Here is a 205,761-nt window from a genome sequence, read left to right on the forward strand (position 1 = left end):
GGATCTCCAAAGTTTAGTGGGGTTTCCCAAAGTTATTTAGGGTCAGACAGTGGGGTCTGACCCTTTTATCATGCCTTTTTATTGGGGTTTAACTTTGGGGTCTGACTGTGGGGTCTGAGATTGGGGGCTGCTATTGATCAGAACCAAGTCTCTCCATCACCTCGGCTTGCTTTTTCAACCTCACGTATCCATTTCCTTGAAGCCATAGGATCATGACCTCTGTAAAGTAGATTTTTATACAGCTCATAAGCCGATTCTCCGTCATAACGATCCCCCAGAGCGGAAAGGATATCTTCTTTTAGAAATTCGCCATGCTCGGGACTGAGATATTTACTTAACTCATAGCGAAGACCTATGCACTGAAGTTCGAGGTATTGCTGATTCTTTACCAGTTTATCAATCAGTAAGCATAAGCTATTTATTGTTCCACAATTTTCGAAACAATCGTAGTCATCGGGCTCGATAACACTATACTTTTCATTTTTATCCATGTCTGATTATCCTCCAAAGCTGTTTTAATCAATGTATTCATCATCATCTTCATAGTTGTGTATCTGTATGGATGAATCTGTTCCATTAAGTACAGGACGGTTCCTCGTTGCATAGAGAAATCTGTTCCTGAAATGCTCGAAGTTTTTGTATCCTCTGCCCGCGCGTTTTAAGTCCTTTACCTTTCTGTTAAGGGATTCTATAGGTCCATTGGATAATCTTGAATCATAAAGACCGCAAGGGCCATTTTTCTGAGCCATGACAAAGGAATTAAGTATAGGATCCCGAAAGTTTTTAAGAGTATGAGAGAAATCCCGAAAGATCTTTTCTTCGCAGGATCCGTACAGCTTAATGAGCTTATCAAGCTCGGTTCCGGCATTAAGGACATCTCCTGCATAATGGGTGTTAAACTGAATGTAGAGTTCTTTTAAATCACGAAGCGATCGCAGATGTGGATCGATCTTAAAAAGAGCATCTTCATAGTCATAAGTATTCATAAGGCGATGAAAGTGCTTATCGTACCTGGTATCGGAATGGTAGGTTATGTTTGCCTGGTTGGATAAAACGAGAAAACGGTATTTGGAAAGCAGATATACTTCATCGGATAAAGGCGGATAAATTCTGTCAGGGATAACGGTATCCGACTGAAGAGAGCTTAAGAAGCGCTCCCTATCCCGATCTCGATACTTCTTCAGGAGTTGTCTAAAGTATTTATCAATGCCATTGTTCATCCATTGGATTACATGAAAAGAATCCACAACGGAGACAGCATTAGGAAAATACTTATCAACAAATCTAATGTAGGGGTTGTACATGTCTGATATCAGGTACTTTACTCTCTTACGTTCTTCGATAGGGATGTTGGAAAAGTAAGGCTCGGTAATAGATGATTTGCGGCTTTTTAAGATATCTATGGGATCCCCGGTATGGAAGTCCTGAATTACAAGAGCGTATTTACAATCACTTTCTATTTCTGTGTGAACTTCATCTATAGAAATGATGTCAGTCAATTCAAGTCGATCCAGCTTTACGTAACGATCAAATATTTCGTTAACGTGAGTATCTGAAGTGTTGAAACGCTTTGCGATGGATGCAGATGTTTCGTTCAGATCACGAAAAGCGTGAACAATGAGCATGTCAGTAGCGTTGCTTTGACGGCGGTTTTTATCAACAAATTTAAAATTTTCATTTGTTTCAAACCGACAGTCATTATTGATGCATCTCCAGCGGCGCTGCTTTAATAGTAAGATAAGGGAATAACCGTCCTGGAGAATAGGGTGAAGTACCTTACGAGTCCTGATACCTCGCGAGTGCATACGGAAACCGCACAAAGGACAGAAAGACTGCTTTGCAGAAGTTTCCAAGGTGATTAATTTAGTGGCTCCTTCGACAGTGATATCAGTAATGGTGACATCATTATCTTCAAGATCCAGTAAGTCTGTTATACTGTTCATGTAACCTCCTGTTTATTGAATTTTTGAGCAAATCCAATGATAGATCCGGGAGGTAGTGGGCGCAAGACGCCAAAAAGAAGAGGAGGTCTCTAAAAACAGAGATCTTCTCTTCTTATAAATTTAATTAAAAAACGTATTTCAGACCCCAATCTCAGACCCCAAAGTTAGACCCTAAACATTGACCCCAATGTTAGCCCCCATTGAAGTCAGACCCCAAACAACTTTGGAGACCCAAGATTTGCTGCTTCCCACTTATTTTTTTTGAATTAAAGAAATCAACGCACTAATATTAAGCCGAATTCTATCCCAAACTCCGGTGATTTTGCAGACTATATAGTATTTACAGAAGGATGTTTCGCAATACATGAATTAAGACTTGTGCTGCATGTAAACATTGAGAGAAATCTCTCTGTTTACATGCTCTTTTTATGACACGACACAACGCCGACGGATTAGTCATATATCCTATGATAAACTGCGATACAAACACAAACAAGGAGGAACCAGCTATGGTGTATCGTATAACAGTTGACGGGAAGAAAAAATACGCTGAGGCTTCTATCAGAGAGTACAGCATTGAAGCAGATAATCTGGCACGGGAATATATTATAAGACATTTCATTGAGGATGAAAAAGCAACAGAGATATTTTTTGATAACTCTAAAAAAGAAAACCAGGAACTTCATGAAAAAGCAAAGGAGTTCTACAACGAACTTCGTAGTTTTAGAATACTATTGAATAACCTTCCAAAGGATAAGCCGTGGGGTGTAAATGAAATGTTTATACTGATTCCACAGCTTCTGAAGATTTATGCCCTTTCAATGAGTTTGCCGGATCCGGAATGTATGGAAAAATCTGAATCTGAAAAAGCAAACTTTTTTCAGTGCAAAGATGTCCGACTTGAGGATTCTATTTTATGGTACGGGATGATAACACCTTATGGTGATGATGATGATGTAGGAAATGAAACTTTTGGAGAAGATTTTACTGCATTTATGTCGGTTCTTGAAGAAGGTATAGGAGCGTATGAAGCCGGTCTTATCTGTAAGGCCGTATTCATTTGGAGATATTATCTTTTGACTGATTATGGTAGCCGTATCAGAAATGCTATGAATGCAATGTGTGAGACATGGAAAGAAACCTCAAAAACAAAGAAAAGAATTTACTGGGACGAGAGTAAAGACTGCTGTAAAAAGATGGAATACCATTAAATGTATAACGACCTCATTGTAGATTTGAGTCGGACCAGATCCTGTGATTTAAATAATGATGGCTAGAAAACAATCATGAATACGCATAAACTATTTCTGAATGGTGCTTCATGTTAGCTGATGATAGAGATCCTTTGGAGTGATTCTATGGCAAAAAACGTGCAATAGAAAAAGCGAAAACCGTCTCGATTGTTATTATAGATTACAACAATCTCTTTTTTATATCCATGTAGCTTAACTGACACTGATTTTTCTGATAAAATCGGAATTGACCAACAGTTATCGGAGGGTTTTCCATGAAAAAAATCGGGATAGGTTATGAGTTTTACAAAAGAATGATTGATGACAACTGTTATTACGTTGATAAGACTCTTCTTATAAGAGATGTTTATGAGAAAGGGGGAACTGTTACCCTTTTTACACGTCCCAGAAGATTTGGAAAAACACTTGCGCTTTCAACCCTTCAGACTTTCCTTGAAGATGAGAGGAATAGACAGGGAAACAGGATTGATAACAGCAGATATTTTGAGAATAAGAAAATAATGCTGGAAGGTTCCGATGATATCAAGTCCAGAATGGGACAGTACCCGGTCATAAATCTGTCACTGAAATCCGGAAAACAAAGTGACTTTTACAATTCCTTTATGATATTGCGGAAGACTATTATAGATGAATATAGCAGACATTCATACATAATTAATTCAGATAAACTTGATGACAGAGATAAAAATGAGTTTTCAAGCCTTTTGAATGGTGAGGAAGATTGGCGCATATTAGAGAAGACATTCAAAAATGAGGCCGACAGAAAGAGGGCATTTCAGATTGAAGTGGGTAAATATGCGGTAGCACTTAAAACTCTTTCTGAACTTCTGGCAAAATACCACGGACATAAGACCGTTATTCTCATTGATGAGTATGATGTACCGCTGGAAAATTCGTATCAGCTTGGCTTTTACGATGAGATGGTCAGTTTTATAAGATCTTTGTTTGAGTCTGCACTCAAGACCAATACATCACTGGAACTGGCAGTTATAACCGGATGTCTCAGGATAAGCAAGGAAAGTATATTTACCGGTCTTAATAACCTTGAGGTTAATTCAATAAATGGTGAAGATTTTGGAGAGTATTTCGGTTTCACACAGAAAGAGACAGAAGAAATGCTTATAGAATATGGTCTTCCGGATCATATTGAGACAGTAAAGGACTGGTATGATGGATATTTATTTGGTCAGACTGAGGTTTATAATCCCTGGAGTGTCATCAAATATGTAAAGGTTCATGTAGCCAATCCCAATAGTTTTCCAGAACCATACTGGTCCAATACATCTTCCAATTCAATCATAAAGGAAATGATCGAAGGCGCGGATGATTCCGTAAAGAATGAACTTGATACACTTATTTCCGGGGGAGCAATAGAAAAGCAGATACATGAAGACATTACTTATGGTGATATTCATGAGAGTGATGATAGCCTATGGAACTTCCTGTATTTCACAGGTTATCTGAAAAAGGTATCTGAAAGATTTGCGGATTCAACGACTTTTCTTACGATGAAAATTCCCAACAGGGAGATTGCCTATATCTATAAAAACCAGCTTCGTCAGTGGTTTGATAAAAAAATAAAAGGACTTGACTATTCGCCGCTGTATGATGCTATAAGCTCCGGAAAACCAGAAGGTATTGAGGATTTTGTAAACAGTCTTCTTGCTAAAAGTATCAGTTATTTTGATAATGACGAAAGCTTCTACCATGGCTTTTTCTTATCACTTCTCTATGGAATGCCTGATTATTCAGTCAGGTCTAACCGGGAAGAAGGAAATGGAAGAACAGATATCGTACTCTATCCTGACAATCCAAAGGATCCGGCTTATATCTTTGAACTTAAACAGAGAAAAAAGTTCTCAGAAATGGAAGAAGGATTAAAGGAAGCGCTTGATCAGATAGTCCTGCAGAAATATGAAGACGGAATAATAGATGACGGGTATGTTGGTTCCGTGTCCTATGGAATTTGCTTTTGCAAGAAGAGATGCATTGTTGGATTACTTGATTCCTACCAGTAAACAATTTTCCTATCTGTTTTTAATTTTCGCCATCAACCTTCGGGCATTTCGCCCGAAGGATTTTTATTTTGTTTTTATATAATTTATACATATTTTCCTAAATTCTTGTATTAATCCCTCTTTTTTAGTAAAATACTTACATATCACATACTTCGTATGCATACAGCGGATCCGGTTATCGTGAAAATCCGGATCCCAGCGCATGATCACTTGCCTATGGCGAATATAAAAGCGACATGCGTTTGAGAAGACAGGAGGTAAGACTTATGAAGGTATTTGACACCGGCAACATACGTAATGTTGTTCTCTTGGGACATGGCGGCGCAGGAAAGACAACTGTAGCCGAGGCGCTTGCTTACGTAACCGGCACAACAAGCCGTATGGGCAGCATCCCTGAGGGCAACACAGTTTCAGATTTTGACAAAGAAGAAATCAAAAGAAAGTTTTCTATCTCCACATCAACCATCCCGGTTGAGTACAAGGGTGAGAGCGGAGATTTAAAGATCAATATACTCGACACTCCGGGTTACTTCGATTTCGTGGGCGAAGTAGAGGAGGCTATCTCAGTTGCCGACGCAGCCATCATCGTTGTAAACTGTAAGGCAGGCGTAGAGCCGGGAACAGTTAAGGCATGGGATATCTGTGAGAAGTTCCATATTCCACGTATGTTCTTCGTAACCAACATGGACGATGATCATGCATCATTCCGTCAGCTGGTTCTCGATCTCGAAAAGCGTTTCGGCAGATCTGTCGCACCTTTCCAGATTCCAATCCGTGAAAATGAAAAATTCGTAGGTTTCGTAAACGTAGTTAAGATGGAAGGACGTAAGTTCACAAATCTCAACCAGTATGAAGCTGCAGAGATTCCCGACTATGTAGAGAAGAACCTTAATATCGCAAGAAATGCCCTTCTTGAGGCAGTTGCCGAGACTTCCGACGAGTTCATGGAAAAGTATTTCGGCGGAGAAGAGTTCACTGTTGAAGAAATCCAGACAGCCTTGAGAAAGAGCGTAAGAACCTGTGACATGGTTCCTGTACTTATGGGTTCAGGAATAAACATCCAGGGCTTCAATGTTCTTCTTCAGGTCATCGACAAGTACTTCCCTGCACCAAATGAATTCGAGACAGTAGGTGTGGACGCATCAAACGGTGAGCGTTTCACAGCAAAGTACAATTCCGATGCCACCCTTACCGCAAAGGTTTGGAAGACCATAGCAGATCCTTTCATGGGCAAATATTCCCTCCTTAAGGTCTGCACAGGAACTCTCAAGCCAAACACCGAGGTTTACAATGTAAATAAAGAAACAGTTGAAAAGATAGGCAAGATCTATGTTCTCCGCGGAAAGGAAAATATAGAGGTTCCGGAGCTCAAGGCCGGAGATATCGGTGCCGTTGCAAAGCTCACCGTTACAGCAACAGGTGACACCATGGCTGACAGAAATGCGCCTATCATCTACCATGGTCCTCAGATTTCCAAGCCTTACACATACAAGGCATACCGTGCTGAGAACAAGGCCGATGAAGACAAGCTTTCAACAGCTCTTGCACGTATGATGGATGAGGATAAGACTCTTAAGGCAGTTGCAGATCCGGGAAACCGTCAGTCACTGCTTTACGGCATCGGAGATCAGCAGCTTGAAGTTGTTGCTTCCATGATCAAGGAGCGTTTCAATGTAAACATCATCCTTGAAAAGCCAAGATTCGCTTATAAGGAGACCATTAAGAAGGTTGCCAAGGTTCAGGGCAGATATAAGAAGCAGTCCGGCGGCCACGGTCAGTTCGGTGACGTTATCATGCAGTTCGAGCCATCAGGTGATCTCGATACACCTTACATCTTTGAAGAAAAGGTATTCGGCGGTGCAGTTCCTAAGAATTATTTCCCTGCTGTTGAAAAGGGCGTTCAGGAAGGAACGGAGAAGGGACCTCTTGCAGGTTATCCTGTAGTCGGCATCAAGGCAACACTCCTTGACGGATCCTACCATCCTGTAGATTCTTCCGATATGGCATTCAAGACAGCTTCCAACATGGCATTTAAGGATGCCTTCATGAAGTGCCAGCCTGTTATCCTTGAACCTATCGCAGCAGTTAAGATCACTGTTCCTGATGCAAACACAGGTGATATAATGGGCGATATGACAAAGCGTCGCGGACGTGTTCTCGGTATGGAGTCCATCGGAAACGGCAAGCAGGTCATCCAGGCTGAGACTCCTATGTCAAGTCTCTACGGCTACTCAACAGATCTTCGTTCCATGACAGGCGGTGCCGGCGATTACGAATACGAGTTCGTAAGATACGAACAGGCTCCGGGAGATGTTCAGAAGCAGATAGTTGAAGAGAATGCCCAGGAAGCTGAGAAATAAGATTTCTCTTTAAACATTACACAGTATTCATATCCCCCTGAAGGTGGCTTCCGCCACTGCAGGGGGATTTTATTGAAAAATAATGTTATGCCCCGTAGTTTTAGGCAGCATTTAATTGCTGCCGATACATCTCCTGTCATACCCATAAAAACTTGACTCGAAACTTTTGCCATATTAGAATATCGAAGTATGTATAAGGCAGGACTATGTCCTCACGCCAAAAGTCTGTTAATTACAGCTTTAAAAAGAGATATAATTCTGCACTGCATATAAACCTGATTTAAAGATGACATACATATAACAGATATTCAGATCTGTTTTTTACATGTCACTCGGATAGGAGCACAATGGTTAGAATAGCTATAGATTGCATGGGCGGAGACAATGCGCCATCCGCAATAGTTAAGGGTGCATTGGAGTCACTCAAAACTACAGCCGATACAAAGCTTTTTTTATTTGGTCCTGAGGAAAAGATTAAGCCTGAACTTTCTTATATAAAAGAGTTGGGAATAACCGATTCCGAACTCAAAGAACGTGTAGAGATAGTAGACGCACAGGAAGTCATCTCACTTCATGAGGCTCCTGTTCTGGCTATCCGCCGTAAGAAGGATTCCAGCATCGTAAAGGCTCTCCACTTTATCAAGGATGGCAATGCTGACGCATTTATCTCTGCAGGCTCTAGCGGCGCAGTACTGGCAGGCGGACAGCTCATAGTCGGACGTGCCAAGGGCGTTCCACGTCCTCCTTTCGGAGCTCTGGTTCCAACACGTTCAGGTGTCACACTGCTTCTTGACAGCGGTGCCAATGTAGACTCAAAGCCGGACTGGCTGGTTCAATACGCCAAGATGGGCACCATTTACATGCGGGAAGTTGTCGGCATCAAAAATCCTAAAGTCGGTCTCGTAAATGTCGGAGCAGAGGAAGAAAAGGGCAATCAGCTTGTAAAGGAGACCATGCCTCTTCTCAAAGCCGTGAAGGATATAAATTTCATGGGCTCCTGTGAGGCAAGAGATATCGCTCTTGGAGGATGTGATGTTGCTGTCTGCGACGCCTTCGTAGGAAACTGCGTACTCAAGATGTATGAAGGCGTCGGCAAGATGTTCATGGGCGAGCTTAAGACTGCCATAAAGTCGGGGCCTTTGGCCCTTCTCGGAGGTGCTCTATTAAAGGGCGCTCTTAAAAAGACTCTCGGGCGATTTGATGCAAAGCAGTATGGCGGAGCACCGGTTCTCGGTCTCAAGGGTCTCGTGGTAAAGGTTCACGGCAACACAGACGGACGTGAAATCAAGCATGCTGTTCAGCAGTGCTATGATTTCGTAAAGGCTGATGCTGTAAACAAGATCGCAGAGAGCATCGAAGCCGATCAGGCAAAAGACGCAGCCGATTAATCATCAGTCGCAAATTAAATATAGAGAATATTAAAAAGAGAATATTAAAAGAGGAAAAAATATGGAATTTGAAAAGTTAAAGCAGATTATCACAAATGAGGTTTCTCATGTGGATGCAGACAAGATCACTCCGGAGGCAAAGTTCGTTGACGATCTTGAGATGGATTCCCTTGACGTTGTTCAGGTAGTTATGGCTATCGAGAGCGAGTTCGGAATCGAAGTACCTGATGATGCCGCAGAGCACCTCATCACAGTTCAGGATGCTGTGGACGCCATCAAGAAGGCAGTTGCAGCAAATTGAATCCAAAACAGCTGATTGTTCCTGCTTCGAAGCGGAATACCACATCTTCCAACAAACATTTCTGTATGTTATGAAACTTCGTGGTCCCGGAGAATTGAATGCAGGTATACTTATGCATATTTTTTAAAACAGTTGGGTCAGGAAGTCTGAAATAATCGAATGCACACGATACCCGTCAGGTGAGTCAATGATACAATCCAATCATAAATCAATGGCCGTTGATCAAAGCTCACAGCATACATTAATTCAGACCTTTTGACCCTTGTACTATCTTTTACAGGAGGACAAATGGAAGAAAATTTAGACAAGCTGCAGGATGCTTTAGGATATCACTTCAACAATGTGGGACTTTTGAAACACGCCCTCACTCATCCATCCTTCAGCAACGAAAACGGTGAACCAAAGGAAGCCTCTAACCAGAGACTGGAGTTTTTGGGAGACGCGGTTCTTGAGCTCATCTCAAGCGTATTCCTTTTCAATCGCACACCTGTACTTCAGGAGGGTGTCATGACCAAGGTTCGCGCCGCGCTGGTATGTGAGCCGACACTGGCAGAAGCAGCCCGCAAGGTAAATCTTGGTGATTACATCATTTTAGGTAAGGGTGAAGCAAGAGAAGGCATAAACAATCGTGATTCTGTAATTTCAGATGCATTTGAGTCGGTAATAGGCGCTATGTATCTGGACGGCGGCTTAGAGCCGGCAGAAAAGTTCGTAAAGACCTTTGTTTTATCGGATATCGAGAACACAGGTCTTTACAGAGACGCAAAAACCGTTCTTCAGGAATATGTTTCACAGAATAAGATGGAGCTTGAGTACAGAGTCATCGAGGAAACCGGTCCCTGTCATGACAGATTCTACCGTGTGCAGGCCATACTCAATGACAAAGCCTATGGTATCGGTGAAGGCTCCAGCAAGAAAAAGAGTGAGCAGGGCGCTGCTTACCAGACATTAAAGCAGATTAAGGCGGAAACCGGATATGTATTTAAAATCTATTGAAATTCAGGGCTTTAAGTCCTTTGCCAATAAGACTGTCCTCGATTTCAGTAAGGGAGTCACAGGTATAGTAGGTCCTAACGGCTCCGGAAAATCCAATATCTCCGATGCGGTTCGCTGGGTTCTCGGTGAGCAGAAGGTCAAGCAGCTTCGTGGATCATCCATGCAGGATGTTATCTTTGCGGGAACACAGTTAAGACGTCCCCAGAGTTCTGCCTTCGTTGCCATAACTCTCGACAACTCGGACAGACTCCTGAACATCGATTACGATATAGTTACCGTTTCCAGACGCCTGTACCGTTCCGGAGAATCTGAGTATATGCTGAACGGCACAGAATGCCGACTCAAAGACATTAACGAACTATTCTACGATACCGGTATCGGAAAAGACGGATACAGTATCATCGGTCAGGGTCAGGTTGAAAAGATCCTTTCCGGTAAACCCGAGGAACGCCGTGACCTTTTTGACGAAGCGGTTGGTATCGTAAAATTCAAGCGCCGCAAGGCCCTTGCGGAGAAGAAGCTTTCGGATGAGCAGGCAAACCTTACCCGTGTTACAGATATCCTTAATGAGCTTGAGCGTCAGGTGGGGCCTCTCAAGAAGCAGTCCGATGAGGCAAGACAGTATCTCTCCATACGTGATGAGCTTGTGAATGCCGACTCAAATCTCTTCATCCGGGACATGGATGATACCTTAAAGGGTCTCGATTCTGTCAATGAAAACGCCAGCACCGTAAATGACGAGCTGGATGCCGTAAAAAGAGAATCGGAAGAGCTGAACGGCAAGTATACCGAGATCGAAGAAAAGATCAGAGCGCTGGATGCCGAGCTCAACAAATCCAAGGATGATATTAATAAATCCGACCTTCTGAAGACTAATCTTCAGGGTCAGATCGGCGTTTTAAACGAGCAGATCAACACAGAGAAAAACAACGCTCTGCATTATACCCAGCGTATCAATGCTTTGCAGAAGGACATGTTTGACCGTATCTCACAGATTGAGGACAACCTGAGTCTTTTGAAGTGGATCAAGGAGCAGATAAGCTTCATAAAGAACAACAAGGCCGGCACTGATGAGATGATGGAGAACATCGAGCTGGATCTTGAGATGATCAACTCAACCATGGATGAAACAGAGCTTACTGTTTCTTCCTGCATGGGACCTGATTTCCAGCTTGAAGACCGTCCGGTAAAGGAATCGGAAAAGGCTTCAAACATCAAGAGTGATGATTTCCTCGGAAACATTGAGACACAGAGAAAAGAACTGGAGAGGATCAATTCCCGGCTTGAAGAAGTAAAGCAGCTTATCGCTTCCGATTCAGAGCTTGTAACGAAGCTTTCCGATGTTAATCAGCAGCTTCGTGATCAGATCACCCACAAAACCCGTGAGCACGATAACCAGAAGAACCGTCTTGAGACCCTGCGTAACCTTGCAGAACGTTATGAAGGCTATGGCAATGCCATAAAGATGGTCATGGACAGACGAGATCAGGAACATGGAATCCTTGGTGTCGTAGCCGACCTCATCGAAGTGCCCAAGGATTATGAAACTGCCATTGAGACAGCACTCGGCGGTTCCATACAGAACGTGGTAACCGAGGATGAAAATACTGCCAAGAACATGGTCCAGTACCTAAAGCAGCATCGTTACGGCCGTGCCACCTTCCTTCCCCTAACAAACATTCGGGGAAAGCGTGATGAAAACTGTGAACGTGCGGTTTCAGAAAAGGGCGCCATCGGTCTCGGCTGTGACCTCATAAAGTTTGATCCGAAATACAAGACTCTTTCAGAGTTCCTTCTCGGACGTGTGCTTGTGGTAAACAACATTGAGACCGCTTTACAGATACAGAGAAAATACCGTCAGAGCCTGCGTATAGTAACTCTTGAGGGTGACCTTTTAAATCCGGGCGGATCCATCTCCGGCGGTTCCTTCAGGAACAATTCAAACCTCATGGGCCGCAAGCGTGAGCTGGAGGAGATCGAAGCACATATCCTTTCTTCTCAGAAGGCCATCGAAGAGCTGAAGAAAAAGCTCTCGGATTCAGAAAGCAGAAGAGCCATCGCCAAGGCTTCCGTAGAGTCACATCGTCAGGAGATTGAGAAACTGACTCTTGAGCAGAACACTCAGACTATGGCCATTGCGTCACAGATCAATGTGGAGTATTCATCTCTTTCGACCCGTACGGATTTCGTTACCGAGAACCTTCACAGACTGAATTCCGAACTTGAAACCATTACCACGGAAAAGGGCGAGATGGAGGATTCCCAGCAGAATTCCGACAGCGTTCTTCAGGGTAAAGCCGACAAAATCAGAGAATTGGAAGCTCTCATTCAGAATGCTGAGGAAGCTTCTCAAAAGCTTAACGAGAAGATGGCAAGAGACGAGGAGAGCAAGACAAAACTTCTTGAGGAACGCAAGTCTTTCTTCCAGAAAAAGGATGAAATATCAGTACGACTTCTTGATATGGAAAAGGAGTCCATGCGTGTACAGAACAAGAGAGAAAAGCTGGATGAGAAGATCGACAAGCTCACTACCTATATGTACGACGAGTACGGTCTCACCTATGATGAGGCAAAAAAACGTTATTCTGATGAATATAAGAATACAAATGAAGTACGTACCCTTGTAAATCAGCTGAAGGGTCAGTTGAAAGCTCTGGGTCCTGTCAATCTGGATGCTATCGAGCAGTACAAGGAAGTATCGGAACGATACGAGTTCCTCAACAACCAGTATCTGGACCTCACCGAATCAGAGAAATCTCTTAATGAGATCATTGAAGAGCTGGATCAGGGAATGCGCAAGCAGTTCAACGAGAACTTCAAGCTTATACAGGAACAGTTCAACAAGACCTTCAAGATCCTTTTCGGAGGTGGTCAGGGTAGACTCGAGCTGGATACAGAAGACCCGGATGTACTTACAACATCCATTTCCATTATCGCAGAACCGCCCGGAAAGAAGCTCCAGAACATGATGCAGCTTTCCGGTGGCGAAAAGGCTCTTACAGCCATAGCCCTGCTTTTTGCCATCCAGAATCTGAAGCCTTCACCATTCTGTCTTCTGGATGAGATCGAGGCGGCCCTTGATGACTCGAACGTTACCCGTTTTGCAGAGTATCTTCACACGCTCACCCAGACCCAGTTCATAGTCATCACTCACCGTAGAGGTACCATGGAGAATGCAGACAGACTGTTCGGTATCACCATGCAGGAGAAGGGTGTATCAACTCTCGTTTCTGTAGATCTCGTACAGGATCAGCTGGATGCCTGATATGGCAGGCCCCTTTTGAAATTCATATCACAATATAAGGAGATATAAGTTCATGGCTAATTTCTTTTCGAAACTTATAAATAACATTTTCCAGTCTAACGAAGTGGCAGATGATGCCTTTTATGAGGATCTGGAAGATGCCATGATCATGTCAGATGTAGGTGTCACCACCACACTTAAAGTCATCGATGCAGTAAAAACAGAGGCTGACCGTCAGGGCGTCAACACTACACGGGAAATCAAGAAAATCATGAAGGATTACCTTTACGAGCTTATGAGGGTTGACGATTCCTACTATGATTTTGAAAAGCAGAAAAGCATCATTTCCGTCATCGGTGTAAACGGTGTTGGAAAGACCACTTCCATCGGAAAGATGGCAAAGAACTTCGAAGATAAGGGTAAGCGGGTTATACTTGCCGCTGCTGACACCTTCAGAGCCGGAGCCATCGAGCAGCTTAAAGAATGGGGAAAGCGCATAGACGTGGATGTCATCGCACAGAAGGAGGGGTCCGACCCTGCAGCTGTTGTATTTGATGCTCTTCAGTCTTTTAAGTCAAAGAACGCCGATCTTCTCATAATTGATACTGCAGGAAGACTTCATAATAAGAAGAATCTCATGAACGAGCTCGGTAAAATAAACCGTATAATCGACAAGGAATTTGCCGAAGGATACAGAGAGACTCTGGTTGTCCTTGATGCAACCACAGGTCAGAATGCCATGTCTCAGGCACAGATTTTTAAGGAGGCCTGCGAGGTCACCGGAATCATCCTTACCAAGATGGACGGTACTGCAAAGGGAGGTATAGCCCTTGCCGTGCAGTCAGAGCTTGGTCTCCCCGTTAAGTACATCGGTGTGGGAGAGAAAGCTTCTGATTTAAGACGCTTTGATGCTAAGGAATACGTTGATTCCATATTTGCTGATTGATCGTACTATCACAATGCTGCATCATTATTACTGTAAAATAGCAACACGACCTGTCAACAAAAATTGTTGACAGGCTCTTTTTTTATGATATACTAGCAAAGGTTTAAGGGAGAACTCTATGGATGATTTTGTAGTACGGGGCAATCTTTATGAGCTTTACGGCGGATTGCTGAATGAAAACCAAAGAAAAGTTTATGAGTACCACGTAGTAGACGACATGAGTTTCACTGAAATCGGTGAAGAAATGGGCACCTCCAGACAGGCTGCTCAGGAGCTTTTCCGCAGAGCTGATAAAAAGCTCAAGGATACTGAAGACACTCTTGGACTTCAATCGAAGCTTATCAATATACGCGAGAGAGCTGTAAAGATTCTCGAGCACACAAAAGACAATGTAATCCAGAAACTGGCAGGAGAAATCATAGATGGCGTTTGAAAATCTGACAGACAGATTAACCAATATATTTTCCAATCTCGGACACAAAGGAAAGCTTACAGAGGATGATGTAACTCAGGCCCTCCGTGAAGTACGTATGGCACTTCTTGAAGCCGACGTAAACTTCAAGCTTGTTAAAGACTTCATTGCCAGAGTCAAGGAAAAGGCAATCGGAGAAGAGATTCTCTCAAGTCTTACTCCGGCTCAGACCGTTGTAAAGATAGTAAATGAAGAGCTCACCTCTATGATGGGTTCGGAGACTACCGAGATCGTACTTAAGCCGGCAGGCGAAATAAGTGTCATCATGATGGTTGGTCTTCAGGGTGCCGGTAAAACAACCACCGCAGCAAAACTTGCAGGCAAGTTCAAATCAAAGGGACGTACTCCGGTGCTTGTTGCCTGTGACATTTACAGACCCGCAGCCATCGACCAGTTAAGAGTCAATGCTGAGAAAGTCGGAGTTCCTTTCTTCTCACTGGGAGACAGGATAAATCCTGTGGAGATAGCACGAAAAGCTATTGCAGAGGCAAAAGAGAAACATTACAATGTTGTGATTCTGGATACCGCAGGACGTTTGCAGATAGATGAAAAGCTCATGGATGAGCTCGAGAACATCAAGAAAGCAGTGGATGTTCAGTGGACAGTTCTTACTGTAGACGCCATGACAGGTCAGGAAGCTGTCAACGTTGCAGAAACATTTGCAGACAAGGTCGGTATCGACGGAGTTATCCTCACCAAGTGTGACGGTGATACCAGAGGCGGTGCCGCACTTTCCATAAAAGCCATGACAGGAAAGCCTATCCTTTACTTAGGTATGGGCGAAAAGCTGGATGATCTTGAGCAGTTCTATCCGGACCGTATGGCAGGTCGTATCCTCGGAATGGGTGATGTCCTTTCACTTATTGAGAAGGTGGAAAAGAACATGGACCAGGAAAAGAGCCGCGAGTCCATGGGCAAGCTCACAAGAGGAAAGTTCGATTACAATGACTTCATGGATCAGATGGATCAGATGTCAAAGCTTGGCGGCTTAGGCGGAATCCTCAAGATGCTCCCGGGTCTTTCGGGGCTCGGTGACATCGACATGGATGATACTGAGAAGCAGCTCAAAAAGGTTCGCTCCATAATACAGTCCATGACCGCAAAGGAGCGCGCCAACCCGGATCTTATCAATCCATCCAGAAAGCGCCGTATAGCCAACGGTGCCGGAGTGGATATAGCCGAGGTAAATCGTCTTGTCAAGCAGTTCGAACAGATGCGCAAGATGATGAAGCAGTTCGGCGGTGCTATGCGAAGCAAGCATGGCCGCGGTGCTTTCGGAGGCTTAGGCGGCTTCGGAGGACTGGGAAACCTCGGCGGCTTGGGCCGCGGCGGAAAATTCCCGTTTTGATGCAGTTGTGTCGGCACAGACATTATCCGACAGATACAAGTACTTTTTCAGTACTAAAAAAGAAACCGGATTAATCAGTAATCAAGCTGTTAATCATATATAATTATTAATTTTAGAAAATAGGAGAAAACACCATGTTAAAGATCAGATTAAGAAGAATGGGTCAGATTCACGCACCATACTACAGAGTAATCGTAGCTGATTCAAGAGCACCAAGAAACGGAAAGTTCATCGAGGAGATCGGTACATACAACCCATGTGTTGAGCCATCAGAGATCAAGATCGATGCTGAGAAGGCAAAGCAGTGGATTTCAAACGGTGCACAGCCAACTGAGTCTGTAGCAAAGCTTCTTAAGAGAGCCGGAATCAACTAATCCGCCGAGAGGAGACCTCATGAAGGAATTACTCGAAACTATTGCCAGGGCCCTTGTTCAGAATCCCGATGACGTAACTGTCACCGAGGAGAACAGGGATGGCGAGATCGTCCTGACCCTTTCTGTGAATGAGCAGGATATGGGTAAGGTCATCGGACGTTCAGGTCGTATCGCAAAGGCAATCCGTTCTGTTATGTCTGCTGCCGCAAGTAAGGCGTCGGTTAAGGTATCCGTAGATATTAAGTAAGAGTAATTACTCAGTATAGTTTTTGCTATGCTGAGTATTTATTTATAATTAAAGGAAAAATATGCAGGAAAAACTTAGAGTCGGTACAGTAGTTACCACCCATGGTCTTAAAGGCGAAGTAAAGGTTTATCCTACAACTGATGATCCGGACAGATTTTACGATTTGAAGACAGTCTTTTTGGATCGTTCCGGTTCCATGGAAAACATGCTTCAGCTTGAGGTTCAGAATGTAAGATTTTTCAAGAATCTTGCCATAGTAAAATTCAAGGATTATGACAACATCGACGATGTGATCCCATTCCGCAAGGGCGAGCTGTATGTTGACAGAAAAGACGCCATTCCTCTCGCTGAGGGCGAGTATTTCGTCGGTGATATCATCGGCTGCAGAGTCCTCGATGAAGAAGACAAAGAACTCGGAACCGTAAAAGAGTTCCTTGAGACCGGCGCCAACGATGTCATGCTCGTTAAGACTTCGGGTAAGGATCTTATGATTCCTTACTGTGATCCTTTTATTCTTGAGAAAGCACCGGAAGAGGGTTATATCAGGGTTCACCTCATCCCGGGTCTTTTAGATTTATGAAAAACTATTACGTAATGACGCTTTTCCCGGAGCTTATCGAAAATGTAACAAAAGAAAGCATTTCCGGAAGGGCCATAAAATCAGGTCTCATGAATGTTGAAGCCTTCAACATCCGTGATTACACAAAGGATGCGCACAACCACGTGGACGATTATCCATACGGTGGCGGTGCAGGTATGCTCATGCAGGTACAGCCTATAGTAGACTGCTACAGACACATAGTTGATAAAATCGGACACAGACCCGCCAGGGTCCTCTTTATGTCACCCCAGGGCCGGAGATTCGACCAGAAGATGGCTGAAGAACTTGCGGAGGAGGAAGATATCCTTTTCCTCTGCGGTCACTATGAGGGTGTCGATGAGCGTGCTCTGGAAATCCTTCAGGTTGAAAATGTCTCCATCGGAGATTATGTTCTCACAGGTGGCGAGCTTCCTGCTCTCAGCATGATAGATTCAATTTCAAGACTTGTACATGGTGTCCTCAATAAAGATGAATCCCATGAGATAGAGAGTTTTTCAGACGGACTATTGGAGTATCCTCAGTATACCCGTCCCGAGAACTACGAAGACCGCACAGTTCCGAAGATCCTTTTGTCAGGAGACCACAAAAAAGTGGATGAATGGCGCCATCAGATGAGTTTAGAGCGTACAAAAGAACGCCGTCCGGATCTCTACGAAAAGTATGTGGCTGAGCACCCGGAGGAATTCATGCCCAAAAAGCCAAAGAGGCGCAGAAAGAAGCCTTCATCCGAAGTCATCACTGAGATTTCAGAAACGGCTTCCGAACAAGACTGTACAGAGCCTATGTAAGCGTCAGCTGACAACAAGGAAACGCTTCACACTTTTATAGTATGTTTATATTTCAAGCCCTAAATCCGCTTGCAATATATATAGATATATGTTAAATTACATGAGTTGTGACTAAAAGAGATATTCCTCTGACGGTTCCATCTGCTTGGAATAGAGGATTCCGGATAGATAAGGCCGGACGATAAATCCGTGAATGAATGTCAAATAGTATTAGGAGGTAGCACAATGGCAAACAGCGATATCATTAAGAGCATTGAGCAGGGCCAGCTTAAGGCTGAGGTTCCTCAGTTCAACACTGGTGACACAGTTAAGGTTTACAACAAGATCAAAGAGGGTAACCGTGAGAGATTACAGATCTTCGAGGGTACAGTTCTTAAGATCCAGGGTGGTTCAAACAGAATCACATTCACAGTTAGAAAGACTTCTAACGGTGTAGGTGTTGAGAAGACATGGCCACTTCACAGCCCAATGGTTGAGAAGGTAGAAGTTGTTAGAGCTGGTAAGGTTAGAAGAGCTAAGCTTACATATCTCAGACAGCGTACAGGTAAGGCTGCCAAGGTTAAGGCACTTTAATCTGTTGTTGATTAAGATCTTTGGGGGTGTTCCGTTTACGGGATGCCCCTTTCTTATTATCCTGAGTCCTATAAATATTACATTATAAACCGACATTAAATTTCCGATTAACCCGACAGGAGAACCATTATGCGTGAAAAGAGCTTTATACAGATTGCCGTACATACACTCACCAACATCTTTGTTCTGATAGCATTGGCATGGTTCATAGTCCACAGTTTTCTCACCACAGTAGAGATTTCCGGTCACAGCATGGAGCCCGGTTTATCTTCGGGGGAGCTGGTTATGGTGGACACCCTGAAATACAAATTTTTCACTCCCGACCGTTTGGATGTGGTGATATTCCAGAAAAACGACTCCACGGAAAACATCAAAAGAGTTGTGGGACTTCCCGGCGAAACAGTTGTCATCCAGAACGGACGTATATATATAAACGGTACGCTTCTTGAAAGCGACTCTATTTCCAATATTTCCCTCGCAGGCATTGCAGAAAAACCAGTCCAGCTCATGGATGACGAATACTTTCTTATAGGTGATAATGCCGACTCCTCAGAGGACAGCCGTTTCATCAACGTTGGAAATGTTCATAAGTCACAGATAATCGGCAAGGTATGGTTCAAACTGCTGCCGATCAATAAAGTGAGTTTAGTTAATTAAAGGAGAATCCTATGAATATACAATGGTATCCCGGCCATATGGCGAAGGCCAAAAGAAACATCCGCGAGGATCTTAAACTTGTAGACCTCGTTATCGAAGTAGTTGATGCCCGCTGTCCGGAATCCTCCAGAAATCCGGATGTTGACAGTTTTGCAAAGGATAAATCACGCATACTGCTTCTGAACAAGGCAGATCTTGCAGATAAACGAATCACTCAGAAATTCGCTGATTACTACGCAAAAAAAGGTTTCTATACCATGGAAATCGACGCAAGAAACAAGGGTTCCTTAAAGAAACTTCCGAATCTTATCGAAGAGGCCTGTCAGCCTGTGATAGAAAAGAATCTCAAGAAGGGCATCAAAACCCCCAGCATCAGAGCCATGGTACTGGGAATTCCCAATGTAGGAAAATCAACATTTATCAATTCCTATGTAGGAAGATCCATGGCTAAAACCGGAAACAAGCCCGGTGTCACCAGAGGCAACCAGTGGATCAATGTAGGAAAGAGACTGCAGCTTCTTGATACCCCGGGTATCACCTGGCCAAAGTTTGAGCGAGAGATCGTTGGGCTTAACCTGGCTCTCATCGGATCCATCAACGACCAGATCATAAACATTGACGAGCTGGTATTTTATCTTCTTAAGTATCTGGTAAGATACTATCCTTCCGCACTTATAGAAAGATACGGAGACACTCTTTCAGGTATAGATGAAGCAATAAGGGTATTTGATGAAATCGGAAAGAAGCGTGGCTGCATCAAGAAGGGCGGAGATATAGACTACTCAAAGACCGCAAAGATCATTCTCGATGATTTCAGAAACGGCCGACTCGGAAAGATCACACTGGAACACACACCGGGTTCTACAGACGATGTGGTTGCCTCTGTGGCTGATGCTCTCAAATGATATAGGCAGTATTTAAATATTGCCGGAATGTTTCAATTATTTCTCCGGCATGAAGTCTGCCTCCCGTTTTGCAGCAAAAAGGAAAATCCGCGAGACTCCTTCGCTCCTGAATCAAAGGCAGTTTTATCAGAAAAATCATTATCTTTCAGAAAGGACATCCGGCTTATCCGGAATGATATATGCGTGAATTAAAAGGCGAAAGACTGGAAAAAGAACTTGAACGGCTCAGGCTTATGCACGAATACGAAAATGCCCATCCGGAAGCCGCATTCATCGCAGGTATAGACGAGGCGGGCAGAGGTCCCCTTGCAGGTCCTGTGGTTGCTGCCTGCTGCATACTTCCCAGGGATGTGGAAATCCTTTATCTAAACGACTCAAAGAAACTGAGCGAGAAGAGACGTGAAGCTCTTTTTCCCGAGGTACAGGAAAAAGCACTGGCATACGGCGTCGGAATCATAGATGAAGAAACAATTGATGAAATAAATATTCTTCAGGCAGATTACGAGGCCATGCGCGTAGCCATAAACCTTGCTTCAAAAATGCTGGAAGAAAAAGGGCTGGGCAAAGCTCCCGAACTCCTCTTAAATGATGCAGTTACAATCCCCGGAGTGGATATCCCTCAGATTTCTATCATAAAGGGAGATGCAAAATCGGTTTCCATAGCCGCTGCCAGCGTTCTTGCCAAGGTGACAAGGGATCATCTCATGGAAAAATACGATGAGATGTACCCGGGTTACGGATTTGCAAAGCACAAGGGCTACGGCACAGCCGCTCATATTCAGGCCTTAAAGGAGCTTGGCCCCTGTCCGATACACAGACGGTCCTTTATAAAGAAGTTCGTTTGACGGCGGTAAAACATGAATAACTCTTCATCCAAAGAATCAAAGACCATACCTTCCGTTTTTACCACCGGGTCCGTAAAATCCTCCGTCTCTGAAAAGCAGTCCGCACTTCGAGGCCGGCAAAGGCAGGAGAATCATGAAAAGGGACAGGCTTCGGAAGACAAAGCTGCTGCCTATCTGAAAAAAAACGGATACAGAATACTTGAGCGCAACTGGCGCTTCCATAAGAACGAGATTGACATCATTGCAAGAGATGGTGACTATCTCGTTTTTGTTGAGGTCAAGGCCAGAAAAAATGCTCTTCACGGATTCGGCTGCGAAGCGGTAGATTCAAAAAAACAGGGAATCATTAAAAAAGTAGCCGAAGCATACCTCATATATAATCATCTGAGCTTAACCGGTACACCATGCCGTTTTGACGTCATTTCCATAGACGGAGGCTCTATATGTCTGTTTAAAAATGCATTTTGATATGGTATAATCTTTTGTCAGTGTCATAAGTTCATCAGTCCGCAAACAATTTATAACCCGGGTTATGATCATCATGACGCACCTACCTTTATTACAAGTTATATCGGAGGCACACATGTTAGCTAAAGACAGTGAAAAGAAAATCATTCTTACCGGTGACAGACCAACCGGAAAACTCCATCTCGGTCACTATATAGGATCTCTCAAGAGAAGAGTCGAGCTCCAGAACTCCGGCAAGTTCGATGAAATCAATATTCTTGTTGCCGATGATCAGGCATTAACCGACAACTGGGCAAACCCCAAGAAGGTCCGTGACAATATAATCGAAGTTACACTGGATTACTTATCCGTCGGTATCGACCCGGATAAGGCATTCATTTCCATTCAGTCTGCGATTCCCGCACTTCACGCACTTACTTTCTACTATATGAATCTCGTTACAACCCAGAGACTTTCCAGAAACCCCACTGTAAAGTCCGAGATGCAGATGCGTGGATTCAGCGGCAACGACAGTGACGACAACGAAGCAGGTCTTCCTGCCGGCTTCTTCACATACCCTGTTTCCCAGGCAGCTGATATCACAGCATTTAAGGCAACAACCGTACCTGCAGGAGAGGATCAGATGCCTATGGTAGAGCAGTGCCGCGAGATCGCGCACCGTTTTAACACTCTTTATAAGTGCGACGTACTTGTTGAGCCTGATATCCTCATCCCTGATGTGGCTGCACAGCGCAGACTTCCTGGTATAGACGGAAAAGCAAAGATGTCAAAGTCTCTTGGAAACTGTATTTATCTTTCTGATGACTCCAAGTCCGTAAAACAGAAGATCATGAGCATGTATACAGATCCTACCCACATCAACATCGCAGATCCCGGACATATCGAAGGCAATATGGTATTCACATATCTCGACGCCTTCCTTCGTGACGACAGCCAGTTTGCAGATTACTTCCCTGACTACAGGAATCTTCAGGAGATGAAGGAGCACTATCAGAGAGGTGGCCTCGGGGATATGAAGTGCAAGAAGTTCCTCCTTAAGGTGGTTGAGGAAATGCTTGATCCTATCCGCACAGAGCGTGCAAAATGGGAGCAGAATATCGGTGATGTTTACGACATCTTAAAGGCCGGCACAGACCATGCCGTAAAGGTAACAAACCAGACTCTTTCAGAGTGCCGTGAAGCCATGCGCATCAATTATTTCGATGATAAAGCTGTCATGGTATCAGACTGGGAGAACTGGCTTAAAGAAAGTAAGGTCTAATGGGAACCTGGAAGTCAAGAGGGCTTCGCGGCTCACAGCTTGAGGATCTGATAAACCGCACCAACGATGCTTATCTTGATAAGCATCTTGCTGTGGTTCAAAAAATCCCGACTCCCATTACGCCCATCAACATGAACGAATCCCACACCCAGATAACTCTGGCCTACTTTGAACAGAAGTCCACTGTAGACTACATAGGCCTGGTGCAGGGCGTACCCATCTGTTTTGATGCCAAGGAATGTGCAAAGGACTTATGGCCTCTGCAAAACCTTCATCCTCATCAGGTAAAGTTCATGGAGGAGTTCGAGGAACAGGGCGGAATCAGTTTTATCATACTTTCATTCACCGGAAGAAATGAGACCTACTATATCCCCTTCAGAGACATCCGTTACTTTTGGGAACGGATGGAAAACGGAGGAAAGAAATCCTTCAACTATGACGAACTGGATCATAACTATGCCATTCGTTCATTGAAGGATATGTTTGTTCATTATCTGGAACCTTTGCAGAGGGACCTGGATGAACGGGACAGGGCCGGTTCGGGAGCGGAAGACAGAACTGAGATGTAGGCATTAAATCATGCCACAGTATTCTGCCGCCTGCTGAATTCTTTATTTCAGGGCAGAAGGCTTCATTAAAACTGTTTTCGAAATCATTTTTCCTTTTTCGGAAACAAAAGGAGTAATTATAGACTATGAATATTGTAGTTGTAGGTTGTGGCAAGGTCGGTCTGACTCTTGCCGCGCAGCTCAATAATGAAAATCACAACATTACCATCATCGACAGTGACGAAAAAGCACTTCGTCACGCTGTTGATTCCATCGATGTAATGGGCATCAACGGAAACGGCGCCATGCTCCGGTCACAGCAGGAAGCCGGTGTAAAGAATGCAGATGTACTTATTGCCGCAACGGATTCCGATGAGATAAATATGCTTTGCTGCCTTATCGCAAAAAAAGAAGGCAACTGCAGCACCATCGCGAGAATCAGAAATCCGGAGTACACGGATGAGATCTCATATCTCAGAGACGAGCTTAACCTCGCCATGGTCATCAATCCGGAAATGGCTGCCGCAAGAGAAGTAGAAAGACTTCTCCGTTTCCCATCAGCCATCAAGGTGGACAACTTTTCCAGAGGGAACATCGATCTTATAAGAGTAAAGGTTCCGGAAAACAGTGAGCTTTGCGGCATTAAGCTTCAGGATCTTCACAGAACTCTTAACATAAACGTTCTTATCTGTTCCATTGAGCGTGGTGAAGAAGTGATCATCCCATCCGGTATGAATGAGCTCCGGGCCGGAGACGTAATAAGCTTTATTGCCAATGCCCAGAACTCCAACATCTTTGTGAAAAAGCTGGGAATCGTTTTCTCACCTATAAAAAATGTCATGATCGTAGGCGGCGGACGAATCACCTACTATATTGCAAAGCTTATGAACCTCACAAAGTTCCGCTGCAATCTGAAGATCATAGAAACCAATAAAGAACGATGTGATTTCCTTGCTGAGGAATTCCCTGATGCCACCATCATTAACGGAGACGGAACCGATCAGGATCTGCTCCTCCGGGAAGGCCTGGAAACTACAGACGCTTTCTGCTCATTAACAGGCTTTGACGAAGAGAATATCATGCTTTCTCTCTATGCCAGAAAGCTCTCCAACGCCAGACTCGTAACAAAGGTAAACAGAATTTCTTTTGAAAATGTTATCACCGAGTTGAATCTCGGCTCCATCATTTATCCAAAGCAGATCGTCGCAGATCATATAGTACAGTATGTTCGTGCTCTTCAGAACTCACAGGGTTCCAACGTAGAAACCCTCTACAAGATCGCGGATGGAAGAGCAGAGGCTCTGGAATTCAAGGTAGGCAATGATCCTTCCCTCATTAAGCATACATTTGCAGAGCTTAAGGTAAAGGACAATGTCTTGATCGCTGCCATAGTACGCGGAAAGAAGCTCATAACTCCGGGAGGTTCGGATTTCATGCTTCCTGGTGACAATGTCATAGTCATAACCACGAACGCAGGCTTCAACGATCTGAAGGATATACTTGCATAAGGGAGCTTATATTACATGAACATTAACATGATAATCTATGTGCTGGGATGGGTTCTGCAGCTTGAAGCGGCGCTGATGCTGCTGCCCATGGGATGCGCATTGATTTATAAAGAAATCTGGGCGTTTACAGCCCTGGGTATAGGCGCCATCATAGCTTTCCTCATCGGTACTCTGGGAACACTCATAAAGCCTAGGCGCACTGCATACTATGTACGTGAAGGTTTCGTTATCTGTGCCCTGAGCTGGGTGGTTATGTCCCTTATAGGAGCATTACCCTTCTATATCAGCGGCACCATACCTCACTATATTGATGCTGTGTTTGAGATCGTTTCGGGTTTCACCACCACAGGAGCCTCCATACTCGGAGAAGTTGAGCATCTGGGAAAGGGTCTTCTTTTCTGGCGTTCCTTCAGCCACTGGGTGGGAGGAATGGGCGTTCTGGTTCTGGTGCTCACCATACTTCCTCTGGGCGGCGGCTACAATATGATGATAATGAAAGCCGAATCTCCGGGACCTGATGTCAGCAAGATGGTACCGAGAGTTGCAGATACCGCAAAGGCACTGTATAAGATCTACTTCTGGCTTACAGTTGCCTGGGTAGTGATTTTCTTTTTTAGCGGAATGTCTTTATTCGATTCGCTGTGTATCGCCTTTGGTTCTGCAGGAACAGGAGGCTTTGCAGTCCGTAATTCCGGAATGGCGGATTACAGTATGTTCAGCCAGGTTCTGATCACTGTTGCCATGCTGATGTATGGTGTGAATTTCAATGTTTACTACCTGGTTCAGAAGCGTAAATTCAAGGATGCTCTAAACTGTGAGGAGGCAAGAGTCTATCTTGGTATAGTTTTTGCTTCAGCTGTATTTATCGCCCTCAACATCATGAAGATGTACGGAGGAGATATACTTTACACACTGCATCACAGTTTCTTTACCGTGGCATCCCTCATTACCACAACAGGTTTTTCAACTCTGGATTTTGACACCTGGCCCGAGGCCAGCAAAATGATACTTCTGTTCCTTATGTACTGCGGTGCCTGCGCAGGCTCCACAGGCGGCGGTATCAAAGTTTCCAGAGTCATCATTCTTTTCAAGGAAATAGGAAAGGAGCTCCTGGTTCTTATCCATCCGGAGGCTGTAAGACATATACGTCTGGAAGGCAAAAGAATAGAGCAGTCCGTTGTCACATCCGTAAACTGTTACCTCATCATGTATATTCTGATCTTCATCGTTTCGGTTTTCGGTATTTCCTTCGATAAGTTCGATTTTGTCACAAACTTTTCTGCAGTTGCGGCAACCTTCAACAACATCGGACCGGGCCTCGGAGCCGTGGGACCTGTTTGCAACTATGCGGAGTATTCCGACATCAGCAAGATCATTCTTACCATAGATATGCTTGCAGGACGTCTTGAAATACTTCCTGTAATGCTCATTTTCATGCCGAAGACATGGCATAAGAATAATTAAGTAAAATCTTATTTAGCCTATCAGCGATATTTAAATATTGCCGATAGGCTTTCTTGTTTATTCTAATTCTGAAGAATCTGTCTGTTTATTTTCCAATGGCAGATTTCTTGTTTTACGATTTAAAAATAAGTGAATCTTTATGTTACATACGGGTAAAATTGACTGGGTAATGCAATCAAGCAAAAATATAGAAGGAGAGAATCATGAAACCAAGGGATTATCTGGAGATCTTACATGTAGCAGAAAGACTGAAGGACACACCCCGTCACTGTACAACTACAAATAGACGGACTGAGAGTGTTGCTGAACACAGCTGGAGAATATCCCTTATGGCTTTTCTTCTTAAGCATGAGTTTCCGGATGTGGACATCAACAGAGTCGTAGATATGTGTCTGATTCATGACCTGGGGGAATGCTTTACAGGTGATATCCCCACTTTTATCAAGACAGACAAGGACAGAAACGTTGAAGATTCCCTGCTTTCGCAGTGGGTAAAGACTTTGCCTGAAGAAATTTCAAAGGAAATGTCAGAACTCTACAGGGAGATGGACGCATTGGAAACCAAAGAGGCAAAGATTTATAAGTCTCTTGATAAGCTCGAAGCCCTTATACAGCACAATGAATCCCCCATCGATACGTGGTCGGATAACGAATATGCTCTTAATAAAACCTATGCTTTCGATACAGTGGCTTTTTCGGACTGGCTCACAGAGCTCAGAAACGAGATACTGAAGGATACACTTGATAAGATAGAGGCAGAAGCCTGAATTCCACTTGAGGATTCATATATTTTAATTGCTCTATCCGATGCAAAAGGCATGCCAGTGAAGATACAAAAAAGTGGCCGGTTCCGGTCACTTTTTTTTCGTACAAATGTTTTATATGATTCTTGCAATGAACGGATGTTTGTGATAATATTTTTATATCAAACAAAAAGGAGTTTTATCATGGGTAGACACAAAAAGCAGCCGGATCCAAATCATATGACCCCTAAACAGCAGGCAGTATTCGATTATATCAAGCAGTGTGTTATCGAGCGAAATTATCCGCCTTCTGTACGGGATATTTGCGCTGCGGTAGGTCTTAAATCAACGTCAAGTGTCTTTACATATATAAATGATCTTGAAGTTATGGGTCTCATCAAAAAGGATCCCGCACATCCCAGAGCCCTTATGATAACCACATCCGAATTCCATGCGGAGGAACCCGAACGTGAAGTGGCACAGATACCTTTAGTGGGTACAGTTGCAGCTGGAATTCCTTTACTTGCAGAAGAGAACGTAACAGAGTATTTCCCTATACCTGTAGACATTCTGCCGAATCAAAAGGTTTTCATGCTTACAGTCAAGGGCGATTCTATGATCAACTGTGGCATTTTAAACGGAGACAAGGTCATTGTAGAACAGCAGAGTACCTGTCGCGACGGTGAGATAGTTGTGGCACTTGTAGAAGACAGTGCAACCGTAAAACGGTTTTACAAGGAAAACGGTCACATCCGACTCCAGCCTGAGAACGACAGCATGGATCCGATTATAGTTCCGGATTGCCAGATACTTGGCAAGGTCATCGGTCTTATCCGCATGGGAGTTAAGTGACCTTTGATGTGATATCACTATCAATTATGTAAGTATTTCCCGCTTCCAAAAGGAGGCGGGCTCTTTTTTTATATTTTGAACATAATGCACCTGGTTTTGGATTTGTCATACAATGTTAAAGTTATATTCAACACATTCATACATGTTTGTGCAAACTATTTTGTACATATTGTTGTATGTCTTTCTTTGGCGCGTTATAATTTTAATAGTTTTTAATAATCTTGTGTCATGAACACATAAAGGAGGGGAATTCATGAAAAAGAAAGTATTAGCTATGTTCCTTGCAGCCGGAATGGCAGCAAGCCTTGTTGCCTGCGGCGGTTCTTCATCTACCGGTAATGAGACAAAGGCAGAGGCAAAGACTGAGGAAAAAACCGAGTCAAAGGCAGAAGAGAAATCAGGAGACAGCGGTGATAAATCAAAGATCCGTGTATGCGTTGCCTATTCGGGAAATCTCGGAGACAAGTCCTACAATGATTCCTGCAATGAAGGTTCACAGAAGGCAGTTGCTGATTTTGGTATAGAGTTAAAGAACCTTGAAGGAACCACTCCTGATGAGTGGAAGGCAAATCTTCTTTCAGCATGTGAAGATGGATATGATCTTGTCATTTGTTCTTCTTCCAATTTCCAGGAGTATCTTCAGGAGTACGCTCCGGAGTATCCGGATGTAAAGTTCGCTATCATCGATACAACCGTTGATGCGGCCAATGTTCAGTCCATAAGCTTTGCTCAGAACCAGGGCTCCTTCCTCGCCGGAGCAGCTGCTGCCATGTTCACCGAGAAGACCGATATAGACGGAGTAAACGGTGATGCCATAATTGGATGGGTAGGCGGAATGGATATTCCGGTACTTCACGATTTCTATGTTGGATACGAGCAGGGCGCAAAGTATATAAATCCTGATATCCAGATCCTTCAGGCTTTTGCAGGAACCTGGAATGACCCGTTAAAGGGCAAGGAGCTTACACTTGCACAGTACGAGCAGGGCGCTGATATCGTTATGAACGTTGCATCAGGTACAGGTTCAGGTATCCTGGAAGCTGCTACAGATGCAGGAAAGTATGCAATCGGCGTTGACCTTAACCAGGATAATGATCAGCCGGGCCATGTTCTCACTTCTATGGTAAAGAGAGTAGATACAGCCTGCTATCTTACCATCAAGTCTGTTGTAGAGGGCACTTTCCAGGGCGGAAGCACATCATATCTTACAGTTGCTGACGGCGGTGTAAGCCTTACGGATTTTGCTGTTATCAAGGAAGCTCTCGGAGACAAGTTCCCTCAGGATATAGTGGACAAGGTTGCAGAGCTTGAAAAGAAGATAGTTTCCGGTGAGATCGTAGTTGAAAACTATGAAGGATTCGGACCTTCCGCAAAATAAATACTGACAGATACATTCCGGGAATGTTCCGGTTTAAAAGAGCTCTTCGACTGGAGTGTTGTGCAATTGCAAAACGCTGCGGAAAGAAGAGCTTTTTTATAGCAGGAAACACTATAAAGCACACTAAAGAAAGCGGGTGAAAAATTGGACAGCGAATACATCGTAAGCATGGAAGGCATAAAAAAGACTTTTGGAAGCGTTCAGGCTGTCAAGAATGGTGAATTTAATCTGAAAAAGGGAGAGATACATTCACTGATAGGAGAGAATGGTGCAGGCAAGTCCACCATGATGAAGCTTTTATATGGCATGTACCCCTTTGATGGAGGCACTGTAACCATAGAAGGAAAAAAATACGATCATATCTCTCCAAAGACAGCCATTGAAGCAGGAATCGGAATGGTACATCAGGAATTCATGCTGGTAAAAGAGCTGACTGTTCTTGAGAATATCATCCTGGGATTTGAACCTAAGAAAGGTCTTACAATAGATTTTGCCGCAGCAAGGAAAACCGTACAGAAGTACATAGACCAGTACAATATGGATATTCAGCTAGATAAAAAAATCGCCCAGATTTCAGTCGGTGAGGCCCAGAGAGTTGAGATCATCAAGATACTGACCAGAGGCGCCAACATTATCATTCTGGATGAGCCTACTGCGGTACTGACACCTCAGGAATCAAGACGTCTCTTTGAGATACTGAACAACCTGAGAGAAGACGGTAAGTCCATAGTCTTTATTTCCCATAAGCTGAATGAAATCATGGAAATAAGCGACAGGGTATCGGTTATGAGACAGGGAACCTATATGGGTACCGTGAACAAGGCGGATACCAATGAAAACGAACTTGCCCGCATGATGATAGGCCGTGATGTTTTCCTGAATATCGAGAAGAAGAAGTCTGACATAGGAGAAACTGTTCTTCAGGTGGAGGATCTATGGACTTCGGGAGAAAAGGAAATCAGTAAGATAAGAGGGCTGTCCTTTGATGTAAAGGCCGGAGAGATCGTTGGAGTTGCAGGTATAGACGGAAATGGCCAGAGTGAGCTGATAGAAGCCATAACAGGACTCCGAAAGGTGGAAAAGGGAAAGGTCATACTGGACGGGAAAGACATTACCAATCTGTCGGTTAAGAAGATAAGGGAAGCTGGACTCACCCATATTCCCGAGGACAGAAATACAAGGGGACTTAACCGTCAGTTCTCCATAGGAGATAATCTTATCGAGGTTACTCTTGATAAGGAACCTTTCTCCAAAAACGGATTTTTGAAAAAGGATGCGGTAAAAAAATTCGCTGAAGAGCTTATAGAGAAGTTTGATATAAGACCTGCAAGGGCAGAGCTTCCTACATCATATCTGTCAGGAGGAAATGCCCAGAAGGTGGTAGTTGCGAGGGAAGTTACTCTCGGAGGAAAGCTTCTTGTGGCATCACAGCCTACAAGAGGTGTTGATATCGGTGCCATCGAGTCCATCCGGAGCATTTTGCAGGATGTTAAGGAAAAGGGACTGGGAGTTTTGCTGGTATCTGCCGAACTTGAAGAGATCATGTCTCTTTCAGACAGAATTATCGTTATGCACAACGGAAAAATCACCGGACGTCTGAATGCAGAGGATGCTGATGAAGAGCAGCTTGGTATGCTGATGATGAGCGGTAAGGAAGAAGGAGGAGAGGCATGAATGAGAAGCAAAAGGCTGCATTAAATATCCTCTTATCCATGGCGCTGGCACTGGGAGCCGGTGCGGTAGTAGTTGCACTGCAGGGAGAAAGCCCTGTGGAAGCCTATACCGCTCTTGTAAGGGGAGCTTTTAACGGAAAGCTTAAATTAGGAACAACACTGGCAGGAGTAACACCTCTTTTGCTGACCTCCCTTGCCTTTATCGTTGCAGCAAAGGCAGGGGCCTTTCACTGCGGAATTGAGGGATGCGTGTTCCTGGGAGGCATAGTAGCCGCTTATATAGGAATCAACTGGACATTTCTTCCGGGGCCCCTTCAGATTGTTGCCTGCTTTTTGGGAGCTATGCTTGTAGCCTCCCTATGGTCCATGATTCCCGGAGTTCTGCGCATTTATTTCAACGTATCCGAGGTTTGCTGTACGATACTTATGAACTCTGTGGCACTCTACATCACCAACTACCTTGTTTCCGGAGTCATGAGTGCAGGTACATCCCTTCCTCAGTCTGCGGATGTAGCGGTAAGGCTCACACAGTTCATGAAGCCAAGCTCTGCGAATACAGGACTTTTCATAGCCATCATAGTTACTGTGTTTATCATGATTCTTGTATACAGGACTTCCTTCGGATTTAAGCTCAGACAGATAGGAACCAATCCTGCAAATGCCGAATATGCGGGAACAGATCCAAAGAAAATGTTCATATCCGCAATGATGCTGGCAGGCTCCATCGGTGGAATCGCAGGAGCAATCGAGGTGCTGGGTGTTCACGGATTCTTCCTGAACAACTTCGCAAGCGGTCTCGGAACAAACGGCATGCTGGCAGCGCTGATCTGCAAGAACAACATGTTCGTTGCTCCTCTTATTTCATTTTTCATCGCTGTTCTTAAATCAGGTGCCATGGGAATGCAGCAGGCAACCAGTGTTCCGAAATCCCTGGTTGATACCATCACAGCAGTATTTATCATTTTCGCCTGCATGAATCTCATCGGAGATATAAAGAAGAAACGCGATATTACAGAAGGGAGGAACTGAGTATGACGTTTTCAAAGATATTTAATGCATCGCTTATATATTCCACCTTCCGGACAGCGACACCGATTATTTATGCTGCTTTGTGTGCGGCCATCACCCAGCAGGCGGATATCCTTAACATAGGTACAGAAGGAATAATGCTTTTCGGTGCATTTATGGCTGTAGCGGTGAGCTATCTCACCGGAAGCTGGGCCCTGGGAGTTCTTGTGGCTATGCTTGGGGGACTTTGCATCGCCATGGTCATGGCTGTCAGTCATCTGAAATTCAGATCCGACATATGTGCCATAGGAATGGGCGTCAATATGTTCGCTGTAGCCATCACAAAATTCCTCCTTAACGCATGGCTTAAGCAGAGCGGTACCTTTGCGGATCCAAAGATCATAGCCATTCCCAAGGTGCATATAAAAGCATTTGAGAAGATGGGCTTCCTGAATGATACCTTTAACGACTGGACCATCACAGAGTGGTTCGTTATCCTTCTGGTCATCATTCTCTGGTTTGTATTCTATAAAACGGTATGGGGACTTCGTATAAGAGCCGTGGGACGCATGGCTCAGGCTGCCCAGACTGCAGGTATCAATGTTAATTCCATGAAATATCAGGCCATAGCCATTTCAGGGCTGGTAGGAGGACTTGCAGGAGCTCATCTGTCTCTCGGATATTCCGCAATGTTCGTTGAGAACATGACTAACGCAAGAGGTTTCATGGGGGTTGCTGCCATGTATTTCGGCGGTGCCCATCCTATATTTACAGCCCTTGGATGTCTGTTCTTCGGTTTCACTGATTCCATAGGAGCGAGACTTCAGGCTTACGGTGTTCCGAGTCAGCTGGTGCTTCTCATGCCTTATGTTGCGACTATTTTAGTCCTTGCCATCTCCATGGCTACAAAGAAGGCTATGGAAAACAAGAGAAAGAGCTCGCTGATCACCGCGGCATAAATGGAGGCTTAAGATGGAAAAACAGAAAGTATTTTTGGATTGTGATCCGGGACATGATGATGCCATAAATATCATGCTGGCCCATGCCTATCCGGAGCTTGAACTGATGGGAATATCGGTAGTGGCGGGGAATCAGACCATTGAGAAGACCACTGTAAATGCACTGAATGTGTGTCAGTATCTGGGAATCATGGATGTTCCTGTGGCAGCAGGCTGTGGAAATGCCATGGTAAAGCCAAGGGAGATATGTCCTGAGATTCACGGGAAAACCGGTCTTGACGGTCCCACCTTTGAGCCCCTCCGAAAGAAAGCAGACCCTCGCCACGGAGTTCAGCTTATGATAGATACTCTTATGGCGGCAGAGGATCATGAAATCATGGTGGTTCCCACAGGTCCCCTTACTAACGTGGCCATGGCCATAAGGATGGAGCCGAGGATCATTCCCAAGATAAAGCGTATAGTTCTTATGGGAGGTTCCTACCAGAACGGCAATGTCACTCCCGCGGCGGAATTCAACATCCACTGCGATCCCGAGGCCGCATATGTGGTATTTACTTCCGGGGTTCCCATTACCATGGTGGGACTGGATGTAACGAGAAAGGTACTTTGTTATCCTGAAATCGTTGACAGGATGGCAAAGATAGATAATAAGGCATCCCATCTTTTTGTGGATCTCATGAGATTCTTTAATAAAACCCAGAAGGAGGTTTTCGGCTGGGAGGGCGGTCCGACCCATGATCCCGTTACCTGCGCATCCATCATAGATCCTGAGCTTCTCAAGACAAAGCACTGTCATGTAAGCATTGACATCAAATCCGAGGAAAGCTACGGCAGAACCAATGCTGATATTTTCGAGTTTTTCCAGAGAGGAGAACCGAACTGTGATGTTGCGGTTGATATTAATGTAGAACGTTTCTGGGACATCATTGAACAGGGGATCAGGTACTATGGAGATAAGTGAAAAACTCAGGAAGATACTGGAAGAGAACAGAGAGGAATATCTTAAGCCTCTTATGGAGCTTATAGCCATCGATACCCAGGATCTGGGACACGGAATCGCCGGCGGCAGAGAGAAGGAGGGACAGGAGTATTTTTCCCGCCTCCTTCAGGATATCGGTGCTGATGAGATTCAGAGGGACCCTATGACAGAGGAAGCCATACAAAGGTGCCTAAAAGAGTATTCGGAGGGAAATCCCGGTCACAATTATGATGGCAGGTACAATGTCTATGGCACATTTAAGGGTGCGAATCCGGATAGGTCTCTGATGTTCAACGGACATATGGACACCATGCCTCCGGGAGAGCTGTCAAAGTGGAACACTCCGCCCCATGAACCTACAGTCATTGACGGAAAGCTTTACGGACTGGGCTCCACAGATATGAAGTCCGGGCTTCTCGGGGGGCTTATGGCAGTGAAGCTCCTTAAACAGGCCGGAATCGGGCTACCATGCGATGTGAAGATCACTTCTGTATGTGATGAAGAGGGCGGCGGAAACGGCTCCATGCAGGCCATCATGAGCGGCCAGAAGGCGGATGCTGTTGTTGTCTGCGAGTGCTCAAATCGTGAACTGATTGCAGCACATATGGGCTTTGTGTTCTTTAAGGTGGAGGTTGAGGGAAAGTCCAACCATTCAGGAGAAAAGTGGGCAGGAGTTTCAGCAATCGAAAAGACCCTGAAGATAATCAGGGCACTCGAAGAGCTGGAGCATGAATGGCTTTTACGGTATAAGCATCCTTTGCTTCCGGCACCTAATCTAAACATTGGCACCATACACGGAGGTACAGCAGGGTCTACTGTTGCGGGAGAATGTTATTTTGAGACCTGTATTCATTATCTTCCTGTGGTTATGAGCTATCAGAAGATTTATGACGCCTTTACCGGGACTGTGGAGGCGGTGGCAAAATCCGATCCGTGGCTTAGGGACCATATGCCGAAGATAACTATGTATCAGTGTGGGGGCGCCTTTGAGCAGGATACTTCGGACCCCTTTGTTTCGGCTTTTCAGGAGGCTTACTCAAAGGTCGAGGGACATAAGGCAAAGATCGTGGGTTCTCCGGGGGGATGCGATTCGAGACTCTGGAAGAACATAGCAGGAGCGAAGGTCCTTCAGTACGGGCCCGGTAAGCTTTCAGAGTGCCATTCCGTAAATGAATATGTGCCGGTGGAGGATTATTTCCAGGCGATACTGGTGTATGCGAATCTGATACTGACATACGGTAATTCTAATCGTGATTGAATGTAATATACACTTAGCTTTCCGGTACTATCGGTAAAAAAAGTATAGAAAATGGTAATTAAATAAATAGGTTGGATTCATCATGGCGGAGGATATCCGCCTTAAATTAAGGAGTCGGTTAAATCTGTATCTGTATGTCAGAAATAAACGACGAAAAACTTCGTTTATAGAGGAGCGTGAAAACTATGGCTAAAAAAGTAATGCTGGCAGGTGAATCATGGATGAGTTTCACTACACATGTGAAGGGATTCGATACATTTCATACATCAGTTTATGAAACAGGAAAAGAGTGGCTTGAAAAGGCCGTAAAGGCTGCGGGATATGAGTTCGTGTTTATTCCGAATCATGAGGCCATGGATGGATTCCCATTCACTTTGGAGGAGCTTAAAGAGTATTCCTGCATCATTTTATCTGATATAGGCGCAAATACCCTTCTTTTACCTACAGAGACCTTTAACAGAAGTGTCAAGAAGCCTAACCGATGCAATTTATTGCGTGACTATGTTCTTTCAGGAGGTTCCCTTCTGATGGTGGGAGGATACATGACCTTTTCCGGAATAGACGGAAAGGGAAAGTGGCATGATACAGCGGTTCAGGAGGTACTTCCTGTGGAAGTAAGCACACTGGACGACAGAATGGAGCACTGTGAGGGAGTAACGCCGGAGATTCTGAAAAAGGATCATCCTGTATTTAAGGGAGTCTCAGAAGCATGGCCTCAGGTTCTCGGCTACAATAAGACAGTGGCAAAGCCGGAAGCTGAAGTCCTTGCAACAGTCTGCGGAGATCCGTTTATTGCATTCGGCAAATACGGAAAGGGAAAATCCGGAGTCTTCACAACAGACTGCGCACCACACTGGGCACCGCCGGAGTTTTGTAACTGGGAGTCATACAATCAGTTGTTTGCAAACATCATAGCTTATCTTGAAGTATAAAGGTGAAGGCTTTGAAATATGAATGGGATGAAGCGGATAAGCTTCTTACAGATCTTTTAAATATAAAAAGTGTAAACGGAAGAGATGATGAGGGGCAGGTAGCACTGTTCCTCAAATCTTATTTTGAAGAATTCGGTATAGCTTCCGAGATTCAGAAGATAGATGAAAAGCACAGTAATTTCGTGGCACATATCCCGGGGAAGGATCATTCGAGACATATCCTTTTGAACGGACATATGGACACAGTGCCTTACGGAGACCTTGAAAAGTGGAAAACGGATCCCGGAGTCGCAGTTTTGGATTCCGAAGGGAGGGTTTTTGCAAGGGGCGCCAGTGATATGAAGAGCGGACTTGCCATGCTGGCATACGCCATAACCCATGTTGCGGAAAAGGGAACTCCTTCCTTTGACATCACCTTTGCCGCCACCTGTGATGAGGAAAAAGGGGGACTTGGTGCCAATGTTTTTTCGGGAAGTAAGTTCCTCCCGAAGGTGACTGAGATTCTCATAGGAGAGCCTACCTACCTTAATCTTGGAATCGCCCAAAAGGGATGCTTATGGCTTGAGCTATCCTTTGAAGGAATCACAGGACATGGAGCATATCCTGAAAAGGGATTAAATGCCATTGAGGAAGGAATGAAAGTTGCGGGACTTTTGAAGGAGGCCGTTCAAGCTGCATCGAACCCGGTTCTTGGTCACTCCACTGCCCAGGTTACGGAAATAGAGGGGGGAGTGGCTCCCAATATGACTCCTGACAGATGTCGGATACTCATGGATATAAGGATGGTTCCCGGGCAGACAAAGGAAATGGTTTTGAAGTGCCTTTCAGAAATACTTGAGGACAGGGATAAAACAGATCCGAGGCTGAAGTGTCATGCTGCGGTAAAAAATGAGAGAGTCTCAGTAGAAATCGGCAGAGAAGCAAGACTTACCGGGGATCTGAAGCATATACTGGAAAGTCATGGAGAAGCACCTGAGTATATGGGAATCAATTATTTCACGGACGGGTCCGCCATTCTGAAGGCACTGCCCGAAGCGGGAGTCCTTCTTTTTGGCCCGGGTGACCCTGAGCTTTGCCATCAGGCCAATGAATGCGTGGAGCTTGAGAAGTATCATAAATCCATAGCTGTGATGATGGATTTTTTAAAGGGGAAATATGGAAACTAAAGTATTGAATTTCGGGTCTTTGAACCTGGATTATGTCTATTCTGTTGATCATTTTGTACAGGAAGGAGAGACTCTTTCATCTCTGGAAAGAAATACATTTTGCGGCGGCAAGGGGCTTAACCAATCAGTGGCGCTTGCAAAGGCCGGATGCAGTGTATTTCATGCGGGAGCTGTGGGAAAGGATGACAGCAGCATCCTTCTTCAGATGCTGGACAGTGCCGGTGTAAACAGGGAGTTTCTTAAATTCAAGGATGGACCCACAGGACATGCCATCATACAGAAGAATCCAGCAGGCAACAACTGTATACTTTTGTTTGGAGGCGCAAATCAGGAAATACTGAGAACAGATATAGACGAAACCTTCAGTCATTTTGATAAGGGTGATTTTCTTGTTCTTCAGAATGAGATAAATGAACTGTCATACATCATAGAAAAGGGGCACGAAAAAGGGATGAAGATCGTGTTAAATCCTTCTCCCATGAATGAAAAGATAGAGGCATTACCCCTTAGTCTTATAGACTGTTTCATGCTGAATGAGGTGGAGGCAGCAGCTATCACCGGAGTGGATGCAAAGGATTCCGAGGGGCTTATCTCAGCATTAAGAGAGAAATTCCCAAAGGCTCATGTGGTTCTGACTCTTGGTGAAAGAGGCTCTGTATATGCATTTCAGGATAATGTTATAAAACAGGGAATTTTCAAGGTTCCGGTGGTTGATACAACTGCGGCAGGAGATACCTTCACTGGTTTCTTTATCGGATCACTGATTCGCGGAGAATCTCCCGAAAAAGCCCTTGAAATAGCAGCAAAAGCATCGGCCATAGCCGTTTCCAGACCCGGAGCAGCCCCGTCCATTCCTGAGCTTTCGGAAGTTTGCGTATAAAACCGCCGGTTCATCTGAAACCAAGCTTGCAGCAGGCCTCATCCAGCAGAACCGTATATCTGGATTTTGAGTTATATAATTCAGCAAGGAAGAATCCCTCAGGAGTATAAATCTCCCGGGGGATTTTTGTCTGTTTTGAAAACAGTAATAGTGTCTTGAAATTATATATACAGGCGGAAGAAGATCCTTAATTTAGTGTAGTGGTGTAAAAAATAAATCCAAATAATTAATGATTATAAATTAAATTTTTATAAATGCATTCATACATGAGAGGATGAGAGTATAATGATAGATGTTATATCATTAATTCCTGTTATGGTATCAGGAGTAGTGTGTAAAATACTTTTCATCACTATTTATGCCGCCGGACAAAAGGCGACGGAATGGAGAGTTCTATGAAAACCTGATACTATATGCGGGCGGTTGCCCTTTGATTTAATGTGTAATAGCTATATTTCAATGGGAAGTTGTTTTTCAAAAGAGTGAGGTAGTAATTATGGGTTTAAGGAAAAAAATTTTAGCAATGACGACAGTTATGGTTGTGTTACTCTCTGCAACGGTTTATGCGGATTGGGGGGATTATGATATGACATATATCCCGTATTATTCTACATATGATTATACTGTGACAGAGGGCGAATCGATGTATGTGGTTTTATGTGATGTAAGTGTATCTCTTAGATATTATCCTTCTATGGATGCGGATGTGATCACTCAGGTTCCGCTGGGAGAGCGGGTTACTTTTTTATCTGATGTAGGAAACGGTTATCTTTATGTTAATTATAACGGGATTGATGGATATATACTCAGCTATTATCTCGATTATTATGAGCCACAGACTTATGCCGGAAATTATGGCTGGATTGTAAATGTAGACTATTCTGCCAGTCTGAGAAGTCTTCCGAGTACTGATTCCTATGCATATCTGCAGATACCTGCCGGTGCGATCGTTACAAACATTGCGGATGTAAATGATGAGTTTTATCAGGTTACCTACAATGGTATAACTGGCTATGTTTTGAAATATCTGGTATATATCGGATGAGTCCGGACAGGGCGAAGGTAAGAAAAGCAATAGTTCGTAAAGGAAGAGATAGTCATTATTTTTAACAATTAGCTCATTTGAGGGTCACCTAAGAACCTTCAAATGAGCTTTTTTATACATATTAAATAATCGGAATAGTTTTAAGACCGATTAAACATGAAAAAAGACCGAATAAACAGGAATTATTGTAGCCTCAATGAAGCCATGGTAAAGTCGAACCATAAAGAAACGGAACAATGAATCGAAGAAAGATTCTAAAGCACAGAAAAATCAAAAAAACTTATGGAGGAAACCAAAATGGCTGATAATAAGAACATGGAACTTAATGATGAGATGATGGCGAAGATATCTGGAGGTAAAAGTGACATCGCTGGCCCTAAGTATGAGATAGGCGATTCAGTAAAACTCAAATTCGCGAATGAAGAAGGTGTTGTGACAACAGTAACCGGATTCGTTGACGACAGAAGGGTAACTGCCGCAGGATGGGAATATCTTATCGTATACGAAGTAAACGGAACCACATACGAGCATTGGTATCCTGAAATTGCTATTTGATATTGGTGAAGGAAAATTTAAATAAGCGAGGAGAATAACCATGAATGAGCATAGAATGATGTCGATGGAGGATGTTGAAAAAAAGTCAAGACAGCTGAACACAGCATTGTCGGATGATGAAATGGCCCTAGCAAGTGGTGGTGTGCGAGGAAATTACCCTCCACCAAAGTTTCATGTGGGTGATCATGTAAAAATGGTGGACTGGGAGACAGCTGATGATATCGTTATCCTCGAAGTAAAGGATGAGACATGGTATGATCCGATGGAAGGATGGTTCTATATTATTAAGGCACATGAGCCTGGAATCGGCTGGTTGGAAGGGGGAGCCTCCGAAATATACATGCTACCGGCGTAGTTGTAATAATACTCAAGAAGTTTGATTGAATATTTCTCTATAAGACATTTATATAGGGGTGATAAAGGATGTGGTGTTAGTAGCCACATCCTTTGTTTAGGTTTAGTTTTGCAATGGTAAACGCTCATTTGAGCATTAACTGTTGCAATTAAGCATTTAACATTTCAATTAACGCCGTCACTTTGCTTAAATGAAAAACTTAACGAGACCTTTTTGGGGGTATATTACGAAAATCCCTTAAAAAGGTCTTTTTTCATGGGTTTAAATAATCAAGATTTTACGTGTTTTCGCGAGTTTTTGCATACAGGTTTCCTAAAGATGCGCGAACTTAATAGACGGATCACGACTTTTTTGAAGAAGTTAACGAGACCCATCTGCATCACGATTCTATGGATTTGGGGAGTGAAATTTAGATCTTTCCAAAATTATCCAATATGATTGTATTTTCTAAAAATAATATACTCGATATTATAATCTATACAAAATATAGGCTGTTCTTAATTATTACCTCTCAATTATATTGCTATCCGGTAAAAGGAACTATATAATACATAGACAAGGGAATGAAGTTCTCCCGTAGTATGATTACTAAAACCGCTATTTAAAAGCTGATGACTTCTGCGAATTATCAACGCAGAAAGTGTCAGCTTTTTCTGCGTCTTTAGGAGGATAAATTATGTTATTTAGTGTTGCTATGATGATGCTTTTGGGTCTTGTTCTGAGCTTTATATGTAAACGGGTAAAGCTCCCTGGGTTAATCGGAATGCTGATCACAGGAATTGTGTTAGGTCCATATGTTTTAAACATTATCGACCATTCTGTTCTTTCAATATCTTCAGATATCAGAAAGATCGCACTCATTATAATTCTGACAAGAGCCGGTTTAAGTCTGGATATTTCCAGGTTAAAGAAGATAGGACGTCCGGCACTTATGATGTGCTTTATACCAGCCAGCTTTGAGTTGATTGGTATGCTGTGTTTTGCTCCGGGACTTATGGGTATTTCAATGTTGGAAGCAGCCATCATGGGAGCAGTTCTCGCGGCTGTTTCTCCGGCAGTAGTTGTTCCTAGAATGGTGAAACTCATTGAGGAAGGCTATGGAGTAAAAAAGCAGATCCCTCAGCTCATACTTGCCGGTGCCTCAGTGGATGATGTATATGTCATTGTGTTGTTTACAACATTTTTGGGAATAATCCAAGGGGAAGGTATATCGTTTGTTCGTTTTGTAAATATCCCGGTCTCTATCGTACTTGGAATCCTCATAGGTCTGTTCACCGGACGGATGCTGGCTCTTCTTTTTAAATATTTCCACATGAGAGATACCGTAAAAATCATGATAATACTATCGGTTTCCTTCATTCTGGTTCACCTGGAAGATATGCTTCATACACCTATTACTTATTCTGCGCTGATTGCTATAATGTTTATAGGGGTAGGCCTTACGAAATACAGAGCAGTAGTGTCTGAAAGATTACAATCCAAATATAATAAATTATGGGTTATCGCAGAAGTTTTCCTCTTTGTCTTAGTTGGTGCAACTGTTAATATAAGCTATCTTGAAAGCGTTGGCGTAAAAGCTGTTTTACTGGTCGCCGGAGCTTTACTTTTCAGAATGCTAGGAGTGTTTGTCTGCCTCATCGGTACTGATCTGAATACCAAGGAGAGATTGTTTACTATGATGGCATATACTCCTAAAGCAACGGTTCAAGCAGCAATCGGAGGTATCCCTTTAAGTGCAGGATTATCCTGCGGAGACCTGGTTCTTACTGTTGCAGTACTGGCAATTGTGATCACCGCGCCTTTGGGAGCTTTTGCGATTGATAATACTTATAAAGTGTTTCTCAGAAAGAGTCAGAACGCTCACATGGAATAAGCATAAAACCACAACGACATATAGCAACAAAGAGCCAATTAGATTGGCATCTGTAAGTCTGATATTAAGGCAGAAAAAGGCATTAATAGAAGTCCTAAATGCAACTGACGAAATTTCCGAAACTACTTGAATATCTCATCATGACCATACTTTGTATTTTGTTGTTAATCGAGAATTTCTAACTCTACTAATCAATATGTGTGCAAAAACTCACACAAAAAAAGAACCCTGAATCCATGAAGCACTCGCCATGTCATCTAAGGTTCTTTTAATCACGAATCGTTTTGGATCTGTGAAGCACTCGCCACATCTCTTTAACTTGCACTGAGGCTTCAATAAGTGAAACTGAAGCTGTGAGTAGCGAAACAACTGATGAGAAAACAAATATTAATGCTGGTTTGGAGCAGACAGAATCAACTGCAAAAGATACAGAAATCAAAAAGGTTGGCATTCTGACAATGCTTAACATGACAGAAGAAGAAATGACTAAATTCAGAGAGACCGGAAGATATATAGGAAGAATAATGAATGAGGAAGGTTATTTTGAACGTAATTCTCAGCAATTAAAGGGCGCAAAAGATGCCACGTACTATGATACCTTAGATTCAATGCTTATGGCATTAAATTCCGGAGATATCATATCCAAAGCGTATCCATACAGGGATTGAGGTGATTTAACATCCATATTTGCTTTGAAATATCTTGAAGCAAATGAAGGAAGGTTATCCTGGACAATCTTTTTTATTTTGTTTTTTGTTTCTAATTCGTTTTTTTATCTATCCATATATCCATTATATGGGTAGACCTACATCACGGCAATTGAAGAGGTTAACGAGACCTTTTGTGGTATAATAATCCATGAAAGTCTCGTTAACTTCTTCATTTTAGGAACGCGTCACTTTAAATATCATCTATTCATTTCGTTAAACTGGTGTTTCGCGAAATGTCATTTGCAAGACTTAATGCTTAATGCTTATACTCAGTTATCCAAACTTTTCGCTCCCAACACCTGAGCATTATATATTACTAAAGGCACCTGCAAAACCAGGTGCCTGAATGATATTCCATATATTTTTTATAAATAATGGCCATCGTAACCGGATCAGCCACAAAAAATTTATGATTTTTCTTTAATATGCTGCGATACAGCCAGAATATATCCCGTCTCAGAAACCATTATATTTATCTTGGATGATCCTGTGTCCACAGTATTATTAGCCGCTGCATGTCTTGCTTTATGAAAACCGTGATTTTCAAGAAATTCAACTGTTTCATCCAAATCGTCCACATTCATGCGGATCATCGTCCATTCATTTTCGCCCTCAGTGATATCTACATGAAAACCGTTGGGATCCCGCATCCTGACATTAGTATTATTGTTAATGCTTATGCCCTCCTTTGTGTGGCGTACAGCAAATCCTAATTCCTCAAACAGCTTAATGGCAGACTCAGGGTCCTTGGTTACGATAAGCGGATTAAAACTGGTGATTTTCATATTCCGAAACCTCCTAAACATGTTATCTGATGGTATCTTCCAGGAACATCGACAGACATCTCGATAACTATAAGGAACTAATTCTTCCCTCATATAATAAAAAACAAAAATTTTCAGATTGACTAAAGATTATATTGTTTTGAGTCGACATTTAACATATATATGTCGGTCTCATTATGTTTTTATTCAATTAAATTTTCTAAAGGAGGTAGGTTTATGAACAGAAAGAAATTCAAAACTCTAAGAATACTGGTTGTCACAGCTTTGATTACAGCTCTCTTCTCGTTGACCGCATTTGCGGGATGGGAATATGAATACGGTGACTGGTATTACTATGATGACTATTCCGGATATTACCTGGCAAATCAGTGGGTTGGCAACTATTATCTCGGAAGTGACGGCGCCATGTTGATAAATTCATGGACTCCCGACGGTTATTATGTAGGAAGCGACGGAGAATGGACCGGACAATCAATTTATAACACAGGTAATTATTATTCCTACGGCAATTCATTCGAAACAAGTTCCGGCAGATACTTCGGTATCACTTACGCCGATACTTACACCAATTCCTATGTAGCTTCGGTTTCCATAGACGGTGATATACTTACGGTAGTTGGTTCTCTTGAGTATACATACGATCCTGACGGCTGGGGCTCATCAACAACTATGGCCTATGATACTTATCAGTTCCAGCTGTACAGCGGAACACAGTATATGATAATTGATGAGGAAGTACATTATGTAACGAAGTCCCAGTTCATGAATATGTATGGTCCTGTACTTTCAATCGTGGTTTCAAATGGCGTTGTAACTGAAGTATATTACTCTGCATGAGTGGCGAACGTAAGCAAAACCATATTAAATTCATCTTATAATTGATATAATTTAGCCAATACAGCTGCATTAAAAATTCATTTATGTGAACAAAAAGCCGGAGGCATGAGAGATGAAAAATTATACCTGGAATTTCGACCTTGATACCCGTCCGATTCACACTCTCATGTCTCTTTCCGGCCTTCGATCACAGTGCAAAACACGTCAATTCATGGATGACGGGTCATATATTGATATCAATACAGGGGCGGACTCTATGAAAGCCGAGTCTGCCTGGATAACCCGGCTTAAGGACTACTCTGGAAACCATCCGGAGTCTTTATTTTTTTTATCTGAATTATCCTGCAAAGATAAAACCCGAAGTGAAATACTGGACCGGAGTCTTCTTGAGCCGGAAAGCTTTAAAGCATTAAGAGAACAGATTTATTCCATATTCAAAAAATGTGATCTTTCACTCATTCCACTTTTTTTTATTGAAAAAACAGAATCAAACGGTAATGTCTCCGTCTATATTCTTCTGTCTCTTCCGCTTCCTGACGGATACGTTGAGGAAGTCATCTACAACAGCATTTACCCCCTATGTGAGGCCGGAGGATTTTTCAGACATGAATATGGTCTCTATCCCCGCAGTATAAAAACAGCCCTCTCAGATACATCCATTAACATACATGACGGTATACTGATTCACGAAACGGAATACCCATGGTTCCAAAAGAAATTTGAATACATTGGAAATATTCAAAGTGCAGCGTCTCTATTCATTATGATAATCACTGTTCTATTTGTTAATGAGCTCGTGAAATTGCCCCTTGGATGGCTTCTCTTTGGCATCCTCATAGCATCCGGAATCTTTCTTTTCATACGCTCCAGACGTAACTCCCAAAACGCTGACTCTTCAAATTGAAATATTCACTATGGGAACCCCTATATCTTTTCAGGATATATATTCAAAGAAAAAAAACCGGCACTCAGGACTCCCCCCACAGGTGAACCCAAACCACGGATAAATGCCAAAAACCCCGCAGCTGACTAAGCAGCTGCGGGGTTAAATAAATCTTTTTTATCTATTATCTCTTAACATTGAATGCGTTGAACTGTGGGTAGTCAGCACCATCGCCAAGAGCCTCCTCGATACGAAGGAGCTGGTTGTACTTGGCAACACGCTCAGATCTTGAAGGAGCACCTGTCTTAATCTGGCATGTATTAAGAGCTACAGCAAGATCAGCGATTGTTGTATCCTCTGTCTCACCTGATCTGTGAGATACGATTGCTGTGTAGTGATGCTTGTGAGCAAGCTTGATAGCATCCATAGTCTCTGAAAGAGATCCGATCTGGTTAAGCTTGATAAGGATAGAGTTTGCAACACCAAGGTCGATACCCTTCTGAAGTCTCTCAACGTTTGTGACGAAAAGATCATCACCAACGAGCTGAACCTTGTCACCAAGAATCTTGGTCATCTTCTGCCAGCCTTCCCAATCTTCCTCATCAAGACCATCCTCGATAGAGATGATAGGATACTTCTCTGTAAGCTTCTTCCAGTGCTCGATGAGCTCATCTGTTGTGAAGTCCTTGCCTGCCTTTGGAAGGTGATATACACCCGGCTTGTCGCTCTTCCACTCAGAAGATGCAGCATCCATAGCAAGAACAAAATCCTTACCAGGCTCATAGCCTGCCTTCTTGATAGCAGCTACGATGTAGTCAAGAGCTTCCTCATCTGAAGCAAGGTTAGGAGCGAAACCACCCTCGTCACCTACAGCTGTTGCAAGACCGTTAGCCTTGAGCTCAGACTGAAGTGCGTGGAATACCTCTGAACACCAACGAAGGCCTTCCTTGAAGCTTGGAGCACCTGCAGGCATGATCATGAACTCCTGAGCGTCGATGTTGTTTGCAGCGTGTGCACCACCGTTTACGATGTTCATCATAGGAACAGGAAGCTCGCAGCCTGCTGCACCGCCAAGGAACTGATGAAGAGAAACACCAAGAGACTCTGCAGCAGCATGTGCTGATGCAAGTGATACAGCAAGGATAGCGTTTGCGCCGAGCTTTGACTTATCCTTTGTACCGTCAAGCTTTAACATAGCAGCATCTACAGCATAAACGTCAGATGCATCTACACCCTGTAAAGCGTCATTGATAAGAGTATTAACATTCTCAACAGCCTTAAGAACGCCCTTGCCTACATAGCGAGCCTTGTCGCCATCACGAAGCTCAAGAGCCTCGAACTGACCTGTAGAAGCGCCGCTTGGTACAGCTGCTCTTCCAACAGTTCCGTCTGCAAGAGTTACCTCTGCCTCAACTGTTGGGTTAGATCTTGAATCAAGAATCTCACGTGCGTGAACATTTACAATTTCCAAATAATCATTCATGTCGTTTACCTCTTTCGTTTGAAGCGCCAGTCCGTTTGAATTTCGCCCTGCGAAGGACTGCCGCTACATGCCATTCTTTTATAGAAAAGTGACATTATCTCCTCGGTCTCTCTTTGTACTTGACCAAGTGCAATTATATCACCGAGTATAGTCCCCCGCAACCGCAACATAGAATATTGATATGAAAATAACAGGGGCTTTATATGTCATTTTGCCTAATTCAGGATTGTTTTATTCGTTAAATCCGTCATTATTTCGCAAAACCTTTTCCCTTTCACCAATAAATCTTTGTTATAATAGACAAAGATTGCATTATAGCATTCAAACTTTGTGAATTATTTATCATCTATGTGCAACTAATATCAATCCCTAAACTCTTTTGTTATACCGCAACAATAAAGTATTATATATTGACACATACTTTGTGTGATCGGAGGAACATCCATGGCTTTAAAATATCACGAGCAAGTTGACAGAGATAATACAATTAAACTCAGAGAGCAGCTTTCTGAACTTCCGTCCTGCTGCACCACTTTTTTCAGAGGCATTGAACCAAGAACGTCTTCAAGAACACGTATCGCCTATGCCTACGATCTCAAGGTATTCTTTCAGTTCCTGATAGATCAGAATCCTCTTTTCAGAGACAGGAGCACAAGGGACTTCTCTCTTGATGACATTGACCGGCTTTCCGTACTGGATCTTGAGGATTATATGGAGTACCTGAAATACAGAAAACGAACCACTAAAGATTCAAAGGGCAATGAGAGAATCACGGATGTCATTAACAGCCGTACTGCCATCAAGCGTAAGATTGCCTCACTCCGCACCTTTTACAATTACTTCTACAGAAATCAGCTCATAAAGAACAACCCGGCGGCCATGCTGCAGATGCCGAAGCTTAAGGAAAAGGAAATAATCCGTATGGACACCAATGAGGTTGCGGATTTCCTTGATGAAGTGGAGAACGGCGAAGGGCTTACCAAAAGACAGCAGGTCTTCCATGACAAGACTGAATTAAGGGACAGTGCCATGATGACACTGATGCTGGGAACCGGCATACGAGTTTCAGAATGTGTTGGACTCAATATAAGCGATGTTGATTTCAACAATGACGGCATCCATATACACAGAAAAGGCGGAAAGGAAGTCACTATTTACTTCGGCGACGAAGTTGAAAGCATCCTTATGGCCTATATGGAATACAGAAAGCGACAGATTCCGGAGAACGGCTCAGAGGATGCCCTCTTCCTTTCTCTCAGAAATCAGCGTATCTCAGTACGTTCTGTCGAGTACATGGTGAAAAAATATGCAAAGACAGTAACTCCTCTTAAGCACATCACTCCACATAAATTAAGAAGTACCTACGGCACCAATCTCTATAGAGAGACAGGTGATATATATCTCGTAGCAGATGTACTGGGACACAATGATGTAAACACCACCAAAAAGCACTATGCTGCACTTGAGGACGAGCGCAGGAGAAGCGCAAGAAATAAAGTCCGTTTAAGGGAAGATTGATTTTTACAGTAAAAAAACCGGAATGCTCTATATCCACGTTTCATAGAAATACGGATATAAAGTATTCCGGTTTTTCGGCACAATTTAAATACTGCCTATTTCTTCATGCATAACCTTCTTCCGCTTATACATCCTCTGGTCAGCAATCTTTCTCAGCTCGTTTGGATTGTCACTGTCATAGGGGGCCATGGCGTAACCGGCGCTGGCACTTATTCTGATACTGTATTCATCTGTTTCCAGTATAGGCTTTGAAAAAGCTTCATCAATGTTTAAAAGTATCTGCTCATACTCTGACTCAGGAATCTCTTTATCTACAAGAATAGCGAACTCATCGCCTCCAAGTCTGTATACCTCAAAATCAGAAGCTTCAGAAAGTCTTAATGCGGTTTCCTTAAGAACATCATTTCCCACCTGATGACCGTAGTTATCATTGGCATGCTTAAACAAATTGAGATCCACATAAAAAAGTCCGTAATACTCTTTTATATGTGAAAGTATCTTCAGCTTCTCTCCAAACACACGGCGGTTCTTAAGACCCGTAAGTTCATCGTGATTGCCTCTGTAATCCAGAAATTCCACCAGTGTCTGGTTCCTGATTCTGAAGCCGATGAAATATGAAATACTCTGTATGAGTCTCATGGTATCTATCGCTTCACTAAGCTCATAGTTGTCGGCGCAAAGGAAACCAAGAAGTCTGTGCTTATTATCAAAGAAAGGTGCCCAGATAAATCTCTCAATCTCAAGTTCCTTTAAAAGACGATATCCTTCAGGCTCGTTTTCTTTCAGAATCTCTACATCGTCAATACGAATGACCTGATCCTCGTTCAGATATTTCCTCCAGTTCGACAGATACTGCTCATAACTGAGTCCCGATAAAATATCCTTGCGTCTGTCGTTTTCATCTGCGCACCATCTGAACTTTGAATCAAAGGTGATTCTGTCGGTGATAAGAATATCCATTCTGCTTGGATGAATGACATGCCCGATTTCTTCAAGCACACTATTCATGATATTTTCGTACTCACCTTCACTGCTGAGAAGCCTCGTTATACGGACTATGGCATCATCGGTGGTGGAATTCCGCCTGAGAAGCTCTTTTTCCAGATGACTGTCATCGATGAAGGTGCAAACTACGATAAAGCAGCCCTCGATATTGGTGGCGGCTATAGTAAATTCCATCCAATGTCCCAGAAACTTACTGTATGTTGTATGATGACTTTCTTCACCCAGGAAAGCCGCCCTGTATCCGAATTCCAAAAGCTCCGAAATATCTTCCTGAAATGTTTCCGTTACCAGTCCTCCGACTATTTCATCCTTAGACCTGCCCAGTCCACTGCAGAAACGCCCGTTGGCATACAGATATTTTGCATTGGAAGCTCCGTTGCCTTCCTCGTTAGGTATGGCCTGAAATACCGCATAAGCCACCGGAAGATTCTTATGAAGTTCAGACATCTTATCAAAAAGCAAAAACGCATTTTTAATCAAGGATTCATCTGATTCTATATTTTGATTACCCATATTGGTCAGCCTCTCTTAGTAAAATCAACTCTTCATTATTCTACATCGTTCATAAAATTATAATAAATAATACCCATTTCATAATGCATGAAAAATTTATGCTGTCAAAACTGATTCATATTATCCTCATTCCACTTATCTGCTTTTTTTAATGCTGTCTTCCTGGTGTACAGTGTCCTTACCGAAACTCCCGCGAACTCCGCAGTCTCACGGGTATTATGTCCGGAAGAATACTTAAATACCTCACTGACAGTCACCTTTGTTTCTTTCTTTTTGAACCATCCGGCGCCTCTGGTCCTGTGATGCTCATGTATACCGACTTCAACATTGATAAAATTATCCTTATGCTTTCCTGTCCTTTTTTGAGCACCGCTCTCCAGAAAATGGACATATATGCCGCAAGCCTTAAGTTTACCGGCAATAAGTTCAAAGTCTCTCTTTAAATCCTCTATGGTTTCACCGTCTTTTGGTGCCATTTTAAATCCATGATACAGAATATCATAACCAAATGAATCCTTTGCCTTCTCAATCATAAGATTCGCGCCCTCTTTTCGGTAATTTTTAAATATTGCCGAATTTATTATAATGTTTTTCTCCGGTCATGTCCATGAAAAAAATGCCCCCCTGATTCTGCCATCAGGGAGACACTCATAATATCATTTTACAGTTCGTTTATATCAACAACCTTCTTACCGTCTGACCAGATACGCTCAAGATCATAGAAAAGACGCTGCTCCTTATCAAACACATGAACTATTATGTCATTGTAATCAAGAAGTATCCAACCGCTGTTGGGAACACCTTCCTTGCGGCGGAGATCTATCTTGAGTTCTGCCATCTTATCCTCAACTGCATCGCTGAGTGCATCCACCTGTCTGATGTTATCAGCAGTGGCAATCACAAAATAATCTGCAATAACCGATACCTCTGATATGTCGATAACTGTGATATCATATCCCTTTTTATCAGAAATAGCGCTGTATGCTGCTTTAACCATTTCTTTTGATGTTTCGCTGGCCATTAAAAGTTACTCCTTTACTGCAATTCTTTGTTTATGTCTCTATCTTACTTTATCGGTAAACCCTGCTTTTTCATAAGCTCTTTATAGTAATGATATGTATCGTAGGAATCCTTACATATAAATCCGCCGGATTCTTCCAGATAACTTATGGTGTCATGATTGATCTCATAGACCGCTCTGTCCAGGTCACAAAAAGCAAGCTTTCTTATCTCAGGAAGCCTGTCTGCCTTATACCTTCTGGCTTCGATGTAATCAGCCACAAATACTATGGCCTCCAGAACGCTCATTTCCGGCCTTCCCAGAGTATGATAGTATATAGCCGAAAGAATCTCCCTGTCATCGATTTTAAAGGCTTTACGGGCATATTCTGCGCCGTAGACGGAATGTATGACCTGAGGAGCCTTAAGCATATCCTCTGTAAACTCCACCCCTTCCTTTTCGCAAAGTGTGATAAGCTCATGATTTGAAAACTGCTTTGCGCAGTCATGCAAAAGGCCTGCCACCTCGGCTCTGTAAAGGTCCACTCCATATCTCATGGCCAGACATATACAGGTAAAGCTTACGCTCAGAGAATGTTCATACCTTTCCGGCTTCAGTATTTTCTTCAGCTTTTTTCTGTACTCAAAAATCTCCGAAAGACCGGAATTCTCCTCATCCGTTTTTTTCTTTACATTCTTATCCGATGCCATATAAGCCTCCGAATTGTTGCTACATCCTTATCTATACGTCATTTATACAGTCCGTGTTCACCTATGTAAAGAGAAACCGCATCCGGAAGCAGTTCCGAAAGATCCTCTCCTTTTGCCGCCATTTCTCTTATCATGGTGCTGGAAATATCCGATTCTTCAAAATCAAGAACCCTGATATCGGCTCCGAACTTTTTCCTCAGATACTCCACCTGATCCATGAAAGAACGTACTCTTTCAGGATATTCCCGCTCTGCCACAACCAGAGTCGCATGCTTCATGATGATCTCAGGGTGCCACCAGGTCTCTAGCTGATACATGGAATCAGACCCTATGATGAAATAGAAATGAATATCCGGATAGAGCTCATTAAGCTTTTGCAGAGTCTCCGCCGTATATGTTTCTCCCTCTCTCAAAAGTTCAAAATCAGACATTTTAAAGCCCTCATGGCCTTTAACCGCGAGAGCAGTCATTTCCGCCCTGAACTTTGCAGGAGTAACATTCTTCTTTTTCTTAAAGTACGGATCCTTTGCAGGCATAAACCATACTTCATCAAGGGCCATCTGCACCCTGGCACATTCCCCCAAAGCAAGATGGGCATTATGAATGGGATCAAAGGTCCCACCCATTATACCCACTTTTTTTTCACCGGAATACTTCTCCGGAGAACCCAGAATCTCATCCATCTCAGCACCACACATCAAAATCCCTTAGAACGTCTGTAGATCTGCTCTAAAAAGCATATCACTCCACGTCGTTGTCAAAATCCTCATCTGCCTCTTCAACGAAACGAAGACTCATGCCGCCTCTTGCTGCCTTCTTCTTGGCACCGGCAATCTCTGAATTGAACTTCTTGTTCTTGCCGCCTCTTCCGGAAGACTTGTTGCCTTCCTTCAGCTCTGCCTTTGAAATCTCGTACTTACGCTTCTTGAAATCAGGATTAGGCTTGTAAAGAACGATCTTACGTCCGATTACCTGAACAACCTCTGACTGGCTGCGGCCTGCAAGTGTGTGGGCAATGGCCTTTGGATCGTCATCGCAATTCTTTAAAACATTGATCTTGATAAGCTCATTCTTTGTGATGTTCTCTCTTACAGCCTCGATGAATTCGGGAGTCAGGCTGTTCTTTCCGATGGAAAATACCGGCTCTATATTCATTGCTGCGCCCTTAAGCTGGGAGCGCATCTTACTGTCTCTTATATACTTCTTCATTCTTCCTCTTCTCCGTTCTTCTTTGACTGATGACGCTTAGGGAATGCCTGCTCGATGGCGCTTTCCATGTCTCCCTCTTCATAAGCATCCGTATCATAGTACTCAAAAGTATGTCCGTAGATCCTGATGGTGTCTCCCTCCTGGATGCCCATTTTCTTAAGCTGCTTGATAACTCCCTGTTCATCCATGAAACGCTGGAAGAACTCGAAGCCCTTTTCAACCTGAAGATTGGTGTATCCAAGCATTTTCTCGATCTTTGGACCTTCAACAGAGAAGGTGTTCTGATCAAGGCGCTTGTACTCGATGTCGAGCTGCTCCTTGTGTCCGAGTGTCTCTAAATCAACTTCGCTCTCGTATACTTCAACTTCCTTGGCGCCGGCTTCCTCAACATAAGTCCATGCTGCCTCAAGAAGGTCGCGAAGTCCTGTATTGGTTGCTGCAGAAATTGCAAAAACCTTCACTCCCTGTGGCTCGTAAATCTCTTTGATCCTTGTAACGGCACTGTCCGAATCCTGCTCGTCAATTATGAGATCTGTCTTATTGCATGCGATGATCATGGGCTTCTTAAGAATCTCCGGATCATATTTAGCGATCTCTTCATTGATGGTTTTAATGTCTTCAACCGGATCTCTTCCCTCACAGCCTGAAGCATCAACTACATGGATAAGCACCTTGCAGCGCTCGATGTGACGAAGGAACTCATGTCCGAGACCGACACCTTCTGAAGCGCCCTCGATAAGTCCCGGGATATCCGCCATTACGAAAGATCTGTCACCCTTAAGCCCTACAACTCCGAGATGCGGAGTGAGTGTTGTAAAGTGATAGTTGGCGATCTCAGGTCTTGCATTTGAGCACATTGAAAGAATAGTCGACTTACCTACATTTGGAAGTCCGACAAGTCCAACGTCGGCAATAACACGAAGCTCAAGCTGAACCCAGATTTCTCTTGCATCCTGACCCGGCTGTGCAAATTTTGGAGCCTGCATGGAAGGTGTGGCAAAATGCATATTGCCGAGACCACCTTTACCGCCCTTCAGAAGAACCATTCTCTGGTTCTCACCTGACATGTCCGCTATGACCTTCTTGGTCTCAAAATCACGGATAATGGTTCCCTCAGGTACCTTAAGGACCAGGTCCTTACCGTTTTTACCATGCATGCGCTTTCCGCCGCCTTCTTCGCCCGGGGTAGCTATGTATTTCTGACGATTACGGAAATCCTCAAGGGTATTCATACCCTTATCAACTTCGACGATGATGTCACCGCCCTTACCGCCGTCACCACCGTCAGGTCCGCCGCACGGTACGAACAGCTCACGTCTGAAGGAAACATGTCCGTTTCCGCCTTTTCCACTCTTAATGAAAATTTTTGCAATATCTGCAAACATAGAACTATTTCTCCTTTCCCAAGGGTATCCCTGCGCCGAGAAGAATCGTCGCTAACCCTCAGAGAGCCAATGAAATCAGATACAGAATATGTATACATCCGTATCTGTGCTATAACAAATGAAAATAAAATAAATTTCATCCGAATTTCCTGAGAAAAAACGGATGAAATTTAAAGCCCAGTACCGATCACTCGGCACTGGGCATAAATCTACAGATTCAGTGAGTAAAATTACTCAGCGTCTCTAGGCAGTACGGATACCTGCTTTCTGTCTCTTCCAAGGTGGCTGTACTTAACTACACCGTCAACCTTTGCAAAAAGTGTGAAATCATTGCCAAGACCTACATTAAGACCTGGGTGAATTCTTGTTCCGTTCTGCTTGTAAAGTACATTACCAGCCTTTACGAACTGACCATCTGCTCTCTTCTGTCCAAGTCTCTTGGACTCCGAATCTCTACCATTCTTGGTAGATCCCATTCCCTTATGATGAGCCATGATTATCCTCCATTAAATACTTTGAAAAAATTAGCCGATAGAATCGATCTTTACTTCTGTAAAGAGCTGTCTGTGACCGTTCTTCTTGTGGTAACCAGACTTTCTCTTGTACTTGTAAACGATGACTTTCTTAGCCTTGCCATTCTTAGTAACAGTGGCTGATACCTTAGCACCATCAACGACCGGTGTACCGATCTTCATAGCGCCATCATTAAGAACAAGCACCTGATCGAAAGTAACCTTGTCGCCTTCCTTTACATCAAGTTTCTCAACTCTAATGATATCGCCTTCGCTTACCTTGTACTGCTTTCCACCTGTAAGGATTACTGCATACATTACGAGGGTCCTCCTTTTTATCATTACTCGCTGGCTTCGGTGGTGAGAAAACTCACACTTTAACCTCGTCACGCGGCATACTCAGATACTTTAATTGGGATGCCGCAAAAAGTCAATGGGTTTCGCAAAATTAATTTATTAACTTTCTATAATATGGATAGCTTGCGGTAACCTCATTGACAGAGACATTGTTGGCAGAACCGTTCTCATGTATCGCTATCATATTTCCGTTTCCTGCCCATGCAAGGAACATAACAACATGGGAATCAGCACCTTCTCTTATGATAATGTCTCCGGGCCTGAGATCGGCACGTTTTATCTTCTCGCCTTCACCCACAAGAGATGAGGTGCTTGCGGAACCGTTTAAATCATCCCCTATGGCAGACCAGTATACCCACTGTATCCAGCCTGAGCAGTCAAGTCCCTTAAGAACTCTTCCTCTGTGATCAGGACTCACCACACTTCCGAAACTGTTCTTTTCATATCCCTTTGCACCGGCCTTTCCTCCATAATAGTAAGGAACCTTGCCTACGGATTCAAGGGCGAACTTTATGACTTTTTTCCTCTTCGAAGAAATATCCTTCGGAAGCTCGTCAAGATACTTTGATATCTCTTCCTCAGTCAGCGGATTCTTGGGATCAATGGTGGAAATGGAGAAACCGTAGGTCTTGTACCAGTCCCTGGATATAAGCCCGGTTACGGCCTCTATCTTATCTTCAGTCCATCCTTTCCATGCAACTTCGCTGTTCTCAAAAGGATCAGAAGTGAGCTTTATGGACTTTAACCCCTTTTCGTCCTGAAATCCGGCTATGGTGACTTTCACATAAAGATCCACATGCCCCGGGCAATAATTCTTGCTCTTTACATCTGTTTCGCCGTTTGCCGACTTCTTACTGTCATTATAATCATATACCTCTTCGATAATGCCCCTAAGGGTTGCATCATCCATTCTCATAAGATCATCCTTCGAGAAGCTGCCCAATATGGTATTTATCACATCAGCGTCCGCCAGAGACCTGTAGCCTTCTCCGGACTTTTTAAGAACCTGAGCGCTGCTCTGTTCGTGAGTGGTCTCTACCGTCTCATTACTTACTATGGTGCTGTCACTGGCTATCATCCAGAGAGCCCCGTCCTGATACTCTGCGCTGTCCAGGCTCTGACCCTCGGCACTTGCCGCTGCAGTATCGGGAACAGTGGGTCCAACGGTTTCATAAACCTCTGTTTCCGGCAGAACGCCCTGATTGTGATACCCGGGGCCCGTAAGACTTTCCGTCTCAGAAGTGCCAGCCGCCATATCCGTATCAAAGGCCGAATCCACCATTTCGTAACCATCCGGAATTTCCGCCCCTCCGCTGTTATCCTGTACAGCTGTTTCTATAGAAGCATCTTCACTTTCCGGTGAATTATAACTATCCGCTAGAACCTGAGTGTCAATGCTTACATCTACAAACTCTCCATCTTCACTAAGCTTCTTTTTCAGAAGTTCCAAAGAACTTTCTATCCTTTTTATACCGTCCGCTTCTTCCTTTGCGGAACGATTTATACATCCGTCATCGTAATACACATTTCCAATGCTTATGGAATAGTTCCTGGATTTTCCGTAAAGTCCTTCACAATACTGCTTAAATGCTTCCGGATCCAGGGAGCCGTGGGAATAGCCGTAGACCGATGCCATGGACATGATATCCTTCACATTGGAACATTCATTTATTCTCTTACCGTCAGCATTGTAAAAAGAGACATTAACATTTTTGAAATCCGGTATGTACCATGTAGACGGATCATCAGGATTCTGTGTTCCATCGGCAGGATTGTACTTACCCATCACCCTGGATGTACTCACCCCGAGTTTTGAAGCAAGTGTTCTCGGAGACATGCCTGAGGTATCGAAAATCCTCGCCAGATACTCATTATCCTTTTTCATGAGTTCCTTATAAATCTCTCCGGCATAACTGTTGAGCCTGTCTTCGGTGTCCGCCCCCTTCGGATAATAATGTGCCAGATTAAGCTCATCTATAGAAGGAACATACTCCTCCTTCGCTGCCTCTGTAGCAGCTTCCGCTGTATATGTCTCCTGCTCACTGCTTTCAACCGCAGCAACCGAAGAAGGTGTTGCAGCAGCCTTTTCCGAAACCTCATCCTGCGGCATTCCTCTGAGAACGGCGGCCATAAGCCCTGCCCCGAAAACGAAGACCAAAGCCATATATATTTGTTTTTTACTGATATGTTTTTTTCTAAACAGGTCTGGTATGTTCATCATACTTTATAGTCTAGCATACTGTATGCACAAAAAAGTTTAATATTTGCGTACATTTCATTTATTTTGAATTTTCCTGGCTGCATACAGAAAAAGATGCCGCCTGAGCGACACCTTTCCACTATTTCCTGTTCCTGAGCTTTTCCAGAAGCTTTTTAAAATATTCGGGATAGTCAGAATCAAATTCCACGTACTCTCCGCCGGTGGGATGAATAAATCCCAGAGTCTTCGCATGTAAACATTGTCCTTCAAGGGTAAACGGACACTTCTTAGGTCCGTAAACATCATCTCCCAGTACAGGATGTCCTATGGACGCCATGTGAACACGTATCTGATGGGTACGGCCTGTTTCCAGTACACATTCCACCAGTGTATAGTCTCCGAATCTTTCAAGCACCCTGTAGTGGGTCACCGCATCACGACCGTTCACTTCATCTATGGCCTGCTTTTTACGGTCCTTTTTGGAACGTCCGAGAGGAGCGTCAACCACACCTTCATCCTGCTTTATGTTGCCGCAAAGTATAGCCACATATTTTCTTGTAATGGAATGAACCTTCAGCTGCTCCGCCAGAGATTTATGGGACTTGTCGTTCTTGCAGACCACAAGAAGTCCTGTGGTGTTTTTGTCGATACGATGAACAATTCCGGGACGCATGACACCGTTTATGGTGCTGAGCTCCGAACCGCAGTGATTCATCACTGCATTCACAAGGGTTCCCTGATAGTGTCCGGCAGCAGGATGTACCACCATACCCTTTGGCTTATTGACAATAAGAAAATCACTATCCTCATAGACTATATCCAGTGGTATATCTTCTGCTTCAACATCAAGGCTTACAGGCTCCGGCATATCAATAAGAAGAAGGTCGCCTTCCTGCACCCTGGCACTGGCCTTGCATTTTTTTCCGTTTATCTGTATGCGGTCCTCTTTGATAAGCTTCGCCGCATAACTTCTTGATATCTCAGGTTCTGGAAGAGTAGCCAGAAACTGGTCTACTCTGACATTATCAACTGATTCCGGGACCTTTATTTCTATCATTTCTCCTCCACCGGTATTTCTTTTTTATCCTCTTCTGTCCTTTTTGTCTTTCTCAAACTAAGATAGGCAAAATCCTCATCCTTATAGTGAAACAGGAACAAAAGCACCATGATTATACAGCCTGAGGTAACATAAATGTCGGCTACATTGAACACAGGAAAATCAATAGGACTGAAATAAATAAAGTCAACTACATACATCTGGTTCACTCTGTCTATAAAATTGCCGATGGCTCCAGCAAAAACAAGCTCCGCAACAAAAAGCACCGGATAAAAATATCTGTCTTTTACAGGGGTCTTATAAACCACATAAAGGATTCCTGCAAGGACAACAACAGTTATGACATAAAACATATACTGGGCTCCCTGGAATACACCAAAGGCAGCCCCCTTATTTTCCACATAAAGAAGATACAGAACATTCTTAATTATGGGAATACTCTCCGCCCCCTTCAGATGTTCCACAGCCAGCTGTTTTGTAATCTGATCCGGTACTATCAGTATGGCTGCCATCACTAAAAAAAGCAGCATTCGTTTTGCAGTTGATTTCATATATTGTATTTCTCCGAAAAATTAAGTATTCGCAATTTCTTTATATCGCTTAAATCAATAGAGATATGAGACAAATGCGACCTGAAGTATACAGGAAAAATTACCCGTAATAAATATTCCCTTTAACTGTTCAGGATTTAGAAATGAACTCCAATGCTTCAAGCATCATTTCATCCGATACATTGTGGTCAATGTATGCGTCACCGAGACTGTGAAGGAGTATAAATCTGACTCTGCCCTTATCCATCTTCTTGTCCTTCCTTGTGGCGTTAAGAATCGCCTGATGATCCATCTTCTTAAGAACGGTCTCCAGTCCAACCGCTTTCATAAGCTCACGTACGGAATTCTCCTCTTCCTTAGATGTAACCCCGGATATGTACATGGCAGCCAGGCATCCGAATGCCACACACTGGCCGTGACTGTAGCCGAATTCAGAACACTTCTCAATGGCATGACCAAGAGTATGTCCGAAATTAAGAAGCTGTCTCTCTCCCTTTTCCTTCGGATCCTCCTCCACAACAGCCTTCTTTATAAGATTGCTTTCGTAAACGGTTTTGAGAAGCACCTGAAGATCACGGTCTTTAAGTTCCTCCACATGCTGTGAAAGGTAATCAAAATAGTCCTTATTCTTGATCATGGAATGTTTGATGACCTCACCCATTCCCGAGGCATACTGCACTGCATCCAGTGTTTTCAATGTGCTGACATTGCTGTACACAAGGGACGGCATATGGAAAGCTCCCACCATGTTCTTGTAGGCCCTGAAGTCAACTCCGGTCTTACCGCCTATGGAGCTGTCCACCTGAGCAAGTAGTGTAGTGGGGATCTGAATGAATCTGATTCCTCTCATGTATGTTGCAGCGGCAAAACCTGTCATATCACCGATCACTCCTCCGCCGAGAGCAACCATATAGTCGTTTCTGTCGAAATTCTCCTGTATGGCTTTCTCATACACCAGAGCGATGGAATCTGTATTTTTATACTTTTCGCCGGGAGTAAGTATTATTTCTGACACTGAGCTGAAGCACTCCTTCAGAATTCCCTTCACCACATCAAGGTAAAGGGGTGCAACATTTGTATCGGTTACTAGCAAAGCACGTCTCTCGGAAACTCCCAGCTCTGAAACAGCATGCTTCAGATTATCAAAGGATTTTTCAAGATAAATATGATATGAAAATGCATTTTCGTAATATACGTCCAATATTTCAGCCATAACACCCTCCCGTTTAACATTAGTTTAACCCTCGTATCATGATATCACATTACAGTTGAAGTACATAGCGAAAATACCTGCAGGAATCCATAAGCATAAACCTGCCTTTACCGGTGCCTTATCTCAAAAAAAGACCGCCGCAGTATACTGCGGCAGTCTTTAATGTCTTCATATCATACTCTCAAGTTGAGTCCGTTAATGTTTACATCCGCATTCCCTGCGAGAATGTTCTGAAAATCACCGGAAAGCTCAACCATGGATGGGGTAACGATAAAAATATAATTGGAAATCTTCTGAAGATTACCTTCCATAGAGTAAGCAGCTCCGGAAGTAAAATCAATGATCCTCTGTGCTATCTCCATATGAAGTCCTTCCATATTGAGAACTACAGTCTTACCATCCAGAAGATAATTACAGATATCTCTGGAATCATCCATGGATGTAGGCTTGATCATAGTCACTTCCATGCTTCTTCTCTGAGGCGCCGCCTGAGGCTGCTTCTTGGTGAAGAGCATAGGTCTCGCATGTCTCTCTTCTTCTATATCCTCATCATCCGACTTCTTAAAGAAAGAACCTCTCTGAGGCTCATAATCATCCTCTCCGTCGAACTCATAGTCATCATCATAATCGTAATCATCATCCTGATTGACTCTCATGTTTTTCATTATATTGCCGATAAAACTCATCTTTTACTTTTCTCCCGTTATTCACGATAGGCATAGCTCGTCTAATTAACGTCTATTTTATACCATTTTGAGACCTTGTCAATATAATGTAGGATACGTAATACATTAGACATTACTACCGCAGTCAATGTAATAAAATCGTAAGTTTTACTGATATACCAGTTGTCCATCACTTACAATCGAAGCGTCCATAACTATATGATCATATACAGATATTCCATAATCGGTATTTTTTTCAACTATTATGTATTCGTTGTTCTGCTCCACAGGAACTATCTGCCTGAACATACAATAACCACGATTTATATTGTAAACACCCTGCAGTGATTTCACAGGACCCACATGATAAGTATTGGCCGAATCACCGCCGGAGGTTTCAGGTTTAATTATAAAATCGTTAAGTCTGACTCCGGAATCCCCGTCCCCCTCCGGAACCGTCACATAACAATACTGATCATCAATCCGGTAAATCTCGCTTGGTACAAATTCTGTCGCAGTTGTTCCGTCCTGAAGAACCGTCTGCCGGTTAAAGCCTGTTGTTCCGTCACTGCTTGTTACCATAAAATCCTTGGGAATGATGAAAAAGTCCTTTTCGGTAATCGATGTCAAAGGGATCTTCAATCCTCTCTTGTTGTTTATAACCAGATCAAATTGAATAAATCTTTCACCGCTGAACTGCTCCACCAGTTCATTCAACGTAAGCTTTCCGTAATTATTTCCGTCAGAAGCGGTATAAATATCAAGTGACGCATTGGAAGTGATGTCCTTTTCAACGAAGTGAACCTGAACTCTGTGAATATCCTGGTATTTCTCCTTAATCTCATCATTGACCGGAAACACTATGGACCAGTTTGTGCTTGTAATGAGTTTATATACAGGAGTTCCGCCTTCTATAAGATTTCCCGGCTTTGTAATGTTCATCTTATAGCCGTTCATGGAAAAAATATCTGAAGTCACCGAATCCGGAGTAAGGCTTTCATATCCATCCACAGAATATGAAACAACGCCTGATTTTTGTGCGGAAATCTGAGAATAATTAATGCCAAGCTGTGAAAGAACGGAATTCAGGTCCTGTGCATCTGAAATTGATGAATACTCCAGCGCCGTTGCGTCCAGTGAGAATTTCGTATCATAAAGATATGAGAAAGCGCTGTTTTTAAAACTCTGGGAAAACTGGGACAGTCTGTATCTGATATCCGCTATCTGCTCAGAGGACATCTCTTTATTAAGTTCAGGGTGATCTTTCAGATATGTTTCCAGAGCTCCTGTTTCATCCACCATATAAATGTCGGATCCTACAGCCACCCTTTTTCCATCCTGAATATAATAATGAATATATCCGGAAGAAGCGGCATCAACCGTCTCCTCTTCGCGGATCGCCACACCCGTATACTGTTCCTGTCTCACTATATTGCCGTCAGAGACTTCGTAAAATCTCACCTGTTCTCTGGTGATATATGAGTATACACTAAAAACAATGTAGAGAAAGATAATCATGAAGATTATCATCCCTACATTGAATCTAGGCAGAATATTCGGTTTTATTATGTTAGATGTATCTTGCTTATTTACTGCCATGCTAAAAAATCAAAGTGAAATAGCTACATCTCTCTTTACGCTGTCCGGAAGCTCTTCTGCATCCATGGATACGCTAAGTACAAAAGTGATCTTATACTTTTCGCCAAGGTCCTCAAGACGCTTGATGCAATTTGAAATGTCTGCGCCCTCGAGAGATGAAAGCTTAAGAAAACTGTCAAGGAACATATACTCTAAATCATGATCCTGAGAAATAATACCACTTATGAAGCCGATAAATGCATCCTCGGAATCGATAGGATACTCGTTTACGTTAATAAGACGGATCTTATTGTTAAGCTCATACATGTGTTGTGCGGATTTATCAAGGAAATCAACATTTCCGTTTGCTTCCTTAACAACTGCGTTTGCCTTATCAAGAAGCTGCTTAGTCTTTCCTTTGCCTCTCTTGCCTACAATCAACTGTACCATAGTCAAGTACCTCCTAAACTTTGTAGTTTCAGTATAGTACATTAAACGGTCTAATTCAAGCAACAATTCCCAAATAAAGCAATCAAAAAAGCCTGTCTTTTGTACAATCTATCTCAAACAAAGGGATATAACCCAAAGGAATTGTATGACAAAAAGCATGTCCCTATTCCGTGGAAAAAGCATCCCCGGAATAAGGTCCTGGAAATCATGTATGTGTTTTTATCAGAATCAATAAGTCTTTGAAATCATACTCGTCATATTACGGTAAAGTTCATCCTTGGATTCCGCTTTCATAACTGTGGAAATATATTCCTCTCCTGTAGATGTCTTGCGCACTCCCATTGTAAGGCAATATCCCGCAGCATTTGTGGTACCTGTCTTTCCTCCCAGAACCTCAAGTCCCTGAGGAACAGGTGTCTCTCCGATCATGAATCTGTTGGTAACGCTCCAGCTCTGGGTCTTGGGCATACCATTGGAATCCTTATAATGAGGACTGTAATTAACCGTAGATACTATCTTCCGGAATTCCTCATATTTCATAGCCTCATTCATAGTGAGGTAAATGTCATAAGGAGTCGTATAATGCCTATCGTCCGGCAATCCGTGGGGATTAACAAAATGGGTCCCTGTGGCACCTATTTCAAGAGCCGTACGGTTCATCTCCTCCACAAAAGCCTCGACAGAACCGCATGTAGCCTCGGCAACCGCAACAGCCGCATCATTACCGGAAGGAAGCAGCATACCGTAAAGGAGATCCTCTATCGTCAGGGTCTCTCCGGGTCTCAGCCATGCCATGGAAGAACCCGAAACCGAAATTTTTGAATTCTCCGTAACGGTAAATTCCTGCTGAAAATCCTGAATATGTCTCATACATACCAGAGCCGACATAACCTTGGTGATACTTGCGGGATAAGTCCTTACATAGGGGTTCTTATAGGCCACCGCCTGGGGATCCTCTTTTCCGAACTCAACCATAAGAGCAGCTTCCGCCGATATGTCATCAGCATTGAAGGTGGTTTCTCCCGGAAGAGCCAGGCCTACGGAAAACCCCTTTGCATGGTCCGTCTCAGTAAGACTTGTATTTACCGAGTTCATACGCATGAGACCCACGTTTACATCATACTTATTTTCTATTTTCTGACCGCAGCCCGTAAGCACCGCAAGACATAAAAGAACCGGAAGCGCCATCAAACGACGGCTCCCTCCGGATCTGAATTTCTTTTTATCAAGAAATGTTTTCTTCATCAATCTCATCCTCAGATGTTTCTCCACTCAAGATCACCTCTCTCAAGTGCCTTAATAAGAAGCTCTGCTGTTGCAAGATTTGTTGCGATAGGAATATTGTAGGTATCGCAAAGCTGTACCACCGAATTTACCTCAGGTTCCTGAGCCTTTACATGAAGAGGATCTCTCAGGAATATAACCATATCAAGATTTCCCTGCTCGATCTGAGATGCAAGCTGTCTGGAGCCTCCTGTCTCACCCGGAAGGAACTTGTGTATGCGGAGGTTGGTAACCTCTTCAACAAGCAAACCTGTAGTTCCTGTTGCATATAACTCGTGTTTACTAAGGATACCACGATATGCTATGCAGAAATTCTGCATCAATTTCTTTTTTGAATCATGTGCGATCAAACCAACGTTCATTTCTTTCAAACCTTTCCGGAGAGGATCAGATCACGCTGTCCCTGCGCTGCAGAGCAACATTTAATACTAATCCCATCCCAATATAGACTGATACAAGTGAGCTTACGCCTCTCGAAAAGAAAGGAAGTGTAACACCGGTATTCGGTAAAATACCGGTCGCAACTGCGATGTTGGTATAGGTCTGGAAGCCTATCCATGCCATCATACCAACCGCTATAAGACGTCCGCTCATCTTTTTAGCCTTTGAAGCTATTATAAGACATTCAATTATTATCAACAAGAAAAATATAATAATAATTAATGAACCTCTGAAACCCAGCTCTTCACCGATAACGGCAAAAATGAAGTCATTATCCTCTTCCGCAAGGAAATTTCCGTTCTTTACAGAGAAGATGGAGTTATTATTCAGACCTTTTCCCGCAAACTGGCCGGAGCCTATAGCCATAATGGAATACATCTGCTGGTAGAAGGTCTGGGTGTTTTCCGAAGGGTTCAGGAATGTGAGGATTCTCGCAGCCTGATAGCCCTGCAGAAAAGGAATATGATCGTAAAGACCGGATTTGAACAAATATACAAAAACCAGTGCAAAGGGCACTACCGCAAAAACCACGCCCAATATCCACTTAATCCCTATATTGGATGCAAATACTATAGCCGCAACTATGACAGTCATGATAATGGCTGTACTCAGGTTAGGCTGTATAAGAACCAGACCTATAGGTATAAGATACAATACAAATGCCAAAAGCACCGTATGCGGCGAATTCACCCGGTCCTTGGCCTTGTGAAAATACGCTGCGTAAAAAATGATAAGACCGATTTTTACAAACTCAGCAGGCTGAACCTGGCCCAGCACAGGCACCTGTATCCATCTCACCGCACCGTGGCCCGATGCGGTACCGTAGACCTTAACGCCCAAAAGCATAAGAACCGACACAATATATATAAGATTGTACTGCCTTACTATTCGTCTGTAATCTATGAAGGAAAGTGCTATACAGATCAAAAGTCCTGCGAAAGAACCTAAGATCTGTCGAAACACCTGAGGATTTCGAAAATCCTCGGCCCCCACGGCGGAACGCATGATAACCACGCCCAGAATATTGAGGGCAACCATATAGATAATCAGTCTATAGTCATAATTCTTTAAATTATAATTGAATTTCATAATCTCCTCTTACATCATCAGTCGGATACGTTCAATGCAGAGATATAAGAAGCATCTCTTGAAAGGATGGCATCCAGGCTGTCCTTACCATAACAGTAATTGTAAACATTGTTGGCAAGGTTCGCCGCATTACCGGAAGAATATCCGTAAGGGATATTAACTGTCACTGATATTTCCGGAGCCGCATAGGGAGCGTAAGAAACAAATACCGCATGGTTACCGCGATCCTCTCGCTCCTGAGCCGTACCTGTCTTTCCGGCAATAGGGATATCCTGTCCCTGGAATACTCTCTTTGCCACACCCTCTGTGATCATCTCTCTAAGACCCCTGTGAACGGCACTCCATGTGAGATCGCTGAAATCAAGCTGTCTGACCACCTTAGGTTCTATGGTCTTCACGAGAGAGCCGTCAGGAGCAGTGATCTTATCCAGTATGGAGAGATCAAAGACTGTTCCGCTGTTGGCAACTGCGGTGATATATCTTGCCAGCTGAACATCATTGTAGGCATGGTTGCCCTGTCCCATGGCGGAACGTTCAGGATCGTAATCCGAAATACGCGGCATGGTTTCATCTATCTCAACTCCGGAAAGAGAATCAAGACCAAACAATGAAGCATATTTCTGTATTCTTTCGATACCATAGGCCTGATTATAGTTTCCGTTCTCATCTATGGAAAGAAGATGTCCCACTGCGGCAAAGAAGAAGTTGCAGGAATTCTTTATTCCGTCTATAACATTCTCTCTTCCGTGATTCTGCGGATATATCCAGCACTTGATATGAGGAGTTACCTCTTCATAAACTCCGGTACAGTCGATAACCGTATAGAGATTAAGAGCCCCCTCCTGCAGCGCCGCAATCGAAGTCAAAGGTTTGAAGGTAGAACCGGGCGCAAGCTGAGTCTGTGTGGCACCGTTAAGCAGCGGCAGCGAAAGATCCGCATTGCACTTACGAAGATAATCCGCATCGGTGATACGATTGTTGTCAAAGCCCGGGTAGGTTACCAGAGCCCGTACTTTACCGGTTTTTACATCTGTAACCACCACGGAACCGTTGCACGGATCCAGCGCAAGCTGTGCGGGACTTATCTCTATCTTTCTTATCTTGGAGATAAGGAAGGTGTAGGCAAAATGCTCATCCCCTGTGGAAAGCTGGCTGTAGGACTGTTCATCCGGCTCCAGAACTCCCTGCTCAAACAGTGCCATAAGCAGCAGATATCCGGGAATGGTCTTATCTGAAATGGCATACTTATACAGTATTTTGTCGAACTCAGGGTCATTGTTGAGACGGTCTATAATGTACTGAACCAGAAGCTTATAGATGTTCTCGGTATCATAATAGTCATCGGAAAGCTCCAGCTTTGAGGTATCAAGCCATGCTTCGTCGATACCCTTCATAATGAAGTTCCTGAGATTTATGGTATCGTTCTTCCATGAAGTGTATGCTTCCGATTCACGGAAACTCTGATCGGAAGAATCGATGATGCCGCTCTCCTTACCTGTCATATAGTCATAGATGTAAACGATATAAGCCTGCATATCCTGAGGAAGCTCATTGAGTCCCTCAGTGGTGGGATTTAAAAGCTCCGACTGTATATCCACAAGCTTTCTTTTTTTGTTAGAAGTGAAAATATCAGCTATACGGCGCTCAGAAGCCCCTGCTTCGGACAGACCGAAATGAGCCGAATCCAAAACATTGTTATTGATAAGCTGGAAGTAGGCATCCTTTACCGGAATGGTGATCTCAGACTGCTCTACCAGGGCATTTCTGTCACTGAGATCCTGCTCGGTGATCTTTGAAGCAAGTACACCCGCAAGCTCCTGCTCAAGCAGATGGTAGATGGCGATCTGATCGTTGGCGGAAATGGTAGTATAAATGTCATTGCCCGCTGTGGCATCTGTTTCCGAAACCACATCAAGAACCGAACCCACGGAATTAAGGTACATCTCTCTGGATCCCTTCTTTCCCTTAAGTTCAGACTCCATGCTCTTCTCAAGTCCCCATACACCGACTATGTCGTTCAGCTCATAGCTCTCGTCCTTTTTCCGGAGCTCTTCAAGCTGATCAGCTCTTACCTGTCCCGTATAACCGACTATATGACTGAGATACGGCGCATAATTGTATCTGCGGACGGAGACATTCTCGATATCCACTCCCTTAAGCTCTCCCTTGGCCTCAAGAATCTCCGCAACACACTCCTCTGAGACATTTTTAACTATAGTAGTGCTCTGATATCTCTGGTAAGCCGTAAGACGAAGGGTGAAGAAAATGTTTATCATATCAAGTGCCTTTTCGTCGGACAGCACTATGGGATTTCCTTCCGGATCTCTTATATCATCAAATCTGTATCTTTTCTTCGAGAACTCCATGGCTTCTCTTGCTGTGATATCAAAATCCTTATCACTGAGATCAGAAACATTTCTGCCGCGAATGTTGGCGATAAATCTCCTTCTGTCATCCTCGGAGCCGGTAACAAAATAGGGTTCACGATTTGCATCCAGCTTTATCTTATACTGGCCTTCAACCGAATAACCATACTTCTCGATTATCTCGGCTACCCGCATAAGCATATAGTTTCTGCTGTTAATGCCTTCGTTTGTAGTATCGTATGAACCGTTGTCGGAAATCGTTATATTGTACTGAAGTTCATTATATGCCAGCAGTTTTCCGTCTCTGTCATATATATTTCCTCTGGTTCCGTCTGTTGTAACCCTGGCCAGAGTACGTTCCTGATAATCATTGAGATATTGCTGCCCGTTGACTATCTGGAGATCAAAAAGCCTGATTCCGATAACTATATAGAATATCGAAAAAACAAGTCCAAGGAAGAATAACCTTGAACCTACAAATCGAACAGTAAATTCCTTTATGGCCTCGAATATTTCTTTAATCAAAGTTTATGCTCCTATTTATCTATTTTTTCAGTCGCAGAAAATACGAACCTGTAAAGGATCAGGGTAACCATCAGTGAAAACACCACTGCCGGCAGCACTACATGCTGCAGGTAATATGGTATGTCGAATTTTTCGCGGAAGAAAAAACGAAAGAAATAAATATATACATGATAAATAAATTCGTTTACCACGCACATGATCATAGGAAGGGTTATGTACTCTTCATAATATACATTGCAGAAAAAGCCGTTCACATACCCTATAACAACAAAAATAAGACTATAGAAACCGAAAGGTCCCGAATAGAACAGGTCAAGCAGCAATCCTGCCGAAAGACCATAAATCATGCCCGGCAGGCTGCCGTGTATAAAACCTATGGAAAAGGTAAGAATAAGCAGCAGATTCGGAGATGCCGAAAGAAACGGCAGCAGCGGAATGACACTTGTCTGGATAAGAAATGCTGTCACCAGAGAAAGTATGTACACCAGAATTCCGAGTCTGCGCTTTGTGCTCTTTTTAATTGATTTTTTCTTGAATATAGATTTCATTCCGATTAATTGTTAGGATTTTCCTCAATCAGCTCCTCCTCAGAATCATTGTTCTGATAAGAGGTCTCCTCTTGATTTGCAATTGTCTGACTTTCTGTTTCAGCCTGGGAGCTTTCCCTCGCAGCAGTCTCACGGGTCTCAGTCTCTGGGGCTTCGGTCTCCCTTGCGGAATTCTCCACAGTCTCCTCTTCCCGGGCCTCAGTCTCCCGGGTTCTGTTTGAAGATTCTCTTCCGCTGCTGCTTCTTCCGGAATCATCCTCTTCCCCGCCGTTGTTTCCGGAAGCCGTTGTTTCCTTCTCATCTGCCTTTTTAACTGTGTAGACATTGTCACCGGTATCCACTATATCCTTCGCGGTAATCAGGCCGCTGTTTGGATCGGCAGTACCATCGATTTCTCCGAGAGGAGTGAGTCCCTCCATTCCGGCCCAGGTACCTGTGATATTGGTATTCTGCTCGGAAACATTCTTAAGAATTTCATCTGCGCTGCCGGCACCTGCCATCACTCTGCCGTCTCCGCTGTTCTCGTCAAGGAAGCTGTCACTCTTAACCTGCTTCAGAACAAGAACCTCCGAAAGATCGTTGAAATCCGCGGCAGGTATGAGATAACCGTCCTTCATAAGACGTTTTTCATCTTCTTTTACATCTACCGCATATCCGATAAGTATACCGGGCAAAAATTTTGCGGAAATATTGGATGTAACGATACGGTCACCTTCCTGAATGGAAGTATCCTTTTTAATGTCGGTGATCCTGAGTCTTCCCTGCTCATAAAGAGTGAGATCTCCCGCAACTATACATGTGTCGCTGGACTGGAGTCCCATAGCCGAAACTCTGGATTCATCATCTATAATAGAACGTACTGTGGCATAATTCAGTCCAACATCCGTAACTATACCGATGAGACCGCCGTTCGCCATTACATTCTGATCTACACGTATTCCATCCTGAGAGCCCTTATCGATACGAAAGACCTGGAACCAGTTCTCTGAGTCTTTGGCAATGACTCTCGCAGCCACCTTTTCGTACTGCATATACTCCTGATCAAGTCCGTAAAGCTCTCTGAGTCTGGACAGCTCACCACTGTCCAGAGTCAGTCTGTTGTTCTGCTCCGTAAGAAGATCTATCTTCTCATTCAGCTTTTTGTTTTCTTCCTCAACCTCGGCAAGAGTACGATGCTCCTTCAGGTTTTCATAGATACCGAATCCGACTCTGTTTACCCCCGTCTGGAATGGCACCAATACATAACCTATAGTATTTCGTATGGGATTCATGATACCGTCTTTTACCGAAGAAATGACTATCATCATCACACACAATACCGAAAGAACTATAAATATATACTTACTTTTCTTATTTTCCACCGATTATTCCCTGTTCTCTGAAACTGAAATAGACATTGTCCCCGATCACTACATGATCAATGAGTCCAATGCCGATGATCTGCCCGGCCCTGTCCAGCTCCATGGTAAAACGGATATCATCCTCTGAGGGTTCCGGATCACCGGTCGGGTGATTATGTACCATGATAAAGCAAGACGCGCTGAGCTTCAGCGCCTCAATAAAAATCTCACGTGACGATACTGCCGAACGGCTTCCGGTACCTACGGACAACAGCTTTTCATCAATAAGCTGCATATGATGATCAAGATAAAGAACACGAACAACTTCATGGCAAAGGTACCGTAGATCTTCCATATAGTAATCCGCCACCTGCCTGGACTCTGTAAAGCGCATATTTTTTATACGTTTCCGACGATTCCATATTCTCCGCGCTATTTCACCCACCGCGCTGAGCTGTACGGACTTCACCTTGCCGATTCCCCTTATCCGGCTGTACTCTTTCGTTCCGAAATGCATGATTCCCACCAGTCCGTCATACTGGGGATTGAGCTCCAGAACCTGCCGGGACACCTCCATAACCGAAGATTCTCTGGTTCCGGTGCGTAATAAAACAGCCAGAAGCTCTGCATCACTCAGAACCTCCGGACCGTACTTCATGCACTTCTCATAAGGCATTTCATCATCATGAGTCATATTATCTGGTTTTAAATTCATTAAATCCTCCTGTCTCTATGAGAATCAGGAGCCCACGGAGGTTTATTTTAACATAAAGATTCCCGTGCGTAAATGCCGCACTGAAGATCGGACATCCGAAAACCGTTCCATACCACACTTTGCATAGACGAAACTCATTCAGTTCGTTTCAAAAAATGCAGGCGACACATACCGGATTTGTGTAACGCCTGCCTGAAAGCTTTGTTTTCTCAGATCTTCACAAGACCTTTCTGGTACATCTTCTGAACAGCCATCATGATGCCAAGCTTTGCATGATACCATGTGAGACCGCCCTGGAAATAAATATTGTAAGGCGCTTTTATAGGGCCGTCGGCTGAAAGCTCGATGGAGCTTCCCTGAACGAAGGCGCCTGCTGCCATTATGACCTTGCTGTCATAGCCCGGCATATCGTCAGGATAAGGTGTAACAAAGCTGTCAACCGGAGCCGCAGCCTGGATTCCCTGTGCAAATGCCACAACCGCCTCTTCCGATCCGAGGGTAATAGCCTGGATGATATCGTATCTCTCCTTGTCTGATGCAGGATGGCAGCTGAAGCCAAGCTTCTCGAAAACCCTGGCTGCAAAGATCGCACCCTTTTCTGCAGCGGCTGTTATGGTAGGTGCCATGAAAAATCCCTGATAGAAAAGTTTGTTTGTATCAAGAGAAGGTCCTACTTCCTTTCCGAGTCCAGGAGTCGTAAGTCTCACGGCACATCTCTCGACACACTCCCTGGTTCCCGCAATGTAACCGCCTATAGGAGCAAGTCCTCCACCCGGATTCTTTATAAGTGAACCAACCACCATATCAGCGCCGTAAGCGGTAGGCTCTTCCCTTCTTACAAACTCTCCGTAGCAGTTGTCAACCATACAGATAACATCCGGCTTTATATTCTTTATGAACTTTATAAGCTCACCTATCTTTTCAGGTGAGAATGTATCTCTTGTGGCATATCCCTTTGATCTCTGGATCTCCACAAGCTTTGTCTTTTCGTTTATGGCAGCCCTTATGCCCTCATAGTCAAATCCCGAGTCCGGAAGGAGCGACACCTCACGGTAAGAAACTCCATACTCAGCAAGGCTTCCTACAGAAGGTCTGATACCGATGATCTCTTCCAGAGTGTCATATGGCTTACCGGCAGGGCAAAGGATTTCATCCCCGGGTCTTGTATTTGCAAAAAGAGCTGTTGCCAGTGCATGGGTTCCGCAAACTATCTGTGAACGAACCAGCGCATCCTCTGTTCCGAAGTAATTGGCATAAACCTTCTCAAGAGTGTCTCTGCCGATATCGTCATAGCCGTAGCCTGTGGTTCCATAGAGGTGAGCCTCAGAAACCTGGGCATCCTGCATGGCTTTTACTACCTTAAGCTGATTGTACTCAGCTATAGCATCTATCTCTTCAAATCTGTCCTTGAGACTTCTCAGCTGCTCCTCGCAAAAATCATAAACCGAAGGCGCTATGCCAAGAGACTCAAACATTTCTCTGTTATCCATTCTGTAATCCTATCTTTCTTATAATCAAATTCCTGAATGTTGACCCAATTTACATCCTGTTCTCTTTTGAACCATGTAATCTGCCGTTTAGCATAATTTCTGGAATCCTGCTTTATCTTCTCGACAGCCCGCTCGATTATAGCACGATTTTCCGATGCTGCAAGGCCGGTTCCTTCCATCAGTTCAAAGGCTTCAAGAAGTTCCCTGTATCCTATACCCTTCACTGAGGTCCTGTCCTTAGGAAGTTTCAGCTGATAAAGCCACCTGGCCTCCTCTATAAGTCCCTGTGTGACCATGAGATCAACTCTTTTGTTGATTCTTTCATAAAGCGCCTGACGTTCATCATTAAGTACAAAAAAGGCCGGATTGTATACAGCCTTTTTCTCCCTTTCCTCGGCATTATGCTTCGAAATAGGGTATCCATGTATCTCATAAAATTCAAGAGCTCTTATGACTCTTCTTATATTGTGCTCATGTATCTTCTCTGTAGACTCAGGGTCAATCTCTCTGAGTCTCTGGTACAGGGCTTCCGCCCCGCCTTCTTCTGCAGCCTCTTTCATGAGCCTCTCACGGATATCACAGTGAAGGGTATCATCCTCCTCTGTAAAATCTATACCGTAAAGAAGCCCCTGAATATAAAATCCTGTGCCCCCCGCAAGGATAGGCACATGGCCCCGTTCATAGATTCCCTCTATGGCTTCTCTGGCCATGGTCTGGAACATACTGACATCATAATCCGTATCCACATCGATGATATCTATGAGATGATGGGGAACTCCCTGCATCTCCTCCTTTGTCACCTTGGCGCTCCCTATATCGAGGCCCCTGTATACCTGAACGGAATCGGCCGAGACTATCTCTCCTCCGAGGGCCTTTGCAAGAGAAACAGAGGCGGCGGTCTTACCCACCGCCGTCGGTCCTGCGATTATTATCAATGGTTTTTTTCTTAGATCGATATTGTTCATATATTTACTATAACGTTGATATGGTTTTTCGCGGGCACAAGTGGGAAATAGAATTATGGCACTTATGTCACACTATTCTTTTAAATTTCTTTTCCAGCTCATATTTCGACATGGAAATGATGGTAGGACGACCATGGGGGCAGGCGTAAGGATTCTCAAGGGACAAAAGCTCTCCGATGAGAGCATCCGCTTCCATGAGACTAAGCTTGTTGTTTCCCTTTACAGCCGCCTTACAGGACATGGAGGCTATCTTATAATAGATAGAATCCGGGGTTGTCATTCCTGTCTCGTCACTGAGTCCGTCAAGCATCTCAAGAAGGAGCTCCTTCTTTCCGATTTCGGGAAGATCCGTGGGAACGGCGGTGATGCTGAAATCTCTTCCTCCGAGATCGCTTATTTCAAAGCCGAAGCTCTGGAAATATTCTTCATATTTCTCCATCAGAAGAGCTTCTTCAGAGGTAAGGGTGACGAGAATCGGAGGATTAAGATACTGACTTGCAGGCTTTCTCTCCTTAAGTCTCTTCATCATCCTCTCAAAATTCACCTTTTCGTGGGCTGCATGCTGGTCGATGATATAGAGCTTGTCACCGTATTCTATGAGCCAGTAGGTCTCAAAGACCTGCCCGATGATCCTGTGCTGGTTTCTGGCCTTCTCGCTCAGAAATCTCTCCGAGAACAGGGTCTCCTGAACGGGATTTTCCTTCTTTACTTCGTTTTTCGAAATATCTGTATCATCAGAAGCATCGTTCTTTATTTCGTTTTTGGAAATATCTGTATCATCAGAAATATCCTTCTTTACTTCGTTTTCCGAAGCATCTGTACCATCAGGATCTTCATCATTTTCTCCGGCAGTCTGTTTCTCAGAAATATGATCCGAAGTTACTCTCTCTGCTGCCGAGGCATACTCATCTGCTCCGGCGCTGACATTTCCTGCATGAATTTCATTTTCGGAAGAAAGCTTCTCTTCACCTTCGTAATCAGTCTGTCCCTCAGTATCTAAGCTATGGTCCTGATCCGGATCGGATTTTCCATAGCTTCTCTCGAAGGTCTTCTCAACCTCGTCCTGAGCCTCCTTGAAATCCGAAAGTCCGAAACCTGAGTTCTTTTCAAAGCCGCTTTGAAATCCCTGGCTTCCTGCTGAGTGTTCCCTTCTGTACTGACTGTAATTTCCGGAGAACACGGCACCTGATCTGCCGGCTCCGCCGAAACTTTCATTTGTCTCAACAGCTGAAACAGTATGTGTATCCGCCGCATCTGCCCCGGCAGTTTTCTCATTAACGTATGACGATGTTCCGGCAGATTCACCGGAAGCTTTCTCATGAAGCTCAGCGCCGGAGACATTGCTGCCGTCCAGATATATGTCAGATTCAGGACGGGCCTCCGGATGAAGCTCCGGTCTCAGGGCCTCCTCATACTCCCGGTTGGTGATACTTTCACGTGTCTTTTCAAAGGGCTCCACATGCGGCAGTTTCTTTTCTTTCTCCTCGATCTCCACATGCGGATCGGCATCCGCCTTACGGCTTGTATTCTCATCCCTTCCGAAGGTCTCAAGATCGGTATTGACTATAAGCTCCGTCTCCCTGAGCCCGTTCTGTACCGCATCCACAATGGAATTGTAAACCACCATTCCGTCAGAGAAACGAACCTCCAGTTTCTGGGGATGAACATTGACATCCACAATCTCCGGATTTACATCTATCATAAGCACCGCAAAGGGGAACTTGTGCTGCATAAGAAAGGCATGGTAAGCATCCTCTATTGCCTTTGTGATCATGGGATTCTTTACAAATCTTGAATTCACAAAATATATCTCGAAATTCCTGTTGGCTCTTGTGATGACCGGCTTTCCGATGAAGCCGCGGACAGTAACAGCCGGAAGTCCCGTAAGCTGTGACCTCTGGTACTGACGGTTTATGGTAATGAGCTGGTTCGTCACATCTCTTCCGTAGATGGAATAGATAACGTCCATAAGAGAACCGTTACCGAGAGTCGCCAGTCTCTGACGGCCGTCCTGTATATATCTGAAGGCCACCTCTGGATGTGCCAGGGCTTCCTTCTCCAGGATATCCTGTATCCTTGCAGCTTCTGTCTGGGGGCTCTTCAGGAATTTCCTTCTGGCAGGAACATTTTTAAAAATGTCCCTTACTATAAAAGTGGTTCCGTCGGGAGCGCCTATCTCAGAAAAATCCTTCTCCACTCCGCCGTCTATTTCATAATGGGAAGCCATCATGGCTCCCGGAGTCTTGCTGATGAGCTCCACCCTTGAAATACTCGCGATACTGGCAAGAGCTTCTCCTCTGAACCCGAGAGTCTGTATATTCTCCAGATCTCTTGCATCCTTTATCTTCGAAGTCGCATGGCGCAGGAAGGCTGTACGGATATCGTCCTTATCGATGCCCTGACCGTTATCTGTGATACGAATCATGGATATGCCGCCGTCTCTGACCTCTACTGTCACAGATGAGGATCCTGCGTCGATGGCATTTTCCAAAAGCTCCTTTACAACACTGAGAGGTCTTTCTATAACCTCACCGGCTGCTATCTGGTTGATGGTTTCATTACTGAGAACTTTGATCTTCATTTCTTTCACCTGTCACTAAGCCCCTGACCAAGCTCATTTCATAATTATAAAATTCAGGGAATCCCCCTGCCCGGTTACATGCCGGCTGTCCCATGTGAATTCCTGCAGGCACGTTACCCGGGCGAAACGGTCTTCCTATTTCATGGTGCCGGTTAAAACGGCTTTTTATCTTTACTTACACCCCGAATTTTGACTTAAGCTCATACAAAGTGTTCATGGCATCAAGAGGTGTCATGTGGTCCACATCAAGAGCCTTAAGATACTCCATCGCTTCTTCAAGCTCAGGACTCACTGCAGCGCCTTTTTGAACCTTCTTTTCAGCTGAATCTCCCGAAGCGTTTTCATTCCTTTCGCGGTCTTTAAGGAAGCCTTCCTCGTCAAATGCCTCCTGAGTGAATCCCTCACCGGCCTCGATGGTCTTGGCCTTTGCTATGATGTCCGCATCGCTGAGCTCTCCGGCGATGACCTTTGCCCTGTCGATGACAGGCTTCGGAACTCCCGCAAGGCTCGCTACATCGATACCGTAGGACTGATCGGCCCCTCCGGGAATTATCTTACGCAAAAATACGATATCCTGATCATGATTTGTAACAGCTATACAGTAGTTGTTGACACCCTCAAGCTTTCCCTCAAGCTCAGTGAGCTCATGGTAATGTGTGGCGAACAGGGTCTTTGCCTTGACCACCTTTGCGATGTACTCCACCACTGCCCATGCAATGCTCAGGCCGTCAAAGGTACTGGTTCCTCTTCCTATCTCATCAAGGATAAGAAGGGATTTTGTGGTGGCATTTCTCAGGATGTTGGCAACCTCGTTCATCTCCACCATAAAGGTTGACTGTCCGGAAGCCAGATCGTCACTGGCACCGACTCTCGTAAATATCCTGTCGCAGATAGATATCTCCGCACTTCCCGCAGGTACAAATGAGCCTATGGAAGCCATAAGCACTATGAGTGCGGTCTGACGCATGTATGTGGACTTACCCGCCATGTTGGGTCCGGTAATGATGGCTATACGGTCTGACGCATCATTGAGGAAAGTGTTGTTGGATACGAACATTCCGTCTCTTATGAGCTTCTCAATGACCGGATGTCTTCCATCCTTTATGTCTATAATGCCTTCTTCATTTATCTTCGGCCTGCAGTAATTGTTGTCTGTTGCCACCTTGGAAAGAGAGATGATACAGTCAATGAGAGCCACATAATGGGAGGTCTTCTGTATCCTCTGAATGTTTTCCCCTATGGTATCTCTCACATCGCAGAAAAGCTCGTACTCCAGCTGATTGAGCTTCTCCTCCGCACCGAGTATGGTATTCTGAAGCTCCTCAAGTCTGTCGGTTGTATAACGCTCGCTGCCTGCCAGGGTCTGCTTTCTGATGAAATAATCAGGCACCAGATCCTTGAAGGTATTTGTCACCTCAAAGCAGTAGCCGAATATACGGTTGTACTTTATCTTCAGAGACTTGATTCCGGTCTTTTCTCTTTCCTCAGCCTCAAGATCGGCGAGCCACTGCTTGCCGCTTATCTTGGAATCCTTGTAGCGGTCAACTTCTTCATGGAAGCCTGCCTTAATAACCCCTCCGTCCTTTGATGAAACAGGAGGATCCTCCTCTATGGCATCGTCTATCAGCTTGTAGAGGTCAGCCATGGGGTCGATTCCGTCATGTATCTCCTTAACGAGCTTTGAATCGAACTGGGAAAGCTCCTGAATGATATCCGGAAGCATTTTCAGTGACTGCTTGAAGGCGATGAGGTCTCTCGGATTTGCGGACTTGTAGCAGATTCGACCCAGAAGTCTCTCATAATCATAGATTGTGTTGAGATACTCGGAGATCTCTTCTCTGTCGATGAAATGGTCACAGAAATCTTCTACCGCATCCTGACGGGCAAGGATCTCCTCCCTGTCGATAAGGGGCTGCTCAATGAATCTTCTGAGCATTCTCGCACCCATGGCAGTCCTTGTCTTATCCAGTACCCAGAGAAGGGAGCCGCGCTTTTTCTTTTCTCTCATGGTCTCTGTAAGCTCCAGATTGCGCTGGGTAGCCGTATCAATGATCATGTACTGGCTGCTGGAATAATATCTGATGTTGGCGATATGGGCCACGGTGCTCATCTGTGTGTCATAGACATATCTGAGGGCTGCTGCCGCACTGAGTCTCGCCAGATCCTTGTCCTGAAGTCCTATGCCTGACAGGCTTGCATGAAAATGCTCCTGCAATAGTGCACTTGCCTTCTCATCGTCGTAAACTTCATCGTTTAATTCAGTGATGATGAGGTTGAATCTGTTCTTCACATCATCCGTGTCGATACCGGAGATCATAAAGGCCTGATTGCAGACTATTTCCGCAGGAGAAAACCTGCTCAGCTCATCCATTACTTCCTTTTCGTTGAAGCAGGTGGTGGCAAGGAACTCTCCTGTTGTGATATCAACGCTTGAAATGCCGAAGCCTGTTGAGTCATAGAAAATGCTCATGAGGAAGTTGTTCTTTGATTCATCCAGAGCCTGCTCTGATGTGAGGGTTCCCGGTGTTATGATGCGGATAACGCCTCTTTTCACCAGTCCCTTGGCAAGCTTGGGATCCTCAAGCTGCTCGGCGATAGCGACCTTATAACCGTTGGAAGCAAGTCTTGCCACATATCCTTCTGCCGCATGAAAAGGGATGCCGCACATGGGAGCTCTCTCCTCCATGCCGCAGTCCTTGCCGGTGAGTACGAGGTCCAGAACAGAGGATGCAGTCTTCGCATCCTCAAAGAACATCTCGTAAAAATCACCTATACGGTAAAAAAGAATACAGTCCGGATACTGCTTTTTCGTCTCCAGATACTCTGCCATCATTGGTGACAATTTCTTTTCAGCCATTAATCAGTTTCTCTCCTCTGTCTAGATTTCTCCTAAAACTTTCGACTCAACAAAAGGGTTATGAGGGGGCCAGCCTTGTCGCTGACGCGACTAGGCTATTTCACCAAAATAGTAAAAGCCTTTGCTCTCAGTGAGTTTTACCATCTGCATGGTTCCGATGAGGCTCTTATCCCCCGGGAAATGAACCAGGACGCTGTTTGACAGTCTTCCTGTGACATAGCCCTCCTGGTTCCTGTTCACATCTTCAACGAGGACCTCCATCACCTTTCCGAGATCCCTGTTCTCATTCTCCGCGGAGCTTTCCTGTACCACCTTAAGAAGTCTGTCAAAACGTTCCTTTACTATATCCTCAGGTACCTGCTCGAACTTTGCGGCAGGTGTTCCGGTACGCTTGCTGTAGATAAAGGTATATGCAGCGTCGTATCTGCACTCCTTAACAACATCGATGGTATCCTGGAAATCCTCCTCTGTCTCTCCCGGGAAGCCTACGATGATATCCGTTGTGAGCGTTGCATCAGGAATAGCTTTTCTTATCTTACGAACAAGCTCAAGATAGCTTTCCTTTGTGTAATGACGGTTCATGCGCTTTAAAATGGCACTTGAACCTGACTGCAGAGGCAGGTGCACATGTCTCTCGATATTCGGATGGGTTCTCATAACTTCAATAAGCTCATCAGAGAAATCCTTTGGATTTGATGTCATGTAACGAAGTCTCTTAAGTCCCGGAAGCTCGGCTACAGCCTTTAAAAGCTCAGGGAAGGTGGTGGAACCCGGAATATCGTTTCCGTAGGAGTTAACATTCTGACCGAGAAGCATGATCTCTAAACAGCCGTCTTCGATAAGCTTCTCACATTCTCTGAGTATATCTGTCGCATTACGGGATTTCTCTCTTCCGCGGACATACGGCACGATGCAGTAGGTGCAGAAGTTATTGCAGCCGTAGCTGATATTAACAGATCCCTTGAATTTGAACTTTCTATCCGAAGGAAGATCCTCAACGATGAGCTTTGTATCATCGATGACCTCAACTGTACGCTTGCCGGTAACGAGAGACTTGTACAGAAGCTCAGCCAGCTTATAGACATTGTGAGTTCCGAAAACCAGCTTTACATAAGGATAATGCTTACATATTCCTTCAACCTCATCCTTCTCCTGCATCATGCAGCCGGTGATGCCGATGATCATGCCATCTCTCTTCTCATACTGGTGCTTGAGTCTTCCCAATCTGCCGTAAAGCTTCTGGTTGGCATTCTCTCTGACAGTACAGGTAGTGAAAAGAACGATGTCCGCATCCCAGTCATCCTCTGTGACAGTGTAGCCGCATTTCTCGAGGATACCCAGAAGCTTTTCGCCATCCTTGGCTGACATCTGGCATCCCATGACCTCTACCATGCAATGAGCCTTGTAGCCTTCAAGCTTTCGTATCTCCACAAGCTCACGCACTCTGTCCATAAAATAATACTGTCTTGCCGGCTCATCAAGTGGTGCCTGCTCAATTATTTCCTTGTAATCGATGATGTAATCCATAAAACCTCATTGTTAATCCCAGGGGACAGAAAAATCCCCTGGGATGATGTAATGTATACTAACTAAATTGTTTCAATTTTCGTCCGGAATCCACAATCATGATATGAACCTCCTGACATCTTTAAAGCCTGAAACAGGCTGTATCCGAACCTTATCTCACCTGTCCGTTTCCGTAGATACGATACTTGTAGGTGGTAAGTTCCCTGAGACCCATGGGTCCTCTTGCGTGGAGCTTTGATGTGGATATGCCTATCTCCGCTCCGAATCCGAAGCAGCCTCCGTCGGTAAAACGGGTGGATGCGTTCCAGTAAACACAGGCGCTGTCTATCTCATTCAGGAACTTCCCGGCAGCAGCCGGATCCTCGGAAATGATAGCCTCACTGTGATGTGTACTGTTGTTGTTTATATGGTATATCGCTTCACTGACTCCTGAAACCGTCTTCACGGAAATCTTGTAATCAAGATACTCTGTGGAGAAATCCTCTTCTGAAGCCTTCTCCACAAGCTCCATACGTATCTTTCCGTCTTTTGAGGCTTCTTCCAATGTCTCGTAAGCTTCTTCATCGGCATAGACCGTGACGCTCTTCTCCTGAAGCTTTTCAACAACAGGAACAAGCTTCGGAAGTGCTTCCCTGTCCACTACCAGAGATTCACAGGCATTACATACGCCGATTCTCTGGGTCTTGGCATTATACACTATAGGAACGGCTTTTTCTACCTCTCCGCTCTTTTCTATATAAATATGACAATTGCCGGCACCGGTCTCTATGACAGGTACGGAAGCATTGTCCACAACAGCCTTTATGAGCCTTTTTGAGCCCCGGGGAATGATGACATCCACATAATCATTCAACTGCATGAAGCGGTTGGTGGTCTCATGATCCGTCGCCTCTATAAGAATGAGGCTGTCAGGGTCAACGCCTGAGGCCTCAAGAGCCCTTCGGATAACTGCGACTATGGCCTTGTTTGAATTGATGGCATCCGAGCCTCCCTTAAGGATCACCGCATTGGAGGTCTTGAAGCAGAGGGACCAGGCATCGCTTGTGACATTGGGCCTTGCCTCGTAAATGATGCCCACGACTCCGATGGGAACCGCGGTCTTCACGAGCCTGAGGCCGTTAGGTCTCTCGATGGTCTCAAGGGTCGCTCCCACAGGATCCGGGAGCCCGGTAATGTCTCTCACCGCCGAAGCCATGTCATGAAGTCTCGCTTCCGTAAGCCGGAGACGGTCCTTCAGGCCTTCGCTCATGCCGTTTTTCTCAGCATTTTCAAGGTCTTTTTGGTTTGCACTCAGAATTTCCGAAACATTTACTGCATCTTCCAAAGCATCCGCAGCTTTAAGGAGCACCCGGTTCTTATCTTCGGAGCTGAGCCCTATGAGCTTTGCGGAAGCCAGCTTTGCATTCTTTCCTATAGTAATGAGATCCGTCATACAAACCTCCCTGATTCTTCTTATTTTTCAGCAATCTCTATAACGTGGTTCTCCTCGGAAGCTATCTCCTTGTCTGTTGCTTCCATGGCTTTCTTTACCTTCTTCTTTGCATCAGCCTGGTCACCGTCGGAAGCCCCGTCTTCTTTTGAGGCGTTCTTTATATCCTTAAGATATACTCCCAGGTTTGCCTTTACCGAATCGATATAGGCTCTTCTTAACTTTGCCTGCTCGTTCTTTTCTTCAGCGGTAAGTCCGCCGCCTTCCTTGGATTTATGATAAAGCTCGTTGATTCTTGCTATTTCTTTCTCTGTGATCATGTTATTTCCTTACTGTTAATTCTTTTTTATTATGATGTGGATTTCGACCTGATGACATGCGCTACTGTCATCATTCGTTCTGTCCGATGTATTCCATCAGATCAAAATTCTTATTTTTATGTGCAGCGAACAATGTTCCTACATTTTTTCCATCAATAATGTCAGTTATGATATCAGCTCCGGTGAACTTGGCGATGACCATGTCTGCTCCGGAATCTGTAGCGATACGGGCTGCCGCAAGCTTCGCGGACATGCCTCCGGTTCCCACATTGGAACCGCTCTTTGACTTGCCCATCTCCAGGATCTTTTCGTTTATCTCCGGAATGAAGGGAATGAACTCCGCATCCGGATTCTGATGAGGATCATCGGTGAAAAGACCGTCAATATCCGAAAGAAGTATAACGAGATCGGCATTGACAACAGCACCGACTATGGCTGCCAGCTGATCGTTGTCTCCGAAGGTCTCCACCTGATTGATCTCGGAAGTGGAAATGGTGTCATTTTCATTGACTACAGGCACTGTTCCCAAATTCAGGAGCTCTTCTATAGTGTTCTTTGTGTTCCTGCAGGATTCCGGAATCAGCATGACATTTCTTGTGAGAAGGACCTGCGCAGAGATGACACCGTATTCGGAAAAGAGCTTCTGATAAGTCATCATGAGCCTTGCCTGCCCTATAGCGGCAAATGCCTGCTTCTCCTCCATGCTGCGGGGTCTTCTGTGTATACCAAGAGTCTGCCTTCCTGTTGCTATAGCTCCGGATGTAACAAGGATGACATCCTTGCCCTCTCCGTTAAGATCTGCAATGACTCTTACAAGCTTCTCTATCTTTGAAAGATAAAGTCCGCCGGTCTTAGTGTGGGTAATGCTGGCAGAACCCACCTTTATGACGATACGTTTCTTATCTTTAAGAGCTGAGCGCATTTCTTCGTTAGTCATATAGGCCTCCATTCGCGTGGCATATTGTCGTGTCTGTCATATATCTGTTCGTTTTTTCGTGCAAGCACGCAAAACGAACAGCTGCATGACACAGACTTATTAGTCTTACGCATTGCTCCGCTACCGCTCCCGCAATGCTACAGGAATCTCGAATCCGCGCCGCAGCGCTGCTTCTCGATTCCTGTTGTCGTGTCATATATCTGTTCGTTTTTTCGTGCAAGCACGCAAAACGAACAGCTGCATGACACAGACTTATGCAGAATTCTACAATGAATTATAGTGTTTTACAAGCGCCTCTGCGGTTTTCATACCGTCCATAGCGGCACTCATGATTCCTCCCGCATAGCCTGCGCCCTCGCCGCAAGGGTAGATTCCGGAGATATTGGACTCAAATTCCTCATTTCTCGGGATCCTTACAGGGCTTGAGGTTCTGGCCTCTATTCCCGAAAGGACGGTGTCCTCCCTTGAGAAACCGCGGAGCTTATATTCAAAGCTCTCCATTCCTTCTACAAATGTCTCGTTAAAGTCGTTAAGGGAAGCGTATTTTGAGCCTTCCTCAAAACGGAAGATGTCGTTGAGCTTTGCAAAACCGTACTGTCCCTTTATCTCAGGCTTCACTTCACCGAGACTCTCCTCTGTGCTTTCCCTGTTCTTCTTGAAATCCCCGTAGGTCTGAACCGGAACCTTGCCGTCTTTAAGCTCGAAGGCTCTCTTTTCAAGCTCTCTCTGAAGTCTGATTCCTCCGAGAGGATCGTGTTCCCCGTCATAGTCACTCTTGCGGACCGACACTATGATGGCAGCATTGGCATTCTTACCGTCTCTTGCGTGATAGCTCATACCGTTAACGCAGAGCTTCCCCTCCTCTGAAGAACTGTTCACAACATATCCTCCGGGGCACATGCAGAAGCTGTAAACCCCTCTGCCGTTTCCTGCCGTGTGTGTCACCTTATAGGCTCCCTGTCCGAGGGCTTTCAATGTCTCTTCATCGACTTCTCCGTAGAGATCCTCGTTTATCATGGCCTGGCTGTGCTGAACGCGGAAGCCCATGGCGAAATCCTTGGCCTGCATCTCAAGTCCCGCATTATAAAGCTCCTCATAGGTATCTCTCGCAGAATGGCCTATGGCAAGGATGATATTTCTGTCCTTATCTCTTTCCTTATCATAAGTGAACTTTGTGTTGAATCTTATCTCGCCGCCCAGGGCCTCGATCTCCCGGCGGATGTTCTTTACGATGTCCACCAGGCAGTCAGTTCCAACATGGGGCTTTGCATCTATAATTATGGAAGAATCTGCTCCGTAACCCACAAAAAGATTCAGAACGAAGCTGCTCCTGCCTTCCTTATCCTTAACGAGGGTGTTGATCTTTCCGTCGGAAAATGTACCTGCACCTCCCTCACCGAACTGAGGGTTGGACTCTGTGTGAAGCTTCCCCTGCTCCCAGAGGTCCTCAACGTCTCTGATTCTCTGATCCACATCGGCACCACGCTCAAATACTATAGGATGCATTCCGGCTCTCGCCAGAAGCAGAGCTGCGAACATACCCGCAGGGCCAAATCCGACCACCACCGGTCTGTTTTTTTCCTCTTTAAAGAATTCGCGCCTTTCAACACCCACTATAACATCATTGAGCTTCGGCTCCCTGTACTCCGGGATACTGTCGAGGCTTACATCTCTGTTCTTAAGCTTCTGAACCAGCTTTTCCTCCTGCTTTTCAGAAAATTTTGTCTCGATCATGACGGTATAGCTGAAATATATTTCCGGCTTTTTTCTGGCGTCGATGGAGCGCCTTACCACCGTAAGAGTCGCGATATCCTTCGCCTCTATCCTAAGAACCTTTGCCGCGGCAAGCTTCAGCTTCACCACTGAGTCCGTAACTTTTAGCTTTAACTGATTTATCCTGATCATTTTTTCACCTGTATTATTTTTCTTTTTCCAAGCAGTTCTTTCAAATCAGATTCAAAAACATACTTTTTATCATTGCCTATACTAGCATAAATACCATACTCGCACAAATAATCTGTGCCGCATCAAGACATTCACACAACAAAAAAGCCATCGCTCTAACGGACTTAAAATCCTTAAAGCGATGGCTTTTCTTTAGCTTTCAGAAACCTTTTTCGGTCATACATTCTCGCATCTGCTCTTTCAAATACCTTGCGGAAGCTGTTATCTTCTCCGGGCCGGAATGCAGAAAGACCGCTGGCAACAACCGGAGATCCATTACACTGGTTTTCCTCTGCCTGCCTTTCAAATTCTGCCAGAAGCGACTTTCTGTTCTGATAATCTTCACCCTCCACCAAGACAACAAATTCATCCCCGCCAATCCTGAAAACCGGACTGTGCTTAAACATTTCGCAGATCAGGTGACATGCCTCCTTTAGAAGACGGTCTCCTGCCTCATGTCCATGGGTATCATTCATACGTTTCAGACCATTTACATCAAACACAACCACACCGAACTCCTGCAAATCTCCACTTGCAATACCCTCATTTATCTGCTGCTCTGCCTCAACATATGCATTATAGCTTTTTACACCGGTGAGCGAATCCCTGAATGCAAGCTGCCTTGCTGACCCGAGTTCCTTCTTTTGTTTTTCTTCCCTCCGAAGTATTTCTTCCAGTTCAAGCAAACGGTCCTCTTTCATATCCTCAAGAACAAAGGTATGAAGGATGCAGGTTCCCAGCAGCCATCCGGTGGTATATAGCGGAAGCAGCGGGTTAGTCACCTGAATACCCAACAGTATCGCAATTGCAAAACCAAATAATCCTATAGCCCGATGATGGCGTTTTTCACTTTTATCCATGCCTTTGGATATAAATAACACATAACCGGCAGAAAGCACAAACATGATGACTTGTGTTATCAGAATATAGTATCTCAGTTTACCTGAATGAAATACTCCGTCTTCATCAAACCAAAACATAACAGGCCAAAAGAAGTTCAGCGCCAGAACAACAGCTATAAACGCAAGAAAAAACCAGCCAATATAGTGTAATGCTTTGTTCAGGCCGGACCATTCCTCAAGATAGTTGACCACATATCGAGTCCACAAAAACACAGTGCCGGCCATTAAAGCAAAGTAAACCACGCTATCCGCAAATACCGCAGCGATCATATGTGCCTCATAGAGAATTCCCCAAAAAATGTCTGAAACATAAAATGCTGCCACGCTCAATACGAGCAGGCGATAGGTTTTTCCTGCAGGCGATGTATTTCTGTAATGCTGATTTCTTATTACGTCATTGTTTATGATGCAATGGACCAACAACGCCACTATTGCTGTGCTTGAATAAGTCATATTGGCTTTTCATCTCCCTATACTGATCTCCTTAGCAGATGTCCGACTATAAAAGATGTCGACATTTTCAGAAATATTTATAAATCTAAAATCGGCAGTCCTTAGTAAACAGGTCCTGCCGATCATCTTTATCAATGCTTTTTGAGTCAGTCTATATAGTTTTCTCTCCTGCAGCTCTTCCGGCCATGTACCCCGAGCTCCAGGCCCACTGGAGATTGTAGCCTCCGCAGATTCCGTCTATGTCCAGTATTTCTCCTGCGAAGTAAAGTCCCGGAACAAGCTTTGATTCCATGGTTTCGGCATTGACTTCCGAGGTGTTTATGCCGCCTGCTGAGCACTGGGCATTCTGAAACGGGTTCACTTCCTCGCACTCTGCCTTGAATCTGCAGCTAAGGGAACCAAGTGCCTTAAGCTGCTTTTCGGAAACAGCCGAAACAGGCTGCTTTCTCTCTATGCCAGAAAGCTCCAGAAGCACATTGCCAAGCTTATCATTGAGAAGTCCGGTAAAAAAGCTTCCCATCTCTTTATTACGGAGCCTCTCTGCCCGTTTCTTAAAAAATTCGAATATCTCCTCATTATCATCAGAAATACCCGGAAGAAAATTGATATAAACTGAAGCTTTCTTTCCATCCTTGAGGGCGTAGGCTACGAATCTTGAAATCTGAAATACAGGGATTCCGGAGATGCCGAAGTCTGTAAGCTGAAGCTCCCCTTCCTCCTTTGCGACCACATCTCCGTCTATCTTCACTGTAAGCTTTGCATCCGTCCTTACTCCCGCCATGTTCTTATAACGGTTCCCTGTACATTTCACCCCAGTAAGTGCCGGAACCTGAGGAACCAAAGTGTGTCCCAAAGCCTTTGCCCATACATAACCGTCTCCTGTGGAGCCGGTCTTCGGTACTGCTCTTGAACCTGTGGCGATGATCAGCTTTTTAGCCCTTATAACCGTATCGCTTCCTTCGATATCCAACAGGAAATCACAGTATCTACCTGTCTGTTCTGTGTTTGCCGGGTGATCTCCTGATTTATCTTCCGTAACCACCGAAAGATCTGCCTCTTTTCCGGCAAAAGCTTTGAAACCACCCTCATCCTTCCTTATCTTTCTGATAAGGGTATCAAAAATCACTTCTGCCCCGGAATTCCTTACTTCGTCCCAAAGGGCTGTGACGACGGATGACGCCTGATCGGAATTCGGGTACACATAGGTCCCTCTGTATTTTGGTTCAATGCCTATTTCTCTGAACCACTCTATAGTTTTTTCCGGCGGGAAGCACCTGATACCAGCCTCGGCAAACTCCGGATTCTCCCCCCTGTATTTTCCGCCTGCCAGGTCTTCCATATCAAGGTTCGTAAAATTGCATCTGCCGTTTCCTGTGGTCGCAAGCTTTTTCCCCGGGGCAGGATTCCTCTCTATCAGGAGAACTCTAACACCTTTGCGTGCTGCTTCTATGGCAGCCATCATACCGGCCGCACCGGCACCTATCACCGCAACATCAAAAACACCTTTTACGGATGACGGGATGCTGCATCTGCTATTCCCATCCTCATTCCTGTCGTTTTTTCTGTTGCTATTCCTATTATTCCTATCGTTTTTTCTATTGCTATTCCTGTCGTTATTTCTATCGTTTTTTTTATTGTTGGTTTTATTGTTGGTTTTCTCGTTATTTTTCATATTTCCAGCTGTTTTAAAAATGCCCGCCCCATAAGGGACAGGCAATCGACATTAAACCCTCAGATGAATCTCTTCAGTCTTCCACCGAGAGGCATATTATCAAGGTCTTCCTCCGTGAAAGCACGCATCTTTATGAGCAGACCGAAATAAACCACCACTGCCACACATACCGACGGAAGGACTGCTATGGCAGATCCGATCCTTGTGTATCTCTCTGCCTCAGGAAGCATCATGGTGATGACAGTTGAATTTGCAAAAGCCACAATTCCCATGAAAGCTGCCGCAATTATAGGAAGCAGATATATCTCCCTGATTTCCTGACGGAATCTCACATGCCGTTTTATGGCGATGTTATTCATAAAGCACATCAAAAATGCAAAAAGAATGTTGGACAGCACTACCGCATATATTCCCATGCCTGTAAAAAGAAGGGCTATCAGGCAGATGATGTGCAGTATGAGTGAAACCAGTGCGTGTTTCAACGGACTGCTGAGATGTCCCAGTCCCTGAAGTATGGCATTGGTTATGGTGGACTGTGAATAAAATACCACCGCAATGGCGCCTATCCTTGTGAGCATGATGAGAAGCTCCACATTTTTCCCCGGGAAGAGCATACGGCATATCGGATCTGCAAGTGCACAGAGTCCGACTGCAGAAGGTATCGCCACCAGCATGGTAAATCTTATGCTGTATCTCACTCTAAGAACAGTGTTCTTCCTGTCATGGGCAGCTACCGCTCTCGTGAGACTCGGGATGAGTGAGGATGACAGAGCATTGGCAAGGGCCACAGGAATGTTGAAAAGAATGTGATACTCTCCGAAAACGCCCCACTGGGAAACGATCTTTTCCGCATGTCCCAGGTAGGTCATAATGTTTCCGAATATGGCATCATCTATGACCGATGAGATATTGTAAACCGTCGAAGAAATGAGGATAGGCAGCATGGTTCCGGCCAAAAGGAGTCCCAGTCTTCTGTAGCTGTCCACCTCCCCGTTATCCGCTCTCATTCTCTTCTTCATCTCACGGCTCTTTGATGAATAAAGAACCAGGAAGAACAGAAGGGCTGTCAATGCACCGGCTCCCGTACCGATGGCTCCTCCTGCGGCGCCAAAGGCTGTGGTATAGCTTTCGCTCTGATAGATAAGATTTGCAGTTTCTCCCCGCTTAAACAGTATAGTGGCAGCCAGAATCGAAATAATGGCATTGAGGATCTGCTCCAGTATCTGTGAAATCGCCGTAGGAACCATGTTTCCGGTTCCCTGGAAATAACCTCTCAGGATTCCGAGATAGGCCATGATCCAGACTGTTGGTGCCAGAGCTCTCAGAGCATATCTGCAGAAAGGCTTCTTCAAAAACACCTCGGATATGAAATCAGACCCGAACCACAATGCCGAAAACATGAGGAAACCCACAACAGTTGCATAAAAGCATGCTGCCTTTATAACTCTGTGGGTGTTTTTATACTGCCCGTTCACCAGATTCGCGGAAACAATCCTCGAAACCGCTGTAGGCATCGAAAAGCTGGATAATATAAGCAATAATGTATAAATACTATAGGCACTGGTGTAGTAACCGTTTCCTTCATCTCCTATGATGGCAGTGAGGGGCACTCTGTACACCATGCCTATGATCCTGACTACAATGCTTGCGACCGCAAGGAGAGAACCCTGAACTATAAAGTTGTTTTTTCTGTCTCTCTCCGCATCTTCGCTGAAGGTTCTGCGAACCTTTATGCTTTGTGATCTTGAAGACCGTTCTGATGAAGTCTCCCTGGCAGGTCTTACTCTTCTCTGATCACTCATCTAAAATATCCCTTTCCCTCCAAAATTTCCTTTTGGCGCCGCTCCATTTCTATACGTTCGTCATCTTCCATATGGTCGTAACCCAAAAGATGAAGCATGCTGTGGGCAACCAGAAATGCCAGCTCTCTTCTTTCCGGATGACCGTACTCCTTTGCCTGAGACTCAATACGGTCCTGATTCAGGACTATATCTCCGAGAAGAAGCTCTCCTGAGTCGGGATTGAAGATATCCGAATTGCTCTCGTCTATCTCATCATAATTCGCAGGAACTTCCCAGTCCACCATAGGGAATGAAAGCACATCAGTAGGTGAATCTATTCCTCTTGCCTCTCTGTTCAGCTCATGAATGCCCTCATTATCGGTGATAAGGACACTTATTTCACACTCGTATGGACACTTCTCATAATCAACGGAAGCTTCTATGATCTCTCTAATGATATCTTCAAACTGAAGATCAAGACGTTTTTCTACTTCAAAATCTATATTTACAGTCATTTTTTCCTCCATGGATCAGAAGTAAGACCAATCAGTAATCCTTATGTCTGTTCTCATTTCTGTGCTCACCGAAATTACGTGAAGACATTTCACGCTGCTTAGCTCTTTTTGCGCGCTTTTCCTCATCCCTCTCGTATGCGTTTACTATACGCTGAACCAGAGGATGTCTCACAACATCCGCGCTGGTGAGCTGAACGAACTCAATTCCTTCAACTCCCTTAAGTACCCTCATGGCATCCTCAAGACCTGACTTCTTACCCTCCTCAAGATCCTTCTGGGTGAGATCACCGGTGATGATAACCTTGGAACCGAAACCTATACGGGTAAGGAACATCTTCATCTGTGCCGGGGTTGTATTCTGGGCCTCATCAAGGATAATGTAGGAATTATCAAGGGTTCTTCCTCTCATATAGGCAAGGGGAGCCACCTCTATAAGTCCCTTTTCGGAATTTGACTGATACTGCTCAGCACCCATGATGGAATAAAGGGCATCATATACAGGTCTCATATAAGGATCCACCTTGGACTGGAGATCTCCGGGCAAAAAACCAAGCTTTTCTCCGGCTTCTATGGCAGGTCTCGTAAGGATGATACGCTGAACCTCCTGCTGGCGGAAAGCAGTTATGGCCATGGCCATACCGAGATACGTCTTTCCGGTACCTGCAGGTCCGATTCCGAAGGTGATCATGTTGTTCCTTATGGCATCAACATATTCCTTCTGCCCCAGGGTCTTCGGCTTTACAGGCTTACCGAGAGAGGTTCTTGCAAGTATATCCTTATCTATCTCGATAATGTCATTGCCTCTTATTTTTTCCGTAAAGCTGAGAGAAATCGCATAATCCACGTTCTGCTCAGTGATGGTATTGCCTCGCTGGCTTAGCTGAAGGAGCTTCTTTATAACTTCCTTTGCTTTCTCGGCATCAGACTCTTCGCCTATTATTTTAAGTACGCCGTTTCGATCGATGATCGTAACATTGAACGATCTCTCTATCTTTTTTATGTTGCTGTCTAACTGACCGAGCACATTCTGCTCATGCTCCATGGGAATGTCCATGATTGCTTCTACTGTTGCCAAGAAATATCTCCTCCACAATGTTAAGTATAACTTGAACGTCAAAATCGACACAGACCATTTCCCGCCGAAGACTTCTCGCTTATTTCGAGAAAGGCCTCCCGGAACGGTATTGGCGGCTGTGTCTCGTATACGAAGAAAGCCCTGAGTCATTTCTGAATCAGGGCTACATTAATCATCTATTTACGATTAGTTGAACTTACGCTTTCTAGCTGCTTCAGACTTCTTCTTGCGTCTTACAGATGGCTTCTCGTAATGTTCTCTCTTGCGAATCTCCTGCTGAATGCCGGCCTTAGCGCAGTTTCTCTTGAATCTACGTAATGCACTGTCCAGAGACTCGTTCTCTTTTACGATAACATTTGACATGCTGAAACCCAAACCTCCCTTCGGGTACAAACTCTGATTTATTATAACACACAATTCGTGTGCGTCAAGCATTTTTTTACTTGATCTGCTCCCTGATAACTTCACCGGCCTTTGCAATAGCCTCATCGATCCTGGAAGCATCCTTACCGCCGGCCTGAGCCATGTTAGGACGTCCGCCGCCGCCACCGCCAAGGATAGGTGCCACAAGCTTGATGAGATTTCCTGCATGAGCTCCTGCCTTAACAGCAGCATCCGTTGCCATAGCCACCATGGAAACCTTGCCGTCCTTATCGGAAATAAGGAGAACAACGCCTTCCTGAAGCTTCACCTTGAGATCATCACCAAGATTACGAAGCTCGTTCATATCTACGCCTGCTACATGTGCTGCAAGGAACTTAACACCGTTGATCTCTGTAACATTATCCATTACATTGCCCAGGGCGTTCTTTGCCTCCTTGCTCTTAAGAGCCTCGTTCTCGCTCTTAAGCTCCTTTAATTCCTTCTGGAGAGACCTGATATGCTCTGCAAGTGTTGCAGGTGTTGCCTTAACAAGCTCACAAGCCCCATTGATTTCCTTTTCAAGGTTCTCATAGTACTTGCGGACATTCTCGCCTGTAAGAGCTTCTATACGTCTTACGCCTGCTGCAACACCGGACTCACTTATGATCTTAAACTGACCGATTTGAAGTGTATTCTCAACGTGAGTACCGCCGCAAAGCTCTACGGAGAAATCACCCATACGTACAACTCTGACCTCAGCGCCGTACTTCTCGCCGAAAAGTGCCATAGCGCCTGACTTCTTGGCCTCTTCAAGAGTCATGACATCTGTTCTTACAGAAAGTCCCTCACGGATCTTCTCATTAACGATATCCTCAACCTTCTTGAGTTCTTCCTTTGTCATAGCCTGGAAGTGTGAGAAGTCAAATCTTGTTCTGCCTGCATCCTGGTATGAACCTGCCTGCTCTACGTGAGTTCCCAGAACTTCACGGAGTGCCTTCTGAAGAAGGTGTGTAGCTGAGTGGTTTCTGCAGGTAGACATACGGTTCTCTGCATCCACCTTAAGAGTTACCACATCGTTAAGCTTGATCATACCGCTCTTCATAGCACCGATGTGAGCGATCTTGTTTCCGCCAACGTGCTCAGTCTTCTTTACTTCGAAAACTGCTGCTCCCTTACCAAGGGCTGAAGCATCCTTGTCCTCTGCTCCGAGAACGATAAGACCGGTATCTCCGACCTGACCGCCCATGGTTCCGTAGAAAGGTGTCTCCTCTGTGATGATAGCGCCTTCCTCACCATCGGAAAGTGCCTCTACCAGAGCCTCTTCATCTCCGAGAGAAATCATGGAAACAACCTTGCTCTCCATGGAAAGCTTATCATAACCGTCGAATGAACAGCTTATCTCAGGATCAAGTTCGTCATAAACTGTTGCAGCGTGTCCGCTGTACTCTGACATCTTACCTGACTCAAGTCTGTCCTTACGTCCCTGCTTCTTCTGCTGCTCCATGGCTGCCTTGAAGCCCTCTTCGTCAACAGTGAAGCCCTTCTCCTCAAGGATTTCCTTTGTATTGTCTACAGGGAAGCCGTATGTATCATAAAGCTTGAATGCATCCTCACCGGAAAGCACCTTCTTGCCTGATGCAGACAGAGATGCCTCCATCTCCTCGAGGATCTCCATACCCTGCTCATAAGTCTTTTCAAACTTCTCCTCCTCAGCCTTAACTACGCTGAGAATAAAATCTCTCTTTTCATCAAGTTCAGGATAACCGTCCTTTGATGTCTCGATAACCCTCTCAACAAGTGTAGGAAGGAATGAACCCTTGATACCAAGCTTTCTTCCGTGACGTACAGCACGACGGATGATACGGCGAAGTACATAGCCTCGTCCGTTGTTTGAAGGCATGATACCGTCAGAGATCATGAATGTCATGGAACGTGAGTGATCTGTGATGATACGAACCGAAATATCAGACTCATGTGTCTCAGGCTTGTCATACTCGATACCGCCGGAGATCTCACAGATAAGATCTCTAAGGCTCTTAAGTGTGTCTACATCAAAAATAGATGCCACATCCTGAACAGCTACCGCAAGTCTCTCAAGACCCATACCTGTATCGATGTTCTTCTGTGCAAGATCAGTGTAATGATTCTCGCCATCGTTGTTGAACTGGCTGAATACGATGTTCCATACTTCCATGAAACGATCGCCTTCTCCACCCATTACGTCTTCAGGGCCGTTTCCGTACTTTTCTCCACGATCGTAGTAGATCTCTGAACATGGACCGCAAGGACCTGAACCATGCTCCCAGAAGTTATCTTCCTTACCGAACTTATAGATTCGCTCAGCAGGAATATGCATATCATTAAGCCAGATGTTGTATGCTTCTTCATCATCAACATAAACTGACGGATAAAGTCTCTCAGGATCGAGTCCGACTCTCTCTGTGAGGAACTCCCATGCCCATGGAATAGCTTCTTTCTTAAAATAATCTCCGAATGAGAAGTTTCCGAGCATCTCAAAATATGTGCCGTGACGAGCTGTCTTACCTACGTTCTCAAGATCTCCTGTACGGATACACTTCTGACATGTTGTGACTCTGCGTCTTGGAGGAATCTCCTGACCGGTGAACCATGGCTTCATCGGTGCCATACCTGAATTGATAATGAGCAATGAATTGTCATTATGCGGAACCAGTGAGAAACTGTTTAAGCGTAAGCATCCCTTCTCCTCAAAGAAGCTAAGGAACAGTTCACGTAATTCATTTACGCCTCTGTACTGCATTTTAATATCTCCTCGTGTCTATGAAATAAATTAAGCCATTTACGGCATAATGGACATTAACTTGTAAAATATACCACAGCGATTTTTAACTTGCAAGATAGGATGCATAATCTTTAACAAGGTCCGTACAATGCTCTCTTGTGAGCTTTATGTACCTGTCCAGGTAGTCTATTTCCTCCATAACACTGACCTTGTTATGTCCCACCACCTTCATACATTCATGATTTCTGGAAACAAGAAAGGTATTTTCAGAGTCAAAGAACTCTTTCTTTTCCCACTCCGTCATCCCGGCAGATATATCATCGGTAAGGGCTCTCAGCTCCCGGTCCCAAAGCTCAGAGACTCTATTGTAATCATCCTTCAGTCCCATGTCCTGGCCTCTGCCTGTCATGCGCTCATACAGCTCATCTATTTCCTTAAAGCGGGTCTCATATTTTCCGGCAGGATCCTTTTCACTTTCTTCCGCTTTTTCTTCCACCGTTGCAACTATAAACTGCTCTGCCGTTTCCGCCTGCACTACGGTATTCTGCCTGCCTGCCTCATAGTCGGCAAGTTTGTTTTTCAGCACTATCTTAATTCCCAATGTGATGATGGTACACACAAGGCACAGCACCATAATCCCCCAAAGGGTTCTCTTTGAAATTCTGTTCAGCATAAATCAAGCCTTTCGATAAATAGTGATGCGGGCACCAACAGTCGACATCGAATCCTTCCGCGCAAAGCGCTCTCACGATTCTCCCGCATTTCGCACTCCCGGGCCGCAAAAAGCGTCCTTACGTGCTCTCTATGGCACTTATGTCATAGTATTACATTTCCCTGAATTTTAAAAGCCCCTGCGCATAGCGCAGGAGCCGAAACACACTAAATGACACAAAAGTCATCTTATCCACTTGTCGTAGAGATTCAGAATCTGATCCGTAAACTTTCCGAGGTCCTTGTTGGCTCCTCCATAGTTCGCTTTGATGGCCACAAGAAGCTTGTTGTAAGCAGACATAAGTCTGTCGAAGGCCGCATCCGAAGACTTCCTCCTTCCCGGTATGCCGCTGGAAGAATACTCCACTGCCTTTATCACTTCCACAGGCTCTCCGACGATCTCCCATTGATTTGATGCAAGATTAAACACAGAACCCGAATACGGGCAGTCTACCGTATATCCGAGCTTTTCATGTATAAGCTCTGACAGCACCTTCATGGAGCCGTCATCGCCATGCACCAGGAACACTCTGTCAGGTCTGTTGAGATCGTAGGCCGAGATCCACTTAAGGAGGCTTTCCTGATCCGCATGGGAGGACATGGCAGGCATTCTGGCTATCTCCGCCCTTACAGCTATCTCATCCCCGAACATCTTGACGCTTTCTGCGCCATCCAGAAGTATTCTTCCGAGAGTACCCTCCGCCTGATATCCGGCAAAAACTATGGTTGAGGCAGGCTTCCACAGATTGTACTTTATATGATGACGTATACGTCCGGCATCACACATACCCGATGCGGAAATGATTACCTTGGGAGTCTCATCAAAATTTATGATCTTTGATTCTTCCGAGGTTATGGAAAGATTAAGTCCCTTAAAGGCTATAGGATTGATTCCGCTGAGTACCAGCTCTTTGGTCTCATCATCGTAACAATCCGCAAGATTCCTTGTAAAAACGTGGGTCGCTTCAACAGCAAGAGGGCTGTCTACGTATACCGGAAAATCCCCGTGACCCTTTATGAGCTTGTTGGACTTTATCTGTCTGTATAGATAAAGAAGCTCCTGGGTTCTTCCAACCGCAAATGCCGGGATGACCACATTGCCGCCTCTGTCCAGTGTCCTCTGAGTGATATTCACAAGATCAGCCACATGATCCACGGTCCTGTCATGCAGTCTGTCGCCGTAGGTGGATTCCATAACAACATAATCCGCATCCCTTATATACTGGGGATCTCTTATGAGAGGTTTATCTGAATTCCCGAGATCTCCCGAAAATACAATTTTCTTTGAAACTCCGTTCTCTCTGATCATAACCTCGATGGAGGCAGATCCCAAAAGATGTCCCGCATCAGTAAAACGTATTTTCACACCGTCATTGAGCTCTACAACCTTGTTATAGTCCACTCCCTGAAAATGATCCAGAACACCGTTGACATCATTGAGATCATACATGGGAACCACATCTTCAATTCCGGCCCTCCGGCCCTTTCTGTTCCTGTACTCCACTTCCTGCATCTGAATATGAGCGGAATCTCTCAGCATGATATTGGCCAGATCCTCTGTGGCTCTGGTGGTGATCACCGTTCCATGAAATCCGTTTTTGTATGCATAGGGAATCATGCCGGAATGATCGATATGGGCATGAGTCAAAAGGATATAATCCACATCAGAATACTTTATAGGCAGGGGTGCATTTTCATAATGCTTCGTTCCCTGCTGCATACCGCAGTCTATAAGTATCTTAAGTCCTGCCGCATGAAGATAATGCAGTGAACCGGTTACTTCATGATCTGCTCCGATAAAATATAGCTTCATGTTCACCTCCGATGTAAAGCGATGATCTTCTTTGTTTCTCCCTCCCATAAGAACTCTTCTTCGCTTTGTTTTCTAATTAACCACGAACTACGCAGAGCTTCATGTCCTCATAATAAAAAAACTCTGCTGATACTTTTATTATATCAACAGAGTTTTTTGAATTCTACTTTTCCGGATTTAATTTAGAATGTTTTTTCTTTTCTGTATTATTTTTGAAAATATTTTGCATTACTCCGACAGATATGCCGCCTTGACCTTCGGATCATTTGCAAGATCCTGAGCGGCACCCTCAATGGTTATCTTTCCGGTTTCAAGAACATAGGCACGATCTGCGATGGACAGCGCCTTATTGGCATTCTGCTCAACCAGAAGAACCGTAACTCCCGACTCATGTATCTTCTCAATGATATTGAAGATTTCATTAACATAAATCGGAGAAAGTCCCATAGACGGCTCATCAAGAACCACCATTTCAGGATTGCTCATAAGGGCTCTTCCCATGGCAAGCATCTGCTGCTCGCCTCCCGATAATGTTCCGGCCATCTGGTTCTTGCGTTCCAGAAGTCTCGGGAAGTGTTCATAAACAGTTTTAAGTGTAGCCTCGATGCCCTCCTTGTCCTTACGGGTGTAGGCCCCCAGCATCAGATTCTGATATACAGACAATGTGGCGAAAACTCTTCTTCCCTCAGGAACATGGGCAAGTCCGTCAGACACAAGCTGATGTCCCGGTGTATGGGTGATATCCTTTCCGTTATACATTACGCTTCCGGATCTTGACTGGATAAGTCCCGTGATAGTCTGAAGCGTTGTGGTTTTTCCGGCGCCGTTGGCACCGATAAGAGTAACGATCTCTCCCTTGTCAACGTGGAAGGAAACGCCCTTAAGTGCATGAATCATGCCATAATATACATTAAGATCTTTTACATCCAGCATTACGCTCATTTCGTTTCCTCCTTAGTCACCGAGATATGCCTTAACAACCTCAGGGTCATGCAGCACATCCTGGGTATTGCCCTGCTTCAGTACCTGTCCGAAATTGAGTACCGTCAGTCTGTCGCAGATACCTGATACAAGCTTCATATCATGCTCAATAAGAAGGATAGTCATGTCAAACTTATCTCTTACAAGTCTTATGGTGTTCATAAGTTCTTCTGTCTCGTTGGGGTTCATGCCGGCAGCAGGCTCATCAAGGAGAAGAAGCTTTGGCCCGGTGGCAAGCGCTCTTGCTATCTCCAGTTTTCTCTGCTGACCGTAAGGAAGGTTCGATGCCTTGTAGGTGCAGTAATCTTCCAGTTCAAATACACCGAGAAGTTCCATGGCTCTCTCATCCATTTCCTTCTCTACTTTACGGAACTTTGGTGTTCTGAAAATGCCATCCAGAGTCGAGTATCCATGATTGTTATGAAGTCCGACTTTAACATTATCAAGAACAGAAAGCTGCGAGAAAAGACGGATATTCTGGAAGGTTCTGGCGATACCCTTTTTACTTATAGCCTCGCAGTCCAGTCCTGTGATAATGTCTCCGTCAAGAGATATCTGACCGCTTGTAGGCTTGTAAACTCCGGTAAGAAGGTTGAATACCGTAGTCTTTCCTGCACCGTTAGGACCGATAAGTCCGTAAAGCTCGTTCTTTTCTATCTCAACATTAAAATTGTCAACCGCCTTTAGTCCGCCAAAGGAGATTCCCAGACTGTCTACTTTAAGCATTGCAGCCATATCAATCCTTCTCCTTTCTTTCTGTCTTATTCTTCTTGAAGCTCATGAGAATTCTTTCACGATACTGTATCCATGACGGAGCCGATGTGAAGAGCATCATGAGGATAAGAACTATCGCATAAATAAGCATACGATAATCGCTGAGGCCTCTGAGAAGCTCAGGAAGTACTGTAAGTACAACCGCCGCAACCACTGAGCCCCGGATATTTCCGATACCTCCCATAACCACAAATACGAGAATCATGATGGACTGGTTGTAACCGAAGTTCTTGGGAAGAGCCTGAAGTGAGCTTAAGTTGTGAGCATAAAGCACACCGCCTACTCCCGCAATTGCTGCGGAAATTGTGAAAGCCAGAAGCTTAAACTTTGTCACATTAAGACCGACAGACTCTGCTGCGATTCTGTTGTCTCTGATGGCCATAATTGCACGTCCGGTTCTTGAATTTATAAGATTGAGAACTATAAAAAGTGCCACGATAAGAAGAACCACACCTATTGTAAAGTTTGAGTTCTTGGGGGTTCCTGTGATACCCTGAGCACCCTTTATGATGATGTCTCCGCCCTCCATGTTGAGGTGCATGCTGTCCTCAAGTGAAAAATGTGCTCCCCTGGCATCTACTCCAAAGTACAAAGCATTAACAAGATTCTTGATGATCTCACCGAAAGCAAGTGTGACTATGGCAAGATAATCGCCTTTGAGTCTCAGTACAGGGATTCCGATGATGAATCCGAAAAATGCAGCGCTGACTGCTCCTATCACTATAGCAATAAAGAATCTCAGTCCCGCAGGCATGGCCGATCCTGACATAAGCATCGACCAGGTGGCACTTGTGAAGGCACCGACACACATGAATCCGGCATGACCCAGCGACAGTTCACCGGAGATACCTACAACGAGATTGAGGCTCACCGCAAGGATGGAATATATACAAAGCGGAACCAGAAGTCCCTTAAAAAGAGAGCTAATGTTTCCCGTCTTAAGCATTATCTCTACAATCACATAAGCGATGATGACCATCCCGAAGGTGATGAGATTGCTTCTTGTGATCTTCTGTTTTTCAGCATTAACTTTATTCATCTGATATCACACTTTCTCCATGATCTTCTTACCGAGAATTCCTGTAGGCTTAACCAAAAGCACGATGATAAGCACAGAAAATACGATGGCGTCCGAAAGTTTTGAAGATATATAAGCCTTGGCAAGGTTTTCCAGAACTCCCAGAATGATTCCGCCGATAAAGGCTCCCGGAATGGAACCTATTCCGCCAAGTACGGCTGCAACGAATGCCTTGATACCGGGCATGGCACCTGTTGTCGGTGTGAGTGTCGGGTATGCAGAGCAAAGAAGTATGCCGCCGATGGCTGCAAGTGCAGAACCGATGGCGAATGTCAGTGATATGGTTCCGTTTACGTCAACTCCCATAAGAGTGGCTGCGCCCTTGTCCTCGGAAACTGCCAGCATGGCCTGTCCGGCCTTTGTCTTGTTGATGAAAGTAACAAGTCCCACTACGATAACAACGCAGGTCACTATAGTAACTATGGTTTCTCCTGAGATGGTGAGCTGTCCATCCGCAAGTTTAACCGGCTTCATACCTACAAAAGAACTGAAGCTCTTGGGGTTTGCGGTAAAGATGATCTGTGCAAGATTCTGAAGCAGATAGGAAACACCTATAGCCGTGATAAGTACAGAAAGTGAATTTGCCTTACGAAGAGGTTTGTACGCTATTTTTTCGATAGTGATGCCCAGCAATGTACACACCACCATGCTCACCGGTATGGCGACGACCACAGGAAGTCCCATACTGTTAAACGCGATAAAAGCCGCATAGCCGCCAACCATGAGGATGTCGCCATGGGCAAAGTTAAGCATTTTCGCGATGCCGTATACCATCGTATAGCCAAGAGCTATGATCGCATACACCGATCCAAGGCTAAGGCCATTGAGCAGATACGAAATAAAACTCATCATCTTGTTACCTCTTCATTAATGAAAAAATAGGGGGCTTTTTTTAGCAGCCCCCCTTAAGCTTAAAACTTATACTGATGTTGTATCAGAATGTATCTTAGAAAGCCATTCTTACTCTGCTGATACGTAAACGCCATCCTTGATAACTACAGCCTTGGGCTCCTTATCAACATCACCATTGTCATCCCAGGTCATCTCTGCACCTGTGATACCATCGTACTTGAGGCTCTTCATCTGCTCCTCAAGCGCTGTACCGATTTCGTCAACCGACTTGTCAGGTGTAAGATTTGCAGCCTCTGCTGCAGCCTTCACGATATATACTGCATCGTAAGCATCTGCTGCGAACTGGATAGGTGTGCTGCCGTAAGCTTCCTCATACTTTGCAACGAAGTTCTTTGTTGCGTCATCATCAGCATCTGCTGAGAAAGGTGTAAGAAGCATGAGACCTTCAGCAAGTGAAGTATCGAAGTTATCAAGATCAAGGATACCATCCATACCGTCCACTCCGAAGAATACAGGCTTGAAGCCCATTGAATCTGCCTGCTTAAGAACAAGAGCAGCCTCTGTGTAGTAGAATGGAAGGAATGCGAGCTCAGCGCCTGATGCCTGCATCTTCTGAAGCTGTGTTGAGAAGTCTGTCTTTGAATCAGCTGTGAACTGCTCTGTATCAACTACCTCGATGCCCTGATTTGCAGCCTCTGCAACGAATGACTCGTAGATTCCGCTTGAATAAACGTCTGAAGAATCATAGAGAACAGCAACCTTTGTTGCCAGCTTGTGCTCACCGATGTACTGAGCTGACTTGGCGCCCTGTGCCGGATCAGAGAAGCATACTCTGTAAGCATTGGCAGGCTTTGTACAGTCAACTGCCGAACCTGAAGGAGTGATCATAAACAGATTATCGTTTACTGCTTCTGAGCCAACTGCAATTGTAGGTGCTGATGTTGTAGGTCCGATAAGTACCTGCATACCCCAGTCCTTAAGTGAGTTGTAGGCATTGATAGCCTTCTCCTGATCATGCTCGTCATCAGCTGACTGGAACTCTATCTGATAACCGTTGATACCACCGGCTGCATTGATCTCATCAACAGCAACCTTTGTGCCATTGACAACTGCTGTACCGTATACTGCCGCACCGCCTGTAAGAGGTCCTTGTGAACCGAACTTCCATGTGGCATCTGATGAACCTGAAGCAGCTGCTGTCTCTGTCTTATCACCTGAAGCTGCCGCTGTTGTAGAAGCAGTTGAGCCTGAACCCGATGAACCGCATGCCGCAAGTGAAACAGCCATAGCACCTGTTAAAACCAAGCTTAATAATCTTTTCATTTTATTTCCCCTCCCACTTTAATAGGTAGTCATCAGTCTCTGAAATGTTTCTCAATCAGAGGTTGAAAACATGTGGCGGATGATCATCTCTCATCCACGTATTTCTGTTGCTTATGAGCTGGCTTTTAAAGAGTCATGTTTCAAAATATGAGTCGACATACTTTGTGTTTTATATAACCGTAAAGCCTGAATAAAATTTTTGATATAACTTAGCTCAGGCTATAAAAGTCCTTCTCATCCACAACCGATTTGATGGTTTGATTATATTAAAAGGGAGTATGCTTAGTCAATCGCTTTTATAACATCTAATCAACATATTTTAATGTTTGATAACCGTGAGTTATATGCAATATAAACGCAGCTCAATTCATCTGTCAAACTTAAGTCCTGAATTCTCTATCCTTCTGTCTCTCAGCATAAGGTCTTTAACAGCCTCCTCCGCTGATTTGTTGCCGAACAGCACCTCATTTATTTCTGAAACGATAGGCATGGTCACATTATACTTATCTGCAAGCTGTCTGGCCGCCTTCGCAGCATATACTCCCTCAACAACCTGGCCAACCTCTGTCATAGCCTCCTGATAAGACTTTCCCTTTCCTATGAGTATACCGGCTCTTCTGTTTCTCGAATGCATGGAAGCACAGGTGACTATGAGATCTCCTATGCCGCTGAGCCCCTGAAAGGTTTCGATATCACAGCCCATTTTCACTCCGAGTCTTGTGATCTCAGCAATGCCTCTTGTGATCAGTGCTGCTTTGCTGTTGTCACCATACCCGAGGCCATCAGCAATTCCGGCCGCAAGAGCAACAACATTTTTCAGAGCTCCGCCTATTTCTATGCCTTTGATATCGGGATTAATATAAACTCTGAAACAATCACTCATAAAAGTGTCCTGAATAAATCTGGCTGTTTTTTCAGATCTCGCCCCGGTAACTATAGTAGTAGGAATAAATCTCGATACCTCCTCAGCATGACTCGGTCCTGACAGAACCGCAACATCAGCCTGAGGAATCTCATCTTCTATAATATCCGACATGGTCTTCAAAGAATCGCCTTCGATGCCTTTGGATACAGAGACTATAACCTGCCCGTGACGAACAAAAGGCGCCATACGTTTAGCTGTCTCTCTTACATAAATGGACGGAACAGCAAGAACAATCATATCTTTATCCGTAAGAGCTTCATGAATATCCGATGTAATGATCATTTCATTCTGTAAAACCGCTTCCGGAAGGTTTTTCTGCCTTCTGGTCCTTGACATCTCCTCTGCACTGTCTGAAGATCTGGTCCAAAGTGTAACCTCATGTCCATTGTGAATAAGAAGTATAGCCAGCGCCGTACCCCAGGTTCCTGCTCCAACAACTGCTGTTTTCATAAACTCTCCTTTAAAAACATTGTCATGATTCACAAACAGCACGCTCATTAATACGGCGTGCTGTTTGTCGGGATCCCTATGGATTCTGTCAGAATAAAATCTTATGTCTAAGATTCCTGTATACCGAGCAGTCCAAAGACCCCACTGTATAAAATTTACTTTTTAAAATGGAACTTGCTTTCTGTTCCCTTTCTCAACCTGTCTATATTGCTGCGATGCTGCCATATAGCAAGGGCAGAGGCAAAAAACACTATGGCTAAAACCATAGGATAAATCCCCATGGACATGGGAAGCATACCGAAATAACCAAATACCGCAGTGAGTACGAAAAACATGACTGCTGCCGTTATGGAACCGACGCTGACATAGCCTGTAGTTTTGACAACAACCAGAAATATAAGCACCAGTATCAGGGCAAGCTTCCACTCAAAGGCGATGATAAGCGCCCCTGAACAGGCAATACCCTTTCCGCCCTTAAGCTTGGGAAAAACAGGGAAATCATGACCAAGAACCGCTCCCAGTCCTCCCCATAAAATGATAAGGGTAGTTTCATCCACCGTAACCGGCTTCCATATCATGCAAAGCACAAGAATAGGTACTATGGTCTTTGCCATGTCAAGAAGAAGTACTGTGGCACCGGCTTTTTTCCCGAGGGTACGCGATATGTTCGTGCTTCCGGGATTACCGGACCCCACCTTATAAATATCAACTCCCTGTGACTTTCCGTAAAGATATCCGTTGGGAATCATCCCAAACACATATCCTACCAGAAGAGCTATAACAATATGCTGAATATCCATTACTCCTCTTCACCACCTTTTCTTTCACGAATAAGGAATTTAAGCGGTGTTCCCATAAATCCAAAGGCATCTCTTATCTGATTCTCGATATATCTTGTATATGAGAAATGCATCAGCTGAACATCATTTACGAAAATAACAAATGTAGGCGGTTCTACTGCAGTCTGAGTCATGTAGAACAGCTTCAGTCTCTTACCCTTATCACTTGGGGGCTGCTTCATTGCAGTTGCTCTCGTCATGATGTCATTGAGCACACCTGTACGGATACGAAGGGTCTGGCTCTCTCTAACCTTATCTACAAGATCAAATATCTTGTTAAGTCTCTGACCGGTCTCAGCGGAAATGAAAAGATACTCCGCATAAGGCATGTATGCGAACTTCTCTTTAAGCTTTGCCATAAACTCATTCATGGTCTTGTCCGTCTTATCCGGTATGGCATCCCACTTGTTCACGCAGATGATGACACCCTTTCCCGACTCGTGGGCTATACCGGCGATATTGGCGTCACCATCAGTCACGCCCTGGGTAGCATCGATAAGAACGAGACAAATGTCTGCTCTGTCAACCGCAGCAACAGTACGGATAACTGAATATCTTTCGATATCGTCCGTAACCTTGCCCTTACGTCTGAGTCCGGCAGTATCAATGAAGGTATATTCCTTACCGTTATGAACGATCTTTGTATCGATGGCGTCTCTTGTGGTTCCTGCCACATCGGAAACTATAACACGGTTCTGTCCCAAAAGTTTGTTGACAACAGAACTCTTTCCCACATTCGGCTTTCCGATAAGAGCAACCTTGATGGAATCATCATCAGTATCCTCAAGAGAGTCCGTAGGGAAATGCTTAACAACTTCATCAAGAAGATCACCTACGCCCATCTGGTTAGTGGAGGATACTCCGATAGGATCTCCAAGTCCAAGATTATAGAACTCGTAAATATCATCACCGAACTTCTTGAAGCTGTCCACCTTGTTTACGCAAAGCACGATAGGCTTTCCGGATCTTCTGAGCATATCCGCAACTTCATAATCCGCATCCACAAGTCCTGTTCTTACATCTGTAACAAAAAGGATCACATCTGCGGTATCAATGGCAAGCTGTGCCTGTGAGCGCATCTGCGAAAGAATGATATCTTTTGTTTCAGGTTCGATTCCACCGGTATCAACTAAAGTAAACTTATAGTTAAGCCACTCCGCATCAGCATAGATTCTGTCTCTGGTAACGCCCGGAGTATCCTTTACGATAGAAATCTGCTTACCTGCAATCAAATTGAACAATGTAGACTTTCCTACATTCGGACGGCCAACCACCGCCACAATAACTTTTCTCATATAATCACCTATCCTGGTAAATAGACACACTTTAACTTATATATCTTAACACGAGCACTTCTAAACAGCAAGATTGATGATGTTTTTTCACGAAGACGAAAGGGCATGACAGCCTTATCACGAAAAAAGAAGCCGGCTTTCGCCGGCTTCCATTAAACTCGCTTTATTGAGTTTTAGTTATTGTAAAGATCGTTCAGCTTCTTAAGATGCTCATATCTAGCCTCTGACTCAGCCTGATTCTTCTCATCGAGTGCCTTAGCTCTCTCAGGGTTCTTGAGACCAAGTGAAAGGTAACGAACCTCGCCCTTAAGGAAGTCCTGATATCCTTCGAAGTTAGGCTCCTTAGAGTCAAGAGTGAACTTCTTGTCTCCACCGTTAGGGTTGAATCTGAAGTTGTTCCAGTAACCTGTTGTAAGAGCAAGCTTCTCCTCATCCATAGCCTTAGCCATGCCCTTCTTGATACCATGGTTGATACATGGAGCATAAGCGATGATGAGTGATGGACCTGGGTATGCCTCAGCCTCTGTAATAGCCTTAACTGTCTGAGCCATATCGCCGCCCATGTTGATATGTGCAACGTATACATAGCCGTAAGACATTGCGATACCAGGAAGATCCTTCTTACCAGTCTCCTTACCGCCTGCAGCGAACTGAGCTACAGCACCGGTAGGTGTTGACTTAGATGACTGTCCACCTGTATTTGAGTAAACCTCAGTATCGAATACCATTACGTTGATATCCTTGCCTGAAGCGAGTACGTGATCAAGTCCGCCGAATCCGATATCGTAAGCCCAACCGTCACCACCGAAGATCCACTGGCTCTTCTTTGACAGGAAGTCCTTATTCTTTACGAGATCCTTTGAAAGATCATCAGTCTTGTCTGCAAGAGCTGCAACAAGCTTATCTGTAGCTGCACCGTTTGTAGCACCTACTGAGAATGTATCAAGCCACTCCTGGCATACATCCTTAACAGATGCATCCTTCTCAGCAAGCTGCTCAACTTCCTTCTTAAGTCTTGTACGGATAGCGTTCTGAGCAAGTAACATACCGTAACCGAACTCAGCATTATCCTCGAAGAGTGAGTTATCCCATGCAGGACCCTGGCCCTTGGCATTTACTGTGTAAGGTGTTGAAGGTGATGAGTTACCCCAGATTGATGAACATCCTGTTGCGTTAGCGATGTACATTCTGTCACCAAAGAGCTGTGTGATGAGCTTAGCATAAGGTGTCTCACCACATCCAGGACATGCACCTGAGTACTCAAGAAGAGGCTTCTTGAACTGTGATCCCTTAACAGTTGTCTCCTTGAACTTGGCAACAACTTCTTCCTTCTCAGGAAGCTTCTCAGCATAATCGAAGAACTTCTGTCTGTCGAGCTCCTCTGCAATAGGCTTCATCTCGAGAGCCTTGTTGCCCTTCATGCCAGGACATACGTTTGCGCAGGATCCACAACCTGTACAGTCAAGAACAGATACCTTGATACCGAACTTGTAGCCAGGCATACCTGTCATATCCTTGCATACATCTCCTGCAGGAGCTGCTGCTGCCTCGTCTGCTGTGTAAGCAAATGGACGGATAGCTGCGTGAGGACATACATATGAACAGAAGTTACACTGGATACAGTTGTCAGGATTCCAGTTAGGAACATTAACTGCGATACCTCTCTTCTCGTATGCAGCTGTACCTGAAGGTGTTGTACCATCTACATAATCCTTGAATGCTGATACAGGGAGACCGTTACCTTCCTGAGCTGATACAGCGTTCTGGATGTTGTTAACGAAGTCAAGAACTTCCTTCTTGCCTTCTGTCTTATCCTTAAACTCAAGTCCCTCATCCTGTGCGTTAGCCCAGTCAGCAGGAATCTCGATCTTCTCGAATGCGTTAGCACCGGCATCAATAGCTGCCCAGTTCTTCTTAACGACATCCTCACCCTTACGGCCGTATGTCTTCTGAGCTGCATCCTTCATAAGCTTGTTTGCCATATCCTTAGGAATGATATCTGCAAGTGTGAAGAATGCTGACTGAAGGATAGTATTGATACGAGTAGGACCCATGCCTGTCTCGATACCGATCTTTACACCGTTGATGATGTAGAAGTTGATCTTGTGATCATACATGTACTTCTTAACCTGGCCAGGGATGTGCTCTGCGATCTCATCCTTGCTCCATACGCAGTTAAGGAGGAATGTACCGCCATCAACAAGCTCCTGAACCATGTTGAACTTTGTCATGTATGCAGGGTTGTGGCAGGCAACGAAGTTTGCTCTCTTGATAAGGTAAGTTGACTTGATAGGCTTCTTACCGAATCTTAAGTGAGACATGGTAACACCGCCGGACTTCTTTGAATCATAATCGAAGTAAGCCTGAGCGTACATGTCTGTGTTGTCACCGATGATCTTGATAGAGTTCTTGTTTGCACCTACAGTACCGTCAGCGCCAAGACCCCAGAACTTACAGTTGATTGTTCCCTCAGGAGTTGTTGTAAGAGCCGGTCCGATAGGAAGTGAAAGATATGTTACATCATCGTTGATACCGATTGTAAATCTCTTCTTGTCTGCGTTCTTGTATACTGCAACGATCTGTGCAGGAGTTGTATCCTTTGAACCAAGACCGTAACGTCCTGAGAATACCTTAACACCCTGGAACTTGCTGCCCTGAAGAGCTGCAACAACATCAAGGTAAAGAGGCTCACCGATTGAACCAGGCTCCTTTGTTCTGTCAAGAACAGTGATCTGCTTAACAGTTTCAGGAATAGCTGCAAGAAGTGCATCTGCTGCGAAAGGTCTGTAAAGTCTAACCTTTACTACACCGACCTTCTCACCCTGAGCTGCAAGGTAGTCGATTGTCTCTTCGATTGTATCGTTTACTGAACCCATAGCAACAATTACGTGCTCAGCATCAGCTGCACCGTAATAGTTGAAGAGCTTATAGTCTGTACCGATCTTGGCATTAACCTTGTCCATGTACTCCTGAACGATTGCAGGAAGTGCATCGTAGTAAGGGTTGGATGCCTCACGTGCCTGGAAGAAGATGTCAGGGTTCTGAGCTGAACCTCTCTCAACAGGGTGGTTAGGATTTAATGCACGAGCTCTGAACTCGTCAACATACTCCCAGTCAACCATGTCTCTGATATCCTCGTAATCCCACTCTTCGATCTTCTGAATCTCGTGAGATGTTCTGAATCCGTCAAAGAAATTGATGAATGGAATGCGACCCTTAAGTGCAGCAAGATGTGCTACAGGTGTAAGGTCCATAACTTCCTGAACTGAAGACTCGCAGAGCATAGCAGCACCTGTCTGACGGCATGCCATAACGTCTGAATGATCACCAAAGATGGAAAGAGCGTGAGATGCAAGTGCACGTGCAGATACATCAAATACTCCCGGAAGCTGCTCACCGGCAACCTTGTAAATATCAGGGATCATAAGAAGAAGACCCTGAGATGCTGTGAAGGTAGTTGTAAGAGCACCTGCAGCAAGTGAACCGTGAACTGCACCTGCAGCACCGGCCTCAGACTGCATCTCGGTTACCTGTACTGTCTCGCCGAGAAGGTTCTTTCTGCCTTCTGTTGCCCACTCATCAACATGCTCCGGCATAACTGATGAAGGGGTAATAGGGAAGATGGCGGCTACTTCTGTAAATGCATAAGATGCATGTGCAGCAGCCTGATTACCATCCATGGTTTTCATTTTTCTTGCCATAAGAATTCCTCCTAAAAAATGAATATAATACATGAATGCGATTATATTATATGAACCTTATAAAAAGGATATCATACTCTATGAAATTATAGCATTTCCGCCATAAAATGCAAAGAAATCGACTTTCGTACCCAAAAAAATACAACGAAAATGCACAAAGCAAAAAATATAAAAAGATTTTATACAGTGTATAATGTACAAACCAAAATCTATTACCAAAAAGCCGCCCCGCATCTTTATATATCGACATAATTTTCTTTGCTCATAAGAAAAAAAATGCCATATCCGACAAAAAAAGTCAGATATGGCATTTATGTTTAAATATACGTTTTTAAGTTATAGCCCGGCATATTCTTTTATAGAAAAGACTTGCACAAAGCCCCATCAGTTTCCGGCTACCGGACCCTCACCTATTATCAGTCCATCGCTTATTTCACTGTCTCCCGGCTTAATTCCCGGAAGTTCAGGAGCATCATGATTGGTTTCTGCATTGGCTTCAGTCTGAACCTGTTCCTGAGTCGGTACCGGTTCAGGCTCATTATCTGGATCGGAATCCCGCTCAGATTCCTGTCCCCCTGTCTCGGCTTCGGAGGAAGTATCTCCCTCCTCTGTTCCCGTAATGGTCTCCCCATTCTCGTCCGTAGCAGCTGCGGCTGCGGATTCGGCAGCAAGGGATGCCGCAATTTCAGGAGTATACTGCTTTGGAGCATGACCACTGTAGTGAGTATAGTGATCCTTTACCTTTTCTGTTGTTCCGTCAGCATTGTGAATTATCTTGTATGCCTGCCACTCGGAACCGGCCGTTCCTTCAGACTGCTCTCCTTCTGTAATGAGTTGAGGCTCAGGTACCGGAAGATCAGCCGCCTTCTCGGATACAAGTTCCCAGGATACGCCCTCAGGCAGTATTCTGATTCCGTAAATCTGGGCATTCATGGTCTGGTCGGAATACCAGGCTCTGATACCGATTGCGTGATCGGAATTATTGACAAACTTGTAATCCGGTCCGGGCCATGAAACAGTAGCATCGGTTCCCGGTGTCACATAAGTAGGCGCAAATGTGTGAGAACGTCTGTAGGTTGTTGTAAGTCCCGCTCTGAATACCGCATTGTACAGAGTTGATGACACCTGACAAACTCCGCCGCCGACCTCGGTTACGACTTCACCCTCATTATAGGCAGGTGCTCCGCCATAACCCTTCTCCGCTGTACGCTGACCGACTACCTCATTAAATGAAAATTCCTCACCGGGCTGAAGCACTGTTCCGTTTATGGCAGCCGCAGCAAGCTTGATATTTCCATTACGAATGGAATTGGCCGTGGTCTTTGTGGTGAAAGAACCTATAATCTCATACTTATCTTTAATAGAGTTCAAAGATGCTGAAATCGTCTTTCCTTCAGCCTCTACGCTTGCGCTGTAGTTATGATCCTTCAAAGCCTTCATAACCTTTTCGGCAGTCAAAGTTGCATCTATCTCGAATCCGTCAACAGATCCTCCGAAAACAAACTCTCCCGTAGATGAATCATAGGAAGTGATGTCACCGTTTTTAGGATTCATCTTCCATACAGTCGCAAGCTGAGTCATGTAATCTGTAACCTGAGCCGTAAAATCCGGAAGCGCTAATGCATAATCCGCTACAGGCGCTGCAGATTCCTGTGACTCATTACTTTCTTCTTTACCCTTTGCCGAAGACTCGGTTTCCTGGGCCTTCTTTGACTCATAATCCGCAAAAATCTGATCTATCATCTCTTCCAGTTTTTCGGAAATGAGATCAGGAATCTCAAATGTCCTGGAATCAGGCCTGATGGTAATTCCGGAATATGGACTTTCCACCTCAGCAGTCTGCTCGGATCCATCGTTATCACTTACCTCAGAGGTTTTTGCCCCCGTAGTTTCCTCCGCAGTCTCCCCTGCATTAAGATCAGGCATGGTAAAATCATCTATCAGCGGATTCGGATTTGTAACCACGAGCTTCCAGTCGTATGTATCCATGATAGCATTCTTGACCTGCTCACGATTCATTCCATTCAGATTCAGAAGTTCTGCTCCGGAAGCAAAGGAGCTCACATCAAGATACACATCATCATGTATGCTGTTTGGATCATAGGTTTCAGCAGCCGCAGAAGTCTCCTGCCCTGAAGAGCCGCCTGCCGTACCCATAAGACCGCCCTTAAACGCAACTGCAAGAGCGCCGACCACAACCACCAGAGCCACCGCAGCGGCAATGATCAAACCGGCACCCGAATCTCCGCTGCCGGGTCTTCTTCCATAGTAGCCGTCATTTCTTTTTACCCCGTTGCCGGATGCAGTTCTGCTACCGGAGGAAGCCCTGCCGCCGGAATATCTTGTACCATTCTGAGCGGAATGCTGGTTTCCTCTTGCACGTGACTGTCCACGGGATCTTGAAGCCGAGCGTGTCCGCTCCATATCATATCTATCTGCCATAGGATCATCTCCCCAAACCAATATATCTAATTAAATTACCTGATTATCACAAAAAATGATACCTGGAATGTCAGTACTCCGCTTTCCCACGTATCACAATGTTTATAATCTTATCAGTATTAATAATGTTTGTACATTGTGATTTTTATTAAATACGCGACAGAATTACGTAAGAAGGATTATCATTTTTTTATTTTATCCGGTCAAATCCCTGTATGTCCCTTTCTTTTCACCCCCCGGAATTCACTTCATTTCCTGTTTCAGCGTTCCCACAGCAGTCTTCGGATTATTATGGAAGAAATCATAAACCTGTCTTGCGGAATAATCATCCATTGACGGGCAGTTCACAAGATCGTCAAGACTTGCAACACGTATGTGGTCAATGTCTCCGAACCGCTTCATCAGTGCTTTCTTCCTCACTTCTCCCACTCCCTTTATTTCGTCAAGCAGAGACTTGATCTGATTCTTGTCTCTCAGTGAACGATGATATGTAATGGCAAATCTGTGAACCTCATCCTGAATGCGGGTAAGCAGTTTAAAAGCTTCGCTGTTCTCACTGACAGGAAGTTCCTCATTCTCATAAAGCAGCGCTCTGGTTCTGTGATGATCATCCTTCACCATACCGCAGACCTTTACAGAACTTACGCCCAGCTCCTCCAGTACCTGTTTGCAGACATTGACCTGCCCCCGGCCTCCATCCATACAGATAAGATCCGGAAAATTAGAGAAGGATCCAAGTTCGTTGTCCTTTCCGGCCGCGGCATTTTCCTTCATCTCATTAAGACCATGTTCAAAACGGCGGGTAAGCATCTCATACATGGAGGCATAATCGTCCGGACCCTGAACCGATTTGATGCGGAACTTTCTGTAGTCATTGTTCTTGGGTTTACCGTTTTGATATACCACCATGGAACCGACATTCAGCGCTCCCATGGTGTTTGAAATGTCATAGGATTCGATACGAAGAGGCGGATTCGGAAGCCCCATAATCTCCTGCAGCTCCCTAATGGCCCTTGCACACTTCGCATCCTGCTCACGATACTGCTGTCTGTAACGGTTCATCAGGATTCCGGCATTTGTCATGGCAAGCTCCACCAGTTTCTCCTTCTTGCCTATCTGAGGTGTGACAATGCTTACCTTTTTGCCTTTCTCCCTACTCAGCCACTGTTCGAGGATATCCCTGTCCGGAAGCTCTGTCTGAATCCAGAGTTCATGAGGAATAAACGGAGTTCCATTGTAGTACTGCTCAATAAAATCATTCAGGATCTCCTCATCAGTCTCTTCCTGGTCAATGTCTACAAACTGATGATCCCTTCCTATGATCTTTCCGTCCCGGACAAAGAATATCTGCACAACGCAGTCGGAAAACTCTCTCCGCATTCCAATGATGTCTCTGTCTCCGGAATCGTAGGCCACTATCTTCTGTCTGTTCTGAATGGCTTCGATGGATTTGATCAGGTCTCTCATCTCTATCGCTGTTTCAAAGTCAAGATTGTCGGAAGCTCTCATCATCTTCCTGTTCAGCTCTTTTACGATGTCATCATATTTTCCGTTCAGAAAATCTATGGCTTTATCCACCTGAATCCTGTAATCCGCCCTGCTCTGTCTTCCGAGACATGGCGCATCGCACTGATGTATGTCATAATACATACATTTTTGAGGAAGCGGTGAATCCTCGGTAAATACTTTATTGCAGTTTCTTATATGAAACGTCCTTCTTATAAGATCGATAACCTCATTCACCTGATCATTGGAGGCATAGGGGCCGAAATACTTCGCCTTGTCCGTAGCCCTCTTCCTAACCTTCAGTACCCTCGGATACTGTTCCATGGTCACCTTGATATAAGGATATGTTTTATCGTCTTTCAAAAGAGTGTTGTATCTCGGCTTATGCTCCTTTATGAGATTGTTCTCAAGCATCAGAGCTTCCAGTTCCGAATCCACAACTATATATTCAAAGCGTTCCACCAGACTTACCATCTGCTGGATCTTCACTGATTTTTTATAGGACTTCTGAAAATACTGCTTTACCCGGTTTTTAAGTACCTTTGCTTTTCCCACGTAGATAATCTCGTCTTTGGGGCCATGCATCAGGTACACCCCCGGAAGCGCCGGCAGTTTTTTCAGTTCTTCGTCAAAATTGAATTTACTGTTATCTCGCATTAATATCTTTTCCATTCTGCATCATCCCACATTTCTTCGAAATATGGGATAAAAATTGGGATATACAACAATATCCGCCGCAAAGCCGGAATTCCGGTTTTGCGACGGATACAATCATATCACGCATGACCCCGGCTTTGTGCCGGTCACTCATGAAAATTTTATGAACTATTTTTTTACTTAACTACAAAGTTAAGGATCTTGCCCTTAACGAAGATCACCTTAACGATGTTCTTTCCTTCGAAGAATTTGCTGATCTGAGGATTTGCCTTTGCAGCCTCAACAGCATCATCCTGAGTTGCTTCGGCAGGAAGATCAACATTACCTCTTACCTTACCGTTAATCTGAACACCCATGTTGATGACCGCATCCTTTGTCTTCTCTTCGTCATACTCCGGCCACTCAGCAAGTGTAAGAAGTCCCTGACCGCCGATTTCCTCATAGATTTCCTCTGTAAGGTGAGGAGCGAATGGGTGAAGAAGCTTGATGAACACAACAAGATCTTCCTTTGTGATAGCTCCGGCCTTTGTGAAATCGTTAATGAGAGTCATAAGAGCCGCAATGGCTGTATTGAACTTCATTCGCTCGATATCATCGGTAACCTTCTTGATGGTCTTGTGAAGCTTTGACTCAAGGCTCGGATCTTCCTTTTCAAGAGTTGCGATATCAGTAAGTCCCGCAACACGGTCAAGGAAACGCTTAACTCCGCGAACTCCCTCGTCGCTCCATGGAGCGGCTGCTGTATAGTCGCTCATGAAAAGAACATAAGCACGAAGTGTGTCTGCACCGTAAAGATCTACGATGTTCAAAGGATCGATAACATTGCCCTTTGACTTTGACATCTTCTCACCGTCAGGTCCAAGGATAAGTCCCTGATATGAACGCTTTGCATATGGCTCCGGTGTTGGCACAAGATTGTTGTCATACAGGAACTGGTGCCAGAATCTTGAATAAAGAAGGTGTCTTGTCACATGCTCCATACCGCCGTTGTAGTGGTCTACAGGCATCCAGTACTTAAGCTTCTCCTGATCCGCAAATGCCTTGTCATTGTTGGCATCACAGAATCTCAGGAAATACCATGAGGATCCTGCCCACTGAGGCATGGTGTCTGTCTCTCTCTTGGCTGCGCCGCCGCATTTAGGACATGTGCAGTTCACGAAGCTGTCAATCTTGGCAAGAGGTGACTGTCCGTCTGTACCGGGCTCAAAGTTCTCAACATCAGGAAGTGTCAGAGGAAGCTCCTCAACAGGAACGCCTACAGTGCCGCACTCAGGACAGTGAATAAGAGGAATAGGCTCTCCCCAGTAACGCTGACGGTTAAATGCCCAGTCCTTCATCTTGTACTGAACTCCCTTGTGTCCGATGCCCTTCTCTTCAAGAACAGTAAGCATCTTTGCTATAGAATCCTTCTTATTTGTAAGACCGTTAAGGATATCGGAGTTCACCATCTCTCCGTCGCCTGTGTAGGCCTCCTTTTCAATGTCTCCACCCTTTATAACTTCAACTATATCTACACCGAAGGCCTTCGCAAAATCGTAGTCTCTCTGATCATGAGCAGGAACCGCCATGATAGCACCTGTTCCGTATCCCATCATTACATAATCTGCAATGAATACAGGTATCTGCTTTCCTGTGATAGGATTTACAGCCTTGAGACCCTCGATCTTTACGCCGGTCTTATCCTTGACAAGCTGTGTACGCTGGAACTCTGTCTTCTTGGCAGCATCCTCACGATACTTTAAAACTTCATCCCAGTTTGTAATCTTATCCTTGTACTTATCAAGAGCAGGATGCTCAGGAGCAACTACCATGAATGTAACACCGTAAAGTGTGTCGCATCTTGTTGTATAGATTTCAAGCTTGTCGAGAGCCTCAAAGCTCTTCTCATCCGTGAGCTGGAAGTTCACAAACGCACCTGTAGAACGTCCGATCCAGCTAACCTGCTGCTGCTTGATGCTCTCAGGATAATCAACGCCTTCAAGACCATTAAGGAGCTTATCGGCATACTGGGTGATTCTCAGATACCATACATCCTTCGGAAGCTGAACAACATCGCTGTGACAGATATCACACTTTCCTCCCTGAGAATCCTCGTTGGAAAGAACAACCTTACAGTGCGGGCAGTAATTTACCAGAGTCTTGGCTCTGAACACAAGTCCCTTATCAAAAAGCTGAAGAAAAATCCACTGTGTCCACTTATAGTAATCCGCATGGGATGTGGCGATCTCTCTTGACCAGTCAAATGAGAAACCAACCTGTCTCATCTGATCCTTGAAGTGTTCGATGTTCTTCTCTGTGATAAGATGAGGATGTGTATTTGTCTTTATGGCATAGTTCTCTGCGGGAAGTCCGAAGGAATCAAATCCCATCGGGAAAAGAACATTGTATCCCTGCATCCTGCGCTTACGAGCAAGAACCTCTATGCTTGAATATGCCTTGATATGGCCAACGTGCATACCTGCACCTGACGGATACGGGAACTCAACAAGTCCGTACCACTTTGGACGCTTGTCAAAGTCCACAGCCTTAAAAGCCTGTGCCTCGTTCCACTTTGTCTGCCACTTTGGCTCGATCTTTTTAAAATTATACTTCATGACTAATTTCCCCTTGTGAAATTAAACTTGCATTTCAACAAATCACTATTATAACAGAAAGAATCAATACGTCAAAGAATATAAAATATGACGCTTTTGTATAGGAGTCATGAACTCCGCTTAAACTACGATGCCTGAAGGAAAGCATCCCAGGGATAATCATTGGAAGCATTCCAGATAAGCCACTCATCATACCCGGCATCATATACCGCCTGTATCTCCTGCCTTACCTCTTCTGCACCATAATGAATATAAGCAGAAAGATAGGATGCCGTAAATCCCTGAAGCCATGGACGCACTTTCGCCTGATGAACCCCCTCCTGATACTCCAGAGCAAGATCCTTTTGGGAAGCATTGCAGGCTCCGAGGATCGCTTCATAAGGATGGATATCAGGTACGTCCAGACCGAAATTGCCGTTTCCGTAATGAGACGGATATATCATAGGGCACATATAATCAGCGGCTCCGGCCATAACCGGATAATCCTGACCTACAGAAACAGTATCTACATAAGAACCTATGATCGTTCCGAAAACATCCGCAGACATAAACACGCCCTTTGCAGCCAATCTGTCAGACGCAAAACGCACAAACTCGGTGATGATATCCGTCTTCCCCATCCCTCCGGTCTCTTCATCGGAATAGACAACATTGTTCATCCCCTTCTCAGTGCAGAAACGAACATAGTCAAACTGGATTTCATCAAACCCGGCATCCGCACACTGCTCAGCCACCTGTACCTTGTATTCCCATGCATCCTTATTGTAAGGATCTATCCAGGTCATACCGGAATTATCATGAAACACTGTGCCATCAGCATTGTGATTGAGCCACTCCGGCTTAACACTTTCCAGGAAAGGGTCTCTGAATGTGACTATACGGGCTATAGAATAAATATTATGCTCTTTCAGGCTCTTCATCAGTGATTGAATGTCCGGAATCGTCTGTTCCGCTGAACCGATCTCATTTATCAGATCTCCCGACATGGCATATTCTATACGCCCGTTATCATCAAGGATATCTATAACAACCGCATTAAGCTCAGTGGCATCTATCCTGTCGATTATCTTCTGCATGGTGGCAGATCCCGCAACTTTGGAGCTGATGTAAATGCCTTTGACCTTTACCGCTTCTTTTTCCGGTTTTTTCTTAGTCCATATCTCAGCCTGAGCCTGAGCCAGACTCTCCGATTCCGCAAGATTTTTCTGCTGTTCAAGCGACTCCTCGAATTGTGATTCCATTATGGATTCAGATTCATACTGTCTGAGTTCTTCAGACTTATTTACATTGTAGACCAATGGCGTCTGACTCTGGCATCCGAGAAGTACGAGGCTCAGCAAAACCATCATCGCTAATACTTTTTTCATCTTCCAACCTCGTATTTTTTTAGGATATACAGCTTCCTTTATAATTTATCTTTAATACAGGGCTGACTACTTGCGCGTAGTTTCCCAAAGAAATCCCAGCACTTTTTTGTTAAATTACCAGGATATTATACCACTTTCCTACTATTTAACAACTTTTTATGAGTTTTGCCCGCCACTCAGAGGGTTTTTTACCGGTTTACCTTGGGTTTTTTGTATATATCCCGCTTTCTTTCAGAAAGTGGGATATATACAAAAAACCCTGAAGCCGAAGCTTCAGGGTTCATATCTTAAATAAAAGTCAAAGATCAATCCTCAACCTTAACGATCTCACGCTTGTTGTAAGATCCACATGCCTTGCAGACTCTGTGAGGCATAACAAGCTCACCACACTTAGAACACTTTACAAGGTTCATCTTACCCATCTTCCAGTTAGCTCTTCTTGAATCTCTGCGAGCCTTAGATGAATGATTCTTAGGACAAATTGACATACTTACACCTCCTTCGTCATACCCGGGTAATTATATCCAAACGGTTAATTTATGTCAAGCGAAACCCCTATGGAATTTCGCGATTGCACACTCAATGTAAAATACCACGTTACTCAATTAATTGCAAGTGAATTTTTTGCTTTGCATGGATAATTTTTCGAGCAAACGGTCAAAAATTCCGGCGGGAAATATCTCGCCGGAATAATAATAATTATAAACTTAAACATCCGGAATCCTTACGGATACCTTTTAAGTGCGCAAAGCCCCGGGATTATAAATCCGGAGCAGCGGAGATACACCGAATCAAGCCTCTACAAGGCGAAGTGTATCACGAGCGATAGCAAGCTCCTCATTTGTAGGGATCATGAAGATCTTAACCTTGGAATCGTCTGAAGAAATAAGAGCAGCCTTGCCGCGAACGTTATTTCTCTCATCATCGATCTTGGCACCGATGAATCCAAGGTACTTCTCTACGATCGCCTTCCGTGTTGCCTTATCGTTCTCACCAACACCGGCTGTGAAAGTGATAGCATCAACACCGTTCATAGCAGCTGCATATGAACCGATGTACTTGGCAACTCTGTACTGGAATGCCTCAAGAGCAACCTGAGCCATGTGATTGCCTTCTTCAGCAGCCTTTTCAACATCACGGAAGTCTGAAGAAACACCTGAAAGACCAAGCACACCTGACTTCTTGTTAAGAATATTAAGAACCTCATCAACTGAAAGCTTCTCATGGTTAGCGATGAACTGTACTACTGCAGCATCGATATCACCTGAACGTGTTCCCATGATAAGACCCTCAAGCGGAGTAAGACCCATAGATGTATCAACACCCTTTCCACCGATTGAAGCAGAAATAGATGCGCCGTTTCCAAGGTGGCAAACGATAACCTTAGCTTTCTCAGGATCGAGGTTGCCGAACTTGATTGTCTCGTGAGAAACAAAGTTATGAGATGTTCCGTGGAAACCGTAACGACGGATGCCGTACTTCTCATAGTACTCTGTAGGAATTGCATAGTAGTATGCCTTCTCAGGAAGAGTCATACCGAATGTTGTATCGAATACAGCAACATTTGGCTTACCCGGTACAACCTTCTCACAAGCTTCAATACCAAGAAGGTTTGCAGGGTTGTGAAGAGGGCCGAGGTCGAAGCACTCACGGATGATATCCTTAACTTCCTGATTAACAACGATAGACTCTGTGATCTTCTTTCCTGCGTGGAGTACTCTGTGACCGATAGCACCGATCTCATCAACAGACTTAACAACACCGTGTGCAGCATCTGTAAGAGCATCAAATACAAGCTTAACAGCTACACCATGATCAGGCATAGCAGTCTCAAGCTCGAAATCCTCCTTACCCGGAGCCTTATGTGTAAGCTTTGATCCCTCGATACCGATTCTCTCGCAAAGTCCCTTTGCAAGAACTGACTCATCCTGCATATCGATGAGCTGATACTTGAGTGAAGAAGATCCACAGTTTAAAACAAGAATTTTCATTGGTTTTTCTCCTAAATAAAATAAATAGCTTTCGTAAAGAAACAAACAGGGCCAAGTCCTTAGGGCTCGACCCTGCTATAAATAAAATCAGATCAATTATGCATTCTGAGCCTGAACAGCTGTCATAGCAACAACGGCTACGATATCATCTGCATAGCATCCTCTTGAAAGATCGTTTACAGGCATGGAAAGACCCTGAAGAACAGGACCGTAAGCGCCTGCATGAGCAAGTCTCTGAACAAGCTTGTAACCGATGTTACCAGCCTCAAGTGAAGGGAATACAAGTGTGTTTGCGTGGCCTGCAACTGAGCTGCCCGGAGCCTTGAGAGCTGCAACTGTAGGATCAAGAGCTGCATCAAGCTGAAGCTCACCATCAAGCTTGATCTCAGGGAACTTCTCGTTTGCGATCTTAACAGCCTCTGCTACCTTTGTAACATCATCGTGCTTTGCACTGCCCTTTGTTGAGTATGAAAGCATAGCTACCTTTGGCTCTGCGCCTACAAAGCTCTTGAATGACTCAGCTGAAAGAGCTGCGATCTCAGCAAGCTTCTCTGAATCGAAATCAACGTTTACTGCACAGTCAGCGAATACGAATGTACCGTTCTCGCCATACTCCTTAGCGTCTGTCTCCATAAGGAAGAAACCTGAAACAGACTTGATGCCCGGCTTTGTCTTAAGGAGCTGAAGAGCCGGTCTGATAGTGTTACCTGTTGAGTGGCATGCGCCTGAAACAACACCGTCAGCATCACCGCACTTGCACATAAGACATGCATAGTACATGTAGTCCTTCTCCATCTGCTCCTGAGCAGACTCAGCAGTAACGCCCTTGCTTCCTCTGAGCTCTACGAACTTATCAATGTACTTCTGCTTGTTAGGATCGTTGTAAGGATCTACAACTGTGATACCTGTAAGATCAAATCCTTCGCCGTTCTTGGCAATTTCGTCAGGAGTTCCGATCAGAACAACATTCGCGATGCCCTCCTTTGTAATCTTGACAGCAGCCTCGAAAGTTCTCTTATCCATTGACTCAGGAAGAACAATAGTCTTCTTGTCTGCTTTTGCCTTAGCCTTGATCTCATCAATAATAGCCATTGGTGTCATTCTCCTCTCAATATACACATTATTATTTAATCACCTGCCATGCCGTTTCGTAACATCCTATATCGAATACGGCCATGAAAAAGTGACGAGTTTACGTAATTCGGCATACGGTGTAAACCTGTATACAATACGACATACACAATTATTATACTCTATAAAATCCGCCGTTCAAGTCACAGGACAAGTGTTTTTCTGCACAAAATCAAGGACAAAAAACAGTTTTTTCAAGCTTCGATATGCTTGTTTGCCTTCCGCCTGTTCACACGGATTCTTTAACATCTAAAAATACCGCAGCCACAGCTCAATACTTCTCAAATCTTTCAAGGTCCACAACCATGACCGTAGCACCGCCTATCTCCACAGGCACCGGCATAGTTGAATAACTGTTCATGGAAGTTCCCGAAACATAGGGCATATTGATAGTTATCTTCTGGCGTTTTCCGCATTCGCTCTTTATGACCTCTATACAGGCGTTTACTCTCTCATCATCCGTTGCAATCATAAGGGTGGAATTGCCTTTGCGAAGGAAACCTCCCGTACTGGCAAGCTTTGTAACCTGAAAGTGAGCACTGTTAAGCGCATCCATCACGTCATCTTCATTGTCATTACGTACGATTGCATAAATCAGCTTCATATTATTCTGCCTCCAAATATAGACTTATGACACTTATATCATAATATCATATTTCAGCAGTCCCAAACTATAAATTTTTGAGTAAATTCGTTGAAAGAACCTGCATTATCGCCATCCAAAGATGACGTCCTGTATATCTGATTGTAAATATCCGCGGCATACATGTCCTGATGAAACATGATCTCAGCGTGGGAAGCATTGATACTGAGGATAAGCTCCTCGGTTGTCTCAATGGTCTCCCTTCTTCTGACCGATTCCAGCTGCTTCTTGTATTTTGCGGGAGAAGTGACAACTGTGGTCTTTATACTCCCAAGCATTTCCCTGGCTTTTTTTCTGACCCCCAGAACTCTCACATAGGGCATCAGATCTCCCTCACCAAAGAAACGGCCTCTTAAAACCAGGGAATCCTTCTTATGTATATCCAAAAGTATGTGAAGAAGGGCTCTCGAAATGCGTGTATAGGTATAATTCTTCGATTTTATGCTTTTTATCCTGTCCGAAAAGCTCAGTCTGTCGTGAACCTGCTTTTTCAAAGCATCCGCAATTTCCCTTGAAACATCAAGATATTCAAGAAAAGCTGTGGGCTGTTCGGGATCCATCTGATCCAGATAGTAAAGCTGCAGAAGTCTGTAGCTAAGCATGTCCGAAAGCATATCAACTTCCGCATATCCCGCCTCTGTTCTTTCAGTATCATCTCCTGATTTTATGGCGTCCCGGATGCTGTGGGCACTTTCATACTTCATGTTCCTGCGAATGCAGTCGATCCGAAAGCAGTCACCCTGCCGCTTTACAGCTTTTATATATTCGATTCCCAGGATATCGTTAGGCTTGAGCTTTCCGAAAGCAGCAGTCTCTTCTGATCTGTCTGTTCCCGGAAGGACTTCCTCTGTGCCGGAACATACATCATCAAGCATATGCAGAAAGGCCCTGTCATCATCTCCCGAAAGAACCAGCCTGATAGCCTCCGCTCTTGCCCTGGCATAGCTCATGCCTGCCTCCACATTGTCTCTGATGGCAGAATTAAGCTTAGCGTTCTCGCTTCCGGAATCAAGTTCAAGCTCAGCCACCTTCCGAAGAGCCTCCATATCTCCGGACTCAGAACCAAACAGTATAGTATCAACCATACCGAGAGATCTCAGTGTCGCCACACCTCCGGCAGCAAAGTCCTCCGCAGAAGATGTAGAAAAAAATTCCGGAATCTGAACCACCATATCCACACCATTCCGAAGAGCATCCCTGCACCTCCTGTACTTATCAAAGATAGCAGGTTCTCCCCTTTGAACGAAATCTCCGGACATGGCCGCAACAACATAACAGTCACCGTATCTCAGCCTTATGCTTTCCACCAGATATCGATGTCCCTCATGAAAAGGATTAAATTCCGTTACTATGCCTATTACGTTTTTACCGTTATACATACGTCCTCTAAAAAAATATCCTTTATTTTATGTGAAAAAAATTCTATTTTCTATTTTAAAATGCAAAAGAGGCTGCATCAAGACCGATGCAGCCTCTTTATTATAAAATAATTATAAAAACAATTAAAAACAAGGGATAAGCGCCGTGCCGCCGAAGCACCGCACAGAACTTATGCAATTATGAGATAACTTTAGTTTTTAAAGCTGTGGATAGGCGCCGGGATACGTCCGGTACGGTTCACAAATCCGGAACAGTCAAATGTATTCACCGACATAACAGGTGCGTGACCGAGAAGTCCTCCGAAATCAACATGATCTCCCACCTTCTTACCATAAGCCGGTATGACTCTAACCGCTGTTGTCTTCTGGTTCACCATACCAAGTGCAGCTTCGTCGGCAATCATTCCTGAAATAGTCGATGCCGGTGTGTCTCCCGGAATCGCGATCATATCAAGTCCCACGGAACATACACAGGTCATGGCCTCAAGCTTCTCTATGTTGAGAGCTCCTGCTTCAACAGCATTGATCATTCCCTGATCCTCAGAAACGGGAATGAAAGCTCCGCTGAGACCTCCGACTGAACTGGATGCCATGATTCCGCCCTTCTTTACCTGATCGTTAAGCATGGCAAGAGCTGCTGTAGTTCCGGGCGCTCCCACCTTTTCAAGACCCATGAGCTCGAGGATATCTGCAACCGAATCTCCTATGGCCGGTGTTGGTGCAAGAGAAAGGTCAATGATTCCAAAAGGAACATTCAGCATACGGGAGGCTTCCTTTGCAACAAGCTGTCCCACTCTTGTTATCTTAAATGCCGTCTTCTTGATAAGCTCAGAAAGTTCCTCAAAATTGAGACCCTGGGCATTCTTAAGCGCATCACGAACTACACCCGGACCGGAAACTCCCACATTGAGTATGCAATCCGCCTCGGAAACGCCATGGAAAGCTCCCGCCATAAACGGATTGTCGTCAGGCGCGTTGCAGAAAACCACAAGCTTTGAGCATGCGGAAGAGTCTGTATCCTTAGTAAGCTCTGCAGCTTCCTTTATCACCTCTCCCATGAGTCTCACTGCATCCATATTGATTCCGGTCTTTGTGGAACCCAGATTAACAGACGAGCAAACTATATCCGTTTCCGAAAGTGCTCTTGGAATGGCTCTGATGAGCATCTCATCTGCAGGAGACATACCCTTCTGGCAAACCGAAGAAAATCCGCCCAGGAAATTGACGCCTACAGCCTTCGCAGCCCTGTCAAGGGTGTGAGCCACCTTCACAAAATCATCAACCGACTTGCATGCCCCGGCTCCAGCAATTGCAATAGGCGTAACGGAGATTCGTTTATTAACGATAGGAACCCCGTATTCTCTTGAGATTTCCTCTCCTGTCTTAACCAGATCCCTGGCTTTTGTTGTTATCTTGTTATAGATATTGTCACAAAATGTATCAACATCCTGAGCGGAACAATCCAGAAGACCGATACCCATAGTGATGGTACGTACATCAAGATTGTTGTGTTCGATCATATTGTTGGTCTCGTTGACCTCAAATGCGTTTACACCATAGTTAAATCCAGCCATCTTCGTCTCCTTTTTAGATTCTGTGCATCATAGTGAAGATTTCTTCAAGCTGCATTTTTATATCAACGCCTATCTTATCTTTTCCGTACTTTGTAAGTTCTCCAGCAAGATTCTCAAAAGAATCTGTCGCCTCGGAAACATCTACGATCATCATCATGTTAAAAAATCCGCCTGTGATGGTCTGTGAAATATCAAGAATATTGATATTGGCTTCTGAAAGAAATGAACAAACTTTAGCAATGATTCCTACGCTATCCTTGCCTACAACAGTAATAATCGCCTTTCTCATAAATCCTCCTAGTTGTTTTCACTTTCACTATATCTAAGCATTGAAAGCAGGAAAAAACAAGTTTTATCTTGCATTTCCTGCTTTCATTTTCCCATACAATTACCCGTGGCTATAAGTGCCATAATAAAGACACTATTTTCACCCTTTAACCTGCCGTCTCAGGTCTTATGCCGAAAAATGTGAGGACATTCCCAACAGCTTTTAAATATAATCCGGGACCCCGGGAGCCACAACAGCAGGTGACCGTCAGAGCTCTATCACCTCAGAAATCCTGTCTCTCCTGGCAACACTTATGCTGATGTCCCCAGCCTTATGTTCGGAAGCGGAATTATCTATCTCCTTCTGCACCGTCTTTAATGCGAGGTCCGGAAGATTGTTTTCCTTGCTGAGGTGTCCCAAAAACACATGCTTAATGCGCTTAGACAATATGGAATCCAAAAGACGTCCGCAATTATCATTGCTTAAGTGTCCATGATCGCTCAGTATCCTTCTCTTAAGAGAAAACGGATACGGTCCGTCGCTCAGCATCCTCACATCATGGTTTGATTCAAGCACCATCGCATCAAGGTCCTTCAGATGCTCTGCAATGTAGTCATCATAATGTCCAAGATCCGTTGCAACAGCCACATTTTTGGCAGCCCCGGCATTTTCTCCGGATGCTCCGTACTCTATTCTGTATCCTACAGGATCAGCCGCATCATGATATATGCTGAAAGGAAGAACTTTAAGATCCCCTATCTCCAGTTTTTTATCCGGAAGAATGGGAAACAGCCTGTCATGGGAGAACTCTCCCAGTGTCCTGTTCAGCATAACTTCCCTCAACGTCCCCAGTGTTCCGTATACCGGAATGTCATATTTCCGCGCAATGGTTCCCACAGCTCTTATATGATCTATATGCTCATGGGTCAGAAATATGGCATCTATATCCTTTAAATCCAGATCAAGTTCGTGAAGCCCCTCGTTCACAGCCTTCATGGTAACTCCCACATCCACAAGAATGTGGGTGCTTTCTGTCCCTATATACGTGCTGTTTCCGCTGGATCCGCTTGCAATGCTGGTAAATCTCATATAATAAAATCCTTTGTTCCTTCAAAATAGTGTGTTAAGGGCTAAAACCGCTTGTCCCGTGTCCCGCAAAATGACTAAACTTAAAACAGGCAGTCAAATCATCCTTATATAGAGGCGCCTAATCTGTATTCGCCTGCTTCATATGCCCTTCTATCGCCCTGATCGTTTCCTCTGGAGTACCGCTGTTGTCGATGATAAATGTTGCCATTCCGGAATACTCCTCGTCTCCGATTTGCGAAAGAATCATATCACGGGCTTTTTCCTCTGTATAGCCCCTTGTTTTCATGAGACGTTCGATTCTTACCTCACATTTTGTCAAAACCGCCCAGATCTCATCACACATTTGAAGAAACATCCCATTGGGAAGGGCGGTCTCCACCACCACATCTCCGTCAGATGATTCCACCTGCTCCCTTACATAATCCCATACAGCAGGGTGGACGATTCCGTCCACCCTTTTTCTTATGCTTTCCTTATGAGTTCCGTAAAGTTTTTTTGCAAATGCCTGAATATTTACAGTCCCGTCTTCCTTCTCAATATCATCTCCCAAAAGCTCCTTCAGCTTCTCGAACACAGGATTTCCGGAAACATAAAATGACTTGGCAATATCATCTGTTTTCAAAACATTAAAGCCGTACTTTTTTTCCAGCGTTTCCAGAACAGTGGATTTCCCGGCGCCCACTCCGCCTATGACTCCGATAACCATCTTCCCACACCTCTAAAATAAATCAGGAGGAAAAACTGCCCGAAAGCCGCATTCCCTCCTGATCCTGACACAGACTTTACAGTTCCTTCCAGTCCCTCCAGGACATCGCAAGCTCTGACCAGTCACAGGACTGCTTCTGCTCATTTATCCATTTAAGGCCTTCCATAACTCCGTCTTCTTTGAAGTCAAATTCCTTAAAGATCTTCTTTTCTTCCGGAGTTTTTTCAAATGAGAAAGGCTCAGGCCACACCCACACCCCGAGAGTATTTCTCTCTATGGTCGGGTTCATGATCTTTTCTCCGGTTTTCTTATCCACGGGATAATCAGCTTCTCCCGCCTCTATCTTTTTTAACAGCTCAGTATCGGGATCATTGTAGACCACCTTTGAGAAACGGTATCTCATGCCTTCCGAAGAACCCGCAAAGGTTTCCTTCTTCAGAAATGCTATATGCATTATCTCTGTTGCTTCTATCAGTTTCATAGAACTCTCTTCCTTTAATATCAGTGTGCTTCATCCCAGTTATAGCCTTCGCTGGCATCCGCAACCAGAAGAACCGCAAGCTTTGCCGCATTCTGCATCTTCTCGATGAGAAGAGCCTTAACCTCATCCTTCTCTTCCAAAGGTGCCTCTATCAAAAGCTCATCGTGTACCTGAACCACGATTCTTGACTTGAAGCCGCCCTCACGAAGTGCACGGTCCACATCATTCATGGCCTTTTTCATTATATCCGCGGCAGTTCCCTGAATAGGGCTGTTCATGGCAACTCGCTCGCTGAAGCTTCTTCTCATGAAGTTAGAGGCATTGATATCCGGAACAGGTCTGCGTCTTCCGAAAAATGTCCTGATATATCCATTTTCCCTTGCAAAATCCACCTGACTGTCAAGATACCTCTTAACATCAGGATAGGTCATGAAATATCTCTCGATATACTCCTTCGCCTCGTTTCTGCTGATGGAAAGACCTTCACTCAGCCCAAATGCGGATATACCGTATACTATTCCGAAGTTTACAGCCTTGGCATTACGTCTCTGCTGGGGTGTTACTTCGGAAAGCGGGATATGGAATACCTGTGATGCCGTTACCGCATGAATATCCTTTGCATCCCTGTAGGCCTCTATAAGCTTTGGGTCTCCGGACATGGATGCCAGTATACGAAGCTCAACCTGAGAATAATCGGCATCTATAAATACACATCCTTCTTTGGGAACAAATACCTTTCTGAATCTTCTTCCAAGCTCTGTACGGATAGGAATATTCTGAAGATTTGGATTTGTTGATGAAATACGGCCTGTAGCCGTCACCATCTGATTGAACTCTCCGTGGATACGTCCGTCTTTTCCTATGTAGCCGAGAAGTCCCTCCGCGTAGGTGGAATTCAGCTTGCTGAGGGTACGGTAGTTAAGGATATCCGCAACTATTTTATGATCCTCCGCCAGCTTTTCAAGCACGTCAGCAGCAGTGGAATAACCGGATTTTGTCTTCTTTCCACCCTTAAGCCCAAGTTTTCCGAAAAGAATCTCCCCAAGCTGCTTCGGTGAGTTAATGTTAAACTCCTCACCGGCCTCTTCATAGATTCTCTTCTGAAGCTCCTCTATGCCTGCGCGAAGCTCCACACCGAAATCAAGAAGCGCATTCTTGTCTATAAGGATACCCGCAGTCTGCATATTATATAGTGTATATACAAGGGGCATCTCTATCTCTTTATAGAGTTCCGTCTCCTCAAGCTCCGAAAGCTTTTTCATGAGGCTTTCCGCTGCATCGCAGGAAACAATGGCTGTATATGCCCCCATGGTCTCTTCAACAGAAAACTCTGCTGTTCCGGAAGCGGCCAAAGACTTTCCGCCGTTCACCGCCTTCTTTTCCGCCTTGAATCTGTCTCTCAGTTCCTTTTCGGAAGGAAGAGTCTCAGACATAAAATCTCTTGCTATATCCTCATAGGTATAGGTATCCTTCAGCGGATTCACCACGTAAGCCGCCAGTGACAGATCATAGACATTACTATCCGGGGAAAACTCGCATTCATAGAGCTGGGACTTAAGATTCATGGTGTAAAGCGCCACACCCTCTTTAAGGGACAGTTCCTTAAGCTCCTCCCTCCAGTCAAAGCCGCTGAATCTGTAGAACCTGTCGCCGCTCAACGCAAAGAAAAGCTCAGCAGTCTCATTTTCGTCACCCTTACCGGAAGCCTTTTCCACGCTCTCGTCAGGATCCAAAAGCATCATCTCCAGCTGCCCGGATTCGGACTCTGTTATCTCTTCCTTTCTTACGACAGCAAAACCTGCAGCACCCTGACTTGCCGCATCCTTAAAAGCAATGCGTGCCATATAAGGATCTGTAACGCACTTTATCTTTGAGAGATCAATGCTTTCCTTCTGTGAAAGATCAAGAGCCGTTACATCAAAACGCTTGATAAGTGACTTGAGCTCCAGTTTCTTTATGATCTCAAAGGACTCCTCATTGAACATTCCTTCGACTTTGGCATCGTCATACTCAAAATCTATAGGGGAATCAATATTTATGGTGGCGAGAACCTTTGAAAGCTTAGCCGCCTCCCATTCCGAAATGAGCATTTGGGCAGCCTTTGGCTTTCTGGGAACCTTGAATTCAGGATCCCCGGAAAGGGCCGCTTCATGAGCTGCCTCGATGGTATGGTATCTGTCAATGATCCACTCCGCAGACTTCGGACCAAGCCCCGCAACTCCCGGGATGTTGTCGGAGGTATCCCCCATAAGCGCCTTAAGGTCGATAAACTCCAAAGGGGTAACATTCCACTCATTCTTTACATCCTCAGGATAGTAATTGTAAACAGTGGTCACACCCTTTGCAGTCTTTGGAAGACAGATCTTTATCTTCTCATCGCTGAGCTGAAGCAGATCCCTGTCACCGGAAACTATGGTAACCTCTACTCCCTTTGCCTGGGCCCTCTTAGCCACTGTTCCAAGAAGATCATCAGCCTCATAGCCCCCCTTGGAAAGTATGGGGATATGCATGGCAGTAAGAACCTCCTTTATCACAGGAATCTGCTCATGGAGTTCCTCAGGCATAGGCTTTCTGGTACCCTTGTACCCATCAAACATCTTGTGTCTGAAGGTAGGTTCATGGACATCAAAGGCCACTGCGAGATGATCTGCCTGTTCCTCATCAAGTACCTTGAACAGTATATTTAAAAATCCGTAAACCGCATTTGTATGCAGCCCCTGTGAATTTGTGAGCTCGGGAATACCGTAAAACGCTCTGGACATAATGCTGTGACCGTCAATAAGTAAAAGTTTATCTGCCAAAATATATCTCCTTGTAATACTTCTGTCTAAAAATGTCCGGACATAAACCCATCGTCGGGCTCCGCCGCTCATAAAAAATGATCAGATACTCAAAAAATCCAAATCCTGAACTGCATGATAAGCATGACCAGCACAGCCCAAAAAACTATGGTGTCCACCACCATGATCATGATCTTTCTCACAAAGCCTCTGAACAAACGGAATTTTGCGTCGGTGATACTCTTCTTCAAGGCTCCGTCTATATCGATATCCGTATCCTTGTCCGAATCAAGCTCCGCAACACCGCTGTAGACCATGTGTGTTATTCGCAGCTCTTCCATACACTCTTTACAGTTTCCAACATGATCTATAAAGGGTTTTAATTCATCTTCCGACAATTTGTTGTTCAAATAATCGTATATTCTTTTTCGCGCATCAAGACATGTCATACTGTGCTTCACCCGTCATTAGCGTCCTTTATAACTCTAAGGGAATATTACCGCTTAAGTCATAACTTCGACTTGAAAACCTTTCGATAATGTGCTAATTTATAAAAGTCTTAGCCGCCTTGGCGGAATTGGCAGACGCACGCGACTCAAAATCGCGCGGTTTATCCATGCCGGTTCAAGTCCGGCAGGCGGCAGATATGAAGGTGAGTTTGTTTATACAGACTCGCCTTTTTTGTTTTATTTGAGAACCGCCGAAAAGGCTGTTTCACCCTGCAGCAAATTGCGGAGGGCGTACCCGCAGATATGGCGATGCATCTTCTCTGCTTTATCAAAATACTGCGCCGAAATCCGCCGGAAAACAATCAGACTTGATTCCCGACGCGATTATAGCGCAGCTCTTTATACTCTTGATTACTTTGTTCCGAAGATACGGTCTCCTGCATCTCCAAGACCAGGGCAGATATAAGCATTTTCATTGAGGCAGCGGTCAACATTTCCAACATAGATCTGGATGTCAGGATGTGCCGCTACAAGCTTCTTGATTCCTTCAGGAGCTGCGATGATGCAAATGAACTTGATCTTCTTTCCGCCATGTCTCTTGATCTGGGAAATAGCATCAACTGCAGAACCGCCTGTTGCGAGCATAGGATCGCAGACAACGATCTGACGCTCTTCGATAGGATTAGGGAGCTTGCAGAAATACTCTACAGGCTGATGAGTTGTCTCATCTCTGTACATACCGATATGTCCGATCTTTGCACTGGGAACGAGAGCTGTAAGACCCGATACCATTCCGAGACCTGCACGAAGGATAGGAACGATGGCAAGCTTTCTTCCGGCAAGCATCTTTACACTTGCCCTCTCGATAGGTGTGTCGATCTCAACATACTTTGTAGGAAGGTCATGTAACGCCTCAAAACCCATAAGCATAGCGATCTCTTCTACCAGCTGTCTGAACTCGTTTGTACCTGTTGACTTTTCACGAAGAAGTGAAATCTTATGTGTAAGTAATGGGTGATCAAGTATTGTTACATTCTCTCCAAAATTGTTTTCCATTATTAAATCTCCTTTATAAAAAACCCGGTCCTTAAAAACTCTAATGTCATATCAGACCGGTACTGGTTTATGATTTGATGTAATACTTACGATTACAAACTGATTTATAAATATCAGTCTTCGTTCTTTCTTACGATGTCGTCCTTCGCCTTGTAGATGGAATGTGCACCGACACAGCCTCTCACTGAACTCAGGGGATAGATATTGGTATCACATCCTATCACAGTTCCCGGATTAAGTACAGAGCCGCAGCCCACTTCAACATGATCACTGAGCATGGCACCGAACTTCTTAAGTCCTGTTTCAATGTCTCCGTCCTCAGCATGCACCTTTACGAGCTTCTTGTCGGACTTCACATTTGATGTAAGTGAAGCAGCTCCCATGTGGGACTTGAAGCCAAGAACAGAGTCTCCTACATAATTATAATGCGGTATCTGAACATTATCAAAAACAATCACGTTTTTAAGCTCACAGGAATTACCGATAACGCAATTCTTACCCACAATTATGTTTCCTCTCAGGAAGGCACACTGTCTCACCTCGGTCTCGGGACCGATGATGGTATACTCTGCAAAATATGCGGATTCAAAGACCCTGGCAGTCTTGTGGATCCATACGTGAGGTTTTACTTCATCATACTCATCCTTTGATAATGTCTCTCCGTATGCTGCAATAAAATCATGAATCTTCGGAAGCACCTCCCATGGATACGTACATCCTGAAAATACCTCTTTAGCTTCTGTATATTGAAGGTCATACATGGCCTCAATAGTCATTTCACTCTTTTTCATTCTTACCTCCATGGGTCATGCGCAAATCGAGCTTGCTCGAATTTGTATATGACCCACCAATTAAGTTTGACAGTTCACTTTCAAACTTTTCTCTCCCATGGAATCCGTCAAAATATGGGATTTTATTTTTGCCCTATGGGCACATTATGATCTCCGCAGGCTTAGGCTCCGGTACTTTTCCTGCATCAGGCCGCTCCCGGAAAGCCGCTACATGCTTCGTATCTTTTCGGTTTTTTCTCTGACGAACTGTTCCAGCTTATCCATATATTCTCTTTCGGTGATCTTTCCCTCGGCCACCGAGCTTAATCCCATTTCCCATGAAGCGGTAAGCTTCGGGTTCAAAAGATGAGGTATGGATATCTTTACATAATAGGCAATATGTTCTCCCAGCTCTGTAGGTGTCAGCACCTGAGTCTTTTTCTGAAGAGAAACATAATTATCATCCACAAGTTTTGTGAGAATTCCTGCTCTGGTGGCACTGGTTCCTATACCGGCTCCCTTTATCTGAGCTCTCAGATCTTCATCCTCAATCAGATTACCTGCGTTTTCCATGGCAAGTATCATGGATCCTGAGGTATATCTCTTTGGCGGTGAGGTTTCTCCCTCCTTGACTCTCAAAGTCAGAAGATCCAGGCGCTGACCTTTTTTCATCTTAAGAAGAGCTTCACTGAGCCTGCCGCTCAGATCATCCTCTGCCCCTTCGCTGTCCTTATCGTTTTCCTCAGGCTGTCCGCCCTGGCCACCGTCCGAAGACTTTTTAACATTGGCCACCTTCAGATAGCCTTCCTCTTTCAAGGCTCTGGAGCTTGCGGAAAAGCACTCTCCGTTACACTCTATGGAAAGGGACACCTTCTGATATACTGCGGGCGGATAAAAGATAGCAAGAAATCGTCTGCAAATCAACTCATATACCTTTTTTGCAAGAGGTTTCAGAGACTGATATTCCTTCTGTCCCTGTCCTGTAGGAATGATGGCATAGTGATCCGCGATCTTCTTGTCATCCACATATCTTGACTTGGCTATCTGTTTGTAGGCTTCCTTTTCCAGAATCTCACGCGCACATTCTGCCACAGGTTCGTAAGTGGAAAGCCCCTTTATGTTCTTCGCTATCTCCTTTGATACCGCAGTTGAAAGAACTCTTGCATCTGTACGCGGATAGGTGGTGAGCTTTTTTTCATACAGCTCCTGGGCGATGGCAAGGGTCTCATCAGGACTTATCTTGAACATCTTAGAGCAGTCATTCTGAAGCTCCGCAAGATTATACAGTAAAGGAGGGTTCTTTGTCTCCTTTTTCTTTTCAACCGAGGTAACTATAGCCTCTCTCGGGAAAGGCATGAAGCTCTTCATGAACTCCACAGCCCTGCCCTGCTTGAGAAAACCCTTTCCGTCATAGATTTCAGCAGGAGCATACAGATGTGAACCCTCGGTCTGCTTCCAGTCAGCAGTGATCTTCGCACCTTCGCCTATATCAAAATCTCCGAGAATCCGATAAAAGGTGGTCTTCTGAAAGGCCCTTATCTCCTGCTCCCTCTTGACTATCATACCGAGAACGCAGGTCATGACACGTCCTACGGCCACCACCATCTTGTCCTTACGGTCCATATTCAGTTCCCGTCTGATGCGGTTACTGTATTTAAGAGACAAGGCGCGGCTGAAGTTTATGCCCATGAGATAATCCTCCTTGGCCCGGGAGAATGCCGCTGCCGAAAGATTGTCATAGGCGCTGTCCGGTTTCGCCTCCCTGATACCTCGGAGTATCTCTTCATTGGTCTGGGAATCTATCCATACACGCTTTTTTTCCTTGCTCTCCGGAACCTTGGCCATCATCTCTACAAGCCTGTAGATATACTCTCCTTCACGGGCGCTATCGGTACAGACATATATGGTTCCTACATCCTCCCGGTTCAGCTGTCTGGAAACCACTTCGAACTGCTTTTTGGTGCTTTTACCCACCTCATACCTCCACTCCGCATCCTTCGGAATGAAAGGAAGTGTTTCAAAGCTCCACTTTTTCAAAGCAGCATCATATTCTTCAGGATAAGAAAGCTGAACCAGATGCCCGACACACCAGGTGATGACATAATTCTCATCCTCCAGAAAGCCGTCTCCCCTCCTGACATTTTTCATATTGAGGGCCTGGGCGAACTGCTGCGCCACCGACGGTTTCTCTGCTATAAATAAACTCTTCAAAAATACCTCTCTGTTACTTTACTTCCCACTTATATATGGTGGTCGTATCATATTCCTCACCCACCTTCACTATGGATGAAGGCCAGTCTGCCTTGTGGAGACAGTCAGGATAAAGCTGGGTCTCGAAACAGTAGCCATGTCTCGGGCCGAAATGTGCTCCGTTCTTTCCCTCGAAATCCGAAGCAAGGAAGTTGGCTGTATAGAACTGCATTCCCGGAAGGTCTGTGTAAACAGACATCTTTATTCCCGACTTCTCAGAGTATGAAGTTGCCACAAGTCTTACATCTCCGTCATAATCATCGAGAACCCAGTTATGGTCAAAACCACCTGCGAAATTAAGCTGGTCAAAGTTTGTGTTAATGTCTCTCTTTATAGGCTTCGGTGATGTGAAATCCATCGGTGTGCCCTGAACGGAATCTATGCTGCCGTAAGGTATGGATTCGGAATCCGCAGGTGTATATCGGGAAGCATTGATCCAGACGATCTGATCTGTAGCATCACCGCTGTCGTGACCCGCAAGATTGAAGTACGCATGGTTAGTCATGTTGAAGACAGTATCCTGATCCGCAGTTCCTGTATAGCGTATCTCCAGACTGTCGTCCTCAGTAAGTGTATATGTTACGGAAACCTCAGCATTTCCCGGGAAGCCCTGATCCCCGTCAGGTGAATTGATAGAGAACATCACATAGCTTCCGAGGCCTGCATTATCATACTCTGCATCCCAGATTCTGGTTCTCCAGTAATCAGGTCCTGAATGAAGGCTGTTCTTTTCCTTGTCATTCTTACTGAGCTCATATGTTTTTCCGTTTATCTCAAAGCTTGCCTTACCGATACGGTTGGCATTTCTTCCCACAGGCTCCCCCATGTGACCCGGATTCTTGAGAAGCATGTCCACAGAATCAACTCCGAGAACCACGTCTCTCTTCTTTCCTTCTTTATCCTTTACAAGCATGGTGAGCCAGATTCCGCCAAGATTTGTAAAGCTTGCCTCTGTACCGTTACCGTTTGTCAATGTATATCTTTTTACTTCTGTTCCATCCTGGAGCTTTCCAAGAATCGATTCTTTTACTGCCATTTTTTACCTCCATGGGTCATTGTGCGAATCGAGTGCATCCGGAATTACGTATGACCTGCCGGACAGATTTGAAAGTAAGCATTTAACCTTCACATCTATAGGTCATCGCAAATTCAGTCTGCTCGAACCCGTACAGATACCGTCCCCTTTTTTGCTCCGACCATTATACAATAAAATCCCCCCTAGGAGTAGGGGGGATTTACAGCATACCTGTATGCCATTATTTCTTTGTGATGTAGCCCTTTGCCGCAAGGTACTCTGCAGCCTCAACTCCGCCGCCTGCTGCGCCGCGAAGGGTGTTATGGCTGAGGCCCACGAACTTCCAGTCATATATGGAATCCTCGCGGATACGTCCGATGGAGATACCCATGCCACGCTCATAATCAACATCAAGAGCGATCTGAGGGCGGTTATCATCCTCAAGATACTGGATGAAATGCTCGGGAGCTGAAGGAAGCTTGAGTTCCTGAGGCTCGCCCTTGTAATCTCTGAGGGCCTGAATGAGCTCTTCCTTTGTAGGCTTCTTATGGAACTTAACAAATACAGTAGCTGTATGACCGTTAAGAATAGGAACACGGATGCACTGTGCAGAGATCTTGATATCCTCGCAAAGATCGATGTGATCTCCTTCAAGCTTTCCGAGAACTCTCAAAGGCTCCTTCTCTGACTTCTCTTCCTCACCGCCGATATAAGGAATGATGTTATGCTCCATCTCAGGCCATGACTCAAAGTTCTTTCCTGCACCGGAAATAGCCTGATATGTTGAAACGATAACCTCATAAGGCTCGAACTTACGCCATGCCGCAAGAGCCGGAGTATATGACTGGATTGAGCAGTTTGGCTTAACAGCAATGAATCCTCTGGTTGTGCCAAGTCTCTTCTTCTGAGCCTCGATGAGCTGATAGTGATCAGGATTGATCTCAGGAACTACCATAGGAACATCCGGTGTCCATCTGTGTGCGGAGTTGTTTGAAACAACAGGGGTCTCTGTCTTTGCGTAGGCCTCCTCAAATGCACGGATCTCATCCTTCTTCATATCTACTGCAGAAAATACGAAATCTACGTCCTTAACAACCTCGTCAATTTTGGAAACGTCCTTGACGATCATCTTCTTTACTGACTCAGGCATGGGAACATCAAGTTTCCATCTTCCCTGAACCGCCTCTTCATAGGTCTGTCCTGCAGATCTTGGTGAAGCTGCCAGTGTTGTAAGCTCGAACCATGGGTGATTCTCAAGAAGTGTGATGAATCTCTGTCCAACCATACCTGTTGCACCGAGAACGCCAACCTTTAACTTTTCCATAATTGATATCTCCTCTTTTGGATTATTCAGTCCATTTAATCTCGACAAGCGAAGGACTGTGCCATATACATGTGAATTTCAGGCTATCCGCCATTCACTGATGATGCGCCCCGCTCCTTATAAGCAAAAACTCCCTTCATTGCCGTGAAGCACACCGTAATACCTAGAATGATATATCCAATCCCGCTTTAAAGCAATAAACTTTTATTTATATCTATTCTAACCGGAGTTTTTGTCATAACTCTACGTCATGCATCAGTGTTTTGTTCCCTTACCTGCACGGTTCGCTATCTTAAGTCTGTTAAGAGAAAGCATCTTTCCGCTTACCTTTATCTCAACAGGATCAACTCCCAAAAGATATACGTCTGTGAGTTCATCTCCGGTTCCAAGCTTAATAGCTGCCACACCCTTGCTGTTCTTCTTTTGAAGAGGAATATCACTGAGTGAACATCTGAGGAAGTATCCGTCTCTTGTTCTGAAGACTATCTCGGTTTCATAACCCATTTCAAGGATGCTGACTACCTTGTCCCCCTCATTCAGCTTTGTAGCCGCCACCACTCTGTTGGCCGTTTCAAATTCTGAGGCTTCAACAAGTTTCACCATGGCATCCTTTGTTGTGAAAACAAGAGTCTTGCCCGCAAGCTCAGACTTTACATTGACAAAAACGATTTCTTCATCGTTAGCGTTGAACTTACTGATGTTGTCAATAGGAACACCCTTATCCTTGAACTTGGAAAGCGGAATATCCTGGCACTTGATCTGGTGCATGTTGCCCTTATCCGTAAAGAGAAGCACTCTGTCGGTGTTCTTACACTTAAAGATGTATCGGCTGTCAGTATTCAGTGCCTCCTGATTCCTCTGATAGGTCGCTTCATCGAGAAGCTTGCAGTAACCAAACTTGTCCTGAACATAGTAGCAATCCATCTCCTGGACTTCGTTCTCGTTAAATACAGCTTCCTTTCCGTCCTCTATAAAGGTTCTTCTGGGTTTTGCGTATTCAGACTTAATGAACATAAGGTCTTCGGAAAGAACTTCATTCATACGGTCACGGCTTCCAAGGATGCCTCTGTACTCCTTTATCTTCTTAAGTGTCTCTGCGTGCTGTTTTTTCAGTTCGATAAGCTCGAGACCTATAAGTCTTGAGAGCTTCATATCGAGAATGGCCTGGGCCTGGCGCTCGGTAAATGAAAAATCTTTGATGACATCCGCAAATTCCTTGTCTCTGTCACGGAACTTGACCCCGGTGATATCTCCCGTCATCAAGGCTTTCTTGGCATCAGCCTGTGACTTACAGCTTCTGAGAAGTGCAATGATGGCATCAATAAGGTCAACCGCCTTGATGAGACCATCCTGAATCTCCTTCTTATCAATTTCCTTGTCAAGGAGGGCCTTGTACTTCTTGCCCATGATCTCGTACTGGAACTTAAGGTATGCCTTGAGAATACCCCTTAAGGACATGGTTTCAGGACGGCCTTCGTTGATGGCAAGCATATTGACACCAAAGGTATCCTCAAGCCGGGTCTTTTTATAGAGAACATTTGTGATTCTCTCTATATCGGCTCCGCTCTTGAGATCAAGTACGATTCGTATACCGTTTTTATCAGACTGGTTTGAAATATCCGTTATCTCGGGAAGTACCCTGCTCTCTACAAGCTGTGCGGTATCCTGCATGAACTTCATGATGCCCTGCCCGATCATGGTATAAGGTATCTCGGTCACAACCAGCTTATCTCTGTCGGATCTTCCGTTCTTCTTTTCAAATACAAGCTTTCCGCGAAGCTTCAGCTTTCCTGTACCCGAGCGGTAAATATCAACAAGCTCTGACTTGTTGGCAATGATTCCTCCCGTCGGGAAATCAGGTCCCTTCAGGTAATTCATCATCTCTGAAGTTCCCATGGCAGGATTTCTGAGATATGCAAGTATGAGGTCGACTATCTCTCCGAGATTATGGCTGGGTGTTGATGTGGTCATACCTACAGCGATACCCTCAGAACCGTTCAGGAGGAAATAAGGAACTCTTGCTGGAAGAACAACAGGCTCCCTGAGAGTCTCATCATAGTTCGCCTGAAACTCTACGGAAGTATCCAGATCCGCAAGCATACAGTCATCCGTAAACTTCTCAAGCTTCGCCTCCGTATATCGGGGAGCCGCTGCCGAGTCACCCTCGATGGAACCGAAGTTACCCTGTCCGTGAATAACAGGCTGCATACGCTTGAAATCCTGGGCCATAACAACCAGTGTATCGTATATGGAAGCATCTCCGTGAGGATGATACTTACCCATGGTATCGCCCACTATACGTGCTGACTTATATGTTGGATGGTCATGGGTCGCATGGAGCTGATCCATATCAAAAAGCACTCTTCTCTGTACCGGTTTAAGACCATCTCTGATATCCGGAACCGCTCTTGATGTGATGACACTCATGGAGTAGTCGAGATAGCTCTTCTGCATCTCCTCCGAATATTCCGTTGTTAATATCTGTTCTGCCATAATAATTCCTTATACGTAACTTATTTCTCTTCACCCTCTATCCGGGCTTAGTGCACACACAGATTAACTGTGTGCGCTAATCTCGCTTTTGCGAAATGAAAATTTCTGATGAAATTTTCATTTCTAGGCATCAATCACTGCCTCATCCGCATGATCGTGAATAAAATCACGACGCGGGCCTACTTCCGACCCCATAAGCATGCTGGTAACTTCAGATGCAAGGCGTCCGTCCTCTATCTCAACTCTCTTTAAAACTCTGTTCTCCGGGTTCAGTGTTGTTTCCCAGAGCTGCTCAGGATTCATCTCTCCGAGACCCTTGAATCGCTTCAGATCATAAGTTCCGGCCTTGTGGTTCTTCTGATACTTCACAAGGGCCGACTCATCGTAAAGATACTCCGACTCTTCCTTCTTACTGTGAGGGATAGCCTGATAAAGAGGAGGCATGGATACATAAACATGTCCCTCTGTAATAAGATCCGGCATAAAACGATAAAGGAATGTAAGAAGCAGGGTATCGATATGGGAACCATCAACATCCGCATCGGTCATAAGTATGATCTTGTCATAACGGAGCTTTGTAATATCGAAATCGTTGCCGTAGCCCTCTGAAAATCCGCAGCCAAAAGTGTTGATCATGGTCTTGATCTCAGCATTGGCAAGAACCTTATCTATAGAGGCTTTCTCAACATTCAGAATCTTTCCTCTCAAAGGAAGGATAGCCTGTGTTCGTCTGTCTCTGTGATTCTTTGCAGAGCCTCCCGCAGAATCTCCCTCTACGATGAAGATCTCGCACTCCTCAGGGTTCTTGGAGATGCAGTTGGCAAGCTTGCCGTTTGAGTCAAAGCTGTATTTTGACTTGCTGAGCATGTTGTTCTTGGCCTTCTGTTCCTGCTTTCTGATCTTGGCAGACTTCTCGGCACAGGCGATGATGGCCTTTACGACTTCCACATTTCTGTCGAAATAATGCTGAAGCTCCGCATCAACTATGGAGGCAACATGCTTTCCTGCTTCCTGACTGGCAAGCTTTGTCTTTGTCTGTCCCTCAAAAATAGGATCAGGGAACTTTACAGCCACAACAGCCACCATTCCGTTACGGGTATCGGCGCCTGTAAAGTTCTCGTCCTTTTCCTTGAGAAGACCAAGCTGTCTTGCATAGCTGTTTACGAGCTGTGCGAACTTGGTCTTGAAACCTGTGATATGAGTTCCGCCCTCCTGAGTGAAGATATTGTTGCAGAAACCGTGAACATTCTCCTCAAAAGCATCGCAGAACTGGATACAGCACTCAAGAATAGTACCCTCTGACTCACCCTTAAAATAGATCTCAGGTGTGATCTTTTCTTTTTCTTTATTCTCGTCCTTTACGAAAGCAATGATTCCTTCCGGCTCATGGAACTCCTTGATAACCGGCACTTCGTCTCTGTCATCACGGTAATGTATGGTGAGATCAGGATTCAGATACGCAGTCTGATGGAGTCTTGACTGAAGCCAGTCCTCCTTGAATCTTGTTTTCTCAAAGATCTCAGGATCAGGAATGAATGTTGTCTCCGTTCCCGTTTCCTTTGTCTTCCCAACAACAGGGAGAAGGCCCTTTACAAGCTCTGTGGTAGGCTTGCCGCGCTCATATGTATCCTCAGAAATCTTTCCGTCCTGATAAACACGGATCCTGAGAAATGATGACAGAGCATTAACAACAGAAGAACCTACGCCATGAAGACCTCCTGATGTTTTATATGCCTTGTTGTCGAACTTTCCGCCGGCATGAAGAGTTGTGAGAACTACACGTTCTGCCGAAACTCCCTTCTGGTGCATGCCCACAGGGATGCCTCGACCGTCATCACGAACGGTACATGAGCCATCCTTACCCAATGTTATCCATATATTCTTGGCATATCCCGCCAGATGCTCATCCACGGAATTGTCCACGATCTCGTAGATAAGGTGGTTAAGACCTCTTGAACCTACTGAACCGATGTACATACCGGGTCTCACTCTTACCGGTTCAAGTCCCTCCAGGACCGTGATACTCGACGCATCATACTTCTCTGCCATTTAAAAAACTCCTCAACCTATATTCTTTAAAAGTCCTTGCCGGACTTCAATAAATGTTTCTGCAAAGCATGTATCATTTTTCAGTCATCAATATAAAATCTCTAAATAAACATACATGCCGTGTACGTCTATAACGCCAAACATAACAAGTTTACCGCATAATCGCCTGAAACTATACCATAATAACTGCAAATTTATCAAGTTTATGCCGTGCAGCCTGCTCCTTCGCTGCAATATACCTCTTAATATAATCCTCTTTCGCGCAAAACGCAATACATATGTTCGCACATATTTTCATCAATCCCTTTGCCATCAGCAGTTCAGCCGGGGATGGATTTCCAATCAGAACTTCATCCCCGGCTGAACTGCTGCACTTTATGCATCTAAAAACCGGCACCGAAAAGGTACCGGTTCAAAAAAATACAGAATTTGTGTTTCTTATGTTCGATCCCATCAGATCATGGATACGCCAAATGAATTCACAAGTCCGTCTATAGGCTGGCCTGCCTTGCAAAGCGGACAGTCATTATAGTCCGTGTATTCATAATCAGGAAGATCATTCTTACCATAAACCGAAACCACAGGCACTCCATTGTAAGAGCTGATGGCACTGAAAACAGCCGTAACACCGCTAAGCTTTCCGCCATAGTACTTAACAGCTTCCATAACCCTGTTGATGGTCTTTCCGGTGGAAACCGAACCCTCAACAATGAGGATATTCTTGCCACGAATCATTGGCTTTATATTATCTCTGAAGATAATCTGAGAGTTGGTGTTAAACTCCGGCTTTACGATATAAACGGTTTTGTGAGCATTGGTATTCATTGCCCCGCTCTTTGTGAGTTCCTCAGCTATAAATGCGCCGATAACCTCTGTTCCCTCATCACATATGATGGTATCCACAACCATGCCGAAAAGATAATTTTCCACAAGCTTTGCAGCTACGGCATGAGCTTCTGAAGCGCGGGCTTTCACGGTGGTGAGATCAATGTAGTAGTTGGTATGAGAGTGATTTGTCGCAAAATGGCCTTTTGTAACCTTAAGAGGAACCGAAATTCCTGAAACATCGATTTTCTGATAACCTTGCTGCATATTTACTCCTTTTCCGGTTTCCCGATGATCACAGAGTACACTTCCCAAGCTAAGACCAACTTAACGCCCTGCTTCCGGATTTCAGTACTGCTTTGCAGTTCACGAACCTGCATACCGAAAAACCTGTCTCAAAAAACATCCCGCCCTGCAGGATGACACGCTACTGATAGCATCATTATAACATTTCATGACGCAAAATAAATAAATTTTCCAGAAATATAAAAATAGAAAATTTACATTTATGTCTTTGCAGATCACCTCATAACGAATTAATGCATCAATAATTCGTTATGCTTCAACTGTAATTTATTTCAATTGAAGCCCCGTTTAATTCCTCTGTCACAACACTGCCATGAGCTCCTATTGGAAAATAAAACGAGCAATCATTCAGATTAAGTCTGGCCCCTTTTATATTAACATCATGAACATCCGTGTGCACGTAAAGAGCGCCATCCTGCCAGCGTTTTGAGCTTTCATCTGCCCGATTCATAAACTGACAATTGTTAAAAGTAACTTCACTGTCATGGGTTAATCCCATACCTACCGAAGCTGTCTGATATGACAAAAAACTGCAGTTATTAAACTCAGTATGCTGCGAACCGTAATCCGCATGAACAGCATAAGCCCCCTCATCATCCGGCGGTATTTCACCATTTTTATGGGTTGCCGTAAAACTGATGCCTTCCACTTTCCCGTCAAGCCTCAGACTTGCAGCCGGAAAATCATACCTGCCATCATCACTTTCCACAATCACCATACCCATCCCTATAAAATCAATGTATCTTGGTTCCATATTCATATCCGATACAGCATTAAAGGGACTGTATGTTCCGGCCTCCATATAAATCTCCACTCTGTTAGCACTGCTGTCATTACAGTTATCTATGATTTTTTGTAAATCATCCTCACTTGAAACATAGTAACGTGTATCCGCCATACCTGTAACAGCCATCCCTATACAGAAAGACAGTGTCACTGCCAAAAGTCCGATCTTCTTCATTAACCCTCCCGAAATCTCTGTCTTTATTTCTTGCCATATCACAAAAACTCATCATTCTTTCAAATGATAGTTTCCTTTGCATATATAGCATTTATCGACAGGATAGCGAAATTGTATAGGTGTATGAAGGATACTACCTTTTACCGTTTTCAAAAAACAGAAAAAATGAGGTTTCAATACCAACTGGGCTTGCTGCTTGAAAGCACACGAAGAGAAAAAAAGTCCGCCAGGGATGAACACGTAAGTGTTCAATCACTGACGGACTTTTTGACGTAGTGTGATTTCAACGCCGTGAGCCGTTGGCATGAAGCCTCATTTTTTCGTCCGCGGAGCCATTCATACTGCGAAACGTCACAGCGTCTTTATAAACTTATCAAATGCAGCCTGTCCCTCCGGGGTTCTCTTGTAAACTCCGGCATCCTCAAGGACATGCATGAAGACCTTTCCTATTTCATTCTGAAGAATCTCGTCAAAATTCTCGGCATCAACCTCTATATCACTTCTATAGTATTCATCCATGAACTCATCGAACCAGTCAGCATGCTTTGCAAGCTCGGGGATATCACGAATATCCTTTCCGGAAAGGAACGCCTCCTTAAGTTCCGCCATCTCGTTTTTAAGACGGCTTGGAAGCACCGCAAGGCCCATAACCTCGATAAGGCCAATGTTTTCCTTCTTTATATGATGGAGCTTGGCATGAGGATGGTAAACACCAAGAGGATGCTCCTCTGTGGTAATATTGTTGCGAAGAACAAGATCAAGCTGGAACTCGTCCCCCACCTTTCTTGCTATAGGCGTAATGGTGGAATGAGGAACTCCATCAGTCTCAGCAAAGATAAATGCATCTTCATCAGTGTAGCCTCTCCAGGATGCCAGGATATGATCCGCAAGCTCTGCAATCCTTCCGGTATCCTCACCGCTTAACCGGATAACAGACATTGGCCACTTAACAACTCCCGCCTTAACATCCGGAAATCCCGGAACAGTGAAGCTTCTCTCAACAGGAGCCTTCGCCATGGCAAACTCATAGTTTCCGCCCTGGAAATGCTCGTGGGCGAGGATTGAGCCACCTACGATGGGGAGATCAGCATTGGAACCCACAAAATAATGGGGGAACTGGGCCACAAAATCGAAAAGCTTCAAAAACGCGCTCTTGTCGATCTTCATGGGAGTGTGCCGGGTGTTAAGAACTATACAATGCTCGTTGTAGTAAACGTAAGGTGAGTACTGGAAGCCCCACTCCTGTCCGCGGATGGTTATAGGGATGATACGATGATTCTCTCTGGCCGGATAGTCTGCTCTTCCGCTGTATCCCTCGCATTCACAGCAGAGCTGACACTTGGGATAACCGGTCTGCTTTGCCTTTCCTGCTGCCGCAATGGCCTTCGGATCCTTCTCAGGTTTACTTAAGTTTATGGTAATGTCTAAGTCCCCGTACTCAGTCTCTGTCTTCCACTTGAGATCCTTCTTTACCCTGTAACGTCTAATATAGTCAGTATCACGACTGAAGGTATAGTACCAGTCGGTTGCAATCTTCGGATCCTCTTCATAGAGCTCCGAAAACTCAGCCTGAACCTCTGATGGTCTCGGAGTAAGAGCCCCCATAAGCTTTGTATCAAACAGATCTCTGAAAACCACAGAGTCCCCGTCTGTGAGCCCCTGCTCCACTGCATAATCCGTAAGAACCTTTAAAACATTTTCAAGATAAGAACCGTCATCAATGATTCCTTTCTCCGAAGCAGTCTTAAATTCCTCTGCCTGGACCGCATCAAAAGGTATCTTTTCAGCCTCTTCCAAAACCTCCTCTTTGGCAGAAGTCACTTCCATTACCTTTAAATTAAGAGCGATGGTATTAAGCGCCCAGATGATATCGCTTTCCTCGATAAGTCCTGTCCTGTAAGCATAAGCAACTAAATTTTTTATTTCACTCTGTATTTCCATCCTTTTACACCCTCAAACAAATCCTCACATTTTTATCATGTCGTGAGTGACAAAAGCATTGCCACTCACCGATGTAGCGCAGCAAGTACGTAATTCGGTACTTTTTTCCATTACATCATTTCATAATAAAATCAGGAATTATATCCGTCCGGATTCTTCTGCTGCCAGTTCCAGGAGTCACGACACATATCGATGAGATCGAATTCCGCCTTCCAGCCGAGCTCCTTCTCTGCCTTTGCAGGACTTGAATAACAGGTGGCAACATCACCGTCACGTCTGGGCTTCATAACATAAGGAAGCTCCTTGCCGCAGGCCTTCTCAAAAGCATGGATAACATCCATTACAGAATAACCGTGGCCTGTTCCAAGGTTGCAGATGAATACTCCATCCTTCTTTGCAAATCTCTCGATGGCCTTTACATGTCCTCTTGCAAGGTCAACCACGTGGATGTAGTCACGAACTCCGGTTCCGTCAGGTGTCGGATAGTCATTGCCGAAGACATTGATCTCCTTAAGCTTTCCGATGGCAACCTGGGCAACGTATGGAAGAAGGTTGTTAGGGATGCCCTTAGGATCCTCTCCGATGAGACCTGACTTATGAGCTCCGATAGGATTGAAATATCTAAGGAGGATAACATTCCACTCAGAATCGGCTGTATGAAGGTCTGTAAGAATCTGCTCCTGCATCCACTTTGTCCAGCCGTAGGGATTTGTACATGTTCCCTTAGGACAGTTCTCTGTGATAGGAATCTCCGCAGGATCGCCGTAAACTGTAGCCGAGCTTGAGAAAATGATATTCTTAACACCATGAGCACGCATCTCGTCAACAAGGTTAAGAGTAGAGTCAATGTTTGTACGATAATACTCGATGGGCTTGTGCACAGACTCACCCACTGCTTTGAGACCTGCAAAATGAATAACCGCATCTATCTCGTTCTCATCGAAAATCTTCCTGAGTGCCGCTCTGTCAAGCATGTCATCCTGATAGAACTTTACCTTCTTTCCGGTGATCTCTTCGATTCGGTCAACCGCCTTCTGGTTCGAATTGTAAAGGTTATCAACGATAACTACCTCATAACCCTCATTAAGAAGCTCTACGCATGTATGGCTTCCGATATATCCTGCTCCACCTGTTACAAGTATTCTCATAATGTCTCCTCTCTTTCATGCCGGATTTTCATCATTCTCAACGTTCGCATCACATCAGATTACTGATGGACCGTCTCCGATGCTCACCTCATAGAATGTACAGTCATAGCCGACTTTGGCCTTATAGGCTTCTCCCACCTGCTTCTTGAATTCAGGAATGGCCTCATCCTTAACGATGGACACTGTACATCCGCCGAATCCGCCGCCTGTCATACGGGAACCGAGAACTCCCGGAATCTTCCAGGCTTCCTCTGCAAGGATATCAAGCTCCTCACAGGTCACCTCAAAATCATCGCGAAGAGATACATGGGAAGCATTCATAAGCTTTCCGAACTCTTCGATATCTCCATTCTTAAGAGCCTCTACAGCCACAAGAGTACGGTTGTTCTCATAGACTGCATGCTTTGCTCTCTTAAGAACCACAGGATCCTTTATGGCATCCTTATACTTTTCAAAATCCTCATTTGAAAGCTCACCCAGCTCCCTGATTCCTGCCACACCGGCAAGGATTTCTCTTGCCTTTTCGCACTCGTTACGGCGGTCATTGTATGCAGAACCCACCAGCTTGTGCTTCTTGTTTGTATTTGTTACCACCAGTTTCATCCCATTGAGAACCACCGGTGCATATTCGTATTTTAATGTGGCACAGTCAAGGAAAATGGCATTGTCCTCTTTGCCCATGGCACTTGCGAACTGATCCATGATACCGCAATTCATGCCGCAATAGTTATTTTCCGCATCCTGTCCTATGACGGCAAGGTCAACACCGGAAACATCAAAGCCATAAAGATCTCTGAGGATAAAACCTGTAAGTACTTCAATGGATGCACTTGAGGAAAGGCCGGAACCATTCGGGATATTTCCGTAGATCACTATGTCAAGACCGGTGTCCATGCTGAAACCTCTTTTTTCAAAGGCCCACATAACTCCCTTTGGATATGATATCCAGCTATCCTCCTTAAGGGGCTTAAAATCATCAAGTGAGGTTTCGATAACTCCCGATTTATCAAGATTCACACTGTAAAAACGAAGCTTTCTGTCACTGCGCTTTCTTGCAGCAGCAAAAGATCCGATAGTAAGCGCACAGGGGAAAACATGTCCGCCGTTATAATCTGTATGTTCACCGATGAGGTTCACACGTCCGGGTGCAAAATAGCACTTGACACCCTCATTGCTTCCCTCGCCGAATTTTTCCGCAAATGTCTTCAAAACAACTTCTTTGAATGAAAGATCCATATGATTGTTGACCTCCTAAAGTCTTTTTCAAATCTTGTTGACCCTCGCATCACATTATAAGAAAGCGATTTTTTACAGTCAACGCGAAAAAACTCTCATTATCTTTGAAATCCTTTTGTGACTATATCATGGTCGAAAATGCTCAGAATATTCCTGCAGCTGTAAGTCCCGCAATCCAAAAGAATATGGTAAACAGCGAAAGAACCGTACTTATGGCAAGAAGCTGACCCTGAAGATCCCCGTCTCCGCCCATATTCTGAGCCATGGGAAATGACGCTCCGGCGATAGGAGTTGCATAGAGGATAAACGCAATGAACAGCTCCGGGCCTCTGAATCCCGCCATATACATTATCACAGTCACTATACCAGGGACTATGACAAGCTTTAGTGACAGCACAGAAACAATGTATTTCATATTTTTACCGATATCGGGAATATTCAATGTGGCTCCCAGGATCAGGATGGAAAGCGGAGTTGTCATGTTGGCAAAACCTTCAACAGGTTTCTCTATTGATTGCGGAAGCACCCAGCCCGTAAGCTTAAATACCCCGCCGATGATGGCGCCGACGATAAGGGGATTGGTAATGATATTTTTGAGTATCTTCTTTAAGTCTGTTTTTGAACCGTTTTTTCTGTCAAATACAGAGAAGATCATGACAGTGCATATATTATAGATAGGAACAACTGTTGCGATGACAAGGGATGCTACAGCTCCCCACTCATCACCATACATGGTCACACATAACGGATAGGCAAACATCAGAGTATTGCTTCTCCATATAGACTGTATGACCACTCCTCTTTTAGGGTTTTCCTTTACTATCAAAGGCACCAGAATCATGGAAAGAAGGATGATAGCCATCATCACACCGCAGAAAACCATGATAAGGGAAAGATTTGATCCTAAATCGATATCCGCAGAATAAATATTGTTGAACATAAGAAGCGGAAAGAAAGCCTTAAAAACAACTTTGTTCAATTTGTTATAAAATTTATCATCCCCGAGTCCAAGGCGGCATATAATAAATCCATACAACATATAACAAATAAACGGTATAACTGCATTGGCTGCGATCATAAAGCTGTTCATAATTTCTTCTTCCTCGTCTTAACAATATGTGACACTCTGAGATTCGGCTTTTTCAACACCTTGCCGCCGATTGATACTAAAGCGGAATTCTTACCTGCCTTCTTTTTACGGCGGGGCTTTTTATTCTCCTTTTCAACACGATACTTATTTATGGTATCCAGTATGGTATTGTAATCCCTTTCAAACAGTTCTGTCGATATCTCTTTTCTGATGCTGTCATAATCAAGCTGATCCGTAATCCGTTTTATCACCTCTTTTTTACTCAGAGTATCATATTTATGTTTGAGATTTCGATAAACAATATGCTGCAGTTCCGGTCTCCAGAGAAGACTTAACTTATCTTCATATATAATATGAGGATTTTCTTTGGGACGTCTCAGTATATAGAAATCCGGCCGGCCATCCACCTCGTCTATGGTTATGATTCCCCAGAAATCAGGAACGTGCTCTTCCACATGCATGGCATGACTGCTTCCGACAGCGATGATGTTGTAATCAAAGAAACGGTTATAATCCTTCACCTGCCCGGCAAGTCTAACGTAACGGTCGGCATCGGATTTGATCTCTATCCCATAGAGACTGTCATCCGTTACCATCACTATGTCCGCCCGGCTCCCGCCCATTATTTTTTCTTCTATTATTCTTGTTTTGCCGTAGGTCTCCTCCAAAAAAGAGAACAAAGGCTCTCTGATATCTTTATCGTATAACATGATTTATCATATGTACTGATGTGAATGTCAAAAGTCAATATGGGACCGCTTTGTGCTTTCGATTACACTTATATCCTATAAGGAGCCGTCCGCATAATGCGAACGGCTCCCATAGCATCGTTTAGTATATCATCCAACAGTCGGTCCGATGGAATTCCACTGATTAATGTCAATTCCCTGTCCTGCCTGAACTGTATATGTATCACCGGCAGGAGAAACATTGGCAGAATCCGCAGGATCACTTATCACAGCCCCTTCGACTCCAGGTACTGTAGGAACAGCTGCGGCTGTTTCAACAACCTGCTGACTCATATCCTGAGTGGTTTCAACGGCTGCTGTCTCAGCTACAGTTACCGCCGCCGTCTCCGGAGCGGCAGTCTGCTGTGCCGGAGTCTGTGAAGTTCTTTTGGAATTTGAACTCTTCTTTTCCGAATCGTCCTTTTTCTTTTCGGAAGACCTGGTTTCTTTGTTCTTTGCAGACTCTTCTTCCTTCTTTTTATTCCCGGAATCTGCCTTTGCAGATTTCTCAGCCTTGGACTCATCTGATGCGGCAGCTGTCTCAACTACCGACTCCTCTGTCTCAGCTTCGGTTTCAGGCTCAGTTTCCGGAGCAGTGGTCTCAGGCGGCATCGGCAGCTTGTCATACTTCTCTTCACTCTGATGAAGATTCAGATTTCCCGTAAGTATGAGTCCATGGAAAGCATCAGCCTGTTCCTTTGTGGCAAAGCTCACTGCCAGCTCATCATATACAGCGGCATTGTTGTTCACTATACGGATATGTCTCTCGGGAGCTGTACCCTCAAACTCTGTATTCCATCCGGTAAAAATATTTTTATCGATAACAACCTGAACTGTATTCTTTCCTTCTACATATTCATAATCGATACCAAGCATACCGACATTCTCGACTCCAAGTTCCTTAAGTCTGCTGATGTTTATAAGATAGTTTACATCATCTGCACGATAGAACTCTGAAGCCTCTATATAATAATAATGATCATAAAGCTCTGCATCCGGATTCACAGGATCCTCTGATCCGGAAGCCGGCTGTTGAGAAACCGCCTCCTGAGATTCTGTTCCCCCAAGAGTATCATCCAGCTTGTTCTTTATCTTCTTAACTATCCAGTCAGCATATATCTTCTGTCCGGCAGCGTTCGGAAGAACCCCGTCAGATGTCAATGTGCCTGCATCCATTCCGGAAACCGCATAGGCTTCCCCCATGTTTGCAACTATTCCGCCATAATGCTCAAGAAGATTTCTGGCATAGAGAGCTGTCTCATCAGAATAACCCTCTGTTGCTGTTACAGATGCCGACTCTATGATTCCAATGATTTCTGCTGAGCCGTAACATCTTCTTATAGAACGAAGTATACCTTCATACTGAAGACCAAAGTTAAACGGATCATCATAGTATCCCAGGGAAACTATAACCGCATCATAGACCGCATCCTTGTTTCCGGCAGCTTCGTTCATCAAAGAAACATAGGCCCCGTACGCATCATTTCCATTAGCCAGAGAAAGGTTGTTGACACTGACTTCCGAACCGAAGTCTTCCTTTATACTGTCTGCAAGAAGCTCTGTCCAGTTTGTTCCGTCCTGTGCTCCGGCCCCTGTTCCAAAGGTGTCTCCGATGACAAGAATCTTCACCGGTTCAGAAGCGGTAAGCTTTTTAAATAAGCTGCTGCTCCCCGAAAGTGCCTCATTCAAATCCACTGAAGATTCCGGGACTGTCTCGGGCTGAAGTCTTTTACTGTCTTCATCCATTCTTTCCGCTGCAACGGACTGATCCAGGGCATCTTCTTTCATGGCGACATTTACCATGTATCCGAATACTCCTGTTATGGTCAAGATCAGAAGAATCAGGATTACAAGAAGTGTCTTTGGTCTCCCGGAAGCTGCTTCCTTCTCGGTCAGCGGCTCGTTCAGATTAAGATTTGGGGTGTCATTTGTCTGCTTGTTATCATTACTACTCATACTCATCAAAATTCCTTCTTAGATATAGACTTTTTAATTATAGGCCATAAGTGTTATGAAGTCTATCTTCACCTTATATCCTGTCCCGGTTCACTGATGTTCCAACTTAATCACTTTTTCACTATAACTTCACATATACTGTGTTTTACATGCCAAAATGAGTAAATACAGGATTTTATCCTTTGCACCGTGATTTTAAAAGAAACTTAATTGATTTTTATATTTATAAAAAGTATCATGAAACGGTGTCTTTATCGGAAAAAGCCCGTATATCAGGGCATGACGCCGACTCTCAGCACCTGTATTTCATATATTAAGTGCTGTATCAAAATATCCTGCATGGATTTAAGGAGAAATTTATGGATTTCAAAACATTTTTTGAGCAGAATAAGAAAGCCTGCGTAGGCGGTCTCGCCGGTGTAGTGGTTGTTCTTATGGGCCTTGCTGCCGTAACAGGAAAAAGCAACGGAACCGACCCTGCCATAGAAACCACCGCTGCAGCAACAACAGCTGAAACCAAAGAAACCGCAGCAGCCAAAGCAAAAGAAGAGGCAAAAACATTCTACGGAAAGCTGAAAAACGGTCAGCCTGTATCTGTACTTGTTCTCGGAGACGGCTTTGCAAAGGGAAGCAATCTTGAGAACGTTTCAACATCCTGGGCTGAACTCATCAGCGAAAAGATTCAGAAAGAGTTCTCATCCGATGTTCAGATCGATAACTACGCTCTTCCTTCCGACAATACAGTTTACTCAGGTTTTGTTATGGCAAACGAAATTCCTGAAGGTTCTGAATACGACGCAGTTATCCTAAGCTTCGGCGAGTATGACGATCCGGAAACCTTCGGAACCTTCTACGAGAGCATCATCAGAAACCTCATCAAAAAGTGTCCTGAGATTTCGATCATCTCTCTCATCGAGCCATCCTCTTTAACAAATCCGGAGGGTCATGCCGCTGCCAATGCTTCTGCAATACAGACTATCACCGATCACTACCATGGTCTCACCATCGATGTAGCAAAGCTTATGGAAGCTTCGGGGGCTGATGCAAAGGATACTGCAGCTTCTGACAATATCGGCCAGAACGATGAAGGAAATGCAAAGACAGCAGATATGATCCTTGCTTCTGTAAAGGACTTTGCCGCAGGTGCGGATGATAACATTGACAACTCCGTAGATGCTTTGGACGAAAAAATCGAAGGCCTCGAAAGCTACGCTTATATTTCAGCTTCGGATTTTGTAAAGGTTAATGACACAACCTATGAACTTCCTGCCGATATGATTCTGGATGTTTACGGCGAAACCGTAACAGGTCTCATGGGTGTTGACTATGACTATCAGTCCGGTGCAAATGATGTATACGTAAGTGTTGACGGAAAACCTTTCGGACGTTCAACAACAGATTTCAGCGGAAAAGATCCGGAGCAGCACATCGTACTTATCAACGATGAATTTGCTCCTGCTGAATATGTAGCCGTATCCTTCGGAACAGCTGAAGAAGCGGCTTCATTTGCCGGCATCATAGTTTCCGGCAACATCACTCTTCCGGATTCTTACGACAAGTTTGAATCAAAGACTATTGAAACACTGGACGCTGCAGCTCTCAGTGAACTTATGGACAATGGCGATACTGCAGACGGCGGTCCGGGTTCTGAGAATGAATCTGAGGAAGCGGAGGAAACAGAAGCAGCAAACGGTCTTTCCAACGGAGCTACAAAGACTGAAGACGGTGTTCTCTACGAGTACTATAACGGCGAGTGGTACGAAGTCATCAATGATGACACAGGAAATCCAGACGTAGGTGTTAAGCAGCAGATAGTTGAGACACGTTCAGCCGGACAGATCATCACAAACAAAGAGACAGTACACTCTTCCGGAATTGACTCTTCAAATACAGTATCGGAAACACAGGCTGCTGTTCAGGAAACAGTTGCCGAAACAAGCGCAGCTATTCCTGATACAAGTGCTCAGACTGCAGCTGAAACCGCTGTTCCCGAAACAGCCGCTGCAGAGATTCCTATGGAAACACAGTCTGTTGAATCAGCCGCTATGGATATGCCGATGGATCCCGCAGCTGCCATGGCTATCACACAGTAATATTGTATTAATCTTAAATGGTCCTTCCGATTTGGGGGGACCATTTTTACTTCTTTATTCTTTACTCCTTCTTCCCTTAAGTCTCCCGCTTGGTACGTTGTGGGCCACAATACATCAGAAAAAAAATGACAGCACTAAAAGAGGCAGACCCTGAAGTCTGCCCCTTATAAGTCCGGAATCTCTCAATAAATTGAGAAATCCTTTTTTACTATCTTTTGTGTGTCACCCTGTCCTGCGCCGGTCAGATTGATTCTGTTCCTCCAGCTGCTTCTCCATCTCATGTATCAGCCTTTGTATATTTCTATGAGCCGATTGTATGGGCAGTACCTGATCTGACAACGGAAGGCTTCCCATAAAATCCGAAAAGATATTGATGATGTTCTGCTCTCTCACCGCCATGGCCTGTAACTTTTCACTATTTGAGATAGTAAGAACATGTCCCTCAACAATCGTAAAAAACCATTTCTTAATTATGGGCACCTTAGTTTCATCCAAAATGTAGTACCCCGCACCGAGAGATTTATCAATCTTTTTTAGTATATCGATTCGCTGTTCCAAAGAAAAATGGCACTCGGTCGGAAAAGGAAAATCGAAAGCGGTACCTTCCTGCGCAAACCTTCGTAATCCATCCATGGACAAATATTCTGTCATCAGCTGTTTCTGTTCCATGAAATTCTGAAGCTTAAAAATACGTGATGCATAGGGCTGCAATTCCCGAATACTGTTCATCATATTCTCATCTATCAGCATCAGAAGATTTGCCATGCCTCCATAATTCCAGCAGTTTACTCCGAGATAGCCAAAATCCTCCATGGTATCCACTATGATATCCATATCTTCAGTCTGTACTTTTGTTTCATGAGCCTCGGCAAAAACTCTGTCTATCTGTTTTTTGAACTGCTTCACCAACACCGGATTCTGAATGCGTACCGCCCCGGAACACTGCTTACCGAGTAAAATCACTTCCGAATCGTCCGCAACATAATATGGATACAACACTCCGAAATTATCTTCGATCATATTGTCATCATAATAATAATAAAGGTGAGTTCCTCCGATTCCGCATACATTAAATATAAGCATGTTGGTATATTTTGCCACAATATTGTAAGCGGAAACTCCTGATTTTTTCTTTGGAAACTGGAGCAGCATTCTGATATCAGCATTCCGTATTTCACTTTGGAGGGCCATAGAATTTATGCGGGCATAAAATGTCTCCTCCATACGCGGTATAAAAACGTCAAATTTCGGCTCACCTGATGCAAAATGGCGTTCAAAAAAGTTCTCCAGCAAGTTGATGACATCATGTTTTTGGTCAAAAACCAGTTTGTTATTCTGAAATTCACTGACAGTTGGTCTGATACCGACAGTCGGTCTCACTGAATCCTCATAATCGGCCACTGTTTCCAGGCACATAATGACCGCTTTTCGATTGAGTGCTGTATCCACCCCCATAGTCTCAAATGCATATAACTCATCCAGTTTCTTGATCTCCGACTTCGAGAGGGGCAATACTCTTTTTATATCATTGTATTGGACATTTGTCGGGATTCTGGAACCGTTCAAAAACTTATAGAAAGAAGAACGATTTATTCCTGTGTTCCTGATGATACTGTTTTTTCCTAAACCACTCTCTTCAACAAGACTGGCAAGAAGTGATGAAAAAGGGCTGTTCATATCGCTTAGTCCTCGCAGTACTAAAAGGTATATAAATAAACTGTGCTTATCAAAATTTTATTGTGATTTAATGTGCCTTACAAGAACTTTTTTATATAATTCTATTTTTCGTGATATTTAATATTAATAACATTCTTTAATTTCAATATTTCTGACTATCTGTAGTGAGAAAACTCGTGTTGACCGTCAAATGCATATCCATGTACACATGATATGTGCTTGACGGTCTTATCGCGAAAGAAAAAGTGCAATTGCCGGAGTTACTATGACAACTGCACTTTATAGTACTAAAAATCCCGAAAAAGACCTGAAGGATTAGATTGAATATGAAAGCATCTGCTGGCAAAGATCCTCAGCCTGCATGAAAACTCTGTACTCCGGGCTAGGCATAGCATGTGCGCCTCCTCTGTAGTTGAACTTGATGTAGTCGGAGTACAGTGCTGCAAATGTCTCATCCTCGTTGTAGCAGCGATTGTCATAAGACTTTCTTTCATTGTAAAGCTTTCTGATATCAGCCTTCATCTGATCTGTAAACATCGGCTGTGTTGTGTGATAGATAAAATGACCGAGCTCATGAACCGGAGCCTTCTGTACTTCATCCCAGGAATTGTTGTTGGAAGTTGCTTTAAGTGTGATCTGCTTTGAATCAAAAGTATAGATTCCGTTTACATCCTGCTGGCCAACAAGCACTGTATCTGTATAATGGATAGTTCCGCCGCGCTGCATAAAAAGGACGATAACACTGTTTGGCACTCTTTCGAAATAAGTATTGACAGCAATCTTATAAGATTCAGGCTGCTGATCGTAAACATCGTGACCAGATGCGATTAACTGAGTAACGTTAGCAGCAAAAGCTGTAACTGTCATCATAACAACCAGATTGACTACTATAACGATTGTTCTAACAAGGTTCTTCATATTCTCTATCCTTTCAAGTGCAACTGGCTGACCTTTCGGTCCCTATAGCTTTGCGCCACCGGATTTCTCCGGGTTTGCTATTTAAATGAATGAATCGAATCGGGTTATATACCTACCCGCCTTCGCCAAAAATCTTAATTTCCCCTTCCCTGGATTTCTTTTGGCGAAATAAAAAACCGGCATCGGATCTCTGTCCGTTGCCAGTTAACCTAGAACCTTCTTTGTATTAGTCTTGATTCGAGGACTAACCTTCGGAGCTCTGCTCCATGAAGATTGCAACTGGCTGACCTTTCGGCCCCTATAGCTTTGCGTCACCGGATTTCTCCGGCTTTGCCAAATGTGATCTAGGTTGGATCACATTCTAAAGAGAAATGAACTACTTAGTTCTTTATCCTCTTTCTCTTTACATTTTCTATTCTATCATTTATTTTTTAAATTGCAATAGATAAATTAAAATTCGCAAATTAAAATTGAAATTTAATTTGCGAATCGACTGATATTTTTAAGTATTCAATTTTTCTCTAAGCCTTGTGGGCCCTCAACATGCGCGTTCTGTGTTTTTCATTCCTTCCAAAAGACGCTTTAACTCTCCGTCTATTTTCCACTTGCTGACATTGTAGCGTTTTCTCCAGTCTCTGTAAGCCCCTGTAGTGATTCGGTGATCCTCCGGGCGCGGCGCATCTGCGGGAATAATCCAGAGATGACCGTTTTTATATGCGCCTTCGATCTTTCCTTCCCGGCATAATGCCCTCAGGTACTTCGGTGTAACTCCCCATTGCTCCGCTAAATCCTTTAGCATTGTGTAAACCATATCCCTATGCTCCTTCATTAAATCCTTTAAAACTACAAACTGCAATGTTACATCGCGCCTTTTCGCGCCAGAACCACATAAACTGTTTTCAACAGTATCTTTACATCCAGTGCGATACTCCATTTTTCGATATACATTTTGTCCAACGCTACCACCTGGCAGAAATCTTTGATCCCACTTCGGCCGCTGACCTGCCATAATCCTGTGATACCTGGTTTTGTAGACATTCGCACCCTGTATTCAGGCTTATACTTCTGCCACTCATCCAGGGTTGGGGGTCTGGTACCAACCAGTGACATATCGCCCTTCAGAACATTTAAGAACTGCGGGAATTCATCGATGGACCAGTCTCTGATCAGATTGCCTATTCCCTTGTGCACGCGACCATTCTCGTCCCTGTGACAGCCGATGATACGTGGATCATATTCGATCTTGAACATGAACCCGTCATTAAATTCATTTTGAGAAAGAAGCTGCTTCTTACGTTCCTCGGCATCCATGTACATGGATCGGAACTTATAGATTTCAAAAACCCGGCCGTTATAGCCGATTCGCTTTTGTTTGAAAAAGATCGGCCCCGGTGATGCCATATAAATCAACGGCCCAAAAATAAGCGTTAATACAGCGGTAATGAGGCATCCCACGAGGCCCCCTGCGATATCGATGCAGCGTTTTAAGAATGCTGCAACCAGACTTGCTTCACTGAGGCTTGTAGTCAGGACCACATATTCTCCCATGCGCTCAACATCTTTTATACTCTTGTCTTTTTTCGAGATGCGGGACAATTTTGTATGTACTGTAATGCCCATTTCTATGACCTGGTCAACCATATCCTGAAGAGCATCCACCTGATACGGAAGATCAAAATACACTTCATCTACCCAATGGGATTTAAGATACGAAATAATGTTGCTTCTATCTGCCACCACATCGATGCCATGAATCCTCTCTCCCACGTGGTCTCCGTCAATCAGCGCGATGCCGGAGAAGTGATAGCGGTCATAATTTTTCTCCACCAGACCCTCCATCACTTCCTGAAGATGTGACATTACAGTCACTATCAGAAGAGATTTTCCCCGGTTTCCTTTCATGGCTTTCTGTAAATGCCGTTTCCAAAAAGCTCTGCCGCAGAAACCCATGATAACATAGATGATACTCATATAGAAGATGTTCAGTCTGGAAACCTTTCCTCCGTCATGAACCACAAACAGATATAGCGATATCCCCAATAACACAAGAAGAACCTGCATAATTGTATATTGAATTTCACTGATGCTGTCTCTCTTCAGCACATTGTGAAATGTGCCAAACACCGCAGAAACAACAATTTCGATAAAAAATAAAGCCACCATGACATGGGTATAGACGACGTTTGTAAAATCCAGCAGTGCTCCATTACGGAGAAAATATCCGATCACAAAGGATATCTCGAGACACAAAAAATCTATCAATATGAAATCAATATGCTTGATCCAGCCTCTGCTTTTTCGATGATACATAACGCCCTCCCCTTAAATTCTCATACCTATCGCGCTTGTTTAATACTATGTCATCCGGCACCTGTATTAAATAAGTGGCACAAGGAGTGGCACTTAATAGTTTATTTATATTAATACAAATCTCCGCTTTTTAGCAACGATTATTAAGCCATTTTTTCAGCTCGTAATTGAAAGCGGTTACACTAGTCGGGTTATATTACACAAAACCGTCGGGAATATCGCAATTTTTATGCACCAAAAACGACCAATCCAAAATAGAATTTTCAGATTAGCCGTTTTTTACTGTAAGCCGCCCCATAACCGATGAGGGCTCCGAGCACATTACTGAACACATCATCCATTTCACAAAGCCCGATACCGGTAACATACTGTACCGTTTCGATCAGAACGCTTAACGCTAATGCCCATACCCATCCGAACCGATGCTTCGGATCGTACAGTGCCGCACCAAGGGGGACAAACAACCAGATATTATTCAATATGTTCTGCCGTGTTGCCGGTGATATCAGAAATTCTTTATATGATTTAAAAAGTTCAAATACTGCTCTATGATCTCCTGCCTCCCTAAAGGCTATAGTCATTATGCCTATGAAGATAATATAAAAAATAAGGAATACTATCTTAACTTTTCCCCGTACCATGATTGCTGCAATTGTCACCAGGACTCCAAATATCAGAACCAGATAAGGCCTTGTATTAAGAATGTTATCAATTCGGAGCATCTGTTCTCCAGTTTCATCCAGGTAGACCTCCTGACCATTGACCTTTTCAATCCCATACTGGCCCCGGCCAACAGTCACGGGACTTCCTTCTTTATCAAAATACAAAGTCCTCGTTCCTTCTTTTTTTTCGACAGCATATCCCCGGGTAGTGTTATCCGGTTTTCCCTCAGCATCAAGATATGTGGTGACGTTTACCCCATCCACAGTTTCCGTCATCTTCCCATACTGCCCTAATGTAGATGCGACAGGCTGCAAATCTTCATCAAAGTACATATCAATGGTTCCAGTGTCTGTATACGATCGACGTATCAAGGCATAACCGGATGTGTTACTTACCAGATTACCCTCCTGATCCATGTACTTCAGCTCACAGACATGATTTGATTCGTCATAGACACGTTGATACTGCCAGTAGCCCTGCTTCCTTTCAACCTGTTTATCACCGATCCAATAGGTGTCAGTGTCTGCTTTTCCGGCATCTGTGTATGTTCTCCGGATAGTATCGTAACCATCTCTTAAAACAGCCCTACTATCCAGGGCATCAAGGTATATAATCTCTGTATTGAATTTACCTTCATAAACCCGGGATATCTGCGCATAGCCGGCCGGAAGAACAGTTAGATTTCCCTTTTCATCAAAGTACTGCTCCAGAACCACATGCCCGTCTTTTTTCGTTTTTATAGCCGTCGCATAACCTTTGTCTCCAGCAAAAGTAATATGCCCTTCAGAATCAAGGTAATCGATCCGCTCATAATCCTCTGTACTCGTCTCTTCTTTTGATAATTCCGCGGAATTCACAGATGATTGTTTTATGTTCAATATGAATGTAATAATGATGATAAATAAAACCGGAAGCACAAGGAGTATCCGGATCAAGATTTTTTTCATAGTTTTTAATGTCTTTGCAAAGTAGCACAGTGCCATTTTTTCCAGGTTATGGTTCAAAATCAGACTATATGCATTTCCTGTATGTTCTGTTATTATACTTTCATAACACAGCCGCTTAAGATTCTAAAAGTTCTTTAAAATCCATCTTTATTTCTTTTATTTATGATATATTCATATTATATATACATATCTTGGCTGTTTCTATCCCAACATTTAAGAGGTAATAAATGTCAGAATTAACTATTGAAGAGAAGAAAGCCAAGGTAAAAGACCTTCGCCCTATTGATGATGTCTTCTTCGAAGTACTTGCCAGAAATCCCGGTGTCATGGAAGAGATCCTGTGCACTATTCTTGAAGATGATAAGCTCATCGTAAAGGATGTGATCGTTCAAAGTGATGAACGTAACCTATATGGCAGATCTGTAAGACTTGATGCACTCTGCCTGCTTGGAAACGGAATAAGCTGTAATGTCGAAGTACAGCGATCTGATAATGATGATCATTTCAGACGTGTGCGTTTCAATGAATCCAGCATTACAGTCAGAGATTCCCAGTCAGGTACCGATTTTAAAGAAATCCCGGATGTACATGTTGTGTATATCTCGGAATTTGATATCATCGGAGCAGGTCATACCATATACCATGTAAACAAAGTGATTGCCGAAACAGGACAAATCGTTGATGATGGAACCGGATATGTCTATGTCAACACAGCCATAGACGATGGGACCGACATCTCAAGTCTCATGTCCTGCTTTACAAAGAAAGACTTTAACAATCCGAAATTCCCAAAACTCAGTAAAGAAGTCAGTTATCTGAAAACAACAGAAGGAGGCCTTAATTCTATGTGTACAGTTATGAAGTATTATGAAGATATAGCCGAGCAAAAGGGGCGCTCTGAAGGTCGATCCGAGGGCCTCGCTGAAGGAAAACGCTTATCCTACTTCGAAATGGTTCAAGATGGCGACCTGAATGTAAAAAAAGCGGCCCAGAAAACAAATCTCACTGAAGAAGAATTCCTGAAGGAAATGGAACTAGCCGGCTTTAAGCTACCAAAGGAGCAAACTGTTTAGGTTGCCACATGAATCTTTGACCTCAAAGATATATCCGTAGAGCTATAAGCCATTCTATCCAGGGCATCAAGATATATTATCTCTGTATTAAATTTTCCTTCATGCACCCGGGATATCTGCGCATATCCCGCCGGAAGAACAGTAAGATTTCCCTTTTCATCAAAAAACTGCTTCCAGAACCACATGCCCATCTTTTTTCGTTTTTTTAGCCGTCTCATAACCCTTGTTCCCGGCAACCATAATATGTCCTTCAGAATCAAGTTAATCAATCCGATCATAATCCTCTGTACTCATCTCTTTTTTTTTGATAATTCCGAAGAATTCACAGATGAATTTTTTATATTCATCATGAATGTGATAATTACGATCAGTAAAATCGGAATCACAAGGAGCATCCGGAACAGTAATTTTTTCATGGTTTATTCCAAATTATAATCTTTAAAGGTTAAGCAGTTAGTCTCCATCTATTTTTACATATTCCCCTTCTTTGATTCAAATTATCTGAAAAACATCCTCTGATCTTCTTCTAACCGAACACGGGATAATATTTTCATCCAGATAATATCCGGCACCAACCACAATTCCGATTCTCTCGCTGTCTCTAAGACCCAACTTCTCTCTTACTTCAACATCCTGCTTATATTTGTTTGACCACTGAAGGCAACATGAACCTATTCCTTTTGCGTGTAACCCATTGATAAAATTCATCGTGCATAACCCTGCATTGAACAGACCTTGTTGCCGCTCTCCTGAATATGCGAAAGAAGCCAAATCATATGTGATGAGAAAGTATTGAACTGTTTTCTTATTGAATCCCGGAACGCCAATTACGACATGATTCAGCAAATCCGTGATTTCCTGATTCTGAATATAATAGACTCTGCACATCTGCCGGTTACATGCAGTCGGAGTCTCAACAAAACACTTCAAAGCAAACTGAACATCTGCCAAATCTATTTTACGTTCCTGATAGTCACGCACAGAATGACGGGACAGGAACATTTCTTCATACACTTTAGCATCTACAAAAGTATCTCCTGGTCTGTACAACTTTGCTCCCGCTTGAAATCCTGCATTCCGATTCTTATCTTTCAGAAAAACAATCACATCATTGTAAGCAAGTTCTGATTGCCAATTGTGCTTTTCAAAAAAATCAGTCCATGCAAACAGAGCAGAAACCCCCAACTGATATTCAAATTCTTCCCGTCTCGTTTCAGAATATGCATTCAGATAGCCTATCAGTTCTTTTACCTTATCCAGACCATATGGACGAGGATTCGGCATACACATACCTTTCTCAAGACTATGTACAAGTAGTAATATGCTGTATCGGAAATCACCTTTTTTTACAGCTTCCTCAACATAGTTTTTGGAAAAATCCTTCGCATCCTGTCTGAATTGATAATCGATGTTTATTTTTTTCCCAATCTCTCTAATCAGTTTATTTGATTTCAGCTTCTGTTTTATACTCACAATGGTCCCCCATCCTATAAGTTCTTTTTACTATTTCTAGTAGATTTCCTGATAATCTCATTCACAAGATCAATGGATCGTTTTCTGTTTGCAAAAAGTATTTCATTTACCGGGCTAAAATCAATCGGTACATCTGCAATATCAAATTGGTCGTAGGATCTTAGTCTCCTCTCCTCCAAGCCATACAAGCGCAACACGTCTCCTATCCTGCAACTGTATTCATTTGGAAAAACCGAAACAAACTGTGTGTTCAAATTAATGCAAAATGCTGTTGCATGGAAAGAATCAGTCAGCACGATCTCAGCTTTGTTCATGATAGACAGCCATTCCTGTACTTGGGGAATAAATATAGGTTTGCCAGGCAAACGTGCCTGATCATACCTTGTACAGATCCTATAAAGAGGAATTCCTTTTCTTCGGGCAAATTCTTCTGCATATTTATCAAATGTATCATTGTGATTCAGCTGGTATAAAAGTACATACTTTTCCGGAAGATCCTTATATTCTATCGAATGTTCAAGCCATTGTTCTCTGGAAAGCAATTGTGTGGGATCAAGACAGAAATCAACATTTTCAAAACCCTGATTCTTCAAAAACTCCACACTTGATATTTCCCGAAGACTGATATAGTCATATCTACGTAGATAAGGAAATATATTCTCACATTCTTCTTTGCTGAGCTCCGGCTTTCCAATACTTGCAGCCATGGCAATTTTAGGAATCTCGTCCGGAACAAACGTCAAATAAAATGGTTTTTCAATACCGTTATTCCACCCACTGTTCCAAACCTGATCGCTCCCAGTGCAAAAAACATCTGCCTTAACTGAATTTGCCTCTAAGTCAGATTCGTCACTATAAACACAAGGAGATGTTTGAATGTATTCCCCAAGATAACCACCGAATACTGCCTTCCATCTCTTTAGGGTTGGGAATAAAACCGCTTTCTTTATAATCTTCTTTATACCATGGTCTTTTCGGGTCCATGTGTTCGCAAGGTTTGAATCCAAATTCTTTTTACGGATATAATTGATAACTTCGACATCATATCCTAAATCTTTTAAAACCTTCTGTGTCGCATATGTCTGCAAAGCTGAACCGTAATTCTTAACGGCATGCATTGTTATTACAGCAATCTTCATGTCCATTAACTCCAGTTATAAGGATCGTCCTTTTGTAATCATGTATAGTATCCAATATTGTTTCATCTCAAAGAGTATCGTAAAGATTCCCCATTTTTTGTCCTCACCCAAATACTTCAAAAGACTGTCACTTTGCATGAAATAATCAGAGTGGATTTGGTTTAACAGTCTCTTCATTTCCCCTCTGTCGGCATGAACTGAGGCAAGATATGAAAGTGTTGGATATACCTGCTCCTTGACGATACAAAGCTTGAATAGCGGATTATTCAGAGAAATATCAAGAATTTCGCAACATTCATGCAAGTTATCAATCAGCATTTGAAATTTGGCTAATCTGTGTTCATCTAGTTTGGTTGAAGTGCTGTATCCCTTTCTAATGTAATGTTCATAATACACTTCATTATTAAACGCCAATGTTTCAGCTAAAGCAAAACATCTTCCGCAGAAATCTATATCCTCTCCACCCTTCTTATAACGGATATCAAACAGAAGCTTATGGGCCATCAAAAACTTTCTTTGATACAGACCATCCCATACACAGGTCATCGCATTTCGGAGGCGTAATTTTAAATAACGTTCTTTAATTTCAGGTCTCGACAAAGCCTCCTTGGGAAAACGACGCACATCTGTACGTTTTGTAACATCTCCTTCAATGTATAAGGCTTTCCTTCCAAATTTAATAATATCTGCTTTATGCTCTGATGCTATCTTATAGTTATCTTTCAGAAAACCCGGAAGCACTATATCATCATGATCGGAAAAAGCTATATATTCTCCTCTTGCTCTTTCCATGCCATAGTTTCGTGCCTCACAGATTCCGCCATTGTTTTTATGGAAAACCCTTACTCGAGAATCCTTTCTGGCAATCTCATCGCATATTTCCGGGCTACCGTCAGTAGAACCATCGTCGATCAGCAACAACTCAAATGAATCAAAATCCTGACTTAGAATGCTATCAACGCAGCTTTGCAGATAAGCCTCGCTGTTATAAACCGGCATGATAATGCTGACTGCAATACTCTTATCTCCCATTTATCTTCCCAACCTCTTTCTGACCATGCCAAACACCATATTCCAAACAGCTGTTAAGCTTTCCTTCATAAAGATCATGGACAGTACCAACACGCCTGCCATATACACTACAAAACCAACAATCGCTTCCAGATAGAATCCACTCAGAATAAATAGCGGAATCGCAATAATAACAAACAGAATTTCTTTCCAATCCGGCATAATTTCAGGAACTGAAATACAACAAATCACATACCAGATGACCACAGACAAAAGAGTTGCAAATGCAATGCCCTCATTGGATCTGGCGAAATAGTAAAATATTGCATTCAGGATTACGCCAATAATAATGACGCCAATCAGCTGCTTTAAATATGTTGACTGATGTTTTCTTGCTTTGTAGATGTTCACATAAATGCCCTTGATTATCATATAGAACACCTCCGTTGAGAAGAGTATAAACAGAACATACTTTGATGCAAGGTACTTCTGCAAATAGACCTCAAGGATGAATTTTGCCGGGAAAGCACTGGAAATCAGAAACAGTGAGAATACCAGACACATTCTTTTTATCCTCTTAATAGCCTTCATATCTGTTGTGACACAGATATAATTGTACATGGTAGTCACTACAGGCGTTATGAAGATGGCAACCAGATTCTCCACACTTATAACAAAGGAATAATATGCAAAATGCTGAACAGTCAGCAGAGCTTTGACAAACCATCGGTCCACACTGGTCATCAAAATGGAGGAGAAGTTTCCAAGCATCAGTACAATACCGGATTTTATATTCTCAATAAGGCTTGGTATGTTCAGACTCCAACCGATTCTCTGTTTGTACGACACTGTCATTTTTCGCTCGACCAGAATCCAGATAAAAAAGGTTACAACCACATTCCATCCGATATACAGTAGGCTGTTGTCTGTTCTTTTAATGAACAGTAGAATCATCGTTCCGACAAAAACAAGAATAGATGTATAATTCAATATTCGGCTATATGACTTAAACTCTCCGGTTGCCTGATAAATATTCTTATATGATGAGACCAAATTAACGGGAATAATGCTTATGGCAGTGACCAACAGAATACTATTTCCTGTAACCCAGCCAAAAACTACTCCAATAACCGTAATAATAGTTTGAAGAACTATAAGATTAGAGCGACATTCATTAAATCCATTTGATCCGACATCACTTATCTTCTTTCCTCCATATTGAAGATATAAACCATCAGGATATCCCAAAGCCAATACTCCTATGTAGTTGGCATACAGATGGTACGTCTTAATATCAGCAAATGATTCAACAGACAGATACTTTGGAAGTACAAATCCATTAATCAGGCTTATGCAAAGATTTATTGCATTGGCAATAAAAACCAATGCAATTCCTCTCTTTAAATTATCATTTAATGATATGTTCTTTGGCATTTATATCTACTCCAACAGAGTTATTCGTTCCATTACCTCTTCATAATTCTCATTGTTAAGTTCGGTATACAACAGGTCAAAATATTTTTCTAACTCTTCCCAATTCAGTTTTGAAAAATCAAAGGAACACAGTCTGCTACGTATTTCCTCAGTAAACCGATATTTGAGTATCCTGTCCCTTGCAAAAATCGCATATGGTGGTACTTCTCCGGCAACAACGCTACCGGCGCCAATGACAGCACCTTGTCCTATGGTGGTTCCAGACAAAACGATAACTCTGCTTCCAATCCAAACATCATCTCCAATCGTGATAGGTCCTTTTGAAATAGCTTCAGCGATTTTATTCTTCGTAATCCTATTCTTGAACGGGAAGGACGATAGGTTTTTGTAGTTATGCTCTCCTCCCAAGAAGAAATGAACATCGTCTGCTATGCTGCAGTACCTACCGATATACAAGCCTTCATTTTCCTGCTTATAGTAATGCACATTCAGAGTTCCATATGTGTGATCACCCACAGATACAACTTTGACCGGAAAGACATTTCCGGCTTTTGTGCCGTTTCCTAGATTCATTTTTCTCCAGGTTTCCTGAAATTTCAGAAGCCTGATGTGATCATGCCATTCCTTCAGCAGTTTTTTTAGAACCATGTACATTCTCCCATCTTATTGTTCATACCATCTCTAAGACCTTTTCGACGAGCTTTGAGCTTTGCCATTTTATTCGACTCATATAACAAAATCAAAAGCCTTGACTCAATCTCCTTCATCCTGACTTTGGTCATTGAATATACCTGTGGATACTTTTTCGCCATGTAGACGTGATTTCGTGCGATGTAATAATTTCTTAAAACAGACTGATTATAAATAATCTTCTGTTTCCCTAAGAAATTAACATTTCGTCCATGCCCCACCTCATGTAGAAGTCCAACATAAGGAATTCTGTAAATCTTGTATCCGTGCGCCCTAAGGTTTAGACAGATATCAAAATCTACAGAATCAATAAACATCTTTTCATCGAAGCCACCGACTAAGTTAAGCACCTTAGTCTTACAAAAAGATGCAGAAGTTATACATTGATCAATCTGGACAGCTTTTTTTTCGGCTTCATATTTAGGCTTTGCATCAAAATTTCTGTCGATTATCTTACAAGTAAGTATTGCAGCATGCTGCAAATCTATATTCTTTCTATAGGCTGCTACCAAACCATCCTCGCAAACCGAATCCTGATCTAAAGTGATAAACCACTCATATCCGTTTTCTGTTGCATAAGCCAGAATTTGGTTTAATGCTGCTGCAATTCCTTTATTTTTAGCATTTTCCAAATATACAACCGTATCAGGCAATGCAGCTTTTACTTCCGGCAGATTTGCCGAGCCATTATCTACACAGACAATTCCGTCAACCTGCGGAAATATTGCACCGATATTCAATTTCAATCGTTCAATATCTGGATTGAACAATACAATTCCAGCTAATACTTTCATTCTAACGTCCTTTTACACTGACAATTTTAGTTTGAGGATAAACAAAAACTGCATATAATATAGAAATATAAACCAAGCAATAAATTGTAGATATACTGATAACATTCATAAAGAATCTTTCTTCTATTGACATGAATACCAGGGGATAAAATATCATACCTGTTAGTATGGTACGCACACCTGAGAAGTGCTCGGTTCTGTTAAGGGCTATAATTCTTGAATAAAACCATGAAACAGCAAACATAATAAAGAACAGACCAACCCACCCAAAATCCTGAAAATATCTACGTAGTGCCGTATAGATGTTAGTTACTACATAACCACATGGAATATATTCCAAGGCTACAACACTACGCGGAATGTCAATGCCTATAGTTCGCAGAGTTGTATATAGGCCTGAAAAAGTGTGGATTCCAAAAAAGCTACTTGAGTCAAATATAGCAGGATCTCCCAAGTATGCGTTAAGAGCATAAATTGATGAGCAGAAATAATTTGCCATATTGTCACTCAGCGCATCATAGTGCAGTGATTTTCCCGTTAACATCCCTGCATAATAAAAGATTACAATTATTGCTACTACCAAGATAATTACTCTTGAGAACAATTTAATATTTCCACGTCTAACAAAGCTTCTTTCCCGGTCATACACTAAAAACCAAATAACAAAAGCAGCAATCAGAAAGTGTAAAAGAACTGCACGGCCTGATGTAAATAATGCCGTGATGAGATATAGAACCATGGGTGAGAAATAAAGCAGTTTATACTTTATCTTTTCCTTTTTTTTCAAATTCATCACCACAATATATGCAAATAACAGAGCAATACTGTTGGATATAGTCAAAAGCTGTTGTGCTAAAGAACTAACTGCATATCCACTTGTTTTTATCTTGTTGACCTGCATCAGTAATAGGGTTTCATATCCAGCATAGAAAGAGGCGATTCTAATTGTTTCCTTGTAATAAACTATCAGTGTAACCACGCAAATCAGATTCAGTCCAATAAGACTGCCTAAACTTAACGTGATTACGTTCTCTCTAAAATCTTCCTTTCCTAAAAACATTTTTCTCTTATAGCTTATACCGGCATCGAATAGTCCTTTACATCTTCGTGCCGATTTCTTAGCAAACAATTCTCCAATGATTGACGCTAAAATGCCAACAAGAATGACCGCTGTGGTTTTATCATTCCATACCATGCCCCATCTTTTTGCGTAAAATAGAAGCATGAATGTGCTTAAGAAAAACATCATCGTTATAATAAGCGATGGTGACAAGACGTATTTGTTAAAAATAATATATTCAAGAAATAATAGTATTAATAATGAAACTAGGAGAATCCACACTTTTCCTTGACCTCATTTGTTCATAATCTAAAAATATTACCCTTCAGTGCATACATACAACTATCACCGCATCTGCTTTTGCCATTTCCTAATAATTCCCATTAAATTCAATGCAAAATATATGTGGTGCTGCACCATAAACAATACAGTCAGTCTCTGCTTTGACAGACCTTTTGTATTCTCTGTCTTTAATGCCCTGGCAATAATTGGTCTTTCACAATATTCTGCGAACTTACGTTTTTTTTCGATATACGGCTCGGGATTTGATGGGCTAAAATAACCGCTGATAGCCGTTGTAATCACGACATACAATAATCTATTATCAAACCAGGGAAAAAGTTTCTCCTTGTTTTCGCTCGTCTCAATAAAACTCTTTATCTTCTCAAAGCAGCTTATAACATACTGATGATTTCGCTCATCATGCGATGCAGAAATAGACTTTTCATTATATAGGTAATGATAGAATGGTCTATTGATGAAACTAGCTGATTTCAAGGTTTCAAACATCCGAAGATTAAATTCAAGTCCTTCTGCTCCCTGCCTAAGTTGTTCATCATGTAAAATCCCTTTGTCCACAAGATAGTCTCTTCTGATCAGCTTGGAATAAGCAACCGCGATATTTCCGTTATAAACGAGGAGTTGTTGCTGAAGCCACTTGCACTCATTTCCCCTGTATGTTTTTTCTTCAATGTAATATCTATATTCTTCCGTTGAATGACCATAATCCTTTGTGATTCCACACATGACCAGTTGAACGCCATCATTCTCACCAGCCCTGAACATAGCTTCACACATAACAGGTTCAATCCAGTCATCACCATCCACAAACATGATCCATCTACCAGCGGCAGATAAGAACCCGGTATTCCTGGCCGCTGAAAGACCTCCATTCTTTTTATGAATCACCTTTATCCGTGTGTCATTTTCTGCGTAAGCGTCACATATAGTTCCGCACTGATCGGGAGAACCATCATCAACCAAAACAATCTCTATTTCCTTCAAGGTCTGTTTTTGACAGCTTTCTATACACGCTCTCAAGTATTTTTCCGGAACTTTATATACCGGTACTATGATGCTTACCTTTGGTGTTTCATTCATCAATTTGTCTCCTACTATTTCAGCAATGCATTGACACCCCATTTCACTGGCTCATCTTTTGCTTCACTTCAAATTAGCTGTTTGTGTCAACCAACACTTATCATCAACGACCATTTCAGTCCAAGTGCCGTATTTAGGATATTGCTTAGTACTTACCAGTTAGTCTCACAAAAACTTTCTTGGCGACACTGTAAATACCAATATTGAGGGCTGTCATTCTGATCATCCGTTTCAACTTGACTTTTGCTGTTTCCGGAAAGTATTTTTCAAGCAGATCATATCCATTCAGAGTATTCGCATCAATAAAGAACGTTTCTCTTTGTTCATTTGGTGCGACAGACTCGTTCAGTTCTTTCGCTCCGTCAACTATTATCTGAACCGGCACTTTGAACTCCACCAGTTCCTCCGATACAGCATCTAATATCTGTTGGCCTTTCAAACTGTGCACCAGCATCCTCGTAGCTCCTCTGTCATTATCAAGTTCTTTAGAAAATCTGCCAACGTGAAAGCAATCCCATATGGTAAAATCGCTAACCCTATGGAGTTTTCGGAACTTACAATCATGGCACGATGGACGGTCACATATGTTTGAAAAGAAAGCCCGAAGCCACGGATCAGATTCAACCCCCCGATGGTAATCCCCATTATTCCTGTCACTTATGACATTCATTGTTGAATACTTGTATCCATAATGTTTGTCACGGAAACGTACACTTGTGATATGTTCAGAATTCTTTTTCTCTTGATGTTCCAAATATTTTCTGAATATTAACGGTGAAGGGACCGCTCTGCAAACGACATCTACCAGGATTAGATTTGTCTGGTCAACCTTCTTTGCATCAAGATACTGTTTTATTCCTTCTACCTGACAAGGTGTTCCGCTAAAGCATACATACTTGCCTTGTTCTAAAAAGGATTTGACCTGTTTCGGTGTACCCTCCCCAACAAAACTTTGAATATATTTGCTATTTCTGAATTTCTTCAGATCAGCTTTATTATCAACCCAGATATGATGGGCCGCAGAAGGTTTTGCATACAAATCTGTCTGTAACTCAACACCGAAAATCACACCACCATGGTCTATAACATATTCTGCGATCGCCGTAAACGCACCTCCGGCAGTAGATTCTCTAAGAACTTCCGGATTCCTATGCTGAACAATGTATCCCTGCTGCTGAAAGCTGTTCCTGTCATCTCTTACATTAATCACTGGGCATACTTTCTCACACAGATGACAATTCACGCAGGCGCTATCATCAATATGAGGATAGACGAATCCTTCATCATCCGTAAGCATTTTTATACATTCTTTGGGACATGCCCCGGCGCACATACAGCAGCCACAGCAATCCTTCTTGTTTTTTATTTCAATCACAGATCAGTGTTCCTTTCATCTGCCAACGCTGCTTTCAGATACTCATATGATTTAGTACGGATATGTTCCAGATTCTCTCGAACAGCTTCATAATCAATTTTTCGATTGATACACTCCCTGGCATCCTCTTCGCCAGTCAATATTCTGTCTTTGACGCCGGCCAGCTTAAATAAAGTATCCAAACGGCTGTTCGTGGAGGATGCAGTCTTTCGTGCGTAACGTCTAAAAGAAAAAAAAGTTTTCTCATACTGCATGGAGAAAACTGAGCAATGGAAAGAATCCGTACAAACATAACTAGCGTTTCTAATTAAGTTAATGAAATCTGCCGGATCTATATCGTAAGGCGTATAATCCGCATAACCTTCATCACTCTTTACAAACTCATCCAGATGCACTAAAGCGACAATCATACATCCTGTCTCTTCCTTTAGCCTTTTCACAAATTCCCGATGTGACGGATTATTTCCAAGGAAGTAAACAAAGATATAAGGCTCCTTTATAATCGGTTCCTCTTTCTTAATTGTCAACCATTCTTCACCTGTAAATAGTAGTGTCGGGTCACATACAACCGGTACATCACGTCCTGCTATCTGCTTTACAAGTTTTTGACCGCTCTCTTCGCGGATTCCGATGTGTTTGATCTTCTTTAAGAATACTGCCGCTTTTGCAGAGGAATCCTTGGGAAGCACCGACTGTCCAAAGCTGGTGGCATAAGCAACTGTGTTTACAGACTCTGGAACCCAGTTTAATGTATAGTAATCTGCAGCTATATTAGCGGGAAGCCAAAGCTGGTCAGATCCGACAAGTACTGTGGACAAATTGTCATAGGAATACATCCCCAGCTCCGACTTTGACGCAAAAGTTCCGGACAGGCGGAAATGTTTCTTACTGAACTCTGTAAACTTCTTTTTTCTGATAGCACAGTTCTTTCCGTACTCATTACGAGAGTATCTTTTCTTTATGACATTTTTTGCCATTCCCATCTTCGATAGCAATATATCTGATGTTAATGCGGCTTTTGTGAAATAAAGAAGTTTTGCTTTTTTTATCTCGCTGTTGAACTCAGTAATATTAATCGTCTCATTTTCATAACCTAGTTTGTCCAATGCCATCTGTGTTGCAAGCGCCTGAAGCATGCTTCCATAATTCGGTTGGAAATAACAAGATACTATTCCTACTTTTTTCATCATCACCTCCGTGCGGTATACCTCTTCAGTTTTGTCAGAAAAGCAACAAGGTATCGCACCGCTAGGACCTCCGCAACATGCATTATCCTTTTCATGCCGCCACAGCTTCTCTTCTTTGACAGTGGAGCAATCAAATCATTCGTACTATGCCGGAACTGTAGCTAAAACCAACTCATGCTGCGTCTTACCCTGATAGATTTTGTCGTATTCATCCGCCATCACAGCAATGTTGTACCGTTTTTGTATATCCTCATATGCCAACTTAATCAGCTTTTCCGTATCAGTTGTCCTAATTGCTTTTATAAAATCATTTACTGTCTTACAAACAAAACCGTTTACGCCATTCTTAATCACATCATGATTACCTATGGTATCATTCACAACGCAAAGCTTTTTCATATACATAGCTTCAAGCAGGCTGATCGGAAGCCCTTCCCATAAGCTCGTAAGCAAAAAAACATCAGCATTATAGCATCTTTTAAGAGCATTTTCCCGATCAACCCATCCTGTGATTTCTATGTTCGGCGCTTTCAGTTCATCCCTCAACTCACCATCACCGATCCACACAAAACGTACATCCGGCATAGTTTCCGCAATTGAATTAAATAGTTGAGGATTTTTCTGATGACATATCCTTCCCAAAGTAAATACAGTAAAAGGATGTTCCTCTTTATCAACCGCTTTGATCATACCTTCTAACTCAGCAGTGTTGATTCCATTATCTATATAAGTGGCTTTCTTTGTAAGATTCAAGGTCTCTATATATTCACCAAATGAACAGCCAATTGTCGTACAGTTCCTTTTGGCAAATATAGTCTCTATTGCCTTAAACATCATCCTCTTTAAAGGTGTATAGTTTTTCATTAGGAAGCTGTATCCATGTGGTGTATAGTACAGTGGTATATTTTTTCCATTAAAAGCAATCCGACCGATTACACCGGCTTTAGAACTATGAAGATGGATTATATCAGGTTGAATTTCATCAGCTATCTTCTTAACTTCCAGTACAGCCTTTAAATCCTTGACCGGATTTATAGAGCGTGTAAAGTTCTTAACTTCCACCAAGTGAATCCGATCATCAAAATAAGCTTTATAATCCTCAGGCGTTTGTGATCTTACCGCATAAGCAATGAACATATCATAATCTTTGACCAGTTTATTTGCTAAATCCACAATATAAGTAAAAACGCCTCCACCCATAGCTTCAACCACGAAAAGTATTTTCTTTTTTTTCATGACCTTCTCCCCTTCGAATTAATCCAACAAACTATCAGAACAGCTACTTTCTTATCAAGTCCACTACTCCGGTCATCTTATCAGCAGTTACAATTACACTAATAATTAATTCCCCTAAAAAGAATCAAAGCTATATACGCATTACATCCCATTACTACAACAATGCTATATTCCTCATCTCCTACGACAGATCAGATCCACCTCTTCCATATCCGCCATAATATCCATAACTACGATAGTCACCATAGTTCTTACTGTACTTCTTATAGTAATTACCGTAGTAGCCGTTTTTCGACATATTGACCTTATTGATGATCACTCCGAGGAAACGGGTTCCTGTACGATCCAGCTGAGCTTTTGACTTCTTGAGAAGCTTCCTGCTGGTGATCTCAGATTCGCAGATCAGCACAGTGCCATCCGCATAACGGCTTAAAATAGCCGCATCTATAACTGTACCGACCGGTGCTGTATCCAGGATGACCATATCGTAACCTTCTTCCTTAACTCTCCTGAAAAAACATTCACACATTTCATCCTCAAAGAGCTCTGCAGCATTGGGCGAGTAAGGTCCTGACATAACTATATCAAGGTTCGGTATCATATCAGTCTTATAAAAGCCTTCTTCGATAGGAACCTGTCCTGTCAGTATCTGACTAAGCCCCAGAATCTCATTTTGTGAAGTGTCCCTTGCTGCATGTACTGAAACAAACTCGGAATTACGGATATCACAGTCCACATAAAGTGTGCGCTTTCCTGACTCTGAAAAAGCTCTTGCGAGATCAAAGGATACTGTAGATTTTCCCTCGTTTGGCGACGTGGAGGTTATGAGTACAGTGTGAACATTAGAACCGGAAAAAAGGATATTGGTACGAAGAGTACGGATAGACTCAGAGTAGCGGAAATCCTTATCCACAGGAGTTGTCATAGTTAAGCTTCTGTAATTCATCACTTGTCTCCCTTCTTACTCTTTCTGCGATCATATCCATAGTGGCGTGCCTTTTCCGCTGCCTTTTCATCTATTTCCGGGATAGATGCCAGTACCGGTACACCTAAGTACTCTTCGATATCATCCTCTGTTTTAATAGCATCATTTGTTATGGTAGCGATAACGATTCCGCAGCATACGATTGCCATACCCATAAGTGCAGCAAGCAAAGCATTTCGTGCAGTCTTGGGACCTGTCTTCTTAAGTGGGATCTCACCGTATTCGATGATCTTCGGCGGATCCTGTTCCATGATGTCCGCTATATAATCACTGGCACAATCTGCCACCGTGTCTGTAAGCTGCTTGGCTCTTCCGGGATCTGTATCCAGAAGAGAAATCTTTAATATACGGGTATTCGCAGGATTATCCATGGTGATCTTTTTTCGAAGCTCCAGGTAGTTCATATCGAGAGCCAGCCTTTTGATAACATCTTCAAGTACTGTTCTGGAGGTCACCAGCACCTTATAATCGTTAGTCAGCTGGCTTCCGATCTGGAGATCCGCAAGACTTGTCAGGGTCGTTTCTTTCGTCATGACATAGATCATTGAGGTGCTTGTATAGGTGGGTGTCAGAACGAAGCGTGATACCATGTATCCCAGAGCACCGCAAAGTACTGCACTTAGGATCAAAAGCCAAAGTCGACGTTTAATCTCGATATAAATTTCAAACAAATCGATTGTATCATCCTCTTCAGTCATGATTTGATTCATCGATACCCCCGTCAAAAGGTTTGTATTTTCCACTGTGTTTTTATTATTAAAAGGCATAACTATCCTCGTTTATACTATTTCTTTATCCTGTATTAATTTCTCTACATTCCCACGAAACAGATCGACTGACTGTTCCGGTGCATGAGTTTCTATCCAGCGGATGGCCTTCGCAAGTACCGGCGGACGCCTGTCCTCACGGTGCATGTCAGTTCCCAGAAAATGTACCTGCCCCTTCCTGATGGCATCCCGCACAAATCCGGTTTCTTCATCCATCATAGCTGAAAACCCGCTTTTGCTAAGGGGTTCTGTGCTCACCTGAATGTATCCCCCCATACGGATCACTTCTGAAAGTCCATGCTCTCTGAGCCCCTTAAATCGTTCGGCATGGGCGATAACCGGGCGATAACCTGCAAGGCGAAGTTTTCGCACTGCCCTGAGTATCACCTGATAACTTTCCATAGGATAAAACTCTATCAAGGTATAGTGGGAGCCTGCAAGTGTCAGGATCTCACCGCTTCTGAGCCTTTCTATCATGCTTTCGAAATACAGTACTTCGTTCCCCTCATAGAGCGCTACCCGGAGCTCTTCTCTACTGCATCTTTCACGCAGGATATCCAGTTTTTTTCGGATTTCTTCGGGATCAGAAGGCGCCTCCGGATAGTAATGAGGAGTCGCAAAAATTCCTTCCGCTCCCTGTGATACGGCTGAACGTATAAGGTGCAGGGATTCTTCCTGACTTTTGGCCCCGTCATCTATTTGATAAATAATATGCGAATGAATATCAAACACTACATTTCCCCTCATAAAGACAGGGAGGCAGTTTCCCGCCTCCCCGGCATCCAGGCTGTGCTGTGCACCGCACAAGCCTTATAGCTATTTCCCGGGATAAATATCAGTTAATCAAACATAAAACTGTCCGTTTACAACATGAACAAGTTTCCTTGTTCCGTCGGCAAGAACTATGGTGAGATCTCCGGTAAATTTCGAGTAAGATCCTGTAGCAGGATCTATCATCAAACCGGCAGTACTTCCACCTATAGTACAAAGCATAAACTTGAGATCTACAGTACTTCCGTCGATGGTTCCCTTGTTGGTAACAGTTGTATAAGTAGCACCGTTAAGTGTAGCTACCGCTGACTGAAGCTCCAAATCGAGACCGGCTCCCTTGACCGTGCCATCCTCAAAAACAGCCTTGACACCCTCGATGGTTACTTCTTGTGTTTCACTGGTCTTACTTGCACCATCTGCAGTGACAGTGGTTGTACCATTGTTAGTTGATGCTGCAAAACCTGTTGTAGTCTGCGCAACTGTTCCTGTTGTTCCTGTTGTACCTGTGGTACTTGATGAGCCAGAATCGCTATCAGATGAACCACGATCTGTTGAAGAATTAGTACTTCCACTTGTGGAATTGGCAGCAAATGCAGACACAGCGCTTGATGCAGAAAGTGCAAACACCAGCGCAAGTGTAAGAATTTTCTTTTTCATTTGGTCATCGCCTCCTTACTTTTGTATTTAGGCATCAAGCTTTCTGTGCACATAGCTTTAGCCCATACTATAAATTTATACTTCTCTGTAAAAAATGTTTAGGACCGATTTGTCAATATCCATGTAATCCGGCCAGAATTCATCATATTCAGTTATCCGTATATCACCTTTTGGTGTGATAAAGCTTGATTCAGAAAGTGGATCATCTTTCATAAGGATTTCCAGAGCCAGGTCAAGATATGTTCCCTTTTCCATATTTGTGATGATGTTGTCATCTAAAAGCTGAAACATTTGCGGAACCGTGTCCTTATCCTTTTTCTGCTCTGAAATCAGTTTCTTTTCAAAGGCGATGGCATATATGCGCTGCCGGTCCATACGGCTTATGGGAGATCCGGCCACATCGGTATCTCTCCAGCGGACAAACATCTCTGCCAGTTCTCCCTGAAGATCTACCCTGGCGCCCTTTTTGAATACAGGATCCGCTTTTTCTATGCTGTCATCCGGAACTTCTACCGTTACTCCTCCCACAAAATCATTTAGACGATTGATGATTCCGGCAGGGCCAGCCATGTATCCATCGATTGGTAATCCCCCGAAGAGCCATGAAACAGCCGTGGTTGCAAGCTTTCCGGACAGCTCATGATTGTCTCCCATCCACCAAGCCAGAGTCAGATGATCATGGCCGATGCGAAGGATGTTGTAGTTATAATCTGTAACATACATATCGCACATGGTGTCTCTGGGCACCTGTATTATGGTCACCTGATTCTTTGCAGTATCATGAGCCAACAGGAAAATACCGTCACTTCTTCCCGTATCATGGGAATCAAAATCCTCTTTCAGAGGTCTGTCTGTATCTATACCAAGTATCAGATATGCCTTCACCGCAGTATTACGCTTATAATGCTTTCCATTGTAATAAAGCTCCGGAAGATCAAATACCTTTGGTCGTTCTTCCACTGTGATACCATTGAGGGCATATTCCGGTTTACTGATATCTTCCCCCGGCTTACAGGTAACTTTGAGAATCTGCTTGTCCGGATTGCTGGCCATATCTATAAGATCCCGGAGTTCCTCTTTACCGATATTCTCTCCACCAAGAATCCCCGTACTACCGTCTCCAAAAGCTCCGGAATCCAGAAGCTGCTTGTTGAAAGCTTCAACCTTCTCCGGATCCTGCCCTATCTCAGCCGCCTGGTTTACACTTATCCGGGCCTGATACTGTTGATATACCCAGACGCCTCCTGCTATAGCGATGATCATCACCCCTGCGATGAATATCTTTAGGGGTCTCTGCCTTTTTCTCTTTGCTCTTTCTTTTTCTAAATGTTGTTCTCTTGCCATGAATTCTCCTATATTTTGTATAGACGAAGTTTGACATATGACCACATTATATTAAATTATGGGCGAATTCGAAAATTTTTCTGACATATACGTCGTTTAAATGCTTGAGGGGCTTAGTTAAAATAGGATAAAATCTTTTTCAATGAGAGGAAAATCATGTATCGAAATAATCGAATCGGGAACGTTTCTCCTTTTGTGAAGAAACTGTTCGGCGGAACCGTACTGGGGATCGTTCTATGCGGCACCTCTTTTTTTGTAGTACGGGACTATCAGGAACAGAAATCATATCAGGCCTGGGCACGAACAAAAAATCAGGAACTGTATAACCAGTCACTGACAAGGCGAACCGAAGAACGCCTTAGTCTGAAAGAGTCTCAGAAGAAAAATGACAGCTTCTACCAGCGCCTTCATGATCACCTTCCGGTACGTATCCTCGTGTTGGGAGATGCTTACGGACATGGGCTTGGTGCCGAAAAGAAAAAATCCACCTGGTTTTCTATCCTTGAAAATTCTCTCCGTAAGAAATATAAGGTTAATGTCACTATCGACAATATGTCTTTATCCGGATCAACCACTGCTTATTCCGGTTTTGGTCTTCTGTCGTCCATGGATAATCAGTCCGAAGGCGGAAAGGATTATGATCTTTGCATCTTAAGCTTCGGTACAAATGATAAGCCGAAGGACTTTTCTCTCTGGTATGAGGGAATTCTCAGAAATCTGCAGGAGAAATACCCTCATTGCAGTGTGATGTCGATTCTCGGTCATCAGGGTGTCATGCAGCCGGAATCAGGTTATCTGGATGAAAATGCCAATGCTCTGAAAAATCTCACGAAAACTTATGACGGTGCCCTGATAGATATGCCGTCGGCCATGTCACCGAAGGACCGTGATAATTCCGAAGACAAAGGAAGCCAGTATACAAACGATGGTCTCTTCCTGAACGATTCCGGGCAGAAACTTCTCGCAGATACCATTTTTCATTCCATCGTATCTACTGTTTCGAAATACCCGGATTACAAAAAAGATGCGGTAACACCGGTTTCTCCGGAAGCTCCGGCGCTGATGGATCCGGTATATATCCCTTCAGATAATTTTACCCGTATCGATCAGTATACTCTGACCATAGGTCCTGCTGCTTTAAAAGAAGCCGGCATAGATACCGAGCATTTTATCGGAACACTTGGTGTGGACTTTTCTTATATTCCGGGTGCCAATGACCTTCTGGTAAGTGATGGAGGCCGGGGCCTCGGACGGAATGCATTTTCACTTACGGATACGAAAGAGGAACGCGCCATCGAACCCATCAACGATCACGTGAAGATCTCGGATTATCTGATGCTCAGCTTCCTTACAAAGTCTCAGGCTGACACTTTCCGGGGAGTGCTTTTCACAAAAGATGTCCCTATGTCGGAAACCCTGGACGCATTCACGTCACCGGAAATCATCGGTCCCGTGGATGGAACAGGCACATTGATCCCTCTGGACCGGGAGGGAAAGAAAATCACCGAGACGGATACAGAAACCTCTGCCCCGGTAACCGGTACTTCTGCATCTAAACCGGCTTCTTCGAAAGCATCTGCTGCTAAAAAAGAATCAGAGAATGCTGTAAATGAAACTCTGGTAAACAGTCGTCCCGCAGAAGCACACAGTGAAGAAATCACTTCTGAGAAGGCAACGGAGAATTCCCGGGAGTCTGCCTATTCCGAACCTGAAAGTGATGAAGTCGTGACGCATACTCAGGATCAGCCATCGGAAAAGTCCGGTGAGACTAACCATGCTAATGATACTACTAATAATACTGATAATGGTAATGAAACCAGCGAGACCGGCGTCACAAACTCAAGTGTTTCTGAATCTGCTTCATCTGATGTGTCTGAAGACTCCTTTCCCACACTTCCGGATGATGCGAATCAAACCTCTTTAACTAAACCGGATATCGTAAAGGGGGACCATCTCATGACCACCTCTTCTCCAAAGGTGAAGACGTACTGATAAGCAGCTCGAAGCCGTGTGACTCCTTATATTAAAAATCGAAAGCAGTTGTGCTGCCCATCACATATCCTTAGCTTATAAAAAAAGAAGTGCTGCAACTTATGCAACACTTCTTTTTTAATGTATAGTTCCGTAAATCAATCGAAGGATTTTTTAGAATGCCACTGCTTTTACTGCAGCATTACGGTTCTTTGCCTCATAAAGCGAGAACGCGATATTGATGGCATGATCTCCTACGCGTTCGATACCGGAAACGATATCCGAGAAGAAAATGCCTGCTCTTACGGAGCACTTACCTTCGCTGAGTCTCTGGATATGCTTATCCTGAAGGCTTAGCTCCAGACTGTCGGTCTCGTCCTCAAGAGTACGAACCTCTTCCATATTTGTCATATCCCCCGTAACGAACATGTCGAGGGAATCTCTCATAAGCTTGTTGACCACATCCATCATGCCCTTCAGGTCTTCCTTCGCAAGATCCGACATATGGACATCCTTTTCGGTAAAATACTTCACCACATCTGCGATATCCTCTGCATGATCGCCGATTCTTTCTATATCCGAACATACATGGAAATATCCTGCAATGAGATCCGCGTCCCGTAGAGGAATGGCATTCTGGTTTATCTTTGTCATATATGTGGTTATCTGTTCGCAGAGCCAGTCGATATACTTCTCTGTCTCATAGACCTTTTCGATACCTGAGCCGTCCTCATTGATGAGACACTCCATGGCAGTGTTCAGGTTCTTGAAGGCTGCATTGGCCATGCGCTCCATTTCCTGTTTTGCCATGTAAATGGCAACTGCCGGGTTAGGAAGCTTGTTGATATTGATGTACTTGAGACGGAACTCTCCATCCTCTTTGGATTCCGGAGTCTGATCCTCTTTGACCAGAACATAAGTAAGCTTGATGATCTGGTCCATAAACGGATAGAAAATGATAACCTGGAACACCTTAAATATAAAGTGGGCAAATGCTATATTTCGTCCAAGAGATCCCGGGTCGTTTCCGGTTCCGGAGATGAATCTTATGATGTTCTCGATATGTCCGGCGAAAAGCATTAGCAGGATAAACATGAGAACTGTTCCGAATATGTTGAACAAAAGGTGGATGAGGGCTGCGCGCTTTGCATTGACATTACCCTGAAGAGCTGTAAGAACTGCGCTTGAACATGCGCCGATGTTACAACCAAGGATAATGAACATACAGATGCGAAGATCCACAAGACCCATGGAACCCATGACAACGAGTATGGATACTGTCACGGATGATGACTGAACAATGGAGGTGATGACAAATCCCATGAGAAGTCCCAGCACCGGATTTGTAAAGCCGGAAAGGAAACTTATAACCGCCGGAATCTCTCTTAGATCCGCCATTGAGCCCGACATGGTGGAGATACCCACGAACAAAAGTCCGAAACCCATGACGATCTCACCTGATTTTTTAACAGTCGGATAAGGAATGAAATTCATCATGATAGCACCGGCAAAAATAAAGATAGGCGCTATCGCTGACAATCGGAAGGCAACCAGCAATGCCGTCACCGTGGTACCGATGTTTGCACCAAGTATGATACCGCAGGCATTGGACAATGCCATCAGTCCTGAATTTACGAATGTTACTACCATTACCGTGGCAGTACTGGAGGACTGAATCACAGCCGTGAAGAACAGACCAACAAGCACTCCCGTGAGTCTCGTTCTGGTGAATGTCTCCAGAATCTTTCTGAGCTTGTTACCGGCAACCTTTTCGATACCGTGACTCATCATGTACATACCTGCAATGAAGAGGCCCAGCCCACCTAACAGACTTACAAAAATTGTAATCATTTAGTTTCTCCCTATTTTCGTGAATCCTTTGTTCAAAAGACCACTTTCTCTTTATTTTTGCCCATACAATTTTAAGTATATCGCACAATCTTTTATTAAAATAGTACATATTTAGAGAAAGCCATAAGATAATTTGAATATTTTTGCATTTATCGTACAAAAATTTTGTGAATAAACCTGGTCTTCGCCCTGTTTAAAACAGAGATCAAATCTTCTAATAAAAAGCGGGAGCCTGTCTGCAATTCCCAGACCAGCTCCCCCACTTTCATTTAATCCGTCAACATAAACCATTTCAAAATACAATCTCATGAAATATTTCCCTCTGACTCCTGTTTCTCTTTTCTTCCTATGAATATCATGGCAGCTGTCAAAAGAAGAATGGCGCCAACTATGAAATAGTATTTTGTAAAAGCGCTTGTAGTTCCATAGATGTCCAATACTCCATGTAATATGGAGCCCACTGTAAGTGTCGTAATCCCGTATCCCCATAAATCAATTGTCTGTTGTCCGGGAAATCCCGCTCCCGGTCCTTTTACATCCATTGCAGCGAGCATCCACGGAAGAACTCCAAGGACCAAAGGAAATGCAAAGGCATACAGCATATAATAGGAATAAACTCCGAAACTGAAATACTCATAAACTGCGCCAAACACAGCTGCTGCTATGGTGGAAATGACATATCTCAGGACCTTTCTCATAGCCAGCTTCCTGTTTATGAGCCGTTGCGCTGCGCTGTCCTCATTTATTATTTCGATGTTTTTTTCTCTGTCCTGATCTGTTACTGTTAAAGTTTCTTTTAAACTGATATAATTCGTCATTATTACCTCCTGATGCAGGACTTATTCATTATCCGGTTACTCCGTTATCGGCACCATACATGTATAAGTCCTGCGATTTACTCTTATAGCTTTTTCGCAATTCTAATCCTGCTTTGCGATATATATGATGTCGCTCACGGATCTCTCTGAAATTTTATTTCCTCCGGTGGTGGGCTTATTCACTATCTGACCGTTGAAATACATGGTGCTGGAACCGCCGCCGTCAAGGTTGTAGGCAGTTGTACATCCAAGGCTCTGCATAAATTCCGCAAGCTGATACAGTGTGAGTCCGGTTGATTCACTTGTTCTTCCGTCCGTAACAACGAAAACATAGTGTCCGTCCTCCAGCATGCCGATTGCCGTTCTTGGGTTGGAGGCCATGGCCTTTCCAACTTCCTCATCCTTCGTTACCGCGATCTCTCCGTCTATAACAAGTCCGGGGCCGAAACTTAATACATCAGAAGCGCCTTCTGACAGAATCTCTTCTGCACTTACCTCATCCTCAGAAAAGATCCGTAAGGTTCCGTCGGTGAGAATTGCCAGATCCTCATTTCCCCTGGAGGTTGATCTGTAAAGAGTGCCGTTCCTTACTACGTATCCCTCGTTCTGAGCTCCGTAAAAATCGCCGTTGATAGCAAGGATCGCATTATTTTCCTCCGCGATTTCCGAAGTCTCTGCCTTGACGTTCTTTCCGTATGTGTCTTCGGCAAATGCCGTCTTTATGAGATCCTGTGAAGTATAGGCATCGCTGTCTTCCGTTGTTGCATCTCCCACAAGTCTCACATCTGCAACGTATATTGATGTGTCATTTGCCCTGTATTCCGATACTGTTATGGTCTTTACGCTGTCTGAATAGGTTCCCAGGGCTGTGTCAGAGCTAACAGTATCTATGGTGGTGGTCACATCCGCCGTAGCTGATGTGGTTTTGGATGTATGGCTTCCAGGCTTTGCCATTCCGGGACCGCCTGATGGTCTTTCGTGTTTCTTCTTTTCACTTACTGCCGCATCCTCCGCGGTCACTGATTTACTTACTTCCTTTACAGTCACCTGAAGCCTCTCTGTATCAGCGCTGTATCTCTTGGGAATAACAAAAGTGTCAAGCAGCGCATAGCTCGTAAACATGATGAGCAGACTGTAATATATTAAATTGAATTTTCCTGAGGAAATATTCCTCGGCATAGTACTGGTCTTCATTTTCACCTCTTTTTCCTTTGTATATACTTCACTTTACCGCCACGCTAAGATTCTTAGCCGACTTGAACCTTTCTTCCGGCATGATCTCTACATCTTCCGGCACGTGAGTTTTACGGTTTTTCTTTCCTTTTGTTCCCTTTGCAAAAACGATTTTTCTTTGTACAGCGAAACTGACGAAGAACATAAGTACTTCAACCAAAACTTTGAGTATAACGGGATCTGCTCCGGTATAGGTCGTGAACAGATAAAGAAGAACCGAATTCACTGTAAGTATGCTCACCGCAAGGGCTGCATATTTTATAGCCGATGACTTTCCGTTTTCCTCCGCCTTCTTGCTTGTCTTATCCGAGTCATAGCCCGCAAACACAAAATTTCGGTTAATGCTATAGTTGAACACAGCGCTTGTAATCCGGGCAAAGACATTGGCAAAAAGCACCACTGAAACGGATGTTCCGAAAAGGGCAACTATGCAAAGGAACACGAGGTAATCAATGATAAAACTTAGGAAACTGGAAGCGCTGAATTTAAAGATCTCTCCATATATCCGGGCCGAATCCTTAAAAGGATCAAAGTGACTTCCCGCGTTGTTGTCGATATATATTGTTTCTATGGGAAGTTCCTCCATGGGAAGGCCCTGACGAGCAAACTCCATAAGCATGTTCATCTCATATTCATAGCGGTCTCCGGAGATTTCAAGCATTCTCTCCGTAAGTTCCTTTGAAAAGGCTCTCATTCCGGTCTGGGTATCATAAATGCCCACCCCTGAAAGCATTCTGAAAACGCTTCTTGTAATGCCGTTTCCAATGCGGCTTCTGAGGGGGGATGAGGGGCTCTGCTTACGGCTTCCGAGGACAAGTGTACCCGAATGAACTGCTGCATATTCCACAAGCCTTACGGCATCACTGACCCTGTGCTGGCCGTCGGAGTCAATAACAACCACCGCGTATCCCGGCTCGTACCTGTATTTATCCCTGATGTATCTGAATGCCTCTTTCATGGCATATCCCTTACCTCTGTTTTCCGGGTAGCTTATGACATGGGCAAAAAGTTTTGCATCTTCAAATATAAGACGGAACTTTTCTGCCGGCACCTTCCCGGATTTCACTGCGTTTCCTCCTGCAGATCCGTCATCTACCACAACTACCTCAAAACCCGAAGCTGCGGCTTCGGCTGCTACTTCTATAAGCTTGTCATCCGGCTCATACGCCGGAATCACTGCAATCTTTATAAGTGCTGATTCTATATACATAATTCCTGCTCCTTTCAGAACTCTGATCTGCTCCGGTCTCAAAGATTTGGAAGCACTTGACTATAGTACTTCACAGACCGAAATATCGATTGATCTCATCAATTTCCTATAAAAATACATTCCGTCGACTAAGTTTTAATCTATCGTCGTATTAATTGGCTAATGCTCAGGTCACTACCTGTATGGCTGTATCTTACGAAACGAAGCTTGAATGATGCTGAAGAAAAGTAGGAAAAAAATAAGCCATCCAAAACAATTTGCGTTTCGAATGACTTTTACAAGATTGCAAAAAAAATAACCGCCCCAGCCTGGAAAGTTGAGCGGTTATTTTTGTAACCAATTAAGTTAAGGGCTAACCGTCTACGGCAAGCGCCTTCCTTAATGAAATAGTAAATTATAATTCAGATACTTTCAATAGGTTTTGAAAATCTTTCTCATATTCCATCATCGTGTCTCTGCCGGCATCTCAGGAGCACCTTCAGGTGGATTTCCCATCTGCCCCGCAGCACCATTCATCTCAGGTAGTGTTCCTCCCATGTCAGAAGGAGCATTTCCGCCTTGGCCTCCCGGACCACCCTGACCTCTTGGGCCGCCCTGACCCGGACCGCCCATTCTTCCGCCCATCATATTGGCAGAACGCTCCCCAATGGTACCTGTGAGCCCGTCAATGGTCACCGTTTCTTCCTGATCACCTGTCTTTACGGTATAGGTCTCTCCATCCTTAAGTTTAGCGTCAGAAAGCAGGAATGCTGTAAATGCCTTTGTGGAGTCAGCATTTTCATAGATCACGTTTCCTTCGCTGTCTGTAACAGTGATTTCTGTGCCTGCTGCCTGTTTCTCCGAATAGTAAACTATAATCTGTGCCTGGGTTGAATCCTCACTGAAGCTCTGGAACATACCGCTGGAACCCGTAAGCGCAAAGCTTCCGCCTGTTATGGTGGCTGTTCCGTTGTAATCGAGAGATGCATTGCCATCCATCTCAGGACCGTCAACATAAATATCTCCACCGGTAATGACTACATTTCCGTTTGAATCAATACCGTCTCCGGCGGCTGTTATGTACACGGTTCCTCCGTTTATGGTTATGGCCGCTCCATCAGTGACTGCAAAAATATCATCTGAAGTATCGGATCCCCCTGCGGAATTGATACCGTCGTCAGAAGCCGTGACACTGACCTCTCCACCGTTTATGGTTACGGAAAGTCCCTCAAGACCCTCATAGGATTCAGCCACATTTACTTTTCCGCCGTTTATGATAAGTGCCGTCTCCGCATGAATTCCATCGTCTTCCGCGGAAATGTTGACAGTTCCGTCGCTGATGATCACATCCCCCTTGGAATGAAGGGCATCCTCACCGGAAGTGATATTGAAGGTTCCTGCCTGAATCTCCAGACTGTCCTTGCCGTTAATGCCGTGCTCCGCTGCATTTATATTGAGGGTCACCGCTTCTGATACCATCAGAAGATCCTTTCCATGGATACCGTCTGCGTAACCGCCGTTGACATTAAGGGTACCTGTTCCAATGATATAGAGGTCGGACTTGCTGTATATAGCCGCGTCGGGAATTTCCTCTGCAACGGTGCTGTCTGTCGAAGATACAGCCTCACGTTTGTCCTCCACCGTATTATCAGTACCTGCCTCAATCTCTAAGAAGAAATTACCGGAAGTCTTTACATAAATCGGTGCTGTTTCGCTGTTACTGATGCTGAAGCCGTCAAGGACAAGCTGAACATCATCCTTGTCTCCGGCTTCCACCAGAATCTGTCCCTCCGTAAGGGTACCGCTCAGTCTGTAGGTACCGGCCTTTGTTATGGTTATGGTAGAGCCTGACAGCTTTACACTGTCTGAATTCTGCCCGCTTATGTCAATATTTCCATCGGTAACTGTTATGGCTATTTCGCCCTTTGCAGACTTTACATCTTTGGAAGCCGAAACCGAAGAAACGCTCTCCGATGAGCTGTCGGAAGAAGCCTGAGCTGCTGCATCCCCTGTTCCCGAAGCCTGATCGGTCTTTGTGTTACCGCAGCCTGTTGCCATAACAGAAGCAACGACCGCAGCAGTCAGCACTTCTGCCATACCCTTAAGTGTTCTGTTATATATCTCTTTTGAATAGTTGTTCATTTCTTTACCTCCGGAATCAGAGTGACTCCACCTTTTCAGAAATTCTTCCGCAGCTTATCTCCAAATTGCCGTTTCTGGTTCTGATGTCGTCAATCATCTGCTTCTCATTTTTCTTATCCTTAAGTGTCAGATGATATACCAGCTCATAAAGTGAACCCATATTTACAGTCTTAACTCTCATAAGCTGTGCATCCTCTGAATATGTTCCGAATATATCATCAAAGATATCCGAATAGTCAAGGTTTTCGGGAATAGTTATCTTAAGCTCTCTTTCCAGCTCTTTGGCCTTTCCGAAGGGAGCCGCAACTATAGCAAGGGAAACCGCTCCAACCAGCACTGTCATCACTGCTGCCATCATTATATAGCCCATACCTGTTGCAAGTCCCACTGCCATGGCAAGGAAAATGGATGAAATCTCACGGCTGTTTCCCGGAAGAGATCTGAATCTAACAAGGGAAAAGGCTCCCATGACTGCCACTCCGGTTCCCACATTACCATTCACAAGCATGATCACCGACTGAACGATGGCCGGAAGCAGTATAAGTGTCATAAGGAAATTCTTGCTGCTCCTGTTTTTGTAGCTGTGGATTGCCGCGATTGCCGCCCCAAGAAGCATTGAAACTCCAAGGCATAAAACAAAAACTTCCGGTGTTGCTCCTGTATCTTTAATAATTGTATCTAACATGATATTTCTCCTCATCTATTAGCGTTGTGCAGATCAAATCTGCTCTTATATAACACTGCACGCATTTTTATATTTGAAACTTTTTTTGAAAAAAGTCCGAAAAACTTTGCTTAAGCCATTGCCCTTCTTGGAATTGCAAGCTCCCCCACAGCTGCTCCGCTCTTTCTTCGAAGCTCCAGGGCATTGAGCTGTTTTAATGCTATAATCTTTGCTTCATGTCCTATCTCTTCTGCGAATTGTTTTTTATAGTAGCTTCCGTATTTTGAGAAGGACACCATATTTATATCAAGCTCTGCAAATGCTTCAGCCATCCATACCGGCATGGCTCCGGGAATCTTCACTTCCATAAGAACCTTGTCATCAGGAATTATGTACTCTCCCTGATCTCCTTCCGTAAGCTCCAGATTCTTTTCCCTTGCTCTTATGGCATTGTCAAAAGTAACTCTCAGATCCGGATCCTCATTTCCGTGAAGCGCCACTCTGTCATAAGCTATAAAGGCCTTTGGTTTAAGTCCGTAGAAGTTTTTTGCGTAATCTATCTCCTTAAAGATCTGTCTGGTTGCGAAATCATCTTTGATCTCTGGCGTTTTTCCTTCATATAAGTACTTTCTTGCCTCTGACATCTTCATGGAGATTCGTCTTTTATAAACGATTCCCGCATATTTCTTCTTAAGCTCCAGAAAAACCTCCTGGTCCTCAGTGGGTACTCCGTAGGACCTTAGTCTTAACTTCTCTTTGTACTTAGGCTTCTCTATGGAGGTGCGGATCAACTGAAAATTGTCCGTATCAAAATATATATTGCAGATGGTATAGTCTGTGAATTTATCTGGAGACATATATTTATCGAGAATCGGCTGAAGCTTATCGAACTGATCTCTCGTCAACATGAACTTCTTTTCAATTCTTTCAAAAATCTGTAATGCCATATCTGTTTCTCCTCTCATGAATCAAAGTCGGTTTATCCTTTTCTGTTAGATATTCCCCTGACTTATCGGACTGTTAAGTTCTTATGAAAAACTTAAAGTTCTTTAGGATGGATGTAGCATACAGTTCCAAACTGAAAAAAAGCTGAAAAAGACCTTTGGAAAATGTGTACTTTATGTGAAAATAAAAAGCCGGCCCGTGACTCTGTGTCACGAACCGGTTTTTATATCAACGCCATAATTGGTTTAATTCTATCTTCCCCTTGTGCCTGCACAAAAGCGGAATAAAGAATTTATGATATCCAAATATCACTCAGAACTCTACTGTTTCAGGAGCGCTGACGAAGGAGCTGAAGGTAGCCTTTGCATTTTTAAGATAAAATACCTCCGTGTTTGGATCCTCTGCAGAGTACATCTTCTGAAGTGAAGGATAGGCATCAAGCATTGACTTCTTTGCTTCGATTCTCTCATCCTCTACAAGTTCTCCGGAAACCCTGAGCCATGTGCCGTCTTTAAAAGCACATATCTCAACCTTCGGATTCTTGTGGATCTGCTTTGAAACATCCTTGACCTTGCCGGTCTGGATGTAAAGTCTGCCTTCAAAGATGTTTACTGTCCCGAAGGGTCTCACACGTGGCTGATCACCATCCACCGTCGCAAGATAATATGTATCTGCCTGCTTTAAAAACTGTTCTACTCTCTGCATAATTACCTCCACGTAAATTTAAGAAAATATAACCGTTCCTCTTGTTAATCACTGTACTTCCAAATGAAACCTGACCGTCAACGGCTTTATATACCCTTACCGCCGGTCACCTGTGCCTTTGCCTCTTCACCGGATTTCAAAGGCTTTTTTGCCTGAGTTACCCCATCGGGCTTTTTCTCTGCCTTTACAGCTTCGGCCTTCTTTTTATCTTCAGCGACTTCCGTTTTCATTTTATCATCAGATGCTTCGATCTTCTTTTTATCGTCAGCTGCTACAGTCTTCTTTTTTTCATCAGATGCTTCGATTTTCTTTTTATCACTGACTGCTACAGACTCCTTGTCTGTTTCCAGGACCTTCTGAAGGAAATACTTTATCTGCTTGCACCACCACTCCCAGCTGTGGGAAACATCATATCCCCAATAATCGCACCATGCATTGATGCTCTTGGTGATAAAGATTCTCTCAAGATTCTTGAGGGCACGCACTCCATCAAATTCCTGTGCTCCCTGCCCAACGCAGAAAATCATCTTTCTGTTATTGTAGATCCGGATATACTCATGATCCGGTGCCATATTCTCCAGGAAACGCTCCGGAGAATTTTCATAAAGATCATGATCTATATAGTTTCCAAAGAAATATCTGGCATCATAGATTCCAGACATGGCGATAAGAGCCTGGAAAAGATCCGGTCTTCTCAAAAAGACAACCGCCGCCTGATTTGCCCCAATCTCGGTACCTGCAGCAATAGGCAGCTTTTTTGTCTTGTTTATCTTTCGTATAAACGGAAGCACCTCCTCGACTATATACCTGTAGTAGCTTTCCTGTCTTGCGGTCCTCCATACATCTATGCCGTTCTCACAAAGCCAGCTTTCATCATCCACTGATCCGACGGTAAAAAGCTGGATCTTTCCGGCCTCAAGAAATTCCTCTATGCTGTCAACCATACCGTTCTTTTCCCAGTCATCAAATCTGGTACTCTGAGTCGGGAAAGCAAGTACAGGGATACCCTTTGTCCCATAAACCACAACCGACATATCCTTATCCAGATGCACACTGTGCCACATATACTTATCTCGATTCACTAGCTGTTCCTCCTATCCTCTATATTTCACGTTCGTTATTTCTATGTCAAAGTAATACGAAGATTATACCATGAATTACATTTCCCGTGCACTATATTTCCGCCTGAAATAAATGTATAATATGATATAAGCGTCAGTTCCTCTCATGTCATATTTTCATGGACTGGCGTCCCTACAGGAGGCTCCGATATGAATTTCATTTTTCTTTCCCCAAACTACCCTGATAATTATTGGAACTTTTGCGACCGTCTGAAGAAAAACGGTGTCAATGTCTTAGGCGTGGGGGATGCACCCTACGAAAACCTGCCTCAGGATCTCAGAGACAGCCTGACTGAGTATTACCGCATCGACAGTCTTTCGGATTATGACCAGCTTTATCGGGCAGTTGCATTTTTCTCTTTCAAATACGGAAAGATCGACCGGATTGAATCCATGAATCCATACTGGCTTTCCCAGGAGGTACTTCTCAGAACGGATTTCAATATAGCTGCCGGACCGAGACATTATCCTGCTTCTCACATAGATGCTGAAACTCTGGCCAAAAACCAGAACGCCGAAGGCACTATCTGCTCCTATGATGCAGTTTCAGACAGTAACGGAGACCCTTTGTTTGAGTCCATGACAGTCTGGCCCGAGGCCGCTCTCACAAAGACAGTTGATACCGGCATCGTATACTATACCTGTCCCGGAATGCCTGCAAAGCTTCGTTCTCTGGGAAGAAAAACCCTGAAATCGCTTGATGCAAAATCCCGTTTCGTTCATTTCGTATTTAAGTGCCTCACAAAAGACCAGGAGGGCTTCGGTTCAGAGGGTGACTATATCGCCATAGATACAGATCTCTGTCCTGCGGGAGGATACATTCCCGACATGATGAATTTTGCCCACTCTGTAGACGTTTATAAAATCTGGGCAGATATGATAACTACTGACCGCCGCTACCTTGACGGAAGACTCCTGACTGCTTCCGAGCTTTCACATCATACTGTAAAGACCGAAGAGGACTGCTTCTCCGTTCATGCAAGCCGGAAGGAAGGTCCTGATTATGTTCATCCCGAAAGCCGCATAGCAGACAAGTTCCATGATGTCATCGTCATGCGGAAGGAGCTTCCGGAAGCGGCATGGCAGCACATCGGAAGATATGTATATACTCTCCGTCTCCGCTCACAGCACGAGGTCGATACCTTCATAAAATTCCTTCATGAAACAAACTGATGCTTCCTAAGATAATCAGCCCACTGCGAGAGGGGCCGTTTTTTCCAAAGAGCCTTAACAGGTCACATAAATTTAAACCAAAAAACCGTGGAATTGATTTCACCATCAATTCCACGGTCTTTTTTATATGACTCTGATATCTGTAAGCGCAACCTGATCACCGGTTATAGCTGCATATACCTTTTTTCTGTAATCTTTTATATAAGTAGTATTCTGTATATTCACCCCAAGATTTTCAGACCGCAGAGTAATCCTGTTGCCCTTTTTAAGGAAGTCAACATCGTATATCAGTCCCTCCTTATTCCTCTGCTTCCACTGATCCCATCCTACAAACTCATCAGTTCTTTGCATCACAAAACGGTTATCTGCCTTTTCATCCGAGCTCTCTATTTCTCCGTTCAGCTTTATCAAAGCATATTCCTGATAGCCCTCACCATAGACCTTCTTATCCTCAGAATAGAACAAAACTATATACGGACATTCCCACACAAGTCCCGCTGTAGGAAGGCTCATGGAATGAAATCTTATTTCCAGCCCATCTCTCACCTCTATCCCTTCAGTTGCACAAGACCTCGTTCTGTCTACCTGAAGATTCGGAAGGTCTGCCTCTATTCTGTCGATGTAGCTTATTTCCTCAGCTATACGGGGTATATCTCCCATTTCGGTTTTCCGGCTTGTATGCTCCAGCTCTATATCATATATATGACAGTTTTCACCCGTCAGACCTATATATGCCATCATGGATTTATTCGGTAATGCAGTAACCACCTGGAAAGACTTTACTTCACTCTTTATATCTATTTTCAGATGATCATCATATCTTCCGAAAATAAGCTCATACTCTCCGGCGATTATGTTTTCCTCATTACTCATCTCTATTGTCTCACAGGCTTCAGCGGGGGGTGTGCTTTCTTCCTCCGGGTCATATATTTCCATATTTCTTGCCTCGGTGGATACGATATGTCCGTCAAGCCATATTTCACCATACTCTATATAATGATTTGAATCTATAGTCTTTCGGTTTACATGTACCCTCCTGTCGTATGAATCGAACAGAATCAAGGCAGGCACACCCTTCTCCGGTGTACTCCGGCACTTGAATCTGAGTATGGTGTATGAGTCTGTTACCGGAATACCGGCTCCTATATTATCCCTGTATTCACCGCAAAAAATATCCTTATTGATTTCCCGGTCACCCCACGCCTTACTCTCCATATTCTCCATATCTATAAGCTGAACCATAAGCTCCGTATAATCAGCGTCAAACTGGGTACCGGAACCTTTCAGCAGTTCTTCTCTCACAACCTGAATCGGAAGAGCTTCTCTGAATCTTCTTTTTGAGACCATGGCGTCATAGGCTCTGGCTACGGCGATGATCCTGGAAATCTCCGGTATACTCTCTCCCTGAAGCCCGTCAGGATACCCCTTTCCGTCATATCTTTCATAGCTGTGTCTGGCGCTTTTACTGAGATAAGGATACTCAGTTATGCTGGAAAGAATATCACTGCTGAATACCGGTATTTTTTTCATAAGCTTATACTCACCATCACTCAGCTCACTCTTTTTTCCGATAATACTGTCCGGAAGCAGTATCAGACCTATATTATGAAGCAGCGCCGCATAGTACACCCTATAGCACTCTTCAGGGCTTTTTCCCTTCATTTCTGCAAGTCTCTTTGCCACCTCCGCTATCCTTACTGAGTGTCCCTGCAAAAAAATATCTTTTCTTTCAATCGCGGAAACAAATGCCTTGGAAGTCTCATCAAAAAGCCTGTTCATGCTCATCTTTTCTTTTCTGAGTGTGTCCATCTCCAGCTCATGAGCCTTGACCAGCTGTTTATTGGTATCCATAAGAGTAAATACATAAATGATTATGATCTCCCCCACCATGGAAAGATTTGTAAGAGAAAGCCCGTAACAAAACACCTGTATTACTCCGGCTACCAGAGGTGTAACTGAAAAAAGCATGAGAGGAACCAGAACGCTCTTATTAAGATGTTTTCTAATTCTTATCAAAACCCGCAGCTCAAAAAACGACATGATCACCGGAAAAATGTAACAGATTATAAATCCCGGAGAACGGACATATCTGTTATACTCATCAAAGGTATAGTACAGTCCTGTAAACTGAGAGATAATTATAAGTATCAGCGCCAGAATAGCACACATATCATTGATATGAAGACATCTGGGAACTTTCTTTTCACCTCCCTCATTTAAACAGAGATCTTCTATATACCGATTCACAAAAAATATCGCTGCCACTGTCATACTGTAGACAAGATAATTGGAGACTCTGGTCATAATTGTGGCAAATCCTGAGGTTTGTCCGCGAAAAATATATGCATACCTGTCTGAAAAAAGCAGGATCATGGCTGACAGGTCCATACCTATCATCGCCCTCTTTCTTTTCCATGTGACGGACTCGGATATGTAGGAAAACAGTGCTGTCATACCACAGATACTTCCCATAATAAGCATCCAATTCAGTTGATTTGCCGCGATAAACTCTTTCATAAACAACTCCGATTGTTGAAGAGGAAACTGTTTTCCTCTCCCATATTCAGATAATACTTTTCTATTACGTATCCTTTAAAGCGCGGATACTTTCATTTTTTCTTCAGGCAGATGATTCATAACCGCTCTTTCCAAAGTTATGCCATCTATAGGCTTATGTATAACTTCATCAAAGCCCTTCGACCTGAAATAGTCGTCTCCCAGGGAACTGTCTGATGTAAGAATGTGTACCGGCATATCAGGATAAACCGTTTTAATTCTCTGCACTGTTTCAAATGCGTCCATCCCCGAAAGCATATGATCCAGGATCACCATGTCAAATCTGGTTTCCTTCAAAAGATAGAGACATTCTTCTCCGCTTTTCACCGACGAAACAAAAATCCTCGTGGACTTCAAAAGTCCCTTTACCACCTTAAGCTCCATATGATCTCCGTCAACCAAAAGCAGTTCAACGTCCGGAGCTATAAACTGCGGAACATATTGTCCTATTCTGTCTTTAGGGAATTTTTTTACGATATTTCCCAAAGCGCTGTCTTCCACTATCCTTTGCCTTATGGAAAAAACCAGCTCCAGCTCATCCTTTTCGATATAGTTATACTTTATACTGCCGCCTGTAAGCTCGATATAGCTTTCGATAATGTTTCTTTCCAGACACTTTTTGGAACGATCGGCAGCTGTATCCGAAGATGACCTGTTTTCATCATTCAAGATATCCTCGAAATACTCCGCATTGATTTCATTGCCTTTGAGTCTGACGGAAAAAACCAATTCACATATGTCATTGATCCTCTTCCTCATAGCTATATCCAGCTTTATTCCACCATCATCGATGCACTTCACAGCCAGAATAATCATGTTCAGTACAATTGCCCTTATCTTTTGCATGTCACCATGCAGGCGTTTGGGAATGACCTCATCCACTGTGATATCCCAGCCAAGATCCCCGACCTCACATATACCTCTTCCCATGGTAAGTACTGATATCAGTAAATCGTATAGTTCGTAATCCTTTTCCTTTATCTCTGCGTACCCGTTATCTATCCTTATCATTTCGTACAGTTCATCGAACCCACCCATAATACTTGCAGAAGCAAACCTGATATCATTTGCATACTCCGATATGGCTGAAACATACTCCTTCGGCACCAGAGATGCATCCTCTCTCAGTATCATCTCATCGATACCAAGAATAGTATTCACCTGTGTTTTCAGTACATGTAATACTTCCTCAAACAGCTTCATGTTACGATAAGCTGTTCTTTCCACCTTTTCCTTTGCGATTCTGACTCTGTCATACTGTTTTCTGACCAGTGCATTTTTTATGAAATACCAAAATAGCATGCCGACCAGTGATAAAAACAGGAATACCACAGAAAAACGTACTATAAGAAGCTCATGGATACCGGGTATCTTTTCGATTTTATAGGTTTTCTCATGAATGACTTTTTCTCCGGACTCATTAAGAATCTGTATATGGAGAACATAATTACCATAGGGAAGCTCTGTATATTCAAGCGGCATAAGCCTGCTTTTCACTTCGGTAACACCCACGTCCTTCAGCCCTTCAAGAAAGATCCTGACTATAGGATCAGACATGGAGTAATCCATTACAGATGCTATTATACTTATTCTCCCTGCTGCGGAAGGAATACGGTACACACCATCCTCTTCCTTTATTTCTCCGGCCTCCGAGGAATAGAAAGAACTTAAATCCATCTTTATTTCCGAATCATTGTCGAAGTATGCTCCGGTATTGAATTTGATGACGCCCTTTCTTCCCGCCACATACATATCTCCTTCCTGATTCATGTAGTTGTAAGAAACGGAAGTCACCGCAAACGGAAGCCCGTCTGCCAATGAAAAAAGCCTCGGGGCTTTTACCTGATCAGACAGCATATCTTCCTCGGGAACACAGTATATACCATTTGATGACAGTACCCAGATTTTTCCCTTTTTATCATTGTAAATATCGTAATTGTTATTGTAGGGAAAGCTTTTTATGGTCCTGACTTTTCCATCCTTCAGATATCCTACGGAATTAGATGTGACTATCCAGCACACATCCTTTTCTTCATCTTTCCTTACCCTCAGCACCACATCACTCGTAAGTCCTTCTTCTCTTCCTATCCTTTCGACCTTTGTGCCATCTACAACATATAGTCCGTCACCATCCGATCCTGCATATATCTTTCCGTCAATTCCCTCAGCGACGGTCAGAATAACCGTATTCTTCATACCCTGTCCGGCGCCAACAGAACGAATTATCTTCCTGTCCTTTATGATAACAAGGCCGGAATTTGTTCCTACAAGTATGCTTCCGTCTTTTTGTTCACTGGTACACCTGACCTCATTGGAGGGCATTCCGTTTTCTATTGTATATTTATCTATGTAACCGCCTCGGGAAAGACATACCAGCCCTACATCCCCGGTATAAACAGATACCCAAAGATTACCCGCTGTATCACTCATGATACAGCGGACCCTGTTATTTCCTATGCATTCCGTAAGCTCATTTGTAACTCTGCGCCCGTGTCTGTCTATAATCCTGAGTCCGCTCTCAGTTCCAACATAAAGTTTTCCGGACACCTTACACACAGTATTTGTGGTCTCCGGTTCCAGATCGGTAAGCATGGAAAGATCCTGAAAATTGTTCTTCACCAGCTTAAGAACTCCCTGAGTCGATGAGGCAAACCATAGATTTCCCTGATAATCGGGAATCATCATCTCTATACCGCTGTCAATTCCCATATCGTTTAATATATGAAATCTCAGTGCTTCATCCAGATACCCTGCCTTTGATGTCGAAGTGACAAACACCCTGTTACAGGCATAACATATACACTGAACTGATGATATTCCATCCACCGGGATCTTTTTCATCTGAGCAGCTCTCTGTCCGAAAGAACCATAATACAGCTCGCCGTTCTCTGTTCCTATATAAATATTGCCATCATTCATGGAATCTGTCATAACAGCGGATATTCTGCCCGGAAAGCCAAGGTCTGAACTATTATGAATACTTTTTACAGCACATTCTTCAATAGTAAACACACTGCCGGATGCTGTCTGTCCGTAAATCCTTCCTTTTCCATCCGAATCCAGCATTTTGATACGTTCTGTATCAAGTTTTTTATGAGAGAGTCTGTTCAGCTTTCCGGATGGACCTATGTAAACCAGACCTGCTGTTGTTCCGGCAAAAACATTGCCATCATTGTCCTCGGCAAAGCATCGTACAGATGAAGAAGGAAGCCCCTGCTCATAGGTATATCGGCTTGTGGTATCTCCATCCAGAACCACTATGCCGTTGTCATTGGTTCCGACCCATATCCTGCCTTTTTTATCCTCGAAAAGCGCTCTTGCACTGGTCAGACCATCTGTAGAATCCAGTCTCTCAAAAGTCTTACCGTCATAGACTATGACTCCTGCATACCCGCCTATCCATATTCTCCCGTCCGAGGAACATAATACACATGTTGCATCAGATGTAGGCAGACCGTTGGATGCTCCATATAGCACCGTTGCATAGGAAACATTTATCGCCTGTCCGGTAGCCGCATATCCTCCCCCCGTCAGAACTTCATCGTTATCTTCAGCATGTGCAGCGACACACCAGCCGAGGCTTATGTAGAGCCACAGTACACAGATGAAAAAAACGCTACATCTTTTCATATCCAACTCCATATCTTAAGAGATATACCTCACATATCTCTGTTATATTTATCTAAAACCTCCCGTACTTCGGGAAGTGAATCCAAAAAAACTTCGACACATTTCGGATCAAACTGACTCCCCGCTCCTTCCTTCAGCATCTCCACAGCCTTTTCCATGGGAAATGCAGGCTTATAGACACGCGGAGAGGTCAGAGCGTCAAAAACATCCGCTACCGCCATGATCCTTGCAGACAATGGAATCACATCCCCGTGAAGGCCCTCCGGATACCCCTTTCCATCCCATCGTTCATGATGATAGGCAGCCATGTTTCTGGCTTCCTTCAGATAACTTTCTCCATGAACGGAACTGATGGCTGTTTCCATGATCCTTTTACCGGCTGTAGTGTGAGTTTTCATTATTTCATATTCTTCGTCTGTGAGCTTTCCGGGTTTATTCAGAACACTGTCTGAGATATTGATCTTACCAACATCATGAAGCGGGGCGCTTCGTACTGTATCTGCCATAAACTTGGGACTTATTTTTTCTGCATAATAGCCCTTCTTTTTCAGGCCATCTACTATTATCTTTACATAGGCTGCCGTTTTTTGAATATGGGCGCCTGTATCCGAATCACGATTTTCCACCATATCCGCCATGGTTATGATGATTCCGTCCTGCATCCTGGCAGTAGATTCTGAAAGTTTTCGAACATTTCTCATCTGCTCTGCCTGATTCAGTGTCAACTGACATATGGCATGATACAGCTTTTCAACCTCGTCCCCTGTACGTATCCCAAGCTTCCTAACGGTTCTTACATTTTCATCCAGGGTCACCTGGTCATATCCTGCGGATGAAAATCTGTCCACACATCTAGCAAGGCTGCTTATGGGATACTCTACATATATATCCACCATCCAGGATACGACAACTATGAGTAAAAGGAAAAAACCAGCAAGAATCAGGCCAAGTCTGTAAAGAAACTCCCTTAAAAAAAGCCAGACAGTCGTAAGAGAGACTTCCGCTCCTATATACACACCGGTGTTTTGATCATCTTTTTTCAGTGGATAATATACATTAAGAAATCTACCCGAATTATCTTTGGATTCGATGGGGGCTATCTCATTTCCCATAATGAAGTCATCACTATATGCTTCAAACTCGTCCCTTATGGGCGCATGCACTCCCGGCTCATACTGTATGTAATCATCGTTCTTATCGAGATCAAAGATAAAATATGCGCCGTCCTTTGAGATTTTCATCACACGCAGCTTTTTCACTCCGTAAGCACTGTCACATATTTTCTTTAACAGCTTTTCTGTTTCGTTATATCCCTGGGCAGCCCGCCCTTTTTTCAGATAATCCTCTACTCTGTCCGCGTCGATGATTTCCGCAGCAAATTGCACCGCTTTTCTGGCATTCTCTGTTCTGGCTCCCTTTTCATTATTATAGTAAAGACCAATGCCAACAAATCCTGTTATGAAAAGCAGTAAGCAGCAAAGCCCCATCAGCATCACAGACATCCTTCTGCGGGAAGAAACCTTTACATCCCCTGACCAGTCACGAAGATCCCTCAGTTCTTCCGTTGAAAGCGGTCTTTGCCTCCATACACCCTCTTTGATATTGAGTTTTATATCTTCGGAAATATGACTGATTATAAAAAAGGCAACAGAAACAGAAATACCCTTATCAAAAATATCCAGAAGTATATGCACTACGAAAAGAGAGATAACAGGCGAAATTTTCAGAGTCCTTTCAATATAATCCGCTATAACGGAAATAGAAATATCCGGAGAATAGCCATATAACACCCACTCCGTCAGGAAACCCAGGGTTCCGCTTAAAAAACCCATACTGACAGCAAAGCCTGCCATTTCAGACACTTCAGCATGTGCATGCCTGTTATGAAAATGGACGATATACAACGCGATCAGAACATTTATAAAAGAATAGTACACCATCCCCCCTCTGTAAGACTCACAGATGAGATTAGTGAAAAAAGCTGCCATAACTCCCGGAAATATCCCTCCCAGCCACGCAGCACACATAGTGCCGATGGTGTCAAGATAAATCGGTAAGCCGTAATGCATGGTAAGAAAATAGAGTGTTGCATTTAAGCACACTCCAAAAAAGATAACCATAACGCGGGCCCTTACGCCGCGTTTGATCTTAACTGCTTCTGATTTCATCTTTTCCAATACCCCTATATAAGTAAAACCCCTATGTAAACCACTTTACCACGAGAAAGTACGGGGTTCAATTTCAATTTGGAATATCCGTAAAATTCCAGACATTTTGTACATTATTTAAGAGTTTGTATAACAAAAAAATCCCGCAGATCCGAGACATAGCCTCATTTCATCACGGGATTTCTATCTTAATTCATCATCTTCTGTCTTCAGTTATCTTGTTTATGGTCCATACTCTCGTATTTACACCCTCAATGGCTGTGCCACAGTAGTCACACACCTTGGCTCCTATCATCTTAAGAGGTGCGCCGCAGTTTGGGCAGTTATATCCTATCATCCTGCCCTTCAGTTTACTGTCCACCTTGTCCGCATCCTGGACATACACAAGTTCTGTTTTGAAAACCGTCTGGATCTTTCTGATCCGTGCCCCGGTATTTCCGGAAGCGGAATTTGCTTTCATTCCTGCCTTTACATGACGTTCATAGCTGGCTGATGTCTGTGTGCGAATGGTACAGAGTCCGGAGTTTCTGTCATATCCGAAAATCACCGTATTGTATGCATGTCTGTTTTTGAACTCAAGCTCATCCTCCGAATAGGTCAGATTCTTCACTCCGGTGCCTTCATTGGTGATAACTCTCTCAACCTCCTCCATAATGAGGGGGTGATCCTTTATGATTTCCGGATCTCTTTCGTCTATAGCTTCCATCCTTCTCAAAACCGCATCCTGTATCCGTACCTTCCACTCATTCCAGTTGAACTCAGGAAAATCCTTCTCAAGCTTAGGAATATAAATCGAATCCATAGAGGACAGGGACTTTGGCTTCGCGGTGTATTCCGCCTCTTCGATCATGCCGTCACCGTTTACCACCGCTTTCGCTATTGTTTCCACTGCCTGGCCCATGATTGAATGACGGAATCTTCTGATACGGTATCCTATATACCCTACTATAATAAAAAAAGCGGCAAGACTCAAAACGGGTCCTAAAATCGCTCCCCAATCAAAATTCATACTCCATCCCCTTTATGATTTCATAAAACGTCTCTTGAAACCATCAGTTATCAAAGGATTTCCCGCATTTCGGACAGAACTCAAAATCTTCACTTGTCTCATATCCGCAGTTATAGCATATCTTTGAGGCCTTAGCCTCTCTGACCCTGCTGCCTTTCTGTCTTAAATACAGGTCTTCCTTATGTATGGTGACATTTTCCCCATACTCAATGGATCTTCCCGTCTCCGGCCTGAGTTCATATACGGATCCGCAGCAGGAAGTCTCAACATAGTATGTCCTGCCCCATTTAAATACCGGAATAAAGAATATGGACAGTACCATATATGTCATGAATACTCTGTACTGTCCCATCCTCCCGCAGAGATCGCAGGTCATCTGCTGATGAAAATCAAGATCCTTTCGACCATTTGTTATACCGAAAAAGAAAATCATGCTCTATTTTACCAAAACCTTCCGATAGCTGCGATATGATCATAATGCATCGCCCTGGTTCCACGATCTTCAAAAACCGAATTACGTCTGCTGTTGGTGGCATGAACTATGGAATTATCACCGGTATATATAGCAACATGGCTTACGGAACCTATACTTCCGCCGTAGAAAATCAGATCTCCGGGAAGCATCTCCGCCTCACTTACATATCTTGGAGCACTGGCAGCCTGCTGCTTTGAAGTTCTGGGAAGCGAAATACCAAACTGTCTGAATACGGCCTGAACAAAGCCTGAACAGTCCACTCTTCCGTTAAGAGAATTTCCCGCTCCATAAGGCAGAACCCCTATATACTGTCTTGCAAAATTAACGATATCCGGACGGCCTGATGCGGACATGGCATAAGCATAGGCATCTGCTGCAGAATAAATGTTTCCGTTTGAAGTACTCTCTGAAGCCGCATCTGCTGCAGAAGCCTCTGCCGTAGTATTTGCTGCACTTCCATCGAGTGAAGCTACTGCAATAGTTTCACCCTCGCACTGTACCGAACCGTCTGCCTGAAGCGTTACTATACTGATACCGTCTGCTCCGGCTTTAACAGGTGCCATTGAACCGTCTTCGTTGTACTGATACGCCTCCTGAACCCCGTCACTGTTGAGGTCCATCCAGGCCCATTCCTTATTTTCATCCGCAAATGCCGGCACCGATGCTGCCACCACAAGCATTGCGGTCATCATTCCCATCAATATTTTCCTTTTTAATCTCATATTACCCCTTAAAAAGCATTAAATATATTCATTTTTCGAATAAATATAAGCCAAACGACTTTTCTATTGTAACTTCTACCCATGTTTTTTTGCAAGAAAAAAATAAAAGTATACATTATGAATAAATGACAATAAAAATGCCCTGATTCCTCGCATCCGGAACCAAGGCATATGAGCTACTGACCGGACTTGAACCGGTGACCTTCTGATTACGAATCAGATGCACTACCGACTGTGCTACAGTAGCTGATGATATAAACTTATCCCGTATCCGAAAAGCACCCCAGCTTTTCAGATACGACCATAAGTTTACAGATTTTAACAGAGCTTGTCAACCTAAGAGTTTTGATGCACCACACCGTTTCCGTCAATGCTTACACCTTCGCTTATTCCCGTTATATAGGAGTAAACGCCTGCAATATCAGCTGCACTGTCAAGCTTCTCTGTATATCCCGCCGAAGACTTGCCGGGAATCAGCTTAAGCTGAACATCAAATGCCTTTTCTACGGAAGTTTTTTCATCCGAAGGATTTGAATCCCCGGCTTCTTCCGGTACGGCACTTCCGGTTGTGTCCCCTTCTGCTTCTTCCGCATCATCTATAGTCACTCTGAGAAGGGCGGTTGACGGAATGGAACTTCCGAATACAAAATTACCCAGACTGTATACGATGGGAACCCCGTTATAGTACTCTATTCCCTGAAGAACATGAGGATGAGCTCCTATAACAAGGTCTGCTCCGGCATCAACTATGTCATGTGCCAGAGTCTTCTGAACCTCATTAGGATTTTCCTTTCGTTCCTCACCCCAATGGACATAGACTACAACAAAATCAGCCTGTTCACGGGCAGATTTGATCTTTTCAATAAGTGCAGTATCGTCATAAGCCGCAAAAACACCTGTGCCTGATTCCGCAGCAGCCCAATAGGGCTCTGGAATCACTCTTGTTGCGCCAATGAAGGCGATTTTTTTGCCCTTAATGCTTACTGTGACGGATTCAGCGGCACTGCTCAAATCTGATCCGGCCCCCACATGTCTGATTCCGGCATCATCCAGGGTGCTTATAGTGTCCAAAAGAGCTTCTGTACCGTAATCCAGTGTATGGTTATTGGCAAGTGTGACCAGATCTATGCCCATTTCCTTTAACAAACTTACATTATCAGGGGAAACCCTGAAGGTGAACTGCTTGTTTTCTGCCTGTTTTCCTCTGGTGCTGAAAGGAAATTCCTCATTGGCAACAAAATAATCCACCGAATCTATCTCCTGACGGTAACCCTCGGATAAAACACCACTGATGTCTCCTGCGGAGCGATATGCCTCCATAACATGATCACTCAGGTACACATCTCCCGCAAACAAAAGCTCCACCGGTTCGGAATCACCTTTACCTATAGCTTCAGCTTCTACGGGAATAGCCGGGTCCTTAACTGCTATGGCTCCGGACTCATTGACATAGGCAGTCAGACCTCCCGTATTATCGGTCAATTCAGTTTCCGTAACTTCAGATTCATAAGTCTCTTCAGCTTCTGTTTCTGCCGGACTTTCCTTTGGCTTGAATTTCTCAGAAAGTTCTTCTTTTATCTCAGAAAACCTGCTGCCCATATTTCCCACAAGATCCGGGTTCAGTGTAACCGTACTTATGATTATGATTTCAAAAATAAGCATGAAGGCGCAGAAAAAAATACCGATTCTTCCCCATCTGCGCTTTCTATAAACCACTTCTGTCTCTTTCTCGGGAATGAAAGGAACAACATCCTGAAACCTGTCTTCAATTTCTATGCGCTTACTTTTTTCAACCAGTCTCTCTGCTCTTGTTCCCGAATAATTACTCCGTCTGGAATTAAAAAATACTTTCTTTCTGTCATCATCCTCTTTAACCGGTTCATTTTCAAACTCTGAGCTCTCATACAGCCTCTTCAATTCTTCAGACAATTCATACTGCTTTTCATCAGTTTTTCCGCTGAACTTAGCCTCGGTCTTCTTTCTTTCGTAACCTGAAATTACAGTCCTTTCTCGCTTTCTTTTTTTGCTTTTAAATCTGCTTTCCGATTTCTTTCTGCTCTTTCCAAAATCTGCCCTGTCATTTCTCCCGGCTTTATGAGTTCTTTTATTTTCCCCCTCTTCCGAAGTTCTTACACGATTTCTGCCGAGAGTCTTTCCGATGCTTTCCACTTTTATCCGACGTCCGTGCTCCGCATCCTCTTCATCCGGTTCGGGAAGCAATTCCCTTTGAATACTTCTTATATCCGGCACTTGCAGCTCTGTTTCGGGTTTTTCTGATTTATCCTGACCATATCTGCTCTCAAGATTACTATCATCTTCGCTTTTTATTCGCTCCGAACGTGGTCCCCGGTAATTAGATATGGATTTTTTTCTGTCCGTATGTTCTTTCAATTTATACCCTCTTCGTAAGGATGGCTTTGCCATACTTGCGTGATTTTTTGTTCTTGTTTTTTTCGTTTTGCAAAATATGACACCCATTTTACATCAAAAAGGCTTTAAGTGCAAAGTAGGTCATCCTAGATGGACAGCGTAAGTTTACCGTAGGAATTGAAAAAGCGAGAATCGCCAAGATTTTGAAAAAGTTAAGTAGATTCGTCATTTACTATAATCCCATAATCAAGGCAGTGTCAAATATGCGTAATTTGAGCTTTAAACCATGCATATTTCTGTCCTAAAACACTTACCTCATGATTTGCACGGTCTACGTATTTTCCCCATTCCTTGTGTATCTTTTCTCCGATTTGTTTAGGATCCATTATAAAGCTATCCTCTGCACCAGCGGCCTTTGGAAGT

General features: G+C 43.9%; 168 protein-coding genes, 2 tRNA genes, 2 pseudogenes and 3 riboswitches. Of the genes and pseudogenes, 47 read left to right on the top strand and 125 right to left on the bottom strand.

What is annotated here, in order from left to right:
• Positions 1 to 137 precede the first annotated feature (137 nt).
• Positions 138 to 491 carry a hypothetical protein gene (locus tag T515_RS06480; RefSeq protein WP_036608680.1) on the bottom strand — a complete coding sequence of 118 codons (354 nt, stop codon included), beginning with the start codon at positions 489 to 491 and terminating at the stop codon, positions 138 to 140.
• Positions 492 to 515: 24 nt separating this feature from the next.
• A complete protein-coding gene (locus T515_RS06485; protein ID WP_036608681.1) occupies positions 516 to 1,943 on the bottom strand; it encodes an ISL3 family transposase in 1,428 nt (475 codons plus the stop codon).
• A 509-nt stretch (positions 1,944 to 2,452) separates the two neighbouring features.
• On the opposite strand from T515_RS06485, the gene T515_RS06490 reads away from it, so the two are divergent.
• The 39 genes from T515_RS06490 (at position 2,453) to T515_RS06680 (ending at position 42,832) form a co-directional block, all read left to right on the top strand.
• A complete protein-coding gene (locus T515_RS06490) occupies positions 2,453 to 3,154 on the top strand; it encodes a hypothetical protein (protein WP_036609023.1) in 702 nt (233 codons plus the stop codon).
• Between the two features lie 296 nt (positions 3,155 to 3,450).
• Positions 3,451 to 5,214, top strand: a complete 1,764-nt coding sequence (locus T515_RS06495) for an AAA family ATPase (protein ID WP_036609025.1) — start codon at positions 3,451 to 3,453, stop codon at positions 5,212 to 5,214.
• Positions 5,215 to 5,480: 266 nt separating this feature from the next.
• A complete protein-coding gene (locus T515_RS06500; protein ID WP_036609027.1) occupies positions 5,481 to 7,574 on the top strand; it encodes an elongation factor G in 2,094 nt (697 codons plus the stop codon).
• 347 nt (positions 7,575 to 7,921) lie between these two features.
• Positions 7,922 to 8,962 carry a phosphate acyltransferase PlsX gene (plsX, locus tag T515_RS06505; RefSeq protein ID WP_036609030.1) on the top strand — a complete coding sequence of 347 codons (1,041 nt, stop codon included), beginning with the start codon at positions 7,922 to 7,924 and terminating at the stop codon, positions 8,960 to 8,962.
• A gap of 61 nt (positions 8,963 to 9,023) precedes the next feature.
• A complete protein-coding gene (gene acpP, locus T515_RS06510) occupies positions 9,024 to 9,263 on the top strand; it encodes an acyl carrier protein (RefSeq protein ID WP_036609032.1) in 240 nt (79 codons plus the stop codon).
• Between the two features lie 288 nt (positions 9,264 to 9,551).
• On the top strand, positions 9,552 to 10,259 hold the full coding sequence (gene rnc, locus T515_RS06515; RefSeq protein WP_036609034.1) for a ribonuclease III: 708 nt from the start codon (positions 9,552 to 9,554) through the stop codon (positions 10,257 to 10,259).
• Complete coding sequence (gene smc / locus T515_RS06520) at positions 10,240 to 13,524, top strand: chromosome segregation protein SMC (protein ID WP_036609036.1); 3,285 nt, start codon at positions 10,240 to 10,242, stop codon at positions 13,522 to 13,524. The genes rnc and smc overlap by 20 nt, the downstream gene beginning before the upstream one ends.
• A 52-nt stretch (positions 13,525 to 13,576) precedes the next feature.
• Positions 13,577 to 14,449 (top strand): signal recognition particle-docking protein FtsY, encoded by an 873-nt coding sequence (ftsY, locus tag T515_RS06525; protein WP_036609038.1) that lies wholly within the window; start codon positions 13,577 to 13,579, stop codon positions 14,447 to 14,449.
• A gap of 118 nt (positions 14,450 to 14,567) precedes the next feature.
• The gene (locus T515_RS06530; protein WP_036609040.1) at positions 14,568 to 14,882 is read left to right on the top strand and encodes a sigma factor-like helix-turn-helix DNA-binding protein; all 315 of its coding nucleotides are present in this window, start codon (positions 14,568 to 14,570) and stop codon (positions 14,880 to 14,882) included.
• On the top strand, positions 14,872 to 16,269 hold the full coding sequence (gene ffh / locus T515_RS06535; RefSeq protein WP_036609042.1) for a signal recognition particle protein: 1,398 nt from the start codon (positions 14,872 to 14,874) through the stop codon (positions 16,267 to 16,269). Before T515_RS06530 ends, ffh begins: the two co-directional genes overlap by 11 nt.
• Before the next feature lie 134 nt (positions 16,270 to 16,403).
• Positions 16,404 to 16,643 (top strand): 30S ribosomal protein S16, encoded by a 240-nt coding sequence (gene rpsP, locus T515_RS06540; RefSeq protein ID WP_036609044.1) that lies wholly within the window; start codon positions 16,404 to 16,406, stop codon positions 16,641 to 16,643.
• Between the two features lie 19 nt (positions 16,644 to 16,662).
• Entirely contained in the window at positions 16,663 to 16,890 is a 228-nt protein-coding gene (locus T515_RS06545) for a KH domain-containing protein (RefSeq protein ID WP_036609046.1), read from the top strand.
• 61 nt (positions 16,891 to 16,951) lie between these two features.
• On the top strand, positions 16,952 to 17,470 hold the full coding sequence (gene rimM / locus T515_RS06550) for a ribosome maturation factor RimM (RefSeq protein ID WP_036609048.1): 519 nt from the start codon (positions 16,952 to 16,954) through the stop codon (positions 17,468 to 17,470).
• Entirely contained in the window at positions 17,467 to 18,279 is an 813-nt protein-coding gene (gene trmD / locus T515_RS06555; RefSeq protein WP_051671517.1) for a tRNA (guanosine(37)-N1)-methyltransferase TrmD, read from the top strand. The genes rimM and trmD overlap by 4 nt, the downstream gene beginning before the upstream one ends.
• Positions 18,280 to 18,504: 225 nt before the next feature.
• Entirely contained in the window at positions 18,505 to 18,852 is a 348-nt protein-coding gene (gene rplS / locus T515_RS06560; protein ID WP_036609050.1) for a 50S ribosomal protein L19, read from the top strand.
• A gap of 129 nt (positions 18,853 to 18,981) precedes the next feature.
• Positions 18,982 to 19,509: a signal peptidase I gene (gene lepB / locus T515_RS06565; protein WP_036609053.1), complete on the top strand. Its 528-nt coding sequence runs from the start codon at positions 18,982 to 18,984 to the stop codon at positions 19,507 to 19,509.
• Positions 19,510 to 19,520: 11 nt separating this feature from the next.
• Positions 19,521 to 20,414, top strand: coding sequence for a ribosome biogenesis GTPase YlqF (gene ylqF, locus T515_RS06570; RefSeq protein ID WP_051671518.1), 894 nt, complete (start codon positions 19,521 to 19,523; stop codon positions 20,412 to 20,414).
• Between the two features lie 179 nt (positions 20,415 to 20,593).
• Positions 20,594 to 21,259 (top strand): ribonuclease HII, encoded by a 666-nt coding sequence (locus T515_RS06575; protein WP_036609055.1) that lies wholly within the window; start codon positions 20,594 to 20,596, stop codon positions 21,257 to 21,259.
• Positions 21,260 to 21,271: 12 nt separating this feature from the next.
• The gene (locus T515_RS18205) at positions 21,272 to 21,727 is read left to right on the top strand and encodes a YraN family protein (RefSeq protein ID WP_081832702.1); all 456 of its coding nucleotides are present in this window, start codon (positions 21,272 to 21,274) and stop codon (positions 21,725 to 21,727) included.
• Between the two features lie 115 nt (positions 21,728 to 21,842).
• Positions 21,843 to 22,988, top strand: coding sequence for a tryptophan--tRNA ligase (trpS, locus tag T515_RS06585; protein WP_036609057.1), 1,146 nt, complete (start codon positions 21,843 to 21,845; stop codon positions 22,986 to 22,988).
• A complete protein-coding gene (locus T515_RS06590) occupies positions 22,988 to 23,557 on the top strand; it encodes a Holliday junction resolvase RecU (protein ID WP_036609060.1) in 570 nt (189 codons plus the stop codon). Before trpS ends, T515_RS06590 begins: the two co-directional genes overlap by 1 nt.
• Positions 23,558 to 23,682: 125 nt before the next feature.
• Positions 23,683 to 25,044, top strand: a complete 1,362-nt coding sequence (gene trkA / locus T515_RS06595; protein ID WP_036609062.1) for a Trk system potassium transporter TrkA — start codon at positions 23,683 to 23,685, stop codon at positions 25,042 to 25,044.
• 15 nt (positions 25,045 to 25,059) lie between these two features.
• Positions 25,060 to 26,508 carry a TrkH family potassium uptake protein gene (locus tag T515_RS06600; protein ID WP_036609064.1) on the top strand — a complete coding sequence of 483 codons (1,449 nt, stop codon included), beginning with the start codon at positions 25,060 to 25,062 and terminating at the stop codon, positions 26,506 to 26,508.
• 203 nt (positions 26,509 to 26,711) lie between these two features.
• A complete protein-coding gene (locus T515_RS06605; protein ID WP_036609066.1) occupies positions 26,712 to 27,275 on the top strand; it encodes an HD domain-containing protein in 564 nt (187 codons plus the stop codon).
• Positions 27,276 to 27,455: 180 nt separating this feature from the next.
• Entirely contained in the window at positions 27,456 to 28,103 is a 648-nt protein-coding gene (gene lexA / locus T515_RS06610) for a transcriptional repressor LexA (protein WP_081832703.1), read from the top strand.
• Between the two features lie 253 nt (positions 28,104 to 28,356).
• Positions 28,357 to 29,481 (top strand): BMP family lipoprotein, encoded by a 1,125-nt coding sequence (locus T515_RS06615; protein ID WP_036609068.1) that lies wholly within the window; start codon positions 28,357 to 28,359, stop codon positions 29,479 to 29,481.
• Positions 29,482 to 29,649: 168 nt separating this feature from the next.
• On the top strand, positions 29,650 to 31,155 hold the full coding sequence (locus T515_RS06620; RefSeq protein WP_081832718.1) for an ABC transporter ATP-binding protein: 1,506 nt from the start codon (positions 29,650 to 29,652) through the stop codon (positions 31,153 to 31,155).
• Positions 31,152 to 32,183, top strand: a complete 1,032-nt coding sequence (locus T515_RS06625) for an ABC transporter permease (RefSeq protein WP_036609072.1) — start codon at positions 31,152 to 31,154, stop codon at positions 32,181 to 32,183. Before T515_RS06620 ends, T515_RS06625 begins: the two co-directional genes overlap by 4 nt.
• A gap of 2 nt (positions 32,184 to 32,185) precedes the next feature.
• A complete protein-coding gene (locus tag T515_RS06630; protein ID WP_036609074.1) occupies positions 32,186 to 33,121 on the top strand; it encodes an ABC transporter permease in 936 nt (311 codons plus the stop codon).
• Positions 33,122 to 33,134: 13 nt separating this feature from the next.
• Positions 33,135 to 34,082 (top strand): nucleoside hydrolase, encoded by a 948-nt coding sequence (locus T515_RS06635; protein WP_036609076.1) that lies wholly within the window; start codon positions 33,135 to 33,137, stop codon positions 34,080 to 34,082.
• Positions 34,069 to 35,358 carry an ArgE/DapE family deacylase gene (locus tag T515_RS06640; protein WP_036609078.1) on the top strand — a complete coding sequence of 430 codons (1,290 nt, stop codon included), beginning with the start codon at positions 34,069 to 34,071 and terminating at the stop codon, positions 35,356 to 35,358. The genes T515_RS06635 and T515_RS06640 overlap by 14 nt, the downstream gene beginning before the upstream one ends.
• Positions 35,359 to 35,543: 185 nt before the next feature.
• Positions 35,544 to 36,290 (top strand): glutamine amidotransferase, encoded by a 747-nt coding sequence (locus T515_RS06645; protein WP_036609080.1) that lies wholly within the window; start codon positions 35,544 to 35,546, stop codon positions 36,288 to 36,290.
• 11 nt (positions 36,291 to 36,301) lie between these two features.
• A complete protein-coding gene (locus T515_RS06650) occupies positions 36,302 to 37,456 on the top strand; it encodes a M20 family metallopeptidase (protein ID WP_197026402.1) in 1,155 nt (384 codons plus the stop codon).
• A complete protein-coding gene (locus T515_RS06655) occupies positions 37,446 to 38,336 on the top strand; it encodes a ribokinase (RefSeq protein WP_036609084.1) in 891 nt (296 codons plus the stop codon). Before T515_RS06650 ends, T515_RS06655 begins: the two co-directional genes overlap by 11 nt.
• A gap of 535 nt (positions 38,337 to 38,871) precedes the next feature.
• Entirely contained in the window at positions 38,872 to 39,381 is a 510-nt protein-coding gene (locus tag T515_RS06660; RefSeq protein ID WP_207641130.1) for an SH3 domain-containing protein, read from the top strand.
• Positions 39,382 to 39,678: 297 nt separating this feature from the next.
• On the top strand, positions 39,679 to 39,936 hold the full coding sequence (locus T515_RS06665; protein WP_036609088.1) for a hypothetical protein: 258 nt from the start codon (positions 39,679 to 39,681) through the stop codon (positions 39,934 to 39,936).
• 40 nt (positions 39,937 to 39,976) lie between these two features.
• A complete protein-coding gene (locus T515_RS06670; protein WP_036609090.1) occupies positions 39,977 to 40,291 on the top strand; it encodes a hypothetical protein in 315 nt (104 codons plus the stop codon).
• A gap of 550 nt (positions 40,292 to 40,841) precedes the next feature.
• Positions 40,842 to 40,919: riboswitch (Fluoride riboswitch) on the top strand.
• Between the two features lie 48 nt (positions 40,920 to 40,967).
• Complete coding sequence (locus tag T515_RS06675; RefSeq protein ID WP_036609092.1) at positions 40,968 to 42,164, top strand: cation:proton antiporter; 1,197 nt, start codon at positions 40,968 to 40,970, stop codon at positions 42,162 to 42,164.
• A 353-nt stretch (positions 42,165 to 42,517) separates the two neighbouring features.
• Positions 42,518 to 42,832 (top strand): hypothetical protein, encoded by a 315-nt coding sequence (locus T515_RS06680; RefSeq protein WP_036609095.1) that lies wholly within the window; start codon positions 42,518 to 42,520, stop codon positions 42,830 to 42,832.
• Positions 42,833 to 43,281: 449 nt separating this feature from the next.
• Here the strand turns inward: T515_RS06680 and T515_RS06685 are convergent, their stop codons facing one another.
• Complete coding sequence (locus T515_RS06685) at positions 43,282 to 43,659, bottom strand: VOC family protein (RefSeq protein WP_036609097.1); 378 nt, start codon at positions 43,657 to 43,659, stop codon at positions 43,282 to 43,284.
• A gap of 216 nt (positions 43,660 to 43,875) precedes the next feature.
• Here T515_RS06685 and T515_RS17570 point away from each other — a divergent pair, with 216 nt between their 5' ends.
• Both T515_RS17570 and T515_RS06695 read left to right on the top strand, forming a co-directional pair.
• A complete protein-coding gene (locus T515_RS17570; RefSeq protein WP_051671520.1) occupies positions 43,876 to 44,496 on the top strand; it encodes a hypothetical protein in 621 nt (206 codons plus the stop codon).
• 112 nt (positions 44,497 to 44,608) lie between these two features.
• Positions 44,609 to 45,400: a hypothetical protein gene (locus tag T515_RS06695; protein WP_036609099.1), complete on the top strand. Its 792-nt coding sequence runs from the start codon at positions 44,609 to 44,611 to the stop codon at positions 45,398 to 45,400.
• Between the two features lie 163 nt (positions 45,401 to 45,563).
• Here the strand turns inward: T515_RS06695 and eno are convergent, their stop codons facing one another.
• Positions 45,564 to 46,862, bottom strand: coding sequence for a phosphopyruvate hydratase (gene eno, locus T515_RS06700; RefSeq protein ID WP_036609101.1), 1,299 nt, complete (start codon positions 46,860 to 46,862; stop codon positions 45,564 to 45,566).
• 444 nt (positions 46,863 to 47,306) lie between these two features.
• Here eno and T515_RS06705 point away from each other — a divergent pair, with 444 nt between their 5' ends.
• Positions 47,307 to 48,380 carry a tyrosine-type recombinase/integrase gene (locus T515_RS06705; protein ID WP_036609103.1) on the top strand — a complete coding sequence of 358 codons (1,074 nt, stop codon included), beginning with the start codon at positions 47,307 to 47,309 and terminating at the stop codon, positions 48,378 to 48,380.
• Between the two features lie 84 nt (positions 48,381 to 48,464).
• Here T515_RS06705 and T515_RS06710 read toward each other — a convergent pair whose 3' ends face one another.
• The 66 genes and pseudogenes from T515_RS06710 to T515_RS07035 form a co-directional block, all read right to left on the bottom strand.
• A complete protein-coding gene (locus T515_RS06710; protein ID WP_036609105.1) occupies positions 48,465 to 49,898 on the bottom strand; it encodes a sensor domain-containing diguanylate cyclase in 1,434 nt (477 codons plus the stop codon).
• A gap of 104 nt (positions 49,899 to 50,002) precedes the next feature.
• Positions 50,003 to 50,431, bottom strand: a complete 429-nt coding sequence (locus tag T515_RS06715) for a hypothetical protein (RefSeq protein WP_036609107.1) — start codon at positions 50,429 to 50,431, stop codon at positions 50,003 to 50,005.
• Between the two features lie 128 nt (positions 50,432 to 50,559).
• Entirely contained in the window at positions 50,560 to 50,919 is a 360-nt protein-coding gene (rsfS, locus tag T515_RS06720) for a ribosome silencing factor (RefSeq protein WP_036609109.1), read from the bottom strand.
• A gap of 44 nt (positions 50,920 to 50,963) precedes the next feature.
• Positions 50,964 to 51,608, bottom strand: a complete 645-nt coding sequence (gene yqeK / locus T515_RS06725) for a bis(5'-nucleosyl)-tetraphosphatase (symmetrical) YqeK (RefSeq protein WP_051671521.1) — start codon at positions 51,606 to 51,608, stop codon at positions 50,964 to 50,966.
• Between the two features lie 38 nt (positions 51,609 to 51,646).
• Positions 51,647 to 52,306 (bottom strand): nicotinate-nucleotide adenylyltransferase, encoded by a 660-nt coding sequence (gene nadD, locus T515_RS06730; protein WP_242839343.1) that lies wholly within the window; start codon positions 52,304 to 52,306, stop codon positions 51,647 to 51,649.
• A gap of 208 nt (positions 52,307 to 52,514) precedes the next feature.
• Positions 52,515 to 52,817, bottom strand: a pseudogene (locus T515_RS18435) (YhbY family RNA-binding protein); the annotation flags it as partial.
• Positions 52,814 to 54,202: a GTPase ObgE gene (gene obgE / locus T515_RS06740; protein ID WP_051671522.1), complete on the bottom strand. Its 1,389-nt coding sequence runs from the start codon at positions 54,200 to 54,202 to the stop codon at positions 52,814 to 52,816. The gene obgE and the pseudogene T515_RS18435, both read right to left, overlap by 4 nt.
• A gap of 230 nt (positions 54,203 to 54,432) precedes the next feature.
• Positions 54,433 to 54,696, bottom strand: a complete 264-nt coding sequence (rpmA, locus tag T515_RS06745) for a 50S ribosomal protein L27 (RefSeq protein WP_029200208.1) — start codon at positions 54,694 to 54,696, stop codon at positions 54,433 to 54,435.
• A gap of 30 nt (positions 54,697 to 54,726) precedes the next feature.
• The gene (gene rplU, locus T515_RS06750) at positions 54,727 to 55,032 is read right to left on the bottom strand and encodes a 50S ribosomal protein L21 (RefSeq protein WP_031553068.1); all 306 of its coding nucleotides are present in this window, start codon (positions 55,030 to 55,032) and stop codon (positions 54,727 to 54,729) included.
• Positions 55,033 to 55,162: 130 nt separating this feature from the next.
• The gene (locus T515_RS16520; protein WP_051671523.1) at positions 55,163 to 57,202 is read right to left on the bottom strand and encodes a C40 family peptidase; all 2,040 of its coding nucleotides are present in this window, start codon (positions 57,200 to 57,202) and stop codon (positions 55,163 to 55,165) included.
• A gap of 208 nt (positions 57,203 to 57,410) precedes the next feature.
• Positions 57,411 to 58,328, bottom strand: coding sequence for an RluA family pseudouridine synthase (locus T515_RS06760; protein ID WP_036609113.1), 918 nt, complete (start codon positions 58,326 to 58,328; stop codon positions 57,411 to 57,413).
• Positions 58,325 to 58,879 (bottom strand): signal peptidase II, encoded by a 555-nt coding sequence (lspA, locus tag T515_RS06765; protein WP_036609115.1) that lies wholly within the window; start codon positions 58,877 to 58,879, stop codon positions 58,325 to 58,327. The genes T515_RS06760 and lspA overlap by 4 nt, the downstream gene beginning before the upstream one ends.
• Positions 58,880 to 59,009: 130 nt before the next feature.
• Positions 59,010 to 60,092 carry a 3-dehydroquinate synthase gene (aroB, locus tag T515_RS06770; RefSeq protein WP_036609117.1) on the bottom strand — a complete coding sequence of 361 codons (1,083 nt, stop codon included), beginning with the start codon at positions 60,090 to 60,092 and terminating at the stop codon, positions 59,010 to 59,012.
• Between the two features lie 173 nt (positions 60,093 to 60,265).
• A complete protein-coding gene (locus tag T515_RS06775; RefSeq protein WP_036609119.1) occupies positions 60,266 to 60,778 on the bottom strand; it encodes a cell division protein SepF in 513 nt (170 codons plus the stop codon).
• A 147-nt stretch (positions 60,779 to 60,925) separates the two neighbouring features.
• A complete protein-coding gene (locus T515_RS06780) occupies positions 60,926 to 62,356 on the bottom strand; it encodes an HlyD family efflux transporter periplasmic adaptor subunit (RefSeq protein ID WP_036609121.1) in 1,431 nt (476 codons plus the stop codon).
• 9 nt (positions 62,357 to 62,365) lie between these two features.
• On the bottom strand, positions 62,366 to 62,785 hold the full coding sequence (locus T515_RS06785; RefSeq protein WP_036609123.1) for a hypothetical protein: 420 nt from the start codon (positions 62,783 to 62,785) through the stop codon (positions 62,366 to 62,368).
• 228 nt (positions 62,786 to 63,013) lie between these two features.
• Positions 63,014 to 64,030 carry a D-alanyl-D-alanine carboxypeptidase family protein gene (locus T515_RS06790; protein WP_036609302.1) on the bottom strand — a complete coding sequence of 339 codons (1,017 nt, stop codon included), beginning with the start codon at positions 64,028 to 64,030 and terminating at the stop codon, positions 63,014 to 63,016.
• Positions 64,031 to 64,041: 11 nt separating this feature from the next.
• A complete protein-coding gene (locus T515_RS06795) occupies positions 64,042 to 64,431 on the bottom strand; it encodes a methylglyoxal synthase (RefSeq protein WP_036609125.1) in 390 nt (129 codons plus the stop codon).
• A gap of 25 nt (positions 64,432 to 64,456) precedes the next feature.
• The gene (locus T515_RS06800) at positions 64,457 to 65,599 is read right to left on the bottom strand and encodes an FtsW/RodA/SpoVE family cell cycle protein (RefSeq protein ID WP_036609127.1); all 1,143 of its coding nucleotides are present in this window, start codon (positions 65,597 to 65,599) and stop codon (positions 64,457 to 64,459) included.
• 17 nt (positions 65,600 to 65,616) lie between these two features.
• Positions 65,617 to 68,490 carry a penicillin-binding transpeptidase domain-containing protein gene (locus T515_RS06805; RefSeq protein ID WP_036609129.1) on the bottom strand — a complete coding sequence of 958 codons (2,874 nt, stop codon included), beginning with the start codon at positions 68,488 to 68,490 and terminating at the stop codon, positions 65,617 to 65,619.
• Between the two features lie 11 nt (positions 68,491 to 68,501).
• On the bottom strand, positions 68,502 to 69,038 hold the full coding sequence (gene mreD / locus T515_RS06810) for a rod shape-determining protein MreD (RefSeq protein WP_036609131.1): 537 nt from the start codon (positions 69,036 to 69,038) through the stop codon (positions 68,502 to 68,504).
• A gap of 542 nt (positions 69,039 to 69,580) precedes the next feature.
• A pseudogene (mreC, locus tag T515_RS18440) lies at positions 69,581 to 70,399 on the bottom strand (rod shape-determining protein MreC); the annotation flags it as partial.
• Positions 70,389 to 71,093, bottom strand: a complete 705-nt coding sequence (gene radC / locus T515_RS06820; RefSeq protein WP_242839344.1) for a RadC family protein — start codon at positions 71,091 to 71,093, stop codon at positions 70,389 to 70,391. The gene radC and the pseudogene mreC, both read right to left, overlap by 11 nt.
• Positions 71,094 to 71,302: 209 nt before the next feature.
• Complete coding sequence (locus T515_RS06825; RefSeq protein ID WP_036609133.1) at positions 71,303 to 72,583, bottom strand: methionine gamma-lyase family protein; 1,281 nt, start codon at positions 72,581 to 72,583, stop codon at positions 71,303 to 71,305.
• Positions 72,547 to 73,518 carry a tRNA (adenosine(37)-N6)-dimethylallyltransferase MiaA gene (gene miaA / locus T515_RS06830; RefSeq protein WP_242839345.1) on the bottom strand — a complete coding sequence of 324 codons (972 nt, stop codon included), beginning with the start codon at positions 73,516 to 73,518 and terminating at the stop codon, positions 72,547 to 72,549. Before miaA ends, T515_RS06825 begins: the two co-directional genes overlap by 37 nt.
• 97 nt (positions 73,519 to 73,615) lie before the next feature.
• Positions 73,616 to 76,129 (bottom strand): DNA mismatch repair endonuclease MutL, encoded by a 2,514-nt coding sequence (mutL, locus tag T515_RS06835; RefSeq protein ID WP_036609137.1) that lies wholly within the window; start codon positions 76,127 to 76,129, stop codon positions 73,616 to 73,618.
• 175 nt (positions 76,130 to 76,304) lie between these two features.
• Complete coding sequence (mutS, locus tag T515_RS06840; RefSeq protein ID WP_036609139.1) at positions 76,305 to 78,986, bottom strand: DNA mismatch repair protein MutS; 2,682 nt, start codon at positions 78,984 to 78,986, stop codon at positions 76,305 to 76,307.
• 90 nt (positions 78,987 to 79,076) lie between these two features.
• Positions 79,077 to 80,513, bottom strand: a complete 1,437-nt coding sequence (gene miaB / locus T515_RS06845; RefSeq protein ID WP_036609141.1) for a tRNA (N6-isopentenyl adenosine(37)-C2)-methylthiotransferase MiaB — start codon at positions 80,511 to 80,513, stop codon at positions 79,077 to 79,079.
• 151 nt (positions 80,514 to 80,664) lie between these two features.
• Positions 80,665 to 81,945, bottom strand: coding sequence for a glutamate-5-semialdehyde dehydrogenase (locus T515_RS06850; protein WP_036609143.1), 1,281 nt, complete (start codon positions 81,943 to 81,945; stop codon positions 80,665 to 80,667).
• Between the two features lie 20 nt (positions 81,946 to 81,965).
• Entirely contained in the window at positions 81,966 to 82,262 is a 297-nt protein-coding gene (locus T515_RS17085; RefSeq protein ID WP_081832708.1) for a DUF896 domain-containing protein, read from the bottom strand.
• A 70-nt stretch (positions 82,263 to 82,332) separates the two neighbouring features.
• Positions 82,333 to 83,199 carry a glutamate 5-kinase gene (gene proB, locus T515_RS06860; RefSeq protein WP_036609145.1) on the bottom strand — a complete coding sequence of 289 codons (867 nt, stop codon included), beginning with the start codon at positions 83,197 to 83,199 and terminating at the stop codon, positions 82,333 to 82,335.
• Between the two features lie 264 nt (positions 83,200 to 83,463).
• A complete protein-coding gene (locus T515_RS06865) occupies positions 83,464 to 85,104 on the bottom strand; it encodes an NAD(P)/FAD-dependent oxidoreductase (protein ID WP_036609147.1) in 1,641 nt (546 codons plus the stop codon).
• Between the two features lie 173 nt (positions 85,105 to 85,277).
• Positions 85,278 to 86,498, bottom strand: a complete 1,221-nt coding sequence (locus T515_RS16525; protein ID WP_051671524.1) for a GGDEF domain-containing protein — start codon at positions 86,496 to 86,498, stop codon at positions 85,278 to 85,280.
• 151 nt (positions 86,499 to 86,649) lie between these two features.
• Positions 86,650 to 88,170, bottom strand: a complete 1,521-nt coding sequence (locus T515_RS06875) for an NAD(P)/FAD-dependent oxidoreductase (RefSeq protein ID WP_155988304.1) — start codon at positions 88,168 to 88,170, stop codon at positions 86,650 to 86,652.
• Positions 88,171 to 88,229: 59 nt separating this feature from the next.
• Positions 88,230 to 89,972, bottom strand: coding sequence for a putative polysaccharide biosynthesis protein (locus T515_RS06880; RefSeq protein ID WP_081832709.1), 1,743 nt, complete (start codon positions 89,970 to 89,972; stop codon positions 88,230 to 88,232).
• Positions 89,969 to 90,466 (bottom strand): rRNA maturation RNase YbeY, encoded by a 498-nt coding sequence (gene ybeY, locus T515_RS06885; protein ID WP_036609149.1) that lies wholly within the window; start codon positions 90,464 to 90,466, stop codon positions 89,969 to 89,971. Before ybeY ends, T515_RS06880 begins: the two co-directional genes overlap by 4 nt.
• Positions 90,467 to 90,497: 31 nt before the next feature.
• Entirely contained in the window at positions 90,498 to 91,541 is a 1,044-nt protein-coding gene (locus tag T515_RS06890; RefSeq protein WP_051671526.1) for a PhoH family protein, read from the bottom strand.
• A gap of 186 nt (positions 91,542 to 91,727) precedes the next feature.
• Positions 91,728 to 91,904 carry a 30S ribosomal protein S21 gene (rpsU, locus tag T515_RS06895; protein WP_005539624.1) on the bottom strand — a complete coding sequence of 59 codons (177 nt, stop codon included), beginning with the start codon at positions 91,902 to 91,904 and terminating at the stop codon, positions 91,728 to 91,730.
• Positions 91,905 to 91,980: 76 nt separating this feature from the next.
• Positions 91,981 to 94,683 carry an alanine--tRNA ligase gene (gene alaS, locus T515_RS06900; RefSeq protein WP_036609154.1) on the bottom strand — a complete coding sequence of 901 codons (2,703 nt, stop codon included), beginning with the start codon at positions 94,681 to 94,683 and terminating at the stop codon, positions 91,981 to 91,983.
• 85 nt (positions 94,684 to 94,768) lie between these two features.
• Complete coding sequence (locus tag T515_RS06905) at positions 94,769 to 95,338, bottom strand: hypothetical protein (protein WP_036609156.1); 570 nt, start codon at positions 95,336 to 95,338, stop codon at positions 94,769 to 94,771.
• Between the two features lie 222 nt (positions 95,339 to 95,560).
• Positions 95,561 to 97,189: an MBL fold metallo-hydrolase gene (locus T515_RS06910; protein ID WP_036609318.1), complete on the bottom strand. Its 1,629-nt coding sequence runs from the start codon at positions 97,187 to 97,189 to the stop codon at positions 95,561 to 95,563.
• 228 nt (positions 97,190 to 97,417) lie between these two features.
• Entirely contained in the window at positions 97,418 to 98,131 is a 714-nt protein-coding gene (locus T515_RS06915; RefSeq protein ID WP_036609158.1) for an ABC transporter ATP-binding protein, read from the bottom strand.
• 12 nt (positions 98,132 to 98,143) lie between these two features.
• A complete protein-coding gene (locus tag T515_RS06920; protein ID WP_036609160.1) occupies positions 98,144 to 98,905 on the bottom strand; it encodes an ABC transporter ATP-binding protein in 762 nt (253 codons plus the stop codon).
• A gap of 1 nt (position 98,906) precedes the next feature.
• The gene (locus tag T515_RS06925; RefSeq protein WP_036609162.1) at positions 98,907 to 99,983 is read right to left on the bottom strand and encodes a branched-chain amino acid ABC transporter permease; all 1,077 of its coding nucleotides are present in this window, start codon (positions 99,981 to 99,983) and stop codon (positions 98,907 to 98,909) included.
• A gap of 6 nt (positions 99,984 to 99,989) precedes the next feature.
• Positions 99,990 to 100,871, bottom strand: a complete 882-nt coding sequence (locus tag T515_RS06930; protein ID WP_197026408.1) for a branched-chain amino acid ABC transporter permease — start codon at positions 100,869 to 100,871, stop codon at positions 99,990 to 99,992.
• A 111-nt stretch (positions 100,872 to 100,982) separates the two neighbouring features.
• Positions 100,983 to 102,197 (bottom strand): ABC transporter substrate-binding protein, encoded by a 1,215-nt coding sequence (locus T515_RS06935; protein WP_036609166.1) that lies wholly within the window; start codon positions 102,195 to 102,197, stop codon positions 100,983 to 100,985.
• Between the two features lie 367 nt (positions 102,198 to 102,564).
• Complete coding sequence (locus T515_RS06940; protein WP_036609168.1) at positions 102,565 to 103,572, bottom strand: NAD(P)H-dependent glycerol-3-phosphate dehydrogenase; 1,008 nt, start codon at positions 103,570 to 103,572, stop codon at positions 102,565 to 102,567.
• A gap of 155 nt (positions 103,573 to 103,727) precedes the next feature.
• Positions 103,728 to 104,372 carry a glycerol-3-phosphate acyltransferase gene (locus tag T515_RS06945; protein WP_036609169.1) on the bottom strand — a complete coding sequence of 215 codons (645 nt, stop codon included), beginning with the start codon at positions 104,370 to 104,372 and terminating at the stop codon, positions 103,728 to 103,730.
• Positions 104,372 to 105,706, bottom strand: coding sequence for a ribosome biogenesis GTPase Der (gene der / locus T515_RS06950; protein WP_036609171.1), 1,335 nt, complete (start codon positions 105,704 to 105,706; stop codon positions 104,372 to 104,374). Before der ends, T515_RS06945 begins: the two co-directional genes overlap by 1 nt.
• A 173-nt stretch (positions 105,707 to 105,879) precedes the next feature.
• On the bottom strand, positions 105,880 to 109,407 hold the full coding sequence (gene nifJ, locus T515_RS06955; protein ID WP_036609173.1) for a pyruvate:ferredoxin (flavodoxin) oxidoreductase: 3,528 nt from the start codon (positions 109,405 to 109,407) through the stop codon (positions 105,880 to 105,882).
• 384 nt (positions 109,408 to 109,791) lie between these two features.
• Positions 109,792 to 111,849 carry a VanW family protein gene (locus tag T515_RS06960; protein WP_051671527.1) on the bottom strand — a complete coding sequence of 686 codons (2,058 nt, stop codon included), beginning with the start codon at positions 111,847 to 111,849 and terminating at the stop codon, positions 109,792 to 109,794.
• Between the two features lie 243 nt (positions 111,850 to 112,092).
• The gene (uvrC, locus tag T515_RS06965) at positions 112,093 to 114,027 is read right to left on the bottom strand and encodes an excinuclease ABC subunit UvrC (RefSeq protein ID WP_036609175.1); all 1,935 of its coding nucleotides are present in this window, start codon (positions 114,025 to 114,027) and stop codon (positions 112,093 to 112,095) included.
• Between the two features lie 161 nt (positions 114,028 to 114,188).
• Positions 114,189 to 116,606: a leucine--tRNA ligase gene (leuS, locus tag T515_RS06970; protein WP_036609177.1), complete on the bottom strand. Its 2,418-nt coding sequence runs from the start codon at positions 116,604 to 116,606 to the stop codon at positions 114,189 to 114,191.
• Between the two features lie 125 nt (positions 116,607 to 116,731).
• Positions 116,732 to 117,973 carry a putative glycoside hydrolase gene (locus T515_RS06975; RefSeq protein ID WP_036609179.1) on the bottom strand — a complete coding sequence of 414 codons (1,242 nt, stop codon included), beginning with the start codon at positions 117,971 to 117,973 and terminating at the stop codon, positions 116,732 to 116,734.
• A 305-nt stretch (positions 117,974 to 118,278) separates the two neighbouring features.
• The gene (gene rpmF / locus T515_RS06980) at positions 118,279 to 118,461 is read right to left on the bottom strand and encodes a 50S ribosomal protein L32 (RefSeq protein WP_036609181.1); all 183 of its coding nucleotides are present in this window, start codon (positions 118,459 to 118,461) and stop codon (positions 118,279 to 118,281) included.
• A gap of 303 nt (positions 118,462 to 118,764) precedes the next feature.
• Entirely contained in the window at positions 118,765 to 119,964 is a 1,200-nt protein-coding gene (locus T515_RS06985) for an acetate kinase (protein WP_036609183.1), read from the bottom strand.
• 96 nt (positions 119,965 to 120,060) lie between these two features.
• Positions 120,061 to 121,056, bottom strand: coding sequence for a phosphate acetyltransferase (gene pta, locus T515_RS06990; protein ID WP_036609185.1), 996 nt, complete (start codon positions 121,054 to 121,056; stop codon positions 120,061 to 120,063).
• 310 nt (positions 121,057 to 121,366) lie between these two features.
• The gene (locus T515_RS06995) at positions 121,367 to 121,699 is read right to left on the bottom strand and encodes a cyclic-di-AMP receptor (RefSeq protein ID WP_036609187.1); all 333 of its coding nucleotides are present in this window, start codon (positions 121,697 to 121,699) and stop codon (positions 121,367 to 121,369) included.
• Positions 121,700 to 121,752: 53 nt separating this feature from the next.
• Positions 121,753 to 123,117 (bottom strand): tRNA(Met) cytidine acetate ligase, encoded by a 1,365-nt coding sequence (locus tag T515_RS07000; protein WP_036609189.1) that lies wholly within the window; start codon positions 123,115 to 123,117, stop codon positions 121,753 to 121,755.
• A gap of 191 nt (positions 123,118 to 123,308) precedes the next feature.
• Complete coding sequence (locus T515_RS07005; protein ID WP_036609191.1) at positions 123,309 to 124,691, bottom strand: PFL family protein; 1,383 nt, start codon at positions 124,689 to 124,691, stop codon at positions 123,309 to 123,311.
• A gap of 13 nt (positions 124,692 to 124,704) precedes the next feature.
• Entirely contained in the window at positions 124,705 to 124,980 is a 276-nt protein-coding gene (locus T515_RS07010; protein ID WP_036609193.1) for an ACT domain-containing protein, read from the bottom strand.
• A 246-nt stretch (positions 124,981 to 125,226) separates the two neighbouring features.
• Positions 125,227 to 126,048 (bottom strand): MBL fold metallo-hydrolase, encoded by an 822-nt coding sequence (locus tag T515_RS07015; RefSeq protein WP_036609195.1) that lies wholly within the window; start codon positions 126,046 to 126,048, stop codon positions 125,227 to 125,229.
• A 118-nt stretch (positions 126,049 to 126,166) separates the two neighbouring features.
• A complete protein-coding gene (gene coaE, locus T515_RS07020; RefSeq protein ID WP_036609197.1) occupies positions 126,167 to 126,754 on the bottom strand; it encodes a dephospho-CoA kinase in 588 nt (195 codons plus the stop codon).
• 76 nt (positions 126,755 to 126,830) lie between these two features.
• Entirely contained in the window at positions 126,831 to 127,235 is a 405-nt protein-coding gene (locus T515_RS07025) for a hypothetical protein (protein ID WP_051671528.1), read from the bottom strand.
• A gap of 20 nt (positions 127,236 to 127,255) precedes the next feature.
• Complete coding sequence (polA, locus tag T515_RS07030) at positions 127,256 to 130,039, bottom strand: DNA polymerase I (RefSeq protein ID WP_155988314.1); 2,784 nt, start codon at positions 130,037 to 130,039, stop codon at positions 127,256 to 127,258.
• An 86-nt stretch (positions 130,040 to 130,125) separates the two neighbouring features.
• Complete coding sequence (locus tag T515_RS07035; protein ID WP_036609201.1) at positions 130,126 to 130,464, bottom strand: zf-HC2 domain-containing protein; 339 nt, start codon at positions 130,462 to 130,464, stop codon at positions 130,126 to 130,128.
• A 113-nt stretch (positions 130,465 to 130,577) separates the two neighbouring features.
• On the opposite strand from T515_RS07035, the gene T515_RS07040 reads away from it, so the two are divergent.
• Positions 130,578 to 130,658: transfer RNA gene (locus T515_RS07040), tRNA-Leu, on the top strand.
• A gap of 217 nt (positions 130,659 to 130,875) precedes the next feature.
• Here the strand turns inward: T515_RS07040 and upp are convergent.
• The 15 genes from upp to T515_RS07115 form a co-directional block, all read right to left on the bottom strand.
• Positions 130,876 to 131,520, bottom strand: coding sequence for a uracil phosphoribosyltransferase (gene upp, locus T515_RS07045; RefSeq protein WP_036609202.1), 645 nt, complete (start codon positions 131,518 to 131,520; stop codon positions 130,876 to 130,878).
• Positions 131,521 to 131,633: 113 nt separating this feature from the next.
• Positions 131,634 to 132,311 carry a UDP-N-acetylglucosamine pyrophosphorylase gene (locus tag T515_RS07050; RefSeq protein ID WP_036609204.1) on the bottom strand — a complete coding sequence of 226 codons (678 nt, stop codon included), beginning with the start codon at positions 132,309 to 132,311 and terminating at the stop codon, positions 131,634 to 131,636.
• Between the two features lie 207 nt (positions 132,312 to 132,518).
• Positions 132,519 to 134,501, bottom strand: coding sequence for a DNA topoisomerase (locus T515_RS07055; RefSeq protein WP_036609206.1), 1,983 nt, complete (start codon positions 134,499 to 134,501; stop codon positions 132,519 to 132,521).
• 13 nt (positions 134,502 to 134,514) lie between these two features.
• Positions 134,515 to 135,576 carry an aldose epimerase family protein gene (locus T515_RS07060; protein WP_036609209.1) on the bottom strand — a complete coding sequence of 354 codons (1,062 nt, stop codon included), beginning with the start codon at positions 135,574 to 135,576 and terminating at the stop codon, positions 134,515 to 134,517.
• A 220-nt stretch (positions 135,577 to 135,796) separates the two neighbouring features.
• Positions 135,797 to 136,879, bottom strand: coding sequence for an aspartate-semialdehyde dehydrogenase (gene asd, locus T515_RS07065; RefSeq protein ID WP_036609211.1), 1,083 nt, complete (start codon positions 136,877 to 136,879; stop codon positions 135,797 to 135,799).
• A 255-nt stretch (positions 136,880 to 137,134) separates the two neighbouring features.
• Positions 137,135 to 139,372: a DNA gyrase/topoisomerase IV subunit A gene (locus T515_RS07070; RefSeq protein WP_036609213.1), complete on the bottom strand. Its 2,238-nt coding sequence runs from the start codon at positions 139,370 to 139,372 to the stop codon at positions 137,135 to 137,137.
• A gap of 123 nt (positions 139,373 to 139,495) precedes the next feature.
• Positions 139,496 to 141,421 carry a DNA gyrase/topoisomerase IV subunit B gene (locus tag T515_RS07075; protein WP_036609215.1) on the bottom strand — a complete coding sequence of 642 codons (1,926 nt, stop codon included), beginning with the start codon at positions 141,419 to 141,421 and terminating at the stop codon, positions 139,496 to 139,498.
• Positions 141,422 to 141,874: 453 nt separating this feature from the next.
• Complete coding sequence (locus T515_RS07080) at positions 141,875 to 142,513, bottom strand: phosphoribosyltransferase family protein (RefSeq protein ID WP_036609217.1); 639 nt, start codon at positions 142,511 to 142,513, stop codon at positions 141,875 to 141,877.
• Between the two features lie 295 nt (positions 142,514 to 142,808).
• A complete protein-coding gene (locus T515_RS07085) occupies positions 142,809 to 143,513 on the bottom strand; it encodes a hypothetical protein (protein ID WP_036609219.1) in 705 nt (234 codons plus the stop codon).
• 351 nt (positions 143,514 to 143,864) lie between these two features.
• Complete coding sequence (locus tag T515_RS07090) at positions 143,865 to 145,454, bottom strand: UDP-glucose--hexose-1-phosphate uridylyltransferase (RefSeq protein WP_036609221.1); 1,590 nt, start codon at positions 145,452 to 145,454, stop codon at positions 143,865 to 143,867.
• Between the two features lie 131 nt (positions 145,455 to 145,585).
• Positions 145,586 to 146,602, bottom strand: a complete 1,017-nt coding sequence (galE, locus tag T515_RS07095; RefSeq protein ID WP_036609223.1) for a UDP-glucose 4-epimerase GalE — start codon at positions 146,600 to 146,602, stop codon at positions 145,586 to 145,588.
• 54 nt (positions 146,603 to 146,656) lie between these two features.
• The gene (locus T515_RS07100) at positions 146,657 to 147,838 is read right to left on the bottom strand and encodes a galactokinase (RefSeq protein WP_036609225.1); all 1,182 of its coding nucleotides are present in this window, start codon (positions 147,836 to 147,838) and stop codon (positions 146,657 to 146,659) included.
• A 142-nt stretch (positions 147,839 to 147,980) separates the two neighbouring features.
• On the bottom strand, positions 147,981 to 148,928 hold the full coding sequence (locus T515_RS07105; protein ID WP_036609227.1) for an AEC family transporter: 948 nt from the start codon (positions 148,926 to 148,928) through the stop codon (positions 147,981 to 147,983).
• Positions 148,925 to 149,638, bottom strand: coding sequence for a sce7726 family protein (locus tag T515_RS07110; RefSeq protein WP_036609229.1), 714 nt, complete (start codon positions 149,636 to 149,638; stop codon positions 148,925 to 148,927). Before T515_RS07110 ends, T515_RS07105 begins: the two co-directional genes overlap by 4 nt.
• Positions 149,639 to 149,767: 129 nt before the next feature.
• Positions 149,768 to 151,612, bottom strand: a complete 1,845-nt coding sequence (locus T515_RS07115; protein WP_155988306.1) for an SGNH/GDSL hydrolase family protein — start codon at positions 151,610 to 151,612, stop codon at positions 149,768 to 149,770.
• A gap of 359 nt (positions 151,613 to 151,971) precedes the next feature.
• On the opposite strand from T515_RS07115, the gene T515_RS07120 reads away from it, so the two are divergent.
• Positions 151,972 to 153,705 carry an SGNH/GDSL hydrolase family protein gene (locus T515_RS07120; protein WP_036609233.1) on the top strand — a complete coding sequence of 578 codons (1,734 nt, stop codon included), beginning with the start codon at positions 151,972 to 151,974 and terminating at the stop codon, positions 153,703 to 153,705.
• Between the two features lie 222 nt (positions 153,706 to 153,927).
• Here T515_RS07120 and T515_RS07125 read toward each other — a convergent pair whose 3' ends face one another.
• The 5 genes from T515_RS07125 to T515_RS07145 all read right to left on the bottom strand — a co-directional run bounded on the left by T515_RS07125 (position 153,928) and on the right by T515_RS07145 (position 160,220).
• Positions 153,928 to 155,382 (bottom strand): hypothetical protein, encoded by a 1,455-nt coding sequence (locus T515_RS07125; protein ID WP_036609235.1) that lies wholly within the window; start codon positions 155,380 to 155,382, stop codon positions 153,928 to 153,930.
• 315 nt (positions 155,383 to 155,697) lie between these two features.
• A complete protein-coding gene (locus T515_RS07130; RefSeq protein ID WP_036609237.1) occupies positions 155,698 to 156,300 on the bottom strand; it encodes a hypothetical protein in 603 nt (200 codons plus the stop codon).
• Between the two features lie 15 nt (positions 156,301 to 156,315).
• Positions 156,316 to 156,389, bottom strand: a riboswitch (cyclic di-GMP riboswitch).
• Positions 156,390 to 156,571: 182 nt separating this feature from the next.
• Positions 156,572 to 156,645: riboswitch (cyclic di-GMP riboswitch) on the bottom strand.
• Between the two features lie 193 nt (positions 156,646 to 156,838).
• Entirely contained in the window at positions 156,839 to 157,111 is a 273-nt protein-coding gene (locus T515_RS16530) for a hypothetical protein (protein ID WP_051671529.1), read from the bottom strand.
• Between the two features lie 47 nt (positions 157,112 to 157,158).
• On the bottom strand, positions 157,159 to 158,610 hold the full coding sequence (locus tag T515_RS07140) for a sugar transferase (RefSeq protein ID WP_036609238.1): 1,452 nt from the start codon (positions 158,608 to 158,610) through the stop codon (positions 157,159 to 157,161).
• Between the two features lie 263 nt (positions 158,611 to 158,873).
• The gene (locus tag T515_RS07145) at positions 158,874 to 160,220 is read right to left on the bottom strand and encodes a VanZ family protein (RefSeq protein ID WP_197026405.1); all 1,347 of its coding nucleotides are present in this window, start codon (positions 160,218 to 160,220) and stop codon (positions 158,874 to 158,876) included.
• A 227-nt stretch (positions 160,221 to 160,447) separates the two neighbouring features.
• On the opposite strand from T515_RS07145, the gene T515_RS07150 reads away from it, so the two are divergent.
• Complete coding sequence (locus T515_RS07150) at positions 160,448 to 161,293, top strand: PD-(D/E)XK nuclease family transposase (RefSeq protein WP_051671530.1); 846 nt, start codon at positions 160,448 to 160,450, stop codon at positions 161,291 to 161,293.
• Here the strand turns inward: T515_RS07150 and T515_RS07155 are convergent.
• The 17 genes from T515_RS07155 to T515_RS07240 form a co-directional block, all read right to left on the bottom strand.
• Positions 161,290 to 161,511 carry a hypothetical protein gene (locus T515_RS07155; RefSeq protein WP_155988308.1) on the bottom strand — a complete coding sequence of 74 codons (222 nt, stop codon included), beginning with the start codon at positions 161,509 to 161,511 and terminating at the stop codon, positions 161,290 to 161,292. The genes T515_RS07150 and T515_RS07155 overlap by 4 nt on opposite strands.
• A 274-nt stretch (positions 161,512 to 161,785) precedes the next feature.
• Positions 161,786 to 162,583, bottom strand: a complete 798-nt coding sequence (locus tag T515_RS07165) for a nitroreductase family protein (RefSeq protein ID WP_197026406.1) — start codon at positions 162,581 to 162,583, stop codon at positions 161,786 to 161,788.
• 197 nt (positions 162,584 to 162,780) lie between these two features.
• Positions 162,781 to 163,905 carry a polysaccharide pyruvyl transferase family protein gene (locus tag T515_RS07170; protein ID WP_051671531.1) on the bottom strand — a complete coding sequence of 375 codons (1,125 nt, stop codon included), beginning with the start codon at positions 163,903 to 163,905 and terminating at the stop codon, positions 162,781 to 162,783.
• A 15-nt stretch (positions 163,906 to 163,920) separates the two neighbouring features.
• Positions 163,921 to 164,937, bottom strand: a complete 1,017-nt coding sequence (locus tag T515_RS16535; RefSeq protein WP_051671532.1) for a glycosyltransferase family 2 protein — start codon at positions 164,935 to 164,937, stop codon at positions 163,921 to 163,923.
• The gene (locus T515_RS07180) at positions 164,938 to 166,350 is read right to left on the bottom strand and encodes a hypothetical protein (RefSeq protein WP_036609247.1); all 1,413 of its coding nucleotides are present in this window, start codon (positions 166,348 to 166,350) and stop codon (positions 164,938 to 164,940) included.
• Positions 166,351 to 166,356: 6 nt separating this feature from the next.
• Complete coding sequence (locus T515_RS07185; RefSeq protein ID WP_051671533.1) at positions 166,357 to 166,998, bottom strand: CatB-related O-acetyltransferase; 642 nt, start codon at positions 166,996 to 166,998, stop codon at positions 166,357 to 166,359.
• Positions 166,989 to 167,834, bottom strand: a complete 846-nt coding sequence (locus tag T515_RS07190) for a glycosyltransferase family 2 protein (RefSeq protein WP_036609250.1) — start codon at positions 167,832 to 167,834, stop codon at positions 166,989 to 166,991. The genes T515_RS07185 and T515_RS07190 overlap by 10 nt, the downstream gene beginning before the upstream one ends.
• Before the next feature lies 1 nt (position 167,835).
• Positions 167,836 to 169,176 carry an O-antigen polymerase gene (locus tag T515_RS07195; RefSeq protein WP_036609252.1) on the bottom strand — a complete coding sequence of 447 codons (1,341 nt, stop codon included), beginning with the start codon at positions 169,174 to 169,176 and terminating at the stop codon, positions 167,836 to 167,838.
• Positions 169,177 to 169,239: 63 nt separating this feature from the next.
• Positions 169,240 to 170,274, bottom strand: a complete 1,035-nt coding sequence (locus T515_RS07200) for a glycosyltransferase family 2 protein (protein ID WP_036609254.1) — start codon at positions 170,272 to 170,274, stop codon at positions 169,240 to 169,242.
• A 145-nt stretch (positions 170,275 to 170,419) separates the two neighbouring features.
• A complete protein-coding gene (locus T515_RS07205; RefSeq protein ID WP_036609255.1) occupies positions 170,420 to 171,649 on the bottom strand; it encodes a Coenzyme F420 hydrogenase/dehydrogenase, beta subunit C-terminal domain in 1,230 nt (409 codons plus the stop codon).
• Entirely contained in the window at positions 171,646 to 172,836 is a 1,191-nt protein-coding gene (locus T515_RS07210) for a polysaccharide pyruvyl transferase family protein (RefSeq protein WP_036609257.1), read from the bottom strand. Before T515_RS07210 ends, T515_RS07205 begins: the two co-directional genes overlap by 4 nt.
• A 144-nt stretch (positions 172,837 to 172,980) precedes the next feature.
• Entirely contained in the window at positions 172,981 to 174,072 is a 1,092-nt protein-coding gene (locus T515_RS07215) for a glycosyltransferase (protein WP_036609259.1), read from the bottom strand.
• Positions 174,073 to 174,253: 181 nt separating this feature from the next.
• Positions 174,254 to 175,018 carry a CpsD/CapB family tyrosine-protein kinase gene (locus tag T515_RS07220; protein WP_081832714.1) on the bottom strand — a complete coding sequence of 255 codons (765 nt, stop codon included), beginning with the start codon at positions 175,016 to 175,018 and terminating at the stop codon, positions 174,254 to 174,256.
• Positions 175,018 to 175,767 (bottom strand): YveK family protein, encoded by a 750-nt coding sequence (locus T515_RS07225; protein ID WP_036609335.1) that lies wholly within the window; start codon positions 175,765 to 175,767, stop codon positions 175,018 to 175,020. Before T515_RS07225 ends, T515_RS07220 begins: the two co-directional genes overlap by 1 nt.
• 69 nt (positions 175,768 to 175,836) lie before the next feature.
• Positions 175,837 to 176,556 (bottom strand): CpsB/CapC family capsule biosynthesis tyrosine phosphatase, encoded by a 720-nt coding sequence (locus tag T515_RS07230; protein ID WP_155988310.1) that lies wholly within the window; start codon positions 176,554 to 176,556, stop codon positions 175,837 to 175,839.
• Between the two features lie 111 nt (positions 176,557 to 176,667).
• Positions 176,668 to 177,252: a hypothetical protein gene (locus tag T515_RS07235; protein ID WP_036609263.1), complete on the bottom strand. Its 585-nt coding sequence runs from the start codon at positions 177,250 to 177,252 to the stop codon at positions 176,668 to 176,670.
• Positions 177,253 to 177,327: 75 nt separating this feature from the next.
• A complete protein-coding gene (locus T515_RS07240) occupies positions 177,328 to 178,596 on the bottom strand; it encodes an LCP family protein (protein WP_051671535.1) in 1,269 nt (422 codons plus the stop codon).
• Between the two features lie 156 nt (positions 178,597 to 178,752).
• Here T515_RS07240 and T515_RS07245 point away from each other — a divergent pair, with 156 nt between their 5' ends.
• The gene (locus T515_RS07245; protein ID WP_036609264.1) at positions 178,753 to 180,588 is read left to right on the top strand and encodes a GDSL-type esterase/lipase family protein; all 1,836 of its coding nucleotides are present in this window, start codon (positions 178,753 to 178,755) and stop codon (positions 180,586 to 180,588) included.
• Positions 180,589 to 180,741: 153 nt separating this feature from the next.
• Here T515_RS07245 and T515_RS07250 read toward each other — a convergent pair whose 3' ends face one another.
• The 10 genes from T515_RS07250 to T515_RS07295 form a co-directional block, all read right to left on the bottom strand.
• Positions 180,742 to 182,418 carry a Na/Pi cotransporter family protein gene (locus tag T515_RS07250; RefSeq protein ID WP_036609265.1) on the bottom strand — a complete coding sequence of 559 codons (1,677 nt, stop codon included), beginning with the start codon at positions 182,416 to 182,418 and terminating at the stop codon, positions 180,742 to 180,744.
• A gap of 111 nt (positions 182,419 to 182,529) precedes the next feature.
• Positions 182,530 to 182,727, bottom strand: a complete 198-nt coding sequence (locus tag T515_RS07255; RefSeq protein ID WP_036609267.1) for a hypothetical protein — start codon at positions 182,725 to 182,727, stop codon at positions 182,530 to 182,532.
• Complete coding sequence (locus tag T515_RS07260; RefSeq protein WP_051671536.1) at positions 182,724 to 183,236, bottom strand: hypothetical protein; 513 nt, start codon at positions 183,234 to 183,236, stop codon at positions 182,724 to 182,726. The genes T515_RS07255 and T515_RS07260 overlap by 4 nt, the downstream gene beginning before the upstream one ends.
• Before the next feature lie 102 nt (positions 183,237 to 183,338).
• Positions 183,339 to 184,430: a phosphodiester glycosidase family protein gene (locus tag T515_RS07265; RefSeq protein ID WP_242839346.1), complete on the bottom strand. Its 1,092-nt coding sequence runs from the start codon at positions 184,428 to 184,430 to the stop codon at positions 183,339 to 183,341.
• 28 nt (positions 184,431 to 184,458) lie between these two features.
• Positions 184,459 to 185,679, bottom strand: a complete 1,221-nt coding sequence (locus T515_RS07270; RefSeq protein WP_051671537.1) for a bifunctional glycosyltransferase family 2/GtrA family protein — start codon at positions 185,677 to 185,679, stop codon at positions 184,459 to 184,461.
• Positions 185,680 to 186,123: 444 nt separating this feature from the next.
• Positions 186,124 to 187,800 carry a carbohydrate-binding domain-containing protein gene (locus T515_RS07275; RefSeq protein ID WP_051671538.1) on the bottom strand — a complete coding sequence of 559 codons (1,677 nt, stop codon included), beginning with the start codon at positions 187,798 to 187,800 and terminating at the stop codon, positions 186,124 to 186,126.
• Positions 187,801 to 187,816: 16 nt separating this feature from the next.
• Entirely contained in the window at positions 187,817 to 188,485 is a 669-nt protein-coding gene (locus T515_RS07280) for a DUF4956 domain-containing protein (protein ID WP_242839347.1), read from the bottom strand.
• A gap of 110 nt (positions 188,486 to 188,595) precedes the next feature.
• Entirely contained in the window at positions 188,596 to 189,411 is an 816-nt protein-coding gene (locus T515_RS07285) for a polyphosphate polymerase domain-containing protein (RefSeq protein WP_081832715.1), read from the bottom strand.
• 310 nt (positions 189,412 to 189,721) lie between these two features.
• The gene (locus tag T515_RS07290) at positions 189,722 to 190,114 is read right to left on the bottom strand and encodes a pyridoxamine 5'-phosphate oxidase family protein (RefSeq protein WP_036609271.1); all 393 of its coding nucleotides are present in this window, start codon (positions 190,112 to 190,114) and stop codon (positions 189,722 to 189,724) included.
• A gap of 86 nt (positions 190,115 to 190,200) precedes the next feature.
• A complete protein-coding gene (locus tag T515_RS07295) occupies positions 190,201 to 191,196 on the bottom strand; it encodes an alpha/beta hydrolase-fold protein (RefSeq protein ID WP_242839348.1) in 996 nt (331 codons plus the stop codon).
• A gap of 189 nt (positions 191,197 to 191,385) precedes the next feature.
• Here T515_RS07295 and T515_RS07300 point away from each other — a divergent pair, with 189 nt between their 5' ends.
• The gene (locus tag T515_RS07300) at positions 191,386 to 192,408 is read left to right on the top strand and encodes a hypothetical protein (RefSeq protein ID WP_036609273.1); all 1,023 of its coding nucleotides are present in this window, start codon (positions 191,386 to 191,388) and stop codon (positions 192,406 to 192,408) included.
• A gap of 123 nt (positions 192,409 to 192,531) precedes the next feature.
• Here T515_RS07300 and T515_RS07305 read toward each other — a convergent pair whose 3' ends face one another.
• The 8 genes from T515_RS07305 to T515_RS17985 form a co-directional block, all read right to left on the bottom strand.
• Entirely contained in the window at positions 192,532 to 194,925 is a 2,394-nt protein-coding gene (locus T515_RS07305; RefSeq protein ID WP_036609275.1) for an HD-GYP domain-containing protein, read from the bottom strand.
• Between the two features lie 75 nt (positions 194,926 to 195,000).
• A complete protein-coding gene (locus tag T515_RS07310; protein WP_051671539.1) occupies positions 195,001 to 198,594 on the bottom strand; it encodes a two-component regulator propeller domain-containing protein in 3,594 nt (1,197 codons plus the stop codon).
• 29 nt (positions 198,595 to 198,623) lie between these two features.
• Positions 198,624 to 200,762 carry an HD-GYP domain-containing protein gene (locus T515_RS07315; protein ID WP_036609277.1) on the bottom strand — a complete coding sequence of 713 codons (2,139 nt, stop codon included), beginning with the start codon at positions 200,760 to 200,762 and terminating at the stop codon, positions 198,624 to 198,626.
• A gap of 196 nt (positions 200,763 to 200,958) precedes the next feature.
• Positions 200,959 to 201,771, bottom strand: coding sequence for a zinc ribbon domain-containing protein (locus T515_RS07320; protein WP_036609279.1), 813 nt, complete (start codon positions 201,769 to 201,771; stop codon positions 200,959 to 200,961).
• A gap of 43 nt (positions 201,772 to 201,814) precedes the next feature.
• Positions 201,815 to 202,204, bottom strand: a complete 390-nt coding sequence (locus T515_RS07325) for a zinc ribbon domain-containing protein (protein ID WP_036609281.1) — start codon at positions 202,202 to 202,204, stop codon at positions 201,815 to 201,817.
• Between the two features lie 8 nt (positions 202,205 to 202,212).
• Entirely contained in the window at positions 202,213 to 202,944 is a 732-nt protein-coding gene (locus T515_RS16540) for a C40 family peptidase (RefSeq protein ID WP_051671540.1), read from the bottom strand.
• 198 nt (positions 202,945 to 203,142) lie between these two features.
• Positions 203,143 to 203,215: transfer RNA gene (locus T515_RS07335), tRNA-Thr, on the bottom strand.
• 89 nt (positions 203,216 to 203,304) lie between these two features.
• Complete coding sequence (locus T515_RS17985) at positions 203,305 to 205,359, bottom strand: CapA family protein (protein WP_051671541.1); 2,055 nt, start codon at positions 205,357 to 205,359, stop codon at positions 203,305 to 203,307.
• Between the last annotated feature and the right edge of the window lie 402 nt (positions 205,360 to 205,761).

Source organism: Oribacterium sp. P6A1 (assembly GCF_000702885.1).
Lineage (GTDB): Bacteria > Bacillota > Clostridia > Lachnospirales > Lachnospiraceae > Oribacterium.

Excerpts from the sequence above, each read along its gene's own strand:
- T515_RS06480 (WP_036608680.1), bottom strand. The coding sequence starts at position 491 with ATGGATAAAAATGAAAAGTATAGTGTTATCGAGCCCGATGACTACGAT.
- T515_RS06485 (WP_036608681.1), bottom strand. The coding sequence starts at position 1,943 with ATGAACAGTATAACAGACTTACTGGATCTTGAAGATAATGATGTCACC.
- T515_RS06490 (WP_036609023.1), top strand. The coding sequence starts at position 2,453 with ATGGTGTATCGTATAACAGTTGACGGGAAGAAAAAATACGCTGAGGCT.
- T515_RS06495 (WP_036609025.1), top strand. The coding sequence starts at position 3,451 with ATGAAAAAAATCGGGATAGGTTATGAGTTTTACAAAAGAATGATTGAT.
- T515_RS06500 (WP_036609027.1), top strand. The coding sequence starts at position 5,481 with ATGAAGGTATTTGACACCGGCAACATACGTAATGTTGTTCTCTTGGGA.
- plsX (WP_036609030.1), top strand. The coding sequence starts at position 7,922 with ATGGTTAGAATAGCTATAGATTGCATGGGCGGAGACAATGCGCCATCC.
- acpP (WP_036609032.1), top strand. The coding sequence starts at position 9,024 with ATGGAATTTGAAAAGTTAAAGCAGATTATCACAAATGAGGTTTCTCAT.
- rnc (WP_036609034.1), top strand. The coding sequence starts at position 9,552 with ATGGAAGAAAATTTAGACAAGCTGCAGGATGCTTTAGGATATCACTTC.
- smc (WP_036609036.1), top strand. The coding sequence starts at position 10,240 with ATGTATTTAAAATCTATTGAAATTCAGGGCTTTAAGTCCTTTGCCAAT.
- ftsY (WP_036609038.1), top strand. The coding sequence starts at position 13,577 with ATGGCTAATTTCTTTTCGAAACTTATAAATAACATTTTCCAGTCTAAC.
- T515_RS06530 (WP_036609040.1), top strand. The coding sequence starts at position 14,568 with ATGGATGATTTTGTAGTACGGGGCAATCTTTATGAGCTTTACGGCGGA.
- ffh (WP_036609042.1), top strand. The coding sequence starts at position 14,872 with ATGGCGTTTGAAAATCTGACAGACAGATTAACCAATATATTTTCCAAT.
- rpsP (WP_036609044.1), top strand. The coding sequence starts at position 16,404 with ATGTTAAAGATCAGATTAAGAAGAATGGGTCAGATTCACGCACCATAC.
- T515_RS06545 (WP_036609046.1), top strand. The coding sequence starts at position 16,663 with ATGAAGGAATTACTCGAAACTATTGCCAGGGCCCTTGTTCAGAATCCC.
- rimM (WP_036609048.1), top strand. The coding sequence starts at position 16,952 with ATGCAGGAAAAACTTAGAGTCGGTACAGTAGTTACCACCCATGGTCTT.
- trmD (WP_051671517.1), top strand. The coding sequence starts at position 17,467 with ATGAAAAACTATTACGTAATGACGCTTTTCCCGGAGCTTATCGAAAAT.
- rplS (WP_036609050.1), top strand. The coding sequence starts at position 18,505 with ATGGCAAACAGCGATATCATTAAGAGCATTGAGCAGGGCCAGCTTAAG.
- lepB (WP_036609053.1), top strand. The coding sequence starts at position 18,982 with ATGCGTGAAAAGAGCTTTATACAGATTGCCGTACATACACTCACCAAC.
- ylqF (WP_051671518.1), top strand. The coding sequence starts at position 19,521 with ATGAATATACAATGGTATCCCGGCCATATGGCGAAGGCCAAAAGAAAC.
- T515_RS06575 (WP_036609055.1), top strand. The coding sequence starts at position 20,594 with ATGCGTGAATTAAAAGGCGAAAGACTGGAAAAAGAACTTGAACGGCTC.
- T515_RS18205 (WP_081832702.1), top strand. The coding sequence starts at position 21,272 with ATGAATAACTCTTCATCCAAAGAATCAAAGACCATACCTTCCGTTTTT.
- trpS (WP_036609057.1), top strand. The coding sequence starts at position 21,843 with ATGTTAGCTAAAGACAGTGAAAAGAAAATCATTCTTACCGGTGACAGA.
- T515_RS06590 (WP_036609060.1), top strand. The coding sequence starts at position 22,988 with ATGGGAACCTGGAAGTCAAGAGGGCTTCGCGGCTCACAGCTTGAGGAT.
- trkA (WP_036609062.1), top strand. The coding sequence starts at position 23,683 with ATGAATATTGTAGTTGTAGGTTGTGGCAAGGTCGGTCTGACTCTTGCC.
- T515_RS06600 (WP_036609064.1), top strand. The coding sequence starts at position 25,060 with ATGAACATTAACATGATAATCTATGTGCTGGGATGGGTTCTGCAGCTT.
- T515_RS06605 (WP_036609066.1), top strand. The coding sequence starts at position 26,712 with ATGAAACCAAGGGATTATCTGGAGATCTTACATGTAGCAGAAAGACTG.
- lexA (WP_081832703.1), top strand. The coding sequence starts at position 27,456 with ATGGGTAGACACAAAAAGCAGCCGGATCCAAATCATATGACCCCTAAA.
- T515_RS06615 (WP_036609068.1), top strand. The coding sequence starts at position 28,357 with ATGAAAAAGAAAGTATTAGCTATGTTCCTTGCAGCCGGAATGGCAGCA.
- T515_RS06620 (WP_081832718.1), top strand. The coding sequence starts at position 29,650 with ATGGAAGGCATAAAAAAGACTTTTGGAAGCGTTCAGGCTGTCAAGAAT.
- T515_RS06625 (WP_036609072.1), top strand. The coding sequence starts at position 31,152 with ATGAATGAGAAGCAAAAGGCTGCATTAAATATCCTCTTATCCATGGCG.
- T515_RS06630 (WP_036609074.1), top strand. The coding sequence starts at position 32,186 with ATGACGTTTTCAAAGATATTTAATGCATCGCTTATATATTCCACCTTC.
- T515_RS06635 (WP_036609076.1), top strand. The coding sequence starts at position 33,135 with ATGGAAAAACAGAAAGTATTTTTGGATTGTGATCCGGGACATGATGAT.
- T515_RS06640 (WP_036609078.1), top strand. The coding sequence starts at position 34,069 with ATGGAGATAAGTGAAAAACTCAGGAAGATACTGGAAGAGAACAGAGAG.
- T515_RS06645 (WP_036609080.1), top strand. The coding sequence starts at position 35,544 with ATGGCTAAAAAAGTAATGCTGGCAGGTGAATCATGGATGAGTTTCACT.
- T515_RS06655 (WP_036609084.1), top strand. The coding sequence starts at position 37,446 with ATGGAAACTAAAGTATTGAATTTCGGGTCTTTGAACCTGGATTATGTC.
- T515_RS06660 (WP_207641130.1), top strand. The coding sequence starts at position 38,872 with ATGGTTGTGTTACTCTCTGCAACGGTTTATGCGGATTGGGGGGATTAT.
- T515_RS06665 (WP_036609088.1), top strand. The coding sequence starts at position 39,679 with ATGGCTGATAATAAGAACATGGAACTTAATGATGAGATGATGGCGAAG.
- T515_RS06670 (WP_036609090.1), top strand. The coding sequence starts at position 39,977 with ATGAATGAGCATAGAATGATGTCGATGGAGGATGTTGAAAAAAAGTCA.
- T515_RS06675 (WP_036609092.1), top strand. The coding sequence starts at position 40,968 with ATGTTATTTAGTGTTGCTATGATGATGCTTTTGGGTCTTGTTCTGAGC.
- T515_RS06685 (WP_036609097.1), bottom strand. The coding sequence starts at position 43,659 with ATGAAAATCACCAGTTTTAATCCGCTTATCGTAACCAAGGACCCTGAG.
- T515_RS17570 (WP_051671520.1), top strand. The coding sequence starts at position 43,876 with ATGAACAGAAAGAAATTCAAAACTCTAAGAATACTGGTTGTCACAGCT.
- T515_RS06695 (WP_036609099.1), top strand. The coding sequence starts at position 44,609 with ATGAAAAATTATACCTGGAATTTCGACCTTGATACCCGTCCGATTCAC.
- eno (WP_036609101.1), bottom strand. The coding sequence starts at position 46,862 with ATGAATGATTATTTGGAAATTGTAAATGTTCACGCACGTGAGATTCTT.
- T515_RS06705 (WP_036609103.1), top strand. The coding sequence starts at position 47,307 with ATGGCTTTAAAATATCACGAGCAAGTTGACAGAGATAATACAATTAAA.
- T515_RS06710 (WP_036609105.1), bottom strand. The coding sequence starts at position 49,898 with ATGGGTAATCAAAATATAGAATCAGATGAATCCTTGATTAAAAATGCG.
- T515_RS06715 (WP_036609107.1), bottom strand. The coding sequence starts at position 50,431 with ATGATTGAGAAGGCAAAGGATTCATTTGGTTATGATATTCTGTATCAT.
- rsfS (WP_036609109.1), bottom strand. The coding sequence starts at position 50,919 with ATGGCCAGCGAAACATCAAAAGAAATGGTTAAAGCAGCATACAGCGCT.
- yqeK (WP_051671521.1), bottom strand. The coding sequence starts at position 51,608 with ATGGCATCGGATAAGAATGTAAAGAAAAAAACGGATGAGGAGAATTCC.
- nadD (WP_242839343.1), bottom strand. The coding sequence starts at position 52,306 with ATGTGTGGTGCTGAGATGGATGAGATTCTGGGTTCTCCGGAGAAGTAT.
- obgE (WP_051671522.1), bottom strand. The coding sequence starts at position 54,202 with ATGTTTGCAGATATTGCAAAAATTTTCATTAAGAGTGGAAAAGGCGGA.
- rpmA (WP_029200208.1), bottom strand. The coding sequence starts at position 54,696 with ATGGCTCATCATAAGGGAATGGGATCTACCAAGAATGGTAGAGATTCG.
- rplU (WP_031553068.1), bottom strand. The coding sequence starts at position 55,032 with ATGTATGCAGTAATCCTTACAGGTGGAAAGCAGTACAAGGTAAGCGAA.
- T515_RS16520 (WP_051671523.1), bottom strand. The coding sequence starts at position 57,202 with ATGGCCGCCGTTCTCAGAGGAATGCCGCAGGATGAGGTTTCGGAAAAG.
- T515_RS06760 (WP_036609113.1), bottom strand. The coding sequence starts at position 58,328 with ATGATAGAAATAAAGGTCCCGGAATCAGTTGATAATGTCAGAGTAGAC.
- lspA (WP_036609115.1), bottom strand. The coding sequence starts at position 58,879 with ATGAAATCAACTGCAAAACGAATGCTGCTTTTTTTAGTGATGGCAGCC.
- aroB (WP_036609117.1), bottom strand. The coding sequence starts at position 60,092 with ATGGCTGAAATATTGGACGTATATTACGAAAATGCATTTTCATATCAT.
- T515_RS06775 (WP_036609119.1), bottom strand. The coding sequence starts at position 60,778 with ATGAGTTTTATCGGCAATATAATGAAAAACATGAGAGTCAATCAGGAT.
- T515_RS06780 (WP_036609121.1), bottom strand. The coding sequence starts at position 62,356 with ATGGCAGTAAATAAGCAAGATACATCTAACATAATAAAACCGAATATT.
- T515_RS06785 (WP_036609123.1), bottom strand. The coding sequence starts at position 62,785 with ATGGTACAGTTGATTGTAGGCAAGAGAGGCAAAGGAAAGACTAAGCAG.
- T515_RS06790 (WP_036609302.1), bottom strand. The coding sequence starts at position 64,030 with ATGAAGAAAACATTTCTTGATAAAAAGAAATTCAGATCCGGAGGGAGC.
- T515_RS06795 (WP_036609125.1), bottom strand. The coding sequence starts at position 64,431 with ATGAACGTTGGTTTGATCGCACATGATTCAAAAAAGAAATTGATGCAG.
- T515_RS06800 (WP_036609127.1), bottom strand. The coding sequence starts at position 65,599 with ATGAAATTCAATTATAATTTAAAGAATTATGACTATAGACTGATTATC.
- mreD (WP_036609131.1), bottom strand. The coding sequence starts at position 69,038 with ATGAAATCTATATTCAAGAAAAAATCAATTAAAAAGAGCACAAAGCGC.
- radC (WP_242839344.1), bottom strand. The coding sequence starts at position 71,093 with ATGAATTTAAAACCAGATAATATGACTCATGATGATGAAATGCCTTAT.
- T515_RS06825 (WP_036609133.1), bottom strand. The coding sequence starts at position 72,583 with ATGGATAACAGAGAAATGTTTGAGTCTCTTGGCATAGCGCCTTCGGTT.
- mutL (WP_036609137.1), bottom strand. The coding sequence starts at position 76,129 with ATGAAGATCAAAGTTCTCAGTAATGAAACCATCAACCAGATAGCAGCC.
- mutS (WP_036609139.1), bottom strand. The coding sequence starts at position 78,986 with ATGGCTGAAAAGAAATTGTCACCAATGATGGCAGAGTATCTGGAGACG.
- miaB (WP_036609141.1), bottom strand. The coding sequence starts at position 80,513 with ATGGATTACATCATCGATTACAAGGAAATAATTGAGCAGGCACCACTT.
- T515_RS06850 (WP_036609143.1), bottom strand. The coding sequence starts at position 81,945 with ATGACGGATCTCATTACTATAGGAAAGAATGCAAAGCTGGCTTCCGCA.
- T515_RS17085 (WP_081832708.1), bottom strand. The coding sequence starts at position 82,262 with ATGATCACAGAGAAAGAAATAGCAAGAATCAACGAGCTTTATCATAAA.
- proB (WP_036609145.1), bottom strand. The coding sequence starts at position 83,199 with ATGACTAACGAAGAAATGCGCTCAGCTCTTAAAGATAAGAAACGTATC.
- T515_RS06865 (WP_036609147.1), bottom strand. The coding sequence starts at position 85,104 with ATGATCAGGATAAATCAGTTAAAGCTAAAAGTTACGGACTCAGTGGTG.
- T515_RS16525 (WP_051671524.1), bottom strand. The coding sequence starts at position 86,498 with ATGACTTATTCAAGCACAGCAATAGTGGCGTTGTTGGTCCATTGCATC.
- T515_RS06875 (WP_155988304.1), bottom strand. The coding sequence starts at position 88,170 with ATGAAAAATAACGAGAAAACCAACAATAAAACCAACAATAAAAAAAAC.
- T515_RS06880 (WP_081832709.1), bottom strand. The coding sequence starts at position 89,972 with ATGAGTGATCAGAGAAGAGTAAGACCTGCCAGGGAGACTTCATCAGAA.
- ybeY (WP_036609149.1), bottom strand. The coding sequence starts at position 90,466 with ATGACTGTAAATATAGATTTTGAAGTAGAAAAACGTCTTGATCTTCAG.
- rpsU (WP_005539624.1), bottom strand. The coding sequence starts at position 91,904 with ATGTCAAATGTTATCGTAAAAGAGAACGAGTCTCTGGACAGTGCATTA.
- alaS (WP_036609154.1), bottom strand. The coding sequence starts at position 94,683 with ATGCAGTACAGAGGCGTAAATGAATTACGTGAACTGTTCCTTAGCTTC.
- T515_RS06905 (WP_036609156.1), bottom strand. The coding sequence starts at position 95,338 with ATGCTGAACAGAATTTCAAAGAGAACCCTTTGGGGGATTATGGTGCTG.
- T515_RS06910 (WP_036609318.1), bottom strand. The coding sequence starts at position 97,189 with ATGAAGCTATATTTTATCGGAGCAGATCATGAAGTAACCGGTTCACTG.
- T515_RS06915 (WP_036609158.1), bottom strand. The coding sequence starts at position 98,131 with ATGAGCGTAATGCTGGATGTAAAAGATCTTAATGTATATTATGGCATG.
- T515_RS06920 (WP_036609160.1), bottom strand. The coding sequence starts at position 98,905 with ATGGCTGCAATGCTTAAAGTAGACAGTCTGGGAATCTCCTTTGGCGGA.
- T515_RS06925 (WP_036609162.1), bottom strand. The coding sequence starts at position 99,983 with ATGAATAAAGTTAATGCTGAAAAACAGAAGATCACAAGAAGCAATCTC.
- T515_RS06930 (WP_197026408.1), bottom strand. The coding sequence starts at position 100,871 with ATGAGTTTTATTTCGTATCTGCTCAATGGCCTTAGCCTTGGATCGGTG.
- T515_RS06935 (WP_036609166.1), bottom strand. The coding sequence starts at position 102,197 with ATGAAAAGATTATTAAGCTTGGTTTTAACAGGTGCTATGGCTGTTTCA.
- T515_RS06940 (WP_036609168.1), bottom strand. The coding sequence starts at position 103,572 with ATGAAAACAGCAGTTGTTGGAGCAGGAACCTGGGGTACGGCGCTGGCT.
- T515_RS06945 (WP_036609169.1), bottom strand. The coding sequence starts at position 104,372 with ATGGATATTCAGCATATTGTTATAGCTCTTCTGGTAGGATATGTGTTT.
- der (WP_036609171.1), bottom strand. The coding sequence starts at position 105,706 with ATGAGAAAAGTTATTGTGGCGGTGGTTGGCCGTCCGAATGTAGGAAAG.
- nifJ (WP_036609173.1), bottom strand. The coding sequence starts at position 109,407 with ATGGCAAGAAAAATGAAAACCATGGATGGTAATCAGGCTGCTGCACAT.
- T515_RS06960 (WP_051671527.1), bottom strand. The coding sequence starts at position 111,849 with ATGGCAGATAGATATGATATGGAGCGGACACGCTCGGCTTCAAGATCC.
- uvrC (WP_036609175.1), bottom strand. The coding sequence starts at position 114,027 with ATGGAAAAGATATTAATGCGAGATAACAGTAAATTCAATTTTGACGAA.
- leuS (WP_036609177.1), bottom strand. The coding sequence starts at position 116,606 with ATGAAGTATAATTTTAAAAAGATCGAGCCAAAGTGGCAGACAAAGTGG.
- T515_RS06975 (WP_036609179.1), bottom strand. The coding sequence starts at position 117,973 with ATGAAAAAAGTATTAGCGATGATGGTTTTGCTGAGCCTCGTACTTCTC.
- rpmF (WP_036609181.1), bottom strand. The coding sequence starts at position 118,461 with ATGTCAATTTGTCCTAAGAATCATTCATCTAAGGCTCGCAGAGATTCA.
- T515_RS06985 (WP_036609183.1), bottom strand. The coding sequence starts at position 119,964 with ATGAAAATTCTTGTTTTAAACTGTGGATCTTCTTCACTCAAGTATCAG.
- pta (WP_036609185.1), bottom strand. The coding sequence starts at position 121,056 with ATGGCTATTATTGATGAGATCAAGGCTAAGGCAAAAGCAGACAAGAAG.
- T515_RS06995 (WP_036609187.1), bottom strand. The coding sequence starts at position 121,699 with ATGAAGCTGATTTATGCAATCGTACGTAATGACAATGAAGATGACGTG.
- T515_RS07000 (WP_036609189.1), bottom strand. The coding sequence starts at position 123,117 with ATGTATAACGGTAAAAACGTAATAGGCATAGTAACGGAATTTAATCCT.
- T515_RS07005 (WP_036609191.1), bottom strand. The coding sequence starts at position 124,691 with ATGGCTGGATTTAACTATGGTGTAAACGCATTTGAGGTCAACGAGACC.
- T515_RS07010 (WP_036609193.1), bottom strand. The coding sequence starts at position 124,980 with ATGAGAAAGGCGATTATTACTGTTGTAGGCAAGGATAGCGTAGGAATC.
- T515_RS07015 (WP_036609195.1), bottom strand. The coding sequence starts at position 126,048 with ATGAGATTTACCAGCATTGCAAGCGGATCCAGCGGAAACAGCACGTAT.
- coaE (WP_036609197.1), bottom strand. The coding sequence starts at position 126,754 with ATGGTTATCGGAGTCATAGGCGGAGTGGGCGCCGGGAAATCCACTGTT.
- T515_RS07025 (WP_051671528.1), bottom strand. The coding sequence starts at position 127,235 with ATGAAACTGATAGAAGCAACAGAGATAATGCATATAGCATTTCTGAAG.
- T515_RS07035 (WP_036609201.1), bottom strand. The coding sequence starts at position 130,464 with ATGACATGTCTTGATGCGCGAAAAAGAATATACGATTATTTGAACAAC.
- upp (WP_036609202.1), bottom strand. The coding sequence starts at position 131,520 with ATGGAAAACAATTTTGGAGAGAATGTAACAATACTTGATCACCCATTA.
- T515_RS07050 (WP_036609204.1), bottom strand. The coding sequence starts at position 132,311 with ATGAAAAAGAGTGAAATGACTATTGAGGCCATGTATGACCTTCAATAT.
- T515_RS07060 (WP_036609209.1), bottom strand. The coding sequence starts at position 135,576 with ATGGCAGTAAAAGAATCGATTCTTGGAAAGCTCCAGGATGGAACAGAA.
- asd (WP_036609211.1), bottom strand. The coding sequence starts at position 136,879 with ATGGAAAAGTTAAAGGTTGGCGTTCTCGGTGCAACAGGTATGGTTGGA.
- T515_RS07070 (WP_036609213.1), bottom strand. The coding sequence starts at position 139,372 with ATGGCAGAACAGATATTAACAACGGAATATTCGGAGGAGATGCAGAAG.
- T515_RS07075 (WP_036609215.1), bottom strand. The coding sequence starts at position 141,421 with ATGGCAGAGAAGTATGATGCGTCGAGTATCACGGTCCTGGAGGGACTT.
- T515_RS07080 (WP_036609217.1), bottom strand. The coding sequence starts at position 142,513 with ATGCAGCAAGGTTATCAGAAAATCGATGTTTCAGGAATTTCGGTTCCT.
- T515_RS07085 (WP_036609219.1), bottom strand. The coding sequence starts at position 143,513 with ATGAAGAAGATCGGACTTTTGGCAGTGACACTGTCTTTCTGTATAGGG.
- T515_RS07090 (WP_036609221.1), bottom strand. The coding sequence starts at position 145,454 with ATGGAAATACAGAGTGAAATAAAAAATTTAGTTGCTTATGCTTACAGG.
- galE (WP_036609223.1), bottom strand. The coding sequence starts at position 146,602 with ATGAGAATACTTGTAACAGGTGGAGCAGGATATATCGGAAGCCATACA.
- T515_RS07100 (WP_036609225.1), bottom strand. The coding sequence starts at position 147,838 with ATGGATCTTTCATTCAAAGAAGTTGTTTTGAAGACATTTGCGGAAAAA.
- T515_RS07105 (WP_036609227.1), bottom strand. The coding sequence starts at position 148,928 with ATGAACAGCTTTATGATCGCAGCCAATGCAGTTATACCGTTTATTTGT.
- T515_RS07110 (WP_036609229.1), bottom strand. The coding sequence starts at position 149,638 with ATGTTATACGATAAAGATATCAGAGAGCCTTTGTTCTCTTTTTTGGAG.
- T515_RS07115 (WP_155988306.1), bottom strand. The coding sequence starts at position 151,612 with ATGAGTAGTAATGATAACAAGCAGACAAATGACACCCCAAATCTTAAT.
- T515_RS07120 (WP_036609233.1), top strand. The coding sequence starts at position 151,972 with ATGGATTTCAAAACATTTTTTGAGCAGAATAAGAAAGCCTGCGTAGGC.
- T515_RS07125 (WP_036609235.1), bottom strand. The coding sequence starts at position 155,382 with ATGAACAGCCCTTTTTCATCACTTCTTGCCAGTCTTGTTGAAGAGAGT.
- T515_RS07130 (WP_036609237.1), bottom strand. The coding sequence starts at position 156,300 with ATGAAGAACCTTGTTAGAACAATCGTTATAGTAGTCAATCTGGTTGTT.
- T515_RS16530 (WP_051671529.1), bottom strand. The coding sequence starts at position 157,111 with ATGGTTTACACAATGCTAAAGGATTTAGCGGAGCAATGGGGAGTTACA.
- T515_RS07140 (WP_036609238.1), bottom strand. The coding sequence starts at position 158,610 with ATGTATCATCGAAAAAGCAGAGGCTGGATCAAGCATATTGATTTCATA.
- T515_RS07145 (WP_197026405.1), bottom strand. The coding sequence starts at position 160,220 with ATGAAAAAAATCTTGATCCGGATACTCCTTGTGCTTCCGGTTTTATTT.
- T515_RS07150 (WP_051671530.1), top strand. The coding sequence starts at position 160,448 with ATGTCAGAATTAACTATTGAAGAGAAGAAAGCCAAGGTAAAAGACCTT.
- T515_RS07155 (WP_155988308.1), bottom strand. The coding sequence starts at position 161,511 with ATGAGACGGCTAAAAAAACGAAAAAAGATGGGCATGTGGTTCTGGAAG.
- T515_RS07165 (WP_197026406.1), bottom strand. The coding sequence starts at position 162,583 with ATGTGTATGCCGAATCCTCGTCCATATGGTCTGGATAAGGTAAAAGAA.
- T515_RS07170 (WP_051671531.1), bottom strand. The coding sequence starts at position 163,905 with ATGAAGATTGCTGTAATAACAATGCATGCCGTTAAGAATTACGGTTCA.
- T515_RS16535 (WP_051671532.1), bottom strand. The coding sequence starts at position 164,937 with ATGGGAGATAAGAGTATTGCAGTCAGCATTATCATGCCGGTTTATAAC.
- T515_RS07180 (WP_036609247.1), bottom strand. The coding sequence starts at position 166,350 with ATGCCAAAGAACATATCATTAAATGATAATTTAAAGAGAGGAATTGCA.
- T515_RS07185 (WP_051671533.1), bottom strand. The coding sequence starts at position 166,998 with ATGGTTCTAAAAAAACTGCTGAAGGAATGGCATGATCACATCAGGCTT.
- T515_RS07190 (WP_036609250.1), bottom strand. The coding sequence starts at position 167,834 with ATGAAAGTATTAGCTGGAATTGTATTGTTCAATCCAGATATTGAACGA.
- T515_RS07200 (WP_036609254.1), bottom strand. The coding sequence starts at position 170,274 with ATGAATGAAACACCAAAGGTAAGCATCATAGTACCGGTATATAAAGTT.
- T515_RS07210 (WP_036609257.1), bottom strand. The coding sequence starts at position 172,836 with ATGAAAAAAGTAGGAATAGTATCTTGTTATTTCCAACCGAATTATGGA.
- T515_RS07215 (WP_036609259.1), bottom strand. The coding sequence starts at position 174,072 with ATGAAAAAAAAGAAAATACTTTTCGTGGTTGAAGCTATGGGTGGAGGC.
- T515_RS07220 (WP_081832714.1), bottom strand. The coding sequence starts at position 175,018 with ATGAATTACAGAAGCTTAACTATGACAACTCCTGTGGATAAGGATTTC.
- T515_RS07225 (WP_036609335.1), bottom strand. The coding sequence starts at position 175,767 with ATGAATCAAATCATGACTGAAGAGGATGATACAATCGATTTGTTTGAA.
- T515_RS07235 (WP_036609263.1), bottom strand. The coding sequence starts at position 177,252 with ATGAAAAAGAAAATTCTTACACTTGCGCTGGTGTTTGCACTTTCTGCA.
- T515_RS07240 (WP_051671535.1), bottom strand. The coding sequence starts at position 178,596 with ATGGCAAGAGAACAACATTTAGAAAAAGAAAGAGCAAAGAGAAAAAGG.
- T515_RS07245 (WP_036609264.1), top strand. The coding sequence starts at position 178,753 with ATGTATCGAAATAATCGAATCGGGAACGTTTCTCCTTTTGTGAAGAAA.
- T515_RS07250 (WP_036609265.1), bottom strand. The coding sequence starts at position 182,418 with ATGATTACAATTTTTGTAAGTCTGTTAGGTGGGCTGGGCCTCTTCATT.
- T515_RS07255 (WP_036609267.1), bottom strand. The coding sequence starts at position 182,727 with ATGAGATTGTATTTTGAAATGGTTTATGTTGACGGATTAAATGAAAGT.
- T515_RS07260 (WP_051671536.1), bottom strand. The coding sequence starts at position 183,236 with ATGACGAATTATATCAGTTTAAAAGAAACTTTAACAGTAACAGATCAG.
- T515_RS07265 (WP_242839346.1), bottom strand. The coding sequence starts at position 184,430 with ATGAAGACCAGTACTATGCCGAGGAATATTTCCTCAGGAAAATTCAAT.
- T515_RS07270 (WP_051671537.1), bottom strand. The coding sequence starts at position 185,679 with ATGTATATAGAATCAGCACTTATAAAGATTGCAGTGATTCCGGCGTAT.
- T515_RS07275 (WP_051671538.1), bottom strand. The coding sequence starts at position 187,800 with ATGAACAACTATTCAAAAGAGATATATAACAGAACACTTAAGGGTATG.
- T515_RS07280 (WP_242839347.1), bottom strand. The coding sequence starts at position 188,485 with ATGTTAGATACAATTATTAAAGATACAGGAGCAACACCGGAAGTTTTT.
- T515_RS07285 (WP_081832715.1), bottom strand. The coding sequence starts at position 189,411 with ATGGCATTACAGATTTTTGAAAGAATTGAAAAGAAGTTCATGTTGACG.
- T515_RS07290 (WP_036609271.1), bottom strand. The coding sequence starts at position 190,114 with ATGCAGAGAGTAGAACAGTTTTTAAAGCAGGCAGATACATATTATCTT.
- T515_RS07300 (WP_036609273.1), top strand. The coding sequence starts at position 191,386 with ATGAATTTCATTTTTCTTTCCCCAAACTACCCTGATAATTATTGGAAC.
- T515_RS07305 (WP_036609275.1), bottom strand. The coding sequence starts at position 194,925 with ATGAAAGAGTTTATCGCGGCAAATCAACTGAATTGGATGCTTATTATG.
- T515_RS07310 (WP_051671539.1), bottom strand. The coding sequence starts at position 198,594 with ATGAAAAGATGTAGCGTTTTTTTCATCTGTGTACTGTGGCTCTACATA.
- T515_RS07315 (WP_036609277.1), bottom strand. The coding sequence starts at position 200,762 with ATGAAATCAGAAGCAGTTAAGATCAAACGCGGCGTAAGGGCCCGCGTT.
- T515_RS07320 (WP_036609279.1), bottom strand. The coding sequence starts at position 201,771 with ATGAATTTTGATTGGGGAGCGATTTTAGGACCCGTTTTGAGTCTTGCC.
- T515_RS07325 (WP_036609281.1), bottom strand. The coding sequence starts at position 202,204 with ATGATTTTCTTTTTCGGTATAACAAATGGTCGAAAGGATCTTGATTTT.
- T515_RS16540 (WP_051671540.1), bottom strand. The coding sequence starts at position 202,944 with ATGGGAATGATGACCGCAATGCTTGTGGTGGCAGCATCGGTGCCGGCA.